We start from the raw sequence: 224,598 nt of genomic DNA, 5'->3' as shown, positions 1-224,598 counted from the left end.
CGCGGTGGCCCGGGGCGACCTGCCGCCCGACGCCGATCCGGCGCCGCTGGTGGACGCGCTGGCCGGCGCCCTGTGGATGCGGATCCTGGTGCGCCGGGACGCGGTCGCCGACACCTACACCCGTGACCTCGTGGGCATCCTGATGGACGGGGTCGCCGCGTCCGTCAGCCGGCCGGGCAGCGGAGGGCGTTCGCGGTGACGGGGGCGCCGTCGGCCTTGTTGCGGTCCCAGGTCACCGTCTTGACCTCGACCGGGGTGGTGCCGACGGCCACGTCGAAGGTGGTGTCGTGGCCCGGGGCGGGGTTCAGGCGGGCGCCGGGGAGGGCTGCCGCGAGGGTGGCGGCGTCCGCCCGCAGCGCGGGGGCGTACGTGATGACGGGCGGGCCCCCGGGGCGTACGGCGGGTGCGGGCCCGGAGGTCGCCCGGAAGCCGCCGCGGGCGAGGGCCTCGGCGACGGCGGGGTCGTCCGCGCGGAGCCTGATGCCGCCCGGGTTGGTGTCGACGGGGGTTTCGGGGACGGGCTGGATGCGGGGGTCGCCCGTGATGGGGCGGTCGTCCGCGAGGGCGTCCCAGAGGGCGGCGGAGCGGGACTCGTGCCAGACGAGGGTGGAGCCGACGCCGGGTACGCGGTGGTCGAAGAGCCGGATGGGGACGGTGGCGAACTCGGTGCGGTCGGCGCGCAGCCGGCCGAGCGCCCAGCCGATGCGCACGAGGTCGTGGAGGTCCGTCCCGGCGTCGGTGCGTACGGTCTTGAGGAGGGTGCGGACGGTGCGGACCGTGTTGACGGGGCCGGAGAGGGCTCCTTCGGCGGTGAGGCGGGCCAGCAGGTTGGTGACGGTGCGCTGCTGGCGGCGGACCCGGCCGAGGTCGCCGGGGCGGGTGTTGACGTGCCGGGCGCGGACGTAGCGCAGGGTCTGGTTGCCGTTGGTGTGGTGGACGCCGGCGGTGATGTCGAGGCCGGATCCCTCGTCGTGGAGGGGTTCGTCGGTGCAGACGGTCGCGCCGCCGAGGTTGTCGATGGTCTGCTCGAAGCCGGTGAACCCGGTTTCGAGGTAGTGGTCGACGTGGAGGCCGGTGACCTGTTCGACGGTGCGCACGGTCAGCGGGCCGCCGCCGATCGCGTACGCCCCGTTGATCTTCCCGAAGCGGGGCGGGCCGGGGAGCGGGTACTGGACGTAGGAGTCGCGGGGGATGGAGACGACACTGGCGCGGCGCCCGTTCGCGGAGAGGTGGACGAGCATCATCACGTCGGTGCAGTTGCAGCCCTGGCCGCCGACGTGCAGGCGGCGCTTCTCGGCGGCGGAGAGGCCGGCGCGGCTGTCGACGCCGACGACGAGGACGTTCGTGCCGCGGCTTCCGTCGCCGCTGCCGCCCGTGCCGAGCTCGGCGGACAGGGCCGGCGGGCCCGTGTGGGCGCCCGCGGCGAGGGTGGCCAGCAGCGTGAGGGCAACGGTGAGTCGACGCAACGCGCATCCCCTGACGTGGTCCGGTGAGGTGGTGGCGGAAGCCGCGGGAGGACCGTACTGCCGCGGTGGGGGCGGGCGGTGGTTACGCGCCGTGGTGGACGCCCGGATTGCCCAGTGCCCGGTGCCCAGTGCCCGGAGCCCGGCGGTCGACGCCGGTCCTGTGGCCGGTTCCCCGGCGTGTCCCGTGGCCGGTTCCACTCGCGTTCGAGGAGTTCTCCTTCGGGCCCTGGCAGCTTCGTTGACGCGAGGCTCCACTGGGGACGAAAGGACGACAGGAATGACCAAGTCAAGGCGCAAGTTCGGCATCGCCACCGTGGTGGCCGCGATCGTGGCCGCGATGATCACCTTCGTTGGACCGCAGGCGGCGACTGCGCAGGACACGGCGCGCCGCGGCTGGGACCACTTCGGGTTCGGGGTGCCGTGGGAGGAGACCTACGGTTACTCGCAGGCCATCAAGGCCGGCGACGAGATCTACATCTCGGGGCAGCTTTCGCACGACGCGGCCGGGAACCTGGTGGGCGTCGGCGACTTCGAGAAGCAGGTCCGCGTGTCGTTCGAGAACCTGGACAAGGTCCTCAAGCACTACAAGGTGCCGCGCAGCCAGATCATCAGCATGAAGATCTACACCAAGGACCTGCGCCAGAACTTCGACACGGCCGCCCGCCTGCACAAGGAGTACGTCGGCAAGCACCGCACGACGGACACCATCGTCGGCGTCTCCGACCTGGCCTTCGCCGACCAGCTGGTGGAGATCGAGGCCATCGTGAAGGTCTCGCCGCGCTCCTGACCGAGTGCGCCGCGCGGTGACCGCCGCGCATCCCCCCTGCAGCCCGCGTCCGCGGCCGGTACGACCGGCCGCGGACGCGGGCTGTCGTCGTGGGCCCGCCGAAGGCGCGGGGATCTTGTTGTAGGGGGCACTGATCAGCCGGTTTCGGCCTTCTGGTACTTCTTCAGGCCATGAAGAAGATCACTCGCCGACAGGCTCTGGGGATCGGTGCCGGGGCGTCCATCGCCCTGGGGCTGAGCGCCTGCTCGTCCTCGTCGGCCCCGGCCCCGGCGGCCGGGGCCTCTGGTGCCTCCGGGACCCCGGGCGCCTCGGGGGCGCCCCTGTCCATACCCACCGGCGGCATCGACGAGGTGTACGAGGGGCGCCGCATCCAGATCACGCTGGGTGCCGCGGGGCACCACGGGATGCCGATGCCCAACATCAAGATCGACGGCAAAGAGCTGCACCTGATGGGGAACGCGGACGGCAGCTGGGTCACCGTCGTCAACCACTACGAGAGCTTCCCGGACCCGGTCGCGGCCGCCCGCGCCGCCATCCGTGACCTCCAGGGCGCCGAACTCTCCCCGTTCACGCTCCCGAAGGAGGCTCCGCAGCTGTGACCGTGCGCAAGAGCGTGGCCGCGCTGACTCCCGACGAGAAGCGGGCCTTCGTCAACGCGGTGCTGGAGCTGAAGCGGACCGGCGTCTACGACCGGTACGTCAACGCCCACAACTACTACCTGATGAGCGACTCGGACTTCGGGCCCCGGATCGGGCACCGTACGCCGTCCTTCCTGCCCTGGCACCGGCGGTTCCTGTTGGACTTCGAGGCCTCGCTCCAGCGGGTGGACCGCAACGTGGCGCTGCCGTACTGGGACTGGACCGTCGACCGGGCGCCCAACTCCCCCCTGTGGGCTTCGGACTTCATGGGCGGCAGCCGGCGGGGCCGGGACGGCCAGGTGCTCGACGGGCCGTTCGCCTACACCGGCGGCCGGTGGCCGGTGACGGTGGGCGTGGACCGCCGCGACTACCTGCGGCGCGTCCTGGGGTCGGGGGTGCCGCAGCTGCCGACCAGGGCCGAGGTGGACGCGGTGCTGGCCATGCCGGTGTACGACACCGCGCCGTGGAACAGCTCGTCGAGCGGGTTCCGCAACCACCTGGAGGGCTGGCGCGGGTCCAACCTGCACAACCGGGTCCACGTGTGGGTGGGCGGGCACATGGCCACCGCGGCCTCCCCCAACGACCCGGTGTTCTGGCTGCACCACGCCTTCATCGACAAGCTCTGGGCGGACTGGCAGGCCCGCAACCCCAAGGCCGGCTACCTGCCCGCGTCCCGGACGCAGAACGTGATCGACCTGCAGGGCGTGCTGCCGCCGTGGAACAACGTGACCCCGGCCGACATGCTGGACCACCGCCGGTTCTACACGTTCGACAAGCCGTAGCGACCGGGGCCGGAGGGCCGCGCGGTACGTGAAGAGGCCCGCGCCCCCTCCGGTGGGGGGCGCGGGCCCTTTCGGTGGTGCGGCCGCCGGACGGCGGAGCCGGTCAGGCGGCGGCGGGTTCCGACGCGGCCGGCTCGGCGGGCTCGGGCTGCTTGCGGTCCCGCATGACCAGGAGGGCCAGGACCGCGGCGGCCAGGATGGCGGCGGCGCTGATGGTGAAGGTCGTCGACATCGAGGTGACGAAGGCCTCGCGGGCCGTGCGCACCATGCCCTGGTCCCCGCCGGCGACGGCCAGGGCGCCGACGATGGAGTGCCTGGCCTCCTCCGGCGATCCCGCGGGCATCCCGGCGGCGAAGCCGGAGGCGAGGAGCGAGCCGAGGATCGCGATGCCGAGGGCGCTGCCGGCCTGCCCGATGGTGTCGTTGAGGGCCGAGCCGACGCCCGCCTTCTCCTCGGGGATGGTGGCCATCAGGGCGCCGACGGCGGCCGGCATGGCCGCACCGGCACCGAGGCCGAGCAGGCCCAGGGCGACCGCCGGGACGGTGAAGCCGGAGTCGGGGGTGGCGGTGGTCAGCAGGGCGAAGGAGCCGGCCATCACGATCATGCCGCCGACGATCAGGGGGCGGTTGCCCACCTTCGAGGCGAGGCCGGCGCCCGCTCCGTTGCCGACCAGGGCGGCCACGGCGAGCGGGACGAAGGCCAGGCCGGCCTTGAGGGGCGAGTAGCCGAGGACGAACTGCAGGTACTGGGTCAGGACCAGCAGCAGGCCGCCGTTGCCGATCTGGACGAGGGTCAGGGAGAGCGAACCGCCGCTGAAGTTGCGGTTCTTGAAGAGGACCAGCGGGACCATCGGGGAGGGGGTGGTGTTCTCCCAGATCACGAAGCCCGCGAGGCAGGCCACCGCGACGGCCAGGGTGAGCGCGGAGCGGCCCTCGAAAGCGCCGTGCTGGGGGATCTCGATGATCCACCAGACCAGGGCGGTCATGCCGACGGCGGAGAGGACGGCGCCCAGCGGGTCGGGCTTCTGCCAGGGGCCCTTGGACTCGGGCATCAGGGTGAGGGCGGCGATCACGGCGAGGACGACGACCGGGACGTTGATGAAGAAGATCGACTGCCAGGAGAAGTGGTCGATCAGGACACCGCCGAGGACCGGGCTGCCCACCAGGCCGAGCATGGAGACCGAGCCCCACGCCGCCATCGCCTTGGGCCGCTCGTCCTCGTCGAAGACGGTGATGAGGATGGAGAGGGTGGACGGCATGATGAGCGCGCCGCCGACGCCCATCGCGACGCGTACGGCGATCACCTCGCCGGGGTTCGAGCAGTAGGTCGCGGCCAGTGAGGCCGCACCGAAGAGGACCAGCCCGACCAGCATGACCAGGCGGCGGCCGAACCGGTCGCCGAGGCTGCCGGAGGTGAGCAGGAGCCCGGCGAAGACCAGGATGTAGGAGTCGAGGATCCACTGGGTGTCCTGCGCGCTCGCGCCGAGGTCCGTGGTCATGGAGGGCACCGCGACCGTCAGGGCCATGGAGTCGACCACCAGGACCAGCGAGCTCAGGCACAGCACGATCAGGATCCACCAGCGGCGGGGGTTCCTGGTTTCCATGGCTCGTTCCCTTTCTTCGTCCGTCGGTGCGTCCCGTTGACGAGGCCCACTCGGCGCGTACACCGTTCCGGTGCTGCGCACACTGTACGCCCGATGGGTACGGTGTACGCAAGAGGGTGCGGCGATCCATTTTTTGCGGTCATGACAAACGGGGCCGGCGGATGCCGGCCCCGTTCAGCGCGCGTCGGAGTCGGCCGTGGCGGACAGCAGCGACAGGCGGCTCGCGGTCCGGTTGACGTCGAGCGGCAGGTTCTCGCCCCGCAGCACCTCTTCGAGGGGCGCCTGGCCGACGAGGACGAGGCGTACGTCCCGGTCGCAGAGCACGTCGACGAGGTTGGCGAACCGCTGGGCCGCGTCCCGGTCCTCCCCGGCCAGGCGGGGCAGGCCGGAGAGCACCCAGACGGGGAAGCGGTCGACGACCGCCAGGTAGTCGGCGGTCGAGTACGGCCGGTCGCACAGGTCGTGGAAGTCGAACCAGACCAGGTCGCCGCGGACCGCCAGCGCGGACACGGTGCGTCCGCCGCCCGCCTCCACCTGCCGCCGCTCGGCGGCCGCGGGCGGGGTCAGGCCCCGGCCGGCGAGCTGCTCCGCGGTACCGGGCCAGACGTACGCCCCGCGTTCGAACTCGGAGCGGGGCGCGCCGGATCCGTACGCGGACCGGTAGTCGTGTCCGCCGCCGAGCTCGACCACGTCCATGGTCTCTTCGAGCATCCTGATCGTGGGCTCGAACATCTCGTGGAAGACCGGGTTGGGGAGCAGTCCGGCCGGGGGGTAGTTCGAGGTGGTGAGCAGGGTGATCCGCTGGTCGAGGATCGACCTGAGGACCCGGCCGATGAGCATCGCGTCACCGGCGTCGTGGACGTGGAACTCGTCGAAGACGAGGAAGCGGCAGTCGCCGAGGAGTTCGGCGACGGCGCGGTCGGTGACCCGGTGGTCGCTCCGGTGGCGGTGGTAGGCGGCGTGGAACTCGCGGAAGAAGTCGTGGAAGTGCAGCCGGCGCTTGTTCCGCACCGGCACGGCCTCGTAGAAGGCGGTGGTCAGCCAGCTCTTGCCGCGGCCGACCGAACCCCACAGGTAGACCCCGCGCGGCGGTGCGGCGCGGCGGCCGAACAGCCCCAGGCGCCGCGTCGTGCCGGCAGCCAGTATCTCGGCGCCGAGCTCGCCGAGCCTGAGGGCGGCCTGCCGCTGGGCGTCGTCCAGGACGAATCCGGCCTGCCGGGCGGCGCGTTCGAACTCGCGTATCAACTGATGATCACCGTTCTCCGCCGGAACAGGAGCGGTCGGCCGGGAGCGGCATGATGCCGTCGAGGACGGTCTCGCAGGCGGTGTGCAGGTCGGCCGCCAGGTCGCTCTCCCCCTCGGGGCGCTGCACCCAGCGGAAGACGGTGCCGAAGTAGACGTCGCGCAGCAGGAGTCCGGCGAGGCGCGGGTCCACGGAGTCGGGGACCTGGCCGCGCCGGCGGGCCTCGATGACGAAGTCGCCCAGCATGTCGCTGAGGTAGGGCTCCTCCTGGAGGATGTAGCCCGCCTTGACCCAGGCCGTGGTGAGGGCCCGGGTCAGGGCGGGGTCGCGCAGGCTGATGTCCGCCAGCAGGCCCATGCATTCCAGGAGGGCGCGGCGGGGGTCGGTCTCCGTGGCGGCGGCGAGGCCCTCGCGCAGTACGTCGCGGCGTTTGGCGCCCCACTCCGTGATGAGGTCCTCCTTCTTCTGGAAGTGGTTGAAGAAGGTGCCGCGCGCCACGTCGGCCCGCTCGGCGATCTCGTCGACGGTGGTCTGGTCGTACCCCTGGTCCGCGAAGAGCTCGATGGCGGCGTAGTAGATGCTGTCGCGGACGCGCTGCTTGTTGCGCTCGCGGCGGCCTTGTGGCGGATCTGCGGTGATGTTGCTGCTGGTCATGTGGGGGGCTCCTTCGCGCAACCGCCGGCGCGCAGGGCCGCTGGCCTCACTGACGTTGTCAGCGGCGGGAGATGGGCCGCCGCACCGGCGCCTATACCTTTTGTATCACGATCAATTTATGCATCACAGTACAGCTTCCATGACCGATGACACAGCCGGACCTGCGGTGATGGCTCGAATGCTCAGCTCTCCCAGGAGCATCCGGACCGGCATCTCCCAGTCCAGGGTGGAGCGCAGGTCCCGGCTCAGCTGGGTGGCCGTCAGGGAGTCGATCCCGTAGTCGCGCAGCGAACGGCGCACGTCGATGCGTTCGGGGGCCATGCCCAGCACCCGCGCCGCGCGGCCGACGAACTGGTCGGCGCGGTCCGCCGGGCGTCTCTCGCGCTCCTCTTCCCGTCCCTCTTCACGGGTGTACGACTCCTGCGGCGCCGGACCGGTTCCGTACGGTGCCCGCACCACGGGGGCGGTGCGCGGCCGCCGGGGCTCGATCCCGAGGGCGGAGCGCAGCCGGGTCGACACGGAGGGGGCGGCTCCGACGCGGCGCACGAGGATGTCGTGGAACTCGGCGAGCACCCGGCCGTCCGGGCCGACGACGTGGACGGCGGCGCGGGCCGCGTCCCCGCGCAGCAGCGGGGTGATGGTGGCGTGCACCCAGAACTCCTCGGTGAGCCCGGCGTGGAAGCGGACCCGTCCGAAGGACTCGGCGGTGTAGGCGCGGTGGTCGCCGGGGGTGTGGGGCAGGGCGGCGAGCAGCGGGAGGAAGCAGGCTTCCCAGGCTCCCTGTTCGGGTGTGCCGGGGCCGGGCCGGGACATCTGGGCTATGGCTTCGCCGCCGCGCACCCACAGGTGGCGCAGGGTGCGCAGGGCGGGCAGGACCTCGTACCCGCGGCGGGCGGCGCCGTCGAGGAACTCCCGGGGCGTCAGGTGGCGGCGGCAGCGGGCGAGGGCGGCGTCGAAGTCGGCCGGGCGGTAGCGGGAGGGCTCGGCGGGGGTGGTGTCCACTTCGGCGCGCAGGCAGGGGAGGGGGGAGGCGCCGGTGGTGTCGACGCGGGCGGTGAAGGAGCCGGGCCGGGCGGGGTCGAGCCGGATCCGTACGGTGCTCGTCGCGCCCTCGGCGGGGGCTTCGACGAGTTCCTCGCCGACGAGGGCGCGGGTGATGGTGACGGTTTCGGCGCGGGCGGCGGTGCGGGCCAGCTCGTGGAGGTGGGCGAGGTGGGCGACGGGCGGTACGGGGGTCAGGCCGCGCAGCCGGATGCCGGCGACCCGGTGGTCGTACGCGATCTCCGCGGTGTGGCTGCGGCCGACGGGGGCGCCGGCGGGGGTGACGGTCTGGGGGCGGCGCAGGGGCTCGGCCTCCCAGGGGTAGGCGGGGAGCGGGGCGGGGTGGGCGCCGCCGCGGAACCAGCGCTCCCAGTGGACGGTGCCGCCGAGGGCGAAGTAGGCGCCTAGGGACCGGGCGAGGGTCAGGGCCTCGTCCTCGGGGGCGCGGCGGCTGGTGGAGGTGACGACGGCGGCGGGCGCGCCCAGTTCCCGGAGGGTCTCCTCGACGGCTCCGCTCAGCAGGGGGTGGGGGCTGATCTCGACGAACACGTTCTCGCCCTCCTTGGCCAGGTGGCGGACGGATTCGGCGAAGCGGACGGGCCGGCGGAGGTTGTCCGCCCAGTAGCCGGCGTCGAGTTCGCCGCCGTCGAGGTAGGCGGTGCGGACGGTGGAGTGCATGGGGGTGCCGGCCGGGCGGGGGCTGAGGTGGGCGAGCAGGCCGAGCAGGTCCTCGCGCAGCGGGTCCATGGCCGGGCAGTGGGAGGCGACGTTGGTCCGCACGAGGCGGTGGAAGACGCCCTGCTGCTCCAGGCGGCGGGCGATCCGGCGCAGGGCGGCGCGGTCGCCGGCCAGCACGGTGCTGGTGGGGGCGTTCTCGGCGGCGACGCAGACGTCCGGCTCGTCCGCTATGAGGTCCTGGGCCCGCTGGGGCAGGAGTTCCACGGCGAGCATGGCGTTCTGGCCGGTGGTGCGCTGGAGGAGGGCGCTGCGGCGGCAGATGACGGCGGCGGCGTCGGCGAGGGACAGGGCCCCGGTGGTGGCCGCGGCCGCCGGTTCGCCCATGCTGTGGCCGACGCAGACCTCGGGGTCGACGCCCATGTCGCGCCAGTGCGCGGCGAGTGCCGTCTGAACGGACCACAGCAGCGGCTGGAGCGTGTCGACCCGGTCGGGGAAGTCGTAGGTGTCGGGGGCGGCCGCCACGAGTTCGCGTACGGACCGGCCCGTTTCGGCGCGGACGGCGGTGTCGCAGGCGTCCAGGGCGGCGCGGAAGGCCGGTGAGGAGGCGAGCAGCGACCGGCCCATGCCGGGCCATTGGGCGCCCTGGCCGGGGAAGACGAACACGGGGCGGCGGGGGCCGGCGAAGCCGGCTTCGCCGGTGCCGCCGGCCGGGGTGGGGCGGTCCTCGGCCAGGGCCCGCAGGGCGAGGGCGAGTTCGTCGTGGTCGGCGCCGGTCGCCCAGAGGCGGTGGGGGTGGGTGTCGCGGTGGAGGGCGGCGGTGGCGCAGAGGTCCCACAGGGGGTGGTCGCGGCCGGCTCCGCCGGGGGCGAGGTGGGCGGCGTGGGCGAGGGCGAGGCGGCGCAGGGCGGCGGGCGAGTGCGCGCTGAGGACCAGCAGGTGGGTGGGGCGGTCCGGGGGCAGTTCGGCGGGGCCGTGCGGGGGTTCGGCGGGCCGGGGCGGGGGCGAGGCGACGACGACGTGGGCGTTGGTGCCGGAGAGGCCGAAGGAGCTGACGCCGGCGACGACGGGGGTTTCCCGTGGGGCGGCCGGGGCGGCCGGGTCCCCGGCGGGCTGGTCCCCGGCGGCGGGATCGCCCGCGACGGGCTCCGCGGCGGCGGGCTCGTTGGCGGCGGGCTCGTTGGCGGTGACGAGCCGCAGCGGGGCGTCGGGCCCTTCGAGCAGCGGGTGGGGGCTGGTCGCGTGCAGCGAGGCGGGGACGATGCCGTGCCGGACGATCAGCACGGTCTTGACGAGTCCGGCGATGCCCGCCGCGGCTTCGGCGTGCCCGATGTTGGTCTTGACCGAGCCGATCCGCAGCGGCCGGCCGGCGGGGCGGTGGCCGCGTACGGCCTCGGCGAGCGCGAGGAGTTCGACCTCGTCTCCGGTGGGGGTGCCGGTGCCGTGGGCCTCGACGTAGTCCAGCCGGGCCGGGTCGGCCCCGGCGCTGCGCCAGGCGTTCCGGATCATCGCGGTCTGGCCCTGGACGGCGGGGCGGATCAGGGAGCCGCTGGCCCGGCCGTCGTTGGTGACGGCGCTGCCGGGGAGCAGGGCGAGGACCGGGTCGCCGGCGGCGAGGGCGTCGCGCAGCCGCTTGAGGACGACGACGGCGACGCCCTCGCTGCGGACGAAGCCGTCGGCGGCGGTGTCGCCGAACCGGCAGCGGCCGGCGGGCGAGAGCATCGCGGCCTGCGAGTAGGCGACGGCTTCGTGGGGGGACAGGATGACGTTGGCCCCGCCCGCGACGGCGAGGTCGCTCTCGCCGGTCAGCAGGCTCTGGCGGGCCATGTGCACGGCCACCAGGGACGAGGAGCAGGCGGCGTCGAGGGTGACGCTGGGGCCGCGCAGGTCGAGGTCGTAGGAGATGCGGCCGGCGGCCATGGCGCGTACGCCGCTGCCCGCGACCTCCCTGAGGGTGTGGGCGCCGAGGTCCTCGCCGCGGGTGTACTCGGCGGTGGCCTGGCCGATGAACACCCCGGCCTGGGTGCCGGCGAGCGTCGAGGGCCGGATGCCCGCCCCGTCCAGCGCCTCGCGTAAGACGAGCAGCAGGAGCCGGTGCTGCGGGTCCATGGCGGCGGCGTCGGCGGGGGAGATCCCGAAGAACTCCGTGTCGAAGCCGAAGGGGTCGTCCAGGAAGCCGCCGTAGCGGGAATCGGTCTTGCCGGGAACGCCCGGCTCGGGCGCGTAGTACGCGTCGATGTCGAAGCGGTCCGCCGGTACCGGGGTCACCGAATCGGTGCCGGCGACCAGGTTGTCCCAGAACTGCCCGATGCTGTTGGCCTGGGGGAACCTGCATCCCATGCCGACGACCGCGACGGTCGTCTCTTCGTTCCACGCTGCCACGAGAGCCCCCTCGATGGGTGTGAGTGCGCGGGAGCCGCCTCCCCGCAGCTCCACCGCGCCTCGATCGTAGTTCAAGTCTGTACCCCAGAACAATGATGGATCGGGGGCCATATCCGGATTCCGCCCCTCCAGAAACCCTCCGCGAGCGACCTCAAGTGACCCGCTTCCCAAACTCGTTGGGCTGTAGTAGAAAGTTAGACCCAAGCCCAAGAATGAACTCCAGTCGGACCTGTGAGCGAGAAGGGGTGAACTCCATTGGCTCCGCGAATGTCACAGCGAACGGCGTTACCAGGGACGGGCGCAGAGGCAGAGGCAGGGGCAGGAGCACCGGACGGTCCCGGCGGACCCGGCGTGCCGGACGGTCCGGACGGGCCCGGCGAGCTGCCGGACCTGCTGCGCCGGGCGGTGCGGATCCCCGCGCTCCGGGCGAAGTACGCCTCTCTCCCGACCACTGGTCCGCTGCGCCTGACGGACCTTCCGGTCCTGACCCGGCAGGAACTGGCGCTGGCGACCGAGGAGGTCCTCGCCTCCGGGACCCAGGCGGCCGCCTCACTGGTCTGGGCGGACGGCGGCACGGTCCGCACGCCCGCCCTGAGCCTGCTGCCCGACGACGTGTTCGCCGGGCGGGTGCGCGAGGCGTGGAGCCCGCTGGGCCCCTCCGACGTGCTGGTGAACCTGCACTCCTGCGAACGCCTGCGCCCCGACCACCACTTCTTCAACCGCTTCGCCGCCGCCTCGGGCGCCGCCTGCCTGCCGCTCGGCCCGCTGCCGGACGGCGCGCAGGACGGGTGGCTGGACTTCTTCGCACGTACCGGGGTGACCGCCGTGAGCGCCCCTCCCGAGACGGTCGCCCGGCTCGCGGGCGCGGCCGGCGCCGGACGGCCCCTGCCCTGGCTGCGCACCCTGCTGCTGGGCGGGACCCTGCACGACACCACCTCCGACGCGCTGCTCGCCGACCGCTTCCCGTACACCCGGGTCTGGCGCCTGTACGGGTCCCCGGCCACCGGGGTCGTGGCGCGCCACGGGCCGCACTGCCTGGCCGGGCTCTACCACCCGCTGCCGCACCAGCTGGTCGAGGTGGTCGACGGACGGCTGCTGGTCACCACCCTCGACGCCCGCCGCGATCCGCCGCTGATCCGGTACGCGACGCAGGAGCGCGGCGAGTACGCGTACTGCGTCTGCGGCGCCGAGGGGCCGGCCCTGCGGCTTTTCGGTCCCGCCGACCCGTACTTCCGCCTGCACGGGCGCGGGGTCTCGGCCCGGGAGCTGGCCGATTCCGCCCTGGCCACCGGTGAGGTGACGGCCGCCCAGGTGGCCGTGGGCCGGGGGCAGCGGGTGCAGCTGCGGGTGGTGCTGGCCCCCGGGGTGCCGGACGACCACTACACCCACGACTGGATCAGGTACCAGGTGCTGGAGAGCCGGCTCAGCCTGCCGTCCTTCGTCCTGGAGCAGCCCGAGGTCTTCGACGTGGTCGCGGTGGACCGCCTGGACGGGGCCCCGCTCCTGACGGCCGAAGAGTTCTGAACCGATGACGAGTCCTGAGGAAACACCACCAGGTACGAGAGGAACTTCCATGTCCCACCAGTCCCACACCCTCCCTTCCCCCCGGGGCGCCGCCGAGCAGGCCGAGGACGAGATCCTGATCGCCGTGCGCGCGGTGGCCCCCGAGATCGACGAGATGATCCGGGCCGAGCCCCTTCCCGAGGGCTGGCTGCCGGGCTGGGACGTCGCCGGGGTCGTCCTCAAGGCCGCCCCCGAGGGGTTCAGCCCGCAGCCCGGCGACCGGGTGGTGGGCGTGGCCACGGGTACGGAGTGGGGTTCGTACATGACCCTGCCCTCCGAGTACGCCGTGGTCCTGCCCGACCACGTGAGCTTCGAGCAGGCCGCCGCGCTGCGGGTCGCGGTGCTGACCGCGCTGCGCCTGGTGCGCGGTGCCGGTTCGGTGGCCGGCCGCCGGGTGCTGGTCACCGGTGCGGGCCGGGGCATCGGCCGGCTGCTGGTGGAGCTGGCGGGGGCGCTGGGCGCCGAGGTGACCGCCGTGGTGCGGGACGCCGGGGAGGCCGCGGAGGCGGCCCGGCTGGGTGCCCGTCGGACGGTGACGGCGGACGCGGAGCCGGAGGCCTTCGAGGGCTCCTTCGACATCGTGTACGAGGCCGCCGCGGGCGATCTGATCGCCGCCGGGCGGGGTCTGACCGCCGACGGCGGGACGGTGTTCCTGTACGAGAGCTTCGCCCCGCAGGGCGCGGACATCGGCTTCTTCCGGTTCTTCGGCGGACCCGAGCAGGCGGGCCTGCGGCACTTCGTCTTCCGTACCGCGACGCCCGAGGACCGCGAACTGGCGCAGCTGCTGGACCTGCTGACCACGGGCGAGCTCTCCCTCGGCCGGCCCGCCGCCGCCCTGGACCGGCGGATCAGCGCCTGACGGACGCCCCCGGAGCCCTCCTGCCGCGCGGCCGCGGCGGGAGGGCTCGGGCGTGTCCGCGGGAGGGGCGGTGGAGCGCCGGTGGAACGGCCGCTCGCCGGCCCGGTTCCTGGGTAGGCCCCGGGGATGAGCAACGTACGCCCCGACAAGGGATATACGCGGGACAGCCGGTACATCACCACCCGGATCACCGCCGACGGACGCGACGGTTTCCCGGTGGAGCCGGGCCGCTACCGTCTCGTGGTGAGCCGCGCCTGCCCCTGGGCGCACCGGGCGACGATCGTGCGCCGGCTCCTCGGGCTGGAGAAGGCCCTGCCGCTGGCCGTCGCCGGGCCGACGCACGACAAGCGCAGCTGGACCTTCGACCTCGACCCGGACGGCCGCGACCCGGTGCTCGGGATAGAGCGGCTGCAGGAGGCGTACTTCGCCCGCTACCCCGACTACGACCGGGGCATCACCGTGCCCGCGATCGTGGACGTGCCGAGCGGCGAGGTGGTCACCAACGACTACGCGCAGATGACCCTGGACCTGTCGCTGGAGTGGGCGGCGTACCACCGCGAGGGGGCGCCGGAGCTGTACCCGGCCGCGCTGCGGGCGGAGATCGACGCGGTCAACGAGGAGATCTACGCGGACGTGAACAACGGCGTCTACCGCGCCGGGTTCGCCAAGTCCCAGGAGGCGTACGAGGAGGCGTACGGGGCGCTCTTCGACCGACTCGACCGGTTCTCGGAGCGGCTGGCGGGCTCCCGCTACCTGGTCGGCGACACGATCACGGAGGCGGACATCCGGCTGTTCACCTCGCTGGTGCGCTTCGACGCCGTCTACCACGGCCACTTCAAGTGCAACCGGCAGCGGCTCTCGGACATGCCGGTGCTGTGGGCGTACGCCCGGGACCTGTTCCAGACGCCGGGCTTCGGGGACACGGTCGACTTCGACCACATCAAGCAGCACTTCTACGTCGTGCACAGCCACATCAACCCGTCCGGGATCGTGCCGGCCGGCCCCGACCCGTCGGGGTGGCTCGAACCGCACGGCCGGGAGGCGCTGGGCGGGCGCCCGTTCGGGGACGGCACCCCGCCCGGGCCGCCGGCCGCCGAGGAGGCCGTGCCCCCGCTGGGGGCGCCGTCGCACGGCTGAACCGGCAGTACGCGAGGAGGGGGCGGCCCTGCGGCCGCCCCCTCCGTGCTGTGCGCGGGGGTGTCAGTCCCGGGCGGCCGGGCCCAGCCATTCGGCGAGTTCCTCCAGCAGCCGCCCGGTGTCGCGCTCGTGGCCGTGCGCGGCGACGTGCCCGTCGGGCCGGATCAGGTAGTAGCCGGACCGGCCGCAGCCGGTCGGGCGGCGGGCGGAGCCGGCGGCGAGGTCCACGGTGCGCACCTGGGGCCAGGGGGCGGCGAGGGCGCGGAGCTGGGTGCGCCAGGCGGCGGCGGTGCCCCGGCAGACGACGGCGAGGGTCCAGTTCGGGGCCTGCGCACCGGGGCCGGCGATGCCGTGGGCGAGGGCCAGCTCGCGCGGGAAGACGGCGCCCACCTCCAGCGCTCCGGGCAGCTTGGCGCGGGCGGAGCAGCCGCCGCGGCCGGCGGGCAGCTGGGTGGGGCGCCGGGCGGGGTAGGAGAGGCGGCGGCCGGCCATGACGGGTGCGTAGAGCCGGAAGGCGCCGGTGCGTTCGGCGGCGCGGAAGGCCGCGTCGCGGGCGGCGACGGCGAGCCGGCCGCGCACCAGCCAGCCGCGGGTCTGGATGTCGGTGTCGCGCACGACCCGGCGGACCACGGCGGAGCGTTCGGCGCCGTAGTCGCGGAGCAGGGCGGCCGGGGCCTCGCCCCGGACGACGGCGGCGAGCTTCCAGGCGAGGTTGTGGGCGTCCTGCATCCCGGTGTTCATGCCCTGGCCGCCGGCCGGGCTGTGCACGTGGGCGGCGTCGCCGGCGATGAAGACGCGGCCGAGCTGGTAGGTGCCCGCGTGCCGGGCGTGGATGCGGAAGACGGTCTCCCAGAGGGGTTCGACGAGGCGGACGCCGCGCGGGCCGCGCTCGTCGACGATCTGCTGCATCCGCTCCAGGCCGGCGTTCTCGCCGGGGGCGAGGCTGGAGAAGAACCGGTAGACCCCGTCGGGGAGGGCGACGATGACGAGGGCCCCGGCGGGCGACTGGTAGTAGAGGGCCTGGTCGGGCGGGAGGGTGCCCTCGATCCGGGCGTCGACGAGGGCGAAGGCGCTCTCGTAGGTGCTGCCCTCGAACCCGCTGCCGAGCTGGGCGCGGACCGCGCTGGAGGCTCCGTCGGTGCCTATGACGAAGGGGGCGCGGGTGCGTTCGATACGGCCGTCGGCGTGTTCCAGCACGGCGGTGACGGGGCCGGTCCCGTCGACGCGGCCGGCGAAGTCGAGGTCCTCCAGGGTGAGCAGGCGTACGCCGTGCTCGACCTTGCCGCCGAGGGAGTGCATGCGGCGGCGCAGGACCTCCTCGGTCGCGTTCTGCGGGAGGCAGAGCGGGGCGAGGTGCTGGGGGAAGTCGAAGGTGGCCAGGCGCGTGCGGTCGGAGAAGTAGCTGAACGCGTTGATCTGGAGGGCGGCGGCGCGCAGGTCGTCCAGGATGCCGAGGTCCTCGAAGAGGTCGAGGCTGCGCGGCCACACGAGCAGGGCCTTGGGGAGCGGTGACGGCTCCGGGGCGCGGTCGATGACGCGTACGCGCACGCCGCGGCGCAGGAGTTCGCAGGCGGCCGTCATCCCGGTCGGTCCGGCGCCGACGACCAGCACGTCGTAGGGCTCGGGCTCCGGGGGCGGGGTGGTGGACATGAACGCTCCTCCATCTCATTGACGACTACTATCAGATGTCTTATGGTTCATCGCAATCTTATACACCGATCGCAGGAGAAGAGAAGATGCGCTACCGCTACCTGGGCGACACCGGCCTGTCCGTGTCCGAACTGTGCTTCGGCGCCATGACCTTCGGCGGCGCGGCGAGCTTCCTGGGTGCCGAGGACCGCAACTGGTCCGAGTTCGGCACCGTCGACGACTCCAACGTGCTGGCGATGATGGACCAGGCCCTCGACGCCGGCATCAACTTCTTCGACACCGCGGACGTCTACAAGAACGGGATGGGCGAGGAGTTCTTCGGGCGCACCCTGAAGAAGGTCCGCGACCGCGTCGTCATCGGCACCAAGGGCCGCTGGCGCATCACCGACGACCCGAACGACGTCGGCGCCACCCGCCACCACCTGATCGCGGCGGTCGAGGCCAGCCTGCGGCGGCTGGACACCGACTACATCGACCTCTACCACATCCACGGCTTCGACCCGCGGACCTCCCTGGACGAGACCCTGCGCGTCCTCGACGACCTGGTCCGCTCCGGCAAGGTCCGCTACATCGGCGTCTCCAACTTCGCCGGCTGGCAGCTGATGAAGGCGCTGTCGGTCTCCGACCGCCGCAACCTCAGCCGCTTCGTCTGCTACCAGGGCTACTACAACATCGCCGCCCGCGACCTGGAGCGCGAGATCATCCCGCTCGCCGTCGACCAGAACGTCGGCATCACCGCCTGGTCGCCGCTGGCCGGCGGCTTCCTCACCGGCAAGTACCGCCGGGGCGAGGGCCGTCCCGAGGGCAGCCGGCTCTCGCAGCGCACCGCCGCCGAGTCGGCGCCGCTGACCGACCCCGACCAGGCGTACGACATCGTGGACGCGATGGCGCAGATCGCGGAGGACCGCGGGGCGACCGTGGCGCAGGTCGCGCTCAACTGGGTGCTGGCCAAGCCCGCGATCGCCTCGGCGGTGGTCGGCGCGACCAAGCCGCACCAGCTGGCCGACAACCTCCAGGCGATGGAGTGGACCCTCACCGAGGACGAGCTGGCCCGCCTCGACAAGGTCAGCGAGACCCCGGCGCCCTACCCGTACTGGCACATCGGCACGGTCGGCGCCGACCGCAAGCTGCCGGGCGACGTCTACCCGGCCTGAGCCCGCCGCCCCGCCGCCTCCCCCGCCGGCGGGGCCGGCGCGGCCGCGGCGGCCCGGCCCCGGGCCGCCGCGGCCACCTCCCCGTACGCGCACCGACCCACCACCGGGAACCACCACCACCGCGACAGGAAGCCAGGCCCCATGACCACTGCACCCGCCGCCGCGCCCGTGGCCGCGCCCGCGCCGCCCGCGCCGCCCTCCGCGCTCCCCGCCCTGGACTACACACGTACCGTGGACCGGCTGCTGGTCCACCGGGACGCCCTGGGGGAGGTCTTCCTGACGGACCTCCAGCCGATCGACGAACAGCGCTACGCGGCGGGCGCCCAGCTGCCCCGCTCGCACGCCTACTACGGGGACCACCTGCTGCGCCCCGGCTGCTACGACCCGCTGCTGCTCCTGGAGGCCTGCCGGCAGTCCGCCCTGGCCGGGGCGCACCGCTTCTACGGGGTCCCGTCCGACAACAAGTTCATCCTGACGCACCTGCGGCTGCGCCTGGACCGGCCGCAGATGGTGGTGGTGAGATCGGCGCCGATCGCGCTGGCCCTGCGGGTCACCATCGTGGACCGCAAGGAGCGCGAGGGCCGGGTCACCGGGCTCGACTACGAGATCGACCTGACCGTCGGCGGGGTGGTGATCGGGCAGGCGGCCGTCGGGCTGCGCTTCAAGACGCCGACCGGCTACCTGACCCTGCGGCTGAACAACCGCGACGGGGTGGCGCTGCCCTCCTCGGCCGCGTACCCGGCCGGCACTCCGGGCACCCCGCCGGCCCCGCACCTGGTCGGGCGGGCCAACCCGGACAACGTGGTCCTGGTGGACACCGTGGTCGCCGGGGACACCGCGCAGGCCCTGCTGCGGATACCGGCGCAGCACGCCAGCCTGTTCGACCACCCCCAGGACCACCTGCCCGGCATGGTCATCGCCGAAGGGGCCCGGCAGCTGGCCCTGTTCGCGGCCCTGGACATCCGGGGGCTGGCGGGCGCGAAGACCCTCGTCACCGAACTGGACGTGGTGTTCACCCGGTTCGGCGAGCTGGAGGACGAGACGGTGCTGACCGCCCGGGCCGGCGGCGGTCCGTCCGACGGCCCCCTCTACACCCAGGGCGGCGTCCTGGAACCGGAGGACGCCCCATGGGCGGACGGTCCCGGGGACCGGCAGCCGGCCGAGGCGCTCCAGCAGGTGCCGGTGCGGGTGGAGGCGACCCAGCGGGGCGAGTCGCTGTGCGTCTTCTCCTTCGTCCTGACCCGTCTGACGGCCTGAAGCGGAAGGAGGACGTACGGAGATGACGGTGATGACGGCAACGGCGGCGACGGCAGCGGCCGCGCCGGGGGCGGGGCCCGCCGGTACCGCGGCGGGGGCGGTGAACGGCGCGGCGTTCAGCGACGTGGACGAGACGCTGATCCGCATGAAGAGCATGTTCCGCTTCCTGGCGTTCCACCTGCGCCGGCGGGGCGAGCCGCCGGCCACCTACGAGCGGCTGGCGGACGGCCTGCGGGCCGCGGCCCGGCGCGGTGAGCCCCGGGAGCAGATCAACCGGCGCTACTACCGGCTGCTGGCGGGCGAGCCGGTGGACCTGCTGGAGCGCAGCGGGCGGTCCTGGTTCGCGCACGAGCGGGCGCAGCCCGGCGGACCGTACGTCCCGGAGGTGGCGCGGGAGCTGCGCGCGCACCGGGCGGCGGGGCGGCCGGTCGTCCTGCTCTCGGGCTCCTTCTTCGCCTGTCTGGAGCCCGTCGCCGAGGACATCGGCGCCGATCACGCGCTGGGCTCGCGCCCGGTGGTGCGGCGCGGGGTGCTCACCGGCGAGGTACTGGTCCCGATGATCGGCGCGGCCAAGGGGCGTGCGGTGGAGCTGAGCGCGGCCCTGCGCGGCTTCGACCTCGCCGCCTGCTCGGGCTACGGCGACCACTCCAGCGATCTGCCGCTGCTCGGCGCGGTGGGCCGCCCGGTCGCCGTGGGCGACGACCCCGAACTCGCCGCCCACGCCCGCCGCCACGGCTGGCGGCGGCTGGCGGCGGGGCGTGCCTGACCTCGTGGCGGGCCGCGTCCGGCGGCCCGCCCCACCTCTGGAGAGACCATGAATCGCATCGGAATCCTGGCCACCGGCTCCTATCTGCCGCCCACGGTCGTCGGCAACGAGGAGATCGCCCGCAGTTCGGGGGTGACCGACGAGTGGATCGTGCGCAAGACCGGCATCCGCGAGCGGCGCCGGGCCGACGACCGCGACGCCACCTCCGACCTGGCCGCGCGGGCGGCCCGGGCGGCCCTCGAACAGGCGGGCGTGGACGCGCGGGACGTGGCGTACATCGTGCTGGCCACGTCCACGCCCGACCACCCGCAGCCGGCCACGGCGAGCATCGTGCAGCACCTGATCGGGGCGCAGAACGCGGCGGCCTTCGACATCAACGCCGTGTGCAGCGGCTTCGTGTACGCCACCACGGTGGCGGAGCGGCTGCTGCGGGCCGCCGAGCCGGGGCGGCACGCCCTGGTCATCGGCGCGGACATCTACTCCCGGATCCTGGACTACTCGGACCCCAAGACCGCCATCCTGTTCGGTGACGGGGCCGGGGCGGTGCTGCTCGGCACGGTCGCCGCGGACCGGGGCATACGCGAGACGAGCCTGCTCACGCGCGGGGACCAGTACCGGCTGATCAGCGTTCCGGCGGGCGGCAGCCGGATGCCGGCCAACGACCGCACGCTGCGCGAGGGCGCGCACTTCTTCCGGATGGACGGGCGCGGTGTGCGCAGCTTCGTCCAGGACAACCTGCCGGGCGCGCTGCACGACCTGCTGGCGAAGGCGGGGGCGCGTCCCGAGCACATCCGGCACTTCGTCCCGCACCAGGCCAACGCGGTGATGCTGGGCGAGGTGTGGCCGGACCTCGGCCTGTCCGGGGCCACCATGCACCTGGCGATCGAGCGGTACGGGAACACGGGCTCGGCCTCCGTCCCCGTCACCCTGGACCTCGCGCACCGCGAGGGGCTGTTCGCCGACGGGGACAGCGTCCTGCTGGCCGGGTTCGGCGGCGGGATGACGGTCGGTGCGGTCCTGGCCGACTGGGCTCCCACCGCCTGCGCCCGGCCGCGTACGCAGGAGCTGGCCGCCGCCCGCTGATCCCGCAACGCACCGCCCCTCCCACCCCGTTCCGGAAAGGCACCGCCATGGACACGCACACCTTCGACAGCGCGTACGGCCCCGGCTCCTCCTCCGCCGGGACGGACGAGGAGGCGGACGTCCGGGCGCTGCTGCGCGCGCGTACGGCCCGGCACCGGCGGGCGGTACTGCGGCACGCCGTGGAACTGTCCCTGCACACCAGGCTGTTCGGGGACGGGCCGGTCACGGCCGGCGCGCCCCCGAACTGACAGGTTTCTTACACCAATCGATTGACACCCAGATGTAAGACATCTTATGGTCATCACGCATCATCTACTGCATCGAAACCGTACCCCCGTACCCCTTTCATGTTCCCGGTTAGGAGGAGCTCCGTGTCCGACCACCGATCAGGTACCCGCGCGAGCACCGTGGCCACGACCGTGGGGCTGAGCCTGCTGGCGCTGAACCTGCGCCCCGCCATCGGCAGCGTCTCGCCCGTACTCGACGACTTACAGCAGTCCCTCGCGCTCAGCGACTCGGCCATCAGTCTGCTCACCACCCTGCCCGTGCTGTGCCTGGGCATCTTCGCGGCGGTCTCCCCCGCCCTCTCCCGCCGCATGGGCACCCCCGGCGCCCTGGTCCTCGGCTTCGTCCTCCTGATCGCGGGCATCCTGCTCCGGCTGGACCACGCCGTCTGGGCCATGTTCGTCGGCACCGCCCTGGCCGGCGCGGGCCTGGCCATCGGCAACGTCCTGATGCCGGCCGTCATCAAGAGCGCGTTCCCCGACCGGGTGCGCCTCTTCACCGGCATCGGCACGGGCATCCTCAGCGCCGGCGCCGCCCTCGCGGCCGGCTTCGCCGTCCCGCTGCGCGACGCCACCGACAGCTGGAGCGGCTCCCTCGCCCTGTGGGTCGTCCCGGCCGTGGTCGGCCTCGTCGCCTGGCTGCCGATGCTCAAGGGCTCCAAGCCCGCCGCGGCCACCGGCCCCGCCCCCGACCAGGGCTCGCTGCTCGGCGACGCCATGGCCTGGCAGGTCACCGGCTACCTGGCGCTGCGCGCCCTGGTGTACTTCACCGCCCTGGGCTGGCTGCCCACCATCCTCGCCGACCTCGGCTACAGCAACTCCTCCTCCGGCGCGCTGCTCTCCGTCGCGATGCTGGTCAGCGTGCCCGGCGCCCTGTTCGCCCCGATCCTCGTCGGGCGGGGCGGAACCGCTCCGATGGTCGTCGCCATCGCGGTGGCCGGCGCGGTGAGCCTGCTGGGCCTGCTGTGGCTGCCGGCCGCGGCCGCCCTGTGGGTCGCCGTCCTCGGTGTCACCCTCGGCGCCGGGCACGCCATGGCGCTGACCTTCATCGGCATGCGCTCGCCCAACCCGCAGACCGCCGCCCAGCTCTCGGGCATGGTGCAGACGATCGGCTACCTCGCCGGAGGCATCGCCGGCCCGCTGCTGCTCGGCCTGCTGCACGGCGCCACCGGCGGCTGGACCGTCTCCCTGGTCCTGCTGGCCGCCTTCACCCTCCCCGAGCTGGTCCTCGGACTGCGCTCCGGCCGCGACCGGGCCGTGCGCCCGCGCCGCCGCGGCGAGACCGCCGCCCCGGTGCCGGCCGCCGCCCCCGTGGCCGCGTCGGCGGCGCCCAAGGCACCCGCCCTGCGCGACTGACCGTCCCGTCCACCCCGTTCCGTACGTCCCCACCCCCAGGAGTACTCCGATGTACCACGTCGCCGTCGCCTTCGACGTCCAGCCCGAGCACCGCGAGACGTTCATCGCCGCCGCCCACGCGGACGCCCGCGACTCGGCCGTGGACGAACCGTTCACCCAGCGGTTCGAACTCGTCGAGGACGAGGTGGACCCCAACCGCTTCTACCTCGACGAGGTCTACGACGACGCCGCCTCCTTCGACCGGCACATGTCCGGACCGCACTTCGCCAAGTTCTTCGAGCGCATCGACGGCATCGCCCAGGGCCCGACCTGGCTGATCCGCGGCACCCGCGTCGTGGACACCGCCGTCCTGGACACCGCCGCCGTCTGAGCCCCTCCCCTCCCCCGCGGGCGGCGGCCGGTCCCCCACCCGGCCGCCGCCCGGCCCCCTCCTCCTCCCCCTCCCCCTCCGACCCACCCAAGGAGACCCCGTCCCATGTGCAGCCCCCAGGTGATGGAGCTGGTCCACGGCGAGCCCGGACACAGCTGCGCCGGCCACGCCGCCGACGCGAACGCCGCGTCCGACCCGGCCCAGGGCCAGGACGGCGCCCGGCCGGCCGAGCGCCCGAAGGCCCCCGCCCCGCTCATCCGGGGCAGCCGGGTCAGCGACCTGACGCACGCCTTCGGCAACGACTTCCCCGTGCTGGAGCCCATCGTCCTCAAGCCCAACATCCAGCACTTCGCCGACATAGCCTCCGAGGGCTTCAACGCCAACAAGCTGGAGATCGACGAGCACACCGGCACCCACGTCGACGGCCCGGCCCACCTCGTCGACGGCCCCGTCTACACGGACGAGATCCCCGTCGACCGGCTCATCGCCCCGCTCGTCGTCATCCGCATCGGCGACCGCGCCGCGAAGGACCCCGACACCACCCTGACCGCCGACGACATCCTCGCCTGGGAGAGCCGCCACGGCCGGATCCCGGACGGGGCCCTGGTCGTCATGGACTCCAACTGGTGCCCCCGGATCGACACCCCCGGCGCGTACATCAACCGCGACTCCGACGGGGTCCCCCACTTCCCCGGGCTGGGCTTCGACGCGGCCGAACTCCTGGTCCGCGAGCGCGGCATCGTGGCCGCGGGCACCGACACCCCGAGCCTCGACGCCTCGAAGAACCTCCAGATCGACGACCCCGGCGCGCACCGGATCGTGCTGGGCGACCTGCGCTACGGCGTGGAGAACATCGCGAACCTGCACACCGTCCCCGACATCGGCGCCACCGCCATCATCGGCATGATCCGCCACCGCAAGGGCTTCGCGGGCCCGTGCCGGATGTTCGGCATCTACTAGGCCGCCCGGCAGACCCACGACGGACCACAGCAGCGGAGTCCGGCACCGGCGCGGCCGGTGCCGGACTCCGCGTGTCAGGAGGAAGAACCACCATGACGCAGCACCCCCGCACGGTCGCCCTGGTCACGGGCGCCAACAAGGGAATAGGCCGGGAGACCGCCCGGCAGCTGGGCCTGCGCGGGATGACCGTGCTCGTCGGCGCCCGCGACACCGCCCGGGGCGAGCGCGCGGCGGCCGGCCTGCGCCAGGACGGCGTCGACGCCCGCGTCCTCACCCTCGACGTCACCCGGGAGGAGAGCGTCGGGGCCGCTGCCGTCGCCGTCGAGGAGACGTACGGCCGGCTCGACGTACTGGTCAACAACGCGGGCGTCGTCGAGGACGACCTCCCGCCGAGCGCGACGACCGCCGCCCTGGCCGCCCGGATCCACGCCACGAACGTCCTCGGCGTCATCGCCACCACCCACGCCCTGCTGCCGCTGCTGCGCCGCGCGCCCGCGGGACGGGTGGTCAACCTCTCCAGCCGCCTCGGATCGCTGGCCAAGGCCGCCGACTTCGGGTCCCCGCACCGGCTGCTGCTCGCGTACAACTCCTCCAAGGCCGCGCTGAACTCGCTGACCCTCCACTACGCGCGCGAGTTCGAGGGCACCCCGCTGAAGTTCAACTCCGCCACCCCCGGGTACGTGGCCACCGACCTCAACGGGCACCAGGGGACCCGTACCGTCGAGGAGGGGGCCCGGATCGTCGTCGCCCTGGCCACCCTCGGCGAGGAGGGGCCCACGGGCGGCTTCTTCGACGACGCCGGTCCGGTCGACTGGTAGCCGCGCACGGCGGGCGTACGACGGAGGCGGCGGCCGGCCCCCATGGGGGCCGGCCGCCGCCTCCGTCCGCGTCCTCGCCCTCGTCCCTCAGGACTTCGTCTTCGGGCTCCACGCGGCCACCGCCTTCTCGCAGCGCTCCAGCTGCTCCAGGAAGGGCGCGGCCTCGCCGGGGGCGAAGCTGGCGTCGAGCAGCTGCTCGATCTCCTCGACCACCACGTCGGCCTCGCGGATCAGCGTCTTCCCGGCGGAGGTGAGGCGGACTTCGAGGATCTGGAGGTGGATCGGGTGCGGGGTGCGCTCGACGAGGCCGCGGCCCTCCAGGTTGGAGAGCACCGAGGACATGGTCTGCGGGGTGACCATGCAGCGGCGGGCGAGGGCCGCGCCGGAGAGCCCCGACTGCCGCGAGAGTTCGTAGAGCACGCCGTACTGCGGAACGTTGATCTTGAACGGGCGCAGCGCCGCGTGCTTGGCGGCGGTCAGCTCCTGCTCCAGCCGCTTGATGCGCTGTCCCACGCGCTCTTGTTCCGAGTTCACCATGGGACAAGCCTACCCTCATATGCCTTATTGTTGTACGCCCTCTGCGGACTGTCCGAGAACGTATGCATCGGCGCCGGCGAGGAGTGCGGCGAGGTCCGCCTTTCCGTGTTGCTCCACGGCGGTTTCGAGCTGGTCGGCCATGAGGGTGTCGTAGACGGGCCGTTCGATGCTGCGGAAGACGCCGATGGGTGTGCGGTGGAGGGTGTCGGGGTCGGCGAGGCGGGAGAGGGCGAACGCGTTGGTGGGGGACGGGGCGTGGGCGTCGTGGACGAGGATCCGTGTTTCGTTGGCGGGCGTGACCTCGACGACTTCGAGGTCGCCGGTGCGTTCGTTGCGGATGACGCCCTTGTTGCCGTCGGTGCCGAAGCGGATGGGCTGTCCGTGTTCGAGGCGGATGACGGCTTCTTTGGCCTGTTCCTGGTCTTTGAGGGTGTCGAAGGCGCCGTCGTTGAAGATGTTGCAGTTCTGGTAGATCTCGACGAGGGCGGTGCCGGGGTGGTCGGCTGCCTGGCGCAGGACCTCGGTGAGGTGTTTGCGGTCGGAGTCGACGGTGCGGGCGACGAAGGAGGCTTCGGCTCCGAGGGCGAGGGAGACGGGGTTGAAGGGGGCGTCGAGGGAGCCCATGGGGGTGGATTTGGTGATTTTGCCGAGTTCCGAGGTGGGGGAGTACTGGCCTTTGGTGAGGCCGTAGATGCGGTTGTTGAAGAGGAGGATCTTGAGGTTGACGTTGCGGCGGAGGGCGTGGATGAGGTGGTTGCCGCCGATGGAGAGGGCGTCGCCGTCGCCGGTGACGACCCAGACGGAGAGGTCGCGGCGGGAGGTGGCGAGGCCGGTGGCGATGGCGGGGGCGCGGCCGTGGATGGAGTGCATTCCGTAGGTGTTCATGTAGTACGGGAAGCGGGAGGAGCAGCCGATGCCGGAGACGAAGACGATGTTCTCCTTGGCGAGGCCGAGCTCGGGCATGAAGCCCTGGACGGCGGCCAGGACCGCGTAGTCCCCGCAGCCCGGACACCAGCGGACCTCCTGGTCCGACTTGAAGTCCTTGGCGGCGAGTTTCGCCTCCGCCCTGGGGATCAGGCGCAGTGCCTCAGTCATCGATGGCCTCCTTCAGGACCGTGGCGAGCTGCTCGGCCTTGAACGGCATGCCGTTGACCTGGGTGTGGGAGCGGACGTCCACCAGGTACCGGGCGCGGATGAGGGTGGCGAGCTGGCCGAGGTTCATCTCGGGGACGACGACCCGTTCGTAGCGGGCGAGGACGTCGCCGAGGTTGCGGGGGAAGGGGTTGAGGTGGCGCAGGTGGGCCTGTGCGATCGCCCCTCCGTCCTGGCGCAGCCGGCGGACGGCGGCGGTGACGGGGCCGTAGGTGGAGCCCCAGCCCAGGACGAGGGTGCGGGCGCCGTCCGGGTCGTCGACCTCCAGGTCGGGGACCCGGATGCCGTCGATCTTGGCCTGCCGGGTGCGGACCATGAAGTCGTGGTTGGCCGGGTCGTAGCTGATGTTGCCCGTGCCGTCCTGCTTCTCGATCCCGCCGATCCGGTGCTCCAGCCCCGGCGTGCCCGGCACCGCCCACGGACGGGCCAGGGTCTCCGGGTCCCGCTTGTACGGCCAGAACACCTCGGTCCCGTCCGCCAGGGTGTGGTTGGGGCCCGTGGCGAAGCGGGTGCGCAGGTCGGGCAGTTCGTCGGGGTGCGGGACGCGCCAGGGCTCGGAGCCGTTGGCGAGGTAGCCGTCGGAGAGGACGAAGACCGGGGTGCGGTAGGTGAGGGCGATGCGGGCGGCCTCCAGGGTGGCGTCGAAGCAGTCGGCGGCCGTCCTGGGGGCGACGACCGGGACGGGGGCCTCGCCGTTGCGGCCGTACATGGCCTGGAGGAGGTCGGCCTGCTCGGTCTTGGTCGGCAGCCCGGTGGACGGCCCGCCGCGCTGGATGTCCACGATGAGGAGGGGGAGTTCGAGGGAGACGGCGAGGCCGATGGTCTCCGATTTGAGGGCGACGCCCGGTCCTGAGGTCGTGGTGACCGCGAGCGAGCCGCCGAAGGCCGCGCCGAGGGCGGCGCCGATGCCGGCGATCTCGTCCTCGGCCTGGAAGGTCCGCACGCCGAAGTTCTTGTGCCTGCTCAGCTCGTGCAGGATGTCCGTCGCCGGGGTGATGGGGTACGAGCCGAGGTAGAGCGGCAGGTCGGCGGCGTGCGCGGCGGCGATCAGGCCGTAGGAGAGGGCGAGGTTCCCCGAGATGTTGCGGTAGGTGCCGGCGGGGAAGGCCTTGGTGGCCGGGGCCACCTCGTAGGAGACGGCGAAGTCCTCGGTGGTCTCGCCGAAGTTCCAGCCGGCCTTCAGGGCCGCCACGTTCGCCTCGGCGATGCCGGGCTTCTTCGCGAACTTCTTCCGCAGGAAGGCCTCCGTGCCCAGGGTCGGGCGGTGGTACATCCACGACAGGAGACCGAGGGCGAACATGTTCTTGCTGCGTTCGGCCTCCTTGCGGGTCAGCCCGAAGTCCTTGAGGGCCTCCACGGTCAGGGTGGTGAGGGGGACGGCGTGGACGCGGTAGGCGTCCAGGGAGCCGTCCTCCAGGGGGGAGGTCTCGTAGCCGACCTTGGCCATGGGGCGCTTGGTGAACTCGTCCGTGTTGACGATGATCTCCGCGCCGCGCGGCACGTCCGCGATGTTCGCCTTCAGCGCCGCCGGGTTCATCGCGACCAGCACGTCCGGCGCGTCACCGGGCGTGAGGATGTCGTGGTCCGCGAAGTGCAACTGGAACGAGGACACGCCCGGCAGGGTCCCGGCGGGGGCCCGGATCTCGGCGGGGAAGTTCGGCAGCGTCGAGAGGTCGTTGCCGAAGGACGCCGTCTCCGAGGTGAAACGGTCACCCGTCAGCTGCATACCGTCACCCGAGTCACCCGCGAAACGGATGACCACGCGGTCGACACGGCGGATCTGGGAAGTCGTCACCATGTCAGGCGGCGTCCTGCTCTTCGCGGCGCAGCTCCGGCTCGTGCTTGAAGCCCAGGATCAGCACGTCCCGCACCGCCGCCTTCGCCGGGTCGACGGGGTGGATGGGGCGGACGGCGTGCAGGATCTGGGCGTCGGCCCAGAACATCGTCTCCATCGGGTCGGTGAGGCAGAACTCGGTCACGAGCTCCTTCTCCAGGCTGTAGACCTGGGACTCGCCGCCCCGGGCGTTGAAGCGGCCCATCAGGTGGATCGCGCCGAAGTCGACCTCGTCGCGGTGCGGGCCCTCCGGGGTGGGCTCGCCCGTCTCGTCGGGGGTGCTGATGATCCGGAACTGGTGGCACTGGACGTCCCAGGGGTCGTCCAGCCAGGAGTCCCGGGGGACGGGGAACTTCTCGAAGTCGGCGCGCAGGAGCCGGGTCAGCAGCGGGTTGGCGAGGGTGGCGCGGCTGAGGGGTGCCACGTCGCGGTCGATGCCGCCGGCGTAGTCGTTGGCGTTCATCGACTGGTAGTAGGGGCGGTGCGGGCGCAGCCGGACCTCTCCGGTGCGGGGCACGAAGAAGAAGCGGTCGTAGCGGCGCTCGCGGAAACGGGAGCCGCCCTTGAGGTACCGGTCGGTCTCCAGGTGTTCCCATTCGGCGGCGAGTTCCTTGAAGTACTGCCTCGATTCGGCGTCGGTGACGAGCCGGTCGGCCGGGAGCAACGAATATCCGTTGGCCCGCAGTTCTTCCCGTGCTTCGGTCTGCATTGTTGGCTCCTCCACGCCGGATCTCACGCACTGCTGCTCCGCCGAGGTTCCCACAGCGGTGCTGACGCTGAACTGACGGGTCCGGCGGGTCAGGAGGGCGTCAGCAGACCGTCACGGGCGCTGTGCTTCACTCGACCGGTATGACGGATCAATTAGTGGCCTCGCCCAGGTCGGAACGCCGGACGGTCCTGGAAGAAATCGTCGTGGCGGAATTCAGGACCGCGCTGCTCATGCCCGATGACGAGGAGCTGCCGCTGGAGGACAGCTTCTTCGAGCTGGGCATGACGTCCTTGCTGCTCACCATGGTGAAGCAGCGGCTGGAGGAGCGGCTGGGGCGGGGCATCAGCAGTACGGCCCTGTTCAACCAGCCCACCGTCGAGCGGCTGACCGACTATCTGGCCTCGGACGTCCTGGCCGACATCTTCGAAGCGAATTGAGAGGGGCGGCCGCCGTGCCCGGAACTCCGGAAGAGCGGGATCTGAAGGAAAGGCTCGACGCCGCGGAGGAGACCGTCCGCAGGCAGGAAAAGGAGATCGGGCGGTTCCTTTCCGAGAAGCACGAGCCGATCGCCGTGGTCGGAATCGGAATGCGACTGCCCGGTGGCAACAATTCCGTCGAGGAGCTCGATTCCTTTCTCCGGGCGGGGCGCTCCGGTATCGGTCCGCTGCCGCGCGACCGCTGGGTTCCGGAGGTGTCCGACGGTTCCGTCACCGCGGTCGCCGGTGGTTTTCTGGACCGCATAGACGAATTCGACGCGCAGTTCTTCAACATTCCGCCCAAGGACGCCCCCTTCATCGATCCGGCGCAGCGGCTGCTGATGGAGACGGTGTGGCGGGCCCTGGAGGACGCCGGCATCGACCCGGCCGGGCTGCGGCACGGCGACGGCGGCGTCTACGTGGGCGCTTCCCCGCTGGACTTCGCGCTGGAGCTGGAGGGCCTCTCGGACGAGCAGCTGGACGGGAGCCTGACGACCGGGCTGGGCGCGTACTCCCTGTCGGGGCGGCTCTCGTACTTCCTGGGCTGGCGCGGCCCGAGCCTGACGACGGACACCGCGTGCGCGGCGTCGCTGACGGCCCTGCACCTGGCGGTCGAGGGGCTGCGCCGCCGGGAGTGCGGGATCGCGCTGTGCGCCGGGGTGAACACCCTGCACAACCCGCGCTCGTACGTGATCCTCTCGCACGCGCAGATGCTGGCCCCGGACGGGCACTGCAAGACCTTCGACGAGAGCGCGGACGGCTACGCGCGCGCCGAGGGCTGCGGGGCGCTGGTGCTCAAGCGGCTCTCCGACGCGCTGGCGGACGGGGACCGGGTGCTGGCGCTCGTACGCGGGACGGCGATCGGGCAGGACGGCGAGAGCGCGGGGCTGAGCGCGCCCAACGGCACGGCGCAGGAGGCCGTGATGCGGGCGGCGCTGGCCGACGCGCGGCTGGAGCCGGGCGACGTCCAGTACGTGGAGGCGCACGGGACGGGGACCCCGCTGGGCGACCCGATCGAGCTGGGCTCCGTCAACGGGGTGTTCGGCGCCTCGCACGACAGGGCGGACCCGCTGGTCATCGGCTCGCTGAAGGCCAACCTCGGGCACATGGAGCCCGCGGCCGGGCTGGGCGCGGTGATCAAGGTGATCACGCAGATGCGGGCGGGGACGTTCTTCCCGCACGTGTGGCGGAACCTGTCCGGGCGGATCCCGTGGGAGAACTATCCGATCGAGGTGGCGGACGGGGAGCGTCCGTGGAAGGCGCCGGTGCGCCGGGCCACGGTCAACGGCTTCGGGGTCGCCGGGGCGATCGCGGTGGCGGTGCTGGAGGAGCCCCCGGCGGCAGCGGAGCACGCGGCCCGGCCGCAGGCGCCGGAGGCACCGGAGCCGTCTGAGCCCTCGGAGACTTCGGAGCGGGAGGAGCCCTCGGAGCGGGAGGAGCGCGGGCACGTGTTCACGCTGTCCGCCAAGTCGCGGCCGGCGCTGCGGCTCCAGGCCCACCGGTACGCCCGCTTCCTCGCCGAGCACCCGGACACCGCCCTCGCGGACCTGTGCCGCACCCGGGCCACGGGCCGCTCGCACTTCCGCCACCGGGTGGCGGCGGCCGTGTCCTCCACCGCCGAGCTCGCCGAACGGCTGGAGCGGTGGGGCGCGCCGCCCCGGGGCGAGGAGAAGCCCGACGCGTTCCGCAAGACGGCGTTCCTGTTCACCGGCTCCGGTTCGCAGTACGTGGGCATGGGCCGGGCCCTGTACGGCAGGTTCCCGGTGTTCACGCGGTGCGTCGACGAGTGCGACGCGCTGTTCGCGCCGCTGCTGGGGCGTTCCGTGGCGGCGGTGATGTTCGGTGGGGTGGCGGACGCCGAGGAGGCCCTGGCCCGTACTCCGTTCACGCACGCGGCCCTGTTCACCCTGGAGTACGCCCTCGCCCGGCTGTGGCTGTCGTGGGGGGTGCGGCCGAGCGTGCTGATCGGGCACAGCGTCGGCGAGATCGTCGCGGCGACGGTGGCGGGGCTGTTCACCCTCGCCGACGGGGTCGCGTTCCTCGCCGCCCGCTCCCGGCTGATCGAGTCGGAGGGCCTGCCCGGCTCGATGGCGGCGGTGTCGGCGCCCGTGGAGGAGGTCCGGCCGCTGCTTGAGGGCCGGCCGGAGCTGGCCGTGGCGGCGGTCAACGCCCCGCAGCAGTGCGTGGTGTCCGGTGCGGCCGGGCCGCTGGCCGAGGTGGTGGCGGCGCTGCGCGCGGCGGGCCGGACGGTGACGGAGCTGCACGTGACGGCGGCGTTCCACTCGCCGCTGATGGCCGGGGTGTCCGAGCCGCTGGCCGAGGTGCTGCGCGGGATCACCTTCCACGAGCCGCGGCTGCCGATCGTGTCGAACCTGACGGGCCGGATCGCCGGTCCGCGGGAGCTGGCGACGCCCGAGTACTGGGTGCGCCACGTCAACGAGACCGTCGAGTTCGCGGCCGGGGTGCGCACCGTCGCGGAGCGCGGCAGGCACGTGTTCCTGGAGGTGGGACCGTCGTCGGCGCTGACCTCGCTGGCCCGGCGCTGCGTACCGCAGGAGCAGCACCGCTGGCTGACCAGTCTGCGTTCGAAGGACACCGCGGGCACGGCCCTGGAGGCCGCGCTGGCGGGCGCGTACGCGGCGGGCCTGAACGTCGACTGGGGCGCGGTGCACGCGGACGGGCCGGGGCGGCGGATCGCGCTGCCCGGCTACGCCTTCGACCGGCGCGAGTACCGGCTCCCGGCCCGCCCCGGCGGGCGGCGCGGGGCGGGCGGCGACGGGCACCCGCTGCTCGGGCGGGAGACCGTACGGGAGGGACAGCCGGACGGAACGAGGGAGTTCGGGGCGCGGATCAGTGCCGCGCAGCCCGCGTACCTCGGCGACCACACCATCGGCGGCCAGGCCTTCCTGCCCGCCGCCGCCTACCTGGAGCTGCTGCTCGCGGTGCAGGACGAGGTCCACGGGGACACGGGCCGGGCGGTGGAGGAGGTCCGCTTCCACGAGGCGCTGTTCCTGTCGGACCGGCCGGTGCTGCTGGTGACCCGGGTGCGGACCGCGCCGGACGGGAGCCTGGCGGTGGAGGTCTCCAGCCGGGCCGCCGACGGAGCCGGGGACGCCGGGCGGATCCACGCCACCGCCGTGATCGCGGCGGAGGCCGACTACGCGGGCAGCGGGCTCGCGGGCCCGGGCCGGACGCTGCTGGCGCTGACCGGGGCACTGGAGGACGACGAGCCCTCCCGGGTGCTGGACGGCGGGCAGGTGGAGGCCGCGTACGCGGAGGCCGGGCTGGAGTACGGGCCGCAGTTCCTGCGGGCCCGGCGGGTGGCGGCGTACGGGCCGGACTTCGCCCTGACGGAGCTGTCCGGCGCCGGCCTGCCCCGGGACGGGCTGCTGCCGCCGCCGCTGCTGGACGGGGCGACGCACGCGCTGGCGGCGCTGGCCGACGACGGCCGCCGGTACGTGGCCACGAGCGCGGGCCGGCTGCGCGCGTTCAAGAAGCCGCGCGGGGCGGTGCTGCGTTCCGCGGCCCGGGTCACGCGCGCCGAGGACCCGGCGGCGGACCCGGCGTTCACCCTGGACGTGCTGCTGCTGGAGGAGGACGGCCGGCCGGTGGCGGAGCTGTCCGGAATGGGCTTCACCCGGCTGCCGGACCGTCCGGTGGAGGCGGCGGCCGCCGAGCGGACGGCGCGGGCGGCGGGCCCGGCCGCGCCCCTGGACGTGGCGGCGCTGGCGGCTGCCCCGGCCGAGGAGCGGCGGACGGCGCTGGTGGCCCTGGTCCGCGCGACGGTGGCGGCGCTGCTGGCGATCGACGACCCGGAGTACGTCGACACCCGGGCGGGCTTCCTGGAGCTGGGCGTGGACTCGCTGACGGCGATCGTGCTGAAGAACCGGCTCCAGACGCTGCTGCGGATCCCGCTGCTGTCCTCCTCGGTCTTCGACCACCCGTCGGTGGAGGAGCTCGCCGAGCTGCTGTCCGTACGGCTGGCCGCCGACGCGGTACCGGCCGGGGCCGCCGTGCCCCCGGCGGCCTGATCCGGGAGCCGGGGCCCGGACCCCAGCCCCCCTCCAACCCCGAGAGCGAACAGGACAAGGGAACCCCATGGACAACCGTACGGAGGACCGGACCCTCGCCGCCCGCGCGGCGCTGCACGCCCGGACCCGGCCCGACCGGCCCGCGGTGATCTGCGAGGACCGCGCGCTGACCTTCGCCGAGCTGCACCGGGAGAGCAACCGCACCGCGCACGCGCTGCTGGCCGCGGGCCTGGCGGCCGGGGCGCGGGTGGGCTATCTGGGCCGGGAGTCGGAGCGCTACTACGACCTGGCGCTCGGCTGCGCGAAGGCGGGCGTGGTGCTGGTGCCGGTGAACTCGCGGCTGACGGTCGGCGAGGTCGAGCACGTGCTGCGCGACTCGCGGGCGGAACTGCTCTTCGTGGAGCGGGAGTTCCGCCCGCTGGTGGACCGGCTGCGGGCGGTGCTGCCCGAGCTGCGGCAGGTCGTGGAGTCGGACTCGGACGGCCATGTGGCGGGCGGGTTCCTCGACTGGAAGGCGGGGCTGCCGGACACGGATCCGCCGGCGGGCGGCGGGGCCGGCTTCGACGACCCGGTCGCGCAGCTGTACACGAGCGGGACGACGGGGCTGCCGAAGGGGGTGGTGCTGGCGCAGCGGACGTTCTTCACCTTCATCGCCGACACCCGGGCGGCCGGGGTGGACTGGATCGACTGGCGGCCCGAGGACCGGGGGCTGAGCTGTTTCCCGGGGCTGCACACGGCCGGCTTCGGCTGGTTCATGCACTCCTTCAACGCGGGTGCCACCACGGTGGTGATGCGCCAGTTCCTCGCCGACGAGGCGACCCGGCTGATCGAGCGGCACGCGGTGACGACGCTGTGGGCGGCGCCCGCGATGCTGCGGATGATGCTGGCCGAGCGGGGGACGACCCGCGAGACCTTCCGGTCGCTGCGCAAGGTGGTCTACAGCGGTTCGCCGATCGACCGTGAGCTGCTGCTGACCTGCATCGACGTACTCGGCTGCGAGCTGGCGCAGGGCTACTCCTCGGCGGAGGCGGGCAGTTTCCTGACCGTCCTGGCGCCGCGGGACCACACCGCGGACAGCCGGGTGCTGGGCTCGGCGGGCCGTGCCGTGCCGGGTGTCGGGCTGCGGATCCTGGACGGGGAGGGCCGTGAGCTGCCGGCCGGCGAGGTGGGCCGGGTGGTGGTGCGCAGTCCGGCGCGGTTCCTGGAGTACTGGCGGCTGCCGGAGGCGACCGCGCAGGCCCTGTCCGGGGAGTCCGGGGAGTGGCTGTCGATGGGCGACATGGGCCATGTGGACGCCGACGGCTACCTGTTCCTCGCCGACCGGGTCAACGACACCGTCATCGTCGCGGGCCAGAACATCTATCCCACGGAGGTCGAGAACGCGCTGCGGGCCCATCCGGCGGTGGCGGAGGTCTCCGTGTACGGGGTCCCGCACCCCGACTGGGGCGAGGCCGTCCGGGCCGCGGTGGTGCTGCGGGCGGGCGCCGGGGCGACCCCGCGGGAGTTCCTGCGGTTCCTGAACGGCCGGATCGCCGGGTTCAAGATCCCGACCGGGTACGACATCGTCGCCGAGCTGCCGCGCAACCCCACCGGGAAGGTGCTGCGGCGGGTGCTCCGGGAGCGGTTCGCCGCGCCGACGCCCGCGCCCGCCGGTTAGCCGCCGTGGACGCCGTACGGGGTCCCGGGCCGCCGCCGGGTCCGCTGCCCGAGGTGCAGGGCGCGGCGCGGTGGCTGCACCCGGCCGACGCCGAACCGGACGCGCGGTCGCGGCTGTTCCTGCTGCACCACAGCGGGGGCGGCGCGTCGATGTACCGGGAGTGGCCGGGGTGGCTGCCGGGGTCGGTGGCCTGCCGGGCGGTGCAGCTGCCGGGGCGGCAGGAGCGGCGGCGGGAGGCCCCGTACACGCGGCTCGGTCCGCTGGTGGAGGCGCTGGCCCGGGTGGTGTCGGACGAGCTGGACGAGCGCCCGTACGCGGTGTTCGGGCACTCGATGGGGGCGCTGCTGGGCTACCGGCTGGCGGTGGAGACCGAGCGGCGGGGGCTGCCCGCGCCGGTGCTGCTGGCGGTGTCGGGGTGGGCCCCGGAGGGGTTCTCGGCACCGGCGGCGCCGTCCTCGGACCCGTTGGAGGCGCTGCGCCTGCTGGGCGGGCTGCCGGAGGCGGTCGCCGGGGATCCGGAACAGCTGGCGGGGGCGGTCCGGGCGATGGGCGCGGACGGTGCGGTGTGCGCGGACTTCTCGGACGACGGGGCGGCCGTGGGCTGCCCGGTCGTCGCCTACTCCGGGCGCGGGGATCCCCTCCTCGCGCCCGGCGCCATGCGGTCGTGGGCCGGGCGGACGCCGGAGTTCCTGGGGTGCCGGACCTTCCCCGGGGACCACTTCTACCTGAGCGCCCACGCCCGTGCCATCACGGCCGACCTGGCCCAGCTGCTGCCGCGGTACGCCGCGGAGCGCTGAGCGGGCGGCGTTCCAGCGGAACCCGGAGGTACCCCGTCATGCTGCCCCGACCCAATGAACTCCTGGCGCGCTACGTCGCGTTGTGGAACGAGAAGGACGAGCGGCGCAGGCGCGACATGGTGTACGGCCTGTACGCGCCGGACTGCGTCTACGTGTTCTACCGCAAGGATCCGATCCGGGGGCACGCGGCGCTCCTGGACCAGCTGGCCTACACGCACGAGGTGTACGGCCCGATGGGGTACGAGTTCCGGTCCTCGAACAACGCGACCGGCCACCACGACGTCGTCCGGTTCAACTGGGTGATGGTCTCGGGGGCCACGGGTGAGATGGAGATGTCCGGTCAGGACATCGTCGTGCTCGCCGAGGACGGTCGAATTCAGGCCGACTACCAGTTCCACGACAGGATGCCCTCGTCGTTCTCGTACAACGACGGGTACGAGGAGCACGGCGTGGCCGTACGGCACGCGCGGCCCACCCGTACCGGCGCCGGCGGCCCCTGACGTGGACCGGTCCCGGACGCGCTCCGGCCCCGCGGCGTCCTCGTGCCGCGGGGCCGGGTGCGTCGGCGGCGGGCCGTCAGTGGGTGGCGGCCGCCAGGGCGTTGGGCGCGTACTGGCGCAGGACGAGCTCGGTGGTGGCCAGGGCCATGCGGGCGGGGCCGGTGTCGCCGAGGACCTCGCCGTTGGCCAGGGTGCCCCCGACGATGAGCATCAGGGTGTCGGCGAGGGCGTCGGGGTCCTCGGCGCGGGCCTCGACGCCCTTGTCGCGGAACCAGTTGCGCAGGCCCTTGAGGTGCAGCTTCGCCTCCTGGCGGCCCGGGTGTCCGGGCTCGCGGAACTCGCTGGAGGTGTTGTAGTAGATGCAGCCGTGGAAGTCGGGCTCGCGGACGCTGGCGTGGAAGAACTCCATGAGCGCGAGGATCTGACGGGCCGGGTCCCCGGCGTGGGGGCCGGTGACCTCCTCGGCCTGCTCCCACCACTGCGCGTCGCTCTCGCGCAGCCAGGCCGCGATCAGCTCGTCCTTGCTGGCGAACTCGCGGTAGAGCAGGCTCTTGCCCACTCCGGTCGCGTCGATCACCTGCTGCATGCCGACGGCCCGGACCCCCTGCTCACCGAAGAGTTTGGCCGAGGCTTCCAGGATCCGCCGCCTCGTACCTGGTGCCGGTGTGCGCGCCATGTCTCAACTCCTTCGCCTCTCCCCCGCGGTTCCCAGCATACGTTTGACACCGGGGTTTGTGAGCGCTAGAAATGGACCGATCAGTCCAGGACTGATCGGTCCATCATTTGTTCGCATAGCGCGTTCCGTAGAGCCACTGCTTCCGACGACACTCCGATCGGAGTCTGATCATGACCGAGGCATCCCCGACCTCTCCCCCCATCGCACGGGTGTTACCGCCCGCCCCCGCGGTCAAGAGCCTGCCGCTGCTGCTCCTGGTCGTGTGCGCGGTGCAGTTCCTCGACGCGATGGACATCGCGAGCATGGGACCGGCCCTCCCCCTGGTCCAGGCGGACCTCGGGATGTCGACCTCCGCACTCCAGTGGGTCGTCTCGGCGTACGCGCTGGGCTTCGGCGGGTTCCTGCTCCTGGGCGGCCGGCTGGCCGACCTCTACAACCGCAAGAAGCTGCTGATCGGCTGGCTGGCGGTGTTCGTCGTCGCCAGCGTGCTCGGCGGCATCGCCGACGACGGCGTGGTCCTGGTGGTCGCCCGCCTCCTCAAGGGCGTCAGCGCCGGCATCACCGCACCCGCCGCCATGGCGATCCTGCTCGACGCCTTCCGTGACGAGCAGTCACGCAACCGCGCCCTGGGCACCTTCCTCGCCGTGGCCTCGGCCGGCTACTCCCTCGGTCTCATCCTCGGCGGCCTGATGGCGGGCGTCTCCTGGCGGCTCGTCCTGTTCGCCCCGGCCGTCGCCGGTGTGCTGGTCGCGCTGCTCGCCGCGTCGGTCGTCCCCTCGCAGCAGGAGAAGGGCGGGAGCGGCAGCCTCGACATCCTCGGCGCCGTCACGGTGACGGCGGGCGCGGTGGCCCTGGTGTACGGACTCAGCCGGGCCGCCAGCGACGGCTGGGGCGACGCCCAGACGATCGGCTCGCTGATCGCCGCCGCCGTCCTCTTCCCGCTGTTCGCCGTCGTCGAGAGCCGCCACCCGGCCCCGCTGGTGCCGCTGTCGGTCTTCCGCAAGGGCCAGCTGACCCGGTCCCTGATCGCGATGCTCTTCTTCGGCGCCTACGTCTCCTTCCAGTTCGTGCTGACCCTCTACTACCAGGAGCAGCTGGGCTGGACCCCGCTGGAGGCCGGCCTCGCCTTCCTGCTCGGCGGCGTGCTGACCGCGGGCACCGCCCGCTACGGCGCCGCGCTGGTCACCAAGTACGGCGCCTGGCCGGTCGCGACCGGCGGCCTGGTCCTGCTGAGCATCGGCTACCTGGGCTGGGTCCTGCTGATGGGTCAGGTCGACCCGCTGGTCACCCTGTTCGCGCAGCAGCTCCTCGGCGGGCTCGGCTTCGCCGCCGTCTACCCGGCGCTGAACATCGCCGCCGTCGGCACGGCCGCACCGGACGAGCAGGGCCTGGTCTCGGGCCTGTTCAACGCCGGCGCCCAGATCGGCAACGGCGTGGTCATCGCGCTCACCGCGACCGTCTTCTCGCTCAGCACCGGCGGGATCGCCCCGTACCGGGCCGGCCTGTGGACCGTCACCGTCCTCACCCTCGGCGTGACCCTCGTGGCCCTGGCGGGCGCCGCCCGCTACCGCCAGAAGGCCTCCGCCTGACCGGAGGGGACGCCGCCGCGGCGCCCCCTCCCCCCGATCGGCCGTGCAGCACGTCCGGCGCACCCATTGGATCCCCCGCATCCGGTGCCGGACGTGTTGCACGGCCTTTGGCGTGTCATTGACACGCCCCCAGCCGAGCAAGTACGGTCGGGACCGATCGGTCCACTAAGAATTCAGAGCAACACCAGTTCGCACACGACACCGTTCTCTTTCCATCTCGCGGGGAGATGTTTGTGTTGCTGTTCTCAGTCCTGGGATCCATAGAGATAATGAAACAGAGAGTCGCCGTGAGGCTCGGCGGCGCCATGCAGCAGACGCTCCTGGCGACCCTGCTCGCGGCCGGCGGATCGCTCGTCACCGTCGACTCCCTCATCCTCGAACTGTGGGGGACCACACCCCCCAACAAGGTCGAGAACGCCCTGCAGGCGCAGGTCAGCAGGGTCCGCAGGACCCTCGCCGCGGTCGAGCCCGAACGCCAGGGCTCCCGGGTGGTGACGAGCACCTCCGGCTACCAGTTCCTCTTCGACCGGTGGGAGCTCGACGCCTACGTGTTCCTCGACACCGTGGACGCGATCCACGCGCGCTCGGGGACGGACACCCTCTCCGACCACCGCCAGAACATCACCGACCTGCGCGAGGGATTATCCCGCTGGCGCGGCCCGGTATTCGGCGGGCTGGCCGGCGGGCCCATCTGCAGGACCGCCTCCACCCGATATCTGGAGGCACGGAATTCCGCGCTCATTCTGCTTTACGACCTGGAACTCCGCACCGGCGGCCACGAACGGATCCTCCCGGAACTGACCGAGCTGTACTCGCGCAACCCCAACCACGAGCAGTTCTGCATGCTGCTCATGCGCGCCCTGTACCGCTCCGGCCGGCAGCTCGACGCGCTGACGGTCTACCGCCAGTGCCGGCACAACATGATCGAGTCGCAGGGCATCGAACCCTCCCCCGTCCTGAGCCAGTACGAGCGGGCGATCCTGACCCACGACCCGATGCTGCTCCAGGACGAGCCCTACTGGCCGGTGCCGGCCCTCGTCGCGGGCTAGCCGGGGCCCCCGATGGGCGACTTCCTGCTGCTGGTCGCACACGGCAGCCGAGACCCCCGGCACGCGCGGACGGTACGCGCGCTCACCCGGCGGATCCGGTCGGCGAGGCCCGGACTGCCCGTCACCGCGGCCTTCCTGGACTTCGACCCGCCCTCCGTACCGGGCGCGCTGGAGCGGCTGGCCCGCCTCGGCGCCCGGAGCGTGGTGGTCCAGCCCCTGCTGCTGACCCGCGCCTTCCACGCCTCCGTCGACCTGCCCGGCGTACTGCGCCGGGCGCCGGCCTCCCTGACGGTGCGGCAGGCCCGCGTCCTGGGCCCCGACCCGCTGCTGACCGCCGTACTGGAACGCCGGCTCCACGAGGCCGGCCTCGGCCCGGGGGTGCGTACGGACACCGCCGTGGTCCTCGCGGCCGCGGGCACCGCCGACCCGGAGGCGGCAGCCTCCCTCGCCGGGATCGCCCGGCGGTGGCAGCGCACCGGATGGCGGGCGGTACGGCCCGCGTTCGCCTCCGGCGGCGCCTTCCCCCGTACCGAGGACGCCGTACGGGCGCTGCGCGCCGGGGGCGCGGAACGGGTCGCGGTGGCCCCGTACGTCCTGGCCCCCGGCCGGCTCCCGGACCGGATCGCGGCGGGCGCCGCCGAAGCCGGGGCGGACCACCTGGGCGCCGTGCTCGGAGCCGCCCCGGAACTGGCCCGGCTCGTACTGCTGCGGTACGACGCCGCCCGGGCCGGCGCCCTCGCCCTGACGGGCTGACGCGGGCGCCGGGCGCCGGGCGCTGAGGGGTACCGGGCGATGCGGGCGCCGGATCAGCCGCGCAGGCCGCGGCGGCGCAGCATCCGCCGTTCCACCGGGGCGAAGACCAGCAGTTCGACGGCGATGCCGACGAGCAGGATCAGGATGATGGCCAGGAAGATCCGGGCCATGTCGGAGGTCTCGCGCCCCGATTCCAGCAGCTGGCCGAGGCCGAGGCCCAGGTCGGGGCTGCTGGCGATGATCTCGGCGGCCATCAGGGAGCGCCAGGAGAACGCCCAGCCCTGCTTGAGCCCGGCCAGGTAGCCGGGGAGGGCGGCCGGCATCACGACGTGGCGGGCGCCGCGCAGGCCGGTGGCACCCAGCGAGCGGCCGGCGCGCAGGAACAGCGGCGGGACCTGGTCGATGCCGGAGACCAGGCCGTTGGCGATGGAGGGGGTGGCGCCGAGCAGGATGACTGCGTACATCATCGAGTTGTCCAGGCCCAGCCAGAGCACGGCCGGGGGTACCCAGGCCACCGAGGGCAGGGACTGCAGGCCGGACAGGACGGGGCCGACGGCGGCGCGGACGAACCCCACCCGGGCGACGAGCAGTCCGAGCGGGGTGCCGATGGCGAGGGCCAGCAGGAAGCCCGACATGCCGCGCCAGACGCTGGTCCAGAGGACGTCGAAGAGGGTGCCCTTGAACCAGAGGTCGGCCAGGCTGTCCCAGACCGCGGCCGGCGGCGGAAGGACGTGGTCCTCGGCGACCCCGGCCAGGGCGAGGACCTGCCAGGCCGTCAGTACCAGGAGCACGGCCGTGAGCGGGGGCAGGGCCTTGGCCAGGAGCACCCGGCGGCGCGGGGCGCGTGCTCCCTGGCGGGATTCCAGCGCGTCCAGCCCGGCCAGCTCGTTGGCGGCGGTCCGGGACCCGAGTTCGCGGGAAACCGGTTCAGTGGCGGCCATGGCGGCGGATCTCCCCTCGCAGGTGTTCGGTGATCTCCAGGGACAGGTCCGCGACCGCCGCGTCCTCGATGCGGCGCGGCTGGTCGAGGTCCACGGCCCATTCGCGGGCGACGCGGCCGGGGCGGGAGGAGAGGAGGACGACGCGCTGGGCGAGGCGGACGGCCTCGCGCACGTTGTGGGTGACGAAGAGGACCGACACTCCGGTCTCCTGCCAGATGCGGGTGAGTTCGCCGTGCAGGACGTCGCGGGTGATGGCGTCGAGGGCCGCGAAGGGCTCGTCCATCAGCAGCAGGCGGCTGTCCTGGGCGAGGGCCCGGGCCAGGGCGACGCGCTGGCGCATGCCCCCCGAGAGTTCGTGGACGCGCTTGCCGTGGGCGCCGCCGAGGCGGACGAGCTCCAGCAGCCGCTCCGCCTCGGGCCTGCGCCCGGCCTTGGGGACCCCGCGCAGCCTCAGCGCCAGTTCGATGTTCCTGCCCGCGGTCAGCCACGGGAACAGGGCGTGCTCCTGGAACATCAGGGCCGGACGGCCGAGGGTCTCGATGGACCCGGCGGTCGGGGAGTCCAGGCCGGCCACCAGGTTGAGGAGGGTGGACTTGCCGCAGCCGGAGGCGCCGAGGAGGGTGACGAACTCCCCGGGCGCCACGTCGAGGCTGATGTCGTCCAGGACCGGCTGGGGGCCGGCGGGTCCGGGGAAGGACTTCGAGACGTGGTCGATGCGGACGGCCGCGCGGGCCGTGGCGGTGCCGTGCTCCGCGTTGATCAGGGCGGTCGCCATCGCGGGTCACCTTCCTTGGTCGGCGGTGCCGAGACCCGCGTGGTCGACGGTGGGCTTGCCGAGGGAGCCGAGGACCTCGTTGAGGGGTCCGAGGTCGTAGATGCCGGTGAGGTCGGGCCGCTCCAGGAGGCCGGCCGTGACGGCGTGGTCGGACTGGGCCTTCAGGGTGGTGGCGAGGGGGTCGTCGGTGACGAGGATCCCCGGCCAGGCCGCGTCGACGACCTCGGGCTCCAGCTCCTTGCCGCTGAGGGTCTTCAGGGCGGCGTTCGCGGAGGCCTTGGCCCGGTCCGGGTCTGCGTTGATCCACTCGTTGGTCTTCACCGTGCCGCGCAGTACGGCCCGGACCACGTCCCGGTGCTCCTTGAGGAACTTCTGCGAGACGACGACGTTCGTGATGACGAACTTCCCGCCGGGCCACAGGTCCCGCTCGTCGAGCAGGACGGCGGCGCCTTCGGCGACGAGCTTGGACGCGGTGGGCTCCGGCACCCAGGCGCCGTCGACGGCGCCGGAGCGGTAGGCGTCGGGGGTGACGGTGTTGTTGGTGCGGACGACGGAGACGTCGCCCCGGCCGCTGGCCGCGTCCACCTTCCAGCCGCGTGCGGCGATCCAGTCGAGGAAGGCCACGTCCTGGGTGTTGCCGAGCTGCGGGGTGGCGATCTTCTTGCCCTTGAGGTCGTCCAGGGTCTTGATCTTCCGAGGGTTCACGACGAGTTTGACGCCGCCGGAGGCGGAGCCGGAGACGATCCGCAGGTTGGTGCCCCCGGACCGGACGTAGCCGTTGACGGCGGGCGAGGGGCCGATGAAGCCGATGTCGACGGAGCCCGCGTTCAGGGCCTCGATCTCGGCGGGCCCGGCGTTGAAGGTGGTGGTCTTCAGGGCGGTCCCGCCCAGCTCCCGCCGGATCAGGCCCTCCCGTACGCCGACCAGGGCGGTGGCGTGGGTGAGGTTGGGGAAGTAGCCGACGCGGACCTCGGCGGCCGAGAGCTTCCCGGCGCCGTCGGCGGCGGCCGGTGCGGCGTCCGGCACCCCGACCGCCCGGGATCCGTAGCCGCAGGAGGCGAGGGCGGCGGCGAGCAGCAGGGCGAGGGCCGCGACGGGGCCTCGGCGGTGCGGTGGGGACATCGTCAGAGGGTCCATTCGTGCTCGTGCCCGGTGAAGGCCTCGCCCGCCATGCCGGCGGTCAGGGTGGTTCCGTCCGAGGGGTCGATGAGGAGGAAGGAGCCGGTGCGGCGGGAGTCGGCGTACGCGTCGAGCGCGAGTGCCTCGCCGGTGCGGACGACGACGCGGCCGATGTCGTTGGCCACCAGCCGGCCGGGATCCAGGTGCTGGGAGAGGTCGGCGAGGGTCAGCCGGGAGGGGATCTCCCTGACGATCGCCTTGACCGTGCGGGTGGTGTGCTTGAGCAGGACGCGCTGGCCGACGGTGAGGGGCCGGTCGGCGACGTGGCAGACGGTGGCGACGACGTCCTGCGTGGTGGCCGGGGCGGCCCCGTCGGGGGCGATGAGGTCGCCGCGGGAGACGTCGATGTCGTCCTTGAGGCGGACGGTGACCGACTGCGGGGCCCAGGCGGTGTCCACGGACCCGCCGAGGGCGTCGATGCCCTCGATGACGGAGGTGCGGCCCGAGGGCAGGACGGTGACGGCCTCGCCGACGCGCAGGACGCCGGAGGCGATCTGGCCCGCGTAGCCGCGGTAGTCGGGGTGCTCGGCGGTCTGCGGACGGATCACGTACTGGACGGGGAAGCGGGCCGGGCCGGCGGTCAGCTCGTCGCTGACGGGGACGGTCTCCAGGTGCTCCAGGACGGTGGGGCCGCCGTACCAGTCCATGTTCGCGGAGGGCTCGACCACGTTGTCGCCGGCCAGGGCCGAGATGGGGATCGCCGTGATGTCGTGCAGGCCGAGTCCGGCGGCGTAGGCGGTGAACCCGTCGGTGATGGCGGCGAAGACGCCCTCGTCGTAGTCGGCGAGGTCCATCTTGTTGACGGCGAGGACGACGTGGGGGACGCGCAGGAGGGCGGCGACTGCGGCGTGCCGGCGGGTCTGCTCGATGACGCCGTTGCGGGCGTCGACGAGGACCACGGCGAGGTCGGCGGTGGAGGCGCCGGTGACCATGTTCCGGGTGTACTGCACGTGCCCGGGGGTGTCGGCCAGGATGAAGCGGCGGCGGGCGGTCGCGAAGTAGCGGTAGGCCACGTCGATCGTGATGCCCTGCTCCCGCTCGGCCCGCAGGCCGTCGGTGAGGAGGGCCAGGTCCGGGGCGTCCTGCCCGCGGTCCTGGGAGACCCGCTCGACGGCTTCCAGCTGGTCCTCCAGGACCGACTTCGAGTCGTGCAGCAGACGGCCCACGAGGGTGGACTTGCCGTCGTCGACGGAACCCGCGGTGGCGAAGCGCAGCAGCGTGGTCGCGCTGAGCTGCTCGGTGGTGGTCGTCATGGTTAGAAGTACCCTTCGCGCTTGCGGTCTTCCATCGCGGCCTCGGACAGCTTGTCGTCGGCGCGGGTCGCGCCCCGCTCGGTGAGGCGGGACACGGCGATCTCGGCGATCACGGCGTCGAGGTCGGCGGCGTCGGAGTCGACGGCGCCGGTGCAGGACATGTCACCGACGGTCCGGTAGCGCACGAGGCGCTTCTCGACCGGTTCGGTGTCCTTGGGGCCGCCCCATTCGCCGGCGGTGAGCCACATGCCGTTGCGCTGGAAGACGTCGCGCTCGTGCGCGAAGTAGATCTCGGGGAGTTCGATGCCCTCGCGGGCGATGTACTGCCACACGTCCAGCTCGGTCCAGTTGGAGAGCGGGAAGACGCGGACGTGCTCGCCGGGGGCGTGGCGGCCGTTGTAGAGCTGCCACAGCTCGGGGCGCTGGCGGCGGGGGTCCCACTGGGAGAACTCGTCGCGCAGGGAGAACACGCGTTCCTTGGCGCGGGCCTTCTCCTCGTCGCGGCGGCCGCCGCCGAACACGGCGTCGAACTTCAGCTGCTGGATCGCCTCGGTGAGGGGCACGGTCTGGAGCGGGTTGCGGACGCCGTCGGGGCGCTCGCGGAGCTTGCCCGCGTCGATGTAGTCCTGGACGGAGGCCACGTGCAGGCGCAGGCCGTGCTCGGCCACCGTCCGGTCGCGGTAGGCGAGGACCTCGGGGAAGTTGTGCCCGGTGTCCACGTGCAGCAGCGAGAACGGCACCGCGGCCGGCGCGAACGCCTTCAACGCCAGGTGCAGCATGACGATCGAGTCCTTGCCGCCGGAGAACAGGATCACCGGCTTCTCGAACTCGCCCGCCACCTCACGGAAGATGTGCACCGCCTCCGACTCCATGGAGTCCAGGTGGTTCAGCGCCCTCGCGGGCCTGTTGATGGGGATGACGGTGGTCACGCGAGACCCCTCTGTTCGAGCAGCGCGAAGAGCGCGGCTGCGGATTCCCGGACGGTCTGCGTGTGCGACTCGATCCGCAGGTCCGGCTTCTGCGGGGCCTCGTAGGGGTCGTCGACGCCGGTCAGACCGGAGATCTCGCCGGCCGCCTGCTTCGCGTACAGGCCCTTCACGTCGCGCTCGGAGCACACCTCGACCGGGGTCGCGACATGGACCTCCAGGTACGTGGTGCCCTCGGCGGCGTGCCGCTTCGCGACGGCCTCGCGGCTGTCGGCGAAGGGCGCGATCACCGGCACGAGCGCCTTGACACCGTTGCTCGCGAGGAGTTCGGCGACGAACCCGATCCGCTGGACGTTGGTGTGGCGGTCGTCGCGGCCGAAGCCCAGACCCGCCGAGAGGAACTCGCGGATCTCGTCCCCGTCGAGCACCTCCGCCCGGTGGCCCTCGGCACGCAGCCGCTCGGCCAGCGCGTACGCGATGGTGGTCTTGCCCGCGCTGGGCAGACCGGTCAGCCACACCGTGGCTCCCTGGCCGGTCACGCTCATCTGCTCCGTCTCCCTGAGGTCCGTCATCAGCCGTGGAGTCCGCACTCGGTCTTGCCGCGTCCGGCCCACCGTCCGGCCCGGGCGTCCTCGCCCTCCGCTACCCGGCGGGTGCAGGGGGCGCAGCCGACGGAGGCGTACCCGTCCATCAGCAGCGGGTTCGTCAGGACCCCGTGCTCGGCGACGTACGCGTCCACGTCGTCCTGCGTCCAGCGGGCGATCGGCGAGACCTTGACCTTCTGCCGTCGGGCGTCCCAACCCACCACGGGCGTGTTCGCCCGGGTCGGGGACTCGTCACGGCGCAGCCCGGTCGCCCACGCCTCGTACGAGGTCAGACCCTGCTCAAGGGGCTTGACCTTGCGCAGGGCGCAGCACAGGTCGGGGTCGCGGTCGTGGAGCTTGGGCCCGTACTCGGCGTCCTGCTCGGCGACCGACTGGCGCGGGGTCAGCGTGATGACGTTGACGTCCATCACCGCCTCCACCGCGTCCCGCGTGCCGATCGTCTCCTCGAAGTGGTAACCGGTGTCCAGGAACACCACGTCCACACCCGGAGCGACCCGCGAAGCGAGATGGGCGACGACCGCGTCCTCCATCGAGGACGTCACGCAGAACTTCTTCCCGAAGGTCCCCACCGCCCAGCGCAGGACGTCCAGCGCGGAAGCGCGCTCCAGGTCCCGGCCCGCCCGTTCGGCGAGTTCTTTCACATTTCCGTGCACTTGAGTCGTCGTCATCCGGCGGCTCCTTCGAATGGGGAACGCGGCGAACGGGCATGAATTCTCAGAGCCGAGATTAGCAACGCCGACACATAAAGCACTGACGGTCCGCTGATAGCGCCTGAGCAGGCACTATGTAGAAATTGAGAGCTTTGCCGAGTTCCTCCGGGCGAATGTCAGGGCACGGTAAGCCTCCTATCAGCGGACCGCCAGCACCCTTGTGCGAAAGTGATCCGAAAATCCCTTTGCAATTCGTCCGACACCCCGGAGAGGGAACGCGGAGAAATGAGCCTGCAAGGTCTGAACGGTCTGCGCCGAGGAAGGCTGATACGCCGCCTCGCGCTCTGTCTGTCGGCGGTGGGACTCACCGCCTCCATGCTCACCGCGGCGGGCCCCGCCGCCGCCGGCACGCCGGAGACCTGGACCTCCAGCTTCCAGGGCAGCGACGGCGTCACCTACACGGCGACCAACCACCTGGTGGACGCCTCGCGCGGGCCCGGCCGGCAGTGGATGCTCGTCTGGTCCGGGCCCGCCAAGCAGCCGGCGCCCGACTTCCTGACCGTCATCGACGCCACCCCGGGCTCCCCCACGTACGGGAAGGTCGCCAACACGGTCACCGTCGGCCCGAACAACGGCAACGAGCCGCACCACATGCAGTACGTGTGGCACAAGGGCGACCGGATCTACGCCGGCGGCATCATGAGCGACACCACGTTCGTCTTCGACGCGAAGGCCCTGCCCGCGCTGACGATCGCCGGGGTCAACACCACCGCCGACACCCCCTGCGGGACCCTGCCCGACGCCTACCAGGTGCTGAGCGACGGCACCGCGTACGGCACGTACATGGGCGGCCCCAACGTGACCGGCCCCTGTACCTACACCAACGGCGAGGTGCGGGTCGGCAACGGCGCGGCGGGCTCGCCCGGCGAGATCGTGCGCATCGGCAAGGACGGGAAGACCATCGCGGAGATCCCGGCGGCCACCGAGGCGGGCGAGGACCCGGCCCAGTGCGGGAACGTGCCCGCCCTGCCCGCCGCGACCTGCGCCAACCCGCACGGCATCGCGGTCCGCGAGGACCTCAACGTCATGGTGGCGAGCGACTTCGCCGAGGCCCGCAACTTCATGACGCCCGACTCGGCGCTCAAGGAGAACCTGGCCCGCCAGACCGTCCGCGTCTTCGACATCACCAACCGGGACGACCCGACCCTGAAGTCGGTGTCGAAGGTCGCCGACGGCCCTCGCGGGGCGCAGGAGCAGCGGGCCTTCTTCCGCGAGTCCCGCGTGGTCATGGAGACCGCGCTGACCAACCGGCCCGGCAACAAGGGCGCGTTCGTCTCCTCGATGGCCGGCGGGGCGATCTTCTACACCCCGGACATCACCGCGCCCGACCCGCAGTGGAAGGAGGTCTTCGACGACACCACCGCCTACCGCTCCTTCCAGCGCGACAAGGAGATCACCGGCAGCGGGGACAACGGCAGCTGGCTGGCCGTCAGCCCCGACGACCGCTTCCTCTTCCATACGGTGATGGGCCAGTCGGTGCCGTACGGCAAGCCGCTCGACCAGACCACCGGCATGATCTACGTCCTGGACATCCAGAAGCTGCTCGCGGCCGGCACCGGCGCGAAGTGCTCGGTCGACGAGCTCGCCGAGGCGAGCCGGGGCGGGCGCGAGCGGGACTGCCCGGAGCTGGTGAGCACCGTCCCGATCCGCGACGTCAGCTCGGGCGGGCCGCACTGGGGCGCCATGGACAACTTCCGGCGCGGCGCGGACGGCGTCTACCGGGAGACGACGCAGGTGAGCCGGATCGCGGTCGCCAACTACTTCGTCGCCGGGTCCTTCGGCGGCGGCGGTGACCACCGGGTGTGCGTGTTCGACCTGGACCGGCGCGGCCGGGTGACCCTCGACCGGTCGTTCCGGGACGAGAACACCGGCAAGCCGTGCGTCGGCTTCAACCGGGCGTCGTGGCCGCACGGCGACTTCGGCGACGCGCAGCCGCACGGTGTCCTGTTCGTGGTCAGCGACAGCGCCGTCCGACGGTGAACGCGGTCCTCCTGGCGGCGGTCGTCCTGACCGCCGCCCTGGCGGTGGGCGTCCTGCTGCTGCTCCGTACGCGGCTGCTCGCCCGCCGCACCACCGCCACGGCGTACTTCGCGGCGGCGGTGGCGTGCGCGGCCCTCGCCGGATCCCTCGCGCCCGCGGACGGCGCCGGTGCGGGTGCGCGGGTTTCGGCCGGGCCGCTGCTCGGCTCCCTCGGGCTGGGCGGGCAGCAGGTGCCGGTGCTGGTGGTGCCGAACCGGCCGGGGCGCAACCTGGTGGGCGTGGCCGCCGCCGGAGCCGCCGCCGGGACGGACCGGGAGCGGCTCGTGCGGGGCGGGCCGCGTCCCGGGTCGACTCTGACGTGGATCCCGGTGGAACTGCCGGCCGGGCCCGGGCAGGTGTGGGTGTCGGCCGGCGGGTCCTCGGCGCCGCTGGCGGTGGACACGGGCCGCGCGGGCGGGAAGCCGGCGCCGGGCGGGCTGCTGGGCGCCGACGGGGCGGAGTGCGCGAGCGCCGCCGCCGGGGCGGTGCTGGGCGGCAGCACGCGGGCGCCGTCCGGGTGCCCGTCCGACGCCCTGACGGAGGCGGACGCGGCCGCGCTGCGGGACACCGTCGCCTTCCTCGCGGGGCGCGGGACCCGGGCGGTGTCCCTGGCCGGGGACGACTCGCCGCGCGGGCGGGCCGCGGCCGCCGAAGTGCGTGCCGCCGCCGCCCGGGCGGGGATCGCCGTGGGGGCGCCGGACGCCTCCGCCCGCCGGCCGCTGGTGGTCACCGCCGGCTGGTCGGGCGCGGACACCGCCGTACGCGACGTCGAGGCCGGCCGCGTCCTCGCCGAGGGCACGTACCTGGCGCCCTGGCTGCTGACGGCCCCGCTGCTCTCGCCGAGCGCGGGCCAGCTGATCCCGCTGCGGTACGCCCCGACCGGCCCGGCCGCCGTCGAGTACGCGGCCGCGCTCGGCGCCCGGCTGCCCGGCGAGGTGCCGACCGCCGCCGGGTACGAGGCCTGGCGCGCGGCCCGCGGTACGGCGGGCCCGGCGCCCGCGAAGCTGTACGCCGCCGCCGTGCTGTACGTGCCCGGCAGCGGGGGCCCCTCGGCGGGCGGCGGCCACCACACCACGTCCGCGAGCTGGCTTCCCAGCGGCATGATCGTCCCGGTCTCGAACCTGGGCACCACCTGACAAGGAGCAGGACCACCATGACGGAAACAGTCGCCGCGCCCCCGGTCCGGACCGCCAGAGCCGCGCGCCCCGCCGCCGCCAAGCGCCCCGAGGGCCAGTGGGCCCTGGGCGAGCGCGAGCCCCTGAACTCCAACGAGGAGTTCAAGGCCGCCGAGGACCCCCTCCTCGTCCGCGACCGCATCGAACGCGTCTACTCCCGCGAGGGCTTCGCCTCCATCCCCTCCGACGACCTGCGCGGCCGGATGCGCTGGTGGGGCCTGTACACCCAGCGCAAGCCGGGCATCGACGGCGGCAGGACCGGCTCCCTCCCCCCGGAGGAACTGGAGGACGAGCACTTCATGATGCGCGTGCGCAGCGACGGCGGCACCCTCGACGCCGCCCAGCTGCGGGCCATCGCCGACATCTCGATGCGCTTCGCCCGCAACACCGCCGACGTCACCGACCGGCAGAACATCCAGCTGCACTGGGTGCGGATCGAGGACGTCCCGACGATCTGGCGGCGCCTGGAACAGGTCGGCCTCTCCACCACGGAAGCGTGCGGGGACTGCCCCCGGGTCATCGTGGGCAGCCCGGTGGCCGGGGTGAGTACGGACGAGGTCCTGGACGCGACCCCGGCGGTGCGGGAGATCGCCGCCCGCTACATCGGCGACCCCTCCCTCTCCAACCTGCCGCGCAAGTACAAGACGGCGGTGTCCTGGCTGCCGGACGTCCCGTACGAGATCAACGACCTGGCGTTCCTCGGCACGGTCCACCCGGAGCACGGCCCGGGCTTCGGCATGTGGGTGGGCGGCGGCCTCTCGACGGTCCCGATCCTGGCGCAGCACGTGGGCGTCTGGGTCCCCCTCTCGGACGTCCCGGACGTGTGGGTGGCGGTAGCCCGTCTCTTCCGCGACCACGGCTACCGCCGCCTGCGCGGCCGCGCCCGCCTGAAGTTCCTCGTCGCCGACTGGGGCGTGGAGAAGTTCCGCCGGGTCCTGGAGGAGGAGTACCTGGGCCGCCCCCTCCCCGACGGCCCGGCCCCCGCGCTCCCGCCGGCCCCGATCGACCACATCGGCGTACACCGCCAGCGGGACGGCCTCTCGTACGTGGGCGCGGCACCCGTCGCCGGCCGCCTGTCCGGCACCAGACTCGCGGCTCTGGCGGACCTGGCCGAGTCCCACGGCAGCGGCCGGGTCCGCCTCACCCCGTACCAGAAGCTGCTGGTCCTGGACGTGGCCGACCCGGAGCCCCTGATCGCCGACCTCGCGGAAATCGGCCTCCAGGCCCGCCCCTCCCCGTGGCGGCGCAACACGATGGCGTGCACGGGCATCGAGTACTGCAAGCTGGCGATCGTGGAAACGAAGGAACGCGCGGCCACCCTCGTCTCGGAACTCGAAAAACGCCTGTCGGGCAACGAGGCAGCCCTCACCATCAACGTGAACGGCTGCCCCAACTCCTGCGCCCGCACACAGGTCGCGGACATCGGCCTCAAGGGCCAGCTGGTCCCGGACGAGAACGGCCGCCAGGTAGAAGGCTTCCAGATCCACCTGGGCGGCACCCTGACCCTCTCCACAGCCCAGGAAGGAGGCTTCGGCAAGAAACTCCGCGGCCTCAAAACCACGGCGGCGGACCTCCCGGACTACGTGGAACGCCTCACCCGCACCTACCTCGCGGACCGCACCGACCCCTCCGAGTCCTTCACCCAGTGGATCTCCCGCTGCGACGAGTCGTCCCTCCAGTAAGGAACCGGCGTCTCGGCCGAATCCAGCCAGGACGTATGTCGCCCATCGTTGGCAACGTCCATCCCGTATCTCTCGACACCGGGCTGCCCGGCGGCGATCCACCACGCGTGGGCCCGCTCCACCTCCTCCCACAGGCGGCGCGGGCCGAACTGCCGCGTATCGAAGGACGCTGCCTGCTGCCCGTCCCAGTCCACGGATGCCCAGCTGCCCCCGGCGGCGTCGGCGAGCCACAGCCGTACGGCCGCATGCTCCCCGGACGTGTCCCAGGAGTGCCAGGCCCCGGGGACGGCCAGACCGATGTGGAACTGGGCGTCGAGATCGTCCCCGGCGACCGCCCACGGCGAAAGCGTGCTCGTGCCGGCCCGCGGTACCTGACCTGGCCGCAGGACGTCGTCAAGCTCGGCCGCCACCCGCTGGGAGGAAATGAGCATGTACGAACCGTGCGCGGCGAACCGGCCCACGGCGCCACCGTCCTCGCCCTTGTCGAGCACGAGGCTCCCGTAGGAGAGCCACGCGCTGTCCCACGGGGTGACGATGCGGCCACCCGTCTCCGTCTGCTCCAGCCACGCGGAAGGGACCGACCGCACGGCACACGTCGCAACGACGTGGCTGTACGGCCCCCGCTCCGCGTAGCCCTCCGTGCCGTCGGCCGTGACGACCGTGGCCGCCAGCCCGAGGGCACGAAGGTTGCGCTCCGCGAGGATCGAGAGCTCCGGCACGTCGTCGAGCGTCACCACGGACCCGCGGTCGCACCTGCGGCTCATCAGTGCCGCGTTGAACCCGGTACCGGTGCCGATCTCCAGGACCCGGCTGTCCGCGCGCAGACGGGCGTCCTCCAGCAGCCGCACCACCGTGCTCGGCGCGGAAGCGGACGACAACGGCACCTGCGCCCCGCCCAGCGTCGTGAAACCGGTGACGAGTGGCTGATCACTGTGCGCGGCGGCCTGCCAAGCCCCTGGATCCGCCGTGCGGTCCACCCGCCGGTAGCCGCCATTTCCGTCCCGGACCCAGAAGAGGTCGGGCAGGAAGGCGTCCCGTGGCGTCCGGGACAGCACGGCCGGCCACGGCTCGGCAACCGGCCGTCCCAGCGACTCGGTGATCTCGGCCAGAAGTCTCTCGGTCCTCACGGTGGCTCCCTACTTCGGCGGGGGTGGCGGCGGGGGCGGAGGCGGCGGGGGTGGCGGTGGCGGAATGGGCCGGCCGGGTTGACTGCCGTCGTCTCCGATCGGACTGCGGTGCTTGCCCATGAACTCTCCCTTCAACTGTCTGGTACTGGTCTCAGACGGGCTCGACGTTGCCGACGGCGGTGGTGAACTCCCGCCCGGACGCCCCCCGGATGTAGGCGAGCTCCGCCCAGCGCTCGATGCCGGTGTCGGAGACGTTCTCGTTCACCACGGCCATCAGCTCGCCCTCCACCCCGGACGCGATGTCGCGCACGCGCTTGCGCAGCAGGCGGTGCGGCACGTACTCGTAGCACTCACTCATGCGGCTCCTCCGGCCCCATGCCGAGCAAAAAGTTCTCCCACCCGACCTGGGCCCGCGCGAGCAGGTCCGCACTGGGCAAGGACATCGGGGCGGTCCCCGTGCCGTCGGGGGTGTCCAGGCTCAGCACGTTGCGAGGGTGGTACCGGTTCACCGGTCCAGGGGGCTCCGGGCCCATGACACGAGAGGGAGTACGGTTCACAAGTCGACCTGTTTCCTTCAGGTTGGCCGTGCCCCGGGACCGTTCGCGCGGTCGCCGGGGTCTTTTGGGCGGCTGCCCTCCGTCAAGGAAAGCGCGCTGACCGGTCCCTCTGGAGGGGCCTCCCTACGGGCCATTCGGGGGGCCAGAATGGGGGCCAGACGGGAGGCACCATGGCGGCGGAGAGCATTGGCCATCTGCTCAAGCGGCTTCGCGACGAGCACGGTTGGACACAGCAACAGGTAGCCGACGAATACTGCCGGGTGTCCGGCACCGTCACGAAGGACGCACGCGAGGTCGGACGTTGGGAGCGTGACAAGCGCCTCCCGACTCCGGAAACGCGCCGTCATCTCGCGACGGTGTTCAGCGTGCCAGCGCCGGACCTGGACCGGGCTGCGGCGGCGTCCCGCCGGGCTCGGCGGCGTCCCGTGCTCACCACAGGGGGCCGGCCGGTCATCGCAGAGGCTGCCGAAATGGACCGTCGGACCTTCGTAGGCACCGTGACGGCTGCTGCGCTCACCACCGCAATGCCCGTCCCCCGACATGTCGATCCGGCGCTCATCCCGTACTTCGAGCAGCAACTCGACGGGCATTACCGCGCGGACATGCTGCTCGGCCCCCGCGCCCTCATCGGGACCATCAGCGCCCAGTGCGACCTCATCAACCAACTGGTCAACGCGGCGGAAGGGCCCACGCGGCAGCAAATGGCCCGGGTCGGAGTGCACTACGCCGCCTTCGCCGCGTGGCTCTACCTGGATGCCGGCGACCCGGTCACAGCCCTGCGGTGCCACGACGTCGCGCAGGAGCTCGCTCACCGGTCAAGAGACCGGGAAGCCGTCGCGTGCGCATTGGTGGACCGCGCCATGGCACGCACCGACCAGGGCATGGGAACGGCCGTGGTTGACCTCTGCGAGGGGGCCCTCATGGACGCTTCTCTCCTCTCGCCGGAGGTCCAAGTCTTCGCTCTGCAACAACAGGCACACGGCGCCTCGCTGCTCGGTGACCGGCTGCACGTGGACAAACTGCTCGACCGAGCCGGGCGCCTGCTCGACGCGGTCGACGTGGAGGCCTGGGGCACGGCTTGTCTGCGGACGCCTCACTACATCGAAGTGCAGCGTGCCACCTGCTACGGACGTCTCGGCTTGGCCAACGAAGCCGACCGGCTGTGGCAACAGATCATTCCCACTGCTCCCCCCACATCACGCCGGGATGTGGGCGTGTGGACGGGACGGCAAGCAGTTGCCGCCGCTGCTCTGCGGCAGCCGGAGCGGGCAGTGGAGCTTGCTCGGCACGCAGCCGGGATCGTTGTGGAGACCGGTTCGGAACGGGCCCGGCGCGAACTGGCCGCCGTGGAAGCGGGAATGGCTGCATGGCAAGCTGAGCCGATCGGCCAGACCTTGGCAGAGGTGCTGGCGCCCATCAACAAGGGGGTTTGACCGTGGCTGAGGCTCTGTCGGCGGAGCAGATCGAGGAGCGCATCAAGGACCTGGACGGCTGGTCCACGGACGGCCGGAGGATCGCGCGCTCGTACTCGGTCCCGCACATCCAGGGTGCTGCATTCATCGTCCACATCGCGGCCATCCAGAACGACCTCGGGCACCACTCGGACGCGACGCTCGGCTACAAGACCGTGCAGGTCTCGATCAGCTCAAGCGACCTCGGCGGATACGTCGCAGAGCACGACATCGAGCTCGCACGCCGCATCGAGGCAGCGGCACCGGCGCACGGCGCGATCTGAACGAACGCGAAGGGCATCGCATGACGATCCAACTTCGCAGGTTCACCGACGTGGAGCAGGCCCGGGGCCCGCTCATCGAGGCGTACGCCGAGGTCCGCGCGCCGTTGCTGCACCTGCCGAACTACTCGGTGCCGACCTTGGCCGAGCGTCTGGAGCGCTACGGCCGCACCCCCGGGTTCGCGGCCGTGCTCGCCTTCGACGCCGAGGACCGCCCGGTCGGGTACGCGTACGGCAACACCGTGCGGGCCGGAGACCTCTGGTGGAAGCGCATCAGCGACGACCTGGACGCGGAGTACACCCGCGCACCGACCCTGGCCCTCCGGGAGATCGGCGTGACGGTTGCCTTCCGGGGGACGGGCCTGGCCCGGCGGGTCCATGACGAGCTACTGGCCGGCCGCGAGGACCGGTACGCCTCGCTGATGGTCAACCCGGCCGCCGGAGAGGGGAAGGTCCAGCGGGTCTACGAGTCGTGGGGCTACGAGGCGATCGGCCCCGTCCAGCCCGCCCCGGACTCCCCCGTCCTCACCGCGATGGTCCGGCCGTTGAACGCGTAACCCGCGAATGACCAGCCCAGGACGGCCGCCGGACGCCGAGATGCGAGGAGCGCGTAGCGATCTGGCGCGCCTGTCGGCTTCCCCGGGCCGCTCTGTCCGCCCGCTGGTGCGGGTATCAGCCCAAGGCGGTCGCCGGACGCCGAAGAATGGGGAGCGCGTAGCGATCTGGCGCGTATGAGGGCTTCCCGGACTGCTCTGGTCGCCTTTTGGTGCAGGTAGCCGCGCACCCGGCCCCGAATCGGGACTTCTGAGGGCTCGGATGCCCGGCGGGCCGGGCCCCGGCCCCGTCGCCTGCTCCCTGACAGACCCGTCCCTTGTCCTCTGGACCGTGCCGTTCTTTTGGGGGTTTCCCGGCAGTTCTTCGGCTTTCCGGGGCGGGTCGGTCTGTCAAGGGTGGAGCGAAGCGACATCGCGTAGCGACGCGACCGAAGGGAGCGCCCTTGACAGGCCGGCCCGACACGGAAGGACGATGGGACTGACGGGAAACCCCCAAGGCTGCTCAGAGACCGCCCCAGGGGATACCGCTCCCCACCCCACCGGCCCGCACCCGGGGAGGCGGGTGGGCAACTACCGACCGGGCCCGGGGGGTCGAGGGGGAGATAGCGGGCCCGCGCCGCAAGCCCCGTACGCCCGCATGCCCCGTACCCACCCGCCTCAGCCGGCCCCCAGCTCCTCCCCCAGTGCCTCCAGCACGACCCTCGCGCTGCGGTCGACGTCCTCCGTCGTCGTGCGCCAGTTGACGACCGAGACGCGCATCGCCGCGCGGCCCTCCCACAGGGTGCCGCCGAACCAGCATTCGCCGCTGCGCTGGATGCGGGCTATGACCCGGCGGGTGGTCTCGTCGTCGTCGCCGAAGCGGACCAGGAGCTGGTTGAGGACCACGTCGTTGAGGAGTTCGACACCGGCGACACCGCCCAGGTGCTCCGCGAAGCGGGCCACGTGCTCGCAGCAGCGTTCCACCAGGTCGGCCACCCCGCTCCGCCCCAGGGTGCGCAGTGCCGCCCAGACCGGGAGGCTGCGGGCGCGGCGGGAGAAGTCCGGGACCCATTCGATGGCGTCGCGTTCGCCATCGGTCCCCGGCGGGAGGTAGCCGGCGCGTTCGTTGAGCATGGCCGCGCGGTGGGCCTCGGGGTGGGCGATGACGACGATGCCGCAGTCGTAGGGGACGTTGAGCCACTTGTGGGCGTCCAGGGCCCAGGAGTCGGCCCGCTCCACGCCCTCCACCAGCGGGCGGAGCTTCGGGCTGGCCGCGGCCCACAGGCCGAAGGCGCCGTCGACGTGGACCCAGGCCCCGTACCGGTGGGCGATGTCGCAGATCTCCCCGACGGGGTCGATGGCGCCGGAGTTGACGTCGCCGATCTGCGCGCAGACGATGACCGGCCCGTCAATGCCCGCGAGGGTGGCCTCCAGTTCCGCGGGAACCATGCGGCCCTTGTCGTCGACGGGCACGTTGCGGATGCGCGCGGTGCCGAAGCCGAGGTAGCGGGCGGCGAGGTCGATGGTCATGTGGTGCTGCGCACCGGCGACGATGGCCACGTCGGGCGCTCCGCCCAGGCCTTCGCGCTCGACGTCCCAGCCGGCTTCCGCGAGGAGCTTGTGGCGGGCGGCCGCGAGCGAGGTCAGGTGGGCCATGGTGCAGCCGGTGGGGAACCCCACCGAGGCGTGGGCGGGGAGGCCCAGCAGCTCCAGGACCCACTGCGCGGCGACGTCCTCGGCCACGGCGACGGCCGGGGAGAGGTTGTACAGGCTGGCGGTCTGGTCGTACGCCGCCACCAGCCAATCGGTGGCGATCGCGACCGGGAGGGTGCCGCCGGTGACGTAGCCGAAGTAGCGTGGGCCGTTGGCGGTCGGGATGCCGCCTTCGGCCACGGCACGGCCGAGGACCTCGATGGTCCCGGCCGGGTCGGCCGGGCCTTCGGGCAGCGGCCCACCGAACATTTTCAGCAATTGTTCGGAGTCGGCAGTGGCACCCACCGGCCGATCGGCGAGACCCGCCAGATATTCGATGGCCTGCTGATAGGCCAATGCGAGAGGCGCACTGTCTGCTGTGGTCATAGTACAAAGCTAGGCGGCTGGCACTGACGTGCGACTGACCTAAATGGCCGGAACTCCCAAACCCTTGGACAGGGGGCCGTTGGACTGTATTACTTTCTCCTGTGGCCTCGCCTGACCCAGGCGGTCGGCCGCCATCCGTGCCGAGACATGAGGAGTCCCGATGTCCGATGAGCAGACGCGCAAGGTTATCGAACAGTTCAACCAGGCATTCCAGCTGCACGACCCGGGCCTGCTGAAGGACATCCTCGCCCCGAACTGCCGCCTGGAGAACTCCGGTCCCGCCCCCGACGGCTCGAAGCACGCCGGTTATGACGAATGTCTTCAGTTCTGGACCTCGATCGCGGGCAACGAGAACATCACCTTCGAGGTCGAGGACGTCTGGGTGGCCGGCGAGCGCTCCGTCTGCCGCTGGACGCTGCGCTGGGGCAGCGGGGCCCGGGACTTCGTACGCGGGGTGAACGTGCACCGCCTGGAGAACGGCCTCCTCGCCGAGAGCTTCGGGTACGTCAAGGGATAGAGCTCTCCAACGGGAAGGGGCACGGTCCGGAATTCCGGGCCGTGCCCCTTCCCGTGCGTGCGTACGGCCGGCCTCAGTCGGCGAGCTGCGACACGATCATCACGCAGTCCTCCAGGGCCTTGGTGGCGTGCCCCTTGCCCTGCGTGTCCTCGACCAGCTGGGTGTTGCCGGGGATGAACGTGCGCCAGGTGCCGTCGCTGACCCCGCACTCCATCTTGCCGCTGACCAGCGTCATGATCTGGCGGCGCGGGGCCGGGTGGAAGTCGCCGAACCAGCCGGCCGGGATGTAGAGGTAGACGGCCTGCTTGGCCGGCACGCCCTCGGAGACGAAGAGCGACGGCGCGGGCGGGGCGAAATTGAGGGCGGTCACCTCCAGCGTCTCGTCTATGAAATGCGATTCGCCGTTCTCGTCGTTGTAGAGACGGGAAACGGCGATTTTGGCGGTCTCGGCGCTCACGGAATCTCCCTGCGAAGTAGTTCGATCGATCGACCGTCCTTCACTATCCCAGCCGACGCTGATGCGACCCTGACCGACAGCCGTAATTGCCGTCTCAGAAATTCATCAGCACCATGTCAGCCGGACCGTGCCAAGCTGATGGCAGAGAAAGGCCGTTGGAGAGGTACCCAAAGCGGCCGAATGGGGTCCGGCCCTTTCGCCGGACGGGCTCTGCCCACGCAGGTTCGAATCCTGCCCTCTCCGCAGGTGCTCATCCCAGGCACGCGCATCCCGATACGACGACGAGGGATGCGCGTGCTTTGGCATGAGGGGCCGCCCGTGCGCGCGGGTCCGCGCGACGGAGACGTACGTCCTTCCTCTTCCCTCTTCCGCAACCCGCGCGACCCCGAGAGACATGGAGACGCAGTTGCCCACCAGCGACCACCCCAACATGCCCGCGATCCGCACCCACAGGACCGACGCCGCCGCGCTCGTCGAGGAGGTCTCGTCCTGGCTGACCGTGGACGCCGACGAGATCGACGCCAAGTTCTCGGGCGAACGCTCCCGCATCGTCGAGGCCGTCACCGACATGAACGCCGCCGCGGCCGGCGCCGGCCCCCACCGCGAGGACGCCCACTACCACCAGCAGCTCCTCCTCTCCCGCATCTACCAGACGGTGATGCAGATACCCGACCGCCCCAGCGCCGAGGGATCGGTGCTGCTGCACGAGGTCACCCGGCTGCTGGAGAACGCCACCCTCCAGGCCGAGGACGCCCACCTGGAGCCCGGCCTGCTGGAGTCGGCGCCCGCCGATCCCAAGCAGTTCCTGTCCTGGCTCAAGGGCATCGTCCGCCGGCACCGCGCCTTCAAGCACCCGTACTACACCGACTTCATCAACCGCGAGGCGCGCAGCGAGGACCTGCGCACGTACGTCATCCAGGAGTCGCTGATCGACGGCCGCTTCGACGACTTCCTCGCGATGATGCAGATCGGCACGGTCGGCGCCAGCAAGATGGAGATCGCCGGCAACTACTGGGACGAGATGGGCAACGGCGATCCGGAGGCGGTGCACACCCACCTCTTCAACAAGATCTACGAGGTCTTCGACGTACGCCCCGAGGACCTGGAAGCCGCCATGACCACCACCGACCTCCACTCGGGGAACCTCGCGGTGCTGCTGTGCCGCTACCGGCACCTGTACCCGGAGGCGGTCGGGTTCCTCGGGATGACCGAGTGGCTGGCGCCGGACCGGTTCCGCAACGTGGTCCGCGCCTGGGAGCGCCTGGGCCTGCCGGAGGTGGGCATCACCTACCACCGCCTCCACATCACCATCGACTCGCAGCACGCGGCGGGCTGGTTCCACAACGTGGTCATCCCCAGCGCCGACTCCGCCTACATGCGCCGGGGCATCGCCCGCGGGGCGCTGTGGCGCGCCAACTCCTCCGCCCGCCACCTCGACGAGCGCCTGGAGCTGGCGCGGCCCGGCGCCGACACCGCCGAGGGCGCGCTCCCCGAGCGCACGCCGGTCGCCGCGGGCTGAGCCGCCGTGTCGCTGCGGGAGCACGGCTTCGCGCTGGTCGGGCTGGACCCGGTCCCCGGGGCGGTCGTGGCCGCCTTCGCGGAGCCCTCGTACGTGAACGCGTACGGGTACGGGGTCGTGCGGCTGCGGATGTCCTGGACGGCGGACGACGACTGGCTCTTCCTGCCCGTCCCCTCGTACGAGGTGCCGTACGACGTCCCGTACGACGGGGCGGACCGGCGGCTGGAGGCGGGGATGGCGGCACTGCTGCGGCGGGCCCTGGGCGGGCCGTGGCTGGACGTGCACGCGGACTGGCTGATCGAGCTGCACCGGGTCCGCACCGTGGCCCCGGCCGGGACCACGGTCCCGGTGCGGCTGCCCGGGCCGCCGGACACGGGCGACGGCGGGTTCGGGATGGTGGCGGTGGTGGGTCGGGCCGGGGTCGGGGCGGGCCGGGTGCGGCTGTTCGGCGCGGGCCGGTCGGCGCCGCTGCTGGATTCGGCCCTCGGCCCGGGGCAGGGGCTGCTGTTCGACCGGCGTACGGTCGCGTACGAGCGGCACGAGCTGGCGGCGGGCCCGGCCGGGCCGGTGGTGGAGGACCTGCTGGTCGCGCACGTGTCCCGGCCCGCCGGGCCGGAGCCGGCCCTGCGCAGGCGTCCGATGCTGGTCCGCGGCCCGGCCGGCACCCTCCTGCGCACCCGCCCGGCACTGCGCTGACGGCCCGCGCCGGAAGCACCCCCGAAGGGGGCGGCGGGGAGCACCTCTCCCCGCCGCCCCCTCTCCGTTCCCCCGTACGCGCGGAAGGGCCCCGCCGGCCGTGCCGGCGGGGCCCTCGTGACGTCGTCTACTGCGCGGCCGCGCGCAGCAGTTCGTCCAGGCGGGCCAGGTCCGCGTCGCAGAGGCGGGCGGCCTCCGCGTCGTCGGGGGCGGCCGCGCAGGCCTGGAAGCGTTCCACGACCAGCAGGCCCTGGGTCTCGATCTCGTCGGACGGCATGGACGACATGGACGGCATGGACGGCATGGGTGTGCGACCTCCCTCTCGGGTTCCTTCTCAGACCGCGTTGCAGGCGCGGAAGACGTGGACCAGCGCGGGCAGGCTCGCGCCGTGCTGGAAGGCGATGTACTCGGGCAGCACCGCGGAGGGCGCCCACTTCTGCTTGTACTCCAGCTGCGTGCGCGCCGGGTAGATGTGCGCGCCGTGCTCCCAGAGGTGCTCCATGAACCAGTGGAAGCCGAGGCTGTGGCCCGGGAACCGGGGGGCCGTCAGCGAGGTGAAGGGCGTGAAGCCGAAGTGCAGCCAGCGGGTGCCCTCGGCGGTGAACACGTCGATCGCGGCCTTGTTGAGGGCCTCCATCACCCCGGGCGGGGAGTCCGGCTGCCGTCGGCTCAGGTCGTGCATCCAGCCGGCCTGCGGGCCGTAGACGGGGGCGTACGAGACGTAGCCGACGAGTTCGCCGTCGCGCACGGCGGCGAAGAGGCGGCGCAGGTGCTGGTAGCGGCCGCCGGTCTGGCCGACGAGGAACTCCAGGGGCTTGACGCCCTCGCCCTTGGTGGAGAGCCACGCGGTGTCGAGCGCCCCTATCCGCTCCGCGTAGTCCTCGTACTCGACCTCCTTGATCTCCAGGCCGCTGCGCAGGGCGCGGGAGATCTTGTTGCGCAGCTGCATGAACTTGGTGCCGGCCAGGGTGAAGGCCTCCAGGTCGACGGCGTACGAGGCGCCCATCTGGTTCACCGTGAAGCCCTGGTCCACGTAGACGTCGGCGTCCGCGCCCTGGAGCTGGACGGACACGATCTCGCGGCCCTGCTCGGCGGCGAAGCCCACGAAGGCCGCCAGCAGCCGGGCCCGGGGGCCGTCCGGGCCGGCGGGGGCGAAGGGGGCGAAGGGGCCGCCGAACTGGACCAGGTAGCGGCCGACGGTGCGGTAGACGATCACCCCGGGGACGTCCGGGAGCCGGAAGTGGCTGTTCCCGTCGCTGAAGGCGAAATACGCGCTGGGATTTCCCGCGTCCGCGTACTTCCGGATGGCGTCGAGCGCGGCATCCGTATCCAGAACCGTTCCGGTCATTTCAGATCCATTCTCGCGCCGACAGCTCCCGACAACTCCCCCACTTATGGCACGCGGGGCCGCGCGCCACAACCCACCACAACCCACCACCGCCGCCCACCCGCCTTCCAGTCAGCCGCAGGTCAGCGACAGGTCAGTTGAAACCGCTGGTCAGATGGGTGTCAGGCCTCAGTCAGACAGTGGGTGAAAGACTCTCCATTGCATTTCAGCTTTCGGATCAAGGCAAATCCAAGGCGATCCGGACGGCGAATACGAGAAATACGAGAGAGCCCGAGGAGAACACGGCGATGCGTTCCCTGACGACAGCGCGCGGGGTCTGCGAGCAATTCCACGCAGGCCTTCTCGACGCACTCGAAGAGCTGCCGCTCACAGCCCGGGAGGGTGCGGACAGCCCGGTGCTGGAGCTGTACCGCAAGCACGGCGGTCCCGGGCTGCTCGTGCCGTCCGCGTACGGCGGCGCGGCCGCCGGTCCGCTGGAGGCGGTCCGGGTGCAGCGGGCGATCGCCTCGCTCTCGCCGTCCCTGGGCGTGGCCACGACCATGCACCACTTCACGGTGGCGATGCTGTTCCGGCTGGCGGAGGTCACCGGCCGGCTCACCCCGGCCCAGCTGAAGCTGATGTCCGCGGTGGCCTCGGACGGGCTGCTGCTGGCGTCCGGCTGGGCGGAGGGCCGTACCGACCAGAACATCCTGGCGCCGTCGGTGGTGGCCGACCGCACGCCGGGCGGCGGCTACCGGGTCAACGGCGCGAAGAAGCCGTGCAGCCTGTCCGGTTCGATGGACGTGCTGACGGCGAGCGTGCAGGTGGCACACGACGACGGGCGCTCCTCGCTGGCGCTGATGCTGATCCCGGCCTCCTCCCCCGGCGTCACGACCCGGCCGTTCTGGGCCACGCCGGTCCTCGCGGCCTCGCAGAGCCACGAGGTGCGGCTGACCGACGTGGAGGTGCCCGAGGACCTGGTCATCCACAGCACCCCCGAGGACGCCGACCGGCTCGACGACCTCCAGACCGCCGGGTTCACCTGGTTCGAGCTGCTCGCCACCTCCTCGTACGTCGGCGCCGCGTCCGCGCTGGTCGCGCAGGTGCTGGCCGGCGGGCGGGGCAGCGCCCCGGAGCGGGCGCAGCTGGCGCTGCGGATGGACGCGGCGGTCTCCCTCGTCGAGGGCGCGGCCCGCTCCCTGGAGGACGGCACCGGGGGCGACGAGGCCGTCGCCGCGGTGCTGACCGCCCGCTACGCCACCCAGGACCTGCTCTCGCAGACCGTCGACCAGGCCGTGGAGATGCTCGGCGGGATGGCGTTCATCCGCTCCGCCGACGTGGCGTACCTGGCCTCCGCGGTGCGCGCCCTCGCCTTCCACCCGCCGTCGCGCGCCAGCGTGGCCGCGGAGCTGGCCGAGTACTTCGCCGGCGGCCCGCTGCGCCTGTCCTGACCCCCCGAGCAGCAACGGCTGCTCCCGTAGCGCGGTCCGCCCGCAGTAAGGACACGACACCCCTCATGGACATCAAGAACCCGGTCGAGTCACCGGTCACCTTCAACCTGCACCGCCTGGAGTACCTGGTCGCGTTCGCGGTGACGATCGGGTTCATCCTGTGGCACTTCACGGACATCAACTGGTTCGCGGCGATCGGCCTGTTCCTGTACATCGACCTGCTCGGCTACATCCCGGGCGCGATCGCCTACCGGCGCAGCGCGGACGGGCGGATCCACAAGGCGTACTACGTGCTCTACAACTCGATGCACAGCCTGCTCAGCGTGGCCGCCGTGGGCCTGCTGTGGATGTGGCTGATCGGGCCGGAGTGGGCGCTGCTGGCGCTGCCGTTCCACGTGTTCGGCGACCGGGGCGTGTTCGGGAACTTCCTGAAGCCGTTCGGGCTGCCCTTCGAGCCGGAGGACACGCCGCTGGTGCACCAGCTGACGGCCATGCTGAAGCGCCGCTCGGCGACCGACGGCCCGGTGCCGCTGGCGTACGAGGACCACCCGGCGACGATCGCCGCCACCGGCTCCGCCACCGGCGCGGCCCCCGCCGTCGGGGCGCACCGGTGAGCCGCTACCCGGCCTGGCTGACGGACCGCGGCGGCGCGGCGGCCGCCGAGGGGTACGAGGATCCGGACGCGGCCCGGCTGGCGCTGCGCCGGCTGGCGTCGAGCGTGACGGTGCTGACCGTCAGCCGGGACGGCGTCCGGCACGGCACCACCGCCAGCGCCGTGGTCACCCTGTCGCGGGACCCGCTGGTGCTCGGTGCGTGCCTGCGGCCGACGTCCACGTTCGCGGGGATGGTCCGCAGGGCGGGCCGCTTCTCGGTGAACGTGCTCGGCTCGGCGCAGCAGGACGTGGCCCGCCGCTTCGCGAACCCTTCCCGCCCGCTGGGCGACGCCCAGTTCGACGGCTTCGACTGGACCACCGACCCGCTCACCGGCGCCCCGCTGATCGGCGGGAGCCTGGCGCACATGGCGTGCCGGGTGCTGGGCTGGCACCAGGTCGGGGACCACGACATGCTCCTCGCCGAGGTCACGGGCGGCTCGCACACCGTCGACTCGCCGATGCTCAGTTTCGCCGGCCGCATGCACAGCGCCTGCGTCACCCCCGCCGCTTCCGTCTCCGCTTCCGTGTCCGCTTCAATCTCCGGTTCCGCTTCCCCCAGTGAGGTTGCGTCATGACCACCCTTCCGCAGATCCCCGTAGAGGCCGACTGGGACCGTGCGCCCAACCTGCTCGACGGGGCGCAGGAGATGACCCTGACCGCCGAGGAGTGCGATCTGGGCTACTGGCTGTCGGCCGTGGCGCAGGGGACCCTGCGCGGGCGGGCCGAGGCCGGGCACGACGCCGTGACTCCGGAGCACATGAAGGAGGACGGGCCGCTGCGGCAGGCGCTCGTGCTGGAGCTGGGCAACCGGTCGCTGGCCGAGTCCCGGGCGGTGGACGTGCTGTCCCACTACGTGATCGGCGCGCCCGGGGTCGTGGAGCAGGAGTTCTTCACCACCCAGGTGGTCGACGAGGCCCGGCACGCGATGATCTTCCGCAAGCACCTGGTGGACCTCGGGGTGCCGCAGGCGGGGCTGCTGGGGTTCATCAAGGAGCAGGGCGCCGACTACACCCGCCGGGTGCTGAACCCGATCGCCGAGTTCGCCACCGGCGTGGTGCGCGACGAGGGCGACTTCATCGGCGCGGTCGCGGTGTTCACCATCGTCATCGAGGGGGTGCTGGCGCCGGCCGCCGAGCTCAGCGAGCGCAAGTGGACCCTGCTGGACCCGGCCGCGGCGGAGATCGCGCGCGGCGCGTCCATCGACGAGATCCGCCACCTGACCGTGGGCAGCTCGATCGTCCGCGAGCACCTGGCGCGCAACCCCTCGTACCGGCCGCGGCTGATCGAGCTGATCCGGCGCGGCCGGCGGCTGTGGGACGAGCTGCCGTCGGAGGAGTTCGTGCTGGAGCGCGAGGAGCTGTTCCAGCAGGGCATGTTCGCGCACGCCGAACTGCTGCGGGACTACGAGGTGTTCCCGGGCTGCCGGCTGCTGGAGACCACGCCCAAGCAGCGCTACGACCTCGCCGAGCAGTGGACGGACGACATGGCCGAGGTGCGGCTGCCGTACATGGGCGTCCCGGAGGCCGTCGACATCATCCGCAACCACCCGAGGTGATCCGGTGACCTCCACGATCCCCGTCAGACGGGACGGCCGGGCGCCCGCCGCCTCCGCGCCCGCGCTGCGCAGGACGCTGACCACCCCCCGGATCGTGTTCCTGGTGGTCGCGGCGGCGGCCCCGATGTCCGGGGTGGTCGGCTCGGTGCCCCTCGCCTACGCCATCGGCAACGGCGCGGGGGTGCCCGCGACCTTCGCGCTGGCCGGGCTGATCCTGCTGTGCTTCTCCGTCGGGTACGCGGCGATGAGCCGGCACGTGGTCGGCGCGGGCGGCTTCTACACGTACGTCGGGCAGGGGCTGGGGCGGCCGCCGGCCGTCGCCGCCGGGCTGACGGCGGTCCTCGCGTACACGGCGGCCGTCGCCGGGGTGGCGGGGGCGTTCGGGTACTTCGCCGAGCTGGTCTCGGCGGCGCACGGGCTGCCGGTGCCGTGGCCGGTGTGGACGGGCGGGGCGCTGGCCCTGACGGCGGTGATGGGCCACCGGCGGATCGACCTGAGCGCCCGGCTGCTGGCGGTGCTGATGGTCGCCGAGGTGGCGGTGCTCGGTCTGCTGGCGCTGGCCATCGGGGTGCGGCACGGGGCGGACGCGCTGCCCACGGCGGCGTTCCGGCCGGAGACGGTCCTCGCGCCGGGGCTCGGGGTGGCGCTGATGTTCGCGCTGATCTCGTACGTGGGCTTCGAGGCGGCCGCGCTGTACGGCGAGGAGAGCCGCGACCCGAAGCGCAGCGTGCCGGTCGCCACGTACGCGTCCGTCGTCCTGATCACCGCCTTCTTCGCGCTGATGAGCTGGGCGGCGGTCGGGGCGGTCGGCGCGGACCGGGTCGCGGACACCGCCGGGAGGGAGCTGGGCGACCTGTTCTTCCACCTGTCGGACGACTACCTGGGCACCTTCGCGACGGGCGTGATGCAGGTGCTGCTGTGCACCAGCCTGTTCGGGGCGCTGCTCGGGCTGCACACCGCCGCGAACCGGTACCTGTTCGTCCTGGGCCGGGAGCGGGTGCTGCCCGGTTCGCTGGCCCGGGTACATCCCCGGCACGGCTCCCCGCACCGGGCGAGCGCGGTGCTGTCGGCGGCGACGGCCGCCGTGTGCGCCGTGTTCGCGCTGGCGGGGGCGCATCCGTACACCAACCTGGCCACCACGATGCTGGCGCTGGGCACGGTCGGGATCGTCGCCCTCCAGGCGGCGGTGGCCTTGGCGGTGCTGTCCTTCTTCCGCGGGCGTCCCGAGGCGCACTGGTGGCGGACCCGGCTGGCGCCCGTGCTGGCCCTGGCCGGGCTGGTGGGGGCGCTCTGGCTGCTGCTGGACAACTTCGCGCTGGTCACGGGGAGCGCCTCGCCGTGGGTGAACCGGATCCCGTGGCTGGTGGCAGGGGCCGCCCTGGCCGGGCTCGGCCGGGCCGGGTGGCTGCGGGCGCGCCGGCCGGACCGGTACCGGTCCGTCGCCACCGCGGCCCCTGCCTCCGCCCCTGCCACCGCTGCCCCTGCCGCCACCACCGCGCACGTCACCGACGAGGACTGAGGAGCCGTCATGCACGATCCGCACAGCCTGCTCCAGGAGGCGGCCGGGGCCGGTCTGGCCCGCCGCGGGCACGTCCTGGACCGGGCCGCCCTGCGCGACCTGACCGAACGGCGCTCCCGGCTCATCGCCGAGCGGGACAAACTGCGGGCCGAGCAGAACCGCTCCGCCAGGGAGGGGGTACGGCCCGACGCCGCGGCGCGGGCCCGGGCGGCCGCGGCCAAGGAGCGGCTGCGGTCGGTGTCGGAGGAGCTCCGGGAGGCGGAGGAGGGGCTCGCCGCGCTGCTGCTGGCCGTGCCCAACCTGCCGTACCCGGACGTGCCCGACGGGACCGAGCAGGACCCGCCGGTGGTGCGGCGGACCTGGGGCGAGGTCCCGGGGTTCGAGTTCGCCCCGCGCGACCACGTGGACATCGGGACCCGGCTGGGGATCCTGGACCAGGTGCGCGCGGCCAGGCTGTCGGGGTCCCGGTTCGCCGTGACCCGGGGGGCGGGGGCCCGGCTGGAGCGGGCCCTGGCCGCGTTCCTGCTGGACCTGCACACCACCGAGCACGGGTACACCGAGCACGGGGTGCCGCACCTGGTGACCCGGGAGACGATGACGGGTACCGGGCAGCTGCCGAAGTTCGAGGACGACCTGTTCCTGACGGGCGCCGCCGACCGGGACCTGCTGCTGATCCCGACGGCCGAGGTGCCGCTGGTGAACCTGTACCGGGGCGAGACGCTTCAGGAGGGGGAACTTCCGCTGGCGCTGACCGCGTGCACGCCCTGCTACCGGGCGGAGGCCGGCTCGTACGGCCGGGACACGCGGGGGCTGGTGCGGCTGCACCAGTTCGAGAAGGTGGAGCTGGTGCGGGTCTGCCGGCCGGAGGACTCGGCGGCGGAGCTGGAGCTGCTGACCGGGCACGCGGAGACGGCGCTGCGGCGGCTGGGGCTGGCGCACCGGGTGGTGGAACTGCGGGCCGGGGACCTCGGCTTCGCGGCGCGGCGCACGTACGACATCGAGGTGTGGCTGCCGGGGCAGGGCACGTACCGGGAGATCTCCTCGTGCTCCGACTGCGGGGACTTCCAGGGGCGCCGGGCCGGCATCAAGGTCCGTGACCGGGACGGGCGCAAGCGGTTCGCGGCGACGCTGAACGGTTCGGCGCTGCCGGTGGGGCGGACGCTGGTGGCGGTGCTGGAGCAGTACCAGCGCGCGGACGGCTCGGTGGCCGTGCCGCCCGCGCTGGTTCCGTACACCGGCTTCTCGGCGATCGCCCCCGACGGTTCGCCGGTGGTCAGCGCGGAGTGAGCCGCGAGGACGGCCGGGCCGGGTGCCGGGCCGGGGGCCGTACGGGGTCGCCGGCCCGGTCCGGCCAGGTCAGGACGGTGACCGGAGGCAGTTCCCGGGAGACGAAGGCGGTCATCGCCCACGGGCAGTCCTGCCGGGTCGGCTGGAGCGCGGTGTGGCCGTGCCAGGGCAGGGCGCCGTGGCCGGTGATGCCGCGCAGGCCGACGGAGCCGTCCGGGCCGAAGGCCAGGTCGACTTCGCGGGCGCCGTCGGTCAGGCCGCGCCCGGTGGCCTTGACCGCGGCCTCCAGCAGGGTCCAGGCGTGGAAGAAGGTCTCGGGGCCGACCCCGTCCGGGACCCCCGGGTAGATGAAGGTGAGGACGTCGAGGCTGCTGGAGGCGGGGCGGACCAGTTCGACGTCCACCCCGATGGGTCCGGTCTCGGTGGCGCCGAGCAGGAGCAGCCCGTCGGAGCGGGACCAGCTGACGTGGGTGCCGGGCTGGTCGGGCAGGTAGGGCTTGCCGGCGGGGTCGTAGTGGATGCGCAGGTCGGGCGCGTCGAGGCCGAGGCGTTCGGCCAGCAGGCGGCGGACGGTGAGCCGGGCGCGGTAGAAGCGGTGGGCCGCGCGCGCGTGGACGAACTCGGCGCCGCGCCGCAGTTCGTCCTCGGTGAGGCCCTCGGGATAGCGCGGGGTGATCTCGGTGGGGGCGACCTGGTCGAGGTCGACCAGCCATGCGTCCATCATTCTCCTTTCTCGGACACATCCCTGGCCCTGGGCCCTGGGCCCTGGGGCTACAGGGTGAACACCCTCGTGCGGGAGTGCGCGGGGTCGCCCGGCCTCAGGTGGAGCCGCCCGGCCGCGGGGAGCAGCACGGCCGCGGCGACCGTGCGTTCGGCGCGGATGTCGCCCCGGTCGGGGACGCGTACGGGGGGCCGTGCGAGCAGCGCGAAGTGGTCCTCGGGGTTCGCGTCGGCGGGGAGGGCGGCGATCCCCTCGCGGGCGGCGTCGAGGCGGCGGCGCGAGGAGTTGCGGGCGAAGACGTTCAGCTCGTCGGCGGGCGCGAAGTCCGGGTGGAGGTAGTGGTTGGTGTGGGCGAGGGCGCCGGGGGCGGCCTCGGTGACGCGCAGGTCGCCGTCGAGGTGTTCGGCGTACAGGACCCTTTCGTGGTCGCAGAGCATGAGGGAGCGGGAGCTGGACAGCGGCAGGTCGGCGAGGACCTTCAGGGCCTGTTCGGCGGTGGCGGCCGTGTCGAGGAGGTGGCGGACGGCCAGGTACGGGGGGACTCCGGGGCGCCAGGTGCCGCCGAGGACCAGGTTGATGCCGACGGCGAGGCCGTCGCTGTTGACGCCGAGGTAGCCGAGGAGTCCGGCGAAGCTGAGGACGAGGGAGCGGCGGGCGGAGCCGGCGCGGGCGGTCTCCAGGACGGCGATGTGGGTGTCGAGGTTGCCGCTGAGGTCGACGGTCTGGGCGAGGACGGGTTCGGTGCCGGGTCCGGTGCGGGCGTACGTGGTGCAGTCGCCGCCGGTCCGGATCCGCGAGTAGCCGGTGAGTTCGCGGCGCAGCTGGAGCAGCCAGGCCTCGTCCTCGCTGATCCGGGCCCCGTCGGCGAGCCCGGCGACCTCCTCGGCGAGTTCGGGCAGGGCCGCCTCGACCGCGTCGCGGTGGGCGGCGATCGGGGGCAGCAGGGCGGACAGGGTCGGGGGCCGGTCGACGAGGTGGCCCAGGCGGGCGAGGGCGTCGTCGAGGAAGGCCCGCAGGGGGGTGGCCAGGGCCGCGCCGTGGGCGCGGCCGATCTCCCAGGGGGTGCCGGAGGCCCGTATGTGGGCGATGCCGGGGTCGGCGGTGGGCGCGCTCATGCCGGTACGGCCTTCTTGGGTCCGCGCGCGAGGAGGGCGCGGACGGCGGGCCATTCGGAGCGCAGGACGCTGTAGTAGACGGCGTCGCGGCGGCGGCCGCCGGGCATGTAGTTGAAGCTGCGCAGGACGCCTTCCTCGGTGGCTCCGATGTTGGCGAGGCCGCGGCGGGCCTGGAGGTTGAGCACGTCGGTCTTGAACTCGGCGCGTTCGGCGCCCAGTACCTCGAAGGCGTGCTCCAGCAGCAGGGCCTTGGCCCAGTGGTTGACGCCGCGGCCGCGGAAGTCGCGGCCGAGCCAGGACCAGCCGATCTCCAGGCGGCGGTCCGCCTCGGCCATGTTGCCGAAGCTCATGCTGCCGGCGGTGCGGCCGCTGTCCTTGTCGGTGATGGTCCACACGGCGCGGCGGCCGGCGGCGTGGTCGGCGAGGTTGGCGTCGAAGAAGGCCTCGAAGTCGGCGTCGGTGCCGACGGCGGCGACGAAGTAGCGCCAGATGTCGGGGTCCATGGCCACGGCCCGGACGCCCTCGCGGTCGGCCTCGGTGATCGGGGTGAGGCGGACCCTGTCGTTCTCCAGGACGGCGGCGGTGTGCTCGGTCCAGCTGGGGGCGCTCATGGCTCAGACTCCGGTGGTGGCGTGGTGGTGGCGGGCGAGGGCTTCGGTGACGTCTCGCAGGGTCTTCATGTCGGCGAGGTCGTGTTCGGTGAAGTGGGCGAGGTCGACGCCGGTCTCCTCGCAGACCTCGGTGAGGAAGAGGACCTTGTTGAGGGAGGTCAGGCCGTAGGCGGAGACCATGTCGGCGCCGGGGTCTATGGCCTCGGGTTCGACCTCGGGGACCAGGACGAGGGAGAGCTGGTCGCGGGCGGCGGCCTCGATCGCCGCGCGGGTGTCGCTCGTGTCAGGCATGGATTCCGGCCTCCTGGGTGTGCAGCGGTGAGTGGTAGGCGGCCCGGATGTCGGGGCGCTTGGGCTTGTACTGGGAGGTCAGCAGGCCGCCTTCGATGCTGAACGGCGGGTCGGCGACGAGGACGCGGCTGATCCGCTCGTCGGGGGTGGTGGCGGCGTTGACGGCGGCGAGGCGGGCGGCGATGGCCGTGTGGTCGGCGGGCAGGGCGGCCGGGGAGACGACGGCGACGAGGTCGGTCTGGGTGGGGCTGAACAGGACGCATTCGGCGATGGCCGGGTCGGCCCGCATGAGTTCCTCGATGGGGCGGACGATGACCTTCTTGCCGTTGTCGAGGACGATGACGTCGTCGGCGCGGCCGTGCACGTAGAGGAAGCCGTCCTCGTCGAGGTGGCCGAGGTCGCCGGTGCGGACGGTCCCGTCGGGCGAGAAGACCTTCTCGGAGTCGCCGGGGCGGGCGTACTCGTAGTGGTTGTTGACGGGGTGGGTGCTGCGGACGCTGATGACGCCGTCGTCGCCGATCAGCACCTCCTTGCCGCGGACGGCGCGTCCGACGCTGCCCTCGCGGTGGGCGCCGGGGTGGTTCTTGGTGACGATGCAGGTCTCGTTGAGGCCGTAGCCCTCGTAGAGCGGCAGGCCGGCGGTGTCGTTGAAGAAGCGCAGCACGGCGGGCGAGGCGGGGGCGGAGCCGGTCCACAGGTAGCGGATGCGGTCCCCGAAGAGGGTCCGTGCGGCCTCGGCGGGGCTGCGGCCGGGGGTGCGGCGCAGCCGGGCCCCGATCTGGCGGCGGGCGCTCTCGTAGAAGGCCGGTACGCCCATGACGACGGTGGGGCGGACGCGGCGCAGGGTGGCGAAGGCGGCCTCGTAGGTGGTGACGGTGACGTCGTGGCCGTGGAGGAGGGCGGAGTACACCCAGTAGCGCTGCTGGAGGAGGGAGAGGGGGAGGAAGACGAAGAGGTTGTCGCCGGGGGCGTGTTCGAAGATCTCCTGGACGGCCCGGAGGGAGCTGTCGATGCTGCCGGCGGTGGCGCCGAGGCCCTTGGGGACGCCGGTGCTGCCGGAGGTGAACTTGATGGTGGTGACGTCGTCGGCGGCCCAGGTGACGGGCGGCGGGGTGTCGAGGCCGGGGCCGTCGCTGCGGCCGTCGCTGGCGTCGGGGTCGGCGAGCTCCCAGAGGCCGGCCATGGGGAGGGTGTCGGGGACCCCGCCGGTGTCCTGGTCGGTGAAGAGGAGGTGGAGGCCGTAGCCGTCGACGAGTTCGGTGGACGGGGTGAACTTGCCGGGTTCCAGGCCGGCGGTCTGTGCGCCGAGGCGCAGGGCGGCGAGGTCGAGCAGGACCCATTCGAGGCTGTTGGCGGCGAGCACGCCGATGCGGTCGCCCGGGCCTATGCCGTAGTGCTCGCGCAGGTGGTGGGCGAGGCGGGCGGCGCGGGCCGTCAGCTCGCGCAGGGGGATGGTGCGGGTGCCTTCCAGGCGGGCTACGTGGAGGTTGCCTCCGGGGGGCGCCTCGGTGGTGATGCGGCGGATGGTGTCGGGGTGGGTCGTGTGTCGGCTGCCGGCCGGTGGGGGCTGGTCGCGCAGTTCCCCGCGCAGCTGCGGGGTCATCGGTCGGCCGCCGGCATGAGGGTGGTGGCCATGGCTCGGACGGTGTCCATCTCGGAGAACTGGTCGAGGGTGATGGTGACGCCGAAGCGCTTGCGGGCGGCGGTGAGGATGCGGGCGGCCGCGATGGAGTCGCCGCCGAGGGAGGCGAGGGTGTCGAGGGCGCCGATGTCCGGGCGGCGCAGGACGGTGGACCAGATGTCGCAGAGGATCTTCTCGGCCTGGGTGGCGGGGGCGTTGCCGCCGGTCTCCCGCGCCGCGCCGTCCTCGGCGCCGAGCGCGGCCAGCCGCGTACGGTCCACCTTGCCGTTGCGGGTCAGCGGGAGCTCCTCGTGCCAGAGGACGGCCGCCGGGAGCATGTAGTCGGGCAGGTCGGCGCGCAGGGCCCGGCGGAGTTCGGTCAGGGGCGGGCGGTGGCCGCCGGAGGGGACGAGGTGGGCGATGAGCCGGTTGCCCTGGGCGGCGACGACGGCGCGGGAGACCTCGGCGAGGGCGGCGAGGCGGGTCTCGACCTCGCCGGCTTCGATCCGGTAGCCGTTGATCTTGATCTGGAAGTCGGTGCGGCCGAGGATCTGGATGCTGCCGTCGGGCAGGTAGCGGCCGAGGTCGCCGGTGCGGTACATGCGTTCGCCGCGCCCGGGGTCCTCGTAGAACCGTTCGGCGGTGCGCTGTTCGTCGCCCCAGTAGCCGCGGGCCAGTCCGGTGCCCGCGGCGGTGATCTCGCCGGTGACCCAGTCGGGGGCGTCGAGGCCGTCGCGGTCCAGGACGTAGGCGCGGTTGTTGGCGTTGGGGCGGCCGTACGGAATGGACTCGGTGCCGTCCTCGTCCTCGCCGACGGGGTGGAGGATGTTCCAGATGGTGGTCTCGGTGGGGCCGCCGAGGGAGACGACCTCCAGGCCGGGGATCATCTCGCGCAGCTGCGCGGGCAGGGCGGGCGGGAGCCGGTCGCCGCTCATCATGACGAGCCGCAGGCCGGGCGGTACGTCGCCGTCGGCGCGGGCCTGGCCGTGGAGCAGGCCGACGATGGCGGGGACGGAGTTCCAGACGCTGACCTGGTAGAGCCAGCACAGCTCCAGCCAGTGGGCGGGGTCGACGGCCCGGTCGTGGTCGGGCATGACCAGCGCGGCGCCGGCCGAGAGGGCGCCGAAGACGTCCCACACGGACAGGTCGAAGTTGAAGGCGCTGACCGCCATGAACCGGTCCTCGGGGCTGATCCCGAAGCGCTCCCGGCAGTCGGCGACGACGTTGGCGACGTTGCGGTGGGTGACCATGACGCCCTTGGGGGCGCCGGTGGTGCCCGAGGTGTAGAGGACGTACGCGAGGTCGTCGGGGCCGGATCCGGGGAGCCGGTCGGGGAGTTCGGCGCGGCCGGAGCACGGCCGGGTGAGGTCGAAGGCGGCCATGGAGCCGGTGGGGGTCCAGCCGGTGTTGGTCAGGACGCGGCGCACCTGCCCGTCGGCGAGCATGTACTCCTGCCGGGCGGCGGGCAGGCCGGCGTCCACGGGCAGGTACGCGGCCCCGGCGAGGACGGTGGCGAGGATGCCGACGATCTGCTCGGGTCCGCGCCGCATCACGAGGCCGACGAGTTCGCCGCGGCCGACGCCCTGTTCGCGCAGCCAGGTGGCGGCGGTGGCGGCGCGGTGCAGGAGTTCGCCGTAGCTGACGGTGCGGTCGGCGGTGAGGATCGCGGGGGCGGCGGGGGTGCGGGCGGCCTGGGCGACGAAGGCGTCGCCGAGCATCTCCTCGGGGAGTTCGACGGCGGTGTCGTTGGCGGCGGCGCGGCGGGCGCGCTGGGCGGGCGGCAGCAGGTCGAAGGAGTGACGCTGCCAGGCGGTCTCCTCGCGGAGGGCGCGCAGGAGGGTGTCGTAGCCGTGGGCGAGGTCGTCGAGGAGGCCCTCGCAGAAGAGTTCGTCGATGCCGTCGAGCTGGACGACGAGTTCGCCGTGCTGTTCCATCGCGAAGGCGTTGAGCCACACCTGGGGGGTCTGGCTGACGGTGAAGACCTCCTTGCCGAAGAGTTCCAGCGCGGAGCCGTCGACCTCGCTGCTGACGTGTCCGATGGCGCTGTTGAAGGTGTACGGCATGCGGGCGCCGGCGATGCCGCCGCGGCGGCGGGCCAGTTCCTTGAGGACCTCGATGCCGGAGTGGTGGCGGTGGTCGATGTCGGTGTGCAGGCGGGTCTGGAGGGCCTGGGCGCGGGCGGCGAAGGGCAGTGCGCGGTCGATCTCGGCCTCGACGAGGAGGGTGTCGGAGAACTGGCCGATGGCCTCGAAGACGCGGGGGTGGACGGGGGGCCGGTTGGCGACGGTGGTGGTGAGGGTGAAGCGTTCGCCGGCGCCCCAGGTGGCGAGGGTTTCCGCGTACGCGGCGAGGAGCAGCGCGGAGGGGGTCAGTCCGTGGCCGGCGGCGCGTTCCTTGAGGGCGGTCCAGGAGGTGCGGTCGAGGCGTACCTCGCGCTGGGTGAAGCGGGTGCCGGAGAGGGCGGCGGGGCTGGTGCGCAGCGGCAGGTCGGGGTGGGGGGCGAGGTCGTCGGCGCGGGCGGTCCAGTAGTCGCGGGAGCGGCGGGCGGGGGCCCGGTCGCGGGCGGCTTCGAGGGCCGCGAGGTAGTCCTCGTAGGGGAGTTCCTCGTGCACCTCGGCGGTGGGGTTCTGGTAGGCGTGCCACCAGGCGCGGAAGAACAGGAACATGCTGATCCCGTCCATGACGAGCCCGTCGTGGCCGATGTGGAGGACCATCCTGTCGTCGTCGAGGATGGTGGCGTCGACGGTGAGCAGCGGGGCCTGGTCGGCGGGCAGTACCTGGTGGGAGCGCATTTCGCGGAGTTCGGTGCGGATCAGTTCCTGCTGGCGGGGGCTGTGGGCGCGCAGGTCGAGGACGCCGATGCGCGGGGAGGCGGCGTCGCCGTGTTCGGTGGCCTGGCGTTCGTCGGAGAGGAAGCGGGAGCGCAGGGCGCTGTGGGCGGCGACGACGGTGTCGAGGGAACTCTGCAGCCGGTCGAGGTCCCAGTCGCCCTCGATCTCGTGGAAGACGTGGCTGGAGACGTCTCCGATCTCGAAGACCCCGCTGCGGCCGACGTAGTAGCTGCGCTGGAGGGGGGTGAGGGGGAAGCCGGGGCCGTGTTCGGCCTCGCGGGCGAGGTGGGCGACGAGGGCGGGCTTGGCGGCCTTGACGCGGGAGATGAACTCGGCGTCCATCCGTTCGCGGTTGCCCTGGAGGCGCAGGTCGCCGTCGGCGAGGGCGACGGACAGTCCGCGTTCGGCTATCTCGCGCAGGATCTGGCGGGTGTTCATCGGGCGTCCCCCGAGGTCAGGGCGGCGACGGCGGAGGGCTCGGCGCGCTCGGCGATGACGGCGGCGAGTTCGGCGAGGGTGCCGCCGTGCAGGAGTTCGTCCATGGAGAGGTCGACGTCGAGGGCGTCGAGGATCTGGTACTGGACGGTGACGGCCTGGAGGGAGCCGGCCGCGAGCTGGGTGAGGGTGCGGTGGGCGATCTGCTCGTCCTCGGCGAGGCGCAGGGCGGTGCGGGCGATCCGGGTGAGCCAGGGGGTGAGGACGGGGTCGGCGTCGGCGTCGGGTGCGCCGGCCCGGTCGGGGGCGGGCCGGAAGAAGACGGCGTCGGCGAGGTCGATCGCGGTGCCGGGGGCGAGGAGTTCGACCGTACGCGGCCACGTGCCGGGTGCGTCCTGGCCGAGGGCGGCGGCGAGCCGGGCGGCGAAGCGGGGCATGACGGGGGCGGCGGCGTGCGCGAGGAGACGGGCGGCGGCGAGTTCGAGGGCGATGGCGGTGCGGTTCTCGTCCTCCCAGCCGGGGGTGTCGGTGAGGAGGCTCTCGGCGCGGGCGAAGCGGACGGCGTCGCGGACGATGCCGTCGAGTTCGGCGGCGGCCTGGTTGAGGGAGAAGGCGTCCTTGCCGAGGGCGGCGGTGACGGCGGTGAGGCGGGTGCCGAGCCGGGCGAGGAAGGCGGTGTGCTCGGGGGTCCAGTTCCCGGCGTCGGGGGCGCGGCCGGCGTGGTGCTTGGCGGTGCGGGCGCCGAGGTCGGTGAGCCACTGCTGCCAGGTGCCGATGAGGGTGTCGGCGAGGGAGGCCTCGTAGGCGGTGCGCCGGAAGTCGGTGCGCAGGCCTTCGGGGCGGGTGGCGGCGAGGAAGAAGCGGACGGCGTCGACGGTGTCGGGGGTGAGGATCTCCTTGCCCCAGACGGCGTGGCGGCGGCTGGTGGAGAACTTCTCGCCGTCCAGCAGGTAGAACTCGTTGACGTGGTAGTCGATGTCGGGGGTCCAGCCGGGGTGGGCGAGCCGGTAGAGGACGGGGTAGAGGAGCGAGTGGTAGAAGCTGTTGTCGTAGCCGAAGAAGTGGACGATCTTCCAGTCGGGGGCGGGTGCGGCGGCCTGCCAGGGGCGGCCGAGGCGGCTGCCGAGTGACTGGATGCCGTGGAGGAAGCCGTAGCTCATCTCGGGCCAGACCCAGATGACCTGCCCGTCGGTGTCGTCCTCGCGCGGTTCGACGCCCCAGCCGGAGGGGTGGGTGAGGGGGATGTCGAGGCTCGGGCGGGCGAAGACCCGGTCGGCGAGTTCGCGCAGCCGGGCCGGTACGCGGCCCAGCCGGTGGTGGTCGCGGACCTCGCCGGAGAAGGTGTGCAGGGGCAGGGTCCAGCGGGCGGCGGTGCCGCGCACCGGGGCCCGGTGGGCGGCGGAGCGGGGTTCGGTGAGGTCGGCGACGGTGTTGGGTTCGCCGCACTCCTCGCAGATGTTGCCGGAGGTGTCGTTTCCGCAGCCGGGGCAGCCGCCCTTGACGTCGGCCTCGTAGAGGTAGTGGCCGGTGCCGGCGTCGTAGAGGGCGTCGTGCTCGGCGACGGAGACCCGTCCGGAGGCGGTGATCCTGCCGAAGAAGTCCTTGAGGCCCTCGTGGTAACCGGGGTCCTGGTCGGTGACGGTGTACTGGTCGACGGGTATGTCCATCAGCCGCAGGGTTTCGGCGATCTCGGCGCTGTAGTGGGCGGCGGTCTCGGCGGGGGTGCGGCCGTCGGCGCGGGCGGCGCCGAGGACGTAGCTCTGGTAGTCGTCGCTGCCGGTGAGGTGGTAGGCCTCGGCGCCGTTCATGCGCTGGAAGCGGGTGAAGGCGTCGGCGCCGAGGTAGGGGCCGCAGAGGTGGCCGAGGTGGAGGTCGCCGTTGGGGGTGGGCGGGGTGGAGAAGACGAAGACGGGCCGGTCGCCGAAGCCCTCGCGGGCGGGGGCGGTGGCGGAGGTCATGGCCCTCCCGGCGTCGCGCCAGTACTGGGTGAAGAAGACGAGGTCGTCGCCGCCGCCGTCGGTGTCGCGCGGACCGGTGTTCCTCAGGACGTGGGACTCGAAGGGTTCGAAGAGGACGACGGTGCCGGGGGCGGCGGGGTGGGTGTGGCCGTCGACGACGAACTCGCCGCGGCCGGAGACGATGACGAACAGTTCGGTCTCGTCGTGGTGGTGGCCGTCGGTGGCGCCGCCGGGGGCCACGCGGCCCCAGCCGGCGCCGGTGCCCAGGCCCTCCACGTCGCTCATGTCGATGCCGAACGCCCGCTCCAGGGCTTCGGCGTCATAACTCGCGATGATCATGTCGTGGCCTTTCGCGGTGACGGGAGGGAGGGGATCAGGTCGGCGGCCCGGGCGGCGAGGGCCGGGGCCAGCCGGTAGCCGGAGCCGCCGGCGGCGCCCGCGAAGAGGAGCCGGCCGTAGGGGTCGAGGCGGGTGGCCAGCGGGCTGCCGTCGGGCCCGTACGCGTCGCAGAAGACCCGGCCGGAGCGGCAGTGCGCGGCCAGGGCGGGGGCGTAGCGGGTGAGGAGGGCGCGGGCTTCGCGCAGGTGGCCGGCGGTGAGGGCGGGGTCGACGGTGGCGGGGTCGACGTCCCACTCCTGGCAGGTGTAGCTGAAGAGCCAGTGGCCGCGGTGGTGGAAGGGCAGCAGGAAGGCGTCCTCGGTGTGCAGGACGAGGGCCCGGTCGCCGGGGGCGGGGGGTACGTCCACGTGCAGGGCGACGATCTTCTTGACGCGGGCTCCGAGCGGGGCGACCAGTTCCCGCCAGGCGGGTTCGGCGATCCAGGGCCCGGGGGCGATGACCACGTGCCCGGCGGTGAGGGTGGCACCGCCGGTCAGGGTGAGGCGGGCGCCGCCGGGGCCGGCGGCGACGGTCTCGACGGCGACGCCCTCGCGGAAGGAGGCGGCGGGGCGCAGTTCGGCGGCGAGGAGCTGGGTGAGGGCGTGGACGTCCGCGTACTGGCAGCCGTCGCCCTCCCAGGCCCCGAAGCCCCCGGGCAGTCCGGTGACGGCGGGCGGGAGTTCGCTGGTCCAGCGGAGCTTGGCCTCGGGGAGGTAGACCTCGCGGAGCCGGTCCTCGGCGGCCTCGGGGGCGAGGACGGTCATGCCGAGGGGGTGGATGGGCAGGTCGGGGCGGGCGGTGTGGAGGTCGGCGTAGAAGCGCTCGCTCTCGGCGGCGAGGGTGCGGACGGTGTCGTTGGCGCCGCGCGGGAAGCTCAGTCCGGCGGAGCGGCGGGTGGCACCTGAGCCGATCATGTCGCGGTCGAGGACGGTGACGGTGGCGGCGGGGTCCCGGGTGAGGATCTCCCGGGCGATGAGGACGCCGAGGATGCCGGCGCCGACGACGGCGACGTCGGTACGCGCCCCGGCGGGGCCGCCGCTGCGGGTGGCCGCGGTGCGGTAGACGGAGGGGTCGGTGGGGTCGGCGACGGTGGCGGTGCCGGGTGCCTGGGCGGCGGGCCGGGGGCCGGGTGCCTGGGCGGCGGGCCGGGGGCCGGGTGCCTGGGCGGCGGTGGCGGTGCCGGGTGCCTGGGCGGCGGGCCGGGGAGCGGGGGCGGGCGCGGGGGCCGGGGGGCTGGCCGCGGGGTCGGTGGCGAGGGTGCGGCAGGCGCGGGTGGCGTCCGTGTTCATCAGGCGGTCCACCGTTCTTCCTGGGGGGCCTTCGAGGACCATTCGATGAAGGAGGCGAGCTGTTCGTCGCCGCGCACGCCGCACAGCCGGTCGGCGATGCGCCGGCTGCGCCAGGCGTTGAGGCTGAGGTTGGGGTCGGCGAGGCCGCGCTGGCCGCGGACCCCGTTCTGCACGAAGATCCGCCGGTCGGCGGGCCCGTCCCAGCGGACGGCGTAGTCCTCGTCGACGCGCAGTTCCTCGCCCTCGTGCTCCAGGCGGCCGGCGAGGGGGGCGAGGAAGTCCATGGCGGCGGGCCGGTAGCCGGTGGCCCAGACGATGACGTCGGCCTCGAACTTCTCCACGGACTCGGGTTCGCCGGTGTGGCGGGCGCAGACCTCCCAGCCACCGAAGGGGCCGGGGCGGACGTCGAAGACCTCGCGGCCGGGGTGCAGGGCTACCAGGTCCTCGTTGCCCTCGACGAAGCGGTGGACGTAGATGGTCTGGTAGATCTCGCGCAGGGTGGACTCGGAGATCCCGTCGCTGGTCAGGATGTTGCGGGAGTTCAGCGACTGGCGGCGCTCGCGGGGCAGTCCGTAGAAGTAGTCGGCGTGGCTGGGCATGTAGTAGTCGTTGGTGAAGGGCGAGTCGTCGATGGGGAAGTAGTTCTGCCGGCGGGAGATCCAGGAGACCCGGCGGGGCAGTTCCCAGCCGCCCCGGGAGATCAGGTCGAGGAAGGCCTCGGCGCCGGACTGGCCGCCGCCGATGACCACGACCCGCTTGCCGCCGACGTCGCGCGCGGCGTGGACGTAGTCGGCCACGTGGAACTGGGTGGGGCCGAGCAGGTGTTCGCCCTGCGGCGGGACCCAGGGGCGGCTGCCGACGCCGGCCACCACGTTGTCGGCGGTGACGGTGCGCCGGTCGGTGCGGAGGGTGAAGACGCCGCGCCCGTCGTCGAAGTCGACCTCGCGTACGCCCTCGCCGAAGACGACGTTCTCGTTGCGGCGGCTGGCCCAGGCCAGGTAGTTGCGGAACTCCAGCCGGGGCACGTCGTCGAACTGGGCGTTGAGGAAGTGGTAGACGCGTCCCTTGGCGTGCAGGTACGACAGGAACGAGAAGGGGTTGGCGGGGTCGGCGAGGCTGACCAGGTCCTTGAACTGGGAGACCTGGAGGGTGCTGCCGGGGATCTGCTGGCCGTCGTGCCAGCCGAAGGACTCCTTGCGGTCGAGGAAGAGATTGGGTACGTCCGGCCTGCCGTGCAGCAGGGACGCCAGGCTGAGGTTGGCCGGGCCCACGCCGACTCCCACGCAGCGGAAGTGCGTGATGCCCGGCCGGAAGCTCTCGTGCCCCATTGTCGGAACCTCTCGTTCGATTCGGTGTGTGAGGTGAGGGGGGAGGGGTGGGTGGGGTGGGAGCGCTGGGCCGTGTCGGCCGTGCGCGCACGGGTGCGGTGTGGTGCCGGTGGTGTGCCGGTACGGCGGTCAGGCGGATATGCGTGCGGCGGCGGGGACGGTTTCGGTGTGGGTCCCGGCCAGCCCGTGGGCGCCGAGGAAGGCCAGCCAGCGGGCCGCCTCCCTGGGTGTTTCGGCGGCGCGGTTGAGGCCGGCGGGGAGGGCGCCGGCCAGGATGCGGGTGACGCCGTAGGCGACGGGGAGGGAGACGCAGCGGGCCATCGCCGATTCGGCGCCGTCGCCGGTGAGGTCGAGCAGCCGGGAGCCGCGCCAGCTCCCGCCCGACCTGGTGCGCAGTTCCAGGGAGACGGAGAGCACGACGCGGTCGCGGTCGGCGGGGGTGGTGGGGTGGCGGGCGGCCAGTTCGGCGGCGAGGGCGCGGACGGCTCCGGCGTCCCCGGCGGCGACGGTGTCGAAGACCTGCCGCCAGGCGGCGCGCCAGCCGGAGTTGCGCAGGGTGCCGCGTACGAAGGTGTCGAGGTGCCAGTAGTACGGGATGCCGTACTGGGCGACGAAGGGGAGGCTGTCCCGGTTGGGGTAGACCTCGAACTCCTCGCCGGCGAGGGTCAGGGTGCGGGTGGCCTCCCAGGGGCGCGGGGCGGTGGCCTCGGCTCCGTCGGCCACGTACCGGGCGGGGGTGCCGAGGGCGGCGAGGACCCCGTACGGGGCCCAGCTGAAGCGGTAGCGGAAGGGGCCCGGGTCCGCGGGGACGCCTCCGCAGTAGGAGGTGAACACGGCGGTCGCCGGGGAGGGGCCGACGGCCTCGCGAGCGCGGGCGACGAGGTCGTGGGCCATCAGGTGGTCGATGCCGGGGTCGAGTCCGGCTTCGGTGAGGACGACGGTACGGGCCCGCGCGGCGGCTTCCCGCGCCTGTTCGGCGAGCTCGGGGCCGGTGTAGCTGGTGCAGGCGAAGTGGGCGCCGCGGTCGGCCGCCAGGCGCACCAGCGCGGGGTGTTCGGCGGCCGGGAGCATGGAGACGAGTACGTCGCCCGCGCCGGTCTCCGCCGCCAGGGCGGCGGGGCCGAGGGCGCGGACCTCGGCGCGGCCCGCCAGGCCCAGGGCGGCCAGGCGGGCGGCGGCGCGTTCGGCGGTGCGGTCCCAGAGGACCACGCGGCGGGCGCGTTCGCAGACGAGGGAGAGGCCCGAGCGGCCGGTGGACAGGCCGGTGCCTATCCAGTGGACGGTGCCGGAGGCCGGCGCCGCGGGCTGCTGGTCAGTGGTCAAGGGGTGCCTCCTGGGCTTGCACGGCCGCCTCGAAGGTGTGCAGGGCGCGGGCCCAGACGCCGTCCCACTCGGCCAGCCGCAGCAGGTGCGGGGTGAGTTCGGCGGAGAAGGCGGTGGCGGCCTCCACGGGGAGGAGGGAGGGGAGGTTGTCGATGGCGATGAGGTCGAGGGGGCGTTCGCCCTCGCGGAGGGTGCGGACGGGCTCGGTCCAGGTGGTGGTCTCGTCGTAGACCGGCAGGACGTTGCAGTCGGAGGTGACGTCGCAGGTGACGTCGCTGACCAGGGAGAGCCGGCGTGCGGGGTCGTCGAGGTCGGCCTTGGTCAGGAACGGGGGCACGGGGGTGGTGGTCAGCACGGTGTTGACCAGCAGGTCGTGGGCGAGGAGGGCGGGGCGGTCGATGTTCCGGGTTTCGGCGAGGTCCCAGCGGGTGGGCTCCAGTCCGGCCCGGACGAGGGCGTCGCAGGCGCCGCGGCCGCAGCGGCCGAGGGCACCGATGACGAGGGCGGTGGTGGGGTCGGCGGGGTCGGCTCCGGACGCGAGGAGGGCGTCGAGGGCGGGGCGGTCGGTGGGGTGCAGGGGGGCGGTGAGGGCGCCGCGGTGGTGCAGGACGGCGAGGGCGGCGCCGACGTAGCCGGCCCAGTAGCCGAACGCGGCGACGCGGCGGCCGGCTTCGTCGGTGAGGTACTCCATGTCGAGCAGGGCTCCGCCGCCCGCGGTGAAGCGGCCGAGCAGTTCGCGGGCGCCGGCCTGCCCCTTGTAGGCGTGGCCGAAGTAGATGTGCCGGTGGCGCAGGGCGGGGGCGTCGGGTCCGGCGGGGAGTTCCTTGAGGCCGAGGACGTACGCGTCGTCGGGGGCCTGTTCGTGCCAGGAGGCGGTGGGGGCGGTGGCGCAGCCGACGGCGGTGTAGGCGGTGAGGGCGAAGGCGCGGCGGTCCGACTCCTCGACGGTGACGCGGACGCCGGCCGCGACGAGGCGGGCGGCGTCCCCGGGGGTGAGGGGGGCCCGGCGCTCGGTGGGGCGGGCCTCGTGACGCATCCAGAGGTGAAGGTTGTCCGACATGATGCGGTTCGTCCTGTCTGCAGGCATAGGGGTGACCGACCCCCGGCCTGATCGCGGTTGCGGGGGCTGCGTCGGCTTCCGTCGGGGACGGCCCGCGCGCTAGAGGAGCGGGATCCGTGCGTTCGCCAGCGGTCGGTAGGCGGGGGTCGCGGTGGTGCCCAAGCCTGCCGCGCGCAGTTCGGCGACGACGGCGCCGGCGAGCGCCGTGGCGAGCTCCGCACCCGGGCAGCGGTGGGCCGCCGCGCCAAACGTGAACACGGCCGGATTCACCCGTCCGAGCGACAGCGTGTGGGGGTCCGGGTTGACGGCGGGGTCGCGGTTGGCGGCGGCGAGGAGGACGAGCACCTGCTGTCCGGGCTCCACGGTGGAACCCCCGTACGTGAAGGCTTCGGCGGCGAAGCGGCGGGTGTTCTGGATCGGGGCGTCGTAGCGGACCACCTCGCGCACCAGGGCGCGGGTGTCGGCGCCGTCGGCGCCCCTGGCGAGGGCGACGAGGGTGTTGCCGATCAGCCCGGCGGTGGCGTCGTAGGTCTGGGAGAGGAACCCGATGGCGTTCGACAGCAACGGCCCCAGGTGCGCCCACCCCTCCCGCTCGGCGGCCGCGACCAGCTCCCGCAGCAGGCCCTGGCCTCCGGCGGGGTTCGGGGCCCCCGCCGGGGTGGCCCGGGCCTCCGCCAGGGCCGGGGACAGGAGGGCGCGCAGGCGGGTGGCGGCTGCCGAAGCCGCCGCGTACTGGTCCTCCGTAGCGCCTGCGGGGATGCACTGGACGAAGTCGCCGATCGCGCGGGCCGCCTCCCGGCCCGCCCCCTCGGTCAGGCCGCTCAGGTCGGCGACCACCCGCGCCGGGATCCCGAACATCAGCTCCTCGTACGGGACTTCGCCGCCCGCAGCCAGTACCTCGCGGGTGAGCCGGGCCGCCAGCGCGGCCGCGTACGCGGTGTCCGCGCGGGCCAGCGCCCCCGCCACGACCGCCTTGAGCCGGGCCGCCGGGGCGCCGTCCGTCATCCGTACCAGCTCGCCGAACACCTCCCCGGCGGGCGTACCCGCGATCCCGGCCGGGACCGGTTCCGCGACGGGCCGCACCCGCAGCGCGCCGCTGCCGAGCACCGCGCGCACCGCGGCCGCGTCGGCGGCGACCCAGGCCCCGAGCGCCTCGTCCCGGGCGAAGGGCCGCTCGGCCACCAGGCGCGCGTAGTAGGGGTACGGGTCGGCGAGCCGGACGGCCTCGACGGGACTGCTCACGGTGGTGGTGCCGCTCACTGGACAACTCCCCTTTTTGCGCCTGAACCGGCGCCGCTCTCGCGGACGTGGTCGCCCGCCGTTCTGGTTGCTCAATTGATGGTTGCGGTGATCTTCGATTTCCGGTGGCAACCGGCCGTACCCAGCTCAGGCGGCGGCCACGCGGGCGGCCCGGCGCATGTCCAGGGACCCCGCGATGGCCATCCTCAGCACCTCGGAGGTGCCCTCGTAGATCCGCAGCGAGCGGATCTGCCGGTACAGGCGCTCGGTGACCGAGCCCTCCACGATGCCCGCCGCGCCCAGGAGTTGCACCGCGCCGTCGACGACCCCCTGCGCGGCCTCGGTCGCGTGGACCTTGGCGATGTTGGAGTGCCGGGCGAACCGGCGGCTGCCCCGGTCGGTCTCCCAGGCGGCGCGCGCCACCAGCAGTGCGGCGGCGTTCAGCTGGACCTCCATGTCGGCGAGGGAGGCCTTGACCAGCTGGAGGTCGAAGAGCGTGGCCCCGTACGCCTCCCGGGCCAGCACGTGCGCGAGCGCCGTGTCGAAGGCCCGCCGGGCGAAACCGAGCGCGGCGGCCCCCACCGTGGTGCGGAACCGCTCCAGCAGGTCGACCGCGACCACGAACCCCTTCCCCGGCCGTCCGAGCACCGCGTCGGCCGGCAGCCGGCAGTCCTCGAAGGACAGGTGCGCGAAGGAGCGCGGGGCGATCGCGTCGATCCGCTCGGCGCGCAGCCCGGGGGTGCCGGCCGGCACCAGGAAGGCGGACAGGCCCAGCGGGCCCGGGCCCTGGCCGGTGCGGGCGATGACCACGAACACGTCGGCGATGGTCCCGTTGGCGATCCACGCCTTGCGGCCGTTCAGCACGTACGAGCCGTCGCCGTCCGCGTCGCGCACCGCCTCCAGCCCGACCGAGGCCACGTCCGACCCGGCCTCCTTCTCGGACACCGCGAAGGCCCCGATCAGCGTCCCGGCGGCCATCCCCGGCAGGTAGCGGCGGCGCTGCGCCTCGCTGCCGAAGCGCAGCAGCGGGGTCGCGGCCAGCGCCTGGATGGAGAACGCGAAGTCGGCCAGGTCCTCGGAGTACGCGAGGGCCTCGCGGCGCAGGCACACCGCGCGGAAGTCGTCCACGGGGGCGCCGCGCGGGTCGAGTTCGCTGAGCCAGCCCGCCGCGCCGAGGACGCGTACGAGGCGCCGCCCGGCGGCGTCGGGGTCGAGGGCGCGGATCTCCTCCCACAGCACCCGGTTGCTGTCGCACCAGGCGCCCGCCTCGGCGGCGAGGCGGCGGTGGGAGTCCTCGTAGAAGGGCAGGGCCAGGACCTCGGGGTCGAAACTCGTCGTCATCTCCATCGCCTCGCTCCTCAGATGACCAGGTCGGCGGGGGTGGCTGCGCGGACCTTCTTCACCAGGGCGTGCTCGATGAAGAAGGCGAAGGAGGCGTAGCCGCGCCAGATCCGGCGCCATTCGCGCTGGACGGCCTCCTCGCCGGACAGGTGGCGGACGTCGTCGAGGTAGGCGAGGACGATGTCGGCGGACTGGCGGGCGTGGCCCGCCGAGAAGTTGTCGATGGACAGGTGGGCCTCTTCGTAGGAGACGTCGAGGCCGTGGCGGCGGAGCTTCTGGATCTCGTGCAGCCGCATCGCGCCGAGGCCGAACATCTCGATGCCCAGGTTGTAGCCGAGGATCTCGTTGTAGAGGCTGTCGGGGAACAGCGACAGGCACAGCTGGTGGACGGAGAAGCCGTACAGGTGGTCGGGCAGGTCGCCCTGGTGCAGGAAGGCCTCCTGCCGGATGTGCGGCAGGTCCATGTCCATGCTGGCGAGGACCTTGTGGATGATCGTGATGTGGTTCTTGTCCATGTCGCCGCGGCCCATCTCGTCCGCGTAGATGGAGAAGAGCATGTCGTCGCTGCGCCGGCCGCGCCGTCCGAGGTTGCCGACGCGGTGCGCCCAGGCGCCGTCGATGAGGCTGCCGAGGGCGTACGTGGACTGCTCGAAGACGACCTCGTCGCGGGAGGGGATCTCGGTGAGCGGTTCGTACGGGTCCACGAGCTTGTCCCAGTAGATCCGCTCGACCCGCTCCAGCAGGGCCTCGGGCGTGTACGCGAACCAGGACGCGTCGGTGAGCAGCCCGGCGGCGCCGTGCTCGAAGAGCAGCTCGGCCTCGGCGAGTCCCTCCTCGGCGCGGGCGCGGGCGGCGGGCAGGACGGCGGGGTGGCGCTCGAAGTTGACGAGGCGGTGGAAGAACCGGCGGTGGTCGCGGGTGTCGGCGGGGCCGCCGGGCGCGTCGGGATCGCGGACGAGGAGCCCGGCGGGTTCGGCCGCGGCGAGGCGTTCGCTCCAGGCGTGGGCGGCTTCCTGTCCGGCGGTGGTGGGCACCAGGCCGGCGCCGGCGGGTTCGCCGTCGGCGACGGACCGCGCCCAGGCGGCGAGGACGGCCGCTTCCCGTTCGTCGAAGATGCCGAACATGGGGCCGCCGAACTTGATGGACTTCAGGAAGCGGCAGGGGCCTCCGTCGCGTGCGGGGCGGAGCTGGCGGGCGGTGCGGAACTCACGGACGAAGGCGGCGGCGTCGAGCTGCCCGTCGTCGAGCCAGTCGGTGAGCTTGCGGGTGCCCAGGCGCACGGCGCGGTGCTGGCGGCCTGCGTGCGGGGCGTGCCGTTCGACGATCCGCGCGACCTTGGCGTCGAGGGCCAGCCCGTCGTGCCAGGCGGCGAGTTCGGCGAGGGCGGCGGTGTGCTCGCGTTCCAGGCGTACGAGGAGGCGTACGGCGGCCAGTGCGCGGCGGCGGTCCTCGGTCCCGGTCGGTGACTGCCGGGTGTGGGAGAGGTAGGCGGCGAGGAGGGGGCGTACGTCGCTCTCGGTGAGCAGCGGTTCGCCGCCGAGCAGGAGTTCGTCGAGGCCGAGGGCGTGGGCGGCGTAGTGGACGCCGACGACCTCGGGGAGGAAGGAGGCGGGCAGCCGGGACAGGGCGAGCCGGAAGGCACCGTGCAGGGCGGTCAGGGGCAGGGCGCCGGCGTCGTCGAGGAAGGCGGCGGCCTCCACTCCGGGGAGGAAGACGCCCTGTCCGACCAGGGCCCGGCGGCGGCGGGCGGGCAGGCCGGCCTCGGCGGTGCCCTCGCCCTGGAGCCGCCAGTGCTGGCCGAAGAGGCGGCCGACGATCTCGGCGGGCTGGGTGGCGGCCTGGGAGAGGGTGTCGAGCCAGCAGCCGCCGGTGAGGGCGAGGGGGGCGCGCTGGCGCAGGACGGCGCCGCGCACCTCCGGGTCGGGGTGGGTGCGCAGCGGGGCGAGGACGGCCGCGAGCCCGTCGCGGGCGGCGAGGACCTCGGCGGCGACGGAGTCGGCGTCCTCGTCGGTGTCGGCGGCCTCCGCAGGGGTCAGGAAGGCGGTGAGGACCCGGCGGGCGGCGAGCAGGACGGCCTCGCTCTCCTGGTCGGAGATCAGGCGGCGGAACAGCTCGGCGGGCGGCGCGGCGGTGATCCGGGCGGCTTCGGCGGCTCCGGCCGGCGAGGCCTCGACGGGGCCGGCCGGGAGCGAGGTGGTCAGGTCGGGGAGGGTGAAGGCGGGGGCGTAGAAGCTCCGCGCCATGTCGAGGGAGGTCTCGTCGTCGGGGGTGATGGGCGCGCTCATGTCAGTGGTCCCCCAGCGGTGCGGCGTCGTCCGGTGCGGTGGCCGGCCCGGCGTCCGGTGCCGTGTGGTGGTGCGGGAGCTTGCGCAGCAGGACGCCGATCCGCACGCCCGGGACGCTGGACGCCAGCAGGTAGTGCCCGTGGGGCTTGAGGGCTCCGGCGGCGTCGCGGTCGACGAGGTTGATGAGCGGGTCGGCGGCGAAGCAGTGGCCGACGCGCGGGATGTTGTCGAGGAAGAGCTGCTCGCGGGTGAAGCCGGCCTGGCGTTCCTTGAGGACGACCAGGGGCTTGTAGAGGTTGGCGTGGAGCACGCCGTGGATGTCGCCGATCTTCATGCCCGCCTCGTCGAGGATCCGCTCGTTGACCTCGCGGGCGAGGTCGGAGCTGATCTCGTTGGACCAGTCGAGTCCTGCGGGGTCCTGGGCGCCTGCCCCGGCGACGATCTCGTACGCGTCGTCCCCGAGGGGTTCGGCGCTGACCAGGCAGGAGGCGGCGCCGTCGGTGAAGAGGGCGAAGTTCTCCATGCGGACGGCCTCGTCGGTGACCCGGTCCGCGGTGATGACCATGACCCGGCGGTGCATGCCGGAGGCCACGTACGCCTGGCCGGTGCGGATGCCGGCGAGGAGGTTGGCGCAACGGCCGAGGGTGAGGCCGGTGAAGGCGGCGGCGCCGAGGCCGGTGGCGGCCATGACGTTCTCGACGAACGCTCCGTGGGTGCGGGGTCCGCCGGGGAAGCGGGTGGAGCACAGGATGAGGCAGTCCACCTCCCCCGGGGAGACCCCCGCGCCGTGGAGGGTGGCGGCGGCGGTCTCGGCGGCGAGGGCCTCCAGGGTCTTGGCGGTCCGGTGGACCGTGCCCCAGCCCCACAGGTCGGCGCGGGGAGGCATCCCGAAGCCTCGGGCGCGTTCCAGCAGGCCCTCGACGGTGGTGTGGTCGGCCGCGGTCTCGCCGAGCACGTAGCGGGGCGCGGACAGGTGGACGGCGGGGGCCCCGGCCGGTGCGGGGCCGGAGGCGGAGGCGGAAGCGGACGCTGGGTCGGGTAACGCGTACGGAAGGCTCACGGTGCCGGTTCGCTCTCTGGGTCGGCGGACGGGGCGGGGGCGGCGGCCAGCAGGGCGTTGGCCTCGTCGTACGGGAGGGCGTCCGCGACGAAGCCGAAGGTGCCCGTCCCGGTGATCTCGCGGGCGGCGCGGGTGAGGGCGCCGAGGGCGGCGCGGGAGAGCGCGGAGCCGGTGCTGACGCGGCGTACGCCGAGGGCGCCGAGATCGGCCACGGACAGTTTCAGGGCGGCGGTCATCAGGACGTTGACGGGCCGTTCGACGGCGGCGCAGACGGCGCGGACGGCGTCGGCGTCCGGGAGCGCCGGGGCGTAGAGCACGTCGGCGCCGGCGGCCTCGTACGCCCGGAGGCGGCGGATGGTGTCGTCGAGGTCGGGGCGGCCCTGGAAGAAGTTCTCGGCGCGGGCGGTGACGGTGAAGGGGAAGTCCAGCCCCTTCACCGCCTCCACGGCGGCGGCGACCCGCTCGACGGCCTCTTCGAGGGGCCGTACGGGGTCCTCGTCGCGGCCGGTGGAGTCCTCGACGGAGCCGCCGACCAGGCCTGCCGCGGCGGCGAGGCGGATGGTCTCGGCGACGTCCTCGGGGCGCTCGCCGAAGCCGCTCTCCAGGTCGGCGGTGACGGGCAGGCCGGTGGCGTCGACGATGGCGGTGGCGTTGGCGAGGATCTCTGCGCGGCTGACCTGGTTGGCCCCGTCGGGGCGGCCGAGGCTGTGCGCGAGGCCGGCTCCGGTGGTGGCGAGGGCGGCGAAGCCGAAGGAGGCCAGGATGCGCGCGGTCCCCGCGTCCCAGGGGTTCGGGACGACGAAGGGGCCGGGCCCCTCGTGCAGGGCGCGGAAGGCGACGGCGCGCCGGAGCCGGGCGGCGGGGTCGGTGCTCGGGGTGCTGGTGGGGTGCATGGGGTTCCTCGCAGGGCCTCGTACGGGCTAGATCAGCTCAACGTACTCAGCGTCGGGGCGGGTTGCTCCGGTCGCCGCGGCGCGGGCCAGCGGGCGCAGGACGGAGGTGACGGCGTCGGGCCGGTCCTCGAAGTAGAAGTGGCCGCCGTCGGTCCAGTGCCGGTCGGGCGGTGCGGCGCACTCACGGGACCAGGCGTCGAGCGCGGCGGCGCTGACGTGCGGGTCCTCGGTGCCGTTGAGCAGGGTGACGGGGACTGCGAGGGGGGCGCCGGGCCGGTAGCGGTAGCCGGCGACCATCCGGAAGTCGGCCTTGAGGTGCGGCAGGAGGAGCTCCTGCACGGCCTCGTCCGCCATCACCTCGGGCGGCAGCCCGCCGAAGAAGCCGACGGCCTCGGTGAACGCGCGGCCCTCCAGCCGGGCCGCCTCGACCACGCGGGGGGTGGGCAGCAGGGAGGGGGCGCTGCAGCCGGAGACGACGAGCCCGGCGAAGCCGCGTACGCCGTCGAGGCGGCGGGCCACCTCGAAGGCGAGGGCGGCGCCGAAGCTGTGGCCGAAGAGGAGGAGCGGCCGGTCGTCGGTGGTGGCGGCGAGGGCGATGGCGGCGGCGGAGCCGTCGGCGAGCTCGGCGAGGGAAGCGGGGGCCGGTTCGCGGAAGCGGTGGCCGCGGCCGGGCGGGCAGACGGCGAAGACCTGCGCGTCGCCGCGCATCGCGGGCTGCCAGCCGAGGAAGGTCCGGGGGTTGCCGCCGGCGTGCGGGAAGCAGAAGACGCGGGCGGCGGGGTCGGGAACCGCGACGGTCTCGGAGGTCAGGAACCAGGGGGAGGCAACCACGAGGATCAGCCAGTCCTTTGCCGGTCGGTCAGTGGCGGGAGGTGATGCAGTGCAGTACGGGGCTCTGGGGGTGGGTCAGTTCCAGCCAACGTCGTCGGAGGAGGAGGGCGTCGGCGAGGGGGTGGTGGCCGGCTGCGGGTTGTTCCAGCCGACGTCACCGGCGTCACCGGCCACGACGTGCGGGTTCGCGTTGTTCCAGCCGACGTCGCCGAGGCGCAGGTGGCTGCCGGAGGCGGCGGAGAAGGCACCCTGGGTGGCGATGCCGGCGACCGTCGTACCCAGGCCGAGGGCGATGCCCGCGGTCGCGAGTACGACACGGCCGCGGATTCCCGAAACGCGGCCGGCCGGACGAGTCACCATGTGGTTCTTCCCCATTTTTCCCAGTCCCCTCAAGTCGTTTCGTCTTTGGCCATTCCAGGAACGCCAAACCGAGGCGGTTTCCGGCGGTGCTGATCTCCGGTGCGCCTTCTCGGTGTTCGTTCCTGCGGTGAGACCAAATCTCCCCTGCCGACTCGAGACCAGGTAGACCTACGATGGCTCCGGTTTCCGCATTGCGGGAACCCACGGGGTCTCAACCGCCGCAAATACCTGCATACCGGACAGAGGGGGGTGGCTAGTGGACGTAGTCAAATACGTCAAAACCGCACAAGGCGGTGCACCTGAGGGGCTGTACGCGGCTGCGGCGGGGGAACCGCAGGCGTTCTTGCGGGAACTCGCAACGCACCTCGGCCTGCTGGCGCAGGAGGCGGCGCAGCAGGCGGCGGCGCAGCAGGCGCCGGCCGCGGCCCTGGAGACCTGCGGCGAGGAGGTGGTAGGGCCGGGAGTCCGGTACCTGCACGGCCTGGGCAGCATCTCGACGGCGATCAACGACGCCCTCGCCTCGGTCCGGCGGGACATCCTCACCGCGCAGCCCGACGGGGCGCGCCCGAGCGCGGTGCTGAAGGACGCCCTGGAATCCGTACGGCGGCAGATCTCGGCGGGGATCGCCATGCGGACGCTGTATCAGCACACGACGAGATTCGACGAGGCGACGAAGGAATACGTCCGGACCGTCACCGAATACGGCGCCCAAGTGCGAACTCTTGAGGAATTCTTTGACCGCCTGATCATTGTGGATGACGTCGCCTTCATTTCGGCAAACGAGGACCGTACCACGGCGATCTCCATTACCGAACCGACCATCGTACGATTTCTCAGAGATACGTTCGACAAGGCCTGGGACCGGGCGAAACCCTTTCCCTTCGTCCCGCTGCACGCGGCGAAGGCGGCGGACGAGGTGGTCCCGGCCATCCGGGAGTCCATCAGCCGGCTGCTCGTGGAGGGCTACTCCGACAAGGCCATCGCACGTCGCATAGGGATCAGCGAGCGTTCCCTGCAGGCGCACATCGCGGCCATCAAACAGGACCTCGGGGCTTTGAACCGGCTCCAGCTCGGATACCTGCTCGGCCGCAACGAGGCGACCTACGTCCTTTGACGGCCCGTCAACCCGGAAGACGGCGGCGCCGTGTTCAGGCGCTGAGGGCGGTGATGTTGCCGTAGGAGGTGGTGGCCGTGATGTCCAGGACCTCGCCCTCGCCGGTGTTGCGCAGGGCGTTGCTGATCCGCCCGTAGGAGGTCCCGGCGTCCAGCGAAGCGGACACCCCGCGGGCGGCGCCGACGCTGATGTCACCGTGCTCGGTCCGCAGCGTCACCGTGCCGCCCGTGGCCTCCGCGATCGTCAGATCACCCTTCTGCGTACGGATGTCCGCCGAACCCCCCAGCCGGCCCACCGCGACATCACCCGCCGCAAGCACCAGCCGCACCCCCGCCGCCTCGTCGAGCTTGACCGTGCCGTGCGCGCTCTCCAGCGACACCACACCCAGCCGCCCCACACCCCGGAACTCGGCCGACGCCGTCTTCGCCTCGACACTCGACCCCGCCGGCAGCTGCACCGTCACCTCCACCGAACCCGAAGCCCCGAACACCTGGCTCTTCTTCGGCGCACTGATCCGCAGCACACCGTCCCGGAACTCGACGCTGGTCTCCTCCGCGGCCTTCACGTCACGGCTCTTCGACGCGTTCGCGGGCAGCACCTCCACCGTCGTGTCCACACGGTCGGCGGCAATGAAACGGATGTTCCCGGCCGGGACGTCCAGGACGGCGGTGATGGCGGCGGCGGTGGCGAACTTCTGCATGATGTCTCTTCCTTCGGACTGATGTCACTCGGCGTTTCCAACGACCTGAACGCTACGTCGCGTTCACAACCCGAGCAACACACCCATTGCGAAGAACCACCATCACCGCAGGTCACAGCCTCACAATCGTTGCACCAAAGCTAAATTCAACGCAACGAACACCACACCACCGTTGCAACAAGCGACGACTGAACGCTACGCCGCCGGAGGCGTGTCCTTGACGAACACGAGCCCGTCGCCGCCCTCCAGCCGTTCCGGGTCGAACGGCGCGTACCCGAACCAGGGCGATACACGGGGCGTGGGGCGGGCGCCGTCGAGCACCTCGGCCAGCTGCCGGGTGTCGACGAGGCACCTGTCCTCCGGGAGGGCGTACAGCAGCCCCTCCACGGTGTCCGGGGCCGGCTCGCCCACCCCCTGGTGCCGGATCGTGCCGAGGGCCGTGGCCACGAAGGCGTACTCGGCACCGAGGCGGGCGTCCACGAGCGCCCCGGCGCTCCACCACTCCAGGCGCTGCCCGCCCATCCGCATGGAGCTCATCTCGCGCTGGAGGTGGGCGTTGTGGGCGTGCACGAACACCGGGCCCCGCTCGGCGAGGGCGAGCAGGTTGCGCGCCATCATCCGGTCCCGCACCGCCACCAGCCGGGCGAGCCGGGCGGGCGTACGGTCGGCCATCCAGTGGTGGTAGCGCAGCAGGTCCGTGGCCGTCCGCGCGTACAGGCACGCCCGCTCCCACTCCTCCCGCGGGCCCGCCGCGATGAGCCGGGGCGCCTGCTCCTCCAACAACGCCGCCAAGTCGTCGGCGATCAGCCTCAGTCGGCCCGCCTCGCCCGACTGCCCGACGGACCGGGCCGGGTCCATCATGGCGGCGGGTTCGGTCCACTGCCCGTCGGTACCGAGCAGCCGGTCGAGGGTCTCGCGGGTACAGGGGAGCAGGCCGGCGTCCACCCGGGCGGCGAGGTACTCGTGCAGCCCGGTGAGGGCCTGCCGGGGGCTCGCGGCGGCGGTGATCTCCAAGGGGCCGTCGAAGCCGGCGAAGCGGACCTGTTCGGAGGCCGGCCGGCCCTCGTTGTGGGCGCGCATCCAGCGCACCAGCTCGCGGTTGGCGGCGGAGGCGCCCCAGCCGTGGCTGATGCCGTGCTCCACGACCTCGTCGAGGACGCCCGCGCCGGAGGTCACGTACTCGTCGACGGCCAGGCCCGTGAGACAGTCGCTCTCGATCGCGATGGTCCGGTAGCCCTCCTCCACGAGCTGCCGGAAGAGTTCGTTGCGCAGGCGGAGCAGGGTCTCCTCGCCGTGGGTGGGCTCGCCGAGGGCGAGCAGCCGGGGCCGGCGGGCAAGCAGCCGCAGGAGTGCGGCGGAATCGACGGAATGGACGGTTTCCTTGATGCGGTTCGCCATGCCTTCAACGCTATCGCTGAACTTTCGGTTGAAACTTTTTCGCTCCTAGGGCCCTCTATCCTCGTCTTCCATGGGCCAGAACCTTAAAACCTCTGGGCAGCTGAGGCCGATCGACCTGGCACGCGCGCACGGCCTGTCCACCCAGGCGGTCAGGAACTACGAGGAGGCCGGCATCCTCCCGGCCGCCGCCCGCACGGCCAGCGGCTACCGTGCCTACACCCCCCTGCACGCGGCCGCTCTGCGGGCGTTCCTGGCCCTGCTGCCCGGGCACGGCCACCCGACGGCGACGGCGGTCATGCGGGCGGTGAACGGGGGCGCGGCGGACGAGGCCTTCCGGCTCATCGACGAGAGCCACGCCCAGCTCCTCGACGACCGCCGGACCCTGCGGGCCGTGGAGACGGCCCTCCGCGACCTGGCCCCCACCCCGCCCCCGGAGCCGGGCGGCACGTTCATCGGCCCGCTGGCGGCGAAGCTCGGTATCCGGCCCGCGACCCTGCGCAAGTGGGAGCAGGCGGGGCTGCTGCACCCGCACCGGGACCCCCGCACCGGCTACCGCGTCTACGACGAGGCGGCCGTCCGCGACGCCCACCTCGCCCACCAACTCCGCCGGGGCGGCTACCTGCTGGAGCAGATCGCCCCACTGATCGCCCAGGTCCGCACGGCCGGCGGCCTGGCCCCCCTGGAGTCCGCCCTGCACGACTGGCACACCCGCCTGTCCACCCGAGCCCGCGCCCTCCTGACGGGCGCCGCCGCCCTGGACACCTACCTCCGCGAACGGGACTGACCGGACGGGCCGGGCCGGCTACTTCAGTGCTGCCGTCGGGTGCGCAGCGGGGCGGGGTCGGCGGCGGGAGACCGCTACGCCCGCGAGGCAGATCGCGCCGCCCAGGAGGGTCAGCCAGCCCGGGACTTCGTCCAGGAGGGCCCAGGCGATGACGATGACCACGGCCGGTACCGCGTAGGTCGTGGCGCCCATCTTTCCGGCGGTGGTCTTGGAGAGGGCGTACGTCCAGGTGGTGAAGGCGAGGGCGGTCGGGAAGAGGCCCAGGTAGAGCATGTTGAGGGTGGCGGACAGGGGTGCTTCGGGGAGCTGGTGCAGGAGCTGGCCGGCGAAGGGCAGGGTGCAGGCGGTGCCGACGAAGCAGCCGTACGTGGTCACCTGGAGCGGGTTCGCGTACCGCAGCGCGGGCTTCTGCGAGACCACCCCGGCGCCGTAGGCGAGCGCGGCGACCAGGCAGAGCAGCACACCGGTGAGGGACGAGGTGCCGCCCTTCGAGGTGGACATCCCCACGACGACGGCCCCCGCGAAGGAGACGCCCATCCCGACGAGCAGCATCGGTGGGAAGCCCTCCTTCAGCATCCAGCCGCTGAGCAGGGCGATGACGATGGGCCCGATGTTGACCACCATGGCGGCGGTGCCGGCGTCGACCCCCTGCTCGCCCCAGTTCAGCGCCACCATGTACAGCCCGAACCACAGCACCCCGGAGGCCAGGATCCCGGGCCACGCCTGGCGCGGCGGCAGCGGTGTGCGCTTGACCAGCAGGACGGCGCCCAGCGCGAGGGAGGCCGTCAGGAGCCTGCCCAGGGCGAGCGCTCCGGGGCCGAAGTGCTCCGCGGAGGCGCGGATGGAGACGAAGGCGGAGGCCCACATCACGACGGTGACGACGGCTGCCGCGAGGGCACGTTGATCGAGACTGGTTCGGGAGGCACCGGCCGTTTGATCCATGCCGGCCAACGTACCGACGGGCAATGACGCTGCCTAGGTCGTCTCGGGCCTTCCGGCCAGGCCGCAAGCGGGGCGTCACAAGGCCGTCAGCAGCCGCTCAGCGAGCGGTCAGCGGGCGGTCAGAACGGCCCGCAGGCGCTCCGCGTAGGCCCGGGGGTGGCTGGTGTTGCCGTTGTGCCCGCCCGGGAAGACCCGTATCTCCGAGCCCGTCAGATCCGCCAGCGCGTGGGCGCACGCGACGTCGAAGACGGTGGACGGCGTGGTGGTTCCGACGGCCGGCAGGACGCGGGTCGTGGTCGCGGCCACGGCGGCCGGGTCGAGGGTGTCCTGGAGGATCGCGGAGAAGTCGTGCTCGATGAAGTAGGCGAAATTGGCGCGGCGCGTCTCGCTCATCGGCTGCGGGGTGAGGCCCGGTTCGCAGTCCTTGCCGCTGGTGTCTATGCCGAGCACCCGGGCGGCTTCCCGGGCGGCCGCGGGCAGCCCGTACTTCCGGAAGAGGTGCTGGATCTCGACGAGCTCCGCCTCGTGCCGCTCGCGGTCGGCGGCGTCCGGCAGCAGGCGGGGGGCGACCGGCTCGTGGGCGACGAGGGTGGAGATCTGCCCCGGGTGTGCGGCGGCCACGTGCAGGCCGATGACGGCGCCGAGGCTGCACCCGAGCATCAGGGCCGGCTCGTCGGTGACGGCGGCCAGCAGCCGGTGGACGTCGTCGGCGTGTTCGGCGAGCGAGGTGGTCCGGCCGGGCTGCTCCAGGCGGCTGCGGGACAGGCCCCGGCGGTCGTAGGTCAGGACGGTGAAGGTGTCGGTGAGGTGCGGGACCATGTCCACGGTGCGGTCCGCGTCGCCCTCGCCGCTCTGCGAGATGAGCAACAGCGGCCCGGAGACCTGGAGTTGGTAGTGGAGGGTGGCACCGGGAACGGCGAGACCGGGCATGACGCTCTCCTTCGACTGGTCGGGCCTTCGGCGACTGGTTCTTCGTTCGTCGCCCTGCAATCAAGGTAGTCCATCCGTTTCGATGCATCAAGAGCGATGGATCGATTTCGATGGATCGATGCTGATGTACTTTGGACCGGTGGATGGAATCGAACTGTTCCTGCTCGGCCGCGCCCTGATGAAGCTCGGCGAGGAGGCCCTGCCCGAACCCCCCGGCGGGTCCGGGCAGTACGCCGGCGGCACCCGCTCCGTGGTGATCGTCGCCGGGGACATCGCGGCGCACCCGGACACCACCGTCGGCGAGACGGCGCAGCGCACGGGGCTGCCGCAGAGCCAGGTCTCGGGCGCCGTGGCCCGGCTGCGCGAGGCGGGATCGGTGGAGACGGCCCCCGACCCCGCCGACCGCCGCCGGACGCTGGTGCGCCAGTCCCCCACGGCCTCCGCGCGCGTGGCCGCCGTACGGGCCGCCGGCAGCTCCAAGGTCGAGGAGGCCCTCGCCCGCGCCCTGGGCGAGGCCGGCTCCGAGCGGCTGCCCGAGGTGACGCAGGCGCTGGAGGTCCTCGCCCGGCACCTCGCGGTACGCGGCGACGCGTCCACGGCCTGAGAACGAGCCGGCCGGGACGGCCGGGACGGCGTCAGCGCGCCGTGAAGGAAGCCAGGTCCTCCGCCACCGCCCGCACCACGGCCGCGTGCTGCTCGGCCAGGTAGAAGTGCCCGCCGGGGAAACGGCGGAAGCCGAACCCGCCCCCTGCCACGTCCCGCCAGGCCATCGCCTCGGCCACGTCCGCCCGCGGGTCGGACTCCCCGCAGAGCACGCTGACGGGCGTGCGCAGCGGCGGTCCCGGCTCGTGCCGCCAGGTCTCGACCGCCCGGTAGTCGCTGCGCAGCGCCGGCAGGATCAGTGCCCGGAACTCCGGGTCGGCCAGCAGCTCGGGATCGGTCCCGGAGAGGGCCTGCACCCGGGCGAGGAGGGTGTCGTCGTCCCCGGCGTGGAGTTGCTCCTCCTCCCGGTCGAGCAGCGGCGACCGCCGCCCGGAGACGATCAGGCCGCGCGGAGTCCCGCCGGCCGCCTCCAGGCGCCTTGCCAGCTCGTACGCGAGCACCGCGCCCATGCTGTGCCCGAACAGCACGACGGGCCGGCCGCGCCACGGCTCCAGCGCCGCCTCCACCCCGTCGGCCAGCCCGGCGATGGTGTCCGGGATCGGCTCCCCGAGCCGCTCCTGACGCCCGGGGTACTGGACGGTGAGCACCTCGGCGTGGGCGGCCAGATCGCGGGAGAGCGGGAAGTAGAAGGAGGCGCTGCCGCCCGCGTGCGGGAGGACGACGAGGACCGGCACGGGGCTCCCCGGTCGCACCGCCGGCGGGTGGAAGCGGCGGATCCAGGGGCTCTCGCCGACGGCGCCGTTCACCGCGCCTCCCCGGAGCCGTCGTTCAGCAGGAGCTTCTTCTGCGGCTTGCCCATGGCGTTGCGCGGGATGGCGGGGACGAAGCGGACCTCGCGGGGGCGCTTGTGCACCGAGAGGTGGGCGGCGACGAAGTCGGCGAGTTCGGGGCCGGTGACCCCTTCGGCGACGACGAAGGCGACGATCCGCTGTCCGAGGTCCGCGTCCGGGACGCCGACGACGGCCGCTTCGGCCACCTTGGGGTGGTCCAGCAGGGCGTTCTCGATCTCGCCCGCGCCGATGCGGTAGCCGCCGGACTTGATCATGTCGATGGAGGCCCGGCCGACGATGCGGTGGACCCCGTCCGCCGGGTCGACGGCGGCGATGTCGCCCGTACGGAACCACCCGTCCTCGGTGTACGCCGCCGCGGTCGCCTCGGGGCGGCCCAGGTAGCCGGAGAACAGCGTGGGCCCGGTGAGCTGGAGTTCGCCGATCTCGGCGCCCGGCTCGGCGGCGATCCGGGTCCGGATGCCGGGGAGCGGCGTGCCGACGGTGCCGGGACGGACCTCGCCGCCCGCGCGGCCGCTGACGGTGATCAGGGTCTCGGTCATCCCGTAGCGCTCGACGGGGCGGTGGCCGGTGAGGCGCTCCAGGTCCCGGAAGACGGGTGCGGGCAGGGCGGCGCTGCCGGAGACGAGGAGGCGGGCACCGGACAGCGCGGCCGCGTGCTCCGGTTCGGCGGCGATGCGGGACCACACGGTCGGCACCCCGAAGTAGAGGCTGCCGCGGGCGGCGGCGTACGCCTGCGGGGTCGGGCGGCCGGTGTGCACGAGGCGGCTTCCGGTGCGCAGGGCGCCGAGCACGCCGAGCACCAGGCCGTGTACGTGGAACAGCGGGAGCCCGTGCACCAGGGTGTCCTCGGCGGTCCACTGCCAGGCTCCGGCGAGGGCGTCGAGGTCGGCGGCGAGGGCGGCGGCGGTCAGGACGACGCCCTTGGGCGGGCCGGTGGTGCCGGAGGTGTACAGCACCAGGGCGGGATCTGCGGGTCCCGCGGCGGGGGCGGGCGCCGAGGCCCTCCGGGCGAAGTCGACGGGGACCTCGACGGCACCGGAGTCGCGCAGGACGTGCTCGCGTTCGGCGGGGCCGGCGTCGGGGGGCAGCGGTACGAAGGGCACCCCGGCGAGGAGCCCGCCGACGACCGCGGCGACGGTCTCCAGGGAGGCGGTCGCCGTCACGGCGAAGGCGGGGGCTCCGGCTAGGTCGGCGGCCACGGCCCCCGCCGCGCCGAGCAGTTCCTCGTACGAGGCGGTACGGCCGGCGACGCGTACGGCGTCCGCGCGGTCGCCGTACGTCCCGTCAAGCGCGGTCAGCACGCGGCAACTCCCTGTAGATGGCGGACCCCCAGGCTACGCCGCCGCCCCGGGTTCACTCCTCGGGGTTCTCCCGGTCCTTGACCGCCGCGACGGCCTCGCGGCGGGCGCGGCGGACTTCGAGGGTGAGGGAGACGGTCGTACCGATCAGGGTGAGGACGTCGGCGGCGACGGAGAGGAGGTCGGTCATGGTGGTCGGGCCCTTCGGCGTCGGGCCGCGGGGTGCGGCCGGTCAGCGCACCATCCGGGGGGAGTTGGGTTGTCCGGACCCTCCGGGCGGAACATCGCAGATAGGTTGCGGACGAAGGGCCACTTGTCCCGGACGGACCGGACAACGGCACGGCGGGCACGGCGGGCACGGCGGGCACAGCACGGCAGGCACAGCACGGCAGGCACAGCAGGGGGTACCTCGTTGGCGGGAACGGACAAGCCCAAGGGCCGGCCCTGGAAGGAGATCCGGCCGGTGAACGCGGGCGCGGGCAGGCTGGCCGCGTTCCTGCGCGCGCAGGTGGACGGTTCCGGCAAGACCCTGGCCGTCCTGGCGGAGGAGATCAGCTACTCCAAGTCGCAGGTCAGCTCGCTACTCAGCGGGCGGATCCCGCCGCAGCGGTTCGTCGCCTCACTGATCGACGCCACGGTCCCGCCGCCGATGCGCGAACGCCGGCGGAGCGAGGCGGACGCCCTGCTGTACGAGGCGGTGCACCCGCCCCGCGCGGCGAAGCCGACGGCCCGGGCGGCCGGTGCGGCGGTGGTGGACCTGGCGGCCGTGCAGGCGCAGCAGATCGAGACCTACGACCGGCTCACGCGCGCTCTGGAACAGCAGGCGGAGCTGCGCCAGACCGCCGAGAACTCCGCACGGCTGATCTGGATCCTGCTCGGCATGATCCACAGGCTGAACGACCGGGTCGGCGCGCTCGGCCGGAAGCGCGACCAGTCCGCCGTCCGGGACAAACTGGCGCGGGCCCGGTCCCAGCAGGCCAAGGCCGAGAGCGAGCTGGGCCGGGCCGAGGAGAAGAAGCGGCAGGCCGAAGCCCTGGCCGGGCGCCTTCAGGAGCAGATCGCCGCGCTGACGGAGGAACTGGAGCGCCTGCGCGGCCAGAGCGGTGGCCCCGCCCCGGCGGACGGCCTCCCCGACCTGGCCCCGCCCACCCCGCCGGCCACCTCCCCCGACCCCGAGGGCGACGACTTCGACACGGCCCTCGCCCGGGCGACGGCGATCAACGACACCGACGGGGACACGGTCCATCGCATCACCACCGAACTCGGCGAACCCGCGCCCGCCATTGTCCCGGACAACCCCTCCACCAGCCCGGACACCCCGAACGAGTCGGCGCGTGAACTCCGCGCCGAGGCCGAAGCCGCGCAGGAGGACGGCGACTTCGTAGCGGCGGCCCGCCTCTACGCCCGGCTGACCGAGGCCTCGGCCGGCCATCTGGGCCCCGACCACCCGGAAACCCTCCGCAGCCGGCGCGAGCATGCCCACTGCGTGGCCGAGGCGGGCGAACCCGCCACCGCACGCGACCTCACGGCCGCACTCGTCTCCGACCAGACCCGCGTCCTCGGCGCCGACCACGCCGACACCCTGCGCAGCCGCTACGAGCTCGCCTACTACACCTGCGAAGCGAGCGACTTCGCCACCGCGCGGGACCTCATGGCCGCGCTCCTGCCGGACGAGGCACGTGTGCGGGGCGCCGACCACCGCAGGACGCTGACCAGCCGCTACGCGCACGCCTACTACACCGGCATGGCCGGCGCACCCACCACGGCGAAAGCCCTGTACGAGGTGCTCCTCCAGGACCAGACCCGGATCCTCGGAGCCAAGCACCCGGACACCCTCAACAGCCGTTACGAACACGCGCACTTCACCGGCGAGGCAGGCGCACCCGCCACCGCGCGCCGCCTGCTGGCCGCACTGGTCCCCGACCGCGAACGCGTCCTGGGACCCGGCCACCCCCACACCCTCGTCAGCCGCTTCCTGCACGCCTACTACACGGCAAGGGCCGGCGACGCCGCCACCGCACGCGACCTCTTCGCCGCCCTCGTCTCCTACGAGACCCGCCTCCTAGGCGCCGACCACCCCGACACGCTCCTCAGCCGTCGGCACCACGCCCGCAACACGGCGAAGGCCGGAGATCCCGCCGCGGCGCGCGACCTCTACGAGGGGCTCGCACGCGACCAGGCCCGCGTCCTCGGACCCGACCACCGCCGCACCCTGGTCAGCCGCTACGAGCACGCCCGGAGCACCGCGAAGGCGGGCGACCCCGTCACCGCTCACGATCTGATGACCAGGCTCTTGGCCGATCTCGAACGCGCGCTCGGCGCCGACCACCCCGACACCGTCACCGGTCGCGAGCAGCTCGCCGAGCTGAGGCGACGGGCCGCGGAAGCCGGCAGCGCCCCGGCCTGACGGGCGGACGACAGCGGGTCCGCGCCCCTGGCCGGGGGCGCGGACCCGACGGCAGTGAGGGGGCCGAACACCCCCCTAGATCACGCCCTGGACCAGCATCGCGTCCGCCACGCGTTCGAAGCCGGCGATGTTGGCGCCCGTGACGTAGTCGCCCGGGGCGTCGTAGCGGGCGGCCGTTTCGTACGCGACCTCGTGGATCGAGCTCATGATGGCGGCCAGTTCCGACTCGACCCGGTCCCGGGTCCAGGCGGTGCGGCCCGCGTTCTGGGCCATCTCCAGGGCGCTGACCGCGACGCCGCCCGCGTTGGCGGCCTTGCCCGGGCCGAAGGCGACGCCCGCCGCCTGGAAGAGGTGGACCGCCTCGGGGGTGCTGGGCATGTTGGCACCCTCCGAGACGGCCTTGACGCCGTTCCCGATGAGGGCGCGCGCGTCCTCGGCGCCCAGTTCGTTCTGGGTCGCGGACGGGAAGGCGACGTCGGCCGGGACCTCCCAGACGCGGCCGCCGGGCACGAAGCGGGCCGAGGGGCCGCGCCGGGCGGCGTACTCGCTGACGCGGCCCCGCTCGACCTCCTTGATCTGGCGCAGCAGGGCGAGGTCGATGCCCTTGTCGTCGACCACGTAGCCCTGCGAGTCGGAGCAGGTCAGCGGGTTGGCGCCGAGCTGCTGGAGCTTCTCGACGGTGTACAGGGCGACGTTGCCGGAGCCGGAGACCACGGCCGTCAGGCCGTCCAGGGACTCGCCGCGGACCTTCAGCATCTCGGCGGCGAACAGGACGCTGCCGTAGCCGGTGGCTTCGGGCCGGATCGCGGAGCCGCCCCAGCCCTGGCCCTTGCCGGTGAGGACTCCGGCCTCCCAGCGGTTGGTGATGCGCCGGTACTGGCCGAACAGGTAGCCGATCTCGCGGCCGCCGACGCCGATGTCGCCGGCCGGGACGTCGGTGTGCTCGCCGATGTGGCGGTGCAGCTCGGTCATGAAGGACTGGCAGAAGCGCATGACCTCGGCGTCGGAGCGGCCGTGCGGGTCGAAGTCGCTGCCGCCCTTGCCGCCGCCGATGCCCAGCCCGGTCAGCGCGTTCTTGAAGATCTGCTCGAAGCCGAGGAACTTCACCACGCCGATGTCCACGGACGGGTGGAAGCGCAGGCCGCCCTTGTACGGGCCGAGCGCGCTGTTGAACTCCACCCGGTAGCCGCGGTTGACGTGGACGTGTCCGTGGTCGTCCGTCCACGGCACGCGGAAGATGATCTGCCGTTCCGGTTCCACGAGCCGTTCCACGAGTCCGGCCTCGGCGTACTCGGGGCGTGCCGCGAACACGGGGGCCAGGGTGTCCAGGACTTCCCGTACGGCCTGGTGGAACTCGGGCTGGGCGGGGTTGCGGCGCTCGATGTCGGACCGCAGTGCGTCCAGCCTGTGCTTCGGGTCGGTCAAGGTCTGATTCCTCTCCGGCGTTCCGGCGGGCGTGCGGGCCCAGCGGGAGGGTACCGCGCGCCGGGGGTGCTCCCGGAATAGGTCATCCGGCCTGCGCGGCAGGGGCGTTGGGCCTGTGCGATGCCACGGGAAGTGGCCTGGGTACGACCGTAGGATCAGCTGGGTATGGCCCGCATCAGGGGCGCAGTGCCCGGGGATGGGCGAGAATCCGGCCATCGCGGTGCGGCAGCACGTGCCGCGCCCACACAGGCGGGGGGACCACGTGGAAACGGCACGGTTGGCGTCACTGATCGCTGCGACCATCACCATGGGCCTGGTCAGCGGCCTCTTCTACGGGTTCTCGGTGGCGGTGATGCCAGGGCTGCGCGCCTCGTCCGACCGGACGGTGATCGAGACGATGCAGCGGATCAACGTGGCCATCCTCAACGGATGGTTCCTGCTCGGCTACATGGGCTCGCTGGTGTTCACCGCCCTGGCGCTGGGCCTGCACCTGCCGGGCGACGGGCGCCACGCGCTGGTGCCGCTGGCCGGCGCGCTCGTCGCGTACGTCCTGGCGATGATCGTCACCGCCCGGGTGAACATCCCGCTCAACAACGCCCTGGAGAAGGCGGGGCCGGTGGAGCGGATCGCCGATCCGGCCGCCGTGCGCCGTGCGTTCGAGGGGACGTGGGTGCGCGCGAACGTGTGGCGCACGCTGCTGTGCACGGTGGCCTTCGGGCTGCTGGCCTGGGCGCTGGTCCTGCACGGACAGCACGCCGCCTAGGCCGGCAGCCCCGAACGGCTCAGCGGACGGCTCAGCGGACGGTGCCGCGGCCGTGGAGCAGGAGGGCGCGGACGAGGGCGGTGAGTGCGGCGGTGCAGAGCAGGGTGCGCAGGACGTTCGTGGTGACCCAGGTGCCCTTGAACTTGTCCACCACCGCGAAGTCGGTCAGCTTCGCCGCGTCGCCCACGGCCGCGAGCTCGTTGTTCAGCGGGATGTTCACCGCGAAGGTGATCACCAGCACGACGAGGTAGGCGACGGCCGCCGCGGCCGCCCAGACGGCGGTCCCGCGCCGGCCCTTGCGGTACTCGACGACGGCCGCGGCTGCCGTGGTGAGCAGGGCGAGGACGAAGACGCTGCCGAAGAGGCCGTTGCCGTCGATGGCGGCGTTGAAGCTCTGCATGGCGGTGACGTAGGTGCGTTCGTCGCCCGTGGCCAGGCCCGGCATCACCGAGACGTCGAACGCGAAGAACAGACCCGCCATCAGGCCGATGAGGACGGTGGAGACGCCGAGGAGGAGGGTGGCCACCTTGCCGCCGCCGCCCGTACGTGCCGTGCTGCTCGTGCCGTGTGCGCCATGCGTGCCGTGCGTGCCGTGTGCCAGGTTGGTGCCGTGTTCCCGGTTCATGGATACGTCCTCGCCTGATGGCCGGATACCGGCGGGCCCCACGCCCGCGGCGCAGTGATCGTGGCATTCGGGCTGACGCCGTACCAGCTGTTCTGCCGAAAAAGCGGGAAGGGCCGGGGAGTTGCCCCGGCCCTTCCGAATGGCGGAATACCGACCGCGAGGTCAGCCGTGGACGTGCAGCGGCTTCCCGGCGAGGGCGAGGTGGGCTTCGCCCAGGGCCTCGGTCTGGGTCGGGTGGGCGTGGATGAGGCTCGCCACCTCCGTCGGGAGGGCCTGCCAGTTGAAGATGAGCTGGGCCTCGCCGATCTGCTCGCTGACGCGCGAGCCGATCATGTGGATGCCGATGACGGGGCCGTCGACGACCTGGACGAGCTTCACGTCGCCCGCCGACTTCAGGATCTTGCTCTTGCCGGTGCTGCCGGCGTTGAACTTGCTGACGACGACCTTGTCCTCGCCGTAGACCTCCTTGGCCTTCGCCTCGCTGAGGCCGACGGAGGCGATCTCGGGCTCGCAGTAGGTGACCCGCGCGACGCCGTCGTAGTCGATCGGGCTCACGGGCAGGCCCGCGAGGCGCTCGGCGACGAGGATGCCCTCGGCGAAGCCGACGTGGGCCAGCTGGAGGGTCGGGATCAGGTCGCCGACGGCCGAGACGGTCGGCAGGCCGGTGCGCAGCAGCTCGTCGACGACGACGTGGCCGCGGTCTACGACGACGCCCGCCTCCTCGTAGCCGAGCCCCGCGGAGACCGGGCCGCGGCCGACGGCGACGAGCAGCAGCTCCGCCTCGATCTGCTTGCCGTTCTCCAGGGAGACCCGTACGCCGCTCTCGGTGTACTCGACTCCGGAGAAGCGGGAACCCAGCTCGAACTTGATCTTCCGCTTGCGGAAGGCGCGCTCCAGGGACTTGGAGATGTCGACGTCCTCGGCGGGCACGAGGTGCGGCAGGCCCTCGACGACGGTGACGTCCACGCCGAATGACTTCCAGGCCGAGGCGAACTCGACGCCGATGACGCCGCCGCCGAGGACGACCGCCGACTCGGGGATCCGGTCGAGGAACAGCGCGTGGTCGGACGAGACGACCCGGTCGCCGTCGATGGCCAGGCCGGGCAGCGAGCGCGGCTGGGAGCCGGTGGCGAGGACGACGTGGCGGCCCTGGTAGACGACGCCCCCGGCCTCGACCTCGGTCGGGGAGAGGAGACGGCCCTCGCCCTCCACCAGGGTGAGGTTCCTGCGCGCCTTCAGCATGCCCTGGAGGCCCTTGTACAGGCCGGCGATCACGCCGTCCTTGTACTCGTGCACCCCGGCTATGTCCACTCCCTCGAAGGTGGACTTCACCCCGTACGACTCGCTGCGGCGCAGTTCGTCGGCGACCTCGCCGGCGTGCAGCAGCGCCTTGGTCGGGATGCAGCCGTTGTGCAGGCAGGTGCCGCCGAGCTTGCCCTTCTCGATGAGGACGACGCTCAGGCCGAGCTGGGTCGCGCGCAGGGCGCAGGAGTAGCCCCCGCTGCCGCCACCGAGGATGACCACGTCGTACACACCGTCGGCGGAATTCTCCATTGCAGATGACCTTTCGTCTTCCATGGCTGTACGGGCCCTCCCGGCATGCTCTCATCTCCCTTTCGGGTGAACGTTTTTGGGGCCGACGAAGATCCGTCCCACCTGCTGGACGGCTGGATTCAGCCGTTCTTGAGTCCGGCTCCAGCCACTGTGCGCACCATCTCCCCCGCACCACCTCGCGTCAGGACGGATGGGTGAGAAGAAATGCCTGAAGACGCTCGCGGTCCGCTCCCGGACGCCACCGTGCCCCCCGACCACCGCATCGCGGTCGTCGGCCTGTCCTGCCGCCTGCCGAAGGCCCCGGCCCCGGACGCCCCGTGGCGGCTGCCGGACGACGCCGCCGACGCCTTCGACCCGGCCTTCTTCGGGATCTCCCCGCGCGAGGCCGCGTCGATGGGCCCGCGCCGGCGGCTGGTGCTGGAACTGTGCTGGGAGGCCCTCGAACACGCGGGGATCGTGCCGGGGTCGCTGCGCGGCGGGCGCGTCGGCGTGTTCGTGGGCGCCGTGCGGGACGGGCACCCGGCGCCGTCGTACCAGTACGGCCCGGGGACCATCGGCCACCGCACCGGCGGTCTGCTGGGCCTGCGCGGCCCGAGCACGACCGTGTACACCGGCCGTTCCTCCTCGCTCGTGGCCGTTCACCTGGCCTGCGAGAGCCTGCGCGGCGGCGAGTGCGACATCGCCCTGGTCGGCGGGCTCGGTCCCGAACCGGTCCCCGGCGCGGCCGTCGCCGCCGCCGGGCCGGGCGGGCCGTCCGCCGGGGGCCGCTCGCGCGGCGCCGGGCGCTGCGAGGGCGGCGGCGTCGTCGTCCTCAAGCCCCTCGCCCGGGCCCTGGCCGACGGCGACCGGGTGCTCGGCGTCATCGCGGGCACCGGCGTCGACGGGGGCGACGGCACGGGCCCGGCCGCGCCCGTGCCCGCGGGCGAGGGCGAGGGCGAGGGCCGGGAGGGACGGGAGGCGGCGCTGCGCCGGGTCCGCGAGCGGGCCGGCGTCGATCCGCGCGGGGTCCGCTACGCCGGAGCGCACGGCGCGGTCGGCATCACGGACCTTATCGGGGCGCTGCCCGGCCTGGGCCCGGACCGCCGCGAGCCGGCAGGGGCACCGCGCGCCGGGGCGTCCGGGCGGCGGCTCGTCGTGGGCCTCGGCTCCGGGGGCACGGGCGGCCCGGACTGCCACGTCGTCTTGGAGGAGGCACCGCGTACGGCCCCGCCCGCCGATGCCGACGCCAGGGCCGAGGGGGCCGAAGGGGCCGGGCGTCCGCTGCCGTACGCCGTCTCCGGCACCACCCCGGAGGCCCTGCGGGCCCAGGCCCGGCGGCTGCTGGCCTGGGTGGGCGAGCACTCCGGCGCCCGGCCGGGGGCCCTGAGCCGGGCGCTCGCCACCACCCGTACGGCCTTCGAGCACCGGGCGGTGGTCGTCGCCGCCGACCGGGAGGAGCTGGCGCGGGGGCTGGAGGCCCTCGCCCGGGACCGGCGGGACGCCGGCCTGGTCCGCGGGACCGCGGCGCGGCGGCGGGACCTGGCCGTCCTGTTCACCGGCGAGGGCGGCCGGCGGCCGGGGACGGGCCGCGGGCTGTACACCGCCTTCCCGGTGTTCGCCGCCGCCTTCGACGAGGTGTGCGCCGAACTCGGCGACGGGGTCCGGGAGGCCGTCTTCGGCGAGGACACCGCCGCCGGCACCGAGCCCGGCACCGACGCCGCCGCCAGGACCGGCACCGACGCCGCCGACGCCCTGCGCCGCACCGGGACCGCGCAGGCGGCCCTGTTCGCCGTCGAGGTCGCGCTCTACCGGCTCGTGGAGTCGTGGGGGGTCGTGCCGAAGTTCGTCGGCGGGCACTCCGCCGGCGAGATCGCCGCCGCGCACGTGTCCGGCGTGCTCTCCCTCAAGGACGCGGCCGTGCTCGTCACCGCGCGCGGACGGCTGGTGGAGGCCCTGCCCGAGGCCGGGCTCGTGGTCGCCGTCCGGACGGGCGCGGAGGAGGTCGCCCCGCTGCTGGTGCCGGGCACGGCGCTCGCCGCCGTCAACGGGCCCCGGGACGTCGTCGTCTCCGGCGCCCGCGAGGCCGTCCGGGCCGTCGTGGGACGGCTGGCCGAGCAGGACGTCAAGTCGAAGACCCTGCGCGCTGGCCACGCCTTCCACTCGCCGCTGGTGGACCCGGTGCTGGAGGAGTTCCGGCGGGCCATCGAGGGCCTGGACTTCCGGCGGCCCCGGATCTCCTTCGTGTCCGCGCTCACCGGCGGCATCGTCACCGACGAGGTGGCGAACCCGGACTACTGGGTGGGCCAGGTACGCGGGACCGTCCGCTTCCAGGACGCCGTCCGCACCCTGGAGTCCGAGGGCGCCACCGCCGTACTGGAGCTGGGGGTTGGCGGCGCCCTCGCCGCGATGGCCCGGCCCTGCCTCACCGACGAGGGCGCGGCCGTGGTCGTGCCCGCCCTGTGCCGCCGGGGCGACGAGGTCCGGGCGCTGCTCACGGCGACCGCGACCCTGTACGCCCACGGCGTCCTCGGCAGGCTGCCGCTCGGGGTCCCCGCCGCCGGGGCGCCGTTGTACGGCCTGCCCACGTACCCCTTCCGGCGCGAGGACCGCCGCCCGGGCGGCCGGGGCCCCGCCGTCCGGGCACCGCGGTACCCCGTGGGCGGTTCCCCGCGGGGCACGGCCGCCCGGGCCGACACCCCGGGCACCCCCGGCACCCCCGGCACCCCCGGCACCCCCGGCACGGCGGACGCCGCGGCCGCCGCGGCCGGGATGTCCGCGACGGGGCACCCGCTGGCCGCGTGGCGGCTGGACCTCCCGGAGGCCGGGGCCGTCCTGTTCACCGGCACCGTCTCGGCGCGCAGCCACCCGGAGTTCGCCGCGTCCGGCTGCGTGCCGGCCCAGGCGCTGGTGGAGGCGGCGCTCGCGGTGGGCGGCGCGGTCGGCGCGCCGGAGGTCGAGGAGGCCGCCGCGGAGGCGGCGCTGACGCTGCCCGCACGGGGCGGCGTACTGCTCCAGCTGCTGGCACAGGCCCCCGACGAGGCCGGACGGCGGCGGCTGACGATCGTCTCACGGGCCGAGGGCGCCGAACCGGAGGAGCCGTGGCTGCGGCACCTGACGGCCGTTCTGGTGCCGGGCGGGGCGCCGTCCTTCGGCCTGGCGCAGTGGCCGCCGCCGGACGCGGAGCCCCTGGAGGGGGCCGAGGAGCACCCGGCGGTGGTGCGGGCCTGGCGGCGGGGCGAGGAGTTCCTCGCGGAGGTCCTGCTGCCCGCCGGGCTGCACGGGCAGCCGTACGCCCTGCACCCCGCGCTGCTGGAGGCGGCGCTGCACCCGGTGCTGGCGGCGGCGCCCGGGCCGCTGTCGGCCGGGGCCTGGCGGGGCGCGGCCCTGTACGCGACGGGGGCGACCTCCCTGCGGGTGCGTGCGGTGCGCGGCCCGTTCGGGGTGGTGGCGCTGGAGCTGGCCGACGCGGAGGGCGGTCCGGTGGCCGAGGCGACCGTGACCCTGTCCGAGCCGCCGGGCGGGCCGGGCGGACCGCCCGTCACCCCGCTGGCGCTGGTGTGGGAGCGGGTGGCGGAGGCCGCCGAGCCCGTCCGGGGGCCGCGCCGGGCGCTGCTCCGGGTGGCGGGCGGTGGTCCGGGCGGCGGGGCCGGTCCGTCGCCGCTGCCGGAGTGCGACGGGGCGCCCGCGTACTCCGGGCTGCCGGAGCTGCTGGCGGTCGCGGCGGACGGGGGCCCGGTGCCGGAGCTGGTCCTGGCCCGTCTCCCGGAGCCCGCCGCCGACGCCGAGTTGTACGGGCGGGGCGTGGCGGCGGCCGTGGACGGGGTGCGGGAGCTGGTGGGTGCCTGGCTCGCCGAGGAGCGGCTGGCGGGTTCGGTGCTGGCCGTGGTCACGGGCGGCGCCGAGGAGGTGCTGCCCGGTGAGGGCGTCGCCGATCTCGTCGGGGCTGCCGTACGCGGCTTCGTGCGCTCGGTGCAGGCGTGGCTCGCCGGTGCGGGCGCGGGCCGCATCATGCTGGTGGACGTGGACGACAGCGACGCGAGCCGCAAGGCCCTGGTGCGGGCGCTGGGCGGCGGGGAGCCTGACCTGGCCCTGCGCGACGGGGTCGCGTACGCGCGGCGGCTGGTGCGGGCGGAGGCCGTGGCGCCCGGGGCGGGCACGGGCGGGCCGGGCACGGTCCGGCTCAGCGGCGCCGTGGAGGGGCCGCGTGCCGAGGAGAGCGCCCGGCACCTGGTGGAGGCGTACGGGGTACGGCTGGTCGGGCCCGGCGAGGAGGCGGCCGCGGTCGTGCACCTGAGCGGTCCGGACGGGCCCTCGCTGGAGGCCTCGGTCGACGCCGCGCTCGCCCTGGACGGGTACCCGACGCCGCTGGCGTTCGTCACCACCGTCGGGGCTGCGGTCGGCACCGGCGGCCCGGAGTGCGGCGCGGTCGTGGGCGCCTTCCTCACCGCCCTGGCCGCCCGCCGCCGCGCGGCCGGACTGCCCGCGGCGGTACTGGGCTGGGGCGCCGACGCCGACGGCCTCCCGGCGGGGCTGGCGGCCCCGGCGGGCGGGGACGGGGCGGGCCTGCTGGGGCACGCCCTGTCGCGGAACCTGACGCTGGTGGCCGCCCGGGCCGACGCGGACGGGCTGCGCGCCGACGGGGCCCGCGTACCGGCGCTGCTGCGGAGCCTGGTGGTCCGGCGCCCGCGCCGGGCCGCCAACGGGCCTGCGGATGAAGGGACTTCACCGGGAACACCGGGTTCACCGGGTTCACCGGGTGCTGGACCCGCAGGGCCGTCCGCGGCCGGGGGCACCTTCGCGGGGCTGCTGCGCGGGGCGCACGCGCAGGGCCGTACGGCCGAGGGCGCGGCGCTGCTGATGGCGGCGGCCGAGCTGCTGCCCGGCTACGACTCCCGGTCGGGGGTGGCGCGCTGGCCGGCGCCCGTGCGGCTGGCGGCCGGGCCGGAGGGGGCGGCGGGACTGTTCGCGTTCCCCTCGCTGGGCGCGGGGTCCGGCCCGGACGAGCTCCTCGCGCTGGCGGCGGCCTTGGAGGGACGGCGGGGTCTGACGGTGCTGCGGCACCCCGGGTTCGCCGGTGACGCGGTGCTGCCGCGCAGCCGGCAGGCGCTGGTGCGGGCCCAGGCGGAGGCGGTGGCCGAGGCGGCGGGCGCGGAGCGGCCCGTGCTGCTGGGGCACTCGTCCGGCGGGTGGATCGCGCACGCCGTGGCCCGGGAGCTGCTGGAGATCGGCCGGGAGGCGGCTGCGGTGGTGCTGCTCGACACGTACGCGCGGGGCGGGAACCGGCGTGGGCCCGCGGCGCTGACGGAGCGCCTGTTCGACCCGGCGGGGCCGCCGGGGATGACCGACGACCTGCGGCTGCTGGCCATGGGCGGGCACCTGAGGGTGTTCACCGACTGGACTCCGGAGCCGGCGTCGGCGCCGACGCTGCTGGTGCGCGCCTCGGCGTCCGCGGTCTCGGGGGCGGGCGGGTGGGAGTACGCGGACCACTTGGCGGAGGTGGCGGGCGACCACTTCTCGCTGCTGGGCGCGGACGCGGGCGCCGTCGCGGACACCGTGGACGGCTGGCTGCGGAAGGTGGCGGGCTGATGGCGGCGGCACCGGCCGGGCGGCTGATGGCCGTCTCCGACCTGCACGTGGTGCACGCGGAGAACCGCCGGCTGCTGGAGGAGCAGATCGTGCCCGGGTCCCCCGGGGACTGGCTGCTGGTGGCGGGGGACGTCAGCGAGACCGCGTCCGAGGTCGAGTGGGCGCTCGGGCTGCTGCGCGACCGCTTCGAGCGGGTGGTGTGGACGCCCGGCAACCACGACCTGTGGACGCCGCCCGACGACCCGGTGCAGCTGCGCGGGGAGCCGCGCTACCGGTACCTGGTGGAGATGTGCCGGAGGCTGGGGGTGATCACGCCGGAGGACCCGTACCCGGTGTGGGAGGGCCCCGGCGGGCCGGTGGTGGTGGCTCCGCTGTTCACGCACTACGACTACTCGTTCCGGGATCCGGCGCTGACGAAGGAGCAGTCCCTCGCCGCCGCCCACGCGTCGGGGGTGGTGTGCACGGACGAGTTCATGCTGCACCCGGATCCGTACCCGGACATGGACGGCTGGTGCCGGGCCAGGGTGGCGGCAACGGCTGCCCGCCTGGACGAGGTGGACCCGGCGCTGGGGACGGTACTGGTGAACCACTACCCGCTGGTGCGGGAGCCGACCGACATCCTGCGGTACCCGCAGTTCGCGCAGTGGTGCGGGACGACGCTGACGGCGGACTGGCACCTGCGCTACCGGGCGGCGGCGGTGGTGTACGGACACCTGCACATCCCCCGCACGACGCACCACGACGGGGTGCGCTTCGACGAGGTGTCCATCGGCTACCCGCGCGAGCGCAGGCGGCGGGGCCTGCCGCGCGGGGTGCTCCGGGACGTCCTGCGGCCCCGCGAGGACGGGGCCGCCTGAGGAGCGGGTCCGCCTTCAGGCGCTGAGGGCGGTGATGTTGCCGTAGGAGGTGGTGGCCGTGATGTTCAGGACCTCGCCCTCGCCGGTGTTGCGCAGGGCGTTGCTGATCCGCCCGTAGGAGGTCCCGGCGTCCAGCGAAGCGGACACCCCGCGGGCGGCGCCGACGCTGATGTCACCGTGCTCGGTCCGCAGCGTCACCGTGCCGCCCGCCGCCTCCGCGATCGTCAGATCACCCTTCTGCGTACGGATGTCCGCCGAACCCCCCAGCCGGCCCACCGCGACATCACCCGCCGCAAGCACCAGCCGCACCCCCGCCGCCTCGTCGAGCTTGACCGTGCCGTGCGCGCTCTCCAGCGACACCACACCCAGCCGCCCCACACCCCGGAACTCGGCCGACGCCGTCTTCGCCTCGACACTCGACCCCGCCGGCAGCTGCACCGTCACCTCCACCGAACCCGAAGCCCCGAACACCTGGCTCTTCTTCGGCGCGCTGATCCGCAGCACACCGTCCCCGAACTCGACGCTGGTCTCCTCCGCGGCCTTCACGTCACGGCTCTTCGACGCGTTCGCGGGCAGCACCTCCACCGTCGTGTCGGCACGGTCGGCGGCGATGAAACGGATGTTCCCGGCCGGGACGTCCAGGACGGCGGTGATGGCGGCGGCGGTGGCGAACTTCTGCATGATGTCTCTTCCTTCGGACTGATGTCACTCGGCGTTTCCAACGACCTGAACGCTACGTCGCGTTCACAACCCGAGCAACACACCCATTACGAAGAACCACCATCACCGCAGGTCACAGCCTCACAATCGTTGCACCAAAGCTAAATTCAACGCAACGAACACCACACCACCGTTGCAACAGGCGACGACTGAACGCTACGAGGTGCTGCCCCGCCGCCATTCCTCCGCCGCCCGGACCATGGCCCGGCCGACGTGCTCGAAGAAGTCGCCGATGTCCTGCATGCGCGCACCGGCGGGGGTGGACGCCCCGAGGGTCCGGGCGCTGCGGCGGGCGAAGTCGGCCAGCGTGGTGTTCTGCCGGGCGCTGGCCATCCAGCCCCGGAACCAGGCGTCGGCGTCGATGACGTAGCGGTCGCGCCGTCGGCCCGGGTCGCGTTCGCGCCTGATGAGCTCCTGCTGTTCGAGCTCGCCGACGGCCTTGGAGACGGACGCCGGGCTGACCTGGAGGTGCCGGGCGAGCTCGGTGGCGGTCAGGCTCCCGCCGTCGGTGACGTACAGGCAGGTGAGCACCCGGGCCGTCATCCGCGGCAGGCCGCTGCCGACCATCATCTCGGTGAACTGCTCCTCCAGTTCGCGTACGGCCTCGGGGTCGCGCCCGTGCGCGTCCTCCCCCCGCACGACGGACGCCCGGGCGGCCGGAGACTGCGCGCGCCGCCTGGCACGCCCTTCGGTCGCCCGGTGTGCCGCGTCGGCCCGGTAGGCGGCCGCACCGCCGTTGCGGGCCACCTCCCGGGTGACGGTGGATACGGGCCGGTCCAGCCGGGCGGCGATCTCGGAGTAGGTGCGGCCCCCCGCCAACCCGTGCGCGATCTCGCGCCGTTCCTCGTGCGTCAGCCGGCCTCCGGGCACGGGCCACCTCCGTCGTCATCTCACGTCGCTTCGGCTCCCAGTATTGCTTTCGAAGGCAGCTCATTGCAAACACCCGACCCCGCGTTTGCATTAGCCTTCATCCTCATTGCAAAACTACAGCCATCTGACCTGCTAGTTTGCAGATCGCTTCGGCTCGTTCATTGACGAATGACTGAAAGCTAATTAGCTTTCAGTCATCTGCGAAGACAAGGAGCCCGTGATGACGTCCTTCCTCAGCCCGCTGCGCACCTGGCACCGCTCGCTGGTGGTCTGCGCCGCGCTCATGCTCGGCTTGGTCCTCGTCTCCGGCGCGGGGCTCGCGGCCGACGGCCGGACGCTGCTGGACGAGCCGGTGTGGGTCAAGCCGCTCAAGTTCGGGTTCGCCTTCGCCCTCTACGCCGGCACGCTGGCCTGGCTGCTGACGAAGCTCCGGAGGGGCAGACGGGTCGGGCAGTGGTTCGGCACCGTCTTCGCGGTGGCCGCGACGGCGGAGGTCGCCGCCATCACCGTCCAGGCGGCGCGCGGCACCTTCAGCCACTTCAACGCCGACCAGGACGACCCCGTCACCCGCGCCCTGGTCCCCGTACTCACCTTCGGCGTGATGGTGATCGTCATCGCGCAACTGGTGCTGGCGGTCGTCGTACTCCTCCAGCGCGGCGGCGGTGCCGCGCTGAACCGGGCCGTCCGCGCCGGGCTGGCGCTGGCCACCTTCGGGATGCTCGTGCCGGTCTTCTGGATGACCACCGAGATCCACGCCCGTACGGTGACCGACGCCAACGGCCGCTCCGTACCGATGTACCAGGGCCACGGCATCGGCGACCCCGACGGCCACGGCATGCCGCTGACCGGCTGGAGCACGACCGGCGGGGACTTCCGCGTCCCGCACTTCTTCGCCCTGCACGGCATCCAGGTGCTCCTGCTGGTCGCCGCCGTACTGGCCGCCCTGGCCGCGAAGCACGTCTGGCTGCGCGAGGAGAAGGTGCGCGCCCGCCTGGTCGGCAGCGCCGCCCTCGGCTACGGCGGGCTGGTCGCGGTGGTGACCTGGCAGGCCTGGCGCGGCCAGTCCCCGGCGCACCCGGACGGGGCCACCCTCCTCGCCCTCGCCGCGGTGCTGCTGCTCGCCGGGGCGGCCGGCGCGGCGGTGGCCGTCACCGCCCGGCGGGAACGCGAAAGGCTGTCGTGATCCGATGGGGGATTCGGATCACGACAGCCCGGTCGGGGTGCGGGGGCGGTTCAGCCGGCCTTGCGGCGGAAGGTGCGGCCCTGGCCGCTGGGGCCGCTGCCGCCCTTGAGCTTCAGGCCGCCCGCGTTGTGCGCCTGCTGGGAGCGGGTGGCGCTGGCCTTGCGCTCCAGAGCCTCGCGGAACCTGGCCTTGTCGTCGGGCTCGACGGCCTCGGCGGGCTCGGCGGGCTCGGCGGCTTCGTTCTGCGGCGTATCGGACATGGGATACCTCCTGTTTGTTCCGGAGCGGGTTCATTGTGTCAGCCGGCCGGCACCCCGGCGACGCTGTTTTCGATCACCGGTGGAACGCCTGGCGGGGAATTGACGAATGGTCACGGACCGGTGTCAGGACCGGTCCTCCGGACCGCCGACGTCGTGCACGTAGAGCGCCACCTGGACCCGGTTGTCGAGGCCGAGTTTCGCCAGGATCCCGGAGACGTGGGTCTTGACCGTGGAGACGCCGAGATGGAGCGCCGCGCCGATCTCCGCGTTCGACTTGCCCTGGCCGATGCCGAGCGCCACCGCCCGCTCGCGCTCGTTGAGGACCGCCAGCCGCTCCCCGGCGTCCGGCGCGCCCCTTTCCCCGGGCAGTGCCACGACCTTGTCGATGAGCCGCCGCATGACGGCCGGCGACACCACCGGCCCGCCCCGGGCCGCCCGGCGGACGGCCTCGACGAGCTCCGCCGGAGGGGTGTCCTTCAACGCGAAGCCGGCGGCGCCCGCGCGCAGGGCGCGCAGCACGTACGCGTCGGCGTCGAAGGTGGTCAGGACCAGGACCTCGGGGGCGTCGCTCATCGCGCGCAGCGCCTCGGTGGCCGCCAGGCCGTCCATGACCGGCATGCGGATGTCCATCAGCACCACGTCGGGACGGTACCTGCGCACCAGCTCGACGGCCTCGGCCCCGTCCCCGGCCTCGGCCACGATCCGCAGGTCCGGGGCTCCGCCGAGCATCATCGACAGCCCCATGCGTACGAGCGGGTCGTCATCCACGACCAGCACGTCGACCGTGGACCGCTCGGCTGTGATCATGGCGCGAGCATATCCGCAGCCGGGCCGCCGGTCAGCGGTGCAGCCGGCGCCAGTACTGGGACCCGTTCCGGTCGCGCACGACGAGGTCGAGGCGCTGGAGTTCGCTGCGCAGTTCGCCGAGTTCGGCGGCCGCGCCCGGCTGCTTCAGGAGCAGCCGACGGGCCTTCAACAGCGCGTGGGCCTGGGCGGGCAGTTGGGGGCTCTCCGGCACCCAGATGCGGAACTCCGCCCCGTGGGGGTCCTCGTCCGCCCAGGCGTAGCCGTGTGCGGTGAAGGCGTCGGCGAGCCTGCGCCGGTCCTGGTCGCAGTCCTCGCGGGCGAGTTCCTCGGTGCCGTGGCCGAGCAGGACGAGCTGCTTGCCGTCGCGGAAGGCCATGGCCGTGTCGGCGCGCGCGAACTCCCTCGGCTCTCCGCCTCGGATGAGCAGCACCCGGCTGTCGGACACGGTGACGGACAGTTCGCCGAACTTGACGACGAGCCCCCCGATCAGGCCGGCCAGGCCGCCCGAGGCGACCGCCCCGATGGTGAGGCCGGGCTCGGGGATCGAGGAGACGAGTTCCGCCGGGCCCTGCATGGGTGCCCAGGGCAGGGTCACCAGCCACTTCGCGAGCACCTTGGCCAGCCAGCAGGCCCCGGCTCCGACCAGCCCGAAGACGGCGCAGACGAGCAGCTGGGCCCAGAGGGGTTCGCGGACCTCGGTGGACCCGCCCGCGTCGGTCGTGGACTCGTTCGGCACTGCTTGACTCTCCTGTCGTGGAGTGGAGCGGGGTGGGGTGAGTAGGTGGGTGGGGGCCCGCCCGGGTGCTACGGCCAGGGCAGCCGGGCGGTGATGCCCCAGCCGCCGCCCCCGGTGGGGCCGTACTCCAGGTGTCCGCCGGCGAGCGCGACCCGCTCGGCGAGTCCCGCCAGCCCCTGCCCGGCGGGGCCGTGGGCGGTGGCGGCGGGGCGGGTGCCGGGTGCCGGGTTGGTCACCTCGACGGTGAGTCCCTCTCCCCCGGCCCCGGTCAGGCGGACGTCCGCGGGGGCTCCGGGCGCGTGCTTGCGTACGTTCGTGAGGGCTTCCTGCACGACCCGGTAGGCGGTACGGCCCACGAGTTCGGGGACGGCCGGCGGGGTCTGCCCGTACAGCCGTACCCGCATACCGGCAGTGCAGGACTCGGAGACCAGCCGGTGCACGTCCGACAGGGTGGGCTGGGGCCGTTCGCCGGTCTCCGGCGCGCGCAGCACCGTCAGGACCTCGCGCAGTTCCTGCAGGGCCTGGTGGGCGCTCTCCCGGATCACCCCGGCGGCGCGGGCGACGTCCGCGGCGGGGGCGTCGGGCCGGAACTCCAGCGCCCCGGCGTGCAGGGCCAGCAGGGACAGCCGGTGCCCGAGTACGTCGTGCATCTCCCGGGCGACCTCCTCCCGCGCCCTCAGCTGCGCCCGTTCCGCCCGCAGCCGTGCCTCGGAGGCCACCCGGAGGAGGAGTTGCCGCCGGTGGTGGACGAAGAGCCCCCACCCGACGGCGCACCCCTGGACGACGGTGCCGAAGACGAAGTACTGCAGCCCCGGCATGGTCGGGTCCGGGCGCAGCAGCGGGTCGGCGGCCGCCGTCAGCAGGCTGGCCGCGTAGACGGTCAGGGTGGTCCGGGGAGCGCGGTGCACCGCCACGGAGAACAGCGCGGCGAGCATGGCGCCCGCGGCCGCCGCGAACGGCACCGAGAGGGCGATCAGCACGCAGGCGGTCGTGACCGGCCTGCTGCGGCGCAGCCACAGCAGGCCGCAGGCGAGCGCGCCGGCGACCGGCTCCAGCCGCGTCCAGTCGAGGGCCGGTTCCGGGGCCGCCCGGGCGCCGCTCCGCGCGGTCGCGACGGCGTAGGCCACCGCGAGCAGGAACAGGAGGGTGTCCACGGTCCGGTCCCGTGGGCTCCTGCGGACGGGACCGGACCGGGGAGCGGTGTCGAAGTGGGGCACGTTCCGGACGCTACCTTCGTGATCGCTTCCCGGGGCGGGTCCGGACGGCGGCCGGTACTTTGGTCGGGACACCGGGTACTTCGGTCCCGTACGGCGCCGACGGAGGTCAGGCGGCCGCTTCGGCGGCCGCGCGGGTGCGGACGGTGCGGCGCAGCTCGCCGCGTACGGGTTTGCCGACGGGGGTGCGCGGGACGGCGTCGATCGCCTCGACCCGGCGGATCCGCTCGTAGGGCGCCAGGCGGGTGTTGGCGCGGGCGGCGATCTCCTCCAGTACGGCGGGCCCGGCGGCGGCGTGGTCGCGGAGCACGATGCCGGCCCAGGTGACCGATCCGTGCACGGCGTCGGGCCAGCCGACGACCGCGCACTCGGCGACCCGGGGGTCGGAGCCGAGGATCCGCTCGACCGCGCTGGGCGAGACGAGTTCGCCGTCGTGCAGGAACACGTCGCCGAGCCGGTCGACGAGGAACAGGTCCCCGTCGGGGCCGATCCGGCCGACGTCTCCGGTGGAGAACCAGCCGTCGGCGTCGCCGGCCGGTCCGTTCTCGTCGAGGTACCCGGCCATCAGCTGGGGTCCGCGCACCTGTACTTCGCCGGTCTCGCCGGGCCCCAGGGGCACCCCGGTCTCGGGGTGGACGATGCGGCACCCGGTCCCGGGGACGGGCGTGCCGACCGAGCCGGGCACCGGCCGGTCCGGGCTCTGCGAGTGGGTGAGCGGGGAGAGTTCGGCGAGGCCGTAGCCCTGGAGGACGGGTACGCCGAGCCGCTCGCCCAGGATCCGGGCGGCGTCCGGGGACAGGGCGCTGCCGCCGGACAGCACGACGCGCAGCCGGGGGCCGGCCGGGACGCCCGGGAGGGGTTCGGGGCCGTGCAGCCGCTCGTCGGCGGCGAGCCGGTGCAGGCGGGCGGGCAGCCCGTAGTAGTGGGTGGCTCCGCTGCTCTCGGCGAGCGCGAGGGAGGCGGCCGGCTCCGGGTCGGGGCACAGCACCTGGCAGGCGCCCGCGTACACGGCCGAGTTGAGGTGCATCGGCAGGTAGAGGGGGAGGTGGTTGAGGGTGACGGAGCCGGCGTCGAGGTGGTGGGCGGCGGCGGTCTGCGCGGCGTTGGCGACGAGGTTGCGGTGGGTCAGCCGGACGCCCTTGGGGCGGGCGGTGGTGCCGGTCGTGAACTGTACGCAGACCTCCGCGCCGGGGTCGAAGTCGTCGGGCCCGCCGGGGGCCGCCCGGCGGGTGGCCGCTGCGACGGCGTCCAGGACGAGGTCCACCGGGACGGTGTCCCCGGGGACGGGTTCGTCCCCGGCTCCGGTGACCAGGACGAGGGACAGGGAGGGCGGCCGGCTCTCGGCGTCGGCGAGGAGTTCGGCGGTGGCGCGGGGGACGATGGCCAGTTCCGCTCCGGCCGAGCCCAGCACCTTCACGAGGCGGGTCGGCGAGACGAGGGGGTTCAGCAGGACGACGGTGTTGCCGCTGCGGACGGTGCCGTAGTAGGCGGCGGGAAAGTCGGCGTCGAGGGTGCCCGCCACACCGACGCGGGCTCCGCGCCGGCCGACCGAGCACTCCAGGAAGGCGGCGATCCGGTCGGCGCGGGCGTCGAGTTCGCCGAAGGTCAGCGTCCGTCCGCCCACGCGGAGCGCGGGGGCGTCGGGGGCGCGTTCGGCGGCCCGGCGGAGCAGTCCGTCGAGTGACAGGTGCGGGAGGTGCGGCGGTTCCGGTTGGGCGAGGGCCGGCACGGCTCTGCTCCCCTCTGCGTTGGACGCTCCCGGTGACAGGGCCCTACCAAGGTCCGCGCCGGCGGTCGAGAGTCCCCGCAGAACGGCTTGAGCCCCGCTGGGGCGCGCCTTTCGGATCAGGCCGGGCCCGCCAGGGCCTTCACGAGGGCGCGGTCGGAGCCGGCGACGACCTTCGGCGGGTTCCAGCCGTACGCGGCCACGCGCCGGGCCACCTCGTCCGCGAAGGGCCGCGCGCCCGGGTACCCGCCGACGGCGACGGGTTCCCCGGCGGCCAGGGCGGGCGCCAGCGCGGCCAGGACGGCGGACGCGTCCGGGGCGGCGGCGAGCAGGGCCCGCGCCCCCCGGTGGCGTTCCGCGAGGCCGTCGTAGCAGTCCTCGGGGGCACCGGGCGGCGGGACCAGGCAGACCACCCCGGCCCCGGCCGCGGCGGCCGGGCGCAGCAGCCGGGCGGTCGGGCCGGGGTGCGGGGCGACCCGGGGTGCCGGTGCCCCGTGCAGGGGTGCGAGGGCCTCGGCGACGGTGGTGTCGGGCCCGGCCTCCAGGGGCAGCCGCCGCAGGAGCAGGGCGGTCTGCCAGAGCAGTTCGGCGGCGTCCCCGTCCGTGAGCCGGGTCCGGTCGTGCACGGCGGTCAGGGTCAGCCCGCCGTCGTGGTCGTGCCGGGCCGTGACGGCGACGGGCATCCCGGTGAGCGCCCCGACGCCCTCCACGGGCCCGGGCCCCGGCGACCCGGATGACCCCGACGGCCCCGACGGCCCCGACGGCATGGCGGGCCCTGACGCCCCCGACCACCCGGCAGACCCCGACGACCCCGCAGACCCCGACCACCCGGCAGGCCTGGCAGGCCCGGCAGGCCCGGCAGGCCCCGACCGTCCGACAAACCCCGACGACCCCTCATGCCCCGAAGGCCCCGCAGGCCCCGAGAGCCCCGGGGGCTCCGCGGCCGCCCGGGCCCACGGCGCGCCCGGCGGCCCGTCGCCCTCCGGCGGGAGGAACGTCAGCAGCGACTCCGTGCGCGGGGCCGCGGGGGCCCAGGACCGGATCTGTCCCGGCGAGACCCACTCGTACGCCGCGAGGTCTACGGCCCGGCCGGCCAGTTCGCCCAGCAGCACCGCCACCGTCGCCGCGGGGTGCACGTCCACCGCCACCGGCAGCGCGTTCCCGAGGGGGCCCGGCAGCTGTCCGGCCCCCTCCAGCGGGATGCCCCGCCCGGAGACGGCCGCCGAGAAGGCCACGGGCACCGCGCCCGGTGCGCCGGCGGAGCCCGCGCGGTACGACAGGAGGGCCCAGGCGGCGTGCAGGGCGGTGCTCTCGGCCGCGCCGAGCAGCGCGGCCCAGGCCCGCAGCCGGCCGGCCTCCGCCGGGGTGAGGCGCTGGCGGGTGCGGCCGTGCCCGCGCTGGTGGGTGGGCCCCCGGTCCAGGGCGGGCAGGGTGACGCTCCCGGCGGGCGGGGCGGCCCAGGTCCAGTACGCGCGGGCCGGGGCGAGGTCCCGGCCGCCCACCCAGCGCAGGTGGTCGCGCAGGTCGGGCCGGCGCTCGCCGCCCCGGGGCGGGCCCTCGGCGGCGTAGGCGCGGTGGAAGGAACGCAGCAGCTGGCGGACGCCGACCGGGTCCAGCAGGGCGCGGTGGTAGGTGAGCAGCACCCGCGTGCCGCCGTCCGCCGTGCCGAGCAGGGCGATCCGCAGCGGTCCGGGCCGCGTCAGGTCGAACTCGCGCATCCGCTCGGCGGCGAGCAGCGCCTCCCAGTCGCGCGGACCGGTGCCGCCGGGGCCGTGGTGGGTGATCAGCGGGGCCGCGTACGGGTGTACGGCGAACCGGGGCGCGGCGCCCGCCACCGGCTCGGCGAGCCCGGTGCGCAGGACGGCCTCCTGGTCGGTGACGGTCTGCCAGGCGCGGGCGAACCGCTCGGCTTCGAGCGGTCCGTGCCAGAGCCAGTGCAGCTGCTCGGTGTAGAGGCCCCGGCCGGGGTGGGTGAGGCCGTCGAGGAGGACGTCGAGCTGGAGGGGCGTGGCGGGGTGGGTCCACGGCCGGGGGGTGGCGGCCCGTGCGGCGGACGGCGGACGGCGGTCGCCGGGGGCCGCGTTCACCGCTGCGGGATCAGGGTGCGGACGGCGGTCTCCGCGTGCCGCCGGGCCAGGTGCAGGACGCGGGTGCTCGCGCCGCCCAGGGTGCGGCGTACGTGGTCGCGGGCCTGGGCGAGGTCGGCGCCGGGGCCGAGCACGGTCTCGACGTCGGCCTCGCGGAGCAGGACCTGGTGGGTGGCGACGGCGGTGACCCCGGTCTCGTCGGGGTTGACCGCCCATTCGCCGGTGTGCGCGGCCAGCAGGCGGGGGGTGCGGGTCTGCTTGAAGACGATCCGGCCGGCGTGCGGGAAACAGACGCGGACGGATTCGCTGGTCTCGGTGGTGCCGTCGGCGGCGCGGGTGTCCATGGCGAGCAGCTGGACGCCCTGCCGGTCCTCGACCACGTCGGCCCGGGTGATCTCGGGCAGGTGGACGGGCCAGTCGCCGGCCCGGTACAGGAAGTCGTAGACGAGCTCGGACGGGCCGTGGACGCGCACCGAGTCCTCGAAGGTCAGCAGGAGGCCGTCGAGCCTGGTCCAGAGTTCGGCGGTCTCCTTCAGCTGGTCCAGTTCGGCCCGGCTGTTGGTGTCGGTGGCCCGGGTGAGCCACTCCACGCCGGCGGGGTCGTCGTCGCGGACGGCGAACCGGTGCAGGAGGGTCAGCCTGGAGCGGTCGGGGCCCAGGTCCTCGACGGCCCAGCGGCCGCCCATGGAGGTCGCCGGGGGCGCCGGGACCTCCTGGTGGAAGTCGATGGTCCGCCGCCGGGAGTCCAGGGACCGCTGGGAGACCCATGAGGTGACCGTCCCGTTGGCGGTGGCCCACATGCCGAAGCGGTCCCGGGTCCCGTCGAAGTCCAGCCGCTCGACGTGGACGCTGGGCGGGACGAACAGCGGCCACTGGGTGGTGTCCGCGATCAGCGCGTAGACCACGCCCGCGGGGGCGGCCACGTCCACCGAATACGACGTGTGCTGCACACGCTCATCTGACATCGGATCACACCTCTCTCAACCTCTCTCCCGACCATCGCGGGCGTCGGCGGAGGAGTACTCGAAGGGTCCTGGACTCCGGCCGCACCGGCCGTCCACGACCCCTCGTGAGGGGTGGCGGTTCAGGCGGCGGCTTCGGCGGCCGCCCGCAGGCGCAGGCCGCGGCGCAGGGAGCGGCGCTCCGGCTTGCCGGCGGGGGTGCGCGGGACGGCGTCGAGGACCTCGACGCGGCGGATGCGCTCGTGCGGGGCGAGCTGTTCGTTGGCGGTCTCGACGATGGAGTCGAGTACGTCGAGGAGCCCGGGGGCGGCGGGGTCGGCGAGGACGATGCCGAGCCAGACGAGGGCTCCGTGGACGGGGTCGGGCCAGCCGACGACGACGCAGTCCTCGACGCGGGGGTCGTCGGCGAGGACGGCTTCGACGGCGGTGGGCGAGACGAGTTCGCTGTCGTACGAGAAGACGTCGTCGAGGCGGTCGGCGAGGAACAGTTCGCCGTCGGGGCCGATCCGGCCCGCGTCCCCGGTGGAGAACCAGCCGTCGGCGTCGGCCGGTGGTGCGTCGTCACCGAGGTAGCCGGCCATCAGCTGGGGTCCGCGCACCTGTACCTGGCCGGTCTCGCCGGGGCCGAGGGGGACGCCGGTGTCGGGGTGCGCGACGCGGCATTCGGTGCCGGGGACGGGCGCGCCGACGGTGCCGGTGCCGGTGCGGCCGTCGGGCCGCTGGGAGTGGGTGAGGGGGGAGAGTTCGACCATTCCGTAGCCCTGGAGCACGGGTACGCCGAGCCGTTCGGCCAGCAGCCGGGCGTCGGCGGGGGCGAGGGCGCTGCCGCCGGAGAGGACCACGGTGAGGCGTTCGGGGCGGCCGGGGAGGGGGTGCGGCAGGCCGTCGCCGCGGGGGCCTTCGGCGAAGCGGACGTCGGCGGCGAGCTGGTGCAGGCGGGCGGGGAGCGTGTAGAGGTGGGTGGCTCCGGTGCGGTCGGCCAGGGCGAGGGCCGCGGTGGGGCGCGGGGAGGGGCACAGGACCTGGCAGGCGCCCGCGTACACGGCCGAGTTGAGGTGCATCGGGTAGTAGACCGGCAGGTTGTTCAGGGTGACCGAGCCCGCGTCGAGGTGGTGGGCGGCGGCGGTCTGCGCGGCGTTGGCGACGAGGTTGCGGTGGGTCAGCCGGACGCCCTTGGGGCGGCCCGTGGTGCCGGTGGTGAACTGGACGCAGGCTTCCGTGTCCGGGTCGAAGGGCTCGGTGGGGCGGGACGCGGGGCGCGGCGCGGAGTCCAGGGCGACGCACAGCGGGACGGCGTCGGCGGGCACGATCCCGTCGGGTGCGTCGGTGACGACGACCGCGCGGAGCAGGGGCAGCCGGTCGGCGGTCTTGACGAGGAGTTCGGCGGTGGCGGTGGGGACGAAGGCGATCTCGACGCGGGCGTCCTCGCACATGTGGCGCAGCCCGGCGGCCCGGACGAGCGGGTTGAGGAGGACTGCGGTGTTGCCGCTGCGCAGGGTGCCGTACCAGGCGGCGGCGAACTCCTCGTCCAGGGTGTTGGCGATGCCGACGCGGGCTCCGCGCCGGCCGAGGGCGTGCTCCAGGTAGGCGGCGTAGCGGTCGGCCCGGGCGTCGAGTTCGGCGTAGGTGCGCATGCCGTGGGCGGTGCGGACGGCGCAGGCGGCGGGGTCGCGCAGCGCGGCCCGTCGCAGCAGCCCGTCGAGGGGCGGTTCCGGGTATCTGAAGATCGGCACGGCGCTGTCCTCCTGATCGGGGCTGATCCCGGCGTACCACGGTCCTCATGACCGGTTGAGGCCGCTTGGAAGGTCACTGGAACCGGCCCCGCGCCGGCGGCCGCCGCCGGGTCGGGCGTGCGCGTACGCGTGCCCGTGCCGGCGGCGGGCGCCGGCGCGGCGGGGCCGTGCCGGGGCCGTGCGGGGCGGGTCAGGGGGCCCGGAGCACCATGGCCGCGTTGAAGCCGCCCCGGCCGCGGGCCAGGACGAGGGCGGTGCGCAGCCGTTCGGGCCTGCGGACCTCGGTGACCAGGTCGATCGGGCAGTCCTCGGCGGGCGGGCCGGTGTTGACGGTGGGCGGGATGACCCCGTCCCGGAGGGAGAGGAGGGCGGCGGCGAGGTCGAGGGAGGAGCCGCCGGAGGCGAGCCGGCCCGTCATGGTCTTGGGGGCGGTCACGGGGACCGCGTGCTCCCCGAAGAGGTCGGCGATGGCGCGGGCCTCGTCCCGGTCGGCGTCGCGGCGTCCGGCGGCGTCGGCGAAGACCACGTCGACGTCGGCGGGGGTGAGCCCGGCGTCGCGCAGGGCGAGCGCGGCGGCGGCGCCGAGGCGGGGGGCGCCGCCGGAGCCGGGCGGCGGGTCGAAGGTGGCGGCGTACCCGGAGACGGTGCCGTAGGGTTCGGCGCCGCGTTCCCGGGCGGCGTCGGCGTCCTCCAGGACGAGGAGGGCGCCGCCCTCGCCGACGACGTGTCCGTCGGCTTCGGCGGAGAAGGGCCGGTAGGCGCGGGCGGGGTCCTCGGCGGTGGTCAGCTCGCCGGTGGCGAGGTGGGCGGCCCAGCCCCAGGGGCAGAGCGAGGAGTCCATGCCTCCGGTGACGACGAGCCGGATGCCCTTGCGGATCTGGCGGCGGGCCTGGGCGACCGCGTCGAGGCCGCCGGCCTGTTCGCTGACGATGACGCTGTTGGGGCCGCGCATGCCGTTCTTGATGGAGATCTGGCCGCTGTTGACGGCGTAGAACCAGGCGAAGGACTGGTACGCGCTGACGTACTGGCCGCCCTTGCTCCACAGGGCCTCCAGCTCGCGCTGGCCGAACTCGTAGCCGCCGGCGGAGTTGGAGGTGATCACCCCGGCGGCGAAGTCGGGCAGCCGCGCCGGGTCCGCGTCCGCGTCGGCGAGGGCTTCGTCGGCGGCGGTGAGGGCGAGCCGGGTGACCTGGTCGGTCTGCGGGAGCAGCCGGCTGGGCAGGTGCTCGGCGGCGTCGAAGCCGGGGACCTCGCCGGCGAGCTTGGCCGGGTACTGGGCGGCGTCGAAGCGGGTGAGGGGGCGGATGCCGTTCTCGCCGCGCAGGACGGCGGCCCACCAGGCCTCGGTGCCCAGGCCGTTCGGGGCGGCGACGCCGATGCCGGTGACGACCGGTGCGGCGGGGGCGGTGGCGGGCACGGCGGGGGCGGGGGCCGTGTCGGTGGCGGTGGCGGCGCTCATGCGGCATCTCCCAGACGCGGGCGGGTCAGGATCATGGCGCTCTGGAAGCCGCCGAAGCCGCTGCCGACGGTGAGCACGGTGTCGGTGCGGTGCTCGCGGGCGGTCAGCGGGATGTAGTCCAGGTCGCAGGTCGGGTCGGGGGTGCGCAGGTTCGCGGTCGGCGGGACCGTGTTGTGCTCGATGGCCAGGGCGCTGGCGGCGACCTCCAGGGAGCCGATGGCGCCGAGGGAGTGGCCGATCATCGACTTGATGGAGCTGACCGGGACCTCGTAGGCGCGCTGTCCGAGGCTGCGCTTGAAGGCGGCCGTCTCATGCCGGTCGTTCTGCTTGGTGCCGGAGCCGTGGGCGTTGACGTAGTCGACGGCGGAGGCGGGCAGCCGGGCCTCGTCGAGGGCGACGGTGATGGCCTCGGCCATCTCGCGGCCCTCGGCCTTCAGGCCGGTCATGTGGTAGGCGTTGCCGCGGCTGGCGAAGCCGGCGATCTCCGCGTAGACGTGGGCGCCGCGCCGGCGGGCGCTCTCCAGCTCCTCCAGGACGAGGACCGCCGAGCCTTCGCCGAGGACGAAGCCGTTGCGGGTGGCGTCGAAGGGGCGGGAGGCGGTCTCGGGGTCGTCGTTGCGCGGCGAGGTGGCCTTGATGGCGTCGAAGCAGGCCACGGTGATGGGCGAGATGGGGGCCTCGGTGGCCCCGGTGACCATCACGTCGGCGCTGCCCTCGCGGATCAGCTCGACGGCGTGGCCGATGGAGTCGAGCCCGGAGGTGCAGCCGGTGGACACGAGGGAGACGGGTCCCTGGGCGCCGACCCGCCAGGCCACTTCGGCCGCCAGCGAGCTGGGGACGAAGTAGTCGAAGAGGTGGGGGACGGCGAGGGTGTGGTCCACCTGCCAGGTGGAGCCGCCCCGGCTGACGGCGTCGTACTCGACGTCCAGGCCGGTGGTGCAGCCCACCGCGCTGCCGAGCGTGACGCCCGTGCGCGTCGGGTCCAGGGCGGCCGGGTCGAGGCCGCTGTCGCGGACCGCCTCGTCGGCGCTGACCAGGGCGAACTGCGCGGCCCGGTCGAGGCGTGCGACGTCCTCGGGGGTGAAGCCGTGGGCGAGCGGGTCGAAGTCCACTTCGGCGGCGATCCGGGAGCGGAAGCCCGAGGCGTCGAAGAGGCTGATGGCGCGGGTCGCGGTGCGCCCGGAGGTGAGCCGGGCCCAGTACGCCTTGGTGCCCACTCCCCCGGGTGCGACCACGCCGATCCCGGTGATGACGACGCGTCGGTTCATGGGGTGTCCTTCACGGTGAGTCCTTCTTCTGAGCCGGCTTCGGCGAGCCGTGTCCGCACGGCCCTGCGCAGGGAGCCGATGACGGCGGCCACGTCCTCGTCGCTGAGGCCGGGGTGCAGGGGCAGGCGTACGGTGCGGTCGACGGCCCAGTCGCAGGCGGGCAGCCGGGGCGCGGGGGGCTCCCCGGCGGTGTCCTGGGGCGGGAACCGGTGCAGGGGGGCGTAGTGGGAGGTGGTGTCGATCTCCTCCGCGAGGAGGTCGCCGACGACCTTGTCCTTGATGGCGGGGTCGAGCTGCACCCAGTACAGGCAGTGGGTGGTCTCCTGGCCCTCGGGCAGCGGCGGGGGCGTCAGCAGTCCCTCGGTGCCGGCCAGTTCCCGGTCGTAGCGCTCGGCGATGCGGGTGCGCCGCTCCACCATCTCGGGGAGGCGGCGCAGCTGTACCTGGCCGATGGCGGCGGTCAGGTCGTTGCCGACGATGCCGCGGCCGTATTCGGGCGGGGGCGTCCGGCCGGCGGCGGAGTCCACGGCGGCGTGGCCGAAGCTGGTGGCCCGGACCAGGCCGCGCTGGGCGAGGAGCCTGGTGCGCGCGGCCCGTTCGGGGTCCTTGGCGTACACCATGCCGCCGTCTCCGGTGACGATGACCCGGCCGGGGTCGAAGCTCCAGACGGCCAGGTCGCCGAAGGTGCCGGCGGGTACGCCGCCGACGCTGGAGGCGACGGAGCAGGCGCCGTCCTCGATCAGGAGGACGCCCAGTTCGCGGCAGCGGGCGGCGATGCGGACGACGTCGCCGGTGCGGCCGCCGTAGTGCAGCAGGAGGACGGCCCGGGTGCGTTCGGTGAGGACGGCCTCGATGTCCGCCAGGCAGGGGTTGAGCGTGCGGCGGTCCACGTCGCAGAAGACGGGGCGGCCGCCGCGTCCGGCCACGGCCTCGGCGGTGGCGGGCAGGACGATGGAGGGCAGGACGACCTCGTCGCCCTCCCGGAGGTCGAGGGTCTCGACGGCCAGGTGGAGGGCGGTGGTGCCGGAGCTGGTGAACACGACGTGGTCGGCGGGGATCCCCAGGTGGTCGGCGAAGGCCTCCTCGAAGGCCCTGGTGCGCCGGCCGCTGCCGAGCCGGCGATCGTGGAACACCCCGGCGACCGCGTCGAGTTCCTCCGCCCCGACCTGGGGCTGAAAAAGGTTGATCATGGTCGCCTCTCGCGTACGGGTGTCGGTCCGAGCTTGTGAAGAGCCGCTCGACGGCTTCTGGAGCGGTGGTGGTCCCCCTCCCCGGGGCGCGTGCGGCCCAGGGCCCTTCGAGCTCCGCTCCATCGGGGTGCCCCAGGCTCCGCGTGCGTCGCCATCCGAGATTCGCCGAGGAGTTCACATGCCGGAGCAGGACCAGGGCCAGGACCGGGACCAGGGCCAGACCAAGCGCGTTGCCGTCGTCACGGGCGCGACCAGCGGTATCGGCCTGGAAGTGGCCCGCACGCTGGCCTCCTCGGGCCACCGGGTGTTCATCGGAGCCCGGGACGCGGACAACGTCGCCCGGACGGTCGGGGAGCTGACAGCCGAGGGGCTGGAGGTCGACGGCGCGAGCCTCGACGTCCGCAGCGGGGAGGACGTACGGGCCTGGATCGAGGCGGCCGTGGAGCGGTTCGGCACCATCGACGTGGTGGTCAACAACGCCGGCCGCTCGGGCGGCGGGGTCACCGCGGACATCGCCGACGAGCTGTGGAACGACGTCATCGAGACCAACCTCAACAGCGTTTTCCGCGTCACCCGCGAGGCCCTGAACGCGGGCGGCCTGCGCGCCAAGAACCGCGGCCGGATCATCAACATCGCGTCCACCGCCGGGAAGCAGGGCGTGGTCCTGGGCGCCCCCTACTCGGCGTCCAAGCACGGCGTGGTGGGCTTCACCAAGGCGCTGGGCAACGAGCTGGCGCCGACCGGGATCACGGTCAACGCCGTCTGCCCCGGCTACGTCGAGACGCCGATGGCGGAGCGCGTGCGGCAGGGCTACGCCGCCGCCTACGACACCACCGAGGAGGCCGTCCTGGAGAAGTTCCGGGCCAAGATCCCCCTCGGCCGGTACTCCACGCCGCAGGAGGTCGCCGGGCTGGTGGGCTACCTGGCCTCCGACACGGCCGCCTCGATCACCTCGCAGGCCCTCAACGTCTGCGGCGGCCTCGGCAACTTCTGAGGCGCCCGGCCGGCGGCCTCTCCGGCGGCCCGGCCGGGCCGTCCGGCCCTCAGGCCCGGGCCGGCTCCCTGCGGGAGACCGGGCCGAGCAGGCCCGCCTGGAGCTGCTGGAGCTCCGCCGAGGGCTCCAGGCCCAGTTCGTCGGCGAGCAGCCCGCGCACCTTCTGGTAGGCCTGGAGGGCGTCCGCGCGGCGGCCGGCGGCGCCGAGCGCGGAGATGAGCCGGCTGTGGAACCACTCGTTGAGCGGGTAGTCGTTGATGAGTTTGCGCAGCTCGGGGATGGACTCGCGGTGCCGGCCGAGGCGCTCCTGCGCCTCGATGCGGGTTTCGAAGGCCCTGATGCGCAGTTCCTCCAGGTGCACGACGTGTCCGGCGAGGACGTCGCCGGCGGGGAAGTTCGACAGGGCCGGCCCGCGCCAGAGGTCGAGGGCCTGGCGGACGGTGCGCAGGGCCCGGGCCGGTTCGTCCTCGGCGAGTTCGTGGCGGGCCCGGGTGACGAGCCGTTCGAAGATCCGGACGTCGACGTCGGAGTCGTCGACCTGGATCGCGTAGCCGGGCGGGCTGGTGACGATCAGGCAGCGGTCGGCGGGGACCAGCCGCTCCTGCGTGAACATCCGGCGGGCGTGGTAGACGTACGTCTGGAGCGTGGTGACGGCGCTGCGCGGCGGGTTCTCCCCCCACAGCTCCCGGATGAGGGCCTCGGCCGTGACGATCTCCCCGGGCCGGGTGAGCAGCAGCGCGAGCGTCTGGCAGACCTTCGGGGTTCCCGGCTGGTAGATCCTGCCGTCGTCGGTGACGATCTCGAAGGGGCCGATGAGATTGAAGCGCATGGACGATGACTCCTCATCAGCAAGGACGCGGATGTCTGAAATTACGAAAAGTCTCTTGTGCGGCGAATGCGCACGTCAACGGGTGTTGTGTCAGAACGCGGTCAAGCTCCGTCAGGTTTGAGCCACCACGGCCGATTCCCCTCCGTCCGCCCGCCGGGAGGGGCGGACGGACGGAGGGGCGCAGCGGCCGCCCTCAGGCGATGGAGGCGGCCCGCCGGACCGCCTCCAGCAGCTCCGCCTGGCGCAGGACGGCCGGGTCCGGGGCGGCCCCGGTACGGACCGCCGCGGCGAAGGCGGCGACGGTGGCGAGCACCTGGTCGGCCGGGGGCAGGGCGATCTCCTCGGTGCCGGTGCGGCGTTCGAGGCGGACCTGCGACGGATGCCCGGCGGGCGGGGTGAAGGCCCGGTCGACGATGACGCGCCCTTCGCTGCCCGTGATCTCGTAGGCGCTGCGGTAGCCGTGGTCGAGGCCGAAGGCGAGCTGCGCGGTGACCCCTCCGGGGGTGCGCAGCAGTGCCGTGCCGGCCGTGTCGACGGCCCGGCCGGGGCCGCCGTGCACCAGGACGGCGCCCACCGCCTCCAGCCGGTCCCCGAGGAAGTGCAGGGCGGCCCGGACGGGGTAGACGCCGTTGTCCCACAGGGCGCCGCCGCCGAGGGCGGCGTCGTAGCGGATGTCCGTGCCGGGCAGCCGTGGGATGGTGAACTCCGCACGGAAGGAACGGAGTTCACCGATCGCGCCGTCCTCCAGGAGCCCCCGCACCGCGGCGTGCTGGGGGTGGTGGACGAACATGACGTTCTCCCTCAGCACCCTCCCGGTGCTCTCGGCCAGGGCCAGGAGCCGCCGGGTGGCCGCGAGGTCGGTGGTGAGCGGCTTCTCCGCGAGGACGTGCTTGCCCGCGCGCAGGGCCGCCTCCACCCATTCGGCGTGCAGGGCCGCCGGGAGCGGCACGTACACGGCGTCGACGTCGTCCCGTTCCAGGAGTTCCCGGTAGCCGGTGACGGCGGCGCAGCCGGCCTCCCCGGCCGTGGCGCGGGCCTTGGCGGCGTCGCGGCTGGCGACCGCGACGAGTTCCGTGCCGGGGCACTCGCGCAGGGCGGGCAGCATCCGGCGGCGGGCGATGTCCGCGCAGCCGAGCACGCCGACGCGCACGGGCTCCGTCACAGGCGCACCGCGCCCGAGGTGAGGCAGGAGAGCAGGGTGCGCGCCTGCACGTTGACGTAGTGGTTGTGCCGCAGCAGGGTGCTGAGCTGTCCCGGGGTCGCCCACAGGTAGCCGGGCGGCGCGTCGAGCGGGGCCTGGTCCTCGTCGGCGTCGAGGAACAGGTAGCGGCTCTCGGCGTTGAGGAACCGGCCGCCCTCCTCCGAGTGGAGCGCCTCGTAGCGGATCCGGGCGGGATCGGCGCCGAGCACGAGGTCGAGGAAGGGCGGGCGCTCCGCCTCAGGCAGGTGCGCGTAGTTCCACGGGGTGTACTGCACGGTGGGGCCGAGCTCGATGGTGTCGGCGAAGCCGCCCTCGACGCGGGCGTGCGCCAGCAGGTGCGGGACGCCGCCGATGCTGCGGGTCAGGAAGGCGGTGACGCCCGTGCCCCGGGGCTCGAACAGCGGCTGCGACCAGCTGGCGACCTCGCGGCTGCCGGCCTGTACGCCGACGGCGACGACGTCGAAGTAGCGGCCTTCCTCGTGCTCGATGGTCCGCTCGCCGTGCTTCCAGTCCGGGATGCCGGCGAGCGGCACGCGTTCGGCGCTCACGTCGTGCCGGGTGCGCTCCCTGGTGAACCAGGACAGCAGCTCGGTGTCGGAGTGGTACGAGCGTCCCTCGGGGTCCGCGACGGGGGCGCAGGCCAGGACGGTGCGCGCGTCCATGTTGATGACGTTGTCCTGGCGCAGCAGCTCGCCGATCTGGCCGAGGGTCAGCCAGCGGAAGTCGTCGTGCTCGGGCACCTCGCCGACGGCCTCGACGAGCATGTTGCGGTTGCTCTTGCGGTAGAACCACGAGCCGTGCTCGGACTGGAGGACGTCGGCGAGCACCCGGCCGCGGCCGGGCTGCGTGAAGTACTCGACGTAGCGGACGTCGGCGCCCTTGTGGGCCTTGGTGTAGTTGCTGCGGGTGGCCTGCACCGTGGGCGACAGCTGGAGCAGGTTCCGGTTGCCGGGCTCCATCTTGGCCTGCATGAGGAAGTGCAGGACGCCGTCGAACTCCTTGACCAGGATGCCGAGGATGCCGACCTCGGGCTGGCGGATGATCGGCTGGTGCCACTGCTGTTCGACGCCGTCGGTGGTGCTGGACACGCGCAGGCCCTCGACGGTGAAGAACTTCCCGCTGCGGTGGCCGAGGTTGCCGGTGTCCGGGTCGAAGGACCAGCCGTCGAGTTCCGCGAAGGGGATCCGGTCCACCTGGAAGCGGTGTGCGCGTCGGCGTTCCTCCAGCCAGTCGTGCACGTCCGGGGTGCCGGCCGGGGCCGAGGCGGCCGAGGCGGCCGCGGCGGACGCGGCGGCCGACCGGGCGAGGCGCTCCGGGAGGTCCGCGTCCACGCGGGGGTGCAGGGCCGGCCCGGTACGGCCGGGGAGGCCGTCGGCAGCCGTCACGAGTGGGCCCCCACGAACTCCTTGACCGAGGCGATGACGTAGTCGAGCATCTCGTCGGTCAGGGCCGGGTAGACGCCGACCCAGAAGGTCTGGTCGGTGATGACGTCGCTGTTGGTGAGGTCGCCGACGATGCGGTGGGGCTGGCCGATGTAGGCGGGGTGGCGGGTCAGGTTGCCCGCGAAGAGGCGCCGCGTGCCGATCTTGCGGTCCTCCAGGAAGTCCACGAGGGCGGCCCGCGTGTAGGGGGCTCCGGGGTCCACGGTGAGGGCGAACCCGAACCAGCTCGGGTCGCTGCGCGGGGTGGCCTCGGGCAGGATCAGGTGCGGGACCCCGTCGAGGCCCTCGCGCAGCCGGCGCCAGTTGCGGCGGCGGGCGTCGCAGAACTCGTCGAGCTTGTCGAGCTGGGTCAGGCCCAGGGCCGCCTGGATGTCGGTGGCCTTCAGGTTGTAGCCCACGTGCGAGAAGATGTACTTGTGGTCGTAGCCCTCGGGGAGGGTGCCCATCTGGTAGTCGAAGCGCTTGAGGCACTTGTTGGTCTCGCCCGGCTCGCACCAGCAGTCCCGGCCCCAGTCGCGCAGGGACTCCACGATCCGCGCGAGCGCCAGGTTCGAGGTCAGCACGCAGCCGCCCTCGCCCATGGTCAGGTGGTGGGCCGGGTAGAAGCTGACGGTGGTGATGTCGCCGAAGGTGCCGGTCAGCTGTCCGTCGTAGGTGGAGCCGACCGCGTCGCAGTTGTCCTCGATGAGGTACAGGCCGTGGTCCTCGGCGAGCTGGGCGATCTCGGCGACCTCGAAGGGGTTGCCGAGCGCGTGCGCGATCATGATCGCGCGGGTCTTCGGGCCGATGGCGGCGGCCACCCGGTCGGCGGTGGTGTTGTAGGTGCCGAGTTCGACGTCGACGAAGACGGGGACGAGCCCGTTCTGGATGATCGGGTTGACGGTGGTCGGGAAGCCGGCGGCCACCGTGATCACCTCGTCGCCGCGGCGCAGCCGACGGTCCTCCAGGAGGTGCGAGGTGAAGGCCGTCATGGCCAGCAGGTTCGCCGAGGAACCGGAGTTGACCAGGTGCGCCTTGCGGCGCTTGAGCTTGCGGGCGAAGCGCGATTCGAAGCGGCGCGAGCTGGGGCCCGCGGCGATCCGCATCTCCAGGGCGGCTTCCACGATCGCGGTGCGGTCGTGCTCGTCGAGGACGGCTCCGGCGGGCCAGATCTCGGTGGTGCCGGGCACGAAGGGCCGGTCGTCCTGTGCGTCCTGGTGGAACTTGACGGTCTCATCGAGGATGAGTCCCTTGTGGACGTTCATGCCGGGGTCCCTTCACGGCCTTCGGGGCCGGTGTTGTCGGTTCGGTGCTTGACGGCCTTCCACCAGCCGGGGTTGTCGCGGTACCAGGCGACGGTGTCGGCGAGGCCCTGTTCGAAGGGGACGCGCGGCGCGTACCCGAGCTCCTCGCGGATCTTGGTCTCGTCGAGGGCGTAGCGCAGGTCGTGGCCCTTGCGGTCGGCGACCCGGCGCACCGAGGACGCGTCGGCGCCGCACAGGGCGAGCAGCCGCTCGGTGATGTGCACGTTGGTCTGCTCGTTGCCGCCGCCGATGTTGTAGACCTCGCCGGCCCGGCCCCGGTCCAGGACCAGGGCGATGGCCCGGCAGTGGTCGTCGACGTGCAGCCACTCGCGGACGTTGCGCCCGTCGCCGTAGAGGGGGACCTGTTCGCCCTCCAGCAGGTTGGTGACGAAGAGCGGGATCAGCTTCTCGGGGTGCTGGTACGGCCCGTAGTTGTTCGAGCAGCGGGTGATGGAGACGTCGAGGCCGTGCGTGCGCCAGTAGGAGCGCGCGATCAGGTCGGAGGAGGCCTTGGAGGCGGCGTACGGGGAGTTGGGCTGGAGCGGCCACTCCTCGGTCCAGGCGCCCTCGGCTATGGAGCCGTAGACCTCGTCGGTGGAGACGTGGACCACGCGCCGGACCCCGGTGGCCAGGCAGGCGTCCAGCAGGGTCTGGGTACCGCCGACGTTGGTGCGGACGAACTCGGCCGCGGAGTGCACGGACCGGTCGACGTGGGACTCGGCCGCGAAGTGCACCACCGCGTCGTGGCCGGGCAGCAGCCCGCGCAGCAGCGTCTCGTCGCAGATGTCGCCGCGGACGAAGTCCAGCCGGGGGTGGGCGGCCGGCAGGTTGTCCCGGTTGCCCGCGTAGGTGAGCTTGTCGAGGACCGTGACCCGGGTCTCCTCGTGTCCGGGGTATCCGCCGTCGAGCAGGGTCCGGACGAAGTGCGAGCCGATGAAACCGGCTCCGCCGGTGACCAGCAGCCTCATACCGCCTCCTCGAAGCGTGTCCGTCCGAGGACGAGGTCTGTCATGTCGTTTCTCCTTGGAAGGGAGGGAAGGGGGTGGTGGGAGAGGCCGGGCTCACTGCGGGGGGTTGCCGTGCTTGCGGGCGGGCAGGTCGGCGTGCTTGGCGCGCAGCATGTCCAGGGAGCGGACGAGCACCGCGCGGGTCTCTCGGGGGTCGATGACGTCGTCGACGAGGCCGCGTTCGGCCGCGTAGTACGGGTGCATCAGCTGGTCCTTGTACTCGGCGATGCGCTGCGCGCGGACGGCCTCGGGGTCCTCGGCGGCGGCGATCTCGCGCCGGAACACCACGTTGGCGGCGCCCTCGGCGCCCATCACCGCGATCTCGTTGGTGGGCCAGGCCAGTGCCAGGTCGGCGCCGATGGAACGCGAGTCCATGACGATGTACGCGCCGCCGTAGGCCTTGCGCAGGACCAGGGAGATCCGCGGCACGGTCGCGTTGCAGTACGCGTACAGCAGCTTGGCGCCGCGCCGGATGATGCCGTTGTGCTCCTGGTCCACGCCCGGCAGGAAGCCGGGCACGTCGACCAGGGTGACCAGCGGGATGTTGAAGGCGTCGCAGAACTGGACGAACCGTGCGCCCTTCTCGGAGGCCTCGATGTCGAGCACGCCCGCGCTGGCCATCGGGTTGTTGGCGACGATGCCCACGACGTGTCCGTCGAGGCGGGCCAGCGCGCAGACCAGGTTCGCCGCCCAGGCCGGGTGCACCTCGAAGTAGTCGCCGTCGTCGACGACCTCCTCGATCACCGCGCGGACGTCGTACGCCTGGCCGGGCTGTACCGGGACCAGGTCCAGCAGCGCCTCGCAGCTGCGGTCGGCCGGGTCGCCGGAGCGTTCGACGGGGGCCAGCTCCCGGTTGTTGGAGGGGAGCAGCCCCAGCAGGTAGCGGACCTCGGCGATGCAGCTCTCCTCGTCGTCGTACGCGAAGTGCGCGACGCCCGAGACGGCGGAGTGGACGTCGGCGCCGCCGAGGCCGTTCTGGGTGATCTCCTCGCCTGTGACGGCCTTGACGACGTCCGGGCCGGTGATGAACATCTGCGAGGTCTCCCGGACCATGAACACGAAGTCCGTCAGCGCCGGGGAGTACGCGGCGCCGCCCGCGCAGGGCCCGAGCATGACGGAGATCTGCGGGATGACCCCGGAGGCCCTGGTGTTGCGCTGGAAGATGCCGCCGTAGCCCGCCAGCGCCGAGACGCCCTCCTGGATGCGGGCGCCCGCGCCGTCGTTGAGGGAGACCAGCGGGGCACCCGCCGCCTCGGCCATGTCCATGATCTTGTGGATCTTCGCGGCGTGGGCCTCGCCCAGCGCCCCGCCGAAGATCCGGAAGTCGTGCGCGTAGACGAAGACGGTCCGGCCGTCGACCGTCCCCCAGCCGGTGACCACACCGTCCGTGTGGGGCTTCTTCGCCTCCAGCCCGAAACCGGTGGCCCGGTGCCGGCGCAGCTGCTCGACCTCGGTGAAGGAGCCCTTGTCCAGCAGCAGCGCGATCCGCTCGTGCGCGGTCAGCTTGCCCTTGGCGTGCTGGCGCTCGGTCGCGCCCTGGTCGCCGCTGCGCGCGGACTCCTTGATCCCATTGAGCTCTTCGGTGCGGGACCGGATCGTGTCGTCCGCTCTGGACATGCGTGTTCCACCTTTCCTGTGGGGCGGGGGCCGTGGGGCGGGGGCCCGTGGCTCGTGGCCGCGGGCCGCGGGGCGGCGCCGGAGCGGTTGCTCCGGCGCCGGTGTCAGGCCTGGTAGGGGTTCTTGGCCCGGCCCTCGCGCAGGGTCGTGGCCCACCAGGCGAGCTGGTCGAGGAGCACCTTGGCCGCGTTCGCCGGCCCCTGCGCGTCCTTGGGCCGGCCGTCCTCGCCGAACTGCTCCCACGCCGAGTGGAAGCTGACGGCGTCGCGGACGGTGACGGCGTGCAGCTCGGCGAAGATCGGCCGGAGCTGCTCGACCGCGCGCAGGCCGCCCGCGAGGCCCCCGTAGGAGACGAAGCCGACCGGCTTGGCGCGCCACTGGGTGTAGTGCCAGTCGATGAGGTGCTTGAGCGAGGCCGGGAAGCTGTGGTTGTACTCCGGCGTCACGACCACGTACGCGTCGGCCTGTTCGAGGCGCGGCGAGATCCCGGCGAGCGCTTCGGCGGTCTCCGGGGAGGGCTCGTTCGACAGGGCGGCCGGCAGGTCGTGGTCCGCCAGGTCGATCACGTCGACGACGAGGTCCTCCCGCTGCCGGGCCTCAGCGGCGAACCACTCGCCGGGTACCGGTCCGAAGCGGCCCTCGCGGACGCTGCTGATGATGACGGCCAGCCGCAGGGCTTCGCCCGGCTGAGTGTTCGACATGGTCTGTCCTTTCCTGGACGGTTCGGTGTGGTGGAGGGCGTCGGGCGCGGGACCGGCGCTCAGGCCCGGCTCTCGGCGTAGGCCTTGGCGTGGCCGAGGGTGGCGCGGCTGTTGTTGCTGACCGCGGTGCGCACGTACTCCTTGGCGTCCTCGACGGTGGCCTGCTCGCCGAGGACCGCGGCGATGTTGGCGGTGTTGAGGGTGATGGTGTGCTGCGAGGAGGCGGCCACGCCCTCGGCGTTCTCGGCGAAGGTCCAGTAGCCGGTGTGCAGGGTCATCAGCGCGGGCAGCGTGGTCTGCTTGTAGGCGATCTTCTGGTGGGGGAAGGTGACCCGGTAGGACTTGGTGGTGTACAGCGAGCCGTCCTTGGCCCGGCTGTCCATCTCCAGTTCCTGCAGCCCCGGCGTGTCCTCCACCATCCGGACCGTCGCCACGTGCGGGAGGCGCTCCTCCCAGCGGTCGGCCTCGTTGACGAAGTCGTAGACGTCCTTCGCGGACCCGTTGATCTGCACGGTGTCCTCGAAGGAGAACGTCAGGTCCTCCGCCGCGTGCGCCAGCTCGACGTTCGTCTTCAGCGCGGCCAGCTCGGTCTTCGAGTTGCGGTCCACGGCCTCGTCGATCCACGCCAGGCTGTCGGCGTCGTCGTCCACGGCCCGGTAGTCGTGCAGCAGGCGCACGCGGGACTCGCCCTCGCCGAGGGGCTCGATGATCCAGGTGCCGCCCATGGCGGCGATCGGCGGTGCCGGGATCTCCTGGCGGAAGGTGATCCGCAGGCCCTCGGGGTCCAGGGTGCGGCGGGAGGTCCAGTTCTTGGCCTGGCCGTTGGCCGTCGCCCAGATGCGGATGCGCTCCTCGTTCTCCCCGGTCGGGGTGTGGTCGACGTAGATGGTCGGCGGGAAGATCCGCGGCCAGTTGGTGACCTCTGCGATCAGGCGGTAGACGGCGGCGGCCGGGGCCGAGATCGTGATCTCGTGCTCGACCTCGCGCAGGCCGGGCTGCGGCATGCTCGTGGCTCCTTGGGAGTGGGGACGGTTCGGCGGGCGGATCGCGGTGCGATCGGCAAGGACGGCCGCCGCGCCTGGGCGGCGGCCACGGTGCTGCTCCAGGACGCCCGGCCGGCTCCTGCCCGGCCCGGCGGGCACCCCCCTGTCCGGAGGGGCCGCGGACCCGGGCAGGAGCTGCGCCGGGGGGAGGGCCTAGGCGCCGACGGCGACCTTGAGGCTCTCGTTGATGGCCTCGACCAGGGAGCGCGGGGTGCTGTGGTCGCTGAAGATGTCGTCGTCGAGCGTGATCCCGAACTCGCGCTCGATGCGTCCGCCGGTCTCCAGCAGCGCCAGCGACTCGTAGCCCAGGGACTCGAAGTCGGTGTCGAGGATGTCGCCGTCGAGGTCGACCCCCTCGTCGGCGCCGGCACCCTCCAGGAGGATGCGCTTGAGGTCCTCGAAGGTGAATTCCTGCTTGGACAAGATGGATCCCTTTCATCGGTATTCCGCGGCCGGGGGATTTCGGCCGCGGGGCGGAGAGAACGCCCGCCGCGGTCGGGGGAAGGCGACGGCGGCGGGCGCCGGCTTGGGGCCGTCAGTCGACGGCGCGCAGGAGGGCGGCGGAGTTGAAGCCGCCGTGGCCGCGGGCCAGGACGAGCGCGGAGCGCACGGACGCGGTCCGGGGGCGGCCGGTGACGAGGTCGATGTCGTGGGCGGGGGAGGGTTCGACGTTGGCGGTCGGCGGGATCAGCCCCTCGCGCATGGCGAGGACCGCGCAGACCACGTCGACGGGGGCGCCGCCCGCGCTGAGCCGTCCGGTCGCCGCCTTCGGTACGGTGACCGGCACCCCCCGCGGACCGAACACCGCGGTGATGGCCTCGGCCTCTTCCCGGTCCAGGCGCGGGACGCCGGCGCCGTCGGCGAAGACGACGTCGACCTCTGCCGGGTGACAGCCGGCGTCGGCCAGTGCGCCCTCGATGGCCCGCCGCAGGCCCGGCTCACGCCCGCTGCCCGGGCGGGGGTCGAGCGTGGCCGCGTACCCGGCGAACTCGCCGTACACGGTGCGCCCGTCCCTGGCCCGGACGCTGTGCTCGTCCTCCAGGAGGACCATGGCGCCACCCTCGCCCGGGACATATCCGGACGCCGCCCCGTCGAAGGGAAGGTAGGCGCGGTCGGGGTCGGTGGCCGTGGTGATGCCGCCGCCGGCCAGGTGCGCGGCCCAGCCGAGGGAGCAGATGGAGGCGTCGAAGCCGCCGGTGGCGATGAGCCGGCCGCCCTTGCGGAGCCGGCGCCGGGCGTGGGCCAGCGCGTCCAGGCCGCCCGCCTGGTCGCCGACGAGGACGCCGACGGGGCCGCGCAGGTCGTTGCGTACGGATATCTGGCCGCTGTTGACGGCGTAGAACCAGGCGAAGGACTGGTACGCGCTGACGTGCTTGGCGCCCTGCCCCCACATCTTGCGCAGCTCGCGCTCGCCGAACTCGGCGCCGCCGGAGCCGGCGGCGGTCACGACGCCCATGTCGCGGGGGTCGATCTCGCCGGGGGTGATGCCCGCGTCGGTGAAGGCGCAGTCGGTGGCGATGAGGGCGAGCTGGGTGACCCGGTCGGTCTGCGGCACCAGCCGTCCGGGGAGGTGGTCCGCGGCCTCGAAGCCGTGGATCTCGCCCGCCAGACGTGCCGGGAAGGAAGAGGCGTCGAAGCGGGTCACCGGGCCGATCGCGTTCTTCCCGATCCGCGTCGCCGCCCAGAAGTCCTCCACGCCCATGCCGGTCGGCGAGGCCACACCGATACCGGTGATCAGGGTCCTGCCGCTGCTCATGGCGTCCTCCTGTCCGGCCGGGCCAGCACCATCGCGCTCTGGAACCCGCCGAAACCGCTGCCCACCGTCAGCACCGCGTCCGTGCGCTGCTCCCGCGCCACCACCGGCACGTAGTCCAGGTCGCAGTCCGGGTCACGCGTGCGCAGGTTCGCCGTCGGAGGCACCACGTGGTGTTCCATCGCCAGTAGCGAGGCGGCGATCTCCAGTGACCCGACCGATCCCAGCGAGTGCCCGATCATCGACTTGATCGAGCTCACCGGTGTGGCGTACGCGTGCGCGCCGAGCGCCAGCTTGTAGGCGGCGGTCTCGTGGGCGTCGTTCTGCTTGGTGCCCGAGCCGTGGGCGTTGACGTAGTGCAGGTCCGCCGGGTTCAGCCGTGCTTCGTCCAGTGCCAGCGTGATGGCGTCCGCCAGCTCCCGTCCGTCGGGGCGCAGGCCCGTCATGTGGAAGGCGCTGGAGCGGGAGGCGTAGCCGGCGATCTCGGCGTAGACGTGCGCGCCCCGGGCGCGGGCCGCCTCCAGCTCCTCCAGCACGAACACCGCCGCGCCCTCGCCCAGCACGAACCCCTTCCGGGTCGCGTCGAACGGCCGCGAAGCCCGCTCCGGATCGTCGTTCAACGTCGTCGTCGCCTTGATCGCGTCGAAACACGCCAGCGTCAACGGGGTGATCGGCGCGTCCGTCGCACCCGCCACCATCACGTCCGCACTGCCCTCACGGATCAGATCCACCGCATGCGCCACCGAATCGATCCCCGACGTGCAACCCGACGACACCACCGTCGCCGGCCCCTCCGCACCCACCGCCCACGCCACCTCCGTCGCGAACGAACTGGGCATGAAGTGGTCGTAGAGGCGGGGTGTCACCCGCGTGTGGTCGACCACCGCGAGCCGGCCGTCGTCGGCGGCCGCGCGGTACTCGGCGTCGAGGCTGCCGATGGCGCCCATCCCGGTGCCGATGCTGACGCCGGTCCGGTACGGGTCCAGGGCGGCGAAGTCGACGCCGCTGTCGGCGACGGCCTCCCGCGCGGCGACCACCGCGAACTGGGCGGCACGGCCCATGCGCCGGATCTCGTCCGGCGCGAGCCCGTTCAGCTCGGGGTCGAAGTCGGCCTCGGCGGCCACCTTGGAGCGGAAATCGGCGGGGTCGAAGTGGGTGATGCCCCTGGTCGCCGTACGCCCCGAGCTCAGCAGGCTCCAGAAGTTCTTGGTGCCGATGCCGCCCGGTGCCAGCACCCCGATCCCCGTGACCACTACCCGGCGAGCCACCGGCCCGGCCCTCCCCTCGTGTCGGACTGGCCGGGCATCACTCGGACGCCGTCCAGTCGTAGAAGCGCGTGGCCATCGCGTCGGCCGGGGTGCGCCAGGTCTCCGGGTCGTACGGCTGGATGAACGGCTTCAGGTCCTGGCTGATCTTCATGAACCGCGGATCCGTGCGGGCGTCCTGGATGCGCTCGCCGCCGTCGTCCTCGGCGAAGTCCTGGAGGTGGAAGTAGAGGCCCTGGTACGTGAACAGGCGCCGGCGCAGCGTGCCCATGCGCTCCGGCATGTCCGTCCTGTCGAACTCGGCGAAGAGCCGCGCGACTTGGTCGCTCGACATACCGTCCATCCGGGCGACGATCAGGTTGCTGTGCTGCATCTGGTTCCTTTTCCATGGCTGGGGGCGAGGTGCGGGCCTCGTGCGCCATGCGTTCCCGGGGGGGGGGAGTCGTGCGACGGGCCGGGCCTCCGCGCCGCAGCGCGCCGCGCGCCGCGCCGGCTGGGGCGCTCACCCGCACCGGATCCTTGAATCGGCCTCCGGGGACAACGCACCGGATCTTGATTACAAGGTTCTTCGGACGCGAGCGGCCGTTCAATGCCGTCGGGTTCAGAAGTAGGTCAGGTTCCACAAGGCCCGGTCCGGCGCCTCGGACGACGGCCAAGAAAAGGTCAAATGCCGGTAAAAGGGCTCCATCGGGTCCCTACCGGACGCTGCGCGAGCCACAGCACGGTGTCATGCGGCCGAGCGTTGTCATGCGGCCGACCAGCACCCTTGTCGCTCCGCACCCTTCCCCGGCCCACGACGGGCCTTCGAGCGGGCCTCTAGAAAGGCAATGGAGCGTCAAAGGATCAATACGTGCATCCACTGCCGTGGTAAGGGGCCGGTCCCTCCGTGGCCGCGCCGGAAAGGACTTGATTCGATGTCCATCTCGAACACCTACGGGACGAGCCGCGCGCGATGAGCCGACGAGTGGTCATCACGGGCATCGGTGTGCGGACGCCGGGCGGGATCGGCCAGAAGGAGTTCTGGGGCCTGCTCACCGCAGGACGCACCGCCACCAGGAAGATCTCGTTCTTCGACGCCTCAGGCTTCCGCTCCCAGGTCGCCGGCGAAGCCGACTTCGACCCCCGAGCAGAAGGCCTCACCCCACGCGAGATCCGCCGCATGGACCGCTCCACCCAGTTCGCCGTCGCCAGCACCCGCGAAGCCGTCACCGACAGCGGACTCGAATTCAGCGGCATCGACCCCCACCGCATCGGCGTCACCCTCGGCAGCGCCGTCGCCGCCGCCACCAGCCTCGAAAACGAATACCTCGTCATGTCGGACCGCGGCCGCCAATGGACCGTCGACCCCGACTACCTCTCCCCCCACATGTTCGACTACCTCACCCCCGGAGCCATACCCGCCGAAGTCGCCTGGGCAGCCGGCGCCGAAGGCCCCGTCACCATGGTCTCCGACGGCTGCACCTCGGGCCTCGACGCCGTCGGCTACGCCACACAGCTCATCCGCGAAGGCACCGCCGACATCATGATCACCGGCGCCTCCGACACCCCCATCTCCCCCATCGTCCTCGCCTGCTTCGACGCCATCAAAGCAACCACCTCACGCAACGACGACCCCGCCCACGCCTCCCGCCCCTTCGACGCCACCCGCAACGGCTTCGTCCTCGCCGAAGGCAGCGCCATGTTCGTCCTCGAGGAATACGAAACGGCCAAGGCACGCGGCGCCGACATCTACGCCGAAATCACCGGCTACGCCACCCGCTGCAACGCCTACCACATGACCGGCCTCAAAAAAGACGGCCGCGAAATGGCAGAAGCCATCCGCGCGGCACTCAACGAATCACGCATCGACCCCACCCAGGTCGACTACATCAACGCCCACGGCTCCGGCACCAAACAAAACGACCGCCACGAAACCGCCGCCTTCAAACGAGCCCTCGGCAACCACGCCTACGACATCCCCGTCAGCAGCATCAAATCCATGATCGGCCACTCCCTCGGCGCCATCGGCTCCATCGAAATCGCCGCCAGCGCCCTCGCCATCAAACACAACATCGTCCCCCCCACCGCGAACCTCACCACCCCCGACCCCGAATGCGACCTCGACTACGTCCCCAACACCGCCCGAGGACACAAAACCAACACCGTCCTCACCGTCGGCAGCGGATTCGGCGGATTCCAGAGCGCAATGATCCTCCGCGCCCCCGAAGGAGCGAAGGCATGACCAGGACCGTCATCACCGGGCTCGCCGTCACGGCGCCCAACGGAATGGGTGTGGAGGCCTATTGGAAGGCACTGCTCGACGGCAGCACCGGCATCGCCCCGGTCACCGGTTTCGACACCACCGGCTACCCGGCCACCCTGGCCGGCCAGATAGCCGGCTTCGACCCCGCCGAGCACCTCCCGGGCCGGCTGCTCCCGCAGACCGACCGCTCGACGCAGCTCGCGCTCGTCGCCGCCGACTGGGCGCTGACCGACGCCGGCGTCCCCGACGACACCGTCCGGGACTACGACATCGGCGTGGTGACCTCGAACGCGCTGGGCGGCTTCACCTTCACCCACCACGAGTTCGCCAACCTGTGGACCAAGGGTTCGAAGTTCGTCAGCGTCTACGAGTCCTTCGCCTGGTTCTACGCGGTCAACACCGGCCAGGTCTCCATCCGCCACGAGCTGCGGGGCCCCAGTGCCGCCCTGGTCGGCGAGCAGGCGGGCGGTCTCGACGCGCTCGGCCACGCCCGGCGCACCGTCCTGCGCGGCACCCCCGTCGTCGTGGCCGGCGGGGTGGACTCCGCCTTCGACCCGTGGGGCTACGTCTCCCAGCTGGCCGGCGGCCTGGTCACCCGGGAGAGCGACCCGGCCCGTGCCTACCAGCCCTTCGGCACCGAGGCCTCCGGGTACGTCCCCGGCGAGGGCGGCGCGATGCTCGTCGTCGAGGACGCGGACGGCGCCGCGCGCCGCGGCGTACGCCCGTACGGCGAGATCGCCGCGCACGCGTCGACCTTCGACCCGGCTCCCGGGTCGGACCGTCCGCCGACGCTCGGCCGGGCCGTCGAGGCGGCGCTCGCCGAGGCCGGGCTGGAGCCCGGGGACATCGACGTGGTCTTCGCCGACGGTGCCGGCGTCCCCGAGCTGGACGCCGCCGAGGCCGGGGCGATCCGCTCGGTGTTCGGGCCGGGCGGTGTGCCGGTGACCGTCCCCAAGGCGCTCACCGGGCGCCTCTACGGCGGCGGCGGCCCGCTGGACGTCGCCACGGCACTGCTGGCCATCCGCGACGGGGTGATCCCGTCGACCCCCACGGTCAGCGGGGTGCCCGCCGAGTACGGCATCGACCTGGTGCGCACCGGGCCCCGGGAGGCCCGGATCCGGCACGCGCTGGTCCTCGCCCGCGGCCGGCACGGCTTCAACTCCGCGGTGGTGGTGAGCGGCCCGGACGCCTCGTAGTCGCGGATCCGCGGACTCCCGGAGCCACAGAGCGTTAACGGCGTTAACGGTGATGCACCGTTAACGCCGTTAACGCTTGGCCGGGTTGGCGGGGCGCCGCTCAGCGGGCGGCGGACGCCACCAGGTCGGCGGTCGCGCCGGGCCGGGCGAACCGGCGGTTGTGGTAGACGAGCGGCTCGGCCCCGCTCACCTCGGCGGACTCCATGCGGCCCACGAGGATGCTGTGGTCGCCGCCGTCCAGCACGTCGTGCAGGGCGCACACGATCCGGGCCGTGGCATCGGTCAGGCCGGGCAGACCGTGTTCGAGCGGTTCCATCGGGGTGCCGGCGAACTTGTCCAGGCCCGTGTGCCCCGAGCGGGCGAAGGCCCCGGCCACATCGGCCTGGTCCGCGGCCAGGACGTTCACGAGGAACCTCCGGCTGCGGACGAAGCCCTCGTGGCAGGACGCCTTCTTCGCCAGGCAGACCAGCACGAGCGGCGGGTCGAGGGACAGGGAGGTGAAGGAGCCTGCCGTGAAGCCCAGGCGCCGGCCGGCCGCGTCCACGGTGGTCACGACGGTGACCGGGGTGGGCACGTGTGCCATGGTCCGGGCGAATTCGGCGGGGTCGATGGTGGGCAAGGGTCCTCCTGGCTCAGGTTCGTACGGGCGCGGCGGACACCGCCCGCCTCATCGGGCGGCCTCCGCGGGCGAGCCCTCGCGGGCCTCGGCGCTGCGCCGCTCCAGGGACTTGCGCAGGGAGGCGACGACGGTGAGCACGTCCGCGTCGGACAGGCCGGGGTGCAGGGGCAGGCACAGGGTCCGGTCGGAGGCCCAGTCGGAGCCGGCCAGCTCGGGCGCCGGCCCGTCGAGCGGGGCGTAGGCGGGGACCTTGTGGAGGGGGGCGTAGCGGAAGGTGGTGTAGATGTCGTCCTCGAGCAGGTCGCCGGCGACCTGGTCGCGGATGCCGGGCTCCATCTGCACCCAGTAGAAGTAGTACGTGGACTCGTGCCCTTCGGGCAGCGCCCCGGGGGTCAGCAGGCCGTCGAGGGAGGCGAGCTCCCGGTCGTAGAGTTCGACGATCTCCTTGCGGCGGGCGACCATCTCGGGGAGCCGGCGCAGCTGTACGGAGCCTATGGCGGCGGTCATGTCGTTGCCGATGACGCGGCGGCCGGGCTCGGGGATGTCCAGCTCCCACCAGCGGGCGGAGACCTTGGCGTACCCGAAGCCGCTGGACTGGGCGAGACCGTGGTAGGCGAGGCGGCGGACGCGGGCGGCCTGCTCGGGGTCCTTGACGTAGATCATGCCGCCGTCGCCGGTGACGAGGACCTTCATGGCGTCGAAGCTCCACATGGCGACGTCGCCGAAGGTGCCGACGGCCCGGCCGTCGACGCGGGAGGCGACGGAGCAGGCGGCGTCCTCGATCAGGGTGATGCCGAGCTCGCGGCAGCGTGCGGCGATGCGGACGATGTCGCCCGGGTAGCCGCCGTAGTGGAGGACGACGACGGCCTTGGTCCGCTCGGTGAGGGAGGCCTCGATGTCCTCCAGGGTGACGTTGAGCGTGCGCGGGTCCACGTCGCAGAAGACCGGCCGGCCGCCGTGGGCCAGGATGGCGTTGGCCGCGGCGAGGAAGCTCAGGGAGGGCAGGACGACCTCGTCGCCCTCCTGGAGGTCGAGGGCCTCGGCGGCGAGGAACAGGCCCGAGGTGGCCGAGTTGATGAAGACGACGTGTTCCGGGGCGACACCGAGGTGTTCGGCGAAGGCCGCCTCGAAGGCCTTCGTCCTGGGGCCGTGTCCGAGCCAGCGGTCCTGGAAGACCTCGGAGACCGCTTCGAGCTCCTCGGCGCCGACCTGGGGCTGGAAAAGATTGATCATGGTGCTGCCTCTCACGTCGAGTGTCACTGAGAGCTTGCGGACACCTGCTCGACGTTCGATCAAGTTCCGGTGGCACCGCGCTGTGCGCGGCGGGCCCCCCACATGCGGAAAGTGCCCTCCGGCCGGACCGGACGTACCTCTGCGCGAGGTTCGTCCTGTCCGGGCCCGGAGGGCACTTCCAGGTGGCCGGCGGGTCGGCCGGAGGCGGTGTGCCGCCTCAGCGGACCTGGGTCTTCGAGAGCGCGACCGGCTTGGCGGGGTCCGGGTAGCAGGGGAGCGTGCCGACCTCGAAGGTGGTCGGGTCCTCGGCGGTCCAGCGGAAGCCGGGGTCGGCGGCGCTGGTGCCGGCGATCGAGGTGGTGACCTCGCCCGGGGTCGACGGGGCGCGCAGGGCGACCTTCAGGGTGGGCACGTCGGCGTCCTCGCCGGCCTTGAAGGGTCCGGTCGCCTTGACGATGGCGCGGCCCGGCTCGAATTCGACGGTCTGCTTGGAGTTTCCGAGGTTGGAACCGCCGACCAGCGAGTAGCCGAGCACCTTGGCGCCGGCCGGGAGGTTGTAGACGAACTTGACGTCCCAGACCTTGGTGTTGAACTCGGTGCGCGGGTTGATCGGCGCCGGGTCGAAGGAGACGGTGAAGACCGAGTTGCGGCCCACGTTGGCCGGCGCGGTGACCGTGTAGTCACGCGCGTAGTTCAGGACGTAGGTCTGGCCCTGGTATTCGACCGGGCAAAGCAGCGGGACATTGCTGGTGGTCGTGGCAGTCGTGGCCGCAACGGCGCTGCCGGAGAATGCGACCGCCGTGGAGGCGACGACCGCGGCGACGGCCAGGGAGCGCTTGAGGGCACGCGAGGTACGCAACGAAAAATCTCCTTGTGGGTGGGGTGGTGCGGCAAAGCACCGTCAGTTTCAGCCAGCTCCCTCAAAGCCGACTCGAATTCCGATCCACCTTTTTCGGCCAGTGGACGGCCCCCACCGGAAGTCCTTGACGTCAACTGCGGTTGAGGTTGCAGAATCCACTTATTGTCCGGATTCCAAGAACAGGGGAATGATTCGTGCTGACCGTGGAGATCTGGTCCGATGTGGTGTGTCCGTGGTGCTACCTCGGGAAGCGGCGCTGGGAGGCCGCCCTGGCTCGGTTCGAGCACGCGGATCAGGTCAGGACCGTGTGGCGCTCGTTCGAACTGCGCAAGCACCAGCCGACGGTTCCGGGTGACCCGCTGGAGGTGATGATGCGCCGTGACGGCCACTCACAGGAGGAGCTGGACCAGATCTTCGGCTGGATCGCCGGCCTGGGCGAGCAGGAGGGCATCCGGCTGCGGCCGGCCGAGTACCGGCCGGTGAACTCCTTCGACGCCCACCGACTGATGCACGCCGCGGCGGAACACGGCCTGGTGGACGCGATGAAGGAGCGGATCCTGCTCGCCTACCACTCGGACCTGCGGAACATAGCCGACCACGGGGTGCTGCGGGAGCTCGCCGCGGACGCGGGCCTGCCGGCGGAGACCGTGGAGCGGGTTCTCGGCGGTGACGCCTTCACGGCCGAGGTGCGCGAGGACGAGGAGCGGGCGTCCCGGATCGGGGTGACCTCCGTGCCGTCGTTCGTCGTGGACGGGCGCGAGGTGGTGCACGGCGGAGTGGAGTCGGACGCCATGCTGGCCGTGCTGGAGCAGGAGTGGCAGCGCGCCACCGCCGCCGCGGGCAGCCGCTGACGGCGACCGCCCGCAGGGGGCGCGGCGTACGTGCGCGGGCGGCGGACCTCCGGGGTCCGCCGCCCGCGCGGCCGTGCGTCAGCCCGGGAGGATGACGAGCTTGCCGCGCACGTGCCGGGTCTCGACCTCGCGGTGCGCGTCGGCGGCCTGCTCCAGCGAGTAGGTCCGGGCGATCTCGATGCGCAGCCCGCCCTGCTCGTACAGGTCGGTCAGGGCCCGCAGCCGGTCGGTGGAGCGCTGGCTGAAGAGCGGGAGGACGCCCAGCTCCTCGATCCGGTCGAAGCCGACCAGGGTGCCGATCCGCTCCCGGTCCTCCAGCAGTTCGACGGAGACGTCGAGCGCCTCGCCGCCCGCGCCGTCGAGGATGACTGTGACGCCCTGCGGGGCGAGTGCGCGTACCCGGTCGGCGAGGCCCTCGCCGTAGGCGACGGGTTCGGCCCCCAGCTCGCGCAGGTAGTCGTGGTTGCGGGGGCTGGCCGTTCCGATGACCTTCGCCCCGTAGGCACGGGCGAGCTGCACCGCGACGGTGCCGACGCCGCCGGCCGCCGCGTGGATCAGCAGGGTGTCCCCGGGGCCGACCTTCAGCTTCTCCAGGGCGGTGTGGGCGGTCTGCCCGGAGGCCGAGAACACGCCGGCGACGTCCCACGGCATGTCCGCGGGCTTGGCCACGATCTGGTCCACGGGTACGACGAGGTACTCGGCGTGGCAGGCGAGCAGGGCCCAGCCGAGGACCTCGCTGCCGACCTCGAAGCCCTCGGCGCCCTCGCCGACCTGGTCGACCACGCCGGCGAACTCGTTGCCGATCTTCTGCGGGAACGCCAGGGTCTGGCCGGGCGGGGCCCAGCCGCCGCGCACCGAGCAGTCCGACGCCTGGATGCCGGCCGCCTCGACCTTCACCCGGACCTGGCCGGGTCCGGCCACGGGGGTCTCGACCTCCAGCAGTTCGACGACTTCCGGTCCGCCGAAGGAGTTGATCGCCGCTGCCTTCATGGGTGTGCCTTTCGTTCGTGGGGCTGCTGCCCCGTCTTTCGTTTCGAGCTCGGTTGCGATGGGTGCCACCGCCCTCAGGGGCGGGCCGGGGCCGCCGGCTCGGTACGGCCCCGTGCTGCCTGCTCCTCCAGGACGCGCACCACGTCCGCCGGGGTCGGCATCCGTGACATCTCCTGGCGCAGCACCTCCGCGCGCTCGCGGTACGAGGGCGTGGCGAGGATGTCCTGTACGGCGTCGGTGATGTTCTCCGCGGTGTCGTCCCCGGGGCGGATCATCTTGGAGGCGCCGAACTCCGTCAGGCGCTCGGTGTAGTCGACGACGTAGGGCAGGTACGGGATGAGGACCTGCGGCACGCCGTGCGCCATGCTGCCCAGGACGGTGTTGCCGCCCGCGTGGTTGACGACGACGTCGCAGGTCGGCGCGAGCACGTCCAGCGGCAGCCAGCCGGCCCGCACGTTGTCGGGCAGGGGGCCCAGCTTGGCGGCCATGTCGTCGGGCGCGCCGACGAGGAGTTCGACGTCCAGGCCCTGCACCTTCTTCACGAGGGCGGCGAGGACGTCGAGGTAGTAGTCGGGGGTGATGCGGCTGCCCGCCGTCACCAGTACCCGGGGCCGGTCGCCCTTGGTGTACATCCACGGTTCCACCGGCTTCGGGGTGGTGTAGGGGATGTAGCGCATGGGCTGGGCCGGGGGCGCGTCCCACACCCGCAGGCTGGGCGGGCAGGTGTCGACGAAGAGGTCGAAGCGCGGCATGTCGTAGAGGCCGAGGCGCTCCAGGGAGAACCCGAGCTCCGCCGCGGCGGCCAGGTCGATGGTGCGGGGCTCGCCCATGTCGACGGCGTGCTTGACGTAGGGCACTCCGGCGTAGGCGGCGATGAGGGGTGCGGCGAAGGCGAGGGCCCCGCCGACGACGATGTCGGGCCGCCAGCGGTCGACCAGGGGGACGAGGCCCTCCAGGCAATTGGCCGCGTACCGGCCGAAGCACCTGCCGTTGAAAAGGAATCGCTCGTGGAGGTCGGTCGGAATGGGAATGCGCTTGCCGTCGTCGTCCAGCAGCGTGTCCATCATCGAGGTCTTGGTGACCGGTACGGCGGGAATTCCGGCGCGGGTGACGATCGGCATGATGTCTTCGGGTCCTGCCATGAAGACTTCATGACCGGCGTTCCGGGCGGCCTGGGCGAGCGGGATGATCGAGAAGATGACTCCGGAGGTCCCTCCGGCTACGAAAAGGATTCTCATATGTCAGATCGTTGGCAGCGGATGTGGAGTCCGGCTCAAGTGCCGTTCGAGAACGGCCTCAGGCGGCCGGGCCGCCGGACGGCGCCGTCCGCTGCGGCTGCGGCGCGGCGACCGGCTGCGCCTGCCGCGCCGCTCCGGGCTTCAGGAACAGCAGGACGAGCAGCACCAGGGCGCACAGGGCTCCGGCGGCGACGAAGCCGACGGTGATGGAGGTGGCTCCGACCAGGGGGCCGACCACCACCGGCGCCGCGAACTGCCCGGCGAAGTTGGCGGTGCCGGAGAGCGCCATGGCCCGGCCGCGCATCGCGGCGGGCGCGGTCTCGCCGATCCACATGGCCAGGGCCGGTACGGAGATGCCGCTGCCGGCGCCGAAGAGGACGGCCGCCAGGGCGAGGGGTACGGCGTGGCTCATCGAGGCGCCCACGACGAAGGCCAGGCCCCACAGGACGAGCGCGCAGCGCAGCAGGGCCACGTAGCCCATGGCGGCGCGCAGCCGCCCGTAGAAGAAGCCGGAGCCGCTGCCCGCCAGCGAGAGGCTCGCCGTGATCGCCGCGATGACGACCGGGTCCTCCACGCCGATCTGGTCGAACCGCTGCGGCAGGAAGACGATCAGGACGTAGAGCAGGAAGGAGGAGATCAGGGAGAGGGCGTACATGCCCAGCAGCCGGGGGGTGGTCCGGAGCAGGGACATGGTGCCGCCGCCGCCCTTGGCGGGGCCGGCCGCGGGGACGCGGGGCATGGCGAACAGCATCGCGAGGCCGACGGGGATGCCGACGAGGTAGATGGCGAACGGGCCGTGCCAGGACCAGACCGCGAGCACGCCCGCGATCAGCGGCCAGACCACGCCCCCGAGCCCGATCGCGGTGGAGCGCCAGCCCGCGATCCGGTCGCGCTCCGGGCCCTCGAAGAGCGCCATCAGCGCCACCGTCGTGCCGGTGAACACCGCGGCGGCGCCGATGCCGAACACGAAGCGGCTGGCGATCAGCATCGCGTACGAGTCGGCGAACAGGCCGGCTCCGCCCGCGATCCCGTAGAGCACCAGCCCGGCGATCATCGGGGTGCGCAGGCCCCAGCGGTCGATCGCCCAGCCGACGAAGGGGCTGGTGATCGCCAGTGAGAGGCCGTGGGCGGTGAGGATCAGGCCGGCGGCGGTGCCGCTGACGCCCAGGTCGGTGCGGATGGTGGCCACGACGGGGGCGAGCACGGTGCCGGCCATCACGGTGAGGGTGGACGCGAGGAGGAGCGCGGAGAGCGTCATGTTGCGACGGCCCGCGCTGGGGAACGGCGTGGACGTGGTGGTGTCCAAGGCGGGACCTCCGGAGTTCAGGGGGTTCGGAGCAGTGCCTCCATGCTTCAGGCTGAAGCGCACTTGAGGTCAAGGCCGCCCCCCGCGAGCGCCGCCGTGCGTACGGCCACGAGCCGACGGCCCAAATCTCGATCGTGAACAGCGGCGGTCGAGGACCGCTCGAACCCCGCTCGGGCTGGAGGGGTTTTCAAGCTCAGTGAAAGATCCACCCCAACTACCCTCGCCGGATTGACAATTCGTCGTCAACTCGGGTTGCGTGCAGGCCGGACATGAGTTCCGATATCGACATTCGGGCCGAGACAGGCCATGACTGCGAGGGGGATTTCGTGACGGAACAGCGGGTCGCGCTGATTACCGGTTCTTCGTCGGGAATCGGTGCGGCAATCGCCGAACGCCTTTCCGCCGAGGGATTCCGTATCGTCGTCAACTCGGCGCGTTCCGCGGAGCAGGGCGAGGCGTTCGCCCGTTCCCTCCCGGACGCCGTCTACGTACGGGCCGACATCTCCGACGAGGGCGAGGCCCGGCAGCTGGTCGACGCGGCCGTGGAGCGCTACGGGCGCCTCGACGTCCTGGTCAACAGCGCCGGTACGACCAAGGTCGTCCCGCACGCCGACATCGCGGCCGTGACCCCCGAACTGTGGCGCACCATCCTCGGCGTCAACGTCATCGGCACCTGGCAGGTGAGCGCGGCGGCCGCCCCCTACCTGGCGAAGGGGGCGGAGAACGGCGCGGGCCCCGGGAACATCGTCAACATCTCCTCCGTCGCCGGCAGCCGGCCCGTCGGCAGCTCGATCCCCTACGCCGTGAGCAAGGCCGCCCTCGACCACATGACGCGGCTGCTGGCCGCCGCGCTCGGCCCCGGCATCCGGGTCAACTCCGTGGCCCCGGCGCTCACCGAGACCCCCTGGACCCAGGACAGCCCCTTCTTCCAGCAGATCGCCGAGAAGGTGCGGCAGAGCACCCCGCTGCGCCGGGTCGGCACCAGCGCCGAGGTGGCCGAGGCCGTCCTGGCCGTCCTGCGCATCGAGCACATGACCGGTGCGGTCATCCCCGTCGACGGCGGAGCCCGACTCATCTGAAAGGCAGTGCATGAAGCTCGCAGTCAACCTCCTCGCGCGTGAGGCCGTCCCCCTGGCCGAGGCCGCGGAGGAGCTGGGGTACGACCTGGCACTTGCTCCGGAGGGCTACCGCAACGACGCCGTGAGCGTGCTCGGCCTGGTGGCCGGCCGCACCCGGCGGATCGGCCTGGGCTCGGCGGTCATGCAGATCCCCGCCCGCCCGCCGGCCGCGGCGGCGCTGACCGCCGCCACCCTCGACGCCCTGTCCGGGGGCCGGTTCCGGCTCGGACTCGGGCTGTCCAACCCCGACGTCTCCGAAGGCTGGTACGGCGTGCCGTTCGACCGGCCGCTCGGCCGGACCCGGGAGTACGTCGAGATCGTCCGCGCCGCGCTGCGCGGCGGCCCGGTGACCTATCGGGGCGAGCACTTCACGCTGCCGCTCGCGGACCGCGCGGCGGCGCCGCTCCACCTCTACGCCGAGGGGTACCGGGCCGACCTGCCCGTCTACCTGGGCGCGGTGGGCCCCCGCAACCTGCGCCTGGCCGGCGAGATCGCGGACGGCTGGATCGGCGTCTTCACCTCCCCCGACGGGGTGCGCGAGGCCGTGGCCGAGATCGCGCGCGGCCGCGCCGCGCGCGGGCTGTCGCTCGACGGCTTCGAGGTGATCCCGTCCCTGCCCACCGCCGTCGCCGACACGGTGGAGGAGGCGGCCGACCAGCTCCGCGGCCAGTACCGCTACCTGATGGGCATCGGCGACCCGGAGACCAACTTCTACTGCCGGCTCGCCCGGGGCTTCGGCTTCGACGAGGGCGTGGAGCGGATGCACGAGCGGCTGGCCGCCGGCGACCAGGCCGGTGCCGCGGCCGCCGTACCCACCGAGTTCATCGCCATGACCGCCCTCGTCGGCGACGAGGACCGCATCGCCGGGCGCATGAAGGACTACGCGGAGGCGGGCGTGACCACCCTCAGCATCATGGTGTCCGCCGCCGCCACCACCCTCGAAGGCCGGCTGCGGATCCTGGAGACGTGTGCGAAGGCGGCCGCACGGTGACGTCGAGCCCCTCCACCGCCTCCCCGCGCCTGGACGAGATCGCGGACGGCGTGTTCGCGTACGTCCAGCCCGACGGGGGCTGGTGCCTGAACAACGCCGGGTACATCACCTCGGACGACCGGCCCGTGCTGATCGACACCGCCGCCACGCACGACCGCGCCCTGGCCCTGAAGCGGGCCGTCGCCGCGGTCGGCCCGGCGCCCCGGTTCGTCGTCAACACGCACTCGCACGGTGACCACACCTTCGGCAACTCCCTGTTCACCGACCGGGCCGTGGTGGTCGCCCACGAGACCACGGGCGTCGAGATGGAGACCGTGGGCCTGCACCTGACGACGCTCTGGCCCGAGGTGTGCTGGGGCGACCTGTCGGTGGAGCTCCCCGGGCTGACCTTCCGCGACGGGCTGCGCCTGCACACCGGCACGGCACAGGTGGACCTGATCGCGCTCGGCCCCGCCCACACGGCCGTGGACACGGTCGTGTGGCTGCCCGAGCAGCGCGTGCTGTTCGCCGGCGACCTGCTGATGTCGGGGGCGACCCCGTTCTGCCTGATGGGGTCGATCTCCGGCTCCCTCGAAGCGGTCGCGGCGATGCGGGCCCTCGGGCCGCGGACCATCGTCGCCGGACACGGCCCGGTCGCCGGGCCGGAACTGCTCGACACCGCCGAACGCTACTTCCGCTGGCTCCAGGACACGGCCCGCGACACCGCCGCCGCCGGGCTGTCCCCGCTGGAGGCCGCGCGCGAGACCGACCTCGGCGAATGGGCTGAGCTGCTCGACTCCGAGCGGCTGGTGCCCAACCTCCACCGGGCCTACGCGGAGCTCCGCGGGGCGGAGCCCGGAGCCCGCCTGGACATCGGGGAGATGTTCTCCGACATGGTCGCCTTCCACGGCCGGGTCCCGGTCTGCCACGCCTGAGCGGCGCCCCGTACGACACCCCCTTCCCCACCCCCCTCGCGGGCACGCCCGCCCGCAGACGCAGCCATCACGAAAGACGGAGGAACGAGACATGGTCTCGCAGTCACAGGACCGCCGCACCGCACTGGTGACCGGAGCGACGAGCGGAATCGGCCTGGCCGTGGCCGCCCACCTGGCCCGGGGAGGCGCCCGCGTCTTCCTCTGCGCCCGCGACGCCGACCGGCTGGCCGACACGGTCAAGCAGCTCCAGGACGAGGGCCTCGACGTGGACGGCACCACGTGTGACGTGACCGACCGCGAGGACGTCAAGCGGTTCGTCGCGGCGGCCGTCGAGCGCTTCGGCACCGTCGACATCCTGGTCAACAACGCCGGCCGCAACGGCGGCGGCGACGTCTCCGAGATGACCGACGAGCTCTGGTACGACGTCATCAACACCAACCTGAACAGCGTCTTCCTGGTGACCCGCGAGGTGCTGTCCGCCGGCGGCATGCGCGACAAGAGCTGGGGCCGCATCATCAACATCGCCTCCACCGCCGGTAAGCAGGGCGCGGTGACCGCCGCCCCGTACTCCGCGTCCAAGCACGGCGTGGTCGGCTTCACCAAGGCGCTGGGCCTGGACCTGGCCAAGACCGGCATCACCGCCAACGCCGTCTGCCCCGGCTTCGTCGAGACGCCCATGGCCGAGCGGGTCCGCAAGCACTACGCGCAGATCTGGGACGTCACGGAGGAAGAGGCCCACAACCGGGTCACCACCCGTGTGCCGATCGGCCGCTACGTGGAGGTCGAGGAGGTCGCCGCGATGGTCGGCTACCTGGCCGACGACGCGGCCGGCTCGGTCACCGCGCAGGCGCTCAACGTCTGCGGTGGCCTGGGCAACTACTGATCCGCCGCCGGAACGCGCAAGACGAAGGAGAGCCAGCGATGAGCAGGCGAGTAGTGATAACCGGCATCGGTGTGCGGACGCCGGGCGGGATCGGCCAGAAGGAGTTCTGGGGCCTGCTCACCGCAGGACGCACCGCCACCAGGAAGATCTCGTTCTTCGACGCCTCAGGCTTCCGCTCCCAGGTCGCCGGCGAAGCCGACTTCGACCCCCGAGCAGAAGGCCTCACCCCACGCGAGATCCGCCGCATGGACCGCTCCACCCAGTTCGCCGTCGCCAGCACCCGCGAAGCCGTCACCGACAGCGGACTCGAATTCAGCGGCATCGACCCCCACCGCATCGGCGTCACCCTCGGCAGCGCCGTCGCCGCCGCCACCAGCCTCGAAAACGAATACCTCGTCATGTCGGACCGCGGCCGCCAATGGACCGTCGACCCCGACTACCTCTCCCCCCACATGTTCGACTACCTCACCCCCGGAGCCATACCCGCCGAAGTCGCCTGGGCAGCCGGCGCCGAAGGCCCCGTCACCATGGTCTCCGACGGCTGCACCTCGGGCCTCGACGCCGTCGGCTACGCCACACAGCTCATCCGCGAAGGCACCGCCGACATCATGATCACCGGCGCCTCCGACACCCCCATCTCCCCCATCGTCCTCGCCTGCTTCGACGCCATCAAAGCAACCACCTCACGCAACGACGACCCCGCCCACGCCTCCCGCCCCTTCGACGCCACCCGCAACGGCTTCGTCCTCGCCGAAGGCAGCGCCATGTTCGTCCTCGAGGAATACGAAACGGCCAAGGCACGCGGCGCCGACATCTACGCCGAAATCACCGGCTACGCCACCCGCTGCAACGCCTACCACATGACCGGCCTCAAAAAAGACGGCCGCGAAATGGCAGAAGCCATCCGCGCGGCACTCAACGAATCACGCATCGACCCCACCCAGGTCGACTACATCAACGCCCACGGCTCCGGCACCAAACAAAACGACCGCCACGAAACCGCCGCCTTCAAACGAGCCCTCGGCAACCACGCCTACGACATCCCCGTCAGCAGCATCAAATCCATGATCGGCCACTCCCTCGGCGCCATCGGCTCCATCGAGATCGCCGCGAGCGCCCTCGCCATCAAGCACAACATCGTGCCCCCCACCGCGAACCTCACCACCCCCGACCCCGAATGCGACCTCGACTACGTCCCCAACACCGCCCGAGGACACAAAACCAACACCGTCCTCACCGTCGGCAGCGGATTCGGCGGATTCCAAAGCGCAATGATCCTCCGCGCCCCCGAAGGAGCCAGCCGATGACGCGCACGGTGATCACCGGCCTGGGGGTCGCCGCCCCCAACGGCCTGGGGCACGAGAACCACTGGAAGTCCGTCCTGGCCGGCAGCACGGGGATCGCCCCGGTCACCGGTTTCGACGCCTCCGGCTACCCGGCCGCGCTGGCGGGCCAGATCGACGACTTCGTGGACGCCGAGCACATCCCGAGCCGGCTGCTCCCGCAGACCGACCGCTCCACCCGGCTCGGCCTCGCGGCCGCCGACTGGGCGTTCGACGACGCGGGCGTCGAGATCGGCGACCTGACCGACTACCAGATGGGCGTGGTCACCTCCAACGCCCTCGGCGGTTTCGACTTCACCCACCGCGAGTTCCGCAACCTCTGGAACCAGGGCCCGGCGTACGTCTCGGTCTACGAGTCCTTCGCCTGGTTCTACGCGGTCAACACCGGCCAGATCTCCATCCGCCACAAGATGCGCGGCCCCAGCGCCGCGCTCGTCGGCGAGCAGGCCGCGGGCCTCGACGCGCTCGGCCACGCCCGGCGCACCGTCCGGGGCGGCACGCCGCTGGTCGTCGCGGGCGGCGTCGACTCCGCCTTCGACCCGTGGGGGTACGTCTCCCAGCTGGCCGGCGGCCTGGTCACCCGGGAGGGCGACCCCGCGCGCGGCTACCTGCCCTTCGACGCGGCGGCCTCCGGGTACGTCCCCGGCGAGGGCGGCGCGATGCTCGTCGTCGAGGACGCGGACAACGCCCGGGCCCGCGGCGCACGGCAGATCTACGGCGAACTGACCGGCTACGCGGCCGGCTTCGACCCGGCCCCCGGCTCGGACCGCGGCCCGGCGCTGGGCCGGACGGCCCGGTCGGCCATCGCGGACGCCGGGCTCACCCCGGCCGACATCGACGTCGTGTTCGCCGACGGGGCGGGCGTACCGCACCTGGACGCCGCCGAGGCCGAGGCCATCACCGCGCTGTTCGGCGCGCGCGGGGTCCCGGTCACCGTGCCCAAGGCGCTCACCGGGCGCCTCTACGGCGGCGGCGGCCCGCTGGACGTCGCCACGGCACTGCTGGCCATCCGCGACGGGGTGGTCCCGCCCACGCACGGCCTGTCCGGGCCGCCGGAGGCGTACGGCATCGACCTGGTCCGCGACGAGGCCCGGGAACTGCCCCTGCGCCACGCGCTGGTCCTCGCCCGCGGCCGGCACGGCTTCAACTCCGCCGTCGTCCTGACGGCCTTCGACAGCTGAGCACCTCCGCTCCCCCTCTCTGACGCCAGGAGACCCGATCATGACCACGACCACGGCCGGCCACACCGCCGTATCGACCGACCTCTACCTGCGGGTGCAGCACTTCTACGCGCACCAGATGCAGCACCTGGACTCCGGCAGGTTCGAGGAGTACGCCGCCACCTTCACCGAGGACGGCGAGTTCCAGCACTCTCCGGGCGCCGAGCCGGCCCGTACCCGGCCGGGCATCGTCCGCGAGCTCGTCGAGTTCCACAAGCGGTTCGACAACGACCCGGTGCAGCGCCGCCACTGGTTCAACCACGTCGCGCTGGAGCTCCAGGAGGACGGCACGGTCTCCTCGACCGCCTACGCCCTCGTGGTGAACGTCCGCCCCGGCGGCAAGCCCGACATCGCCCCCAGCTGCGTCGTCCACGACACCATCGTCGACGGCCCGGAGGGCATCCGGCTGAAGTCCCGCCGCATCACCCACGACCAGCACTTCTGAGAAGGCCGCTGAAACGCCATGCGCCTCCTGTTCATGTCCTCGCTCGCCCTGACCCTGCACGAGACGGCGATGGGCGTCGACCTCGCCGACCAGCTCGTGCCGGCCGGGGTGAAGAGCCACTTCGTGATCGACGCCGGCAATGAGGACCAGCTCCGGGCCACCCGGCACTCGTACACCACCGTCACCTCGGCGCTGGGTGCGGGCGTCCGCGAGACGGTACGGGAGGTGGTGCGCGGGTTCCGGCCCGACGCGATCGTGCTGTGCGACTACACCGCCCACTGGATGACGCACCTCATCAGCTACGACACCGACCCGTGGTTCGTGACGGAGTTCGGCGTGCCGGTCATCCCCATCGACCTGTACGACCTGACCTCCACCACCCGCGAGGTGGAGATCCTCGGCCGCACCATGGAGGTCAGCGACCGGATCCTCGGCATGCCGGCCCACCTGTGGCCGGTGCCGGGGACCCGTCCGCACGCCGACCCGGACGGGCCGGGCCTGCCCTACCGGGCGGACCCCACGGTCGTCCCCCTGTCGGAGCGGAGCCGGCGGGCGGTGCGGGAGTCGCTGGGCGTCGGCGAGGAGCAGCGGCTGCTCGCGGTCCCGGCGCTGCCGTGGCAGCACCTGATGCAGACCCGGGCGGGGCCGGGTACCCGGGCGCTGGCCGCGCGGGTGCCCGGTCTGGTCGCCGGCTACCTGGAGCGCCTGCCGCAGAGCACGGTGTTCCTCTTCGTCGGGCCCCGCTTCGAGGGGTTCGAGCGGCTGCCGGCCGACCGGGTCCGGCTCGCGCCGGCCTACACGGCCCGCGGGTACACGGATCTGATCGGTGCCTCGGACGGGGTGCTGTCGCTGTGGATGCCGTCGTTCGCGCTGGAGCGGGCGATCCTGGCCGACGTGCCGGGGATGTTCCTCACCAACGGCCACGACGTGCCGGACGGGGACTCCTCCGCCCTGGACGGGGCGGTCGGCGGGCTGTCCCCCGCCGTCCGCGACTGGCTGGCGGAGTTCCCCGGCCCGGTGCCCTCCTTCCACATGTGGCCGCTGCGCTGGAACCGGGTCGTGGCACCCCTCCTGCGGGACAACCCCTTCACGGAGACCGCCCTGCGGGCCGAGCTGTTCGACGAGCGCGAGGTCGTCGCCGGGGTCGAGTCACTGCTGTACGACCGCGACGTGCGGGACCGGCTCGGCGCGGGCAGGGCCCGCTTCCGGGCCGCCGCGGACCGTCTCCCCGCCACGGCCGACGTCTTCATGACGGCGGCCCGGCGGGTGGGGCTGTCCGACTGAGACCCATTGGAGTAATGCCATGAACAACGCAGCAGCGGCCACGCTGGCCGCCGCGGCCCGCGACGTCGCCCCGCTGGCGGCCGCCCACGCGGCGGCCGCCGACACGGAGCGGCGGCTGCACCCGGCCGTGGCCGAGGCCATCGCCGAGGCCGGCTTCGCCCGTCATTTCGCCCCGGTCGGCTTCGGCCCCGCCGGGACCTTCGCCGAACTGCTCGACGCCGCCGCCGTCCTGGGGGAGGCCTGTGCCTCCGCGGCCTGGGTCGCCTCCGTCACCGCGGCGGCCGGCCGGCTGACCGGCTACCTCCCGCCGGACGGCCGGGAGGAGGTCTGGGCCAAGGGGCCGCAGACCGTGGTGGCGGCGGGCCTGATCCCCGCCGGGACCGCGCGCCAGGTGCCGGGCGGCTGGGAGCTGACGGGCAGCTGGCCGTACGTCAGCGGCTCGGACATCGCGCAGTGGGTGATCGTCGCCGCCCGTACGGAGGCCGGGATACGGCTGTGCGCGGTCCCCCGTACCGAACTCGTCGTCGACGACACGTGGTTCACCCTCGGCATGCGCGGTACCGGGAGCAACACGGTGGTCCTGGACGGCGTCCGCGTCCCGGACGAGCGTTCCGTGCCGCTGGACACCGTCGTGGCGGGCGCGGCCGGGCCGGACGCGGCGGCCTGTTTCCACGTGCCGCTCAAGGCCGGCAACGGCCTGACCCTGGCGGCGCCGCTGCTGGGCACGGCCCGGGGTGCCGTGCGCCGCTGGACGGAGCTGGCCGGCGGACGGCTCGCGGCCCCGGCCGCGGGTGTGTCCGGCGCCACCGACCAGGGGACGTACGAGCAGCTCCTGGCGCGGTCCGACGGCGAGGTCGACGCCGCCGGGATGCTGCTGGCCCGGGTGGCGCGGGTGGCCGACGGCGGTGCGGTGACCGCCGCGGGGACGGCGCGCAACACCCGGGACTGCGCGCTGGCCGCCGACATGCTGGCGACCGCGGTGGACCGGCTGCTGCGCAGCGCGGGCACCCGTGCGCACGCCGAGGGCGAGGAGCTCCAGCGCCGCTGGCGGGACGTCACCTGCGGGGCCGGCCACAACGCCCTGCAGTTCGGTCCGGCGGCCCACCTGCACGCCGCCGAGGCCCTGACGGCGGCCGCCGGCGGGGCCCGCTGAGGGCCCGGCTCCACCCCTTCCCCCACTCCGCCCCGCGGACGGCAGCAGCCGTCCGCGGGGCGGAGTCCTTCCCGCCGCGTTTTCTTGATCCTTTCTTCCGGTCCGGTGTTGACCTCAACTCGGCTTGAGGTCCTACGTTCTTCAGCAAGGCCTCGACGGGCCGGCTGAACAGCACTTTTCCTGAGGAGCGTTGACCATGAAGGCTGCGGCATTCCACGCGTTCGGCGGACCCGAGGTCCTGGAACTCCTCGACGTGCCCACCCCCGTGGCGGGTCCCGGCGAGGTCCGGATCCGGGTCAAGGCGGCGGGTACCCAGCCGACCGACTGCGCGGTGCGCACGGGATGGAACCCGCCCGGTGTCACGATCACGTTCCCGCACATCACGGGCGGCGACTTCGCGGGCGTCGTGGACCGGCTCGGCGAGGGCGTCACGGGCTTCTCGGTCGGCGACGAGGTGCTCGGCTACCGGCTCCAGGGCACGTACGCCGAATACCTGACCGTGCCGGCGGAGCAGCTCGTCGCCAAGCCGGCCGGTGTTCCGTGGGAGGTCGCCGGGTCCCTTTCCGCCTCCGGGCAGACGGCGCACACCGTCCTGGAGGACCTGAAGGTGTCCGCGGGCGAGACCGTGCTGATCAACGGCGCCTCGGGCGGTGTTGGCACCATCGCGGTGCAGCTGGCCGTGCTGCGCGGCGCCAAGGTCATCGCCACCGGCCGGGAGGACAACCACGCGTACCTGCGCGAGCTCGGCGCGGTACCGGTGACGTACGGCGAGGGCCTCGCCGACCGGGTCCGGGCCCTCGCGCCGGAGGGCGTCGACGCCGCCCTCGACACGGCCAGCGCCGAAGGCCTGCGGGTCGCGGCGGAGCTGGTGGAGGACAAGGACCGGGTCGGCACCATCTTCGCCTACGGGGTCCACGAGGAGCTCGGCGTCCGCTGGCTCAACAGCCGCCGCAACGCCCAGCGGCTGGCCGAGCTCGCCGCCCTGGTGGACAGCGGGAAGCTGCGCGTCCACGTCCGCCGGACCCTCCCGCTGGCCCAGGCCGCCGAGGCGCACCGCGAGCTGGAGACAGGCCACGGCCGCGGCAAGATCGTCCTGCTCACCGACTGAGCCGCCACACCCCGCGCGACCCCTCGTCATCCCCGCAAACAGAAAGAGGTACCCGTGTCCGGCAACCCGCTCAAGGTCGGTGTCCTGGTCGGCAGCGTCCGCACCGGCCGCTTCGCAGACAAGGTCTCCCGCTGGTTCACCGCCGAGGCCGCCCGGCGCGACGACATGGAGATCCACGTCATCGACCTGTCCGAGCCGGCGCTCGTCGAGGAGCTGAAGCTCAGCCTCGACCCGCTCGGCACCCCCTCCGAGGCCCCCACCCTGGCGGCCCGGATCGACGGCCTCGACGCGTACGTCGTGATCACCCCGGAGTACAACCACGGCTACCCGGCCTCGCTGAAGCTGGCCATCGACTACGTCTACAACGAGTGGCGCGCCAAGCCGGTGGGCTTCGTCTCGTACGGCGGCGTCGCGGGCGGCCTGCGCTCCGTCGAGCAGCTGCGGCAGGTCTTCGCCGAGCTGCACGCCGTGACGGTGCGCGACACCGTCAGCTTCCACAACCCCTGGGAGCGCTTCGACGACGAGGGCCGGCTCCTCGACGACGACGGCGGCAGCTCGAAGGCCGCCGCCGTCCTCCTCGACCAGCTCGCCTGGTGGGGCGTCACCCTGCGCGAGGGCCGCGCGAAGCGCCCGTACGGGGCCTGAGACCGCGTACGGAGACGGCCGGGGCCGCCCCCGTCCTCCGGCCGTCTCCGTGCGCTCCCCGGTCAGGCCGCCCAGCCGCCGTACATCCGGCCGCCCAGGTTCCCGGCGATCTCCTCGGGCGGGGCGCCGCGCAGCGAGTCCGCGATCTCCATGACGTAGCTCCCGTACCGGGACTTCCCGAGGAGCTTCCCGAGCCGGTAGCACTGGTCCACGTCGATGAAGCCCATGCGCAGCGCGACCTCTTCCAGGCAGGCGATGCGCAGGCCCTGGCGGTGCTCCAGGGTCTGGATGTACTGGCCGGCGTCGAGGAGGGAGTCGTGCGTCCCGGTGTCCAGCCAGGTGAAGCCGCGGCCGAGGTCCACCAGGTTGGCCTTGCCCCGGGCCAGGTAGTGCAGGTTGACGTCGGTGATCTCCAGTTCGCCCCGCGGGGAGGGGCGCAGCCCCTTGGCGATGGAGACGACGTCGTTGTCGTAGAAGTACAGGCCGGTGATGGCCCGGTTGGAGCGGGGCTTCGCCGGCTTCTCCTCGATGGAGATCAGGCGTCCGTGCTCGTCCGCCTCGCCGACCCCGTACCGCTCGGGGTCGCGTACCGGGTAGCCGAAGAGCAGCGCTCCGTCGGTGTGCGGCATGTGCTCCTGGAGCAGCAGCGAGAAGCCGGGCCCGTGGAAGATGTTGTCACCGAGGACGAGGGCGACGGAGTCGTCGCCGATGTGGTCCTCGCCGATGGTGAAGGCCTCGGCGAGCCCGCGGGGCGCCTGCTGTTCGGCGTACGAGAGCTTGACGCCGAGGTTGCTGCCGTCGCCCAGCACGTCGCGGAACTGGGGCAGGTCCCGGGGCGAGGAGATGATGAGGATGTCGCGGATCCCGGCCAGCATCAGGACCGACAACGGGTAGTAGATCATCGGCTTGTCGTAGACGGGCAGCAGCTGCTTGGACACCCCCAGGGTGATGGGGTAGAGCCGGGTACCGCTGCCTCCGGCCAGGATGATTCCCTTCACTGAATGGTCACCTCGCGTTGTCGTCGGGCCTAGCCCGTCACTTGCCTGTGCCCTTCAAGGCTGCGCGGTGATCATCGAGGCTGGGTCGAGAGGTGCCGGGAGGATTGTCGAGGGGCCCGGGGGCGGTTCTTGAGCGTATCTCCGGCGTCCGGGAACGGAAAAGGCGGCCGCCCCGCCGGATTGCTCCGGCGGGGCGGCCGCGTTCGGTCGGCGCTGTCCGTCGACTACTCGCCGAGCAGGTAGCGGATGTGCTTGACCAGCTCGCCGATGTCGTCGCGCAGCAGGCTGTAGTGGTCGGCGTCGAGGTCGATGACCGTCGGCGGCTCGGCCGAGTAGCCGCTGCTGTTCTCCAGGAACGAGTAGTCGTCGCCCACGGCCTTGAAGATGCTGATGGGCGCCTGGAGGGTGCGCTCGGCCAGCTCGTGGAAGGAGTACTCGAACTCGTAGGTCTGGCCCACGACCGAGATGATCCGGCGGGCGAGGTCGATGTCGATGCCCTTGAGCTCGCTGATGAACTCGGCGAAGGACGTCTCGTCCGTCACGGTCTCCAGGCACCGGTCGAGGTCCGGGCCGGAGATGGTGCCGGTGAACACCGAGAAGAGGATCGTGGTGTAGCCGCGGTTGGCGAAGGAGGCCTCGCGGCCCCACACCTTGCCGTTCTCGGCGCGCACCTTCGGCGAGCCCGGGGCGATCAGGAAGAGGTTGTCCACCTTCTCGCCGGCCTGCTCCAGCTGGTACGCGGTCTCGAAGGCCACGCGGGCGCCGAAGGAGTAGCCCCACAGGGTGTAGGGGCCGGTCGGCTGGAGCTCCTTGAGGGCCTCGATGTCCTTCTTGGCCATCTCGGTGATGGTCTCGTACGGGGTCTCGCCCTCGTTGATGCCGTAGGACTGGACGCCGTAGAACGAGCGGCCGAGGTTGATCTCGCCGGCCAGGCTGCGCAGGTTCATCGGGTAGCCGCCCAGACCCGGCCAGCAGATCACGGGCCGGGCCTTGCCGGTCTCCGCGTGCAGGCGGACGAAGCGCGAGGACTCCTGGGCGACCTCGCGCTCCAGGCGGCGGGCCAGCTTCTCGATGGTCGGGGACTCCAGGACGCTCTGCAGCGGCAGGGAGACGCCCAGGCGCGAGTTGAGCTCGCGGACCAGGCCGACGGCGATGAGCGAGTTGCCGCCCGACTCGAAGAAGTCGTCCTGGACGGAGGCGTTCTCGCGGCGCAGGGCCTTCTCCCAGACGCCGGCGATCTCCTTCTCGGTCTCCGTGCGCGGGGCGACGAAGGGGCGCTCCACGAGCTCGGCGTTGACCTGGTCGGAGACGGCGAGCGCCTTGACGTCGATCTTGCCGTTGGCGGACAGCGGCAGCCGGTCGAAGACCACGACCCGGTTGGGGATCATGTAGTCCGGCAGGAAGCTGACGAGGTCGTCGCGGATGAGCTCGGCCGGACCGCGCATGTGGACGGAGTCCTCGCGCATGCCCTCGTGGCCGGCCTGCTCCTCGCTGATGCGGCCGCCGACGAAGAAGTACATCGGGCCGCCTTCGACGCCGTTCGCGGCGAGGACGGCGTCCATGCGGCGCGAGGCGGGCAGCGGGTTGCCGGTCTTGGAGCTGTAGCCGGAGGACATGAAGCCCAGGTTCAGCCCGTTCATCATCAGGTGCTGGAGCTTCTTGCCGAGGGTGATGTACTCCAGCCACCCCTCCTCGGCGCGGCTGTAGACGCTGATGCCGAAGCTGGCGGCCTGGTACACCGACTGGTTGATCGCGATGACGTGCTTCTTGAGGACGATGTCGTCCGAGAAGCGGGTCAGCTCGCCGTTCTCGTAGCGGTACTGGCCCTCGGGCAGACCGGCGATCTTGCCGCCGTGCGTCTGGACGTAGACCTCGGCGTGGTCCTCGCGCGGGCCCTCGTTCGGGACCAGCTCGAAGGTGCCCAGGTAGTAGTCCTCGTCGGCGACGTCGAGCAGCTCGCGGACGGCCGGCTCGTAGGCGCGGTCCTGCACGTCGAGGCCGTAGGCCGGCAGGATCTGCTCGAAGAGGCCGAGGATGTGGCCGGTCTCGATCTCCAGGACTTCCTGGATGTTGTTCTTGTAGACCGGCTCGATGCCGCTCTTCTTGCCGATGAAGTGGATCTGTGCGGTGGGCTTGCCGGTGGCGGCCCGCTCGCTGATCAGGACGAGCTGGTGGCGGACCGGCTGGTAGTAGTAGTAGCCGGGCTGGAGCCCGCCGACGCCCTCCAGCTCGAAGTACATCTGCGTCGCGTACAGCGCGCCCGGGGAGGCGTAGCCGTACTTCGGGAGCAGGCGCTCCTCGCTGATGTACTGGCCGAACCAGCGCAGGATCTGGCCCAGCTCGGAGGGGGCCAGGTCGGCCGCCTTGCGGGAGTAGGCCGCGGTGACCTTGGAGCCGAGCAGCTTCAGCAGGTCGTCCTGGGTGACCGCGCCGCCCTCGTAGAAGCGGTACGTCTTGCGGGCGAAGACCCTGGCGCGCTGCTCGGGGGTGGGCTCGGAGCCCTCCAGGTCGAAGGCCGGACGGCCGGCGAGCTCGGCGTCGTCGCGCAGGCCCGGGTTGGACAGCTGCGCCTTGACCTGGAGCTTGCTCTTCTTCGACGCGTGGTGGGAGCCGTGGTTGCCCTGGTCCATCAGGGCGGCTTCCTTCTCGCTCAGCTCGATGCAGGCGATCAGGTTCTGGAAGCCGGTGCGGCCGTCGTTCTTGACGATGACGGCGGCGTTGCGGACCCAGTCGTGGTTCTCGATGGCCAGGGATATCTCGTCCAGCTCGACGCGGTAGCCGCGCAGCTTGACCTGGTTGTCGGCGCGGCCGGCGAACTGGACGGTGCCGTCCGCGTTCCACTGGCCGAGGTCGCCCGTCTTGTAGAGGCGGACGGGCTCGGCGCCCTCCTCCAGCTCGATGTTCAGGAAGCGCTCGGCGGTCAGGTCGTCGCGGTGCAGGTAGCCGCGCGCCAGCTGGACGCCGCCGATGTAGAGCTCGCCGATCTCGCCGACGCCGACCGGCTTGAGGTCTTCCTTGCCGAGGATGTGGTACGTGGTGCCGTGGACCGGGGCGCCGATGGAGATGGACTGCGGGCCCTCGTCCAGCTCGGCGGGGTCGACCACGTAGGACGACGAGTTGATGGTGGTCTCGGTCGGTCCGTAGACGTTGATGAGCGCCCGGCCCGGCATCTCCTGCGTGGCCTGGATCGCCAGCAGGCGGGAGAGGGCCTCGCCACCGCTGAAGATCTGCTGGAGGGAGACGCACTCGGGGAACTTCTCGGTGTCGATCAGGCCCTGGAGCAGGGTCGGGACGCACTGGAGGGTGGTCACGCCGTGCTTGACGATGGTCTCGATGAGGCCCTCGGGGTCGGCGTAGACGCCGGGGGCGCCCATGACGACGGTGGCGCCGTTGGCCGGGGAGAGGATCTCCCACTGGGCGGCGTCGAAGCTCATCGGGGTCTTCTGCAGGATGACCTTGCTGCGGTCGATGCCGTAGGTCTCGCGCAGCCAGCCGAGCTGGTTGACGATGCTGCGGTGCTCGATCATCACACCCTTCGGCTTGCCCGTGCTGCCGGAGGTGTAGATGACGTACGCGAGGGTGTCCGGGCGGGCGCCGCCGTCGGCGGCGCGGGGCTCCTGGCCCTCGGGGCGGACGAACGCCTCGGACTCGCGCAGGGTCACGATGGTGACGTCCTGCGGGGCGAGCTCGCGCAGCCGGGACACCAGGCGCTGCTGCGCCAGGATGATCTTCGCCTCGCTGTTCTCGATCATGTAGCGGAGCCGGTCCTCGGGGTACTCCGGGGACAGCGGCAGGTAGGCGGCGCCGGCGCCGAGGATGCCCCACGCGCCGACCATCAGGTCGAGGGACGGCTCGACGAAGAGGCCGACGCAGTCGTCCGCCGAAACGCCGAGGTGCTCCAGGTAGTCGGACAGGCCCGAGCTTCTGGACGCCAGCTCGCGGAAGGTGAGCTTCTCGTCCCGGTAGGCGACGGCGATCGCCTCGGGGTGCTCGGCTACGCGCTCGGCGAGCAGGCCGGGCAAGGTGTTGGTGCCGCGCAGGGTGGGGTCGAGCACGCTGGTCTCCTGAAGAGTCATTTCCCGCTTCCTTAAGTTCCGTTGTGAAGCAGCGGGCGCCGTCGAACGCCCCCGCGAACCGAGGTCCGCGTAGCGGCGGGCCCGGTGTCGGCCGGGACGACTGCCCGGCCGGATGAAACCGAAGAACTGAGGGGCGCAAGGCAGAGCCTCACCACCCGGAAGAACCGGAACGGCGCGGTGCGTGCTGCGGCCGCCTCCCCCAACGGACTGACGGGGCCCCCATCGACCCCGCCCGTCCGGGCGATCACCGGCTCCGCAGGAGCCGGGTTACAGATCCGTTCTCGAACACCTCTCGCGAGGCGCCCGCGATGAGCGGGGCGATCGACAGGACTGTCACCTTGTCGAGGCCCAGTGCTCCGGGCACCGGAAGGGTGTCCGTGAAGACGAACTCGCTGACGCGCGAGTTCTTCAGGCGGTCCGCGGCGGGGCCGGAGAGCACCCCGTGCGTGGCCGCCACGATGACGTCCCGCGCACCCTGGGCGAACAGGGCGTCGGCGGCGGCGCAGATCGTGCCGCCGGTGTCGATCATGTCGTCGACCAGGACGCAGACCCGGTCGCGTACCTCGCCGACCACCTCGTGGGCCGTGACCTGGTGGGCCACGTCCTTGTCGCGCCGCTTGTGCACGATGGCCAGCGGGGCGCCGAGGCGGTCGCACCAGCCGTCGGCCACGCGTACGCGGCCGGCGTCGGGCGACACGACGGTGAGGTCAGCCGGGTCCACCTTGGAGGCGATGTGGTCCGCGAGGACCGGCATCGCGAACAGGTGGTCCACCGGGCCGTCGAAGAAGCCCTGGATCTGGTCGGCGTGCAGGTCGACCGTGAGGATCCGGTCCGCACCCGCGGTCTTGAGCAGGTCCGCCACCAGGCGGGCCGAGATGGGTTCCCGGCCGCTGTGCTTGCGGTCCTGGCGCGCGTATCCGTAGAAGGGCAGGATCACGGTGATGCTGCGTGCCGAGGCCCGCTTCAACGCGTCGACCATGACGAGCTGTTCCATGATCGACTTGTTGATGGGGGCCGTGTGGCTCTGGATCACGAAGCAGTCCGCGCCGCGCACGGAGGCGTGGTAGCGGATGTAGATCTCGCCGTTGGCGAAGTCGATCGCCTTCGTCGGGACCAGTTCCGTGCCCAGTTCGGCCGCGATGGCCCGGGCCAGCGCGGGGTGCGCGCGGCCCGAGAAGAGCAGCATCTGTCCGGAGTCGCTCACGCGGCGAGCTCCGCGAGGTGTGCGGAGTGCGCGACGGCCAGGCGGCCGGCGGCCTCGGCGCAGGAGGCCAGGACGGCCATGTTGGCCTTGGCGCTGCGGCCGTCCGTGGCGGCGTCGACCGCCCGCATCAGGTACTTGGTGATGGCCTGGCCGGAGACTCCGTCGCGGGCCGCCTCGGCGACGGCGGCCCGGATGGCCGTGTCCACCTCGGCGGAGTCGATGGCGTCCTCCTCCCTGACCGGGGTGGTGATCAGGAAGGAGCTGTTGTTGCCGAGGGCCCAGTGGGCCTCGATGGCGCGGGCGATGACCCGTTCGTCGTCCAGGCGGTGGGGCGCCCTGTGGCCGCTCGTACGGCAGTAGAAAGCGGGGAAGTCGTCCGAGCGGTAGGCGACGACGGGGACGCACTGCGTCTCCAGGTACTCGAGGGTCAGACCGAGGTCGAGGATCATCTTCGCGCCCGCGCAGACGACGGCGACCTTGGAGCGGGTGAACTGGATCAGGTCCGAGGACACGTCCCAGGTCTCCTGGGCACCCCGGTGCACGCCGCCGATGCCGGCGGAGGAGAAGAACGGGATCCCCGCGAGCTCCGCCGCCACGACCGAGGACGCCACGGTGGTGGCACCCGGGCCGCCCTGCGCCAGTACGACGGGCAGGTCACGGCTGGACACCTTGGGGATGCCCGGCAGGGAGGCGAAGCGCTCGATGTCGGCGTCCGACATCCCGACGCGGATCGCGCCGGCCTCGATGCAGATCGTCGCGGGGACCGCGCCGCCGGAGCGGACCGCGTCCTCCACCTTGCGGGCGGTGGCCGCGTTGTCCGGGTAGGGCAGCCCGTGGGTGATGACGTTGCTCTCCAGGGCGACGACGGCCTTGCCCTCGTGGAGGGCCTCGCGGACCTCCTCCGTGTAGACGACGGGGACGCCGTTGCTTGCGCTCATCGGGATGTCTCTCAACTCTCGTTCAAGTAACCGGGCCGCCGGACCTGCCGGTCCGGACGGGCCGCTATCTCGGAGAGGACCTGGGTCTCCCAGTCCTCCGGTGTGACCGGCTCCAGGGAGATCGAGACGGCGTCCTCGCCGAGGGCGAAGGTCTGCGTCACGGCGGCGGTCACCGCCTCGTCGATCGCCCTGAGCTGCTCGGCCGTGAAGTCCCTCGGGTAGTGCCTGATGTGGACGTGGGGCACGGGCTCGGTCCTTCCGCGGATCGGGGTCGGGAGGTGGGCGGCACACCGCGGACGGGGGAGGCCGCGGTGTGCCACCACCGCTCCCCACCCTGCTCCGGGGGGCAGGGCCGGGCGGGGAGTCGTGGGCGGGGCTCCGTGGCGTTACGCCTTGACGGATTCCCGCGTGGTCGCTTGGACCGGCCCGGGTCCGGTGTCCGCCCCGGGTCCGGTGTCCGGCTCGGGCTCCGGCTTGCCCTGCCTCGGCTGGGCCAGGGCCACCGACCCGACCACCGTCAGCGCTCCGAGGATCTGGACCGGCGACAGCGACTGGTCGAGGACGAACCAGCCGAGCAGGGTGGCCGTCAGGGGCGAGCCGAAGCTCAGGAAGGACACGGTCAGCGCGGGCAGCCGCTGGACCCCGCGGAACCAGATCGCGTATGCGATCAGGGCCCCGATGATGCCGAGGTAGGCGAAGCCCCAGAGGTTCGTGGCGGTGATCTCGCTGGGCAGTCCCTCGCCGATCAGCGTGACCGGCAGCAGGACCAGACCGCCGACGGTGAGCTGCCAGCCCGTGAAGGACAGCAGGCCCACGCCTTCGGGGCGGCCCCAGCGCTTGGTCAGCACGATGCCGGAGGCCATGCTGAGCGCGCCCAGCAGACCGGCGACGACACCGGTGACGTTGAGCCCGGCGTTCGGCTGGAGGACGAGCAGGGCCACGCCGGCCGTGCCCAGGGCACAGGCGGCCACGTGGAGCCGCTTGATCCGTTCCTTCAGCAGGACGGCGCCGAGCAGCAGCACGATCATCGGCTGGATGGCCATGACCAGCGCCGCGACGCCGCCCGGCAGGTGGTAGGCGGCCACGAAGAGCAGGTAGAAGAAGGCTCCGATGTTCAGCACGCCGAGCACCAGGGCGCGCCACCACCAGATGCCCTTCGGCAGCACCCGGCCGATGAGCACCAGGATCAGGCCGGCGGGCAGGGCGCGGAGCAGCGAGGAGAGCAGGGGCCTGCCCTCGGGCAGGAACTCCGTGGTGACCAGGTACGTGGATCCCCAGACCACCGGCGCGAGCACGGTGAGCGCTGAGTCCGCGAGCGATCGGCTGCCCTTCATCAGGCCGCTGCCGAATCGGTCGTGCCGAAGTAGCGGTCGCCGAAGTCGCCGATCCCCGGGATCATGAACGCGTTCTCGTTGAGGTGCTGTTCGATCGACGAGGTGACGATCCTGACGTCCGGGTGCTTCGCGTGGACCGCGGCGATGCCCTCGGGCGCCGCCAGCAGGTTGACGAAGACGATGTTCTCCTCACGCACGCCCGCCTCCAGGAGGACCTCGATGGCCGTGTTGGCGCTGCCGCCGGTGGCGAGCATCGGCTCCAGCGCGAGGACGTGCCGGTCGGCGATGTCCTCGGGGAAGTTCTTGTAGTACAGGTGCGGAAGCTTGGTGACCTTGTTCCGCTGGATGAGCAGCTTTCCGACGGTGATGTCGGGGATGACCTGGCGCAGTTCGTCGAGCATGGAGTCACCGGCCCGGATCACGGGCACGGCGCACAGTTTGGTGCCGAACTTCAGTCCGTCGTACGTCTCACCGACCGGCGTGACGGCCTCGTGCTTGTCGAACGGCAGCTGGTCGAGCGCCGATTCGAGGAGGAGGCGGATGATGCGCCGGGAGTAGAACACGAAGTCCGAGCGGGAGGCCCCGCGGTCACGGATGATCGTGTGCATGGCCCGCAGCTGCTTCGTCTGCGGCAGCGGGTGGACATTGTGGTGGCCGGTCGCCATGAGAAACCTGCTTCTCGTCGGTCGTGGAGACGGGCTGCGGCCGGGCCCGGGCCCGGAGGGGCCGCGGGGGCCGCAACCGTTTGGTCGGGTACCGAGGTCAGGCGTCGGATCTCTCGGCGTCGGTGACGGCGCCGGCCTGCACCAGGTCCTTCACGTCGCTCATGCGCGTTCCTCTTCGGGATGGTTCAGATGGATCGGACGGATCGGATCGATCCGACGGGTACCGGGAGCCCGAGTGGACGTGTCCCGGTGTGACGGTTCTCGCTGCACGTCTCGGGATGCTCACCAGAACCCTCGTCGGTACCCGTCCACGGGGTCAACGGGGTTCATGTCAGATCCACGTCAACCTTCTTCAGGTCGCCGTCAGAGCCCGTCACGACCCGGCCAACGGCCACGTCGCGGGCGAGCAGGCGTTCCTCCAGGAAGGACAGGACCCGCAGGTGGTAGGTGCGGGCCGCCCAGCCCAGGCTGATGTTGTGCCCGGCGTCCGGCTGCCGGGCCACCTCCACGGGGGCCGCCACCAGCGGAGTCAGCAGTTCCTCCAGCGCCTCGCCGTCGTGCCTCCACCACAGCTCCTGCTCCGCGAACGTGAAGCGCACGGGCACCCGTACCCCGGCCGCCACCTCGGGGTACATTTCCGGCCACAGCCGGGTCTCGCGGGACTCCGCGGCGGGGACCGGACGCAGCAGCTTCTGCCCGAGCCGGAAGGCGTCCGGCGGGTAGAACCGCAGGGCGCCCCAGTGCCGGCGCCACTCCCCCGGGAGGTCGGGGCCGGGCAGCCGGCCGGCCTCCACGGCGAAGCGCCGCCCGATGCCGGAGACGTCCACGCCGACCGGTACGAGGCGGCCCCGGGCGGCGCCCGCGGCCGCGAGCGCGACGCGGCCGCCGCCCGAGTGGGCCACGAGGAAGACTCCGGCGCCCAGTTCGCGCCCCTCGGTGAAGCCCTCCAGGGCCGCGAGCACCGTGGCCGTCTGCCCCGCGAGGTCCTGACCCTCGGGCAGCGCCTCCGCCGAGGCCCCGTATCCGGGCCGGTCCAGGGCGAGTACGGCGTAGCCGAGGGCGGCGCCGAGCTCCAGCAGCGAGAGCCCGGGCCGGGCCCGGCTGTCGAAGTACCCCGCGCTCATCCCCGAGCCGTGCAGGGCCACCACCAGCGCCCGGGGTACGGGCTGTGCGGGCAGGGCCAGCAGACCGGACAGCGGTATCCCGTCGGCGTCGAGGGTGACGGGCCGGACCGGGGGCACGCCGGCGGGCGGCACAGGGACCATGAGGGGCATCTCCAGGAGGTTCGGTTCAGTGGGGCCGGGCGGACGGGACCCGCCGGACCCTGGCGACGGCCAGGCCCCAGGCGGCCCGGCGGCGCAGCAGGGTGGTCAGGGACGGTGCGGCGCACGGCCGTGAGGGGCGCACGGCCTCCGGTGCGGGAGCCGCGGCGGGGACCCGGCGGCCGGCGGTCTGCACGGCGCTCATCCGGTTCTCACAGCCGGACCCCGGCGAGTTCGGGCAGGCGTACGCCGGAGTCCCACACGACGTGGAAGGCGACGTGGCTCAGCCGCCAGCCGGCCGGCGTGCGCACGGCCCGCGCCTCGGAGTACCCGCCGACCTCGAAGTGGGCGGCGGGCCCCTGGCCGGCGTGGTGGACGTGCGTGGTGACCTGCTGGGCCCGCAGCGTGGCCCGGTCCCCGTCGAGGACGACGGAGTGGTTGGAGCTGGAGTGGTGGGTGCGCGCCCACCGCTCCCGGGCCTCGCGCTGGAAGGCGGCGAAGGCCTCGATCCCCGCGCACACGCCGATCGGGAAGGCGAAGGTGGCGTCCTGCGTGAAGATGGAGGCGTACCGGGAGTCCTCCGGTCCCGTCCCGTCGTAGGTGTCGAGGGCGGTCACGTAGCGGTCGAACAGCTCGCGCAGCTCGGCGCGGTCGCGCAGGACCTGTATCTGCTCGCGCAGGGCCGCGATGTCGTCATGGGTCGATGGCATGGCCTCTCCAGTCGGCGGACTCGGGGCACGGGCCGGCGGTCGGGAGCGTCCGCCCGCGAACTCCTCGACCGGGGCACAGGGTTGGGGGACCGGCCGGGGCGGCCGGACCCGGGGGAAGGGCGGAGCGAACTGCACGGGCGGTGTGCGGGCGGGAGCGGGGGCCGGTCAGGCCGACCGGGCCTCGCGCCAGGTGCGCGGGCCGAGGAAGCCCCGGACCCGCTCGGGCCGGCGCCAGCCCGCGAGGGCCGGGCCGCCGCCGGCGGTTCCGCCGTGCTCGCCCTCGTACGCCGCCGCCCGCGCGAGCACCACGGCGGTCAGGGCCGCCAGTTCCTCGGCGTCGGGACGCCCCTTGACCACGCGGATGAGTTGGCCGGGCTCGACTGTCGTCTCCACAGACTGCTCCTCGTCTCGTGATGCCCCGCCGGCACTGGATGCGGCGGGGGCGTGCTCGCGGGCGGGGGCGCCGGCCCCGTCGAAGCGCGGCGTCCCCAGGGACGGATCAGTACCGTGCGGCCCTCGCACGGACCTATGGAACGGCTGGTGTCCGGCTCAGACCGTGGTGGTGCTGAGCTCGTCCACGGCCAGCGCCAGCCGGTCGGGCGTGTGCGTGCTGTGGACGCGGGCGCCCGGCAGGATGCGCCGGACCAGCCCGCCGAGCACCCGGCCGGGACCCACCTCGACGAACCGGTCGGCCCCCGAGGCGGCGAGCGTGCCGACGGTCTCGGTCCAGCGCACCGGCCTGGTGAGCTGGCCGCGCAGGGCGACGGCCGCCTCGGCGGCGGTCGTCACCCACCCGCCGGTGACACCGGAGACCAGTGGCACGGCCGGTTCGCGGAACTCCGTCGCGATCAGCGTCTCGGTGAACTCCGCCTCGGCCTCGCCCAGCAGGCTGGAGTGGAACGGGCCGCCGGTGTGCAGCCATTCCACCCGCGCGCCGGCCGCCCGGGCCGCGTCGGTGGCGCGGGCCACGGCCTCGGACTGGCCGGACACCACGGTCTGGCGGGGTTCGTTGTCCCCCGCCACCTCGACCACCTGGCCGGTGGCCGCCCGCGCCTCGGCGCACATCCGCGCCAGGTCCGTACGGCTCAGGCCGATGACCGCCGCGGTGGCGCTTCCGATGCGGTCCCCGACGGTGGCGACGAGCTCGCCGCGGAGCCGGACGAGCCACAGCGCCTCGGTCCACTCCAGGACGCCGGCGGCGACCAGCGCCGCGTACTCGCCCAGGCTGTGCCCGGCCACGGCGTCCGGCCGCAGGCCCTCGCCGCGCAGCACCTCCAGTACGGCCATGCTGGTGAGGAAGATCGCCGGCTGCGCCACGGCCGGGTCGTCCAGGTCGCGCGGCGAACCGTCCAGGCAGACCCGGGCCAGCGGGATCCCGAGCAGGTCGTCGGCGGTGCGGTAGTAGGTGTCGGCGAGGTCGGGCCGCAGGGCGAGCAGCTCCTTGGCCATGCCGGCGTATGCGGAGCCCTGGCCGGGGAAGACGAAGGCGGTGGTCATCCGGTCACGTCCTTACTTGCGGTTCAACTGGCGAGGACCGTGTCGTGCGGTCCGGGGGCGGCGGCGCCGCACACGGTGTGGCCCGTGGCCAGCCAGGTGTCGGGCACCCACCTGACGTCGACCACCTTGGGGGCGGGCCCCGCCACCGCCACCGCGGCGGCGTGGGTGGCGTCGGCCGGAACGCCGACCATGGTCCAGCCGTCCGGGTGGCGGGCCTGGTCGATGCCCAGGTAGTCCTCGGCGGGCGAACGGCTCAGCCCCGTGCCGAGGCCCTTGAGGAAGGCTTCCTTGCGCGTCCAGATCCGCCCGAACATCTGCCGCCGGTCCTCGCCGGCCTCGGCCTCGGCGATCTCCAGCTGCTCGTCGGGGTGCAGCGCCTTGGAGCAGATGTCGACCGTCTCGGCGCCGGGGAGTTTCTCCACGTCAACGCCGAGCGGCGTGGTGCCGACGCCGACCATGGCCACGCCCCCGCTGTGCGAGAGGGAGTAGTGCAGCGGCGGCGGCGGGGGAGACAGCGCGGGACGGCCGTGCGGCTCGCCGCAGCCCGGGCAGGGCTCGCGCATGAAGCGGACGTCCTGGGGCAGGGTGGCCGTGTAGCGTCCGAGCAGTCGGCGCACCGCCACGTGGGCGGCGGCGTAGAGCAGGCCGTCGGACTTGCGGATGAAGGAGTCGGTGCGCTTGCGCTCCTTCTCGTCGAGCTCGCCGATGGCCAGGGCTTCGGCGTCCGCGCCGGTGGGGCGGCGGATCAGCCAGAGGTCGACGCGGTCGGCGGAGAGGGTGAAGTCGGGCCGGTCCAGGTCCTGGTGGTTGACCACGGGGCGGACGGCCGGGAGGAGGGTCGTAGTGCTCATGCCGGCACCGCTGCCCCGTGCAGGTGGGCGTCGGGGCCGATCTGGCCCGCGAGGCAGTCGATGAGCTCCTGGGCGCTGTTGGCGAGCAGCAGCCGCTGGAGGTTCACGTCGACGCCGAGGGTCGCCTCCATCCGGTACTGGAGCTCGATGCCGGAGATCGAGCCGATCCCGAGGCAGCCCATGGGGCGGCCCGTGGTGTCCACGAGGTGGGGCTCGATGCCGAGGATGCGGCCGAGTTCCTCACGGACGTACTGCTCCAGGATCCGGGTGCGCTCGTGCAGCCCGGCCGTGGCCAGGACCGCCATGTCGGGCCGGGTCATGTGGACCAGGCCGTTGTCTGTCTCGTATGTCTGTGACATGTGAAGTGTGTTCATGATGCTTTCCGGGTCGAGGCGGACGGGCGACCCCGTCCGTCCGTGGTCGGAACCGCCGGGTGGGAGAGGTCTCCGGCGGGTTGCGCTGGTGGGTCCGAGAGGTGGAGCAGGCCGCGCAGGGCCACGCACGCGCCGGCCAGGCCGACGGCGGTGACCAGCCAGAGCGCCGTGCCCCGGCCCGCGGCCGCGTACAGGGCCGAGGTCAGCGCGGTCGTCAGCGCCGCGCCCAGCTGTACGCAGGTCTGGTAGAGCCCGCCGGCCGCCGACTGGAGGGCGGGCGGGACGGTGCCGGTGGCCTGGAGGTGCAGGGCCGTGAAGGCCAGCACGAAGGCGGCTCCGACGAAGGACATGGCGGGCAGCAGGTCGGTGAGGACCACCGGCCCGCCGCCGTGCGGGTAGAGGGCGTAGCCGAGCGGGGCGGCGGCCGCCCCCGCGGCGACCGCCCGCGCGGGGCCCAGCCGGGCGGCGATCCGCCCGGAGTGCAGGGCGCTCAGCGCGAGCGGGAGGCCGGCCGGCAGGAAGGCGAGGGCCGTCTGCCAGGGGCTCCAGCCCGCGCCCCGCAGGTGCAGGGCGGCAACCAGCAGGAAGCCCACGTACGAGCCGTTGAGCGCGGCCGCCCCGAGCGCCGCGCGCAACAGCGGTCCGTGCCGCAGCAGTTCGGTGCGCAGCAGCGGGCGCGGCGCGGTGCGTTCGGCCCGTACGAGTACGGCTGCCAGTACCGCGGCCCCCGCGAGGGCAGCGGCGGCGTACCACCGCTGCCCGCCGGGGCCCGCGATGGCGGAGAGCCCGTGGACGAGGAGCAGCACCGCTCCGGTCAGGGCGGCGCCCGCGACGAGCGGGTGCCGGCCGAGCGGGGCGCGCGGCCCGTCCCCGTCGCGGGGGACCAGCCGCAGCCCGGCGGCGAACAGCAGCAGGGCGACGGGTGCGGGGAAGGCGACGGTCCAGCGCCAGTCGGCTCCGGTGAGCAGGCCCGAGAGCAGCAGGCCCGAGCAGAAGCCGACGGCGCCGAAGAAGGAGTAGACGGACACCGCCCGGCTGCGCTCGGCGCCCTCGGGGACGGCGGAGAGGATGATGGCGAGTCCGGTGGGCGCGGTCAGCGCCACACAGAAACCTTTCACCACGCGGGTTGCCGTCAGCAGAAGCACGCTGTCGGTCAGCGCGCCCGCCAGCGAGGCGGCGGCGAAGACCAGCAGCGCCACGAGGTAGACGCGGCGCCGGCCCAGCCGCTCCACCAGCCGGCCGCCGAGCAGCAGCAGCCCGCCGAAACCGGCGGCGAAGCCGCTGACGAGCCACTGGACCCGGGTGACGGGCAGTGCCAGGCCGCTGCCGACGGACGGCAGGGCGACCAGGGTCGCGGACACCTCTAGGGCGTCCACCAGCATGTTGGCGGCGAGTACGGACACCAGGGCCCAGCGGGCCCTGGCCCGGCCGCCGGACTGGGTGTTCATCGGGTGTGCACGCTCGCGTTTCTGACGAGGAGGAAGAAAAGGAGAAGGGGGCGGGCGGCCCGGGGAGGGATCCCCGGACCGCCCGCCCGCCGCCGGCGCGGCGCGTGGGATGTGCGCCGGCGGGGTCGGGTGGTCCCCGGCGGATCAGCCGAGGAGCGTGCCGCCGGTGGCGTCGACGAAGGAGCCGGTGATCCAGCGCGCCTCGTCGGTGGCGAGGAAGGCCACCACGTCGGCGACGTCCTCCGGCTCGCCGACCCGGTTGAAGGCGGACAGGCCCGCCATGTGCTCGACGGCCTCGGGGATGTCGAAGACCGGGTTGCCGTTGCGGGTGATGCCGGGCGCCACCGAGTTGATGGTGATGCCCCGGGGGCCGAGGGCCTTGGCGAAGTGCAGCGCGAGCTGTTCGAGCGCGCCCTTGCTCATCGCGTACGCGATCTCGTCCGGGTTGGCGAACCGGGTCAGGCCGGAGGAGATGTTGATGATCCGGCCGCCGTCGGGCATGTTCCGCAGGGCACGCTGGATCAGGAAGAACGGCGCCCTGGCGTTGACGGCGAAGATCCGGTCGAACTGCTCGGGGGTGACCTCGTCCGCCGGGACCCCGCCCATCACCCCGGCGTTGTTGACCAGGATGTTCAGGTCGGTGGAGCCGGTGCGCTCCAGCAGTTCCGCCTCCAGAGCGGTGAACAGGACGTCCACGTCCCCGTCGACGCCGAGTTCGGTGCGCAGGGCGAAGGCGCGGCCGCCGTCCTTCTCGACGGAGGCGACGACCTCGTGGGCGGCCGCCTCGTCCTGGTTGTAGTGGACGGCGACGAGAGCGCCCTCCTCCGCCAGCCGCATCGCGGCCGCCCGGCCCATGCCCCGGCTCGACCCGGTGACCAGTGCGGTGCGGCCCGTGAGCCGCTCCGCCCCGGCGCCGGTCCGCGCGGGGGCCGCCGTGCGGGCCGCGAGCGGTGCGGCCGGGGTGCCGGTGGTGGCGGAGGAGGCCGGTGCCGCCGGCCGGGCGGTGGGCTCCGCGGTCCGTTCGGCTCCGAACCAGCGGCCCAGCGCCCCGGCGAGCGGGCCCGCGTCCGGTCCGTCGGCCCAGACCACGTGCCCGTCGGGGCGTACCAGCACGGCGGTGACCTCCTCCCCGGCCGGGTCGCCCGCTGCGGGGCCGCCCGCCACCGAGGCGGCGGCGACGGTGCGGACCCGGTCCGCCCAGGGCGCGGCCGTCTCGGCGAGTTCGGCCCGGCGGGCCTCGTCGCCGGGCGGGAGGAGCAGCAGGCCGCGCCCCGGACGCAGCAGTTCGAAGGTGCCGGTGGCGCCCTCGGCGGTGGTGACCGCCCAGTGCGGCACCCGCAGGCCGAGCAGCCCGGAGCCGGAGCCGGAGCCCGCGTCGGCGCCGCCGTCATCGTCCGGGCCGCCGACGGCGTGGCGTACCGAGAGGCCCGAGATCAGCCCGGCCAGGTGGGTCCGTACGTTCTCACTGGCGGTCAGCTCGGCGAACACCTCCCGCACCGCGTCCACCTCGGGGCCGCCGAGCAGCAGCAGCGCCTGGGTGCGGACGTTGCCCTGGACGGCCTTGCCGACGGGGTGCCGTTCGGCGTGGTAGGTGTCGAGGAGTTCCTCGGTGCCGTGTCCGGCTATCCGGGCGCCCAGCTTCCAGCCGAGGTTGAAGGCGTCCTGGAGCCCGAGGTTGAGGGACTGGCCGCCGATCGGCATCTGCTGGTGCGCGGCGTCGCCGGCCAGCAGGAGCGGGCCGCGGCGGTACTCGGCGGCCTGCCGGGAGGCGTCGCCGAACGAGTTCACCCACCGCGGGGTGCCGGAGCCGATGTCCTCTCCGGTGATGCGCTTCCAGGTGTCGGCGACCTCCTCGAAGGTGGGCTGCCCGGCCCGGGGGCGGGCCCCGAACTCGTGCACCATCACCCGGGTCACCCCGTCGGGCCGGCGGGCCGCGATGGCCAGCCCGCCCGCCAGCCGCTGGAAGCGGCGGTTCGGGACGTCGATGCCCGCGACGTCGGCCCGCAGCAGTTCGCGTTCGGCGTCGGTGCCGGGGAAGCCGAAGCCGCCCAGGCGCCGCACGGCGCTGTTCTCGCCGTCGCAGCCGACGAGGTACGCGGCCCGGAAGGCCGCTTCCCCGCCGCCCTCGGTCCGTACGGTGGCCAGCGCCCCGTCCGGCGTCGTGGTCAGACCGGTCAGCTCGTGGCCGCGCCGGATGTCCGCGCCCAGGTCGGCCGCCCAGTCCCCGAGGACTTCCTCCAGGCGGGTCTGGGCGACCTTCCACTGCCCCGGGTAGGGGCCGGGCAGGCCGAGGTCGAGGGGTATGCCCCCGAAGTGGCCGGTGTTCTCCCGCGGTACGTCGCCGAGCCGTTCCAGCAGGCCCCGGCTGTCGAGGATCTCGACGGTCCGGGCGTGCAGGGACGACGCCCGCGATTCGCCGGTCGGCGCGGTGAGCCTGTCGAGCACCACCACGTCCGCCCCCGCCAGCCGGAGTTCTCCGGCGAGCAGCAGTCCGACGGGGCCCGCGCCGACCACGATCACCTGGGTCTCGGTGCAGTCCTGATCGATGGCCATGGGCGTACTCCCTTTCTGTGGGCTGGGGTGGGGGTGTGGTGGCGGGTGGGGCGGGACGCGTCAGGCGTCGACGGCGACCTTGAGGCTCTCGTTGATGGCCTCGACCAGGGAGCGCGGGGTGCTGTGGTCGCTGAAGATGTCGTCGTCGAGCGTGATGCCGAACTCGCGCTCGATGCGGCCGCCGGTCTCCAGGAGCGCCAGCGACTCGTAGCCCAGGGACTCGAAGTCGGTGTCGAGGATGTCGCCGTCGAGGTCGACCTCCTCGTCGGCGCCCGCGCCCTCCAGGAGGATGCGCTTGAGGTCGTCGAAGGTGAATTCCTGCTTGGCCACGATGGGTCCTTTCATCGGTCTTCCACGGGCCGGGAGGTCCGGCCGCGGGAGTTCTGTCGTGCCTCAGTCGACGGCGCGCAGGAGGGCGGCGGAGTTGAAGCCGCCGTGGCCGCGGGCCAGGACGAGCGCGGTGCGCACGGACGCGGTCCTGGAACGCCCGGTCACCAGGTCGATGTCGTGGGCGGGCGAGAGTTCGACGTTGGTCGTGGGCGGGATCAGCCCCTCGCGCATGGCGAGGACCGCGCAGACCACGTCGACGGGGGCGCCGCCCGCGCTGAGCCGTCCGGTCATCGTCTTGGGCACCGTCACCGGCACCCCCCGCGGACCGAACACCGCCGTGATGGCCTCGGCCTCCTCCCGGTCCAGGCGCGGGACGCCGGCGCCGTCGGCGAACACCACGTCCACCTCTGCCGGATGACACCCCGCGTCGGCCAGTGCGCCCTCGATGGCCCGCCGCAGGCCCGGCTCACGCCCGCTGCCCGGGCGGGGGTCGAGCGTGGCCGCGTACCCGGCGAACTCGCCGTACACGGTGCGCCCGTCACGTGCGCGGACGCTGTGCTCGTCCTCCAGGAGGACCATGGCGCCGCCCTCGCCCGGGACGTATCCGGACGCGGCCTCGTCGAAGGGCAGGTAGGCGCGCTCCGGCTCGTCGCTGAAGGAGACGGATCCGCCCGCCAGGTGCGCGGCCCACCCCAGGGAGCAGATGGAGGCGTCGAAGCCGCCGGTGGCGATGAGCCGGCTCCCCTTGCGGAGCCGACGCCGGGCGTGCGCGAGCGCGTCCAGCCCGCCGGCCTGGTCCCCGACCAGGACCCCGGTCGGACCCCGCAGGTCGTTGCGCACCGAGATCTGGCCGCTGTTGACGGCGTAGAACCAGGCGAAGGACTGGTACGCGCTGACGTGCTTGGCGCCCTGCCCCCAGAGCTTGCGCAGCTCGCGCTCGCCGAACTCGAAGCCTCCGGACCCGGCAGCCGTCACCACACCCATGTCACAGGGGTGGACCTCCCCCGGCGCGATGCGGGCGTCGGTGAAGGCGCAGTCGGTGGCGATGAGGGCGAGCTGGGTGACCCGGTCGGTCTGCGGCACCAGCCGTCCGGGGAGGTGGTCCGCGGCCTCGAAGCCGTGGATCTCGCCCGCCAGACGTGCCGGGAAGGAAGAGGCGTCGAAGCGGGTCACCGGGCCGATCGCGTTCTTCCCGATCCGCGTCGCCGCCCAGAAGTCCTCCACGCCCATGCCGGTCGGCGAGGCCACACCGATACCGGTGATCAGGGTCCTGCCGCTGCTCATGGCGTCCTCCTGTCCGGCCGGGCCAGCACCATCGCGCTCTGGAACCCGCCGAAACCGCTGCCCACCGTCAGCACCGCGTCCGTGCGCTGCTCCCGCGCCACCACCGGCACGTAGTCCAGGTCGCAGTCCGGGTCACGCGTGCGCAGGTTCGCCGTCGGAGGCACCACGTGGTGTTCCATCGCCAGCACCGAGGCCGCGATCTCCAGCGCTCCCACCGATCCCAGCGAGTGCCCGATCATCGACTTGATCGAACTGACCGGGGTCCGGTAGGCGTGCGGGCCCAGGGCCAGCCGGTACGCGGCCGTCTCGTGGGCGTCGTTCTGCTTGGTGCCCGAACCGTGCGCGTTGACGTAGTCGAGGTCGGCGGGGCCGAGGTGCGCCTCGTCGAGGGCGACCGTGATGGCCTCGGCGAGCTCCCGTCCGTCGGGGCGCAGGCCCGTCATGTGGAAGGCGCTGGAGCGGGAGGCGTAGCCGGCGATCTCGGCGTAGACGTGCGCGCCCCGGGCGCGGGCCGCCTCCAGTTCCTCCAGCACGAACACCGCCGCGCCCTCGCCCAGCACGAACCCCTTCCGGGTCGCGTCGAACGGCCGCGAAGCCCGCTCCGGATCGTCGTTCAACGTCGTCGTCGCCTTGATCGCGTCGAAACACGCCAGCGTCAACGGGGTGATCGGCGCGTCCGTCGCACCCGCCACCATCACGTCCGCACTGCCCTCACGGATCAGATCCACCGCATGCGCCACCGAATCGATCCCCGACGTGCAACCCGACGACACCACCGTCGCCGGCCCCTCCGCACCCACCGCCCACGCCACCTCCGTCGCGAACGAACTGGGGACGAAGTGGTCGTACAGGTGCTGCGGCGCCCGCGTGTGGTCGACGGCCTGGAGCCGGCCGTCGAGGCTGGCCGCGCGGTACGCCTTGTCGAGGCTGCCGACGGCTCCCACTCCGGTGCCCATGCTGACGCCCGTGCGGTAAGGGTCGGCGCCGGCGAGGTCGAGCCCGCTGTCCTCGACGGCCTCGCGGGCCGCGACCACCGCGAACTGGGCGGCGCGGTCCATGCGCCGGATCTCCTCGTGCGTGAGCCCGTGCAGCTCCGGCAGGAAGTCGGCCTCGGCCGCCACCCGGGAGCGGAAGGGGGAGGCGTCGAAGTGGGTGATCTCCCGCGTCGCCGTGCGCCCCGAGCTCAGCAGGTCCCAGAACTCCCGGACGCCGATGCCTCCGGGCGCCAGCACCCCGATGCCCGTGATGACTACCCGGCGGGCCACGAGCGGTGCCCTCCCGTCGTCTCCTCTGCTCCGGCGGACATCATTCGGACGCCGTCCAGTCGTAGAAGCGCGTGGCCATCGCGTCGGCCGGGGTGCGCCAGGTCTCCGGGTCGTACGGCTGGATGAACGGCTGGAGGTCGTAGCTGATCTTCATGAACCGCGGGTCGTTGCGGGAGGCCTGGATGCGCTCGCCGCCGTCGTCCTCGGCGAAGTCCTGGAGGTGGAAGTAGAGGCCCTGGTACGTGAACAGGCGCCGGCGCAGGGTGCCCATCCGCTGCGGCATGTCCGTCTTGTCGAACTCGGCGAAGAGCTGGGCCACCTCGGCGCTGGAGCGGATGTCCATCCGCGCCACGATCAGGTTGCTGTGCATCTTTTCTACTCTCTCCAGGGATCGGCGGGGTCAGCGGGAGGTGTTCGGGCCGTACAGCCGGATGAAGTCGTCGACTCCGTCGGCTATCAGCCCGTCCTCCTCGTGGCGCCCGAGGGGCAGCGCGCCGTGGAAGGAGCGCTGTACGACGGACGAGGGGACCAGCAGGATGAAGCGTTCGGCCGCCTGGTCGGCGTCGGTGATGTCGAGCAGGCCGCGGGCGCCGACCTGGCGCAGCCGGCGGGCCAGTTCGCGGCGGGCCTGCCGGGGGCCGGTGGCCTGCCACTTGTCGACGGCCTCGGCGGGCAGCGTGGTGACCTCGGCGCTGATGTGCCGGACGATCGCGAAGTGCTCGCGGAAGGCCTCCAGCGGTGCCAGCCAGGCCCGGCCGAGCGCGATCAGGTCGGCCCGCAGGTCGGTGATCTCCGCGAGGTAGCTCTCGGCGACGGCCGCGAGGCAGGCCGCGACGGAGGCGGAGCTGTCCAGCAGTACGCCCAGCAGCAGTTGCTCGTGGTCGGGGAAGTGCCGTGCCACGGTGTCCGTGCCCACTCCGGCCTCGGCGGCGGTGGCCTCGGCGGTGCAGCGCCTCCAGCCCTCGCGGGCCAGGACGGTCCTGGCCGCCCGTACGATGTCGCGGCGTTCCCCGTCGGGGCCGGTCGGGCCGGCGGGGAGGCGCTCGATCGTTGCTTGCGGCGTTGCCATGTGTGGTTCCTCCGATTGACGTTCTCGTCCGGCCGTCGGATGCGGCGGCCGTCAGGGGGTGCGCCGGTCGTCAGTGGCCCGTGGGCGGGGAGGTCCCGTCAGGGGGCCCCGAACCAGCGTTCGAGCGCCATCGGCAGGTCGTGGTGGCTGCCGGGCGCGGCCCATGCCACGTACCCGTCGGGCCGGATCAGCAGGGCGGTGGTGTCGTGCAGTCCGTCGGCCCCGGACGCCGCCCCGCGCGGGCGGGCGGTGACGGTGTCGACCCGTTCCGCCCAGGCCGCGGCGCGCTGGCGCAGCCGGGGGTTGTCCGCCAGGTCGAGGAGCACCCCGCGGGCGGGGTGCAGCAGTTCGGTGCTGGAGGTGGGGCCGTCGGGGCCGGTGAGCTCCAGGTCCGGCATGCGCCGGCCGAGCAGCGGGTGGCTGCCGCGGCCCACGTCGTAGGTGATCTCCAGGCCGGTGACCATGGCGGCGAGGTGCCGGGCGACGTCCTCGTACGCCATGAGGTCGCGGAGGGAGTCGCGCAGCGGCTGTACCTCCGCGCCGCTGAGGAACAGCAGTCCCTGGGCCCGGGTGTTCATCAGCAGCCGCCGGCCGACGGGGTGGCGTTCGCCGTGGTAGGTGTCGAGCAGGCCGAGCGGGGCCCGGCCGAGTACGACGGAGGCGAGCTTCCAGCCGAGGTTGACGGCGTCCTGGATGCCGGTGTTCATGCCCTGGCCGCCGGCGGGCAGGTGGATGTGCGCGGCGTCGCCCGCCAGCAGCACGCGCCCGCGCCGGTATTCGGTGACCTGCCGGGCCGCGTCGCCGAAGGCGCTGACCCAGACGGGTTCGGCGGCCGAGATGTCCTCGCCGGTGAGCCGCTGCCAGGCGGCGGCGACCTCATCGAAGTCGGGCGGGCTCTCGCGGCGGCGCGGCGGGGTGCCGCGTTCGCAGACCACGATGCGGGTGGTGCCGCCGGGCAGCGGGCCCACCATGACCATGCCGCCGGGCAGGGTTTCGCCGATCATCCTGGGCTTGAGCTCGATGCCCTTGATGTCCGCGAGGTACATCTCCATGGTGGCCGCCGTGCCGGGGAAGTCGAAGCCGGCCGCCTTGCGCACGGTGCTGCGGCCGCCGTCGCAGCCGACCAGCCAGCCGGTGCGCAGGGTGTGCGTCCCGTCGGGGCCGCGGACCTCGACGTCGACGCCCTCGCCGTCGTCGCGCACGGAGAGCACCTCGTGGCCGCGCCGGATGTCGGCGCCGAGGGAGGTGGCCCACTCCTCCAGGTGCGTCTCGGTGACGGACTGCGGCACGGTCTTGGCGGCCTGGCAGGCGCCGTCGAGGACGCCGAAGTCCAGCGGCAGCCCGCCGAAGTGGCCGAAGGTGCTGCGTTCGATCTCGCCGAAGCGCGGGAGCAGGCCGCGCTGGTCGAAGGTCTCCAGCGTGCGCGTGGTGAAGCCGAGCCCGCGGGATTCGCCCGTACGCCGGTCAAGGCGTTCGAGGACGACTACGGCGACTCCCGCCAGCCGCAGTTCGCCGGCGAGCATCATGCCCGCGGGACCCGCGCCGACGACGATCACTGGGGCGTCCATCACGTCTCCTTGAGTTCAACCTCCGGAGACAGTGCACCGGATCTTGACTACAAGGTTCTTCGGCCGCGAGCGGCCGTTCAATGGCGCTGGATTCAGGAGTAGGTCAGGTTCCACAAGGCCCGGTCCGGTGCGTCGGACGGCGGAAAAGGGAATGTCAAACACCGGTCAGACGGCTGGATCCGGACCCTGCCGGAGGCCGTGCTGACCGGTGCGGAGTGCTGCTGGGGCTCGCGCAGCGCGTACGGGGACGAAAGGTTCAGGCCCGCGCGGCCTCCCGGCGGGCGAAGCAGTCCCGTACGTCGTTCTCGTTGTAGTACGTGCGCCCCGCGCGGTTGCGGCGGCGCCAGCGCTCCTCGCTCGCCAGCCGGTAGACGGTGCCCGTGGGCGTGTGCCACAGCTGCGAGATGTCGGCGGCGGTCAGCCAGCGCTCGGTGGCCGGCGCGGCCGTGGCACCGGGTTCCCGCGCGGAGTCCATGGAGCGGCTGAGCGCGCTCCACTGGTCGCTGGTCCAGCGGTGTTCCGGGTCGGCGGCGCACACGATGGCCGGCCCGTCGGCGCGGGCCCCGGCGCGCACCGCGAGGGTGAGGGCGCCGCCGCAGCCGGACTCGGGGCAGTCGCCGAGGCGGATGCTGCGGGCCGGGTCCGGGAAGGCGGCGCGGCGGCCGGCCCGTACCAGCCGGGCTATCTCCCCGGTGGCCTCGCCGACGGCGGAGTGGGCCGCGAGCCAGTCGGCGTTGCGCAGCAGGAAGGCGGTGAGCGCGGCGACGGTGCGCGGCGGTGAGGTGAAGCCGCGCTGCTGGGCGACGAGCCCGCTCCAGGAGCCGAGTACGGAGACCATCCCGGCCCGTACGTCGGCGGCGGCCGCGTTGAAGGGGAGGCCGGGGAGTTCTCCCCCGGTGGTGCGCTCGCGCAGGCTGCCGGGTGCCGCGCCGCCGAGGACCCGGCCGCACTCCTCGTAGAGGTGCGCGAGTTCGGCGAGGCCCGCGGTGAAGTGCTCGCGGCAGGGCCGGCAGAGCCGGCTGCCGTCGGTCGTGCGCCTGCGGGCCCGTCCGTCCGCGTGTCCGGTGCGGCAGCCCTCCCCGTGGCACAGCGCCGTCACTGCCATGCTCGTTCCCCCTCGGCTCGCTTCGTGCTCGGCGGTCGTCCTCGCGCGGCTCGGCGCGGGGACGGGTTCAGGCGCCCTGGCCGAACCGGAAACCGACGCCCCGGATCGTGATGATCCAGCCGGCGCCGATCTTGTTGCGGAGCGTGCTCACGTGCGTGTCCACGGTCCGCCGGGACCAGGAGTCGCCCCAGACCTGCTGCATCAGCATCTTGCGCGGGATGACGGTGTCGGGATGGGACGCGAGGAGGTAGAGCATGTCGAACTCCTTGCGCGTGGTCTCGACGGGCTCCCCGTTCAACATCACCTCGCGCGTGCCCGCGTCGATCCGCAGCGGACCGCAGGTGATGGTGGCCGCGACGGGGCGGGTCGGCCGCGCCCGGCGCATGACCGCCTCCATCCGCGCCATCAGCTCGCGGAACCCGTACGGCTTGACCAGGTAGTCGTCCGCGCCCGCCTGCAGTCCGAGGACCCGGTCCAGTTCGCTGCCGCGGGCGGTGACCGCGATCACCGGGATCTCGTGGGCGGCGCGGATGCCGCGGCAGACCTCCAGGCCGTCCAGGTCGGGGAGTTCCAGGTCGAGCAGGACGAGGTCGGCGTCGGCGTAGCAGCGAAGGGCCTCGCTGCCGGTGGCGACGATCTCGACCTCGTGTCCGTGGCGGCGCAGGCCGCGTGCGAGCGTCTCCGCCTCGATCGTGTTGCTCTCCACGATGAGGATCCGCCACAGGGCCGACTGGGTCGGCGCGTGCTGTGGCGCTCTGAGCCCCTCGGCCGGCAGGAACCCCCCGTTCACGCCCGCGGCGCCTGTGTGAGGTTCCAGTACAGCAATGGTCCGCTGGTTCATCTGCCCCCCTCCCTCAAGCTCGGTTGAGCCAACGTCAACGAAGATACAAACCGCTTCGTCGGTTTGTCAAAGCCCGCAAACCCTGGCAAGGCCTTCGAAAAAAGGACCAAATCGGGCCACCAGATGGCGCCGATCACCGGCAAACCAGCCAGGAAGGAGCACCTCAGCGCCATTCCCATACCAACGGCGCGGTTTAATAATGGAAGGAAACTGATACAGGAGCTATGCGTGATGAAACAAGAACGCGCTGTCCGGACCCGTCATGCACTGATTGAGTCAGCCGCGACCGTCTTTGGACGGCGCGGCTACGCAGAGGCGACTCTGAGCATGATCAGCGTCGGTGCCGGGGTGAGTCCGGGCGCGCTGCACTTCCACTTCGAGAACAAGGCGGCGGTCGCCGAGGCCGTCGAGGCCGCCGGGGCCGAGGCCCTGCGCGCTGCCGCCCGCGAGGTGTACGTACAGCGCACGTCCGCCCTCCAGGCCCTGGCCGACAGCTCCCAGGCCCTCGCCGGGCTGCTCCTGCGGGACGTCGTGGCACGGGCGGGTTTCCGGCTGGGCAGGGAGCCGGCGTACGCGTCCTCGTGCGCCCTGCCCCGTGAGTGGCACGAGTACGTCCACCGGCTGCTCGCGGAGGCCAACGGGGAGGGCACCCTGCTGCCCGGCCTCAACCACCGCAGCGTGGCGGCGACGGTGGTGGCGGCGACGCTCGGCTTCGAGGCGCTGGGCCGCGACGACCCGCAGTGGCTCGCGCCGCGCACCCTGGCGGGGTTCTGGCGGGTGGTGATGCCCTGTCTGGCCGTGCCCGCCACCCTGCGCGAGCTGGACACCGCCGGACGGGGGAGCTGAGCAGCACGGCGGCCCGCCACCGCGGGGGGACACGGTGGCGGGCCGCCGCCAGGGGGAAGGCCGAAGGGGCCGAAGCGGCCGGGGAAGCCGGGGGAGGCTCCGGACACCTCAAACGGAGCGCAGGGTCCTGACCGGGTCCCCCGCGTACCGCGTCGCCGGCTCCAGCACTGCCCGGATCTCGCGCCCGATCACCTCGCGCACGTACCGCCGCGCCTGCGCCGGCTCGGTGCCGGGACCCCGTCCCAGCGCCCGCTCGTCCAGCAGCACGTCGTGCCGGCAGGACACCGTGACCCCGGACGCGTCCGGCTCCACGCACCACTCGCCGGCGTGCGCCGCGAGCAGGGGGTGCGGCCGGGTCCGCTTGAAGACGATCCGTCCGGCCGCCGGGAAGCACACCCGTAACGCCTCGCTCGGGTAGGCGGAGCCGTCGTCGGCCAGGTTGACCAGCCGGGTGCGCTGCACGCCGGGCCGGTCCTCGGACACCTCCGCCTCCAGCACGTGCGCGACCCGGCCGGGCCAGGAGTCGACGCCGTACAGGAACTCGTACACCGGCTCGGCCGGGCCCTCGATCCGTACGGACTCCTCGAAGGACACCATGAGTTCGTCGAGCCGCCGCCAGCGCTCGGCCGCGGTCCGCAGCCCGGCCAGCGCGGCCCGCGCACCCTCCTCCGCCCGCGCCACGGCCCGTTCGGCCTCCGCGGCCCGGCCGCCGTCGAGGGTGAGTTCCCGTTCCAGGATCAGCCGCGACCAGCCGGGGGCCAGTTCCGCCACGGTCCAGCTGCCGCCCGAGGCGGCGACGGGCGCGTCGGGGCGCTCCTCCTGGAAGAGGACGCGCCGCCCGCCGGCGTCCAGGGTCCGCCGCACGAGCGAGCGCCGCAGTTCCCCGCCGGTGTCGGCCCAGCGGACGTACCGGTCGGCGCGGCCGTCGAAGTCCAGCCGCTCGACGTGGACGGTGTCCGGCAGGAACAGCGGCCACTGGGTGACGTCGGCCACCAGGGTGTACAGGGCTCCGGCGGGCGCGGCCGCGTCGGCCGCGCATGACATCCGGTGCACTCGCTCGACAGACATCGGACACCTCTCTCAACGCTTGGCGCAGAGCCTGTCGGCGTCCGCCGGAGTCCGCGTCGAACGCCGCTGGAGCCTCAGACGACGGCTCGGCTGCCCAGCGCGTCGTTGACCAGTTCGAGGAAGAGCCGCGGGGTGTCGCCCAGTTCGAGGATCTCCCCGGCGAGCAGGACGTCGAACTTCCGCTCGATCGACCCTATGGTCTGCAAGATGGAGAGGCTGTCGTAGCCGAGTTCGATCCAGTACAGGTCCTGGACTTCCTCGGTCAGCTCGACGCAGTCCTCCTCGCCGCCCCAGATCCGCAGGATGCGGGTGAGGTCGGCGAGTTCCAGCCGGACCGTGGCTTGCATGGTTTGCCTCTCTCCTCGTCCGCCGGCGCAGCGGCTCATACCGGGTCGCCAGGAGCCTGACCGCCCGCTCTGGAGAACCCCTCACGCCGGGAACGAGCCCCGCTCGAGCCGCCGCGCCTCCCCTCCGTGACCTGCGGCCTACGCCGCGTACAGGTCGAAGGTGGAGCTGCGGCGCGGTCCGGCGACCACGTCGAGCGCCGGGTCCACCCGCAGCATCGCCTGGTGCAGGCGCTGCAGCTGCTGCGAGGGCTCGACGCCGAGCTCCCCGATCAGCCGGGCCCGGAGCCTGCGGTAGACGTCGAGGGCGGTGGCCTGCCGGCCCGAACGGTACAGCGCGACCATGGCCTGCGAGTGCAGCCCCTCGTGCTGCGGGTTGCGGGCCATCAGCTCGGTGAGCTCGGCGAGCAGTTCGGTGTGCCGGCCGAGGCGCAGGTCGACGTCGATGCGCCGCTCGGTGGTGACGAGCCGGCTCTCCGCCAGCCGCAGCACCTCGATCTCCAGGATCGGGCCGACCCGCACGTCGACCAGCGCGGGTCCCTGCCACAGGTCGAGCGCCTTGCGCAGCAGGTCGGCGGCGCGCTCGTCGTCACCGTCGTCGAAGGCGTTCTGCCCGGCGGCGACGAGGGCCTCGTACTCGTGGACGTCCACCGACTCCTGCGGGATCTGGAGCAGGTAGCCGCCGTGCCGGGTGGCGAGCACGTCCTTGGCGGTGCCGGGTGCCCCCGGCCCCATCGCCGTGCCGAGCCTGCGGCGCAGCTGGAGGATGTACGTCTGCAGGGTGGTGAGCGCGCTTTCGGGCAGGTTCGTCCCCCAGATCTCCTCCATGAGGGTCGGTACGGGCATCACCCGGCCCGGGTAGAGCGCGAGAAGCGCCAGGATCTGACGCGGCTTGCCCGCCGTAGGAACGATCGATGCCCCGTTGACCTCGGCACTCAACGGACCCAGAACCTGAATCTTCACGGTCTCCCGTCTCCCCTCCATATTTCGTCGAGATACTCTCGGTTATCAGTATTCGACCCGACGACGGTAAGCCAGCCCAGGGCAACATCACCGGGCGCTCTAGCCGACGTCGAGCGGACCTCCGAAACAGGCGAACAGACGGCGGATTCGAAAGACAGGATTCCGATTGGACGCAAACCCCGTGCTCAGACCGCTGATCGAGCTCGTCGTCTTTGTTCCGATCACCGTTGATGAAAACTAAATCTCAGGTCTTCCCCAGCAGTTTCTTAAATCCCTGTACAGCATTTACCGGATGATCATCCGAATACCGGGATCAGCCGACCCGGGCGAGCCTCTTGCGGGCGGTCTCCGGGGATTCGGCGGCTCCGGCCTCGGGGCCGCTCATGAGGATCGAGCGCTGGAGGCTGCGCAGGGCGGCCGAGGGCTCGATGCCGAGCTCGCGCACGAGCGTGGAACGCAGCCGCTGGTAGACGCTGAGCGCCTCGCCGCGCCGGCCGGAGCGGTGCAGGGCGAGCATGAACTGCCCGTGCAGGTTCTCGTGGATCCGGTAGCGGCTGGCCAGAACGGTCAGTTCCGCGAGCAACTCCCGGTGCCGGCCGAGCCGCAGGTCGGCCTCGATGCGCTGGTCGAGCGCGCACAGCCGGGTCTCCTCCAGGCGGCGCGTCTCCATGTCCAGCTGCACCCCGCCGTCGACGTCGGCGAACGCCGGGCCCGACCACAGGGCGAGCGCCTCCCGCAGGAGCCGCGCGGCGCCCGGGAAGTCCGCGGCGTCCATGGCCCGGTAGCCCATCCCCGCCAGCCGGTCGAACTCGCGCACGTCGCTGGTACCGCCGCCGCTGTTGAGCATGTAGCCGCCGGGCAGCGTCACGAGGACGTCCTTCGCGGTGCGCGTCCCGTCGGTCCCCTCCAGCGCGGTGCCGATGAGACCGCGCAGCTGGAGCACGTAGGTCTGCAGGGTGGTACGGGCGCTGCGCGGCGGCTCCGTGCCCCACAGCTCCTCGATCAGCGCGGCCACGGGCACGACCTGGTCGGCGTGGAGCGCGAGCAGCGCCAGCACCTGCCGGGGCTTGGCCGCCGTCGGCGTGATGGAGACCCCGTTCTCCCGAACGGTCAGTGCACCCAGTACATCGATGTCCACGCCGTACTCCCCTGCTTCGTCCTTGGATGAGCTCTCGACTTTCGCTGGAACGAGCAAAAAACAGACGAGCCGGTTTGTCAATACCAAACCGGCTGTACCGTTTCTTGCCGACCCGAGTCCCTTGAGGAATCCCGGAACGGGCCTCTAGCTGCACCTTTGCCTGGAAGCGGAAGGCTTGATGCACCTCTCTCGCCGCCACAGGAAGGCAGGGAGACGGCTAGAGAGGACCGATATCGGCCAACAAACGGCCGAAAACAGGCCCCTTGGTCGGCCCTCGTCCCCGCGCCCCGAACCCCGTCTACCTGGAGTTCAAACCGTCGACCCCGTCTCGACGCGGCACTTGGAGGGGCATTACAAACCGCTTTAGCGGTTTGCTGAAGAGCGTTCACACTTGGCAAGCGGCGGAGCCGGGCCGGAAGCGGACTCGAACGTCGCTCAAGACGAAGGGGAATGGCTCCCACCGGGTCCCGTCCACAAGACTCGGCCCCGGCCGGAACCCGGCAAACAGAAGGCCGGCCCACCGTCCCGCCCATCCCCTGACGCCGGTCCGCCCGACGGCGGACCGACCACCCGCCCCCCCGGGCGCCGGGACTCCGACGCTTCGGAGCCGAGCGGCGGAAGCACCCGAAACGTTTCACCCCGGCAAACCGCGAACGCACGGGGCGAACGGACGGAGTCGCGCCGGCACCGCGCGGGAGCGCATCAGCCGGTCACCCCCACCGCACGGAGCGCCGAACGGCGGAACCCTCCCGGACGGCACCATCCCTGCGGCGGCCGGTGCCGGGCGCTTCCGCAGCGGAGCCCGTCACCCTTCGGGGACCGGCGGGAGATCGCGACGAACGGCCCGCCGCCCCGCGGACCGCAAAGCGATCTTCCGATGCGAATAGACGGCCTTCCGGGCCGGGCGCAGCCCTGCTGCCGACCGCCGGCTCAAGAACCACTCTCGGCCCGGTTGAGCTGCTTCCGGCCGGGTGGCAGAGATTCGATGTCGCCCCAACGGCGTGGAACTGGGGAAACGGTGCGACGGAGGTTTGGCCGGAATACACACCTCCGCATATTTCCCGGGCAAGGGTGATGCTCCCCCTGGATAAAAAACCGGTTGGTATATATTTTTCTCGCAGGTCACACCTGTAACTCGCCAGCGCTGTCTAGGGGGAACAATGAGCGCGAGCACGTTTCATGTCGAGCGCACTCCGACCTACGACCCGATGTTGCGGGCCGCACTCTCTCCACTCGGACGGAGCGGTTTCGGCTCCCCGTCGGTCAAGGCCACCGTCCCGAAGGAACTGGTACACCGGGTATCCGCCGCCGAAGTCTTCCTGACCGACTGGCAGCGTCACGACGACACCCACTTCTCGGTCACCGCGCAGTGGCCCGACGACCACGGCTTCTTCACGCACGTCACCGGAGACCACCACGATCCGCTCATATGCGTCGAGACGATCCGGCAGCTCGGGATCCTGCTGGGGCACGCCGAGTTCGGTCTGCCCCTCGGTCACCAGTACCTGATGTGGGAGCTCAGCATCATCATCCACCAGCCGGAGCAGCTCAGGATCCGGCAGGCTCCGACGTCCCTCGACATCGACGTCACCTTCACCGAGGTCAAGCGCCGGGCCGGGAAGCTGAGCAAGATCGTCTACGAGGTCGCGGTCCGTCGTGACGGGCACCTCGTCGCGACGGGGCGGGCCTGCTCCACCTGCACCAGCCCCGCGGTCTACGAGCGCCTGCGGCCCCCGCACGCCCTGCAGGCCGACCACCGTCCGCTGCCCCTGACGGCTCCCGTCGCACCGCAGCGCGTGGGACGGCTGTCCCCGACCGACGTGGTCCTGTCCCCGACCGCCGAGCCGAACCGCTGGCAGCTGAGGGTGGACACCCTCCACCCGGTCCTGTTCGACCACCCGCTCGACCACGTACCGGGCATGCTCCTCGTGGAGGGCGCGCGACAGGCCGCGGCCGCCACCCTCGGACGTTCGGACTTCCTGCCGCTCGGCATCGACAGCGACTTCAAGCGGTACGTCGAGTTCGACGTACCGTGCGTGATCGAGGCGGAGCGCCTGTACTCGGACACGCCCGGAGCGGACGAGGCGGTGCGGGTGACGGGCCACCAGAACGGCGACATCGCCTTCACCGCGATCGTCACGGCGGCCGCGTACTCCTGACCGAGCGCTGCTCAGGCCCTCCTTCCCGGCCGAGGCGTACCCGGCGCCACCACCGGGGCATGGCTCGGCCCGGCTCGCCCCGGCCGACGGCGCGCGCCGTCGGCCGGCCGAACGGATCCGGCCCTTCTCACCCTCCCGGCAACCCGTCCCGGCGCGCCGCCCCCACCACCCGGCGCGGCGGAAGCCAGCAGGTCACCCGCAGGCCGGCGGGCCCTTCTCGGACAGGGCCTTTTCGGCCGTGTCCCTCCCGGAAACCGTCTCCCACCTCCCTCCTCGCCACACGTCCGCGCGGCATCAAGGTTGGCTGGACCGTCACCCGCTGTAAGATACGTACGGGACGGGCGGTTTGCGCAAGGGCTTCCGACCCAGGGAGGAAGGAGCCACCATGGCTGAGCAAGTCCAGCAGGTCCGAGCCATCCGCACGCGTCAGGCGATCCTGTCCGCGGCGGCCAAGATCTTCGAGGAGCGGGGGTACCAGGCGGCCACCATCTCCGAGATCCTCGCTGCGGCCGGGGTGACCAAGGGGGCCTTGTACTTCCACTTCCAGTCGAAGGAGGACCTGGCACACGGCGTCCTCAGCTCCCAGAACCAGAACCTCTCCATCCCCGGCCGGTCGACCATGATCCAGGAGATCGTGGACATGATGATGCTCCACACCTACCGGCTCCAGACCGATCCCATGGTCCGTGCGAGCGTGCGGCTGGCCATGGACCAGCTGGCGCGCGGCCTCGACCGCAGCGGCCCGTGGCTCGCCTGGGTCACTCCCATCGTGGAACGGTTGGAGAAGGCCCAGAGCCGGGGCGAGCTGCTCCCCCACGTCAGCCCGACCGAGACCGCCGATGTCCTCGTGGGGACATACGCCGGCATCCAGTCCATGTCGCAGGCCCTCACCGACTACCAGGACCTCGTGCTCCGGGTGACCGCGCTCCTGCGTCACATTCTGCCCAGCATCGTGCAGGCCTCGGTCCTCGCCTCCGTGGACATCTCCGAGAGCCGGGCGGTGAGTGTCTACAACGACGCCGTGAGGTACTCCCAGGAAAACGAAGCGGATGAGGCTGCGAAGGCCACCGCCTGACCTTCCCGCGGCCCCTGGTACGCGCCGGCCGCGGATCGGTGCCGGGGCTGCGGTCCGCATGTCCGGGACTGCACCGGCCCCCACTTCCCACATCGCCCGCGCTCCTTTGCCGACCCTTAAAATATACCGCGCGTCCCGTTCTTTTCAACCCGTTCGGACGTCGGGTACTAGGCTTCTCGGATGATCAGCCCATCCCTCCGCCTGGTGCCGGTGACCCCGGACAACTTCGAAGCGGTGACCGCCGTCCGCGTCCGCCCCGACCAGGAGCACCTCGTCGAGTCCGTCGCCCAGTCCCTCGCCGAGGCCTACGTCCACGGCGAGCCCGCCTGGCCCCGCGCCATCCTCGACGGCGACGAGGTCGTCGGCTTCGTCATGGCCTTCCTGGACATCGTCTGGAACCCGGCGAAGGACCCGGAGCACCGCCGCTCCGGCATCTGGCGCCTGAACATCGCCGCCGAGCACCAGGGCAAGGGCTACGGCCGCTTCGCCGTGGAGGCCGTCACGCAGGAGATCCGCCGCCGCGGCGGGTCCCGGGCGTACGTCACCTGGCACGACGGCGACGACAGCCCGGCGCCCTTCTACCTCGGCCTCGGCTTCCGCCCCACGGGCGAGTTCAGCGGCCCCCAGCCGGTGGCCGTCCTCGAACTGGCGTAACGCCCGCCCGTGCCAGGGGGTGTCCCCCTAACCCAGCACCACGGTGCCGGGCACCCCCGGCACGGTGGCCGCTCCCGCGCCCTCCCGGTACTGCTGCGGGCTCATCCCCCGCACCCGCTTGAAGGCCGCCGACAGCGCGAACGCGCTCCCGTAGCCGACCCGGCGGGCCACCGTCGCCACCGTGGCGTCCGGCTCGCGCAGCAGGTCGGCGGCCAGGGCCAGCCGCCACCCCGTCAGGTAGGCGACCGGAGGCTCCCCGACCAGCTCGGTGAAGCGCCGGGCCAGCGCGGCCCGCGACACCCCGGCCCGGCGCGCCAGTTCCTCCACGGTCCACCCGTGCGCGGGGTCCTCGTGCAGCAGCCGCAGCGCCGCCCCGACGACCGGGTCGCCCTGGGCGCGGTGCCAGGCCGGCGCCCCCGAGCCGGGTGCTGCGAGCCAGGCCCGCAGCACCCCGATGAGCAGCAGGTCCAGCAGCCGGTCCAGTACGAGCTCCTGCCCCGGCTCGTCACGGGCCACCTCCGAGGCCAGCAGCGCGATCAGGGTGGCGTCGGCCGCCCGCACCGGCCGCACCAGCACCGAGGGCAGCGCGCCCAGCAGCCGCCGCCCGATCTCGCTCGGCGCCTGGTAGGTCCCGCTGAGCAGCACCACCGAGCCGGCGCCCTCCCGCGACGGGCCCCAGGTCCGCACCCCGAGCGAGAACCGTTCGGTGACGTCCTCGCCCTGCGCGCTGCACCGCTGGTCGGGGCCGATCCTGACACCCACCGGGGTGTCCGACGAGTCGGCGAGCGTGTAGGGCACGGGCCCCCGTACCACCGCCACGTCGCCCGGCCCGATCCGCACGGCCTCCCCGTCGTCGGGCAGCAGCCACGCCGATCCCCGCACGAGCGTCATCACCGACAGCGGGGCCCGGTCCTCGACCCGCATGGCCCACGGCGGGTCGAAGACGGACTTCATCAGGAAGGCACTGCGGGCCCTTGGCCCTTCGAGGAGACCGGTCAGCGTGTCCATGACCTCATCCTCGGACGTCCCAGACCCCGCTCGCCGCCGCTTCGCGCGCGTAGTCGGCGAAATCCCTGGCCGGGCGGCCCAGCACCTCCTCGACCCCGTGCACCAGGTGCGCGTTGCGCCCGTCCGAGATCAGGGTGAACAGGTCGGCGAACTCCTCCGGGAGGCCGTGCTCGCGCAGCACCGCCCGGTACTGCGCGTCCGTGACCGGGACGTACGCGATCTCGCGCCCGGTCGCCTTCGACAGCTCGGCGGCCACCTCCGCGAAGCCGAGCAGCCGCGGCCCGGAGAGCTCGTACGTCCTGCCGACGTGCCGGTCGTCGGTGAGCGCGGCCACGACCACGTCCGCGATGTCGTCGGCGTCGACGAAGGCCTCCACCGCGTCCCCGACCGGCAGGGCGATCTCGCCGGAGAGCACGGAGTCCAGGAAGAAGTACTCGTCGAAGTTCTGGTTGAACCAGCTGGCGCGTACGACGGTCCAGTCGGCCCCGGAGTCCTTCAGCCGGTCCTCGGCGGTCCGGGCCGCTTCCTCCCCGCGTCCGGACAGCAGCACCAGGCGCCGCGTCCCGGCGGCGACGGCGGCCTCGGCGAAGGCGCCGATGCGGTCGGCGGCCCCGGGGAAGGCCAGGTCGGGGTGGTAGGTGACGTACGCGCGGTCCACGCCCTCCAGCGCGGGGCCCCAGGTCCCGGGCCGGTCCCAGTCGAAGGCCGGCCGGCCGGTGCGGGAGCCGATCCGCACCGCGCGCCCCCGGGCCTCCAGCCGCTCGGCGACCCGCCGGCCCGTCTTGCCGTTGCCCCCGATGACGAGGGTGACCGTGCCCGTGTTCTGCGTCTCGTTCGTGTTCTTCGTCATGACACCCAGTCAAGCCCCGTCCGGCGAGACACGACATGGCTCAGACGCTCCCCCGCATAAGCGAGCGTCTACTTCTCCGTGAGGGTGTGCTTGACCAGGGCGTTGGCGTGGCCGTGGCCGATCCCGTGCTCGGTCTTCAGCCACGAGACCAGCTCCATGTGCTTGGTCAGCGGGGAGGAGCGGATGAGTTCCACCCATTCCGCCACCGGGCGGCCGTACTTCTCCTCGATCGAGGGGAAGTAGCTCGCGGGGCCCTTCACCGGCTGCTCGCTCATGTCGTGTCGCTCCTTGTACCTGGTGCCTGTCGAACGGGGGATGGGGATGCGGCTGGGAAACGGGAAACGGAACCGGAGTGCGGGCTCAGCCGGCGGCCACGGGGGCGTACGCGTGGACCTGCGCCCCGCTGTCGCCGAGCACGGTGGTGCCCACCGGGCGCAGGGTCTTCACCGGCGAGTCCTCGCCGAACAGCCTGCGCCCCTTGCCCTGCACCACCGGCAGCGTCCACAGCCGCAGCTCGTCGAGCAGGTCGTGCTCGATCAGGGCGTTGACGAGCCGGCCGCTGCCGTAGACGAGCAGGTCGCCGCCGTCCTGCCGCTTGAGCTCGGCGACCTCGGCGGCGAGGTCGCCGGCCAGGAAGGTGGCGTTCCACTCGGGGGCGGCGGTGCTGGAGCCGACGACGTACTTCGGCATCGCGTTCATCCGCTCGGTCCCGGCGTCCGCGCCCTCGGCCCGCGCCGTCCAGGCCGGGGCCATGCCCTCGTACGTCACCCGGCCCAGCAGCAGCGCGTCGGCGGCGGCGAGCTGCTCTCCGGCGTACTCCTCCGCCTCGGCGTTCCAGAACGGCATGGACCAGCTCGGGTCCTCGAAGACGCCGTCGACGGACACGAAAACGGAGGCGATGACCTTGCGCACGATGCTTCCCCTGACTCTGACCAACAATTATGTGTACGGCGTCCACATCTGGACGCTCCGCAGCCTATCCTGAAAAGTGGACGCCGTCCACATCCTGCTCCGTGGCACGACTCCCGCTCTTCACAGGGGTAGACCGACCCCCTCCCCGAAACTCATCGCCGAAGCCGCGAGAAATTTCCAGACACCCCTCCCCACCACCCCCCACCTGCGTAAACGAGGTGCGGAGCGGCCCGGGCGCCCCGTAGGGTCGACTCCCGTGGAACCGCTCACCGAAAAACAGATCCGCTCGTCCTTCGTGAACTGCACCAAGGGCGAGGCGGCACGCCTGCGCCTGCCCCTCGACTTCGCCGAACTGCCCTGGCAGGACCTGGACTTCCTCGGCTGGGTGGACCCGGGTGCCCCGCTGCGCGCCCACCTCGTCATCCCGCGCCCCGACGGCCCGGTCGGCATCACCCTGCGCGTGCCCGCCGCGACCCGTACGAGCGCGGTGAAGTCGAGCCTGTGCCAGATCTGCCTGACGGGACACGCCTCCTCCGGCGTCACCCTGCTCGCCGCCCCGCTGGCGGGCGCCCGCGGCCGCGAGGGGAACACGGTCGGCACGTACGTCTGCGCCGACCTCGCCTGCCCCCTCTACGTACGCGGCAAGCGGCAGCCGAAGCTGCGCGCCGGGCGCCACGAGGAGTCCCTGACGGTGGACGAGCGCGTCGCGCGGATGTGGGCCAACCTGGACTCCTTCGCCGACAGGATCACCGCCGCGAAGGCCGCCTGAGCGGAACGGCCCCGGACCGGGCGAGCCGACCCTGGAGGAGAGTTGATGGTCAGGAATGTGATCACATAACCGCATGACGAGGACTCTCTACCTGTTCTGCTCCGCCGCCCCGCCCGTCTTCGACGTGGCCCACGTGATCGAGGACGCCCAGTCGCGCGGCTGGGACGTGTGCCTGGGCCTGACCCCGACGGCGGCGCGGTGGGTGGCGGAGAGCCTCGACGGCCTCGCCGCCCTGACCGGCAACCCGGTCCGCTGGCAGTACAAGCTGCCCGGGGAGCCCGACCAGTGGCCGGCCGCCGACGCCGTCCTCTTCGCGCCCGCCACCTTCAACTCCGTCAACGCCTGGGCCCTCGGCCTCACCGACCGGTTCACCGTCGGCGTGGCCGCCGAGGCCCTCGGCAAGGGGACCCCGGTGGTGGCCATGCCGTGTACGAACGCCGCGCTCGCCGCCCACCCCCAGTTCGAGCAGTCCCTGGCCGTCCTGCGCGGAGCCGGCGCCGAACTGCTGTACGGCGAGGGGGGCTTCCAGCCCGGCCCGGCCGGCCCCGACGCCCCGCCGCACTTCCCGTGGCAGATCGCCCTCGACGCCGTGGACCGGGCCGGAACGGTCTCCGTCTAGCGACTCGGCTACTCCCCGGTGGCCCCGTCGATGGCCTCGCGCAGCAGGTCGGCGTGCCCGTTGTGCCGGGCGTACTCCTCGATCAGGTGGGCCAGGAGGTAGTGCAGCGAGTACGCCTGGTCGCCGAAGTGCCCTCGTACGTCGAGGGACTCGGCGGCCGCGACGATCGCCCGCGAGCGCTCGCAGGTCTCCTCCCAGATCCGGAAGGCCTCGGCGGGGTCCGCGTCCTCGACGTGGAACTCCGTCCACTCCCCGGCGTCGTTCTGCGGGAAGTAGCCGCGCACGTCCTCACCGTTCAGGACGTTGCGGAACCAGCCCCGCTCCACCTCCGCCAGGTGCCGGACCAGCCCCAGGAGGCTCAGTCCGGACGGCGGGACGGCCCTGCGCCGCAGCTGCTCGTCCGTCAGGCCCGCGCACTTCATCCGCAGGGTGTCGCGCTGCCACTGGAGCACGCTGGTCAGGGTGGAGCGTTCGTCACCGGTCAGTACGGGCGGGGTGCGCCGTTCGAGGTCCATCGGCCGATGATCACAGCGGTGCGGGACCGCCGCCGGCCGTTTCACATGCCGGACACCCGCTCCGCCCCGGCCGCCGCCAGTGCCCGCACCCCGTCCGGGCTGCTCCCGTACCGCGGCTCCCAGCCCAGCTCCCGACGCGCCCTGGCGTTCGAGAGCCGCAGCGAGCTGCCCATGATGACGTGCGCCAGCGGGGCCGCCCGCAGCACCCACAGCGGCACCCTCATCGGCGCGGGCGCCCCGAACGCCGCGGCCACCGCCCCCATGTGCGCGCCCCAGCCCACCGGGGTGTCGTCGGCGATGTTGTACGCCCGCCCGGGGCGCCCCGACTCCAGCGCGAGCACCACCGCGCGCGCCGCGTCCTCGGTGTCCACCCAGCTCAGCGCCCGTCCCCTGTCGGCGACGACGGGCAGCTTCCGCCCGCGCAGCAGCGGCACGAGGTGGTCGTCGGTGGTGCCGGCCCCGTAGAACAGGCCGAAGCGCAGGCTGACCCCCTCGATCCCGTCGGCGGTGAAGGCCAGTTCCTCCTTGGTCCGCATGGCGCCGACGTGCCGCTCCAGCGCGGCGTTCGTCCCGCGCGGCCCGAAGCCGTCGTCCTCGCCGATCAGGGCCGCGCCGTGGTCGCCGTACCCGTAGCCGAACATCATCGACTCGACCAGGAAGCGCCGCGCCCCCGTCTCGCGGGCGGCGGCCAGCAGGTTGACCGTGCCCTCGGTGCGCAGCCGGTTGGTGGCCGCCATGTCCCGGTGGGCGGCCATGGTCTTGCCGGACAGGGCGGTCGCGGCGTGCACGACCGCGTCGAAGCGCCGGCCGTCGACGGCCCGCAGCAGTGCCTCGCGGTCGAGCAGGTCGGCCCGTACGTCCATCCCCGCGCCCCGGCCCAGCCCGGCCACCTCGTGGCCGGCGGCCCGCAGCGCGGCCGCCGTCCGCTGCCCCAGTACCCCGCTCGCGCCCGCCAGCAGCACCAACATTCCGGCCTCCTCCGTCGTGTCCTCACCGATGGGACAGACGGGCCCTGCCGGATGTGACACCTTCCCGGAAAGAACCGAAGAAACTTCTGACGTCCTCGACGAGCAGCTCCGGCACCTCCATCGCGGGGAAGTGCCCGCCCCTGTCGTACGAGGTCCAGCGCACGATCCGGTCGGTGCGCTCGGCGACGTGCCGCAGCGGGACGAAGTTGTCGCGGGGGAAGTCGGCGAGCGCGGTCGGGGTGTCCGAGACCTCGGGCGGCTGCCGGTGGTAGTCGGCGTGGGCCCGCTCGTAGTAGATGCGGGCGGCCGACCCGGCCGTCCCGGTCAGCCAGTACAGCATCACGTTGGTCAGCATCTGGTCCCGGTCGACGGGGGTCCGGGGGTCGCTCCACTCGGTGAACTTCTCCCCGATCCAGGCGAGCAGCCCGGCCGGCGAGTCGTTCAGCCCGTACGCGAGGGTCTGCGGCCGGGTCGCCTGGATGTCGGCGTAGCCCTGCCGCTCGCGCGCCCACACCCGGTACCGCTCCCAGGAGGCCAGCGTCCGCTCCCGCTCGGCGGGCTCCAGCGCCGCGAGCTCCGCCTCCGCGGGCTCGGCGGTGGCCCCGGCGCCGGGCAGCAGGTTCAGGTGCACCCCGACCACGTTGCCCGGGCGGAGCCGCCCGAGCTCCCGCGAGACGGCGGCGCCCCAGTCACCGCCCTGCACCCCGTACGCCTCGTACCCGAGCCGCTCCATCAGCACCCCGAAGGCCCGCGCGACGCGCTTGAACTCCCAGCCGGTCTCGGTGGTCGGCCCGGACGGCCCGAAGCCGGGGATGCTGGGCAGCACCAGGTGGAAGGCGTCACGCGGGTCCCCGCCGTACGCACGCGGGTCCGTCAGCGGCCCCGCCACCTCCAGGAACTCCACGAAGGACCCGGGCCAGCCGTGCGTCATCAGCAGCGGCAGCGCGTCCGGCTCGGGCGAGCGGACGTGCGCGAAGTGCACCCGGGCGCCGTCGATGACGGTGGTGTACTGGGGCCATCGGTTCAGCCGCGCCTCGGCGGCCCGCCAGTCGTACTCCTCGCGCCAGTACCGTACGAGTTCCCGCAGCTCGGCCGGCGGCATCCCGTACGCCCGCCCGACGCCGTCGAGCCCGTCGGGCCACCGCGTCCGGCGCAGCCGCAGGTCGAGGTCTTCGAGCTCTTCTTGCGGCACGTCGAGCCGGTACGGGGTCAGATCACGGTCGTCCATGCCCCCACGATGTCAGTCCTGCCCGGGGCGGTGTACCTGGGTGTTCTGGCAGGCGGTCAGCAGCCAGCGCCCGTCGTCCTGCCGGGACACCACGTACAGCGGGGCGCCCTCGCTCTCCTCGCCCGCACCCAGGTACCTCTGGCGCACCTTGACCGCGGCGACGTCGTCCCGGATGAAGAACACGTGCCCGACCTCGTAGCTGACCTTGCCGTCCCAGTTCGCGGCGGGCAGCACCTGCCGGGTGAACTCGGCGATCGCGTCGAAGCCGATGAGGACCTTGCCGTGGGCCGTGGTCCACATCGCGTCCGGGTGGAAGAGCCCCAGGAACTCCTCGGCGTCCTTGTTCTGCTGGGACCGCTCGACGGTCGCGACGAGTTCGGTGATCGCTGCGAGGTCCGCCGCGCGGGGCGTGGTGTCGGTGTCCATGTGCGCCATCCTCACACCTCAACCACTGTTGAGATCAAGCGACATAGAGATCGAACGTGGAGCCCCGCCGGGGTCCGGCCACCACGTCGAGGGCGGGGTCGACCGTCAGCATCGCCTGGTGCAGCCGCTGCAGCTGGGGCGACGGCTCCACACCCAGCTCCCCGATGAGCCTGCCGCGCAGCCGCCGGTACACGTCCAGCGCGGCGCCCTGCCGCCCGGACCGGTAGAGCGCCACCATCAGCTGGGAGTGCAGCCCCTCGTGCTGGGCGTGGCGTGCCGTCAGCTCGGTGAGTTCGGCGAGGAGCTCGGTGTGCCGCCCGAGCCGCAGATCGACGTCGATCCGCCGCTCCACCGCGACCAGCCGGCTCTCCTCCAGCCGCATGACCTCGATCGCCAGCACCGGCCCCACCCGTACGTCGACCAGCGCGGGCCCCTGCCACTGCGCGAGCCCCGCCCGCAGCATGGCGGCGGCGCCCTCGTCGTCACCGCCGTCGAAGGCGGCGAGGCCCCGCGCGACGAGGTCCTCGTACGCGTGGACGTCGACGGCCTCCGGCGGCACCTGGAGCAGGTACCCGCCGTGCCGGGTCGTGAGGACGTCCTTGGCGGCACCCGGCCGGCCGGGGCCCATGGCCGTGCCCAGCCTGCGGCGGAGCTGGAGGATGTACGTCTGCAGGGTGGTCAGCGCGCTGTTGGGCAGCTCCTGGCCCCAGATCTCCTCCATGAGCGTGGGCACCGGCACCACCCGCCCGGGATACAGGGCGAGCAGCGACAGGATCTGCCGCGGCTTGCCCGCGGACGGCACGATCGACTCCCCGTCGACCTCCGCACTGAGCGGTCCCAGAATCCGGATCCTCATGGTCTCCCCCTCCGCAGTTCGTCGATGCACCTCGATGACACCGGAACCCGGAGCCCCGGCTTGCCGTTCCCACACCCACACCAGCGGCAGCCGCAGAGCTAGGCCGGGCTCGCGAGAACCTCGTAGCTGCGCTCCCCGCCGGGCTCCCGACCGGCGGCGGTGCGGTACTCCCGCACGCGGTCCGCGCCCACCAGGCTCGGCAGCAGCAGCCCCCACAGGGCGGCCACCTTCCGCTGGAGCTCCTCGTACGACAGCCCCGTCCCGGCCAGTACCTCGATCCCGCAGACGGCCGCCGCCACCAACGCCTCGGCGCTCTCCCACCGGTCGGCGGCCGAACCGGCGTCCTCGTCGCCGTCGGGCACTCCGACGGGCGGCCGGTCCAGCGGCAGCTCCTCCACGTCCCGCGCCATCCGCAGCAGCCCGCACACCGCCGACAGCCACGCCCCGTGGAAGTCGACCGAGGCCGGCTGGTGCCCGGCGCACTCCTTGGTGATCCGGAAGCTCGCCGGGATCGCCGGATCCTCGTGCAGCGTCCGCGCCAGCCAGTGCGTCGTGTCGATCAGCGCCTGCAACGGCGAGGCCCCGCCGTCGAGCAGCGCCCGGACCGCCTCGTCCAGCAGGCCGCAGCCGCGTCGCTGGACCGCGTCCGCCAGTTCGTCCTTCGAGGCGAAGTGAAAGTACAGCGCCCCCTTCGTCACCCCCGCCGCACCGGCGATCTCACCGAGTGTGGCGTTGGCGTATCCGTTGCGGTGGAACAACTCGGCCCCGGCGAAGACCAACCGCCTGCGGGTCCGCTCCGACCTCTCCTGCACCGCTCCGTCTCCCTTTCGCCCCCGCTCCGTCCCTGCACCTACCGCTCACCGGCACGCCCGGCGCCGGCCGCGCGCGGCTCAGGCCCGTACGAGCCGCTCCGCCCGCGGAACCGTCCCGGTGCCCGCCGCCCCGGCCACCACCGCCGGCTTGCCCACGCCGTCCGGACCCGCCATCAGGATCGAACGCTGGAGCCTGCGCAGCGCGGTGGACGGCTCCAGCCCGAGGTCCCGTACGAGCGTGGCGCGCAGGCGCTGGTACACGTCGAGCGCCTCGCCGCGCCGGCCCGAGCGGTGCAGGGCGAGCATGAACTGCCCGTGCAGGTTCTCGTGGGTGCGGTACCGGCTCACCAGCACCGTCAGCTCCGCCAGCAGCTCGCGGTGGCGGCCCAGCTTGAGGTCCGCCTCGATGCGCTGGTCCAGTGCGCACAGCCGGGTCTCCTCCAGGCGGCGCGTCTCCATGTCCAGCTGCACCCCGCCCTGTACGTCGGCGAAGGCGGGCCCCGACCACAGGGCGAGCGCCTCGCGCAGCCGCTGCGCGGCGACGGGGTGGTCACCCGCGTCCATCGCCCGGTACCCCATCCCGGCCAGCCGGTCGAACTCCCGGACGTCGCTGGTGCCCCGGTCGCTGTTCAGCAGGTAGCCGCCGGGCAGCGTCACGAGGACGTCCTTCGCCGTGCGGTGCTCGTCCTCGTGCCCCTCCAGGGCGGTCGCGATGAGCGCGCGCAGCTGGAGTACGTACGTCTGCAGCGTGGTGCGCGCGCTGCGCGGCGGCATGGACCCCCACAGCTCCTCGATCAGCGCCGACACCGGCACGACCTGGTCGGCGTGGAGGGCCAGGAGGGCCAGGACCTGCCGGGGCTTGGGGGCGGTGGGCGTGATGGAGATCCCGTTCTCCCGCACGGCGAGTGCGCCCAGTACATCGATGTCCACGTCGTACTCCCCTGTCCTTTGGATGAGGTCGCAAGAGTCAGTAGAAAACAGGCCGGACGGTTTGTCAATGCACTGTCCGGCGGGCAGTTCCCTGCCTGACGAAATCTCGGCGCCACCCAGAAACCCCCTCTGACCTGGATGTTCGAGAATCACTCACACACCCACGACAGCCTGGAGCCCTTCAGCCGCCTCACAACAGGGGCCATATAACACCCAGTCGGGCCCAAAAATCAAACCATTCAGTCTGTTTCTTGCTCCGTGACCGCCGCCCCGTCCGGCGCGATCCCCGGCAGCACCACCGTCCAGATGCGGGCCAGCGCCTGACGGGGGGTCCACTCCGGTTCCACGGCTCCCAGTGCCTTCAGCCCGGCCGTGAACGCCGCCACCACCCGTGTCGCGTCCTGCGGGGCCAAGCCCTCGGCGAGGAGTCCGGCGCGATCGGCGGTGACCATCAGCTCCTCCGCCCACCGCAGGCACTGCCCGCGCAGGTCCACCCGGCTGTGGTGGGCCGCGTCGGCGCCCAGCGCGAACCCGGCCCGCACGACGGCGTCCCCCGCCAGCAGTTCGAGCAGCGCGTACGTCGCGTCGACCAGCACCTTCAGGGGGGCGCCCGCCCGCTCCGGCCCGTCTTCCGCTTCCGCGATCCGCCGCAGCGCCCGCGCGGCCCGCGCCTCCACGGCCCGGGCGAGGGCCGGCTTGCCGTCGAAGTGGAACTGGACCGCGCCGGAGGTCACTCCGGCCCGCTCGCTGATCGCGGCGATCGAGGCGGCGGCGAAGCCCTGGGCGGCGAACACCTCCGCCGCGGCGAGGACGAGAGATTCCCGCGTGCGTGCCGCACGCTCCTGCTTGACCATGAGGGGCTCCACACCGCAATCGCCGCATCCGCGGGCCGGCCCCACACCGAGGGGGTACGAGATCCTGGGCCACAGTCGACGCCCGCGCCGGAGCCGGACCGGACTCCGGACGGAGCCACCGCCAACCATTAACGGCGTTAACACCAACGGCCCACACCACCACCCGGGCCCGCTGACGGCGTTGGCACCTCATCCGCTCGGGGAGCGCCACACCCCCACCGTTAACGGCGTTAACGCCGTTAACGCCCGGCCCCCGCCACACCGCTCAACCCCCACCACCGTTAACGCCGTTAACGCCGTTAACGCCACGCCCCTCCCCGCCCTCCTCCCCCCTCCTGCCCAGGGCCCGCACCACCGGCCCCGTCGCGGCCGTCGTCACCAGGGCCATCAGCACCAGGACGGTGAACAGCTCCACCCCGATCACCCCCAGCCCGAGCCCCACGTTCAGGACCACCAGCTCCGTCACCCCCCGGCAGTTCATCAGCGCCCCCAGCAGCACCGCGTCCCGCCGCCCCACCCCCGCCACCAGCGCAGCCGCCGTCCCCGAGCCCCACTTCGCCACGACGGCCACCCCCAGCACCGCAGCCGCCCACCACCAGGCCGCGCCGCCCCGCAGCGTCCCCACGTCGGTCCGCAGCCCGCTCCCCACGAAGAACAGCGGCAGCAGCACCGGCACCGCGAACTCCCGCATCCGCCGCGCCGCCGACTCCACCGCCTTCACCCCCCTCGGTACCACCGCGCCGAAGACGAACGCCCCGAACAGCGCGTGCACCCCCAGCGCCTCCGTCGCGTACGCGGCCAGGCAGACCCCGCCGAACAGCGCCACCACCCCGCCGCCCCGCTCCGCCGGCCCCCACCGCTCGACCCCCCGGGCGAGCAGCGGCCGCACCCCCCACCACATCCCCGCGACGAAGACCCCGGCCAGGGCCGCCCGCCACAGCCCGGCGCCCGCCCCACCGCCCCCGGCGACGGCCACCACCACCGCCAGCAGGCACCAGGCGATCACGTCCACCACCGCCGCGCAGGCCATCGCCAACGCCCCCACGGGCGTCCCGTAGAGCCCCTGCTCGGTCAGGATCCGCGCCAGTACGGGAAAGGCGGTGACGCTCAGCGCCACCGCCACGAACAGCACGAACTCCCCCCGGGCCACCCCCTCCGGCGCGAAGGTCCCGTACAGGCCGAGCGCCAGCAGCCCCCCGAGCCCCAGCGGTGCCCACACGCTCGCCTGACTCACCACCACCACGGCCCGCCGCAGTCCGCGCAGCATCCCCACGTCGAGCTCCAGCCCCACCAGGAACATGAAGACGACGAGCCCGAGATTCCCCAGCTCGGCCAGGTGCGGGAGCACCTCACCCGGCAGCAGCCACCGCTGCCCCTCCGGCCACGCCCACCCCAGGAACGTGGGCCCCAGCAGGATCCCCACGGCGATCTCCCCGACCACCGCCGGCTGCCCGAGCCCGCGCGCCGACACCCCGCCCGCACCGCACGCGAGGACCACCACCGCCACGGCGACCAGCACACCACCCGCCACGTCCTGGCCAGTGCCCAGCGCCCACCCCCCGGAACCAGAGGGCGTCCGACTTCAGGAGGTCGCCCGCCGCTCCACGAACAGCCCGACGCCGTCGAGGATCCGCTCCAGCCCGAACTCCAGGGCCTGGTCCTGCCCCCCGTGCGCGGCGACGGAGGCCAGCGCGCCCGCGAGCGCCGGGTACACCTCGCCCCTCGCCCCCACGACCTCCGCCAGCACGGCCCCGAGCTCCTCGTCCGGCCCCCCGGCGCCGGCCGCGGCCCGTTCCTGCTCGGCGATCCCCCGCACGTGTCCGGCCACCAGCACCACGGCGTCCATCGCCTCGGCCCCGGTCAGCCCGCACCCCTCCAGCGCGGCGAGCGCCCGCTCCAGCCACCCGACCTCGCGCGGCCCCAACGCCCGCGCGCCCACCGTCGCGTCCAGCAGCCACGGGTGCGCCCGGAACCCGGCCAGCAGCTCCCGCGCCCACACCCCGAGCCGCTCCCGCCAGCCGTCCCCGGCCACCGCCAACGCGGCGTCCAGGCCCCCGGCCGGATCCGGCATCGCGGCCTCCACCATCAGCGCGACGACCTCGGCCTTCCCCGGCACGTACCGGTAGAGCGCCATCTTGGTGACCCCCAGCTCCCCGGCCACCCGCTGCATCGACACCCCGCCGAGCCCCTCGCCGTCGGCGATCCCGACCCCGGCCAGCGCGATCTGCTCCAGGGTCAGCCCCCGCCGCGGCCCCCGCGCCGGCGTCACCGGCGGCCCCCACAACAACCGCACCGCCGCAGCCCACTGCCCGTCCGCCACCGGATCCCCTGCCTCGCACCAAAACCGCGTCTACCGTACACAAATGAACAGCGTCCACCGCCCCGGGGAGGAACGGATCACCCACCCCCTCCCCCGTTAACGCCGTTAACGCCGTTAACGCCGCGCCCTCTCACGACGACCGACCGCATCCGCTCACGCGCGGGCCAGGTACTCCCGGTACCAGAGGGCGGCTTCGTCCAGGTGCGCCAGCGGACCGGGTCCCGGCGGGCAGTCGGCCGCCTCCCAGATCCCGGCGCTGTCGTACCAGTGGTCCTGCGCCACCAGCCTGAACTGGCTCGGGCTCACCCGACACCCCGAGGCCGCCATCCGTTCCAGGAACTCGGCCTCGGGAAGCTCCTGCTCCACCGGCGGAAGTACGCCCCGGTCGGTGAACGCCCGCACCAGCTCGACGGCCCGCACCGGCACCGGATGGCTAGCGTTCCAGACCGAACCGCCCGCCGGACCACCGCCCAGTGCGAGACGGGCGACGAGGCGGGCGAGGTCCCCGACCGCCACCGCCGACAGCAGTGCTCCCGCCCCGCCCCACAGCGCTCCGGTGGATCCGAGGATCTGAGCCAGGGAGGGAACCACCCAGCGGTCCCCGGGGCCGATCACCAGGCCGGGCCGCAGCACCACCGCTCCTGCGGCCAGCGCGGGCCCTTCACCCGCGAGCCGTGAGCGACTGACAGCCGAGACGGGCGCGGGAACCACCGCGTCCACCGAGATCCCCCGGTGCGGCCCCTGGCCGTAGACGGCCGAGGTGGACAGATGGACGATCCGGCGGACGCCGGCCGCCTCGGCTTCCGCCATCAGCGCCGCGGTCCCCCGGACGTTGACGGAGTCGCACTCCCGCTCGTCCGATCCGATCCGCGAGGCCAGGTGGAGGAGGACGTCCGCTCCGGCACAGCACTCCCGCAGGGACTCCGGGTCGGCCAGGTCCGCCCGGAACCACTCGTCGGCCAGGCCTGCTTCCCTCGAGGGCCTGCGGCCCACCGCCCGCAGCACGAAGCCCCGGGAGCCCGTCTCCGCCCCGTCCCGGAAACGAGCGAGTTCGGCCACTACCGCCGAACCGATGAACCCGGTGGCGCCGGTGATCACCAGCCTCTGCGGGTCGCTCATCAAGTACCCCAATCCTTCCCCAGAACAATCCGGACAGTCGCGATCGTATGCGTCGGCCACCATCGGCAGTGCGTACCGGCCAGGTGACAATCAGTTGGACAACCGCCCGCGAGCTCCCCGGACCCGGTCCAGAAGGGCCTCATCTTGACCACCTCATCCGCCTCCCGCCCCCTCGGCCCGCAGCACCCCTCCCCCGTCGGCGAGCCGGTCCGGCTCTCCCGGGCGCGCGAGGTCGGCGGGCCGCTGTCCGCCAGGACCGCCCTGGTCACCGGCGCCAGCCGCGGGATCGGCCGCGGGATCGCCGAGCGCCTGGCCGCCGACGGTGCCCTTGTGGGCGTCCACTACGCACGGAACGGCGAGGCCGCCGACGAGGTCGTGGAATCCATCCGGGCCGCGGGCGGGGACGCCTTCCCCTTGCGGAGCGAGCTCGGCGTCGACGGCGACGCACATGCCCTCTACGCCGCCTTCGACTCCGAACTGACCCGCCGCGGCATGGAACCCACCCTCGACGTCCTCGTCAACAACGCGGCGGTCAGCGGCTCGGCGCGGATCCACCAGGTGACGCCGGAACTGGTCGACAGGATCTTCTCGGTCAACGTCAAAGCTCTCCTCTTCGTCACCCAGGAAGGCCTGAAGCGCATGCCGGCGGGCGGCAGGGTCATCAACATCTCCTCCGCTGTCACCCGCATGTCCTACCCTGAGTCCGTCGTGTACTCGATGAGCAAGGGCGCGATGGACACCCTCACCCTTTCCCTGGCCAAGGAGCTCGGCCCCCGGGGCATCACCGTCAACACGGTGGCTCCCGGGTTCGTCGAGACCGACATGAACGCGAAGCTCCGTACGACGCCCGAGGGTGCGGCACGCCTGGCGGGCATGTCCGTCTTCGAGCGGATCGGCAAACCCTCCGACATAGCCGGCGTGGTGGCCTTCCTCGCATCCCCCGATTCCCTGTGGGTCACCGGCCAGCGCCTCGACGCGTCGGGCGGCACTCACCTCTGACCCGTTCACCGTTAACGGCGTTAACGCCGTTAACGGTGGCGCAGGACCATCTCCACCAATCAGCAACACCGCAAACGCCCTATCAGCGGACGAAGCAAACCCCAACGCACCTGAAAAAGTACTGGTCGACTGGTTTTCTTTGGCCAAATCCCACTAGATTGCCCCTGTATCACCGGACGCAACCGCAGCAGGAGACACACACGTGGCGAGGGTCAGGCAGGAACGGGCCGAGATCACCCGGCAGGCGATCCTCGACGGCGCGGCCGTCGCCTTCGACCGCGCCGGCTTCGGCGGCACCAGCCTCAGCGACGTCGTCAAGCACGCCGGAGTCACCAAGGGCGCCCTCTACTTCCACTTCCCCTCCAAGGAAGCCCTCGCCCGCACCCTGGTGGACGAGCAGTTCCGGGTCTCCGAAGGCGTCCCCGCCCTGGAGGAGCCCGGCCTCCAGACGGTCATCGACCTCACCCACCAGATGGCGTTCGGGCTGCGCACCAACGTCCGCATCCGCGCGGGCATCCGCCTGGTCATCGAGTTCGGCTCGTTCACCAGCCCCGACCCGTCCCCGTACAACACCTGGATCGAGACCTGCCGGAGCTGTCTGACGCCGGCCCGGGAACGCGGCGACATCCTGCCGTCGCTCGACGTGTACGACCTCTCGACCTTCCTCGTCGGCTCGTTCACCGGCGTCCAGGTCACCTCGCACGTCCGCGCCGACCGCGAGGACCTGCACGCCCGGGTCGTCGACCTCTGGAACTACCTCCTCCCGGGCATCGTTCCCGCCCCCCGCATCCCCTTCTTCGACCCGACGGGCTCCGCCTCCTGCCGCGCCGAACTCGGCCTGCCCGCCCCGCAGGCACCCGTCCCCGTCGGCTGACGGAGCATCCAGGGCGGCCTCGCACACGCCGTGGTGAACCACGGGGGTGCTCGCTACGGCGGGTGCGAGGCCGCCCTGTCGCGTACCCGGACGCCTCCGCACCCATTTCGTTAGCAAAACCCAAGCGTGGCACCCACGCGCACCCGAGAACGTTAGTAAAGTCCCTCCCATGACTTCGCCTTCGTCCCACAACGACCGAGAGAAGGTCGTCTCCAAGCTCCCCCCGTGGCTCCGCCAGGAGCTGAAGATCCGCACCGCCCAACTCGGGGTCGACATCCAGGACGCCGTCCACCAGGGCGTCGCGCACTGGAGCGCCCTCGCCTCCGCCCCCTCCCCCGTCGACACCTCCGGCGCGGAGTCGTTCTCGACCTGGCTGCCCGCCGGCCAGTGGGACTCCTTCCGCACCGACGCCAAGGACCGCGGCGTCTCGCTCATCCAGGGTCTCGCCCAGGCGGTGCACCTGTGGCTGGAGCTGAACCCGGCCCCCACCGTCAAGCGGCCCTCCGTCGTCCGCCGCATCGTCGTGTGCAACCAGAAGGGCGGGGTCGGCAAGACCGCCATCACCGCCGGCACCGCCGAGGCCCTCGCCGAGGACCCGGCCAGCCTCCACCCGGTCCGCGTCGCCCGCCAACTGGCCCGCCGCACCACCTCCGAGGAGACGGACCCCGGGCAGCCGGCCACGTCCCCCCTCGACCTCGAAGACCTCCCGGGTCTGGGCATGCGCGTCCTGCTCGTCGACTTCGACCCCCAGGGCCACCTCACCAAGCAGCTCGGCCAGCAGCCGCTGCCCATCGGCGGCGACAGCCTCACCTGCCACATGGCCGGCGAGGCCAAGGGCCCCCTGCAGGATCTCATCGCCCCCATCGAGCACGACCGGTTCGGCGACCGCCTCCACCTCCTGCCGGCCTGCACGGACGCCTTCCTCCTCGACGTCCGGCTCTCCACGGTCCGCGCCCGCGAGGCCGCCCTCGAACGCGCCCTCGCCCCCGTCGAGTCCGACTACGACGTCATCCTCATCGACTGCCCGCCCAGCCTCGGCCTGAGCATGGACGCCGCGATCTACTACGGACGCCGCCGCGACACCGAACAGCCGGGCGCCTCCGGCGCGCTGATCGTCGTACAGGCGGAGGACTCCTCGGCGGACGCGTACGACCTCCTCACCTCCCAGATCAACGACCTGCGCGACGACCTCAGCCTCGACATCGACTACCTCGGCCTCGTCGTGAACCTCTACGACGGCCGCCGCGGCTACATCGCGACCTCGTCCCTCCAGGCCTGGATGGACATAAAGGATCCCCGGGTCGTGGCGATCGTGCCCGACCTCAAGGAACAGCGCGAGTCCGTCCGCCTCAAGCAGCCCCTCTTCGTCTACGCCCCCAACGGCGACCAGGCAGTCGCCCTGCGCGCCCTCGCCCGGGAGATCTCATGAGCAGCAAGGCAGACAAGCTCGGCGTCTCGGCGTCCTTCGCACGGGCCCAGCCCGTCGGCGTCAGCTCCCGCCGCGCCGCCATCGCCGAGGCCACCGGTGCCCCCACCTCCGGCGTCGTCCCGCCCTCCGAGGTTCCCATCGAGGCCCTCGCCCACAACCCGTTCAACCTCCGCGAGGACCTCACCGAGCTCGAAGAGCTGGCCCAGTCCCTGACCGTACGCGGCCAGCTGCAGCCCCTCGCGGTCGCGACCCGGCTGGCCTTCATGGAGGCCCACCCGGGCCAGACCGACGGCCTCGGCCGCGCCCCGTACGTGGTCATCGACGGCAACCGCCGCCTCGCGGCCGCCCAGCTGGCCGGGCTCAAGACGATGCACATCCACGTCAACGACGCCCTGTCCGCCTCGGCCGCCGACATCCTCGAATCGGCGCTCATCGCCAACGTCCACCGGGTCGACGTGGCCCCCATGGACCAGGCACGCGCCCTTCAGGAACTGGTCGACGTCCACGGCTCCCAGGCCCAGGTGGCCAAGCGGATCGGCAAGACGCCGGCCTGGGTCTCGCAGCGCCTGACCCTCCTCAACCTGACGCCCGACCTCCAGGAGAAGGTGGAGACGGGCGAGCTGAAGGTCGAGCCCGCCCGCCGCATCGGCCGCCTCCCCCAGGAGGAACAGACGGCCGCCGCGGCGGAGACCATCAACGCCGTCAACCCCCCGCGCCAGCGCACCCGCCCGACGACCCAGACCGTTAACGGCGTTAACGCCGTTAACGCCCCGACGCCCGCCCCCGCTCCCCCCGCCGCCACCCCCCGCATCACGATCTCCACGCACTCCCCGGAGACCATCGCGGACGCCCTCACCGCGCACCTCACCCCGGACGACCTGAAAGCCGTCACGGAACTCCTCATGCAGCGCATCTGAGCTGCCGCACCCACGCCGGGGGCGCTGACGGCGTTAACGCCGTTAACGCCCCCACGTGCGTTTCATGTGCGTTCAAGCGTGCGATTCACATATGGTGCTCCTGGAGGTAGTACCGATGAGCGAGACGAACGAACAGACCACCCTCTTCGCAGCGGTCGACGCCCTGCTAGAGGAAGCGGCCGCCCAGGACGGGCTGCCCCACCCCGACGAGCGCAAGCGCCTGCGCGAGGCCGCCGGCCTCAGTCAGGACCAGATCGCCAAGGCGCTCTCCGTCCGCCGCGAGACCGTCACCTCCTGGGAAACCGGCCGCACCGCCCCCCGCCCGCCCAAGCGCGCCGCGTACGCCCGTCTCCTCGAAGGCCTCTCCGCCCTCCACCCCCCGGCCCTCGTTAACGCCGTTAACGCCGTTAACGGCGAGACCCCGGCCGACCCCCCCACCACCCCGACCGTTAACGCCGTTAACACCGCGCCCCCCACCCCGGCCCCGACCGTTAACGCCGTTAACGCCGCACCCACCCCCTCCTCCACCATTAACGCCGTTAACACCGAACCGGCCCCGGCCCCCGAACCCGAGCCCACCCCGGCACCCCGGGCACCCTCCCCCACCGTTAACGCCGTTAACGCCGTTAACGCCCACCCCCCCACCTCCACCCACCGCCCACCCCAGCGCTCCACCCCCACCCCCACCCCCCTGGCAGGCAACGGTCCCCTCGCCGTCCTCGACGGCACCGGCCACGCCCACGCCGCCGGCGGCCTCCTCCTCCCCCACCCCACCTCCGGCCTCCCCGACCTCGTCGCCTGGGCGCTCGGCCCCGACGCCGACCTCCGCGCCCCCCGCCTCCACCACAACGGCCGCGACGGAGACCCCCTCCTCGTCCTCACCGCCCCCGCCGCCGAACAGCTCGGCCTCCCCCTCACCCTCGAAGACCGCCGCGCCCTGCGCCTCCCGGACAACCACCCCGTCATCAAGCAGCTCACCAAGGCCAAGTGGCAGCTCACCCGCCGCGGCTTCGGCCCCTGGCCCCGCATCTACCGCCCGGCCTCCCCCACCACCGGACGCCAGTGCGTCCAGCTCGCGGTCCTCCCCTGGGGCGCCCTCGACCCCCGTGCCTGGGGCGAGGACACCGCGGACCTCCCCGCCCCCGAACTCGCCGAGCTGCTCACCACCTACGCCGCCCGCGTGCTCACCCCCCGGGGTTCCACCGCCGTCACCGGCCTGGAACTCATGACGGCCCTGCGCCCGCCGACCCGCGCCGCGCGCAACCCCCAGACGAACACATGGGAGTCGGCCCCCGTCCCCGGCTCCCTCACCCGCCCCGTCGACCCGGCCCCCCCGGAGGCCCCCGACGAGCACCCGGTGGTCGCCGCCCTCTACCCCCGCGCCCACCAGCGGACCCCGGACCAGGTCCTCGACGAGGAGGCGTACGACTGGATCCGCGACCCGGAGCTCCTCACCGACGCCGAGTGCGCCCTCACCCACGCCGTCGGCATCGACGTGAACATGGCCTTCGCCGCGGCCGCGAACCGCCTCACCGTCGGCATCGGCCCCGCGGTCCACACCACGTCCCCCCGCTTCGACCCCAAGCTCCCCGGGTGCTGGCTCGCCGACCTCTCCTCCCTCTCCCTCGACCCTCGCCTCCCGAGCCCCTTCACCCCCCACGGCAAGCCCCCCACCGGCCCCGCCTGGTACGCGACACCGACCCTCGCCTACGCCCAGGAGCTCGGCCACGAGGTCCACCCCGCCGAGGCCTGGACCCGCCCGGACAACGGCCCCTACCTCGACGCCTGGTACACCCGCCTCCGCGACGCCTACATGGCGACCATGGCCGACCTCGGCATCACCCCGTCCCTCACGGAGTCCGAGTTCCTCACGGCCATGACGACGTACAAGACGGACGCCCCCCACACCTCCACTGCGGTCCTCTCCGCGATCAAGTCCACGGTCAAGGGCGGCATCGGCAAGCTCCGCGAGCGCCCCCAGGGCGCCTCCTACCGGCCCGGCGAAGCCTGGCCCGCCCTGGAACGCCCCACCTGGCGCCCCGACATCCGCGCCGCCGTCATCTCCACCGCCCGCGTCAACATGCACCGCAAGATGCGCAAGCTCGCCACCGGGACCGGCCTGTACCCCATCGCGGTCCTCTCCGACTGCGCGGTCTACCTCTCCGACGGGCCGGGCCCGCTGGACTTCCTCCCCCACACCCCCGAGGGCAAGCCCCTCCCGGGCGGCTTCCGCCTCGGCGTCAGTCCCGGCATGGTCAAGCACGAGGGCACCCAGCCCCTCCTGTGGGCCGTGCAGCTCCTCGACCAACACCTCAACCCGGCCCGCCACATCAAGGGCCACGACGCGGCAGCAGACGGCGAGTAACCGATGTCCGACATCTCCGACAGCCTCACCAAGGCCGACGAACTCCACTTCACCCGCCCCATCCCGAAGTCCGCGGGCGCCCAGATGCGCTTCCTCCTCAAGCAGCTGAAATCCACGAAGGCCGTGGCAGCCGCCCTGGGCATCTCCCAACGCACGGTCGAGCGCTACGTGAAGAACGAGATCAAGCAGCCCAAGCCGGCCCTCGCCGCCCGCCTGGAAACCGAGGTGCGCCGCCGCTGGCAGCCCCTGGTCCGCAAGCGCGCCCGCGAACAGGCCGCCCGCACCACCGGACTCGTCATCGAGACCCGCGCCCGCTTCGGCTTCACGGCGGCCCCCGGCACCACCGACGACGGCCGCATGCGGCGCATCACCCAGCACCTCCCCCCGGAGTACGCACAGCGCCTCTTCGCGGCCCAGGAGACCGGCGCCACCGAAGCCCAGCTCCGCCACATCACGGCCGAGGCCCTCCAGGAGATCTACTTCAAGGACAACGGCGCCCGCGCGACGTCCCTCCTCGTCGAGTTCACGGACATCGACTACGTCGACTTCGCCTTCTGACGCCCACCGCCCGCCGCTCCCCCGGGCGGCCGCGCCGACCCAATACTAGTCATGTACATAATAGCCATGTACATTATTTCCCATGAGCACAGCACCCGAGAACGCCACCGCCGGCTTCCTGGTCTGGCGCCTGTCGATGAAGTGGCGGGTGGCCGTCGACCGGGCGGTCACACCGCTGGGCATGACGCACGCGCAGTACTCCCTGATGGCCTCGCTCTACGGGATGTCCCGCTCGGGCACCCGCCCGAACCAGCGTCAGCTCGCCGACCACACGGGCCTCGAACCGCTCTACGTCTCCAAACTCGCCCGGGCCCTGGAGACCTCCGGCCTGATCGCCCGCACCCGGGACCCGAACGACCCCCGCGCCTTCCAGCTGTCGCTCACCGAGCAGGGCCGCGAGGTCACGAAGCACGCCATCGAGGCCGTCCAGGGGCTCCTGGACCAACTCCTCGAACCGCTCGGCGGCCGGAACGGCCCCCGCGCCTCCCAGTTCACCCGTGAGCTGGCGACCCTGCTCGACGCGCCTCTCGACGCAGCACCTCTTGACCGGACCACCGAGCACGAGAAGGAGCAGCCATGACCACCACCGCCCCCACCCTCAACGCCCGCGTCATAGCCCTCGCCCACCACGCCGCCCGCACCCTCGCGGAGGGCGCACTGGACAGCCACGGCGTCACGTTCCACCAGAGCGTCACCCTCCGGGCCGTCACCGTCGCCGGCGGATCCGTCCCGCACGGTGAACTGGTCGCCGAGATCCAGGACTCCCTCAAGACCACCGAACCGCTCGTCGAGTCCGTCATCGAGGAACTGCTCACGGCGGGCCTCCTCACCGAGGACGACACCCGCCTCCGCCTCACGGACACCGGCCGCGACCTGTACGAGACCACCGCCGCCGCGACGGCCCGGATCGCCGCCCGCCTGTACGCCGGGATCCCCGCCGAGGACCTGGCGGTCGCCGGCCGCGTACTCACCCTGATCACGGACCGCGCCAACGCCGAACTGGGCACCCCCTGAGCCCCACCCACCCAAGGGCACACAAGCCCATCCAAGCCCCTGAAACCCTTTGAGGGCCCCGGGATACCCCGGGGCCCTCAAAGGCTCTTGAAACACCCTCAGAAGCCCTCTACGGGCCCCTCCTCAAACCTTCTACCCAACAGCGTGCAGCGTCCGCCGCCGCTTCGACTCCGCGGCCTTCTTCGCGGCGGCCTGCGCCGCCCGCTTCTTCCGCTGCTCCGCGAGCTGGTCCTGGTACTCCGCCACCGCCTGGTGGTAGCTGGCGACGTACCCGCGCGCGTCCAGCCGCTCGTCCGCGGCCATCTCGTTCACCGCCGCGACGGCGTCCTCGAAGGAGTTGTACCCGGCCAGCATCGGGTTGATCTGGTAGACCCCGTTCCTGACCTTCCGCACGAGCTTGGCCAGTTCCAGGCTGCGCAGGGCGGCGTTGACGCTCGGCCTGCTCAGCTCCAGCAGCCCCCCGATGGTGGCCTGGTCGATGAGGATCCGGCCGCCCGGCTCACTCAGCGAACGCAGCTTCAGCAGCACACGGTACGCGGCAGGCGGAAGGTCCAGGTCGGAGAGAAGCCCGTCGGCGTTGACCGCAGCGAATCGCAAGGTGCTCACTGAGCTGTCCCTTCTTCCTTGCGCTGCGCCCGGCTGAGCCGGCGCGCAGCGCGCTCTTTGGACCGTTCGGCCCGCAGTTCCTCGATTGCCTGCCGCATGTGGTCCAGCGACGGGAACCGCACCAGGTCCGGCAGGCTCGTGTCGCCGCGAATCTGCGAGATGGTGCTGTGCTGCTCCACCTTCACGAACTCACCCGCCGTCTCCGTCCCCGGGATGAACTCGGCCACCCGGTAACTGTAGGGCGGGTTGAACTGGTACACACCCCGCCGCACCTTGAAGACGATCCCATGAGACATGACGGTGTGCAGGGCCTCCGAGGTCTTTGTCCGACTGACGTCGAGGATCGTAGCCATCTCCTCCTGCGTAAGTGGAATCCGCCCTCCCGCCCGCTGGCACGCGATCAGCAGCAGGATGAGCCTCAGGGGCAAGGCTTCCCGGAAGTACTGCGCGATCACCAGGAAGAACTCGAGGCTGTCCATCGAGAACGCATTTGGCTGACTCTGCGTCCCGTAGAACTCCAGCGGCTTGCGCTCACCGTCCAGCGTCAGCTTCCGGCTGGGGTACCGCTTCGCCAGGCTGTCCAGATCCTTGACCGGAGCCAGCGGCTGACTCCACGCCGAGATCGCGTCATCAACGGGGAGATCAGGACGCGGCGCGCGCGACGGACTCTGCCGGCGGCGCTGTGCTTCTGATGACACGAGGATGCTCTCCACTTCGTTGATCTGGAGAGAGAGTATGTCAACAAGGGTGACACTAATGTCACGCTCGTTGACGTTCGGCGTGTCTTGTGTCCCCCCAGGAGGGACACATCTCGGCCAAGGCCCCTCGCGGTCCGCTCTCGGACCCCCGCACCCAACGCCTCCCCGCCCCGGCGCAGTTCGCCGACGTATCTCCACAAGAACGTCAGCCTCCCCGACGTTTTGGCCCAAAAAGCGTCAGCCTCACTGACGTTTTACAGGAGTTCTGTCCCCCTACCAGCGACACATCCCCCGAGTTATGTCCCTTCTGAGGGGACATAACTTTCCCCCCGCACCCCCTCTGACCTGCGGCAACGCATATCCGTACCCTCTATAGGCCGTCCCCTGCCGCGCTGCGCGTACTCAACGCCGTCGTACAACCCACTTCCCGGCCTCACTTCCCGACCCCACAGCTCCCCAGCCACCGAACCGCTGGCCCCCGGACACCCTGTCCATAACCACGCAGAATCTGACTGATTCCTATCTCTATCCCGACATCACTTTGAATCAGGACCCCAACGACCATTAACGCCGTTAACGCCCTGACCCCAACCTCGACCAAACCACTAGCGCCCCACAGCACGTTCTCAGCTGGTCAGACCTCGGCAAGGTCTCGGCCATCTCCTTGGCTTCAGCCCCAGGCTCGGCCTACTGCCGCTTGCCCTGGGCCTCAAGGCCTCGTCGCAGGTATGGAAGGACGACCTCAACGGCGGCGTAGACCAGGAGGAGGAACAGGCTAAGGAGGGCGGGCCCGGCATGTTGGAGATCGCCTCGGTCACCTTCACCAATGGGGGCGACAACATGGGCGTCTACGTGCCAGTCTTCCCAACCTCCGGTGCTACCGGGATGAGCGTTCACCTGAGGATCTCAGCTGAAGCCCCTAGTAGTTACGGAGCAAATCTGAGGAACATCGGCCGCAGGCCGACTCTCGGTAGTGAAGCTTTCTGGCAAACCCAGCGAGGCAGGTGCTTTTGCACAAATCGTGAACCAAACCTTCCCTTCAGCCCGGCAAGGGGACTGGTCCCTAAGACGGTGTCTCACGTGGCGATCTTGCCTGCTGTACGGCCGTAGACACTCTGGGTCGGGACGGCCAGCCTGTCAGGCCGGCCAGCTGAGGCAGCCGTCCACGATGGCCGGTAGAGACGTGGGCATCCCGTCGGTGACCCAGGTGAATTCGAGGGCTGCGAGCGTGGCTCCCCGGTCCGTCCAGACGAGGATCTCGCCGACGTAAGCGCCTGACGGGTCATAGACCTGCGCGTCTACGGGCACGAGCTCTTTCGGAAGTGCTGCATGCTCGCAAGGTTCCCGGACCTCCAGGTCCACACTCACGGAGTCAGGCCCCCAAGCGGCGATCACCTCGGTGAGATCCAGCTGACTCCGCAGTTGCGAGGCGCCAACGAACTCCGCTGACAGTACATGTTCAAGCACTGCTCGTTCGTCGGCGTTCAGCGGGCGCGGGTCGGTGGAAAGGGGAGCCATGCGCCCATTCTGAAGTGGTGGGAGGCAATCAGCCCAACGCCGACACCGACCGCCGCCGGGACCGCCCGGCTGCGGCATCATGATCGTTCATGGGTGGGGAACTCTCTCAGTGGCTTGTACCGGATGATCTGTGGGCCCTGGCTGAGCCGGTACCGCCTTCCTTCCCCTTGCGTCTGCAGGGCGGTGGCACCCCGCCAATCGACCAACGTTCCGTGTTCACGGCCGTCGTGCACGTGCTGACCAGCGGGTGCACGTGGCGGTATCTGCCACCGACGTTCGGAGTATCACCGGCGACGGCTTACCGGAGGTTCTCCATCTGGACCGCATCCGGAGTGTGGCGTTGGCTGCACCGGGTGGTTCTGAACGAGATTGGATCCCGCGGCGGATTGGACTGAAGCTTCGTGACCGTCGACGTGGCCTCCGTGCACGCGAAAAGAGGGGTCCGCTGACAGAGCCGAATCCGGTCGACCGAGGCAAAGCAGGCAGCAAACTGCTCCTTCTGACCGAGGCACAGGGGCTCCCTGTCGTCGTCGGGGTGTCCGCCTCAAACGTCAACAATGTCCAAGCACTTCGCCCGCTCCCTCGGAATCCGGGCTGTCCGCTCACCCTGCGGCTCGCCTCGGCAACACCCCAACAAGGTCCGGGCTGACAAGGCATACCACTCCGCCTGCAACCTGGCGTGGCTACTCGAACGCAACATCACTTCACGGATCACCCGGGGAAACGTGGAGTCCTCCCAACGGCTCGGAAGACACCAGTGAAAGATCGAGAGATCGATCTCATGGCTCTTCCGATACCGATGGCTGACCGTCCGTTATGAACGCAAAGGCAGTCAATTCCTCGCCTTCCTCGGTCTCGCCTCAGCCATGACCTCCTACAAAAAGCTCGACAAGTTCACCATGCGAGACACCGTCTAAGCACCGAGCTCTCAATACCCGGAGCGAAGCGGGCGCTTCCAACAGAAGGTTGGTTTTGGGCAGCTTCGCCGCCCAGAGCCGAGCGCAGCGAGGCGGGTGTCTCTAGGACGCGGAGCATCCTAGAGCCCCGGAGCGAAGCGGAGGGGCTCCGGCCAAAGGCCGGCTCTGGGGCGCGAAGCGCCCTTCCTCCAAGCGAAGCGAGGAGGGTTCCTCTAGGACGCGGAGCGTTCTAGAGCTCTGTGGCGGAGCCTAGGAGCCCCGCCCGGAAAGGCGGCTTGGGGCGCAAAGCGCCCCTCCGCCGAGCGTAGCGAGGAGGGTTCCTCTTGGCCGCGCAGCGGCCAAGAGCCCGGAGCGAAGCGGAGGGCCACCCGGCCGAAGGCCGGCTCTGGGCGGCGAAGCCGCCCGCCGCCGAGCGAAGAGAGGCGGGTCCCTCTAGGACGCGGAGCGTCCTAGAGCCCTGGAGCGGAGCGGAGGGGCTCCGGCCAAAGGCCGGCTCTGGGGCGCGAAGCGCCCCGCCGCCGAGCGCAGCGAGGCGGGTCTCTTCCCAGGCGCGCAGCGCCTG

General features: G+C 72.8%; 205 protein-coding genes, 1 tRNA gene and 1 pseudogene (1 of these 207 only partly in view). 78 read left to right on the top strand and 129 right to left on the bottom strand.

Annotated elements, in window-relative coordinates; translation table 11 throughout:
* A protein-coding gene (locus OG553_RS38485) for a TetR/AcrR family transcriptional regulator (RefSeq protein ID WP_331719332.1) crosses the window boundary here: on the top strand, positions 1-199 show its 3' end. The gene continues 416 nt to the left of window position 1, outside the view; 199 of the gene's 615 nt are visible here — the last part of the coding sequence; its start codon lies beyond the left edge, outside the window; its stop codon occupies positions 197-199.
* On the opposite strand, the gene OG553_RS38480 is transcribed toward OG553_RS38485, so the two are convergent.
* Positions 165-1,466, bottom strand: coding sequence for an LCP family protein (locus OG553_RS38480; RefSeq protein ID WP_331719331.1), 1,302 nt, complete (start codon positions 1,464-1,466; stop codon positions 165-167). The two genes, OG553_RS38485 and OG553_RS38480, sit on opposite strands and share 35 nt — an antisense overlap.
* Positions 1,467-1,743: 277 nt before the next feature.
* On the opposite strand from OG553_RS38480, the gene OG553_RS38475 reads away from it, so the two are divergent.
* From OG553_RS38475 to OG553_RS38465, 3 genes are all read left to right on the top strand, one after another.
* Positions 1,744-2,253 (top strand): RidA family protein, encoded by a 510-nt coding sequence (locus OG553_RS38475; RefSeq protein WP_331719330.1) that lies wholly within the window; start codon positions 1,744-1,746, stop codon positions 2,251-2,253.
* A 170-nt stretch (positions 2,254-2,423) separates the two neighbouring features.
* Entirely contained in the window at positions 2,424-2,852 is a 429-nt protein-coding gene (locus tag OG553_RS38470) for an apotyrosinase chaperone MelC1 (RefSeq protein WP_331719329.1), read from the top strand.
* Entirely contained in the window at positions 2,849-3,673 is an 825-nt protein-coding gene (locus OG553_RS38465; RefSeq protein ID WP_331719328.1) for a tyrosinase MelC2, read from the top strand. Before OG553_RS38470 ends, OG553_RS38465 begins: the two co-directional genes overlap by 4 nt.
* Before the next feature lie 103 nt (positions 3,674-3,776).
* Here the strand turns inward: OG553_RS38465 and OG553_RS38460 are convergent, their stop codons facing one another.
* From OG553_RS38460 to OG553_RS38445, 4 genes are all read right to left on the bottom strand, one after another.
* Positions 3,777-5,276: an MFS transporter gene (locus tag OG553_RS38460; protein WP_331719327.1), complete on the bottom strand. Its 1,500-nt coding sequence runs from the start codon at positions 5,274-5,276 to the stop codon at positions 3,777-3,779.
* Positions 5,277-5,450: 174 nt separating this feature from the next.
* Positions 5,451-6,521: a cell division protein ZapE gene (gene zapE, locus OG553_RS38455; RefSeq protein WP_331719326.1), complete on the bottom strand. Its 1,071-nt coding sequence runs from the start codon at positions 6,519-6,521 to the stop codon at positions 5,451-5,453.
* A gap of 7 nt (positions 6,522-6,528) precedes the next feature.
* The gene (locus OG553_RS38450) at positions 6,529-7,173 is read right to left on the bottom strand and encodes a TetR/AcrR family transcriptional regulator (protein WP_331719325.1); all 645 of its coding nucleotides are present in this window, start codon (positions 7,171-7,173) and stop codon (positions 6,529-6,531) included.
* 123 nt (positions 7,174-7,296) lie between these two features.
* Positions 7,297-11,271 (bottom strand): beta-ketoacyl synthase N-terminal-like domain-containing protein, encoded by a 3,975-nt coding sequence (locus tag OG553_RS38445; RefSeq protein ID WP_331719324.1) that lies wholly within the window; start codon positions 11,269-11,271, stop codon positions 7,297-7,299.
* A gap of 351 nt (positions 11,272-11,622) precedes the next feature.
* Between OG553_RS38445 and OG553_RS38440 the strand changes: the two genes are divergently transcribed.
* The 3 genes from OG553_RS38440 (at position 11,623) to OG553_RS38430 (ending at position 14,830) form a co-directional block, all read left to right on the top strand.
* Complete coding sequence (locus OG553_RS38440; RefSeq protein ID WP_331719323.1) at positions 11,623-12,795, top strand: hypothetical protein; 1,173 nt, start codon at positions 11,623-11,625, stop codon at positions 12,793-12,795.
* Positions 12,796-12,844: 49 nt separating this feature from the next.
* The gene (locus OG553_RS38435; protein WP_331719322.1) at positions 12,845-13,693 is read left to right on the top strand and encodes a zinc-binding dehydrogenase; all 849 of its coding nucleotides are present in this window, start codon (positions 12,845-12,847) and stop codon (positions 13,691-13,693) included.
* A 126-nt stretch (positions 13,694-13,819) separates the two neighbouring features.
* Positions 13,820-14,830 (top strand): glutathione S-transferase C-terminal domain-containing protein, encoded by a 1,011-nt coding sequence (locus OG553_RS38430; RefSeq protein ID WP_331719321.1) that lies wholly within the window; start codon positions 13,820-13,822, stop codon positions 14,828-14,830.
* Positions 14,831-14,893: 63 nt separating this feature from the next.
* Here the strand turns inward: OG553_RS38430 and OG553_RS38425 are convergent, their stop codons facing one another.
* On the bottom strand, positions 14,894-16,480 hold the full coding sequence (locus OG553_RS38425) for an FAD-dependent monooxygenase (protein ID WP_331719320.1): 1,587 nt from the start codon (positions 16,478-16,480) through the stop codon (positions 14,894-14,896).
* Positions 16,481-16,566: 86 nt separating this feature from the next.
* On the opposite strand from OG553_RS38425, the gene OG553_RS38420 reads away from it, so the two are divergent.
* The 9 genes from OG553_RS38420 (at position 16,567) to OG553_RS38380 (ending at position 24,528) form a co-directional block, all read left to right on the top strand.
* The gene (locus tag OG553_RS38420; protein ID WP_331719319.1) at positions 16,567-17,634 is read left to right on the top strand and encodes an aldo/keto reductase; all 1,068 of its coding nucleotides are present in this window, start codon (positions 16,567-16,569) and stop codon (positions 17,632-17,634) included.
* Between the two features lie 141 nt (positions 17,635-17,775).
* Complete coding sequence (locus OG553_RS38415; RefSeq protein ID WP_331719318.1) at positions 17,776-18,891, top strand: ScbA/BarX family gamma-butyrolactone biosynthesis protein; 1,116 nt, start codon at positions 17,776-17,778, stop codon at positions 18,889-18,891.
* A gap of 22 nt (positions 18,892-18,913) precedes the next feature.
* On the top strand, positions 18,914-19,657 hold the full coding sequence (locus OG553_RS38410; protein WP_331719317.1) for an HAD-IB family hydrolase: 744 nt from the start codon (positions 18,914-18,916) through the stop codon (positions 19,655-19,657).
* A 48-nt stretch (positions 19,658-19,705) separates the two neighbouring features.
* Positions 19,706-20,740 (top strand): ketoacyl-ACP synthase III, encoded by a 1,035-nt coding sequence (locus tag OG553_RS38405; RefSeq protein ID WP_331719316.1) that lies wholly within the window; start codon positions 19,706-19,708, stop codon positions 20,738-20,740.
* Between the two features lie 47 nt (positions 20,741-20,787).
* On the top strand, positions 20,788-20,988 hold the full coding sequence (locus OG553_RS38400) for a hypothetical protein (RefSeq protein ID WP_331719315.1): 201 nt from the start codon (positions 20,788-20,790) through the stop codon (positions 20,986-20,988).
* A 123-nt stretch (positions 20,989-21,111) separates the two neighbouring features.
* Positions 21,112-22,380 carry an MFS transporter gene (locus OG553_RS38395; protein ID WP_331719314.1) on the top strand — a complete coding sequence of 423 codons (1,269 nt, stop codon included), beginning with the start codon at positions 21,112-21,114 and terminating at the stop codon, positions 22,378-22,380.
* Positions 22,381-22,429: 49 nt separating this feature from the next.
* On the top strand, positions 22,430-22,750 hold the full coding sequence (locus OG553_RS38390) for a putative quinol monooxygenase (RefSeq protein WP_331719313.1): 321 nt from the start codon (positions 22,430-22,432) through the stop codon (positions 22,748-22,750).
* Positions 22,751-22,855: 105 nt separating this feature from the next.
* Entirely contained in the window at positions 22,856-23,710 is an 855-nt protein-coding gene (locus tag OG553_RS38385; RefSeq protein WP_331719312.1) for a cyclase family protein, read from the top strand.
* Positions 23,711-23,802: 92 nt separating this feature from the next.
* Positions 23,803-24,528, top strand: a complete 726-nt coding sequence (locus OG553_RS38380) for an SDR family oxidoreductase (RefSeq protein WP_331719311.1) — start codon at positions 23,803-23,805, stop codon at positions 24,526-24,528.
* Positions 24,529-24,615: 87 nt separating this feature from the next.
* Here the strand turns inward: OG553_RS38380 and OG553_RS38375 are convergent, their stop codons facing one another.
* From OG553_RS38375 to OG553_RS38360, 4 genes are read right to left on the bottom strand one after another with little or no spacing between them, the layout of a single operon-like run.
* Positions 24,616-25,065, bottom strand: coding sequence for a MarR family transcriptional regulator (locus OG553_RS38375; RefSeq protein ID WP_331719310.1), 450 nt, complete (start codon positions 25,063-25,065; stop codon positions 24,616-24,618).
* Positions 25,066-25,089: 24 nt separating this feature from the next.
* Positions 25,090-26,160: a 2-oxoacid:ferredoxin oxidoreductase subunit beta gene (locus OG553_RS38370; RefSeq protein WP_331719309.1), complete on the bottom strand. Its 1,071-nt coding sequence runs from the start codon at positions 26,158-26,160 to the stop codon at positions 25,090-25,092.
* Positions 26,153-28,015: a 2-oxoacid:acceptor oxidoreductase subunit alpha gene (locus OG553_RS38365; protein WP_331719308.1), complete on the bottom strand. Its 1,863-nt coding sequence runs from the start codon at positions 28,013-28,015 to the stop codon at positions 26,153-26,155. The genes OG553_RS38370 and OG553_RS38365 overlap by 8 nt, the downstream gene beginning before the upstream one ends.
* Before the next feature lies 1 nt (position 28,016).
* Positions 28,017-28,760, bottom strand: a complete 744-nt coding sequence (locus OG553_RS38360; protein ID WP_331719307.1) for a 2OG-Fe dioxygenase family protein — start codon at positions 28,758-28,760, stop codon at positions 28,017-28,019.
* A gap of 203 nt (positions 28,761-28,963) precedes the next feature.
* Here OG553_RS38360 and OG553_RS38355 point away from each other — a divergent pair, with 203 nt between their 5' ends.
* The 5 genes from OG553_RS38355 to OG553_RS38335 all read left to right on the top strand — a co-directional run bounded on the left by OG553_RS38355 (position 28,964) and on the right by OG553_RS38335 (position 36,221).
* Positions 28,964-29,197, top strand: a complete 234-nt coding sequence (locus OG553_RS38355) for an acyl carrier protein (RefSeq protein WP_405983274.1) — start codon at positions 28,964-28,966, stop codon at positions 29,195-29,197.
* A gap of 14 nt (positions 29,198-29,211) precedes the next feature.
* A complete protein-coding gene (locus OG553_RS38350; protein ID WP_331719305.1) occupies positions 29,212-33,267 on the top strand; it encodes a beta-ketoacyl synthase N-terminal-like domain-containing protein in 4,056 nt (1,351 codons plus the stop codon).
* A gap of 67 nt (positions 33,268-33,334) precedes the next feature.
* Complete coding sequence (locus OG553_RS38345; protein WP_331719304.1) at positions 33,335-34,924, top strand: long-chain-fatty-acid--CoA ligase; 1,590 nt, start codon at positions 33,335-33,337, stop codon at positions 34,922-34,924.
* A 5-nt stretch (positions 34,925-34,929) separates the two neighbouring features.
* A complete protein-coding gene (locus OG553_RS38340) occupies positions 34,930-35,721 on the top strand; it encodes an alpha/beta fold hydrolase (protein WP_331719303.1) in 792 nt (263 codons plus the stop codon).
* Between the two features lie 38 nt (positions 35,722-35,759).
* Positions 35,760-36,221, top strand: a complete 462-nt coding sequence (locus OG553_RS38335) for a nuclear transport factor 2 family protein (protein WP_331719302.1) — start codon at positions 35,760-35,762, stop codon at positions 36,219-36,221.
* Between the two features lie 76 nt (positions 36,222-36,297).
* Here OG553_RS38335 and OG553_RS38330 read toward each other — a convergent pair whose 3' ends face one another.
* On the bottom strand, positions 36,298-36,897 hold the full coding sequence (locus OG553_RS38330; RefSeq protein ID WP_331719301.1) for a TetR/AcrR family transcriptional regulator: 600 nt from the start codon (positions 36,895-36,897) through the stop codon (positions 36,298-36,300).
* A gap of 170 nt (positions 36,898-37,067) precedes the next feature.
* On the opposite strand from OG553_RS38330, the gene OG553_RS38325 reads away from it, so the two are divergent.
* The 3 genes from OG553_RS38325 to OG553_RS38315 all read left to right on the top strand — a co-directional run bounded on the left by OG553_RS38325 (position 37,068) and on the right by OG553_RS38315 (position 40,288).
* Entirely contained in the window at positions 37,068-38,486 is a 1,419-nt protein-coding gene (locus OG553_RS38325; RefSeq protein ID WP_331719300.1) for an MFS transporter, read from the top strand.
* Positions 38,487-38,713: 227 nt separating this feature from the next.
* Positions 38,714-39,535 carry a BTAD domain-containing putative transcriptional regulator gene (locus OG553_RS38320; protein ID WP_405983273.1) on the top strand — a complete coding sequence of 274 codons (822 nt, stop codon included), beginning with the start codon at positions 38,714-38,716 and terminating at the stop codon, positions 39,533-39,535.
* Positions 39,536-39,547: 12 nt separating this feature from the next.
* Positions 39,548-40,288, top strand: coding sequence for a sirohydrochlorin chelatase (locus tag OG553_RS38315; RefSeq protein WP_331719298.1), 741 nt, complete (start codon positions 39,548-39,550; stop codon positions 40,286-40,288).
* A 53-nt stretch (positions 40,289-40,341) separates the two neighbouring features.
* On the opposite strand, the gene OG553_RS38310 is transcribed toward OG553_RS38315, so the two are convergent.
* Genes OG553_RS38310 through OG553_RS38280 form a run of 7 tightly spaced genes read right to left on the bottom strand, consistent with a single transcriptional unit; the run spans position 40,342 to position 46,635 of the window.
* On the bottom strand, positions 40,342-41,229 hold the full coding sequence (locus tag OG553_RS38310) for an ABC transporter permease (RefSeq protein ID WP_331719297.1): 888 nt from the start codon (positions 41,227-41,229) through the stop codon (positions 40,342-40,344).
* The gene (locus OG553_RS38305; protein ID WP_331719296.1) at positions 41,216-42,004 is read right to left on the bottom strand and encodes an ABC transporter ATP-binding protein; all 789 of its coding nucleotides are present in this window, start codon (positions 42,002-42,004) and stop codon (positions 41,216-41,218) included. The genes OG553_RS38310 and OG553_RS38305 overlap by 14 nt, the downstream gene beginning before the upstream one ends.
* A gap of 6 nt (positions 42,005-42,010) precedes the next feature.
* A complete protein-coding gene (locus OG553_RS38300) occupies positions 42,011-43,126 on the bottom strand; it encodes an ABC transporter substrate-binding protein (RefSeq protein ID WP_331719295.1) in 1,116 nt (371 codons plus the stop codon).
* Positions 43,127-43,128: 2 nt separating this feature from the next.
* Positions 43,129-44,436 carry a GTP-binding protein gene (locus OG553_RS38295; RefSeq protein WP_331719294.1) on the bottom strand — a complete coding sequence of 436 codons (1,308 nt, stop codon included), beginning with the start codon at positions 44,434-44,436 and terminating at the stop codon, positions 43,129-43,131.
* Between the two features lie 2 nt (positions 44,437-44,438).
* Positions 44,439-45,308 (bottom strand): sulfate adenylyltransferase subunit CysD, encoded by an 870-nt coding sequence (gene cysD / locus OG553_RS38290; protein ID WP_331719387.1) that lies wholly within the window; start codon positions 45,306-45,308, stop codon positions 44,439-44,441.
* Positions 45,309-45,361: 53 nt separating this feature from the next.
* Positions 45,362-45,907: an adenylyl-sulfate kinase gene (cysC, locus tag OG553_RS38285; RefSeq protein ID WP_331719386.1), complete on the bottom strand. Its 546-nt coding sequence runs from the start codon at positions 45,905-45,907 to the stop codon at positions 45,362-45,364.
* A 26-nt stretch (positions 45,908-45,933) separates the two neighbouring features.
* Complete coding sequence (locus OG553_RS38280; protein WP_331719293.1) at positions 45,934-46,635, bottom strand: phosphoadenylyl-sulfate reductase; 702 nt, start codon at positions 46,633-46,635, stop codon at positions 45,934-45,936.
* A gap of 267 nt (positions 46,636-46,902) precedes the next feature.
* On the opposite strand from OG553_RS38280, the gene OG553_RS38275 reads away from it, so the two are divergent.
* Genes OG553_RS38275 through OG553_RS38265 form a run of 3 tightly spaced genes read left to right on the top strand, consistent with a single transcriptional unit; the run spans position 46,903 to position 51,553 of the window.
* On the top strand, positions 46,903-48,657 hold the full coding sequence (locus OG553_RS38275) for a hypothetical protein (protein WP_331719292.1): 1,755 nt from the start codon (positions 46,903-46,905) through the stop codon (positions 48,655-48,657).
* Positions 48,654-49,832, top strand: a complete 1,179-nt coding sequence (locus OG553_RS38270) for a hypothetical protein (protein ID WP_331719291.1) — start codon at positions 48,654-48,656, stop codon at positions 49,830-49,832. The genes OG553_RS38275 and OG553_RS38270 overlap by 4 nt, the downstream gene beginning before the upstream one ends.
* Before the next feature lie 17 nt (positions 49,833-49,849).
* Positions 49,850-51,553, top strand: a complete 1,704-nt coding sequence (locus OG553_RS38265; protein WP_331719290.1) for a nitrite/sulfite reductase — start codon at positions 49,850-49,852, stop codon at positions 51,551-51,553.
* Here the strand turns inward: OG553_RS38265 and OG553_RS38260 are convergent.
* Positions 51,475-52,680 carry a methyltransferase domain-containing protein gene (locus OG553_RS38260; protein WP_331719289.1) on the bottom strand — a complete coding sequence of 402 codons (1,206 nt, stop codon included), beginning with the start codon at positions 52,678-52,680 and terminating at the stop codon, positions 51,475-51,477. The two genes, OG553_RS38265 and OG553_RS38260, sit on opposite strands and share 79 nt — an antisense overlap.
* Positions 52,681-52,831: 151 nt before the next feature.
* Entirely contained in the window at positions 52,832-53,038 is a 207-nt protein-coding gene (locus OG553_RS38255) for a hypothetical protein (protein ID WP_331719288.1), read from the bottom strand.
* Between the two features lie 369 nt (positions 53,039-53,407).
* Here OG553_RS38255 and OG553_RS38250 point away from each other — a divergent pair, with 369 nt between their 5' ends.
* The 3 genes from OG553_RS38250 to OG553_RS38240 are packed head-to-tail and all read left to right on the top strand — an operon-like array spanning position 53,408 to position 55,526.
* Positions 53,408-54,670: a helix-turn-helix transcriptional regulator gene (locus OG553_RS38250; RefSeq protein ID WP_405983272.1), complete on the top strand. Its 1,263-nt coding sequence runs from the start codon at positions 53,408-53,410 to the stop codon at positions 54,668-54,670.
* A gap of 2 nt (positions 54,671-54,672) precedes the next feature.
* A complete protein-coding gene (locus tag OG553_RS38245) occupies positions 54,673-54,972 on the top strand; it encodes a 4a-hydroxytetrahydrobiopterin dehydratase (protein ID WP_331719286.1) in 300 nt (99 codons plus the stop codon).
* Positions 54,973-54,992: 20 nt separating this feature from the next.
* Positions 54,993-55,526 carry a GNAT family N-acetyltransferase gene (locus OG553_RS38240; RefSeq protein WP_331719285.1) on the top strand — a complete coding sequence of 178 codons (534 nt, stop codon included), beginning with the start codon at positions 54,993-54,995 and terminating at the stop codon, positions 55,524-55,526.
* Between the two features lie 654 nt (positions 55,527-56,180).
* Here OG553_RS38240 and OG553_RS38235 read toward each other — a convergent pair.
* Positions 56,181-57,581 (bottom strand): aminotransferase class V-fold PLP-dependent enzyme, encoded by a 1,401-nt coding sequence (locus OG553_RS38235; protein WP_331719284.1) that lies wholly within the window; start codon positions 57,579-57,581, stop codon positions 56,181-56,183.
* 160 nt (positions 57,582-57,741) lie between these two features.
* Here OG553_RS38235 and OG553_RS38230 point away from each other — a divergent pair, with 160 nt between their 5' ends.
* Positions 57,742-58,098: a nuclear transport factor 2 family protein gene (locus tag OG553_RS38230; protein WP_007269075.1), complete on the top strand. Its 357-nt coding sequence runs from the start codon at positions 57,742-57,744 to the stop codon at positions 58,096-58,098.
* Between the two features lie 73 nt (positions 58,099-58,171).
* Here OG553_RS38230 and OG553_RS38225 read toward each other — a convergent pair whose 3' ends face one another.
* On the bottom strand, positions 58,172-58,555 hold the full coding sequence (locus OG553_RS38225) for a hypothetical protein (protein WP_331719283.1): 384 nt from the start codon (positions 58,553-58,555) through the stop codon (positions 58,172-58,174).
* Between the two features lie 157 nt (positions 58,556-58,712).
* On the opposite strand from OG553_RS38225, the gene OG553_RS38220 reads away from it, so the two are divergent.
* The 3 genes from OG553_RS38220 (at position 58,713) to OG553_RS38210 (ending at position 60,770) form a co-directional block, all read left to right on the top strand.
* Positions 58,713-58,798, top strand: a tRNA-OTHER gene (locus OG553_RS38220).
* Positions 58,799-58,985: 187 nt separating this feature from the next.
* Entirely contained in the window at positions 58,986-60,074 is a 1,089-nt protein-coding gene (locus tag OG553_RS38215) for an iron-containing redox enzyme family protein (protein WP_331719385.1), read from the top strand.
* A gap of 6 nt (positions 60,075-60,080) precedes the next feature.
* On the top strand, positions 60,081-60,770 hold the full coding sequence (locus tag OG553_RS38210) for a hypothetical protein (protein ID WP_331719282.1): 690 nt from the start codon (positions 60,081-60,083) through the stop codon (positions 60,768-60,770).
* Between the two features lie 127 nt (positions 60,771-60,897).
* On the opposite strand, the gene OG553_RS38205 is transcribed toward OG553_RS38210, so the two are convergent.
* A complete protein-coding gene (locus OG553_RS38205) occupies positions 60,898-61,074 on the bottom strand; it encodes a hypothetical protein (protein ID WP_331719281.1) in 177 nt (58 codons plus the stop codon).
* A gap of 30 nt (positions 61,075-61,104) precedes the next feature.
* Positions 61,105-62,118, bottom strand: a complete 1,014-nt coding sequence (locus OG553_RS38200; protein WP_331719280.1) for a DUF2156 domain-containing protein — start codon at positions 62,116-62,118, stop codon at positions 61,105-61,107.
* A 287-nt stretch (positions 62,119-62,405) separates the two neighbouring features.
* On the opposite strand from OG553_RS38200, the gene OG553_RS38195 reads away from it, so the two are divergent.
* From OG553_RS38195 to serS, 6 genes are all read left to right on the top strand, one after another.
* Positions 62,406-63,548 (top strand): acyl-CoA dehydrogenase family protein, encoded by a 1,143-nt coding sequence (locus OG553_RS38195; RefSeq protein WP_331719279.1) that lies wholly within the window; start codon positions 62,406-62,408, stop codon positions 63,546-63,548.
* A gap of 65 nt (positions 63,549-63,613) precedes the next feature.
* The gene (locus OG553_RS38190) at positions 63,614-64,162 is read left to right on the top strand and encodes a hypothetical protein (protein WP_331719278.1); all 549 of its coding nucleotides are present in this window, start codon (positions 63,614-63,616) and stop codon (positions 64,160-64,162) included.
* Positions 64,159-64,776, top strand: coding sequence for a flavin reductase family protein (locus tag OG553_RS38185; protein ID WP_331719277.1), 618 nt, complete (start codon positions 64,159-64,161; stop codon positions 64,774-64,776). The genes OG553_RS38190 and OG553_RS38185 overlap by 4 nt, the downstream gene beginning before the upstream one ends.
* A complete protein-coding gene (locus tag OG553_RS38180; protein WP_331719276.1) occupies positions 64,773-65,756 on the top strand; it encodes a VlmB-like protein in 984 nt (327 codons plus the stop codon). The genes OG553_RS38185 and OG553_RS38180 overlap by 4 nt, the downstream gene beginning before the upstream one ends.
* A gap of 4 nt (positions 65,757-65,760) precedes the next feature.
* Positions 65,761-67,275: an APC family permease gene (locus OG553_RS38175; RefSeq protein ID WP_331719275.1), complete on the top strand. Its 1,515-nt coding sequence runs from the start codon at positions 65,761-65,763 to the stop codon at positions 67,273-67,275.
* Positions 67,276-67,284: 9 nt separating this feature from the next.
* Positions 67,285-68,562, top strand: coding sequence for a serine--tRNA ligase (gene serS / locus OG553_RS38170; RefSeq protein ID WP_331719274.1), 1,278 nt, complete (start codon positions 67,285-67,287; stop codon positions 68,560-68,562).
* Here the strand turns inward: serS and OG553_RS38165 are convergent.
* The 18 genes from OG553_RS38165 to OG553_RS38080 form a co-directional block, all read right to left on the bottom strand.
* Positions 68,549-69,283 (bottom strand): 4'-phosphopantetheinyl transferase family protein, encoded by a 735-nt coding sequence (locus tag OG553_RS38165; protein WP_405983271.1) that lies wholly within the window; start codon positions 69,281-69,283, stop codon positions 68,549-68,551. The genes serS and OG553_RS38165 overlap by 14 nt on opposite strands.
* 50 nt (positions 69,284-69,333) lie before the next feature.
* Complete coding sequence (locus OG553_RS38160) at positions 69,334-70,398, bottom strand: C45 family peptidase (protein ID WP_331719272.1); 1,065 nt, start codon at positions 70,396-70,398, stop codon at positions 69,334-69,336.
* Positions 70,395-71,009, bottom strand: coding sequence for a GNAT family N-acetyltransferase (locus tag OG553_RS38155; protein WP_331719271.1), 615 nt, complete (start codon positions 71,007-71,009; stop codon positions 70,395-70,397). The genes OG553_RS38160 and OG553_RS38155 overlap by 4 nt, the downstream gene beginning before the upstream one ends.
* 3 nt (positions 71,010-71,012) lie before the next feature.
* Positions 71,013-71,300, bottom strand: a complete 288-nt coding sequence (locus OG553_RS38150) for an acyl carrier protein (protein WP_331719270.1) — start codon at positions 71,298-71,300, stop codon at positions 71,013-71,015.
* A complete protein-coding gene (locus OG553_RS38145; RefSeq protein WP_331719269.1) occupies positions 71,293-72,903 on the bottom strand; it encodes an AMP-binding protein in 1,611 nt (536 codons plus the stop codon). Before OG553_RS38145 ends, OG553_RS38150 begins: the two co-directional genes overlap by 8 nt.
* Positions 72,900-76,190 carry an amino acid adenylation domain-containing protein gene (locus tag OG553_RS38140; protein ID WP_331719268.1) on the bottom strand — a complete coding sequence of 1,097 codons (3,291 nt, stop codon included), beginning with the start codon at positions 76,188-76,190 and terminating at the stop codon, positions 72,900-72,902. Before OG553_RS38140 ends, OG553_RS38145 begins: the two co-directional genes overlap by 4 nt.
* The gene (locus OG553_RS38135; protein WP_331719267.1) at positions 76,187-78,484 is read right to left on the bottom strand and encodes a class I tRNA ligase family protein; all 2,298 of its coding nucleotides are present in this window, start codon (positions 78,482-78,484) and stop codon (positions 76,187-76,189) included. Before OG553_RS38135 ends, OG553_RS38140 begins: the two co-directional genes overlap by 4 nt.
* Positions 78,481-79,824: an FAD-dependent oxidoreductase gene (locus OG553_RS38130; protein WP_331719266.1), complete on the bottom strand. Its 1,344-nt coding sequence runs from the start codon at positions 79,822-79,824 to the stop codon at positions 78,481-78,483. The genes OG553_RS38135 and OG553_RS38130 overlap by 4 nt, the downstream gene beginning before the upstream one ends.
* Positions 79,812-81,140 carry a SidA/IucD/PvdA family monooxygenase gene (locus OG553_RS38125; RefSeq protein ID WP_331719265.1) on the bottom strand — a complete coding sequence of 443 codons (1,329 nt, stop codon included), beginning with the start codon at positions 81,138-81,140 and terminating at the stop codon, positions 79,812-79,814. Before OG553_RS38125 ends, OG553_RS38130 begins: the two co-directional genes overlap by 13 nt.
* Before the next feature lie 129 nt (positions 81,141-81,269).
* On the bottom strand, positions 81,270-82,463 hold the full coding sequence (locus tag OG553_RS38120) for a saccharopine dehydrogenase C-terminal domain-containing protein (protein ID WP_331719264.1): 1,194 nt from the start codon (positions 82,461-82,463) through the stop codon (positions 81,270-81,272).
* A complete protein-coding gene (locus OG553_RS38115; protein WP_331719263.1) occupies positions 82,453-83,523 on the bottom strand; it encodes a saccharopine dehydrogenase in 1,071 nt (356 codons plus the stop codon). The genes OG553_RS38120 and OG553_RS38115 overlap by 11 nt, the downstream gene beginning before the upstream one ends.
* A 99-nt stretch (positions 83,524-83,622) precedes the next feature.
* Entirely contained in the window at positions 83,623-84,783 is a 1,161-nt protein-coding gene (locus OG553_RS38110; protein ID WP_331719262.1) for a cytochrome P450, read from the bottom strand.
* 126 nt (positions 84,784-84,909) lie between these two features.
* A complete protein-coding gene (locus tag OG553_RS38105; protein WP_405983279.1) occupies positions 84,910-86,103 on the bottom strand; it encodes an acyl-CoA dehydrogenase family protein in 1,194 nt (397 codons plus the stop codon).
* Positions 86,104-86,120: 17 nt separating this feature from the next.
* Positions 86,121-88,388 (bottom strand): iron-containing redox enzyme family protein, encoded by a 2,268-nt coding sequence (locus OG553_RS38100; protein WP_331719260.1) that lies wholly within the window; start codon positions 88,386-88,388, stop codon positions 86,121-86,123.
* 1 nt (position 88,389) lies between these two features.
* On the bottom strand, positions 88,390-89,448 hold the full coding sequence (locus OG553_RS38095; RefSeq protein ID WP_331719259.1) for a 3-oxoacyl-ACP synthase: 1,059 nt from the start codon (positions 89,446-89,448) through the stop codon (positions 88,390-88,392).
* Positions 89,445-90,341 carry an isocitrate lyase/phosphoenolpyruvate mutase family protein gene (locus OG553_RS38090; protein WP_331719258.1) on the bottom strand — a complete coding sequence of 299 codons (897 nt, stop codon included), beginning with the start codon at positions 90,339-90,341 and terminating at the stop codon, positions 89,445-89,447. Before OG553_RS38090 ends, OG553_RS38095 begins: the two co-directional genes overlap by 4 nt.
* 27 nt (positions 90,342-90,368) lie before the next feature.
* On the bottom strand, positions 90,369-91,172 hold the full coding sequence (locus OG553_RS38085) for an alpha/beta fold hydrolase (protein ID WP_331719257.1): 804 nt from the start codon (positions 91,170-91,172) through the stop codon (positions 90,369-90,371).
* A 75-nt stretch (positions 91,173-91,247) separates the two neighbouring features.
* On the bottom strand, positions 91,248-91,532 hold the full coding sequence (locus tag OG553_RS38080; protein ID WP_405983270.1) for a hypothetical protein: 285 nt from the start codon (positions 91,530-91,532) through the stop codon (positions 91,248-91,250).
* 256 nt (positions 91,533-91,788) lie between these two features.
* Between OG553_RS38080 and OG553_RS38075 the strand changes: the two genes are divergently transcribed.
* On the top strand, positions 91,789-92,646 hold the full coding sequence (locus OG553_RS38075; RefSeq protein WP_331719255.1) for a helix-turn-helix transcriptional regulator: 858 nt from the start codon (positions 91,789-91,791) through the stop codon (positions 92,644-92,646).
* A 34-nt stretch (positions 92,647-92,680) separates the two neighbouring features.
* Here OG553_RS38075 and OG553_RS38070 read toward each other — a convergent pair whose 3' ends face one another.
* Positions 92,681-93,346 (bottom strand): DUF4097 family beta strand repeat-containing protein, encoded by a 666-nt coding sequence (locus OG553_RS38070; protein WP_331719254.1) that lies wholly within the window; start codon positions 93,344-93,346, stop codon positions 92,681-92,683.
* Positions 93,347-93,541: 195 nt separating this feature from the next.
* Positions 93,542-94,744, bottom strand: coding sequence for an erythromycin esterase family protein (locus OG553_RS38065; RefSeq protein ID WP_331719253.1), 1,203 nt, complete (start codon positions 94,742-94,744; stop codon positions 93,542-93,544).
* A gap of 70 nt (positions 94,745-94,814) precedes the next feature.
* Between OG553_RS38065 and OG553_RS38060 the strand changes: the two genes are divergently transcribed.
* Positions 94,815-95,528: a TioE family transcriptional regulator gene (locus OG553_RS38060; protein WP_331719252.1), complete on the top strand. Its 714-nt coding sequence runs from the start codon at positions 94,815-94,817 to the stop codon at positions 95,526-95,528.
* Between the two features lie 18 nt (positions 95,529-95,546).
* Here OG553_RS38060 and OG553_RS38055 read toward each other — a convergent pair whose 3' ends face one another.
* Both OG553_RS38055 and OG553_RS38050 read right to left on the bottom strand, forming a co-directional pair.
* On the bottom strand, positions 95,547-96,470 hold the full coding sequence (locus tag OG553_RS38055) for a DMT family transporter (RefSeq protein WP_331719251.1): 924 nt from the start codon (positions 96,468-96,470) through the stop codon (positions 95,547-95,549).
* Positions 96,471-96,578: 108 nt separating this feature from the next.
* Entirely contained in the window at positions 96,579-97,400 is an 822-nt protein-coding gene (locus OG553_RS38050; protein ID WP_331719250.1) for an alpha/beta hydrolase, read from the bottom strand.
* 118 nt (positions 97,401-97,518) lie between these two features.
* Here OG553_RS38050 and OG553_RS38045 point away from each other — a divergent pair, with 118 nt between their 5' ends.
* On the top strand, positions 97,519-98,004 hold the full coding sequence (locus OG553_RS38045) for a MarR family transcriptional regulator (protein WP_331719384.1): 486 nt from the start codon (positions 97,519-97,521) through the stop codon (positions 98,002-98,004).
* Between the two features lie 31 nt (positions 98,005-98,035).
* On the opposite strand, the gene OG553_RS38040 is transcribed toward OG553_RS38045, so the two are convergent.
* Genes OG553_RS38040 through OG553_RS38030 form a run of 3 tightly spaced genes read right to left on the bottom strand, consistent with a single transcriptional unit; the run spans position 98,036 to position 100,342 of the window.
* Positions 98,036-98,809 carry an alpha/beta fold hydrolase gene (locus OG553_RS38040; protein ID WP_331719249.1) on the bottom strand — a complete coding sequence of 258 codons (774 nt, stop codon included), beginning with the start codon at positions 98,807-98,809 and terminating at the stop codon, positions 98,036-98,038.
* Positions 98,806-100,155: an AMP-binding protein gene (locus tag OG553_RS38035; RefSeq protein WP_331719248.1), complete on the bottom strand. Its 1,350-nt coding sequence runs from the start codon at positions 100,153-100,155 to the stop codon at positions 98,806-98,808. The genes OG553_RS38040 and OG553_RS38035 overlap by 4 nt, the downstream gene beginning before the upstream one ends.
* Before the next feature lie 52 nt (positions 100,156-100,207).
* Positions 100,208-100,342, bottom strand: coding sequence for a hypothetical protein (locus OG553_RS38030; protein ID WP_331719247.1), 135 nt, complete (start codon positions 100,340-100,342; stop codon positions 100,208-100,210).
* Positions 100,343-100,564: 222 nt separating this feature from the next.
* Here OG553_RS38030 and OG553_RS38025 point away from each other — a divergent pair, with 222 nt between their 5' ends.
* Entirely contained in the window at positions 100,565-102,559 is a 1,995-nt protein-coding gene (locus OG553_RS38025; protein WP_331719246.1) for a helix-turn-helix domain-containing protein, read from the top strand.
* 75 nt (positions 102,560-102,634) lie between these two features.
* On the opposite strand, the gene gdhA is transcribed toward OG553_RS38025, so the two are convergent.
* Positions 102,635-103,984: an NADP-specific glutamate dehydrogenase gene (gdhA, locus tag OG553_RS38020; protein WP_331719245.1), complete on the bottom strand. Its 1,350-nt coding sequence runs from the start codon at positions 103,982-103,984 to the stop codon at positions 102,635-102,637.
* Between the two features lie 196 nt (positions 103,985-104,180).
* Between gdhA and OG553_RS38015 the strand changes: the two genes are divergently transcribed.
* Positions 104,181-104,747: an anthrone oxygenase family protein gene (locus OG553_RS38015; RefSeq protein ID WP_331719244.1), complete on the top strand. Its 567-nt coding sequence runs from the start codon at positions 104,181-104,183 to the stop codon at positions 104,745-104,747.
* Between the two features lie 31 nt (positions 104,748-104,778).
* Here OG553_RS38015 and OG553_RS38010 read toward each other — a convergent pair whose 3' ends face one another.
* Positions 104,779-105,372: a DUF1772 domain-containing protein gene (locus OG553_RS38010; protein ID WP_331719243.1), complete on the bottom strand. Its 594-nt coding sequence runs from the start codon at positions 105,370-105,372 to the stop codon at positions 104,779-104,781.
* Positions 105,373-105,534: 162 nt separating this feature from the next.
* Complete coding sequence (lpdA, locus tag OG553_RS38005) at positions 105,535-106,926, bottom strand: dihydrolipoyl dehydrogenase (RefSeq protein WP_331719242.1); 1,392 nt, start codon at positions 106,924-106,926, stop codon at positions 105,535-105,537.
* A gap of 204 nt (positions 106,927-107,130) precedes the next feature.
* On the opposite strand from lpdA, the gene OG553_RS38000 reads away from it, so the two are divergent.
* A complete protein-coding gene (locus OG553_RS38000; protein WP_331719241.1) occupies positions 107,131-112,491 on the top strand; it encodes an acyltransferase domain-containing protein in 5,361 nt (1,786 codons plus the stop codon).
* Entirely contained in the window at positions 112,491-113,348 is an 858-nt protein-coding gene (locus OG553_RS37995) for a metallophosphoesterase (RefSeq protein ID WP_331719240.1), read from the top strand. The genes OG553_RS38000 and OG553_RS37995 overlap by 1 nt, the downstream gene beginning before the upstream one ends.
* 15 nt (positions 113,349-113,363) lie before the next feature.
* Here OG553_RS37995 and OG553_RS37990 read toward each other — a convergent pair whose 3' ends face one another.
* Together OG553_RS37990 and OG553_RS37985 are read right to left on the bottom strand one after the other, a co-directional pair.
* On the bottom strand, positions 113,364-114,029 hold the full coding sequence (locus tag OG553_RS37990; RefSeq protein WP_331719239.1) for a DUF4097 family beta strand repeat-containing protein: 666 nt from the start codon (positions 114,027-114,029) through the stop codon (positions 113,364-113,366).
* 195 nt (positions 114,030-114,224) lie between these two features.
* On the bottom strand, positions 114,225-114,938 hold the full coding sequence (locus OG553_RS37985; RefSeq protein WP_331719238.1) for a MarR family transcriptional regulator: 714 nt from the start codon (positions 114,936-114,938) through the stop codon (positions 114,225-114,227).
* Between the two features lie 220 nt (positions 114,939-115,158).
* Between OG553_RS37985 and OG553_RS37980 the strand changes: the two genes are divergently transcribed.
* The gene (locus OG553_RS37980; protein WP_331719237.1) at positions 115,159-116,121 is read left to right on the top strand and encodes a hypothetical protein; all 963 of its coding nucleotides are present in this window, start codon (positions 115,159-115,161) and stop codon (positions 116,119-116,121) included.
* A gap of 50 nt (positions 116,122-116,171) precedes the next feature.
* Here the strand turns inward: OG553_RS37980 and OG553_RS37975 are convergent, their stop codons facing one another.
* From OG553_RS37975 to OG553_RS37925, 11 genes are all read right to left on the bottom strand, one after another.
* Positions 116,172-116,381: a DUF5302 domain-containing protein gene (locus tag OG553_RS37975; RefSeq protein WP_331719236.1), complete on the bottom strand. Its 210-nt coding sequence runs from the start codon at positions 116,379-116,381 to the stop codon at positions 116,172-116,174.
* A gap of 123 nt (positions 116,382-116,504) precedes the next feature.
* Complete coding sequence (locus tag OG553_RS37970) at positions 116,505-117,188, bottom strand: response regulator transcription factor (protein ID WP_331719235.1); 684 nt, start codon at positions 117,186-117,188, stop codon at positions 116,505-116,507.
* A 31-nt stretch (positions 117,189-117,219) separates the two neighbouring features.
* On the bottom strand, positions 117,220-117,924 hold the full coding sequence (locus OG553_RS37965; protein ID WP_331719234.1) for a hypothetical protein: 705 nt from the start codon (positions 117,922-117,924) through the stop codon (positions 117,220-117,222).
* 68 nt (positions 117,925-117,992) lie between these two features.
* A complete protein-coding gene (locus OG553_RS37960; RefSeq protein WP_331719233.1) occupies positions 117,993-119,141 on the bottom strand; it encodes a histidine kinase in 1,149 nt (382 codons plus the stop codon).
* Between the two features lie 106 nt (positions 119,142-119,247).
* Positions 119,248-120,867: an AMP-binding protein gene (locus OG553_RS37955; protein WP_331719232.1), complete on the bottom strand. Its 1,620-nt coding sequence runs from the start codon at positions 120,865-120,867 to the stop codon at positions 119,248-119,250.
* A gap of 116 nt (positions 120,868-120,983) precedes the next feature.
* Positions 120,984-122,951 carry a condensation domain-containing protein gene (locus OG553_RS37950; protein WP_331719231.1) on the bottom strand — a complete coding sequence of 656 codons (1,968 nt, stop codon included), beginning with the start codon at positions 122,949-122,951 and terminating at the stop codon, positions 120,984-120,986.
* Positions 122,948-123,916: an aromatase/cyclase gene (locus tag OG553_RS37945; protein ID WP_331719230.1), complete on the bottom strand. Its 969-nt coding sequence runs from the start codon at positions 123,914-123,916 to the stop codon at positions 122,948-122,950. Before OG553_RS37945 ends, OG553_RS37950 begins: the two co-directional genes overlap by 4 nt.
* Positions 123,917-124,035: 119 nt before the next feature.
* Positions 124,036-125,646: a class I adenylate-forming enzyme family protein gene (locus tag OG553_RS37940; protein WP_331719229.1), complete on the bottom strand. Its 1,611-nt coding sequence runs from the start codon at positions 125,644-125,646 to the stop codon at positions 124,036-124,038.
* A gap of 190 nt (positions 125,647-125,836) precedes the next feature.
* The gene (locus OG553_RS37935) at positions 125,837-127,105 is read right to left on the bottom strand and encodes a ketosynthase chain-length factor (protein ID WP_331719228.1); all 1,269 of its coding nucleotides are present in this window, start codon (positions 127,103-127,105) and stop codon (positions 125,837-125,839) included.
* The gene (locus OG553_RS37930) at positions 127,102-128,373 is read right to left on the bottom strand and encodes a beta-ketoacyl-[acyl-carrier-protein] synthase family protein (RefSeq protein ID WP_331719227.1); all 1,272 of its coding nucleotides are present in this window, start codon (positions 128,371-128,373) and stop codon (positions 127,102-127,104) included. Before OG553_RS37930 ends, OG553_RS37935 begins: the two co-directional genes overlap by 4 nt.
* Complete coding sequence (locus tag OG553_RS37925; RefSeq protein ID WP_331719226.1) at positions 128,370-129,563, bottom strand: DegT/DnrJ/EryC1/StrS family aminotransferase; 1,194 nt, start codon at positions 129,561-129,563, stop codon at positions 128,370-128,372. The genes OG553_RS37930 and OG553_RS37925 overlap by 4 nt, the downstream gene beginning before the upstream one ends.
* A 178-nt stretch (positions 129,564-129,741) precedes the next feature.
* On the opposite strand from OG553_RS37925, the gene fabG (OG553_RS37920) reads away from it, so the two are divergent.
* On the top strand, positions 129,742-130,557 hold the full coding sequence (gene fabG / locus OG553_RS37920) for a 3-oxoacyl-ACP reductase FabG (protein WP_331719225.1): 816 nt from the start codon (positions 129,742-129,744) through the stop codon (positions 130,555-130,557).
* 49 nt (positions 130,558-130,606) lie between these two features.
* Here fabG (OG553_RS37920) and OG553_RS37915 read toward each other — a convergent pair whose 3' ends face one another.
* The 12 genes from OG553_RS37915 to OG553_RS37860 all read right to left on the bottom strand — a co-directional run bounded on the left by OG553_RS37915 (position 130,607) and on the right by OG553_RS37860 (position 143,071).
* Positions 130,607-131,386, bottom strand: a complete 780-nt coding sequence (locus tag OG553_RS37915) for an AfsR/SARP family transcriptional regulator (RefSeq protein WP_331719224.1) — start codon at positions 131,384-131,386, stop codon at positions 130,607-130,609.
* A 193-nt stretch (positions 131,387-131,579) separates the two neighbouring features.
* Positions 131,580-132,548: a Gfo/Idh/MocA family oxidoreductase gene (locus tag OG553_RS37910; protein WP_331719223.1), complete on the bottom strand. Its 969-nt coding sequence runs from the start codon at positions 132,546-132,548 to the stop codon at positions 131,580-131,582.
* On the bottom strand, positions 132,545-133,972 hold the full coding sequence (locus OG553_RS37905) for an NDP-hexose 2,3-dehydratase family protein (RefSeq protein ID WP_405983269.1): 1,428 nt from the start codon (positions 133,970-133,972) through the stop codon (positions 132,545-132,547). The genes OG553_RS37910 and OG553_RS37905 overlap by 4 nt, the downstream gene beginning before the upstream one ends.
* Positions 133,969-135,273: a lipopolysaccharide biosynthesis protein RfbH gene (gene rfbH, locus OG553_RS37900; RefSeq protein WP_331719222.1), complete on the bottom strand. Its 1,305-nt coding sequence runs from the start codon at positions 135,271-135,273 to the stop codon at positions 133,969-133,971. Before rfbH ends, OG553_RS37905 begins: the two co-directional genes overlap by 4 nt.
* Positions 135,270-136,280 carry a dTDP-glucose 4,6-dehydratase gene (gene rfbB, locus OG553_RS37895; protein ID WP_331719221.1) on the bottom strand — a complete coding sequence of 337 codons (1,011 nt, stop codon included), beginning with the start codon at positions 136,278-136,280 and terminating at the stop codon, positions 135,270-135,272. The genes rfbH and rfbB overlap by 4 nt, the downstream gene beginning before the upstream one ends.
* Before the next feature lie 93 nt (positions 136,281-136,373).
* The gene (locus tag OG553_RS37890; protein ID WP_331719220.1) at positions 136,374-137,936 is read right to left on the bottom strand and encodes an acyl-CoA carboxylase subunit beta; all 1,563 of its coding nucleotides are present in this window, start codon (positions 137,934-137,936) and stop codon (positions 136,374-136,376) included.
* Positions 137,937-138,040: 104 nt separating this feature from the next.
* Complete coding sequence (locus OG553_RS37885; RefSeq protein WP_331719219.1) at positions 138,041-138,637, bottom strand: NAD(P)H-dependent oxidoreductase; 597 nt, start codon at positions 138,635-138,637, stop codon at positions 138,041-138,043.
* Between the two features lie 59 nt (positions 138,638-138,696).
* On the bottom strand, positions 138,697-139,641 hold the full coding sequence (locus OG553_RS37880; RefSeq protein ID WP_331719218.1) for an aromatase/cyclase: 945 nt from the start codon (positions 139,639-139,641) through the stop codon (positions 138,697-138,699).
* Positions 139,642-139,833: 192 nt separating this feature from the next.
* Entirely contained in the window at positions 139,834-140,103 is a 270-nt protein-coding gene (locus tag OG553_RS37875) for an acyl carrier protein (RefSeq protein WP_331719217.1), read from the bottom strand.
* Positions 140,104-140,215: 112 nt separating this feature from the next.
* A complete protein-coding gene (locus OG553_RS37870; protein ID WP_331719216.1) occupies positions 140,216-141,436 on the bottom strand; it encodes a ketosynthase chain-length factor in 1,221 nt (406 codons plus the stop codon).
* On the bottom strand, positions 141,433-142,701 hold the full coding sequence (locus OG553_RS37865; protein ID WP_331719215.1) for a beta-ketoacyl-[acyl-carrier-protein] synthase family protein: 1,269 nt from the start codon (positions 142,699-142,701) through the stop codon (positions 141,433-141,435). The genes OG553_RS37870 and OG553_RS37865 overlap by 4 nt, the downstream gene beginning before the upstream one ends.
* A gap of 37 nt (positions 142,702-142,738) precedes the next feature.
* The gene (locus tag OG553_RS37860; protein WP_331719214.1) at positions 142,739-143,071 is read right to left on the bottom strand and encodes a TcmI family type II polyketide cyclase; all 333 of its coding nucleotides are present in this window, start codon (positions 143,069-143,071) and stop codon (positions 142,739-142,741) included.
* Positions 143,072-143,650: 579 nt separating this feature from the next.
* Here OG553_RS37860 and OG553_RS37855 point away from each other — a divergent pair.
* Positions 143,651-144,919, top strand: coding sequence for a beta-ketoacyl-[acyl-carrier-protein] synthase family protein (locus OG553_RS37855; RefSeq protein WP_331719213.1), 1,269 nt, complete (start codon positions 143,651-143,653; stop codon positions 144,917-144,919).
* On the top strand, positions 144,916-146,136 hold the full coding sequence (locus OG553_RS37850; RefSeq protein ID WP_331719212.1) for a ketosynthase chain-length factor: 1,221 nt from the start codon (positions 144,916-144,918) through the stop codon (positions 146,134-146,136). The genes OG553_RS37855 and OG553_RS37850 overlap by 4 nt, the downstream gene beginning before the upstream one ends.
* 100 nt (positions 146,137-146,236) lie before the next feature.
* On the opposite strand, the gene OG553_RS37845 is transcribed toward OG553_RS37850, so the two are convergent.
* The 3 genes from OG553_RS37845 to OG553_RS37835 all read right to left on the bottom strand — a co-directional run bounded on the left by OG553_RS37845 (position 146,237) and on the right by OG553_RS37835 (position 148,847).
* On the bottom strand, positions 146,237-146,755 hold the full coding sequence (locus OG553_RS37845) for a flavin reductase family protein (RefSeq protein ID WP_331719211.1): 519 nt from the start codon (positions 146,753-146,755) through the stop codon (positions 146,237-146,239).
* 48 nt (positions 146,756-146,803) lie between these two features.
* Positions 146,804-147,988 (bottom strand): DegT/DnrJ/EryC1/StrS family aminotransferase, encoded by a 1,185-nt coding sequence (locus tag OG553_RS37840; RefSeq protein ID WP_331719210.1) that lies wholly within the window; start codon positions 147,986-147,988, stop codon positions 146,804-146,806.
* A gap of 217 nt (positions 147,989-148,205) precedes the next feature.
* On the bottom strand, positions 148,206-148,847 hold the full coding sequence (locus OG553_RS37835) for a hypothetical protein (RefSeq protein ID WP_331719209.1): 642 nt from the start codon (positions 148,845-148,847) through the stop codon (positions 148,206-148,208).
* A 194-nt stretch (positions 148,848-149,041) separates the two neighbouring features.
* Between OG553_RS37835 and OG553_RS37830 the strand changes: the two genes are divergently transcribed.
* Entirely contained in the window at positions 149,042-149,698 is a 657-nt protein-coding gene (locus tag OG553_RS37830; RefSeq protein WP_331719208.1) for a DsbA family oxidoreductase, read from the top strand.
* Between the two features lie 78 nt (positions 149,699-149,776).
* Here the strand turns inward: OG553_RS37830 and OG553_RS37825 are convergent, their stop codons facing one another.
* The 3 genes from OG553_RS37825 to OG553_RS37815 form a co-directional block, all read right to left on the bottom strand.
* A complete protein-coding gene (locus OG553_RS37825; RefSeq protein WP_331719207.1) occupies positions 149,777-150,688 on the bottom strand; it encodes an NADP-dependent oxidoreductase in 912 nt (303 codons plus the stop codon).
* Positions 150,689-150,762: 74 nt separating this feature from the next.
* Complete coding sequence (locus OG553_RS37820) at positions 150,763-151,926, bottom strand: glycosyltransferase (RefSeq protein WP_331719206.1); 1,164 nt, start codon at positions 151,924-151,926, stop codon at positions 150,763-150,765.
* Between the two features lie 58 nt (positions 151,927-151,984).
* On the bottom strand, positions 151,985-153,232 hold the full coding sequence (locus OG553_RS37815; protein WP_331719205.1) for an MFS transporter: 1,248 nt from the start codon (positions 153,230-153,232) through the stop codon (positions 151,985-151,987).
* A gap of 326 nt (positions 153,233-153,558) precedes the next feature.
* Here OG553_RS37815 and OG553_RS37810 point away from each other — a divergent pair, with 326 nt between their 5' ends.
* The 11 genes from OG553_RS37810 to OG553_RS37760 all read left to right on the top strand — a co-directional run bounded on the left by OG553_RS37810 (position 153,559) and on the right by OG553_RS37760 (position 164,336).
* Positions 153,559-154,311 carry an SDR family NAD(P)-dependent oxidoreductase gene (locus OG553_RS37810; protein WP_405983268.1) on the top strand — a complete coding sequence of 251 codons (753 nt, stop codon included), beginning with the start codon at positions 153,559-153,561 and terminating at the stop codon, positions 154,309-154,311.
* 10 nt (positions 154,312-154,321) lie between these two features.
* Entirely contained in the window at positions 154,322-155,341 is a 1,020-nt protein-coding gene (locus tag OG553_RS37805; protein WP_331719203.1) for an LLM class flavin-dependent oxidoreductase, read from the top strand.
* Positions 155,338-156,255, top strand: a complete 918-nt coding sequence (locus tag OG553_RS37800) for an MBL fold metallo-hydrolase (protein ID WP_331719202.1) — start codon at positions 155,338-155,340, stop codon at positions 156,253-156,255. Before OG553_RS37805 ends, OG553_RS37800 begins: the two co-directional genes overlap by 4 nt.
* A gap of 91 nt (positions 156,256-156,346) precedes the next feature.
* Positions 156,347-157,138 carry a 3-oxoacyl-ACP reductase FabG gene (fabG, locus tag OG553_RS37795; protein WP_331719201.1) on the top strand — a complete coding sequence of 264 codons (792 nt, stop codon included), beginning with the start codon at positions 156,347-156,349 and terminating at the stop codon, positions 157,136-157,138.
* 38 nt (positions 157,139-157,176) lie between these two features.
* Positions 157,177-158,445 (top strand): beta-ketoacyl-[acyl-carrier-protein] synthase family protein, encoded by a 1,269-nt coding sequence (locus tag OG553_RS37790; RefSeq protein ID WP_331719200.1) that lies wholly within the window; start codon positions 157,177-157,179, stop codon positions 158,443-158,445.
* On the top strand, positions 158,442-159,662 hold the full coding sequence (locus tag OG553_RS37785; RefSeq protein ID WP_331719199.1) for a ketosynthase chain-length factor: 1,221 nt from the start codon (positions 158,442-158,444) through the stop codon (positions 159,660-159,662). Before OG553_RS37790 ends, OG553_RS37785 begins: the two co-directional genes overlap by 4 nt.
* 40 nt (positions 159,663-159,702) lie before the next feature.
* Positions 159,703-160,146, top strand: coding sequence for a nuclear transport factor 2 family protein (locus OG553_RS37780; protein ID WP_331719198.1), 444 nt, complete (start codon positions 159,703-159,705; stop codon positions 160,144-160,146).
* Between the two features lie 18 nt (positions 160,147-160,164).
* Entirely contained in the window at positions 160,165-161,430 is a 1,266-nt protein-coding gene (locus tag OG553_RS37775) for a DUF6365 family protein (protein WP_331719197.1), read from the top strand.
* Positions 161,431-161,449: 19 nt separating this feature from the next.
* Complete coding sequence (locus tag OG553_RS37770; RefSeq protein WP_331719196.1) at positions 161,450-162,583, top strand: hydrolase; 1,134 nt, start codon at positions 161,450-161,452, stop codon at positions 162,581-162,583.
* Between the two features lie 196 nt (positions 162,584-162,779).
* On the top strand, positions 162,780-163,691 hold the full coding sequence (locus OG553_RS37765; RefSeq protein ID WP_331719195.1) for an NADP-dependent oxidoreductase: 912 nt from the start codon (positions 162,780-162,782) through the stop codon (positions 163,689-163,691).
* Between the two features lie 54 nt (positions 163,692-163,745).
* A complete protein-coding gene (locus OG553_RS37760; RefSeq protein ID WP_331719194.1) occupies positions 163,746-164,336 on the top strand; it encodes an NAD(P)H-dependent oxidoreductase in 591 nt (196 codons plus the stop codon).
* A 62-nt stretch (positions 164,337-164,398) separates the two neighbouring features.
* On the opposite strand, the gene rfbA is transcribed toward OG553_RS37760, so the two are convergent.
* From rfbA to OG553_RS37640, 24 genes are all read right to left on the bottom strand, one after another.
* Positions 164,399-165,334 carry a glucose-1-phosphate thymidylyltransferase RfbA gene (rfbA, locus tag OG553_RS37755; RefSeq protein WP_331719193.1) on the bottom strand — a complete coding sequence of 312 codons (936 nt, stop codon included), beginning with the start codon at positions 165,332-165,334 and terminating at the stop codon, positions 164,399-164,401.
* Positions 165,335-165,558: 224 nt separating this feature from the next.
* Complete coding sequence (locus OG553_RS37750; RefSeq protein ID WP_331719192.1) at positions 165,559-169,410, bottom strand: amino acid adenylation domain-containing protein; 3,852 nt, start codon at positions 169,408-169,410, stop codon at positions 165,559-165,561.
* Positions 169,411-169,654: 244 nt separating this feature from the next.
* Positions 169,655-170,596 carry a ribose-phosphate diphosphokinase gene (locus OG553_RS37745; RefSeq protein ID WP_331719382.1) on the bottom strand — a complete coding sequence of 314 codons (942 nt, stop codon included), beginning with the start codon at positions 170,594-170,596 and terminating at the stop codon, positions 169,655-169,657.
* 14 nt (positions 170,597-170,610) lie between these two features.
* Positions 170,611-171,552, bottom strand: coding sequence for a pseudouridine-5'-phosphate glycosidase (locus OG553_RS37740; RefSeq protein ID WP_331719191.1), 942 nt, complete (start codon positions 171,550-171,552; stop codon positions 170,611-170,613).
* An 11-nt stretch (positions 171,553-171,563) separates the two neighbouring features.
* Positions 171,564-171,797 (bottom strand): tautomerase family protein, encoded by a 234-nt coding sequence (locus tag OG553_RS37735; RefSeq protein ID WP_331719190.1) that lies wholly within the window; start codon positions 171,795-171,797, stop codon positions 171,564-171,566.
* A gap of 141 nt (positions 171,798-171,938) precedes the next feature.
* Positions 171,939-172,886, bottom strand: a complete 948-nt coding sequence (locus tag OG553_RS37730) for an EamA family transporter (protein ID WP_331719189.1) — start codon at positions 172,884-172,886, stop codon at positions 171,939-171,941.
* Complete coding sequence (gene upp / locus OG553_RS37725; RefSeq protein WP_331719188.1) at positions 172,886-173,551, bottom strand: uracil phosphoribosyltransferase; 666 nt, start codon at positions 173,549-173,551, stop codon at positions 172,886-172,888. Before upp ends, OG553_RS37730 begins: the two co-directional genes overlap by 1 nt.
* A 326-nt stretch (positions 173,552-173,877) precedes the next feature.
* Positions 173,878-174,825, bottom strand: a complete 948-nt coding sequence (locus OG553_RS37720) for an alpha/beta hydrolase (protein ID WP_405983267.1) — start codon at positions 174,823-174,825, stop codon at positions 173,878-173,880.
* A 16-nt stretch (positions 174,826-174,841) separates the two neighbouring features.
* Complete coding sequence (locus tag OG553_RS37715) at positions 174,842-175,018, bottom strand: hypothetical protein (protein WP_331719186.1); 177 nt, start codon at positions 175,016-175,018, stop codon at positions 174,842-174,844.
* Between the two features lie 7 nt (positions 175,019-175,025).
* Positions 175,026-175,523 carry a nuclear transport factor 2 family protein gene (locus OG553_RS37710; RefSeq protein ID WP_331719185.1) on the bottom strand — a complete coding sequence of 166 codons (498 nt, stop codon included), beginning with the start codon at positions 175,521-175,523 and terminating at the stop codon, positions 175,026-175,028.
* A 165-nt stretch (positions 175,524-175,688) separates the two neighbouring features.
* The gene (locus OG553_RS37705; RefSeq protein WP_331719184.1) at positions 175,689-175,916 is read right to left on the bottom strand and encodes an acyl-CoA carboxylase subunit epsilon; all 228 of its coding nucleotides are present in this window, start codon (positions 175,914-175,916) and stop codon (positions 175,689-175,691) included.
* A 156-nt stretch (positions 175,917-176,072) separates the two neighbouring features.
* A complete protein-coding gene (locus OG553_RS37700; RefSeq protein ID WP_331719183.1) occupies positions 176,073-177,020 on the bottom strand; it encodes an ACP S-malonyltransferase in 948 nt (315 codons plus the stop codon).
* Between the two features lie 23 nt (positions 177,021-177,043).
* Entirely contained in the window at positions 177,044-177,871 is an 828-nt protein-coding gene (locus OG553_RS37695; protein WP_331719182.1) for a 4'-phosphopantetheinyl transferase superfamily protein, read from the bottom strand.
* Positions 177,868-178,230, bottom strand: a complete 363-nt coding sequence (locus tag OG553_RS37690) for an acyl carrier protein (RefSeq protein ID WP_331719181.1) — start codon at positions 178,228-178,230, stop codon at positions 177,868-177,870. Before OG553_RS37690 ends, OG553_RS37695 begins: the two co-directional genes overlap by 4 nt.
* 11 nt (positions 178,231-178,241) lie before the next feature.
* A complete protein-coding gene (locus OG553_RS37685; protein ID WP_331719180.1) occupies positions 178,242-179,693 on the bottom strand; it encodes an MFS transporter in 1,452 nt (483 codons plus the stop codon).
* Positions 179,694-179,837: 144 nt separating this feature from the next.
* Entirely contained in the window at positions 179,838-182,246 is a 2,409-nt protein-coding gene (locus OG553_RS37680) for an SDR family oxidoreductase (protein WP_331719179.1), read from the bottom strand.
* A 60-nt stretch (positions 182,247-182,306) separates the two neighbouring features.
* Entirely contained in the window at positions 182,307-182,576 is a 270-nt protein-coding gene (locus OG553_RS37675; RefSeq protein WP_405983266.1) for an acyl carrier protein, read from the bottom strand.
* 63 nt (positions 182,577-182,639) lie between these two features.
* The gene (locus OG553_RS37670) at positions 182,640-183,860 is read right to left on the bottom strand and encodes a ketosynthase chain-length factor (protein ID WP_331719177.1); all 1,221 of its coding nucleotides are present in this window, start codon (positions 183,858-183,860) and stop codon (positions 182,640-182,642) included.
* Positions 183,857-185,125, bottom strand: a complete 1,269-nt coding sequence (locus tag OG553_RS37665) for a beta-ketoacyl-[acyl-carrier-protein] synthase family protein (RefSeq protein WP_331719176.1) — start codon at positions 185,123-185,125, stop codon at positions 183,857-183,859. The genes OG553_RS37670 and OG553_RS37665 overlap by 4 nt, the downstream gene beginning before the upstream one ends.
* A 40-nt stretch (positions 185,126-185,165) precedes the next feature.
* Positions 185,166-185,495 carry a TcmI family type II polyketide cyclase gene (locus OG553_RS37660; protein ID WP_331719175.1) on the bottom strand — a complete coding sequence of 110 codons (330 nt, stop codon included), beginning with the start codon at positions 185,493-185,495 and terminating at the stop codon, positions 185,166-185,168.
* Between the two features lie 30 nt (positions 185,496-185,525).
* A complete protein-coding gene (locus tag OG553_RS37655; RefSeq protein ID WP_331719174.1) occupies positions 185,526-186,194 on the bottom strand; it encodes a TetR/AcrR family transcriptional regulator C-terminal domain-containing protein in 669 nt (222 codons plus the stop codon).
* 98 nt (positions 186,195-186,292) lie between these two features.
* The gene (locus OG553_RS37650) at positions 186,293-187,762 is read right to left on the bottom strand and encodes an FAD-dependent monooxygenase (protein ID WP_331719173.1); all 1,470 of its coding nucleotides are present in this window, start codon (positions 187,760-187,762) and stop codon (positions 186,293-186,295) included.
* Positions 187,763-188,018: 256 nt separating this feature from the next.
* Positions 188,019-188,867, bottom strand: coding sequence for a hypothetical protein (locus tag OG553_RS37645; protein WP_331719172.1), 849 nt, complete (start codon positions 188,865-188,867; stop codon positions 188,019-188,021).
* Positions 188,868-188,934: 67 nt separating this feature from the next.
* Positions 188,935-189,708 carry a response regulator transcription factor gene (locus OG553_RS37640; RefSeq protein WP_331719171.1) on the bottom strand — a complete coding sequence of 258 codons (774 nt, stop codon included), beginning with the start codon at positions 189,706-189,708 and terminating at the stop codon, positions 188,935-188,937.
* A 231-nt stretch (positions 189,709-189,939) separates the two neighbouring features.
* On the opposite strand from OG553_RS37640, the gene OG553_RS37635 reads away from it, so the two are divergent.
* Complete coding sequence (locus tag OG553_RS37635; protein WP_405983265.1) at positions 189,940-190,554, top strand: ScbR family autoregulator-binding transcription factor; 615 nt, start codon at positions 189,940-189,942, stop codon at positions 190,552-190,554.
* Positions 190,555-190,662: 108 nt separating this feature from the next.
* On the opposite strand, the gene OG553_RS37630 is transcribed toward OG553_RS37635, so the two are convergent.
* The 4 genes from OG553_RS37630 to OG553_RS37615 all read right to left on the bottom strand — a co-directional run bounded on the left by OG553_RS37630 (position 190,663) and on the right by OG553_RS37615 (position 194,067).
* Complete coding sequence (locus OG553_RS37630; RefSeq protein WP_405983264.1) at positions 190,663-191,622, bottom strand: SRPBCC family protein; 960 nt, start codon at positions 191,620-191,622, stop codon at positions 190,663-190,665.
* Positions 191,623-191,696: 74 nt separating this feature from the next.
* Positions 191,697-191,969 (bottom strand): actinorhodin polyketide synthase, encoded by a 273-nt coding sequence (locus OG553_RS37625; RefSeq protein ID WP_331719168.1) that lies wholly within the window; start codon positions 191,967-191,969, stop codon positions 191,697-191,699.
* Positions 191,970-192,107: 138 nt separating this feature from the next.
* Entirely contained in the window at positions 192,108-192,929 is an 822-nt protein-coding gene (locus tag OG553_RS37620) for an AfsR/SARP family transcriptional regulator (RefSeq protein WP_331719167.1), read from the bottom strand.
* 313 nt (positions 192,930-193,242) lie between these two features.
* Positions 193,243-194,067, bottom strand: a complete 825-nt coding sequence (locus tag OG553_RS37615) for an AfsR/SARP family transcriptional regulator (RefSeq protein WP_331719381.1) — start codon at positions 194,065-194,067, stop codon at positions 193,243-193,245.
* 1,160 nt (positions 194,068-195,227) lie between these two features.
* On the opposite strand from OG553_RS37615, the gene OG553_RS37610 reads away from it, so the two are divergent.
* From OG553_RS37610 to OG553_RS37600, 3 genes are all read left to right on the top strand, one after another.
* Positions 195,228-196,226, top strand: coding sequence for a ScbA/BarX family gamma-butyrolactone biosynthesis protein (locus OG553_RS37610; RefSeq protein WP_331719166.1), 999 nt, complete (start codon positions 195,228-195,230; stop codon positions 196,224-196,226).
* Positions 196,227-196,611: 385 nt separating this feature from the next.
* The gene (locus tag OG553_RS37605) at positions 196,612-197,301 is read left to right on the top strand and encodes a ScbR family autoregulator-binding transcription factor (protein WP_331719165.1); all 690 of its coding nucleotides are present in this window, start codon (positions 196,612-196,614) and stop codon (positions 197,299-197,301) included.
* Between the two features lie 180 nt (positions 197,302-197,481).
* On the top strand, positions 197,482-197,955 hold the full coding sequence (locus tag OG553_RS37600) for a GNAT family N-acetyltransferase (protein ID WP_331719164.1): 474 nt from the start codon (positions 197,482-197,484) through the stop codon (positions 197,953-197,955).
* Positions 197,956-197,982: 27 nt separating this feature from the next.
* On the opposite strand, the gene OG553_RS37595 is transcribed toward OG553_RS37600, so the two are convergent.
* From OG553_RS37595 to OG553_RS37580, 4 genes are all read right to left on the bottom strand, one after another.
* Positions 197,983-198,963, bottom strand: coding sequence for an AraC family transcriptional regulator (locus OG553_RS37595; RefSeq protein ID WP_331719163.1), 981 nt, complete (start codon positions 198,961-198,963; stop codon positions 197,983-197,985).
* Between the two features lie 4 nt (positions 198,964-198,967).
* The gene (locus OG553_RS37590) at positions 198,968-199,813 is read right to left on the bottom strand and encodes an NAD(P)H-binding protein (protein ID WP_331719162.1); all 846 of its coding nucleotides are present in this window, start codon (positions 199,811-199,813) and stop codon (positions 198,968-198,970) included.
* Positions 199,814-199,881: 68 nt separating this feature from the next.
* Positions 199,882-200,088: a DUF4287 domain-containing protein gene (locus OG553_RS37585; RefSeq protein WP_331719161.1), complete on the bottom strand. Its 207-nt coding sequence runs from the start codon at positions 200,086-200,088 to the stop codon at positions 199,882-199,884.
* A gap of 85 nt (positions 200,089-200,173) precedes the next feature.
* A complete protein-coding gene (locus OG553_RS37580) occupies positions 200,174-200,725 on the bottom strand; it encodes a dihydrofolate reductase family protein (RefSeq protein WP_331719160.1) in 552 nt (183 codons plus the stop codon).
* A gap of 256 nt (positions 200,726-200,981) precedes the next feature.
* On the opposite strand from OG553_RS37580, the gene OG553_RS37575 reads away from it, so the two are divergent.
* Both OG553_RS37575 and OG553_RS37570 read left to right on the top strand, forming a co-directional pair.
* On the top strand, positions 200,982-201,494 hold the full coding sequence (locus OG553_RS37575) for an FBP domain-containing protein (RefSeq protein WP_331719159.1): 513 nt from the start codon (positions 200,982-200,984) through the stop codon (positions 201,492-201,494).
* 73 nt (positions 201,495-201,567) lie between these two features.
* A complete protein-coding gene (locus tag OG553_RS37570; protein ID WP_331719158.1) occupies positions 201,568-202,113 on the top strand; it encodes a flavoprotein in 546 nt (181 codons plus the stop codon).
* Between the two features lie 8 nt (positions 202,114-202,121).
* Here the strand turns inward: OG553_RS37570 and OG553_RS37565 are convergent, their stop codons facing one another.
* From OG553_RS37565 to OG553_RS37515, 11 genes are all read right to left on the bottom strand, one after another.
* Positions 202,122-202,628: a DinB family protein gene (locus OG553_RS37565; protein ID WP_331719157.1), complete on the bottom strand. Its 507-nt coding sequence runs from the start codon at positions 202,626-202,628 to the stop codon at positions 202,122-202,124.
* Between the two features lie 41 nt (positions 202,629-202,669).
* On the bottom strand, positions 202,670-203,596 hold the full coding sequence (locus OG553_RS37560; RefSeq protein WP_331719156.1) for an NAD(P)-dependent oxidoreductase: 927 nt from the start codon (positions 203,594-203,596) through the stop codon (positions 202,670-202,672).
* A gap of 22 nt (positions 203,597-203,618) precedes the next feature.
* On the bottom strand, positions 203,619-204,824 hold the full coding sequence (locus OG553_RS37555) for an epoxide hydrolase family protein (RefSeq protein ID WP_331719155.1): 1,206 nt from the start codon (positions 204,822-204,824) through the stop codon (positions 203,619-203,621).
* A gap of 12 nt (positions 204,825-204,836) precedes the next feature.
* Complete coding sequence (locus OG553_RS37550; RefSeq protein WP_331719380.1) at positions 204,837-205,250, bottom strand: SgcJ/EcaC family oxidoreductase; 414 nt, start codon at positions 205,248-205,250, stop codon at positions 204,837-204,839.
* A gap of 34 nt (positions 205,251-205,284) precedes the next feature.
* Positions 205,285-206,106: an AfsR/SARP family transcriptional regulator gene (locus OG553_RS37545; RefSeq protein WP_331719154.1), complete on the bottom strand. Its 822-nt coding sequence runs from the start codon at positions 206,104-206,106 to the stop codon at positions 205,285-205,287.
* Positions 206,107-206,204: 98 nt separating this feature from the next.
* On the bottom strand, positions 206,205-206,918 hold the full coding sequence (locus OG553_RS37540) for a TetR/AcrR family transcriptional regulator (RefSeq protein ID WP_331719153.1): 714 nt from the start codon (positions 206,916-206,918) through the stop codon (positions 206,205-206,207).
* 78 nt (positions 206,919-206,996) lie between these two features.
* The gene (locus OG553_RS37535) at positions 206,997-207,848 is read right to left on the bottom strand and encodes an AfsR/SARP family transcriptional regulator (RefSeq protein ID WP_331719152.1); all 852 of its coding nucleotides are present in this window, start codon (positions 207,846-207,848) and stop codon (positions 206,997-206,999) included.
* A gap of 239 nt (positions 207,849-208,087) precedes the next feature.
* The gene (locus tag OG553_RS37530) at positions 208,088-208,702 is read right to left on the bottom strand and encodes a TetR family transcriptional regulator (RefSeq protein WP_331719151.1); all 615 of its coding nucleotides are present in this window, start codon (positions 208,700-208,702) and stop codon (positions 208,088-208,090) included.
* Between the two features lie 265 nt (positions 208,703-208,967).
* The gene (locus OG553_RS37525) at positions 208,968-210,221 is read right to left on the bottom strand and encodes a cation:proton antiporter (RefSeq protein WP_405983263.1); all 1,254 of its coding nucleotides are present in this window, start codon (positions 210,219-210,221) and stop codon (positions 208,968-208,970) included.
* Positions 210,222-210,284: 63 nt separating this feature from the next.
* Positions 210,285-211,022: a TetR/AcrR family transcriptional regulator C-terminal domain-containing protein gene (locus OG553_RS37520; RefSeq protein WP_331719149.1), complete on the bottom strand. Its 738-nt coding sequence runs from the start codon at positions 211,020-211,022 to the stop codon at positions 210,285-210,287.
* 153 nt (positions 211,023-211,175) lie between these two features.
* Positions 211,176-212,141 (bottom strand): NAD(P)-dependent oxidoreductase, encoded by a 966-nt coding sequence (locus tag OG553_RS37515; protein WP_331719148.1) that lies wholly within the window; start codon positions 212,139-212,141, stop codon positions 211,176-211,178.
* A 243-nt stretch (positions 212,142-212,384) separates the two neighbouring features.
* On the opposite strand from OG553_RS37515, the gene OG553_RS37510 reads away from it, so the two are divergent.
* From OG553_RS37510 to OG553_RS37475, 8 genes are all read left to right on the top strand, one after another.
* Complete coding sequence (locus OG553_RS37510; RefSeq protein ID WP_331719379.1) at positions 212,385-213,140, top strand: SDR family oxidoreductase; 756 nt, start codon at positions 212,385-212,387, stop codon at positions 213,138-213,140.
* Positions 213,141-213,342: 202 nt separating this feature from the next.
* Complete coding sequence (locus OG553_RS37505) at positions 213,343-214,014, top strand: ScbR family autoregulator-binding transcription factor (protein WP_331719147.1); 672 nt, start codon at positions 213,343-213,345, stop codon at positions 214,012-214,014.
* Positions 214,015-214,183: 169 nt separating this feature from the next.
* Complete coding sequence (locus tag OG553_RS37500; RefSeq protein WP_331719146.1) at positions 214,184-215,443, top strand: ParA family protein; 1,260 nt, start codon at positions 214,184-214,186, stop codon at positions 215,441-215,443.
* Positions 215,440-216,360 (top strand): ParB/RepB/Spo0J family partition protein, encoded by a 921-nt coding sequence (locus OG553_RS37495; protein WP_331719145.1) that lies wholly within the window; start codon positions 215,440-215,442, stop codon positions 216,358-216,360. Before OG553_RS37500 ends, OG553_RS37495 begins: the two co-directional genes overlap by 4 nt.
* Positions 216,361-216,475: 115 nt before the next feature.
* On the top strand, positions 216,476-218,725 hold the full coding sequence (gene tap, locus OG553_RS37490) for a telomere-associated protein Tap (RefSeq protein ID WP_331719144.1): 2,250 nt from the start codon (positions 216,476-216,478) through the stop codon (positions 218,723-218,725).
* Positions 218,726-218,728: 3 nt separating this feature from the next.
* Positions 218,729-219,283, top strand: coding sequence for a telomere-protecting terminal protein Tpg (tpg, locus tag OG553_RS37485; RefSeq protein WP_331719143.1), 555 nt, complete (start codon positions 218,729-218,731; stop codon positions 219,281-219,283).
* An 82-nt stretch (positions 219,284-219,365) separates the two neighbouring features.
* Positions 219,366-219,863, top strand: a complete 498-nt coding sequence (locus tag OG553_RS37480; protein WP_331719142.1) for a MarR family transcriptional regulator — start codon at positions 219,366-219,368, stop codon at positions 219,861-219,863.
* Positions 219,860-220,297 (top strand): MarR family transcriptional regulator, encoded by a 438-nt coding sequence (locus tag OG553_RS37475; protein ID WP_331719141.1) that lies wholly within the window; start codon positions 219,860-219,862, stop codon positions 220,295-220,297. Before OG553_RS37480 ends, OG553_RS37475 begins: the two co-directional genes overlap by 4 nt.
* Before the next feature lie 132 nt (positions 220,298-220,429).
* On the opposite strand, the gene OG553_RS37470 is transcribed toward OG553_RS37475, so the two are convergent.
* From OG553_RS37470 to OG553_RS37460, 3 genes are all read right to left on the bottom strand, one after another.
* On the bottom strand, positions 220,430-220,903 hold the full coding sequence (locus tag OG553_RS37470) for a MarR family transcriptional regulator (protein WP_123996001.1): 474 nt from the start codon (positions 220,901-220,903) through the stop codon (positions 220,430-220,432).
* A complete protein-coding gene (locus OG553_RS37465) occupies positions 220,900-221,616 on the bottom strand; it encodes a hypothetical protein (RefSeq protein ID WP_405983262.1) in 717 nt (238 codons plus the stop codon). The genes OG553_RS37470 and OG553_RS37465 overlap by 4 nt, the downstream gene beginning before the upstream one ends.
* A gap of 1,122 nt (positions 221,617-222,738) precedes the next feature.
* Positions 222,739-223,119: a hypothetical protein gene (locus OG553_RS37460; protein ID WP_331719139.1), complete on the bottom strand. Its 381-nt coding sequence runs from the start codon at positions 223,117-223,119 to the stop codon at positions 222,739-222,741.
* Between the two features lie 89 nt (positions 223,120-223,208).
* On the opposite strand from OG553_RS37460, the pseudogene OG553_RS37455 reads away from it, so the two are divergent.
* A pseudogene (locus OG553_RS37455) lies at positions 223,209-224,036 on the top strand (IS5 family transposase).
* Positions 224,037-224,598 lie beyond the last annotated feature (562 nt).

The sequence above is a fragment of the Streptomyces sp. NBC_00158 genome (assembly GCF_045160885.1).
Taxonomy (GTDB): domain Bacteria; phylum Actinomycetota; class Actinomycetes; order Streptomycetales; family Streptomycetaceae; genus Streptomyces.
Note: the sequence above shows the minus strand (reverse complement) of the source record. Positions and strands in the feature narration are given on the sequence as shown.

Excerpts from the sequence above, each read along its gene's own strand:
- OG553_RS38275 (WP_331719292.1), top strand. The coding sequence starts at position 46,903 with ATGAGCCTGCAAGGTCTGAACGGTCTGCGCCGAGGAAGGCTGATACGC.
- OG553_RS37460 (WP_331719139.1), bottom strand. The coding sequence starts at position 223,119 with ATGGCTCCCCTTTCCACCGACCCGCGCCCGCTGAACGCCGACGAACGA.
- OG553_RS37730 (WP_331719189.1), bottom strand. The coding sequence starts at position 172,886 with ATGAAGGGCAGCCGATCGCTCGCGGACTCAGCGCTCACCGTGCTCGCG.
- OG553_RS38370 (WP_331719309.1), bottom strand. The coding sequence starts at position 26,160 with ATGACTGAGGCACTGCGCCTGATCCCCAGGGCGGAGGCGAAACTCGCC.
- OG553_RS37925 (WP_331719226.1), bottom strand. The coding sequence starts at position 129,563 with ATGATCAACCTTTTTCAGCCCCAGGTCGGGGCGGAGGAACTCGACGCG.
- OG553_RS37630 (WP_405983264.1), bottom strand. The coding sequence starts at position 191,622 with ATGTCTGTCGAGCGAGTGCACCGGATGTCATGCGCGGCCGACGCGGCC.
- OG553_RS37820 (WP_331719206.1), bottom strand. The coding sequence starts at position 151,926 with ATGAGAATCCTTTTCGTAGCCGGAGGGACCTCCGGAGTCATCTTCTCG.
- OG553_RS37855 (WP_331719213.1), top strand. The coding sequence starts at position 143,651 with ATGAGCCGACGAGTGGTCATCACGGGCATCGGTGTGCGGACGCCGGGC.
- OG553_RS38160 (WP_331719272.1), bottom strand. The coding sequence starts at position 70,398 with ATGAGCGCGCCCACCGCCGACCCCGGCATCGCCCACATACGGGCCTCC.
- OG553_RS38200 (WP_331719280.1), bottom strand. The coding sequence starts at position 62,118 with ATGACCGGAACGGTTCTGGATACGGATGCCGCGCTCGACGCCATCCGG.
- OG553_RS37640 (WP_331719171.1), bottom strand. The coding sequence starts at position 189,708 with ATGAACCAGCGGACCATTGCTGTACTGGAACCTCACACAGGCGCCGCG.
- OG553_RS38165 (WP_405983271.1), bottom strand. The coding sequence starts at position 69,283 with ATGGACGCATGGCTGGTCGACCTCGACCAGGTCGCCCCCACCGAGATC.
- serS (WP_331719274.1), top strand. The coding sequence starts at position 67,285 with ATGCACGATCCGCACAGCCTGCTCCAGGAGGCGGCCGGGGCCGGTCTG.
- upp (WP_331719188.1), bottom strand. The coding sequence starts at position 173,551 with ATGGCGACCGGCCACCACAATGTCCACCCGCTGCCGCAGACGAAGCAG.
- OG553_RS37780 (WP_331719198.1), top strand. The coding sequence starts at position 159,703 with ATGACCACGACCACGGCCGGCCACACCGCCGTATCGACCGACCTCTAC.
- OG553_RS37480 (WP_331719142.1), top strand. The coding sequence starts at position 219,366 with ATGAGCACAGCACCCGAGAACGCCACCGCCGGCTTCCTGGTCTGGCGC.
- OG553_RS38345 (WP_331719304.1), top strand. The coding sequence starts at position 33,335 with ATGGACAACCGTACGGAGGACCGGACCCTCGCCGCCCGCGCGGCGCTG.
- OG553_RS37750 (WP_331719192.1), bottom strand. The coding sequence starts at position 169,410 with ATGACTCTTCAGGAGACCAGCGTGCTCGACCCCACCCTGCGCGGCACC.
- OG553_RS37495 (WP_331719145.1), top strand. The coding sequence starts at position 215,440 with ATGAGCAGCAAGGCAGACAAGCTCGGCGTCTCGGCGTCCTTCGCACGG.
- OG553_RS37625 (WP_331719168.1), bottom strand. The coding sequence starts at position 191,969 with ATGCAAGCCACGGTCCGGCTGGAACTCGCCGACCTCACCCGCATCCTG.
- OG553_RS38240 (WP_331719285.1), top strand. The coding sequence starts at position 54,993 with ATGACGATCCAACTTCGCAGGTTCACCGACGTGGAGCAGGCCCGGGGC.
- OG553_RS37635 (WP_405983265.1), top strand. The coding sequence starts at position 189,940 with ATGAAACAAGAACGCGCTGTCCGGACCCGTCATGCACTGATTGAGTCA.
- OG553_RS37915 (WP_331719224.1), bottom strand. The coding sequence starts at position 131,386 with ATGCGCTTCAATCTCATCGGCCCCTTCGAGATCGTCACCGACGACGGC.
- OG553_RS37650 (WP_331719173.1), bottom strand. The coding sequence starts at position 187,762 with ATGGACGCCCCAGTGATCGTCGTCGGCGCGGGTCCCGCGGGCATGATG.
- OG553_RS38215 (WP_331719385.1), top strand. The coding sequence starts at position 58,986 with ATGCCCGCGATCCGCACCCACAGGACCGACGCCGCCGCGCTCGTCGAG.
- OG553_RS38010 (WP_331719243.1), bottom strand. The coding sequence starts at position 105,372 with ATGAACCGGGAACACGGCACCAACCTGGCACACGGCACGCACGGCACG.
- tpg (WP_331719143.1), top strand. The coding sequence starts at position 218,729 with ATGTCCGACATCTCCGACAGCCTCACCAAGGCCGACGAACTCCACTTC.
- OG553_RS38365 (WP_331719308.1), bottom strand. The coding sequence starts at position 28,015 with ATGGTGACGACTTCCCAGATCCGCCGTGTCGACCGCGTGGTCATCCGT.
- OG553_RS37605 (WP_331719165.1), top strand. The coding sequence starts at position 196,612 with ATGGCTGAGCAAGTCCAGCAGGTCCGAGCCATCCGCACGCGTCAGGCG.
- OG553_RS38415 (WP_331719318.1), top strand. The coding sequence starts at position 17,776 with ATGACCACTGCACCCGCCGCCGCGCCCGTGGCCGCGCCCGCGCCGCCC.
- OG553_RS37500 (WP_331719146.1), top strand. The coding sequence starts at position 214,184 with ATGACTTCGCCTTCGTCCCACAACGACCGAGAGAAGGTCGTCTCCAAG.
- OG553_RS38405 (WP_331719316.1), top strand. The coding sequence starts at position 19,706 with ATGAATCGCATCGGAATCCTGGCCACCGGCTCCTATCTGCCGCCCACG.
- OG553_RS38155 (WP_331719271.1), bottom strand. The coding sequence starts at position 71,009 with ATGAGCGCCCCCAGCTGGACCGAGCACACCGCCGCCGTCCTGGAGAAC.
- OG553_RS38390 (WP_331719313.1), top strand. The coding sequence starts at position 22,430 with ATGTACCACGTCGCCGTCGCCTTCGACGTCCAGCCCGAGCACCGCGAG.
- OG553_RS37970 (WP_331719235.1), bottom strand. The coding sequence starts at position 117,188 with ATGATCACAGCCGAGCGGTCCACGGTCGACGTGCTGGTCGTGGATGAC.
- OG553_RS37785 (WP_331719199.1), top strand. The coding sequence starts at position 158,442 with ATGACGCGCACGGTGATCACCGGCCTGGGGGTCGCCGCCCCCAACGGC.
- OG553_RS38450 (WP_331719325.1), bottom strand. The coding sequence starts at position 7,173 with ATGACCAGCAGCAACATCACCGCAGATCCGCCACAAGGCCGCCGCGAG.
- OG553_RS38235 (WP_331719284.1), bottom strand. The coding sequence starts at position 57,581 with ATGACCACAGCAGACAGTGCGCCTCTCGCATTGGCCTATCAGCAGGCC.
- OG553_RS37600 (WP_331719164.1), top strand. The coding sequence starts at position 197,482 with ATGATCAGCCCATCCCTCCGCCTGGTGCCGGTGACCCCGGACAACTTC.
- OG553_RS38410 (WP_331719317.1), top strand. The coding sequence starts at position 18,914 with ATGACGGTGATGACGGCAACGGCGGCGACGGCAGCGGCCGCGCCGGGG.
- OG553_RS37885 (WP_331719219.1), bottom strand. The coding sequence starts at position 138,637 with ATGTCGAACACTCAGCCGGGCGAAGCCCTGCGGCTGGCCGTCATCATC.
- OG553_RS38000 (WP_331719241.1), top strand. The coding sequence starts at position 107,131 with ATGCCTGAAGACGCTCGCGGTCCGCTCCCGGACGCCACCGTGCCCCCC.
- OG553_RS37825 (WP_331719207.1), bottom strand. The coding sequence starts at position 150,688 with ATGAAGGCAGCGGCGATCAACTCCTTCGGCGGACCGGAAGTCGTCGAA.
- OG553_RS38310 (WP_331719297.1), bottom strand. The coding sequence starts at position 41,229 with ATGGCCGCCACTGAACCGGTTTCCCGCGAACTCGGGTCCCGGACCGCC.
- OG553_RS37595 (WP_331719163.1), bottom strand. The coding sequence starts at position 198,963 with ATGGACACGCTGACCGGTCTCCTCGAAGGGCCAAGGGCCCGCAGTGCC.
- OG553_RS38475 (WP_331719330.1), top strand. The coding sequence starts at position 1,744 with ATGACCAAGTCAAGGCGCAAGTTCGGCATCGCCACCGTGGTGGCCGCG.
- OG553_RS37610 (WP_331719166.1), top strand. The coding sequence starts at position 195,228 with ATGAGCGCGAGCACGTTTCATGTCGAGCGCACTCCGACCTACGACCCG.
- OG553_RS38265 (WP_331719290.1), top strand. The coding sequence starts at position 49,850 with ATGACGGAAACAGTCGCCGCGCCCCCGGTCCGGACCGCCAGAGCCGCG.
- OG553_RS38385 (WP_331719312.1), top strand. The coding sequence starts at position 22,856 with ATGTGCAGCCCCCAGGTGATGGAGCTGGTCCACGGCGAGCCCGGACAC.
- OG553_RS37585 (WP_331719161.1), bottom strand. The coding sequence starts at position 200,088 with ATGAGCGAGCAGCCGGTGAAGGGCCCCGCGAGCTACTTCCCCTCGATC.
- OG553_RS38320 (WP_405983273.1), top strand. The coding sequence starts at position 38,714 with ATGTTTGTGTTGCTGTTCTCAGTCCTGGGATCCATAGAGATAATGAAA.
- OG553_RS38420 (WP_331719319.1), top strand. The coding sequence starts at position 16,567 with ATGCGCTACCGCTACCTGGGCGACACCGGCCTGTCCGTGTCCGAACTG.
- OG553_RS37655 (WP_331719174.1), bottom strand. The coding sequence starts at position 186,194 with ATGGCAACGCCGCAAGCAACGATCGAGCGCCTCCCCGCCGGCCCGACC.
- tap (WP_331719144.1), top strand. The coding sequence starts at position 216,476 with ATGAGCGAGACGAACGAACAGACCACCCTCTTCGCAGCGGTCGACGCC.
- OG553_RS38205 (WP_331719281.1), bottom strand. The coding sequence starts at position 61,074 with ATGCCGTCCATGCCGTCCATGTCGTCCATGCCGTCCGACGAGATCGAG.
- OG553_RS37790 (WP_331719200.1), top strand. The coding sequence starts at position 157,177 with ATGAGCAGGCGAGTAGTGATAACCGGCATCGGTGTGCGGACGCCGGGC.
- OG553_RS38135 (WP_331719267.1), bottom strand. The coding sequence starts at position 78,484 with ATGATCATCGCGAGTTATGACGCCGAAGCCCTGGAGCGGGCGTTCGGC.
- OG553_RS37975 (WP_331719236.1), bottom strand. The coding sequence starts at position 116,381 with ATGTCCGATACGCCGCAGAACGAAGCCGCCGAGCCCGCCGAGCCCGCC.
- fabG (WP_331719225.1), top strand. The coding sequence starts at position 129,742 with ATGCCGGAGCAGGACCAGGGCCAGGACCGGGACCAGGGCCAGACCAAG.
- OG553_RS37720 (WP_405983267.1), bottom strand. The coding sequence starts at position 174,825 with ATGCCCCTCATGGTCCCTGTGCCGCCCGCCGGCGTGCCCCCGGTCCGG.
- OG553_RS38425 (WP_331719320.1), bottom strand. The coding sequence starts at position 16,480 with ATGTCCACCACCCCGCCCCCGGAGCCCGAGCCCTACGACGTGCTGGTC.
- OG553_RS38305 (WP_331719296.1), bottom strand. The coding sequence starts at position 42,004 with ATGGCGACCGCCCTGATCAACGCGGAGCACGGCACCGCCACGGCCCGC.
- OG553_RS38150 (WP_331719270.1), bottom strand. The coding sequence starts at position 71,300 with ATGCCTGACACGAGCGACACCCGCGCGGCGATCGAGGCCGCCGCCCGC.
- OG553_RS37700 (WP_331719183.1), bottom strand. The coding sequence starts at position 177,020 with ATGACCACCGCCTTCGTCTTCCCCGGCCAGGGCTCCGCATACGCCGGC.
- OG553_RS38325 (WP_331719300.1), top strand. The coding sequence starts at position 37,068 with ATGACCGAGGCATCCCCGACCTCTCCCCCCATCGCACGGGTGTTACCG.
- OG553_RS37560 (WP_331719156.1), bottom strand. The coding sequence starts at position 203,596 with ATGTTGGTGCTGCTGGCGGGCGCGAGCGGGGTACTGGGGCAGCGGACG.
- OG553_RS38380 (WP_331719311.1), top strand. The coding sequence starts at position 23,803 with ATGACGCAGCACCCCCGCACGGTCGCCCTGGTCACGGGCGCCAACAAG.
- OG553_RS38400 (WP_331719315.1), top strand. The coding sequence starts at position 20,788 with ATGGACACGCACACCTTCGACAGCGCGTACGGCCCCGGCTCCTCCTCC.
- OG553_RS38190 (WP_331719278.1), top strand. The coding sequence starts at position 63,614 with ATGGACATCAAGAACCCGGTCGAGTCACCGGTCACCTTCAACCTGCAC.
- OG553_RS38055 (WP_331719251.1), bottom strand. The coding sequence starts at position 96,470 with ATGGATCAAACGGCCGGTGCCTCCCGAACCAGTCTCGATCAACGTGCC.
- OG553_RS38145 (WP_331719269.1), bottom strand. The coding sequence starts at position 72,903 with ATGACCCCGCAGCTGCGCGGGGAACTGCGCGACCAGCCCCCACCGGCC.
- OG553_RS38140 (WP_331719268.1), bottom strand. The coding sequence starts at position 76,190 with ATGAACACCCGCCAGATCCTGCGCGAGATAGCCGAACGCGGACTGTCC.
- OG553_RS38300 (WP_331719295.1), bottom strand. The coding sequence starts at position 43,126 with ATGTCCCCACCGCACCGCCGAGGCCCCGTCGCGGCCCTCGCCCTGCTG.
- OG553_RS38125 (WP_331719265.1), bottom strand. The coding sequence starts at position 81,140 with ATGGGGCACGAGAGCTTCCGGCCGGGCATCACGCACTTCCGCTGCGTG.
- OG553_RS38070 (WP_331719254.1), bottom strand. The coding sequence starts at position 93,346 with ATGCAGAAGTTCGCCACCGCCGCCGCCATCACCGCCGTCCTGGACGTC.
- OG553_RS38060 (WP_331719252.1), top strand. The coding sequence starts at position 94,815 with ATGGGCCAGAACCTTAAAACCTCTGGGCAGCTGAGGCCGATCGACCTG.
- OG553_RS37695 (WP_331719182.1), bottom strand. The coding sequence starts at position 177,871 with ATGAGCACTACGACCCTCCTCCCGGCCGTCCGCCCCGTGGTCAACCAC.
- OG553_RS37670 (WP_331719177.1), bottom strand. The coding sequence starts at position 183,860 with ATGAGCAGCGGCAGGACCCTGATCACCGGTATCGGTGTGGCCTCGCCG.
- OG553_RS37550 (WP_331719380.1), bottom strand. The coding sequence starts at position 205,250 with ATGGACACCGACACCACGCCCCGCGCGGCGGACCTCGCAGCGATCACC.
- OG553_RS38030 (WP_331719247.1), bottom strand. The coding sequence starts at position 100,342 with ATGACCGACCTCCTCTCCGTCGCCGCCGACGTCCTCACCCTGATCGGT.
- cysC (WP_331719386.1), bottom strand. The coding sequence starts at position 45,907 with ATGAGCGTGACCGGCCAGGGAGCCACGGTGTGGCTGACCGGTCTGCCC.
- OG553_RS37930 (WP_331719227.1), bottom strand. The coding sequence starts at position 128,373 with ATGAACCGACGCGTCGTCATCACCGGGATCGGCGTGGTCGCACCCGGG.
- OG553_RS38105 (WP_405983279.1), bottom strand. The coding sequence starts at position 86,103 with ATGACGACGAGTTTCGACCCCGAGGTCCTGGCCCTGCCCTTCTACGAG.
- OG553_RS37935 (WP_331719228.1), bottom strand. The coding sequence starts at position 127,105 with ATGAGCGCCGCCACCGCCACCGACACGGCCCCCGCCCCCGCCGTGCCC.
- OG553_RS37530 (WP_331719151.1), bottom strand. The coding sequence starts at position 208,702 with ATGGTCAAGCAGGAGCGTGCGGCACGCACGCGGGAATCTCTCGTCCTC.
- OG553_RS37860 (WP_331719214.1), bottom strand. The coding sequence starts at position 143,071 with ATGCAGCACAGCAACCTGATCGTCGCCCGGATGGACGGTATGTCGAGC.
- OG553_RS37680 (WP_331719179.1), bottom strand. The coding sequence starts at position 182,246 with ATGGCCATCGATCAGGACTGCACCGAGACCCAGGTGATCGTGGTCGGC.
- cysD (WP_331719387.1), bottom strand. The coding sequence starts at position 45,308 with ATGGAGTCGGAGGCGGTGCACATCTTCCGTGAGGTGGCGGGCGAGTTC.
- OG553_RS37475 (WP_331719141.1), top strand. The coding sequence starts at position 219,860 with ATGACCACCACCGCCCCCACCCTCAACGCCCGCGTCATAGCCCTCGCC.
- OG553_RS38045 (WP_331719384.1), top strand. The coding sequence starts at position 97,519 with ATGCTGATGTACTTTGGACCGGTGGATGGAATCGAACTGTTCCTGCTC.
- OG553_RS37765 (WP_331719195.1), top strand. The coding sequence starts at position 162,780 with ATGAAGGCTGCGGCATTCCACGCGTTCGGCGGACCCGAGGTCCTGGAA.
- OG553_RS37945 (WP_331719230.1), bottom strand. The coding sequence starts at position 123,916 with ATGTCAGATGAGCGTGTGCAGCACACGTCGTATTCGGTGGACGTGGCC.
- OG553_RS37880 (WP_331719218.1), bottom strand. The coding sequence starts at position 139,641 with ATGCCGCAGCCCGGCCTGCGCGAGGTCGAGCACGAGATCACGATCTCG.
- OG553_RS38230 (WP_007269075.1), top strand. The coding sequence starts at position 57,742 with ATGTCCGATGAGCAGACGCGCAAGGTTATCGAACAGTTCAACCAGGCA.
- OG553_RS37805 (WP_331719203.1), top strand. The coding sequence starts at position 154,322 with ATGAAGCTCGCAGTCAACCTCCTCGCGCGTGAGGCCGTCCCCCTGGCC.
- OG553_RS38115 (WP_331719263.1), bottom strand. The coding sequence starts at position 83,523 with ATGTCGGACAACCTTCACCTCTGGATGCGTCACGAGGCCCGCCCCACC.
- OG553_RS38250 (WP_405983272.1), top strand. The coding sequence starts at position 53,408 with ATGGCGGCGGAGAGCATTGGCCATCTGCTCAAGCGGCTTCGCGACGAG.
- OG553_RS38050 (WP_331719250.1), bottom strand. The coding sequence starts at position 97,400 with ATGCCCGGTCTCGCCGTTCCCGGTGCCACCCTCCACTACCAACTCCAG.
- OG553_RS37545 (WP_331719154.1), bottom strand. The coding sequence starts at position 206,106 with ATGAGGATCCGGATTCTGGGACCGCTCAGTGCGGAGGTCGACGGGGAG.
- OG553_RS37570 (WP_331719158.1), top strand. The coding sequence starts at position 201,568 with ATGACGAGGACTCTCTACCTGTTCTGCTCCGCCGCCCCGCCCGTCTTC.
- rfbH (WP_331719222.1), bottom strand. The coding sequence starts at position 135,273 with ATGAACGTCCACAAGGGACTCATCCTCGATGAGACCGTCAAGTTCCAC.
- OG553_RS37990 (WP_331719239.1), bottom strand. The coding sequence starts at position 114,029 with ATGCAGAAGTTCGCCACCGCCGCCGCCATCACCGCCGTCCTGGACGTC.
- OG553_RS38315 (WP_331719298.1), top strand. The coding sequence starts at position 39,548 with ATGGGCGACTTCCTGCTGCTGGTCGCACACGGCAGCCGAGACCCCCGG.
- OG553_RS37995 (WP_331719240.1), top strand. The coding sequence starts at position 112,491 with ATGGCGGCGGCACCGGCCGGGCGGCTGATGGCCGTCTCCGACCTGCAC.
- OG553_RS38430 (WP_331719321.1), top strand. The coding sequence starts at position 13,820 with ATGAGCAACGTACGCCCCGACAAGGGATATACGCGGGACAGCCGGTAC.
- OG553_RS38065 (WP_331719253.1), bottom strand. The coding sequence starts at position 94,744 with ATGGCGAACCGCATCAAGGAAACCGTCCATTCCGTCGATTCCGCCGCA.
- OG553_RS37740 (WP_331719191.1), bottom strand. The coding sequence starts at position 171,552 with ATGAGCGCAAGCAACGGCGTCCCCGTCGTCTACACGGAGGAGGTCCGC.
- OG553_RS38470 (WP_331719329.1), top strand. The coding sequence starts at position 2,424 with ATGAAGAAGATCACTCGCCGACAGGCTCTGGGGATCGGTGCCGGGGCG.
- OG553_RS37850 (WP_331719212.1), top strand. The coding sequence starts at position 144,916 with ATGACCAGGACCGTCATCACCGGGCTCGCCGTCACGGCGCCCAACGGA.
- OG553_RS38015 (WP_331719244.1), top strand. The coding sequence starts at position 104,181 with ATGGGCGAGAATCCGGCCATCGCGGTGCGGCAGCACGTGCCGCGCCCA.
- OG553_RS38280 (WP_331719293.1), bottom strand. The coding sequence starts at position 46,635 with ATGACGACGACTCAAGTGCACGGAAATGTGAAAGAACTCGCCGAACGG.
- OG553_RS38460 (WP_331719327.1), bottom strand. The coding sequence starts at position 5,276 with ATGGAAACCAGGAACCCCCGCCGCTGGTGGATCCTGATCGTGCTGTGC.
- OG553_RS38100 (WP_331719260.1), bottom strand. The coding sequence starts at position 88,388 with ATGAGCGCGCCCATCACCCCCGACGACGAGACCTCCCTCGACATGGCG.
- OG553_RS38080 (WP_405983270.1), bottom strand. The coding sequence starts at position 91,532 with ATGGTGACTCGTCCGGCCGGCCGCGTTTCGGGAATCCGCGGCCGTGTC.
- OG553_RS38435 (WP_331719322.1), top strand. The coding sequence starts at position 12,845 with ATGTCCCACCAGTCCCACACCCTCCCTTCCCCCCGGGGCGCCGCCGAG.
- OG553_RS37565 (WP_331719157.1), bottom strand. The coding sequence starts at position 202,628 with ATGGACCTCGAACGGCGCACCCCGCCCGTACTGACCGGTGACGAACGC.
- OG553_RS38330 (WP_331719301.1), bottom strand. The coding sequence starts at position 36,897 with ATGGCGCGCACACCGGCACCAGGTACGAGGCGGCGGATCCTGGAAGCC.
- OG553_RS38180 (WP_331719276.1), top strand. The coding sequence starts at position 64,773 with ATGACCACCCTTCCGCAGATCCCCGTAGAGGCCGACTGGGACCGTGCG.
- OG553_RS37690 (WP_331719181.1), bottom strand. The coding sequence starts at position 178,230 with ATGTCACAGACATACGAGACAGACAACGGCCTGGTCCACATGACCCGG.
- OG553_RS37715 (WP_331719186.1), bottom strand. The coding sequence starts at position 175,018 with ATGAGCGCCGTGCAGACCGCCGGCCGCCGGGTCCCCGCCGCGGCTCCC.
- OG553_RS37555 (WP_331719155.1), bottom strand. The coding sequence starts at position 204,824 with ATGGACGACCGTGATCTGACCCCGTACCGGCTCGACGTGCCGCAAGAA.
- fabG (WP_331719201.1), top strand. The coding sequence starts at position 156,347 with ATGGTCTCGCAGTCACAGGACCGCCGCACCGCACTGGTGACCGGAGCG.
- OG553_RS37770 (WP_331719196.1), top strand. The coding sequence starts at position 161,450 with ATGAACAACGCAGCAGCGGCCACGCTGGCCGCCGCGGCCCGCGACGTC.
- OG553_RS37870 (WP_331719216.1), bottom strand. The coding sequence starts at position 141,436 with ATGAGCAGCGGCAGGACCCTGATCACCGGTATCGGTGTGGCCTCGCCG.
- OG553_RS38375 (WP_331719310.1), bottom strand. The coding sequence starts at position 25,065 with ATGGTGAACTCGGAACAAGAGCGCGTGGGACAGCGCATCAAGCGGCTG.
- OG553_RS38360 (WP_331719307.1), bottom strand. The coding sequence starts at position 28,760 with ATGCAGACCGAAGCACGGGAAGAACTGCGGGCCAACGGATATTCGTTG.
- lpdA (WP_331719242.1), bottom strand. The coding sequence starts at position 106,926 with ATGGAGAATTCCGCCGACGGTGTGTACGACGTGGTCATCCTCGGTGGC.
- OG553_RS38295 (WP_331719294.1), bottom strand. The coding sequence starts at position 44,436 with ATGACGACCACCACCGAGCAGCTCAGCGCGACCACGCTGCTGCGCTTC.
- OG553_RS37840 (WP_331719210.1), bottom strand. The coding sequence starts at position 147,988 with ATGATCAATCTTTTCCAGCCCCAGGTCGGCGCCGAGGAGCTCGAAGCG.
- OG553_RS38335 (WP_331719302.1), top strand. The coding sequence starts at position 35,760 with ATGCTGCCCCGACCCAATGAACTCCTGGCGCGCTACGTCGCGTTGTGG.
- OG553_RS37685 (WP_331719180.1), bottom strand. The coding sequence starts at position 179,693 with ATGAACACCCAGTCCGGCGGCCGGGCCAGGGCCCGCTGGGCCCTGGTG.
- OG553_RS37515 (WP_331719148.1), bottom strand. The coding sequence starts at position 212,141 with ATGAGCGACCCGCAGAGGCTGGTGATCACCGGCGCCACCGGGTTCATC.
- OG553_RS38195 (WP_331719279.1), top strand. The coding sequence starts at position 62,406 with ATGCGTTCCCTGACGACAGCGCGCGGGGTCTGCGAGCAATTCCACGCA.
- OG553_RS37775 (WP_331719197.1), top strand. The coding sequence starts at position 160,165 with ATGCGCCTCCTGTTCATGTCCTCGCTCGCCCTGACCCTGCACGAGACG.
- OG553_RS37590 (WP_331719162.1), bottom strand. The coding sequence starts at position 199,813 with ATGACGAAGAACACGAACGAGACGCAGAACACGGGCACGGTCACCCTC.
- OG553_RS37745 (WP_331719382.1), bottom strand. The coding sequence starts at position 170,596 with ATGCTGCTCTTCTCGGGCCGCGCGCACCCCGCGCTGGCCCGGGCCATC.
- OG553_RS37660 (WP_331719175.1), bottom strand. The coding sequence starts at position 185,495 with ATGCACAGCAACCTGATCGTGGCGCGGATGGACATCCGCTCCAGCGCC.
- OG553_RS38090 (WP_331719258.1), bottom strand. The coding sequence starts at position 90,341 with ATGCACCCCACCAGCACCCCGAGCACCGACCCCGCCGCCCGGCTCCGG.
- OG553_RS37890 (WP_331719220.1), bottom strand. The coding sequence starts at position 137,936 with ATGTCCAGAGCGGACGACACGATCCGGTCCCGCACCGAAGAGCTCAAT.
- OG553_RS37980 (WP_331719237.1), top strand. The coding sequence starts at position 115,159 with ATGACGTCCTTCCTCAGCCCGCTGCGCACCTGGCACCGCTCGCTGGTG.
- rfbB (WP_331719221.1), bottom strand. The coding sequence starts at position 136,280 with ATGAGGCTGCTGGTCACCGGCGGAGCCGGTTTCATCGGCTCGCACTTC.
- OG553_RS38255 (WP_331719288.1), bottom strand. The coding sequence starts at position 53,038 with ATGAGTGAGTGCTACGAGTACGTGCCGCACCGCCTGCTGCGCAAGCGC.
- OG553_RS37710 (WP_331719185.1), bottom strand. The coding sequence starts at position 175,523 with ATGCCATCGACCCATGACGACATCGCGGCCCTGCGCGAGCAGATACAG.
- OG553_RS37645 (WP_331719172.1), bottom strand. The coding sequence starts at position 188,867 with ATGGCAGTGACGGCGCTGTGCCACGGGGAGGGCTGCCGCACCGGACAC.